We start from the raw sequence: 177,967 nt of genomic DNA on the forward strand, positions 1-177,967 counted from the left end.
ATGCATATTATTCCCTGATAGCTCAGTTGGTAGAGCACTCGACTGTTAATCGAGTTGTCACAGGTTCGAGCCCTGTTCGGGGAGCCATTTGCTCTCATAGCTCAGTAGGTAGAGTGCATCCATGGTAAGGATGAGGTCACCGGTTCGATCCCGGTTGAGAGCTTTGGAAATGGGGCCCGTTGGTCAAGGGGTTAAGACACCTCCCTTTCACGGAGGTAACAGGGGTTCGAATCCCCTACGGGTCATATAGTTGGAGGCTTAGCTCAGCTGGGAGAGCATCTGCCTTACAAGCAGAGGGTCGGGGGTTCGATCCCCTCAGCCTCCACCATATTTTTTAATGGGGATTAGCCAAGCGGTAAGGCAACGGACTTTGACTCCGTCATGCATAGGTTCAAATCCTATATCCCCAGCCATTTTAGTATGAGTCATTAGCTCAGTTGGTAGAGCACCTGACTTTTAATCAGGGTGTCGAAGGTTCGAGCCCTTCATGACTCACCATCATATGCGCGTGTGGCGGAATTGGCAGACGCACTAGACTTAGGATCTAGCGTCTTTGACGTGGGGGTTCAAGTCCCTCCACGCGCATCCTTTATTTGCGGAAGTGGCTCAGCGGTAGAGCATCGCCTTGCCAAGGCGAGGGTCGCGGGTTCGATTCCCGTCTTCCGCTCCAATATTTTGCGCCCTTAGCTCAGCTGGATAGAGCGTTTGACTACGAATCAAAAGGCCGGGAGTTCGAATCTCTCAGGGCGCGCCATTATTTTTTTAGTATCGGGATGTAGCTCAGCTTGGTAGAGCACCTGGTTTGGGACCAGGGGGTCGCATGTTCAAATCGTGTCATCCCGATTTTTGTTTATGCGGGTGTAGTTCAATGGTAGAACTTTAGCCTTCCAAGCTAATAGCGTGGGTTCGATTCCCATCACCCGCTTACAGGATATAATGAAAGAGCCTTTGCAGATGCAGAGGTTTTTTTATTTTTATTACCGCAAGAATTAGCAGTTATTTTATGTAATATTTTATGTAAAGTACAGTACAGGTTTATTTAAAAAAGAGCCAAGACCCCTTTACTATCCAAATAGGGAGGTCTTGGCTCTTCTGTTTATCTCTGTGGATGAGCTGCTTCTAAAGCGTAGCAGCTATTGTATCGTGACATGAGTACAATTTAACGTTCGTTGTGATCCGTCACTCTTTTACGCATACCAGCTAAGCCAAGCAGTCCGAGCAAACCGAGCCATCCCCAACTCATACCATTGTCACGGTTGGTTGTCGTGGCGTTTGCACGAACACTGTTGGTACGATAGTCACCATTGTTGCGGTAGTTTCCATCCATATTCAGGTTGGTGTTTGTGCGATCCATGTAGTTGGTGTCCTGATAAGACCGGACACGTGATCCGTTGGTGTTGGTATCCATTCCTTTGGACATATGACCATCAGCAGCAGCAGGGCCAGCCATCGCGGCCACCAGAAGCACGGAAGCAATAATTGATGTACCTTTCTTCATCATTTAGATTCCTCCTTTTTAGTAAGAGCTATAGATTAATCTGCCCAAGAAGACAAGTACATTATGTAGAAATGATGTGTTAAGATATCCCTACGATTACAGTAGGTTAGGAACATACATAAGAAACTCCCCTAATAAGCAGACTGTAGTGGGAAGAAAATTATAATTACATCTTTAATTTATTGCGTCACTGTGGTAAAGTATACAAAAGCTTGCTTTGCCGGTCATGTTTCTTTGTATATCATCTGTTCTCAAACAATGAAATTATGCGGTTTAACCTTAATATCAGGTACATGGGATCATATCTAAATGAACTGTATATTTATAAATTTTTAAGTATAGGTATGAGACATTTGATTTATCTAAAGTACGTGAAAAAGGTATCATGCGACAGCATATGACCATTAATTGAAGCAGAACAAGAAAATGAATAAAAAAGCGTGTTTTTGTGCTGTAAATCGGGGATAATCCCCATTTTTTCTAGTAGAAAAATAAAGATTTTCGTACCATTTTATTGTATGATGTTATGAAGGTGTCAAATTTACGTGTACGAATGGAACGATCAGATGGGAGGATAAGCATGACTGAAACTATGGTAACCGCCAGCAAAAGCCAATCCAACAACCTGCTTCGGCGAGACGTGCGGTTCCTGGGCAATATACTCGGAGAAGTTCTTGTCCATCAAGGCGGCACGGAGCTTCTAGATATCGTTGAGAAGATTCGGGAAACGAGCAAATCGTTGCGTGCAGAATTTCTGCCAGAACTGTATGCAGAGTTCAAAACGATGATCCAGGAATTAGACTCGGACAATCGTCACCAGGTTATTCGGGCTTTCGCTATTTATTTTCAATTAGTTAATATTGCTGAACAAAACCATCGGATCCGGCGTAAACGGGATTATGAACGTTCTGCAGGGAACGCTGTGCAGCCAGGATCGATTGAGAAAGCAGTACAGGATCTTAAGGAACGTGGATTGTCTCATACAGAGGTGGAAGAGATTCTCGACGATTTGTCGTTGGAACTCGTTATGACAGCTCACCCAACCGAAGCCATGCGCCGGGTTATTTTGGACATCCATAAACGGATATCTGAAGATGTCATGCTTCTTGATAATCCTACGCTGACGTTGCGTGAACGTGAACAGTTGCGTGAGAAACTGCTGAATGAGGTTATTACACTCTGGCAGACAGATGAACTTCGCGACCGCAAACCGACTGTACTCGATGAAGTGCGGAACGGGATGTACTACTTTCATGAAACGTTGTTCCACGTACTTCCGGATGTATATCAGGAGCTGGAACGCTGCCTGAACAAATTTTATCCTGACCATGACTGGCATGTGCCGACGTATTTGCGGTTCGGTTCCTGGATCGGTGGAGACCGGGATGGAAATCCTTCGGTAACTTCAGATGTAACATGGCAGACGTTGTTGATGCAGCGCAAGCTCGCTTTGCGTGAATACCAACGGATTATGATTGAACTTATGGGTCATCTCAGCTTCAGCACAAACATCATCCATGTATCGGATGAGCTGGTGCAGTCGATTGAGCAGGACCGTAATTCTGTTACATTGAAAAAAGTGGATATCTGGCGGAATGAAAAAGAGCCATACCGCATCAAATTGGCCTATATGATTGCCAAGCTGAACAATGTACTGGATGAGAACAAATTAGGTCAGCCTGACCGTTATCATAGCGCACAGGATTTGATTGATGAACTGATGATTATTGATCGAAGTCTGCGCCATCATTTTGCCGATTACGTAGCAGATACGACCATTCGCAAAATGATTCGTCAAGTCGAGTTGTTTGGTTTCCATACCGCAGCATTGGATGTGCGTCAGCACAGTAAGGAACATGAAAATGCGATGTCGGAGATTTTGGCGAAAATGAACATTGTAGAGGATTATGCACGTCTGACTGAAGACGGTAAAATCGATCTGCTTGCTCGTTTGCTGGATGATCCGCGTCCGCTTACTTCTCCTTATCACCAATACACGGAGGGTACCAAAGAGTGTCTGGATGTCTTCCGTACCATTAAGCGTGCCCAGAACGAATTTGGGAACGGCTGTATCACAAGTTACCTGATCAGTATGACTCAGGGTGCAAGTGATTTGCTGGAGGTTATGGTATTTGCCAAGGAAGTGGGCTTATTCACCAAAGGACACAACGGTGACGTTGTATCTACTCTTCAAGCGGTACCACTGTTTGAAACGATTGATGATCTACATGAGGCTTCAGATATTATGCAAAAGCTGTTCAACCTTCCTGTATACCGCGCAAGCGTAAAAGGACGGAATGAACTGCATGAAATCATGCTTGGTTATTCAGACAGTAACAAGGATGGCGGCGTGGTTACAGCCAACTGGGAACTACGCGTAGCAATGAATGCCATCACGGCTGTAGGGAATGAACACGGCGTTAAGCTGAAGTTCTTCCATGGACGTGGCGGGGCTCTTGGACGTGGCGGCATGCCACTCAACCGCAGTATTCTTGCTCAACCACCACATACGATTGGTGGGGGCATCAAGATTACGGAGCAGGGAGAGGTTATTTCTTCCCGTTATTCTCTTCAGGGGATTGCATACCGCAGTCTGGAGCAAGCAACTTCGGCTTTGATTACAGCAGCACTCAATGGACTTGAGCCGCAAGAGTCAGCATCCGAACGTCATTGGGACAGCATCATCAAAGAGATTTCGGAAGTATCTCTGACGAAATATCAGGATCTGATTTTCCGTGATCCAGACTTCTTCACCTTCTTCAAAGAATCAACGCCGCTTCCGGAGGTTGGTGAGCTGAATATTGGTTCCCGTCCATCCAAGCGTAAAAATAGCGATAAGTTTGAAGATCTGAGAGCGATCCCTTGGGTATTCGCCTGGACTCAAAGTCGATATCTGCTTCCGGCATGGTATGCGGCCGGAACAGGATTGCAAAGTTACTATCAGGATAAAGAGGAAAATCTGGTTGTCCTGAAAGAAATGTATGCAAGCTTCCCATTCTTCCGTACATTAATTGATACGGTACAGATGGCCGTAGCCAAGGCAGATCTGGTCATTGCCAAAGAATATTCAGCTATGACTTCGAACAAGGAAGCCCGTGATCGCATCTACGGTCAGATTGAAGCCGAATTCAAGCTCACAAAAGAGCTGATTCTGAAAATTACCGGAGAAGCTGAAATTCTGGATGATGTACCGGTTATTCAAGAATCCATTCGCCTTCGTAACCCTTATGTGGATCCGTTATCCTACATGCAGGTTCAACTTCTGAGCGAGCTCAGAGATATGCGTGAACGTGGTGAGGATGATACGGAACTGCTCAGAGAAGTGTTGCTGACAATCAATGGCATCGCTGCAGGACTGCGTAACACAGGTTGATGATTGAACTGGCGCATTTGAATAATTATATGTAACAAAGTACCCATTACCCTGTTAACTAAAAAGCTACATTCTCTGCTCTACGGAGTAAGAGATGAAACGGGACTCCTGCGGGAGTTCCCGTTTTTACTGTTTTTGGCGGATATTTGTCATACAGTCTTGATTTTTGACCAAAGTTGATTTACGATTTGATTGGTGAATTACAAGTGTGGACGGGTATCAGAAGACGGAAGACCCATCAGCATGTCTGGGGGAATAAGGGTGGACAATTTGGAGAACAGGCTTGTGAAACTGGTGCTCAAGGGCGACCAGAGAGCCTTTGCAGAAATCGTTGAACTATATAAGGACAAGCTATTTCATTTGGCATACCGGATGCTGAACAATCGTCATGAAGCTGAAGACGTTGTGCAGGAGACGTTTTTGCGTGTGTTTCGTAATATGGAGAAGTACGATCCGAACCAGAAGTTCTCAACCTGGATCTACCGGATCGCAACGAATCTGTGTATTGACCGACTGCGCAGGAAGAAACCTTCATACTCTTTGGATGCTGAACTGAATGACCAGGAAGGATCTGATGGTTATGCGATGCTCCCGAGTGATGATCGTACACCGGAGAGTGAAGCGCTCCTGTCAGAAACGCAGACACTCATTCGCGAGGCCATTGACAGTTTGCCAGCCAAGTATAAGTCCGTTATGATTCTGAGATATTTACAGGACTTGTCGCTACAGGAAATCAGTGATGTGACAGGTATGCCCGTAACAACGATCAAGACACGCGTTCATCGGGGCCGTGATTTTTTACGTAAAAAATTGGAGTATAAGCTATAAATGTTAAACGCCTTTAAATATGGGCGAAATTATTTGAAACATATCTGAAACGGATGCGTATGTAATGTATGCAAGTCTTATGCGTGCTTTTTAATGGCACATGGACTAAGTGATTTAAGAAAGGATTGGCTCTCATATGGATTGCAACTCGGCCGTCTCTTTAATGCATGAATGTTTGGATGAGTCGTTGTCCCCGGCCCAGAAGGTTGAACTGAAAAGTCACCTTGTGATCTGTCCGGATTGTCGCATGCGCTTTAAAGAGTTGGAACAGACGGAAATGCTACTCTTTGCCATGAAACACTATTCACCGTCTGCCTCTGATGAGCTGACCAATCGAATTATGAATGCTCTGCCCCAGCCCAAGAGACAGCAAGTATGGCTCAAATGGGTCAAAGGACATCCCGCGCTGACGGCGGCAGCCTTCTTTTTGGTCGTGATGCTCTTTAGCGCCTTGAATTTCTGGAATCAGAACAACGAAATGGTCGTTAAGGGAAATAACCTGGACCAGATCGTGATTCAGGGTAACACGGTTATTGTTCCTGAAGGTAAGTCAATTGCTGGCGATCTTACGATAGAAAATGGAACCGCACAAGTATATGGTGATGTGAACGGCAATCTGACGGTTATCGACGGACAACTGTTTCAGGCTTCAACGGCGCATATCTCAGGTCAGGTGAAAAGTATTGATCAGGCGCTGGACTGGTTCTGGTACAAAATAACCAATATGGTAAATGAAGTGGCTTATCGCTAGAACAGGGTAAAATCTTCAATGGTATATACCAAGCAGGGTACCTCCAGATTGCATGGGGTACTCTTTTTTTATACACAAACTTTGTAATTCATGGTAAATGTGATGTTTATGTGCAGTTTGAGACTGCCGTAACTTGCAACCTGAACGTTAACGTTATAACCTAGATACTAAAGAGAACATACTACTACATATAGATAAGCATTTTGCACATATCGAAAGATGCAAAAATGCGAGATAAAGGATTATTTAAAATCCTAATGGGTTAATATGAGATCAGGGTTTACTCATCAATGGGGATAGCGGGGGCTGGCTTATGAATTATTTTGCTGACTTAACGTGGACAGAGTCCATTAAGGACGTTATCGATATATTGATCGTTACCTATATTATGTACAAACTGATTTTGCTTGTTCGGGGGACACGTGCGGTTCAGCTCCTGAAAGGGATTCTGTTCCTTGTGTTGATCTGGGCATTAAGTACGTGGCTAAACCTGTATACGCTCAAATGGTTAATGAACCAGATGTTTACGTTTGGTGTCGTTGCGGTGTTCATTATCTTTCAGCCGGAACTGCGTCGTGGTCTGGAGCAATTGGGACGCGGTAAGTTGTTCGGACGTTCAGCGGCAGCGAGTGATGAAGAATTAACGGTGTTAATTGGTGAGATTATTAAGTCTGTTAATTATTTGTCACGGCGTAAAATTGGCGCATTGGTCGTATTTGAACGTGAAACGGGTCTGAACGATTACACGGAATCGGGCATTAAGATGCATTCTTTGGTCAGCTCGGAGCTGATGATTAACATTTTCATTCCAAATACACCGCTCCATGATGGAGCCGTCATTATACAGGGAAAACAGATTTCGGCGGCAGCTTGTTATTTGCCATTATCAGAGAATCCTTTTATCAGTAAGGAATTGGGAACACGTCACCGTGCAGCAATCGGGATTACCGAAGTTGCAGATGCGATCTGTTTGGTTGTCTCCGAGGAGACAGGACAAGTGTCACTGGCAATGAATGGACAGGTCGTTCGTGATATTAAGGAAGAATCGCTGATCGCCAAACTGTATGAGGAGTTGCGCCCTACATCCAATCTGAAAAAGAATGGCTGGACAACCTTCTGGAAACGGAAGGGAGGACGTAACAATGGATAAGTGGTTTAACAATAATAACTTTGCCAAAATACTTGCGCTTGCGGTGAGCCTGCTGCTCTGGTTCATGATTCATCTGGATGAAGTACCAACCACTCCTACGATTACGACAGGCACAACCAACAAGGTTGTGGAACGTACGGTGCCTGTTCAACCCTATGGATTAGACAGCAACAGCTATGTGCTCACTTCATTAAGTACGGATGAGGTCCGACTGGAGATCAAAGGGCAACGCTCGATGCTAACATCGATTTTTACCAATGATGATTACAAGGTATTGGTCGATCTGAGCCAGGTGAAAGATGGGTCCAATACACTGCCACTTGTACCTGATTTGCCTTCTGGGGTAGAAGTGGTCAGCATGGAACCTTCCATGGTTACGGTGAACGTAGAAAAATTGGGCACCAAATCCTTCAATGTGAATATTGTACCCGAAGGGGAACCATCCGCCGGATACAGCGCTGGAACGCCCGTAATTGAACCTTCGACGCCGGTTAAGGTAACTCTGCCCGAAGGGCAACTCGAGGCTGTAACGAAGGTCCAGGGCAGTGTGAGCGTGAAAGATGCCAAGGAAGATGTCATACAGAAAAAAGTGAAACTTCAAGCATACGATGCTGAAGGCAAGGTCCTTGAAAATGCGATTATAACGCCTCAAACGGTTGAAGTCCGAGTTCCGGTCAATCAGCCCTATACATCTGTACCCTTAAGAATCAAATATTCGGGACAGCTTCCGGAAGGCCTGGTACTCTCCACGGTAGAGCCAAGCGTGAAAGAAGTCTCGGTTTATGGATCAGAGGATGCGCTTGCGGGTATACAGTCCTACGACCAAGTAACCCTTGATCTTACACAGTTTGATCAGTCGGGTACATCGACAGTTAACGTGGACTTGACGCCGCCTTCCGGTTTTGAGAAAATCGAGCCTAGTTCGATTCAGATCAAGGTAACCATATCACCATTTGACGAGGCAGAGGAGACAACCAAAGTCTTTCCAAACGTCCCCATCACACTTACCGGTGCGGGGAATGGACTGGAAGGGACGCTGGTTACGCCTCGAAGCGGCGGTCTGAACCTCACACTTACAGGCTCAGCAAGTATGCTTGAGGGTCTGAGTAGTGATGATCTCACGTTAACCGGGGATCTTGCTGGACTTGCGGTCGGAACGCATGAGATCAAGCTTGAAGCCGACCTGCCCCGTTATGCCAAACTGGATGAACCATCCACTGCATTGAGTGCGACGGTCAAAATTAGCGAAAAGGCTGAAGATACCACGACCACTCCTGGCGAAGAACCGACGGACGAGGGAACGGTAGCACCTGACCCAACACCAGCCGAGGTTGAAAATGGGGAAACAGAGCCTGTTCCTGATGATGAAGAAACGGAATCGAATACGGATACTCAGGATCAGGGTCAACAGGGGAGCACAAGCAGTCGAGGTAATTTAAATAATAATAACAGCGGTACTGGCAGTAAAAGTGGCGCGAATCCGTAAACGTTCTAATTTTAAAATTCTCAAAAAATAATAATAGTGCTCGTATATGATGCGAATAGAAGGAGTTAAATCATGGGGAAATATTTTGGTACAGACGGTGTAAGAGGGGTTGCCAATAAAGAGTTAACGGCAGAGCTGGCTTACAGCATTGGACGTTGTGGGGGTTACGTGCTTGCAGGTGGTGTGGAAAGACCAAAAGTGGTTATCGGCATGGATACTCGTATCTCGGGATTGATGTTGGAATCCGCATTGGTTGCAGGTCTGTTGTCCATTGGCGCTGATGTAATCCGTCTGGGCGTTGTATCCACTCCGGGAGTGGCGTATATTGCACGTTTGTTGAAAGCTGACGCGGGCGTGATGATCTCCGCTTCCCACAATCCGGTTGAGGATAACGGAATCAAGTTCTTTGGCGGAGATGGCTTCAAGCTGTCTGATGAAACAGAGAACCGGATTGAAGAGCTGATGGATGCGGAGACAGATCAATTGCCACGGCCAGTTGGTGGCGGGCTGGGTACTGTAACGACAGATGAAGAATCCCGTTATCGTTACCTTGATTTCCTGAAAACGACTGTAAATGAATCGTTCTCTGGACTTAAAATTGTTTTGGACTGTGCAAACGGAGCAGCTTATGAACTGGCACCGAAATTGTTCAGTGAACTAGGTGCAGAAGTCATTGCCATTGGCGCTGAGCCTAACGGCCTGAATATTAATGAGCAATGTGGATCAACTCATCCAGAGAACCTGAAACAAGAAGTGCTTAAACATAAAGCAGATCTGGGTCTTGCTTTTGATGGGGATGCGGATCGTCTAATTGCTATTGATGAGACTGGCGCTGAAGTGGATGGAGACTTCATTCTGTGTATCTGCGGTGATGCGATGAATCGTGCAGGCAAGTTGAAGGACAGTACTGTTGTATCGACCGTTATGAGTAACATCGGATTCTACAAAGCAACGGAGAAACTTGCACTGAAAACAGCTAAAACGGCAGTAGGTGACCGTTATGTGATGGAGGAAATGCGTCGCGGTGGTTACAACTTGGGTGGAGAGCAATCTGGCCATGTTATTTTCCTGGATTACAATACAACTGGAGACGGTATGCTGACTGCGATTCAACTCGTGGATACGCTCAAGGCTTCCGGTAAAAAACTGAGTGAACTAAAAGCGCTAATGACCCAGTACCCACAAGTATTGGTGAATGTGCGTGTTGAAGATAAGAGCAAATACGAGGGCAATGCTGCAATCGAGCAAGCTATCGCTACAGTAGAACAGCAACTCGGCGATAATGGACGTGTACTCGTTCGTGCTTCAGGTACTGAATCTCTGATCCGTGTTATGGCGGAAGGACCAGATAAAGACGAACTTGAACAATTTGTGTCTCAAATCGCAGATGTAGTGCAAAAAGAACTGGTATAGGACTGGAAGATGTAAGAAATACCTTCTGCATACGGTTTTCTTAAGGGAATTGTTGTGTAGAACGAGGCTTAATATAACATGATTTAGGACTTATGCATGGATATTCCTGCGTCCCGGCTTAATGAGACCATAGGTCCGTTTATCCGGTCGGGATTGTAGGTGAATATGCTAAAATTTTCACAGGTACTTTGCTCCATTGCAAAATGGACCTGACGTGCATATAATGAGTGGAGTCGTCATTCAGACACAGAAAGTGAGGAACGTAAGGTTACAGTTACACAAGCGCCAGAGCTTGGAGTTGCGCGGGATGATGTTGATCAGGATTTCTTCTAAGTTGAAGAACGGCTGATTAAGATCAACGGCAATCAAGCTGACGAGGTGGAGGTGTTCGGATTGTTCGGCGGGGACCTCCCGGTGAAGCACCAGAGCCGTAAACCGGATTGCGGAAAATGGATAGGTGACTGTCCACACAACGCGCCGGTGCAGGTGCAAGAGTTAAACTAAAATTCAAATGAATGTGCGTGAAGAGCGTAAACAGTACGCGGATGGGAAAATGATGTACATTCATGATTGCTTTCATTACAGCTTATGATGACAGCGGGGCGACACGAGGTCGCTCTGATCATTGATAATTGAATAATTACCAAGTATTCATGAAACGCTAGGCAATCACTCATTTTTCCGATATGCCGCCTCTGCCTGTTTCTCTTCGTGACACAGTATTCATATACAAACGGAGGAAATAAATTATGTGCGGTATTGTTGGATATATTGGTAATAAGAACACTCAATCGGTATTGGTCGAAGGATTGAAGAAACTTGAGTATCGTGGGTATGATTCTGCAGGTATCGCGGTATTCACACCGGAAGGTCTGCAAATCACGAAAGCTCTTGGTCGTCTTGCGAACCTTGAAGCCAAGCTGGATGGTGCACCACTGGTAGGTAATGCCGGAATCGGACACACACGTTGGGCAACTCATGGTAAACCATCGGATGAGAACTCTCATCCACACACGGATGGAAGCCAGAAGTTCTCTGTTGTGCATAACGGTATTATTGAGAACTACCTGGATCTGAAGGACGAATTGATGGCTCAAGGGCACACGTTCACTTCCGAGACAGATACTGAGGTTATCTCTCACCTGATCGCACGTGAATACAATGGTGATATCGTCAAAACAGTACAAAAAGTGATCACGTTGTTGCGTGGCGCATTTGCACTGGGTGTATTGACAGAGCATGAGCCTGAGAAACTCGTAGCTGTGCGTCAAGCAAGCCCATTGATTATTGGTATTGGTGAAGGCGAGAACTTCATTGGTTCCGACATCCCGGCAATTCTGGAACATACACGTAATGTGTACATTCTGAATGATGGTGAAATGGCTGTATTGACACATGATGCTGTCGAATTGATGACGATTGAAGGCAACTTTATTTCTCGGGAAATGATTCGTGTCGATTGGGATGCTGTAACCGCAGAAAAAGGCGGATTCGAGCACTTCATGCTGAAAGAAATTCATGAGCAACCAAAAGCATATCGTGATACTATGCTGGGTCGCATCGATAATGAAGGCAAAAAAGTTCAACTTCCTGAGTTGAAAATGACTGAAGAACAAATTAAAAATATCCGTAACGTTCAAATCATTGCATGTGGTACAGCGTACCATGCAGGTCTGGTTGGACGTACAGTGATTGAGCAATTGGTACGTATTCCGGTTGAAACAGATGTGGCTTCCGAGTACCGTTACCGTTCCCCAATCGTTCACAAAGATACACTTGTAATCGTAGTGAGCCAATCCGGTGAAACTGCCGATACGCTTGCTGCATTGCGTGAAGCACAATCCAATGGTGCACATGTACTGGCAATCACAAACGTAGTGGGCAGCTCCATTGCACGTGATGCAGATGATGTTATCGCAACATTGGCAGGTCCTGAAATTGCAGTAGCTTCTACCAAAGCGTATACTTCACAGTTGATCGCGTTCAACTTGCTTGGTCTGTACCTTGCACAAGTTCGTGGTACTCAATCTGCAGAAGAGATTGAACACATGCTGGCAGCGATGCAAGCATTGCCTGAGCAAGTGGAATCCATGTTGGAGCAAGCGGAAGCAATCAAAGGATATGCAGAGCAAATCTCCAAACATGAACATCTCTTCTTCATTGGCCGTGGTCTTGACTATGCAGTAGCTCAAGAAGGATCTTTGAAGCTGAAAGAGATCTCTTATATTCACTCCGAGGCGTATGCTGCGGGTGAGTTGAAACATGGTACGCTTGCATTGATCGAAGACGGTATCCCTGTTATTGCCCTGGCAACGCAGGAGAACGTACTTGAGAAAACAGTGAGCAACATTAAGGAAGTAAAAGCACGTGGCGCAGATGTATTGGCAATTACGTATGAAGAGCACGTAGCACCATTGCTGAAATCCGTAGACCAAGCGTTTGCGATTCCTAAGACGCTACCACTGCTTAGCCCTGCTTTGTCTGTAGTTGCGCTGCAATTGCTGGCATACTATGCTTCCCTGGCACTGGGTCATGATGTGGATAAACCACGTAACCTTGCGAAAAGTGTAACAGTTGAGTAAGGTAAGGAATTCTGTATAATTTACTTTATTGTCTAGTGATAAATAAGTGTAGAACCATTAACAAAAGTATGGAACTACACGAACTATTGCCCAATGACATGGATAACGGGTTGATCAATAGATTCAGTAAACTAATAAAGTATGAACAAAATAATGGTCCTGATGACTTTAAGTCATCAGGACTTTTTTGATGTTTCAGGAGGGTGGTTCTAAATATTAGAACCACCTTATTTGTGTTTTTTCATTGTAAATTGCGGTCATTCATTGGACGAAAATCCATCAGATTATAAAGTATCTTAGGAAGAGTATCCTTTTGTAATTCTCACATTTGAAATATTCTTCGTGCACGAATGTAATCAACTTCTTAAAGAGAATCATTAACCTTCGCAACTCGTAAGTGCAAATATATCCCCAAGAAGGATGCGGATCGGGCATAAAAGATCATTTGAATGGTAAAGGAAGATGACTGAACGTGACGGGTACATCTTTCAGCAACTCACAAAATGGTATGCCAAGAAGCAACAATGCGCTCGATGAAGAAGCTTATTACGCGAAGTAAAATTATTGACCGTTCAATTCGGACTCAGAACGCGATTGTAATCTGCATGTAAATGAGTGAAGGACATCGGAAAGCGTATAAGGGAAAACCTCACCTACGGTTTGACGAGGAGGAGCAGAATATATTTACCCTTTACTCTAACAGAGGCGTAGAGAAGAAGGCGTGATACAAAACGATGTCGGCTACCATCCGTGCGGACGCTGTGACCAGTTTCCAGCCAGGCTTTCAGAAATTGGTCAGGTAATCATGTTGAAAATTACAAAGTGCAAGGAATCGGAACACCGGCAAAGAATATTTAAAGGGAATATATACCAAATTTACCTGTTAAATGACTGGATGTCAACACTCGTCGAATTCCTTGATTGATGTCAAATCATGCCCAACGTTTCTTCTCCATTCACTATTTTTAACGAAAAATGTTAACACATAATGTTTTATGAACCAAATTTAACAATATAATGACTATATTTAACAAAAATTTCACTATACATTCTTGTAAATTTTGATATAATTCAACCTAGGTCTTATTCCCTATTATTCTAATAAATGGAATTGTAGGGTTTTTTATACCCATCCAAGCTGTGTGCGAGAGACCAGTATACTGGCTTACCAACAAGCCGGCATGTGGGGACCAACAATTGTGGAAAATGACAGCCTAGAATATGTTGCTCCATGACGTCAGAAGGTTTAGAAAGGAAGGTTCAGAAAGATGGAGCCAACCTTATCCCAATTCCGATGGAGGATGAAGCGAGTGAGCATTTTTGAAAAGCTGGAATCCAACGTAAGATCTTACTGCAGAAGCTTTCCGGTGGTATTCGACCGGGCCAAGGGAGACCTTTTATATTCTGAGGACGGAAGAGCATATATTGATTTCTTTGCAGGTGCCGGGGCACTCAATTACGGCCATAACAACGATTATATTAAAGACCGGGTTCTCGATTACTTGACCTCCGACCGGATTATGCACGGTCTGGATATGTATACAATGGCCAAGCGTGAATTCATCCAGAGCTTCTCCGAGCGGATCCTGGAGCCGAAGAAGCTGAATTACAAGCTTCAATTCTGCGGTCCAACAGGGACGAATGCGGTGGAAGCGGCCCTGAAGCTCGCACGCAAGGCGAAGAAGAGAAGTGGAATATTCGCATTCATGGGTGGCTTCCACGGCATGTCGCTCGGCAGTCTGTCGGCGACAAGCTCCAAGTCCATGAGAGAAGGGGCGGGGCTTCCTCTGGACGGAGTTACGTTCATGCCGCACCCGAGCGGGGCTTTCGCAGAAATGGATACGCTCGGTTATATCGAGAATATCCTGACTGATTCGCACTCCGGAATCGACAAGCCGGCCGCGATTCTGCTTGAAACGGTACAAGCCGAAGGCGGAATTCACGTTGTCGACGCGCAGTGGCTACGTGAGCTGCAGCAGATTTGCCGCAGGCACGATATTCTGCTCATTACAGACGAGATTCAAGTAGGATGCGGCCGGACAGGCGAATTCTTCTCCTTCGAACGTGCGGGGATCGAGCCGGATCTCATTACCCTGTCGAAGTCGATCAGCGGGTACGGCCTGCCAATGTCCCTCCTGCTGCTGAAGCCCGAACTGGATATCTGGACGCCGGGCGAGCACAACGGCACCTTCCGCGGCAACCAGCTGGCTTTTGTGGCCGCGAAGGCTGCTCTAGAGTTCCGGGACAGAACCGAACTGGAAGCTCAGGTGAAGCAGAAGGAAGAATATGTGCGCTCGTTCCTTGATCAAGAAATTAAGCCTCTGCATCCGTCCATCGCCATCCGCGGACTCGGCCTGATCTGGGGCATTGACGTCTCGGGGTTCATGGATGAAGCCGGGGCGAAGCGGGTGACGGATATCAGCTTCGAGAACGGGCTCATCATTGAAAGAGCAGGCAGAGGAGATTGTGTGCTGAAGATCATGCCTCCGCTGACCGTCTCGATGGAGCATCTGGCCGCCGGCTGCGACATTATCAAGTCCAGTATGCAGCAGGTGATCTCTCAGGAGACCAAGGATTTACTAGTAACGACCTAAGCTTGGCCAAGCCGATGGTCGCCCCCGGCAAGAGGCACGAAAGTGCCTTCCGGAGGGCGTGCGGACTTGATGTTAAGGTAGCGCTTTCACCTCATGCTACCTGCGGTAACGTCAATCAGCATGGAATTCTCCGGCAATCCAAGCGCAGTCCCGTTCGTGCCATACGGAGCATTCTTTGAGCCTCATGCAGTACCCTCGTTAAATTTAATCGTCAGGAAAAGCTCACTACCCCGCAGCCGAATCTTTACTTATCCACACCAGGGCTGTGGGGGAAAAATCAAATCGTACATAGAGTGTATCAATACCCCATAAACATAGGTTTCGTCAAAGGTAGCTCGGGTACCAAATCAGGAGGTACGATCGACTTCCTGCTAGACGGCCGGAACCCTGTGGCAAGCCTTACATCGACAGGAGGAACATTCCTTGTCGTCTATCCCCAAATCCAATTCCGAACCCAAGTTAAACCAAATCCCGTCTTCGGGTGGCTCGTCCGCAGCAATCTTATTGAAGCAGAGGAGTCCAAAGTAGCCGCATCTCTTGCGTAGAACGATGTTTGTTGTCCTCTACGCATGGGAGCCGAGCGGTACAGCTGCTAGGCAGAGGATTGCCGTATGCGGTCAACCGGGCAATCCAAGCGGTGACATGGCGTAAGCCATTGATATTGTTGTCAGATGTTTGAAAAGGAGTGGAGCGTTGCTTCGGCATATGCTCTGCCGGATTGCTTTTACCGATGAAGAGAGGGGAACGATCCAGATGGCTTTTGAAAAAGAAACGTTGTTTTGGAACGAAAAATTCGGTAGTGACGATTATACCTTGACGCGGTTGCCTTACAGCAAAGCTCCAAACTCCCTGGTGCCCAATGTGAAAACCGTTGGCGGTTCGCTTTCGGAGGAAGCGGCGCAGCGGGTCCTTCAAATGAGCAAGGGTGCTCCGCTGGCTGCTTTTATGATTTTGCTCGCAGGTGTTCAGGCACTCTTGCATAAATATACAGGTGCTTCAGACATTCTGGTTGGCATGCCGGTTGTGCCGAAAAAGGGGGAGACGCGTCGATCCGTTAATCATACGGTCATTTTGAAAAACTCGCTTTCGGTGGGGGCAACTTTTAAGACGCTTCTGAGCGAACTGAGGACTTCCTTGCCGGAAGCCATTCAGCATCAACATATTCCGTTCTTGAGAATGACGGAGAAGCTGGATCTGCAATATGCAGAAGGGATACCCTTCGTCCATACGCTAGTATCCCTTAAGGAGTTGCATCTGGACGAAATTGGGCAAAACGTGGTCACGGACTGTTCCTTTGAATTCAGTTTAGCCGGCGGGACGATACAGCTAGCGCTGTCATATAACGAGCACTTATATGACTCCGAGTTCATGAATCGGGTCGTCGGCCATCTGAATCGCCTACTGTCCGTGGGGCTTCATGAGTTGGAGCTGGACATCGTACGAGCGGACATGCTGTCGGAGGACGAAAAATTTCAATTAATACAAAGCTTCAACGATACCGAGAAGGACTATCCTCGTGATCGGACGATTCATCAGCTTGTGGAGGAGCAAGCGAAGCGTGTGCCCGAGGCGACGGCGGTTGTCTTTGAGGGGCAGCGGCTTTCATACGCAGAGTTGAACGAACGGGCGAACCAGCTGGCGCGTACGCTACGATCGGTCGGTGTGCTGCCCAATCAGTTGGTAGGCTTGATGGTTAGGAGATCGCTGGAGACGGTCATTGGTATTTTGGCGGTTCTGAAAGCTGGCGGTGCCTACGTGCCGATCGACCCGGAGTACCCGGAAGAACGTATTCGCTACATTCTGGATAACTCGAACGCGCAGCTGCTGCTGACTCAAAGAGAGCTGTTACAGCAAGTCCCGTTCGAAGGGACCGTATTGGCGCTAGATGACAAGCAGGCCTATAGCGACGATGGCTCGAACCTGGAGGCGGCCAGTGGTCCACATGATCTTGCTTATGTCATTTATACGTCAGGTACAACGGGCAAACCCAAAGGGGTCATGCTGGAGCATCGTGGTTTGGTCAGCTTGAAGTTGATGTTCGCAGACAGGCTGGGCATTACGGAGCATGACCGGATCGTTCAATTTGCGAGCTTGTCCTTCGACGCATCCTGCTGGGAAGTTTTCAAAGCACTCTATTTTGGCGCGGCTTTGTACATCCCGACGGCCGATACAATTCTCGACACTCGTCTGTTCGAGAGTTATATGAACGAGCATGCGATTACGGCGGCGATTCTGCCCCCGACGTACAGCGCTCATTTGAACCCGGACCGTCTTCCCAGCTTAACAAAGCTTGTAACGGGAGGTTCGGCGGTATCGGCCGAATTCGTGCAGCAGTGGAAAGCGAAGGTTCACTATTTCAATGCTTACGGCCCTACCGAAGCTTCGATTGTTACGACGCTTTGGGATGCGGATGAGCAGCAGCCGGAGCGTAGAGTCATTCCAATTGGGCGCCCGCTGTCTAATCATCAGATTTTTATTTTGGATTCCCACCTGCAACTTGTGCCTCCGGGAGTGGACGGCGAGCTGTGCGTTGCAGGCGTGGGGCTTGCGAGAGGTTACCTGAACCAGCCGGAGCTGACGGCAGAGAAATTTGTGGAACATCCGTTTGCGCCGGGAGAACGCCTTTACCGGACAGGAGATCTCGCCCGCTGGCTGCCGGACGGTAATATGGAGTATTTGGGCCGGATCGACCATCAGGTGAAAATCCGTGGATTCCGAATCGAGGTCGGTGAGATTGAAGAGCAACTTCTGAAGATCGACTCGGTGCAGGAGACGATTGTGATTGCGCGGGAAGGCAAAAGTGGGCAAGAACTGTGCGCTTACCTGGTCGCTAGTCTCCCTCTTACGCTCGGCGAGCTGAGAAGCGCGCTGGCGCAAAAATTGCCGAATTACATGATTCCGGCACATTTTGTTCAGCTTCCGCAGATGCCGCTCACCCCGAACGACAAAATCGACCGCAAGGCTTTGCCTGCCCCGGAAGGAAACGCACTGACCGGCGGCGAGTACGTAGCTCCACGCAATGAAGCCGAGCGGACACTTGCCGATGTGTGGCAGGCGGTATTGAACACCGATCGAGTTGGGGTAACGGATCATTTCTTCGAGCTGGGCGGAGATTCGATCAAGTCCATTCAAGTATCTTCGCGGCTTCATCAAGCCGGGTACAAGCTGGAAATCCGGGATTTGTTCAAATATCCGACGATCTCACAGCTTAGCCTGCATGTGATACCGATCGGACGTACCATCGATCAAGGCGAAATTACGGGTGAAACGGCGCTGACGCCGATTCAGCATTGGTTTTTCGAGAGCTCCTTTGCGGACCCACATCATTTCAACCAGTCGGTGATGCTGTACCGGAAGGAACGCTTCGACGAAGAGATGATACGTCAGGTGCTGCAAAAGCTGGCCGAGCATCATGACGCCTTACGGATGGTGTTCCGCAAAACGGAACAAGGGTTTAGCGCACGGAACCGTGCGATTCAGGAAGACGAGCTGTTCACGTTGGACGTGTTCGACTTCAAGGATGCGGAGAATCCCACGCAGGCTGTGGAAGCGAAGGCAACGGACATTCAAGCGGGCATCGATCTGGAGAACGGGCCCCTCATGAAGGCGGGACTGTTCCAGTGCGCGGACGGTGATCATTTGCTGCTCGGGGTTCATCATGCCGTGGTAGATGGCGTGTCTTGGCGCATTTTAATGGAGGATTTCGCTCTAGGTTACGAGCAGACCGGCAAAAGCGAAGAAATCCGTTTCCCGGCGAAAACAGATGCGTACCGCACTTGGTCCGAACAGTTGGCTGCTTATGCGCAAAGCCGTGAGATGGCGAAGGAACGGGCCTATTGGCAGGCCGTGGATCAAATGGAGGTTCCGGCCGTGCCGAAGGATATGGAGGCGGACGTTACGACGCAGCAGGACAGCGAATCGCTGTTTGTCCGTTTGGCTCCCGAAGAAACGGAGCTGCTACTGAAGCGGGTTCACCGTGCCTTCAACACCGAAATGAATGATATTTTGGTAACGGCGCTGGGCATAGCCTTACGCAAATGGACGGGGCACGAACGGGTGCGGATCAATCTCGAAGGACACGGACGTGAATCGATCGGAACGGATATCGACATCACGCGTACAGTCGGCTGGTTTACGACCAAGTTTCCGGTCGTCCTGGAGCCGGAAACCGACCGGGATTTGACCTATCAGATTAAACAGGTCAAGGAAAACTTGCGCCGCATTCCGAACAAGGGGCTTGGGTACGGCATATGCCGCTATCTTTCGAAATCGGAGGATGGTTTGGTTTGGGGCGCAGAGCCGGAAATTAATTTTAACTACCTCGGCCAGTTCGACGATGATGTCAACCAGGGCGAGATCGGCATATCTTCTTATTCCAGTGGCAGCCCGGCTAGCGACCGGCAGGCCCGCAGCTTTGTGCTGGATATCAACGGTATGGTGCTGGACGGTGCTTTATCGCTCGATCTCAGCTACAGCCGGAAGCAGTATCGCAAGGAAACGATGGAAGCCTTCGCTCAGCGGCTTGAGCAAAGTCTCCGAGAGCTCATTACCCACTGCGCAGGCAAAGAGAACACCGAATTGACGCCAAGCGACGTGCAATTTAAAGGCTTGACCATCACAGAATTGGAGCAAATCGCCCAGCGCTCGAGTCATCTCGGGGAAATCGAAAATATTTACTCGCTGACGCCGATGCAGAAGGGTATGTGGTTCCACAGCGCGCTTGACCGGCAAACGGCAGCTTACTTTGAGCAGACGCGGTTTACGATGCGGGGAGCGCTCGACGTCCAGCTTTTTGAGAGGAGCTGGATGGAGCTTGCAAAACGTCATCTGGTGCTGCGGGCGAATTTTGTGAAAGGACCGGCGGGCGAGCCGCTGCAAATCATATACCGCGACAAGCCAGTCGGCTTTGAATATGAAGAGCTGCTTCATTTGCAGGTACACGAGAAACAAGCTTACTTGAATGAAAAGGCCGAGGAGGACAAGCTTCGAAGCTTCGACATGGAACATGATGCGCTCGTTCGGTTTACGATTCTGCGCACCGAAGAGCAAAGTTATCATGTGCTGTGGAGTTTTCAGCATATTTTGATGGACGGCTGGTGCCTGGCTCAGCTGACGCAGGAGTTGTTTGAGATATACTCGGCCCTGACCTCTGGGAAGCAGCCAGCGGGAGGTAAAGGATCGGATTATGGCGCTTATATCGAATGGTTGGAGAAACAGGACGATCAGGCAGCATCCAGCTATTGGACGGCGTTCCTGGCAGGCTACGAAGGGCAAACCGTACTTCCGGGGCAAAAGGAACCAGCGCCGAGCGGCAGATTTACGGCTGATCACGTCACCGCCGAACTGGGCAAGGACTTGAGCAAGCGGATGGACCGGGTGGCGAAACAGCACCTGGTTACAGTCAATACGCTGCTGCAAGCCGTTTGGGGCGTGATGCTGCAAAAATATAACGGAACAAACGATGCCGTATTCGGCAGTGTCGTTGCCGGAAGACCGGCGGAAATCCCGGGCATTGAGTCTATGATCGGGCTGTTCATCAATACGGTGCCGGTCCGCGTCAATAGCGAAGTGGACACCGTGTTCGCCGACCTGATGGCGAAGCTCCAAGAGCGGGGGCTGGATTCCGGGCGTTATGATTACTATCCGCTGTATGAAATTCAAGCTCGCAGCGTGCAAAAGCAGAATCTGATCAACCATATCATCGCTTTCGAGAACTATCCGGTGGACGAGCAGATGGAGCAGGCGGGTGACCGGCAGCACGGCGACCTGACGATCGCTGACGTTCATATGGAGGAGCAGACGAACTATAACTTTAACGTGACTGTGGTGCCGGGAGCCGAGATCGAAATTCGATTCGACTTTAACGCCGAAGTGTTCGATAAAGACAGCATCGAGCGGCTCAAGGGGCATCTCGTGCATCTGCTGGAGCAGGTAACGGATAACCCGGAAATTACCGTGGGCGAGCTGGAACTTGTGAGGGAGGCAGAAAAGTCCGACCTTCTCGGACGTTTTAACGACACCACGACGGAATTTCCGCGCGGGAAGACACTCATTCAATTGTTCGAAGAACAGGCAGAGCGCATACCGGATGCAGCCGCCATCTCCATGAATGAGCAAGAGCTGACCTACCGCGAGCTGAATGAACGCGTCAACCGCCTTGCCCGTACCTTGCGCAGTCACGGGATATCCAAAGGATGTCTGGTCGTCATTATGGCCGAGCGTTCCATTGAAATGGTGGTGGGCATACTCGCGGCACACAAAGCCGGAGCGGCTTACGTACCGATTGACCCGGAATATCCAGAGGAGCGTATCCGTTTCTTAATTGAGGATTCAGGAGGGCAGGTCATACTGACGCAAAGCCGCTTGCTCGAGCGCCTGGCGGGACTGGACTCGTTGATCTTATTGGATGACGAGTCCTTCTATCACGAGGACGGAACAAACCTAAATCCAGGGATTGAAGCGACAGATCTGGCCTGCGTCATCTATACGTCAGGCACGACGGGCAAGCCGAAAGGCAACCTTGTTTCGCACCGCAACATCGTGCGCGTTGTGCAAAATACAAATTATATCGACATCACCAATCGCGATCATGTCCTCCAGCTTTCGAGCTATTCGTTCGACGGAGCGATTTTCGATATTTTTGGTGCTTTGACCAACGGGGCGCGGCTGGTGCTGGTTCCCCGCGAGACGTTGCTGGAAATTGGTCTACTGGCGGATCTCATCCAGCGCCAGCACATATCGGTCATGTTTATTACGACGGCTTTCTTCAACGTGCTTGTAGATGTGAACGTCCATTGTTTTCGGGATGTCCGGGCGATTTTGTTTGGCGGAGAGCGTGTCTCGGTTGGTCATGTACGTAAAGCACTCGCCCATCTTGGAGCGGGTAGGCTCAACCATGTGTACGGACCGACGGAAAGCACGATATTTACCACGTACCTTCCGGTCGACTTCGTTGATGAGTCGGCGCTTACCGTTCCTATCGGACGACCAATCAGCAATACGACGGTGTATATCGTCGACAGCCGGAATAAGCTGCTGCCGATCGGCGTGGTCGGAGAGCTATGTGTCGGCGGAGAAGGTTTGGTACGGGGCTACAATAACCGGCCGGAACTGACGGCGGAGAAATTTGTGCACAATCCTTTTACGTCAGGAGAGCGCATGTACCGGACGGGGGATTTGGCGAAATGGCTACCGGACGGCACGATTGAATATGTGGGACGAACGGACGACCAAGTGAAAATCCGTGGCTTCCGCATAGAGCTTGGCGAGATCGAAGCTCAGCTTCAGAAAGTGGAAGGAATTCGGAAAACGACAGTATTCGCGCGGGAAAACGTGTCCGGCGAAAAGCAGCTTTGCGCCTATTATGAAGCGGACTGTGAGCTTCCGGCGGCCGAGCTGAAGAGCGTGCTGTCTCAGGAACTGCCGGCCTATATGATCCCGGCGTACCTGATCCAGTTGGAGCGTCTCCCGCTGACGACGAATGGCAAGGTAGACCGCCGTTCCCTCCCGGCGCCGGAGGAGAGCTTACAACCGGGCGAAGGACATACTCCGCCTCGGACTCCGCTCGAAGCCAGCTTGGCTGAAATTTGGAAAAGTGTGCTCGGATTGGAGTACATCGGGGTTCATGACAACTTCTTTGACTTGGGCGGTCATTCCCTACGGGCGACGACACTGGTAAGCAAGGTGCATCAGGAACTGAACGTCGAGATGCCTCTGCGCGACGTATTCCGCTACTCGACGATCGAACAGATGGCTCTAGCTATCTCCCGGATCGAAGAACATTCGTTCTCGTCGATTCCGCTGGCAGGCGCAAGAGCGTATTATCCACTTTCCTCAGCTCAGAAGCGACTGTTTATCCTGAATCAGCTGGAAGGGGCTGATCAGAGCTACAACATGCCGATCGTGCTGCTGCTGGAAGGATCGATTGACCGGAGCCTGCTGGAAAAGGCTTTCCGCGGACTGATCGCACGGCACGAAACGCTGCGAACCGGCTTTGAGATCGTACAAGGCGAAACAGTACAGCGCATTTACGAGAGTGTTGACTTTGCCGTCGCGTACCGTCATGCGATCGAGGAAGAAGCGCCTGAAGTCGTGCAGGCCTTCATCCGGCCTTTTGACTTGGCGAAGCCTCCGCTGTTGCGGGTGGAGCTTGTAGAGCTGGCAGCCGAACGTTATTTGCTGATGTTCGACATGCACCATATCGTCTCCGACGGGGTTTCGATGGACTTGTTAGTGGAGGAACTCGTTCGTCTGTACGGCGGCGAGTCATTAGAGCCTTTGCGTATTCAATACAAGGACTATGCGGTATGGCAGCAGTCGGACGAGCACAAAGTGCAGTTGCAACGCGAGGAAGCTTACTGGATGGACCGTTACCGGGGTGAGTTGCCGGTTCTGGAAATGTCGACGGACTATCCGCGTCCTGCCGTGCAGAGCTTTGAGGGCCAAACGCTGACGTCCTTCGTGGACGAGGCAACGAACGAAGGTTTGAAACAGCTGGCTGCTCAAAGAGGAACGACGCTGTATATGGTGCTGCTTGCGGCATATACCGTGCTTTTGCATAAATATACAGGTCAGGACGATTTGATCGTCGGAACGTCGATTGCGGGCAGAACGCACGGCGACATACAGCCTTTGATCGGAATGTTTGTCAACACGCTGGCGATCCGCAATTATCCGGCTTCGGAGAAGACCTTCCTGTCGTATTTGGAAGAAGTGAAAGAAACGACTTTAGGCGCTTACGAGCATCAGAATTATCCGTTCGAAGAACTCGTCGATAAAGTGCAGGTTAGCCGGGATTTGAGCCGCAACCCGCTGTTTGACACGATGTTCTCCCTGCAAAACCTGGAGGAGTCAGAGTTTGAGCTGGAAGGGCTGAAATTGTCCCCGTACCCTAGCGAATATGGTATGGCCAAGTTCGACCTGAGTGTGGATGTTACGGAAGAAAATGGCGGACTGGAGTGCAGTTTTGAATTCGCAACGGCTCTTTATAAAGAAAGCACGATCCGGCGGCTGTCGATTCATTTTGGACATTTGCTTGCGGCGATCGTAAGCCGTCCGAATGCAAAGATCGCTGAGCTGAACTTGTTGACGGCAGATGAAAAAGAGAAGATTCTCGGCGCGTTTCACCCGATGCAATCGGAAGTGGCTCCTTTGGCCGCGTTCCACCGACTGTTCGAGGAACAGGCGGAACGCACACCGGAAGAAGAAGCTGTCGTGTACGAGAACGATCGGCTGACGTATGCGGAGCTGAACGAGCGGGCGAACCGCTTGTCGGCTACGCTGCGCGCAAGCGGCATCGGCCGGGAGACGATCGTTGGCATTCTCGCCGAGCGTTCGGTGGACTTGCTGGTGGCTGTGCTGGCCGTCTGGAAAGCGGGAGGGGCGTATGTACCGCTTGACCCGGATTATCCGGTGGACCGCGTGCGGTTTATGCTTGAAGACAGCGGAGCGAAGGTGCTGCTGACACAAACGCTGCTGAGAGAGCGTGCGGAATCCTGGCTCGGCGAAGAGGAACTGGCACTGGAGACGGTGCTGTACCTCGACGACGAAGCGTCGTACAGCGAAGACCGGGAGAATGCACCGCTTGGCTCCAGCATGGTTTCGGGTAAAGTCTCCGGCGAGCTGACGGGTGCTGTGAACGGTGGTGGCGAGAGTCATCCAAATGATGTTGATGTTGTCGGTATGGACAGCTTCCATGAAGCCCGTCCGGAGGATCTGGCATACGTCATCTACACGTCGGGAACGACGGGCAAGCCAAAGGGCGTGATGATCGAGCATCGTAGCCTGGTGAACACGGCAGCGGGCTACCGACGGGAATATCGGTTGGATCAGTTCCCGGTGCGACTGCTGCAACTCGCCAGCTTCTCGTTTGACGTGTTCGTGGGTGATATCGCACGCACGTTGTATAACGGAGGCACCATGGTCATTGTACCGAAGGACGATCGGATTGATCCGTCTCGCCTGCACCACTGGATAGAGCGGGAACAAGTGACGATCTTTGAATCAACACCAGCACTGATCGTACCGTTCATGGAGCATATGCATGAGCAGGGGTTGGAATTAAGCGGTATGGAGCTGTTGATCACAAGCTCGGACAGCTGCAGTGTGGCGGATTACCGGACCTTGCAGGAGCGGTTTGGCTCATCGTTCCGCATTATTAACGCCTACGGCGTGACGGAAGCGGCAATTGACTCCAGTTTCTATGACGAAGAGTTGGAGAAACTGCCGCAGACAGGCCATGTGCCGATTGGCAAAGCGTGGTTGAATGCGAAGTTTTACATCGTGGATGCACATCTGAATCCTGTTCCAGTTGGCGTGCTGGGCGAATTGGTTATCGGCGGCGTTGGGGTAGCACGTGGGTACTTGAACCGTCCAGAGCTGACGGAAGAGAAGTTTGTAGACAGCCCTTTCACCGCGGGTGAGCGGTTGTATCGCACGGGAGACTTGGCGCGGTGGATGGAAGACGGCAACGTGGACTTCATCGGCCGGATCGACAACCAGGCAAAAATCCGGGGCTACCGGATCGAGACGGGTGAGATCGAGTCGCAGCTGCTGCGGGTGGAAGGTGTGCGCGAAGCGGTGGTGCTGGTTCGAAGTGACGCGAACGGGCAGAAGGCGCTATGTGCGTATTACACGCCGGATACCGGTGCGGAGCTGTTGGTGAACGATCTGCGCAGTGCACTGGCACAGGAACTGCCGGGTTACATGATCCCGTCGTACTTTGTGGAGCTGGAGCGCTTACCTCTGACACCGAACGGGAAAATAGACCGGAAGGCGCTGCCAGCGCCGGAAGGGGAAGCGGGAAGCGGAACGGAGTATGTCGCACCGCGCAATGAGCAGGAAACGAAGCTGGCGGCGATTTGGCAGGAGGTGCTGGGGCTTGCGAAGCAGATTGGTGTTCACGACAACTTCTTCGACATCGGTGGCCACTCCCTGCGCGCGACAACGTTGGTCAGCAAGATTCATAAAGAGTTGAACGTGGATCTGCCACTGCGCGACGTGTTCCGCCATTCCACGATCGAGAGCATGGCTACCGCCATTTCTCGGCTGGATCAGCAGATATTTGTTTCCATTCCGGTGACGGATGGCCGGGAGGTGTACCCGCAATCTTTTGCTCAAAAACGTCTCTTTATTCTGAATCAGCTGGAAGTCGCAGAGCTTAGCTACAACATGCCGGAAGCGATGCTGCTGGAGGGTGCTTTGGACCGGGCAAGGTTCGAAGAAACGTTCCGTAAGCTCGTGGCGCGGCATGAAATGTTGCGCACCGGGTTTGAAATGGTGGGTGGAGAAGCATCACAGCGGGTTTACCAGGACGTGAATTTTGCGGTGGAGTTCTATCAAGCGGATGAGCAAGAGGTCGAAGCGGTGGTTCATGGTTTCGTCCGTCCGTTTGATTTGGCTAAGCCACCGCTGTTGAGGGTAGGCCTTGTTGAGCTGGCTCCGGAACACCATATTCTGATGTACGACATGCATCATATTATTTCTGACGGCGTTTCGATGGAAATCTTTGTTGAAGAATTCGTGCGCTTGTATGGTGGAGAGAAATTGGAGCCGCTACGCATTCAGTACAAAGACTACACCGTTTGGCAGCATTCGCAGGAGCAGCAGGAACGGCTTCAGCATCAGGGGGCGTATTGGCTGGACATGTTCCAGGGCGAGCTTCCAGTGCTGGAAATGCCGACCGACTATCCACGTCCGGCTGTACAGAGCTACGAAGGTCAAACGCTGGAGATTTCCTTCGACGCTTCAAAAACCGACGGCCTGAAACAGCTGGCTTCGGAAACGGGCACGACGCTGTTTATGGTGCTGCTTGCGGCGTATAACGTGCTTTTGCATAAATATTCAGGTCAGGAAGACGTGATCGTTGGTACGCCGATTGCTGGAAGGAATCATGGAGATGTGCAGCCGTTAATCGGGATTTTCCTAAACACGTTGGCGATTCGCAGTTATCCGTCTTCAGAGAAGACATTTCTGTCATACCTGAAAGAAGTCAAAGAAACAACTCTGCACGCCTTTGAGCATCAAAACTATCCGTTCGAACAATTGGTGGACAAGGTGCAAGTCACCCGTGACTTAAGCCGTAATCCGCTGTTCGACACGATGTTTACGATGCAAAATACGGAGAACGAGCAATTTGAACTGGAAGGGCTTCGCCTGATTCCTTATCCGAGCGTACTGGATACTGCGAAGTTTGATATCAGCTTGGATGTGGGCGAGGAGAACGGCGGGTTGGATTACAGCTTTGAATATGCGACGGCTCTTTATAAAAGGGAGACGATTGAACGGCTGGCAAAACATTACGAGCAGTTGCTCGTGACAATTGTAAACCGTCCAGATGCGAAGATTGCTGAATTGCACATGTTGACATCGGCGGAAAAAGAACAAGTTCTCAGTGCGTTTAATCCAGCGCAGCTAGAAGCGGCTCCTGCGGCTACGTTCCACCGGCTGTTTGAGAAACAGGCGGAACGCACACCGGAAGCGGAAGCCGTCGTGTACGAGGACGATCGACTGAACTATGTGGAGCTGAACGAGCGGGCGAATCGCTTGGCGGCTACGCTGTGTGCAAGAGGCATCGGCCGGGAGTCAATCGTCGGCATTCTCGCCGAGCGTTCGGTCGATTTGCTGGTGGCCGTGATGGCCGTCTGGAAAGCGGGAGGGGCGTATGTACCGCTTGACCCGGATTATCCGGCGGACCGCGTGCGATTTATGCTCGAAGACAGCGGAGCGAAGGTACTGCTGACACAAACGCCGCTGCGAGAACGTGCCGAGGCCTGGCTCCGCGAAGAGGAGCTGGCGCTGATGTCGGTGCTGTACCTCGACGACGAAGCGTCGTACAGCGAAGATCGGGCAAATGCCCCGATGTACTTTGATCAAGGCTCCAGCATGGCTTCCAGCCGGGTCTCTGGCAAACTAACGGGGGCTGTGAACGGTGCGGATCGGAACCATCTGGATGTTGTGGATGATGTTGATGTTGCTGGCATGGACAGCTTCCATGAAGCCCGCCCAGAGGATCTGGCGTACGTGATCTACACGTCGGGAACGACGGGCAAGCCGAAAGGTGTGATGATCGAGCACCGCAGTCTGGTGAACACGGCGGCGGGTTACCGGCGGGAATACCGATTAGATCAGTTCCCGGTGCGGTTGCTGCAGCTCGCCAGCTTCTCGTTTGACGTGTTCGTGGGCGACATTGCCCGGACGTTGTACAACGGCGGTACCATGGTCATTGTACCGAAGGACGACCGGATCGATCCTTCTCGTCTGCACTACTGGATAGAGTGGGAGCGAGTGACGATCTTCGAATCAACACCGGCGCTGATCATGCCATTTATGGAATATGTGCACGAACAGGGGCTGGATATAAGTGGGATGGAGTTGCTCATTACGAGCTCGGATAGTTACAGCGTGGCGGATTACCGTACCTTGCAGGAACGCTTCGGCTCGTTGTTCCGCATCATTAACGCCTACGGCGTGACGGAAGCGGCAATCGACTCCAGTTTCTATGATGAGGAGTTGACGAAACTGCCGCATACAGGCCATGTGCCGATCGGCAAAGCGTGGCTGAATGCGAAATTTCACATCGTGGACGCACATCTGAATCCCGTACCAGTCGGCGTGCTGGGCGAACTGGTCATCGGCGGCGTCGGTGTGGCGCGTGGGTACTTGAACCGACCGGAGCTGACGGAAGAGAAGTTCGTAGACAGTCCGTTCGCTGTGGGCGAGCGGTTGTACCGCACGGGAGATTTGGCGCGGTGGATGGAGGACGGCAACGTGGACTTCATCGGCCGGATCGACAACCAGGCGAAAATCCGGGGCTACCGGATTGAGACGGGAGAGATCGAGTCGCAGCTGTTGCGGGTGGAAGGTGTGCGCGAAGTGGTGGTGCTGGTTCGAAATGACGCGAACGGGCAGAAGGCGCTATGTGCGTATTACACGCCGGATACCGGAGCGAAGCTGGCAGTGAACGATCTGCGCAGCGCGCTGGCTCAGAAGTTGCCGGGGTATATGATCCCGTCGTACTTTGTGGAGCTGGAGCGCCTGCCTTTGACACCAAACGGGAAGATGGACCGAAAGGCGCTGCCAGCACCGGAAGGGGAAGCGGGAAGTGGAACGGAGTATGTCGCACCGCGCAATGAGCTGGAAACGGAGCTAGCGGTGATTTGGCAGGAGGTGCTGGGGCTTGCGAAGCAGATTGGCGTCCACGACAACTTCTTCGACATCGGCGGTCACTCCCTGCGGGCGACAACGCTGGCAGGCAAGGTATTTAAGGAATTAAACGTCAACCTGCCGCTGCGCGACGTATTCCGTCACTCAACGATTGCGGCGATGGCCCAGGCGATCACCCGGATGGAACGGCGGGAGCATGAGGCCATTCCTCAAGCGGAAGAGAGAGAGTACTACCCTCTGTCCTCCGCGCAGAAACGGCTGTTCATTCAGCACACGCTGGATGGAGCAGATCAGCTTTACAACATGCCGGAACTGGTGCAGGTGGAAGGTGAGTTTGATTTAGACCGATTGGAAGCCGCCTTGCGGAAATTGATAACACGGCATGAATCGCTGCGCACCGGTTTTGAAATGATGAAGGGCGAAGTGGTTCAGCGGATATACCCACAGGTCGATTTTGCTATCGAGCACCATCAAGCGGATACAGAGGATTCAGATCAAATCGAGCAGATCGTCCGCAACTTCGTTCGTCCGTTTGATCTCGGCCAACCGCCGCTGCTGCGCGCCGGGGTCATCGAGCTGGAGCCGCACCTGCGTATTCTCCTTTTCGATATGCACCATATCGTGTCCGACGGTGTATCGATGGCGATTGTGATGGAGGAGTTCTCGAGTTTCTACGCCGGAGAACAGCTGCCACCCCTGCGCATTCATTACAAGGATTATGCCGTTTGGCAGCAGTCGAAGGTCCACCGAGAGCGAATCGGGCGGCAGGAAGCGTACTGGCTGCAAACCTTCGAAGGCGAGCTGCCCACGGCGGACCTGCCGATGGACTACGAACGGTCTGCCGTTCGTAGCTACGAAGGCGCGCATGTGGAGTTCGACATCGAAGCTTCTCTCTCTGCGCGGTTGCGCGAATTGGCTGCCGAGTGTGAAAGCACGCTGTTCATGGTGCTGCTTGCGGCTTATACTGTGTTGCTGTCCAAGTACAGCGGTCAGGAGGACTTGATCGTGGGCACCCCGGTGGCTGGAAGAACTAACGCCGATTTGGAGCCGGTCATCGGCATGTTTGTTAATACGCTGGCGCTCCGCAATCGTCCGTCTGGCGACAAAACGTTCTTGTCCTACCTGGAAGAAGTGAAGGAAACAGCTTTGGGTGCTTTTGAGAACCAGGATTATCCATTCGAGGATCTCGTGGAGCGTTTGAATGTGAAGCGGGAGCCGGGCCGCTTCCCGTTGTTCGATGCCGTTTTCGACTTGCAAAATATCGAAGAACGAGACGCCGAACTGGAAGGGGTCAGCCTGAAGAATTACGAGCTTGACCATTTGGAGGAAGCGAAGTTTGATCTGACGCTGTTTATGTATGAAAACGAAGGGGCGTTGAGCGGGGGCTTCTTCTACGCCACCAAGCTGTTCAAAGAAACGATGATCCGCACCTTGACTGAGGATTACCTGCGGGTACTGTCTCAAATTGCGGAAAATCCACAACTCGAGCTAAGCCGAATTGAATGTCATAAACCGGCGGCAGGCGCAAAGAGTGCCGTCGATACGATCGAATTCGCGTTCTAATGTTACAAGCGCTCCTCCGTCATCAAGCGACAGCGGCGTGTATCCCAAGGAAGACGCGAACAACATGCAAGCCCGTAAATGCGCAGGTCGAAAGCAAGCCTTTCCAGCCCTGCGCCGGGGTATGCGGTCACTTCATTTTTAGGGGAGGTACGAATGAAATCTTTATTTGAAAAGGAAGAACGGTACTGGAGCAGCAAGTTTGACGACGATGACAGCCTGAGCTTCCTTCCCTACAGTCAATCCTCCAAATTATTCGAGGGCGGGGAATCTGCGGCAGAGCCGGACTTGCTTCACCGTACTCTGCCGAGCGAACTCTCGGAGAGAATCATTGGCCTCGCCAGCGGTTCGGATTTGGCTCTGTACATGATTGTTTTGGCAGGAGTCAAAAGCCTGCTGTTCAAATATACCGGGCGGGACCAAGTGCTGGTCGGCATGCCTTCGTATAGCGCAGACCAGGGCGAGACGCCGCCGCATGACATCTTGGTGATCAAGACATCGGTAAGCAGCCAGACTACGCTGAAAACGCTGCTTGGGGGCATCAAAGGCTCCATCGGCGAGGCGCTGGAGCATCAGCACCTGCCTTTTCGAAAAATGGTGGAGCCGCTCCATCTGGACTATACGGGGCATGGCCTCCCGGTCGTCAACACCATCGCATCCTTCGCCCCGATTCATCCGGGACCGCTGGGTAACCGTGTGGCGGCTGATACCGTTTTTCGCTTCGACCGCCAAAACCACTCCATCGAGCTGGAAATAAGCTTTGACGGACAGCGGTACGAGCGGGCATTCATGGAGCAGGCGGCCGACCATCTTGTTCGGTTGCTGTCCATGCTTTTATTTCAGCCAGATCTGGAGCTTGGACAAGTCGATATGCTGTTCCCAGTCGAGAGGGAGATGCTGCTCAAGGGATTTAATGACACCGAAACCGAGTTCGAGCGGGGGAAAACGATTCATGGCTTGTACGAAGAACAGGCGGAGCATCACCCGGATAACGTGGCCGTCGTCATGAACGAGCGGCAATTGACCTACCGCGAGCTGAACGAGCGATCCAACCGCCTTGCGCGGAAGCTGCGGGAAAAAGGAGTAGAAGCAGACCAGCTGGTAGCGATTCTGGTCGAACGCTCGCTTGAAATGGTCGTCGGCATTCTGGCAATTCTTAAAGCGGGCGGAGCCTTCGTACCTGTCGATCCCGACTACCCGGAGGAGCGCATCCGCTTCATGATCGAGGATTCAGGCGCACCGTTATTGCTGATTCAAAAACATCTGCACGAGAAGACCGACTTTGAAGGAACACGCCTTGAATTAGACGATTTTGTTTGGGGCGATAGCGGGGCGGAATCCACTGGTGTGCTGGATGCTTCGAATCTGGAGCCGGCCAGCGGTCCGAATGATCTGGCTTATGTCATCTATACATCAGGTACGACGGGCAAACCCAAAGGGGTCATGCTGGAGCATCACGGTTTGGTCAACTTGAAGCTGATGTTCGCGGATAGGCTGGGCATCACGGAGCATGACCGGATCGTTCAATTCGCCAGCCTGTCATTCGACGCGTCCTGCTGGGAAGTGTTCAAAGCGCTCTATTTTGGCGCGGCTTTGTACATCCCGACGGCCGAGACGATTCTCGACAACCGCCTGTTCGAGAATTATATGAACGAGCATGCGATTACGGCGGCGATTTTGCCTCCGACGTACAGCGCATATTTGAACCCGGACCACCTTCCCAGCTTAACGAAGCTTGTAACGGGAGGTTCGGCGGTATCGGCCGAATTTGTGCAGCAGTGGAAGGAGAAGGTCCACTATTTCAATGCTTACGGCCCTACCGAAGCTTCGATTGTTACGACGCTTTGGGATGCGGATGAGCAGCAGCCGGAGCGCAGAGTTATTCCGATCGGGCGCCCGCTGTCCAATCACCGGATTTTTATTTTGGATGCCCACCTGCAACTTGTGCCTCCGGGAGTGGACGGCGAGTTATGCGTGGCAGGCGTAGGGCTTGCGAGAGGTTACCTGAACCATCTGGAGCTAACGGCAGAGAAGTTTGTGGAACATCCGTTTGCGCCGGGAGAACGCCTTTACCGGACGGGAGATCTCGCCCGCTGGCTGCCGGACGGCAACATCGAATACCGGGGGCGGATCGATCATCAGGTGAAAATCCGCGGCTACCGGATCGAAATCGGCGAGATTGAAGAGCAGCTGCTGAAGATCGCCGCCATGCAAGAAGCGGTGGTGCTCGCCCGCGACGACGCGAACGGCCATAAGCAGCTTGTCGCTTATTACGTTGCGGAAACGAGGCTGGCGGCGCATGAACTCAAGGAGCAGCTCGCCAAGCAGCTTCCGGGATATATGATTCCTTCGTACCTCGTGCAGCTTTCGCGGATGCCGCTGACCCCGAACGGGAAAATCGACCGCAAAGCGCTACCTGCGCCAGAGGAAGCCGCCACTGGAGGAACGGAATATGTCGCGCCGAGAACACTGCTCGAAATGAAGATCGCCCGTGTCTGGCAGGACACACTTGGCATTCCACAGGTCGGCGTAAAGGATAACTTTTTTGAGCTGGGAGGCAATTCCTTAAGTCTGATGAGGCTCGTTCAAGCCGTTTACCATGAAACGGGCATCGAGATACCGCTGAATCGCCAATTCCATCATGTAACCGTTGAAGCCATGGCTTTTGGAGAGGAGGATCTGGGTCTGGATAAAGGGGGAGACTCCTTCATTAAGCTAAATAAAACAGGGGATCTGAACGTGTTCTGCTTCCCTCCAGGCAGCGGCTTCGGCATCGGTTACCGAGAGCTTGCAAGCAGACTAGACGGCCGATTCGTGCTTTACGGCATTGATTTTATCGACGATGTCATCGATTACGAGGCCATGCTGAACCGTTATGTGGATGAGATTGTTCGTATCCAGCCTGAAGGACCTTACGTGCTGCTCGGTTACTGCTTCGGAGGCAACCTGACGTTCGAGGTAGCCAAATCGATGGAAAGAAGAGGGTATTCCGTAACGGACGTGCTCATGGTGGACTCGTGGATTAAGGACACACTCACACCTTATGAAACGTCTGAGAAAGAGCTTGAAGAGATGCTTGCGGATTTCGACGAAGAAGAGAAGGAATTAATGAGCAATCCGCTCGTGCGGGAGCGTGTTCATCGGAAGATCAAATCGACTTTGACGTACGAAGCGCAGCTTATTAATTCAGGCACGATAACTGCCCGGATTTACGAACTGATTGCGAAGGACAGCGAAGCGTTCCGCCTGGAGCACCAGTTGCCGTCCTGGCAGAGGGCAACGACGCAAGTTTACGCCGATTACCGGCTGGAGGGCGCACACGAGGAGTTACTGGAACTCGCGCGCGTGGACGAAACGGCTGTTGTCATCCGTGACATCTTAGTGCAAATCAAGCGGCAGATCGAAGCGGAGGCCGGGGTCCTGCATGGGAGCTGACCGGCAGGCTTCTGTTCAAGAACAAGGCACAGCGGCGCCTTCCAAGCGCCGAACCGCTTATGCCACCTGGAAAGCGTTCCGCTGGCTGATGTCCTATGTAAGACGTCACAAAGGCTGGATGATCGTCGGTATCCTGTCCGCAATTGCCGCCGCGGTTATTGAGATATGGACGGGACGTTTGGTCGAGCAGCTGACCACACAGGCCGAGAATGGGGCGGGGCCAATCGTTCTGCAGATCGTGTACACGGTCTTTGTGGTCATCTTGATCGGTGTGCCGGCGAAGTTTTTCATGAGCTTTGGTGTGGAGCGAAGTAGTGCCTCTGCGGTGCGGGATATCCGCAACCATGTCATGCGTCATATCGGCAAACTTCCGGTCCCCTATTTGGAAAAGCAGCACTCCGGTGACGTATTGTCGCGGATCAACAACGATCTGCAGCTCATCCAGCAATTTATGATTCGGGACCTCGCCCAGTGGTTTTATCATCCGCTATTGTTTATCGGCTGTTTCGCTTATTTGATGTATCTCCAATGGGAGCTGATGCTGTACAGCCTGCTGTTATTTCCCTTAGCACTGCTGGTTTCCCAATGGATCGGCAAGCAGTTGGAACAGTTGACGGAGGAAGCCCAGGCGAACATGGGCCGAATGAACGTCAACCTCCAGGATACGCTTGGGGGGATGCCTATTGTAAAAAGCTACCTGCTATCTGGTATGTTATCTCGCTCCTACCAAGTGCTGCTGCAATTGACGGCTCAAAAAAAGCTGGCCGTGAAAAAGCGGGAAGCCTGGGTCAACCCGCTGCTTTCTACGCTGATGATTAGCCCGATCATTTTCGCCGTCAGTTACGGAAGCTATTTGATCTACAACGGGCAGCTAGGCGCGGGAGAACTGATCGCCTTCCTGTACTTGCTTAATCTGTGTCTGGAGCCACTGGAGCATATTCCCGAGCTCATCACGCGCACGTTCGAAATGACCGGTGCCCTGAGAAGGGTTTCCGAAATCGTCGAGCAGCCGACCGAAACGGAAAATGGCCCTTTGCTTCGAAAAGCAAGCGCCGCCCCCATCCAGTTTCAGAACGTAACCTTCGGGTATGAAGAGAGTTCTCCGATTCTGCGGAATGTTAGCTTCTCGGTGCCGGAAGGCAAGACGATTGCACTTGTCGGAGCGAGCGGCGGAGGGAAGAGCACGGTGTTTAAGCTGGTATGCGGCTTTTATCCGCTTCCGGAGGATCAGGGCGAGATCCGCGTGTTCGGAAGCCTGATCCACGGTGCAGATCCGGAGCAGCTTCGGTCGCATTTTTCCGTGGTAACCCAAGATTCATATTTGTTTAGCGGTACGATCGCCGAAAATGTCGGCAATGGGCGGGAAGAAGCGTCGATGGACGAGATTATCGAAGCCGCCAAAGCCGCTCAGGCTCATTCTTTCATTATGCAGCTTGAGGACGGTTACCAGACGTATGTCGGAGAGCGCGGCGGCTTTTTGTCCGGTGGGCAACGCCAGCGCATTGCAATGGCTCGGGCGTTTCTGAAGGATGCTCCCGTTCTGCTGTTGGACGAGCCCACATCGGCACTTGATCCGGAGTCGGAAAGCGCGGTTCAGGAAGCGTTGGGCGTATTGATGAAGCAGAGAACGACCATGGTTATTGCCCACCGGCTTTCTACGGTACAAAACGCCGATGAAATTTGGGTTATGGAACAAGGAAGTATTGTCGAAAAGGGCACTCATGAACAATTGCTCGAGAGGAAGGGACTGTACGCCCAGTCGTACTACCAGGAATTTACCGAGTCTGCCGAACGCAGGGAGGTGTCGTACACATGAAAAAGGGCGGAAGGCTATCACAAGTGAAAGAACTCGGCTACTTGCTGACGTTTATGAACCGCAAGCGCAAAACCCAGTACGCGATTGGCCTTGCTGTAACGGCGCTCACCCAGACATTGTTTCTGATCGCCTTCAGCTTGGTCGTACATAACTTGGTTGATTTCGCCGTGTCCCGAGATACGTCTCTGATGGTGGAAGCTTTTATTATTTTGGGCGTGGCCCTGTTTCTGGAAAATATAATTTCTCCCTGGTTCATTTACTTATACCAGCGCAGTGTCGAGCTGACTGTGCTGAATATCCGAAAACGTCTTTATGACAAGCTGTGCCGGGTGCGGCCGAGATTCCTGGAGCAGAACCACCATGGGGACTTGCTGTCGCGAGTGAACAACGACGTAACGACCGTTGAGTTTACATTCTCGCAGGTTTACTTCGTTTTGCTGCTTCAAGTTGTCTTCTGCATCGGCTCCATTGTCTCTATGGCGGTGATCGATTGGCGGTTTGCTGGCGTATCCTTCGTCATTCTGCTGCTGTCCTCTCTGGTCAGCCTGAAATTTGCACGGGATATCCGCGCTTTGTCCGAACAAGGCTTGCGTACGCTCGGTAAAATGACCGAAAAATTCAAAGATTTTATGGGCGGCATTCAAATTGTGAAGCTGTTCCGCATCCGCACGATTTACGGCCAGTACGAGGCGTTGAACGAGCAAATGACGCAAACGCTTCGGCAAACGGCGAAGAAGAACGGTATGCAGGCTGCGGTGAACCATTTTATCAGCTACGTCACGTTCTGCGGCATCATCGTCATCGGCAGTCTTCTTTATGCTTACGGATTGATGGGAATGGGAAGTGTCGCCGCTCTGGCAGTTTTGCAAGTGAATCTGACGCACGCCTTGTTGAACCTGGGGATGGTTCTGTCGATGACCCAAAATTCGCTCGCGGGTGCTCACCGGATTCAAGAGGTACTAAGCGAGGAAGAGGAACCGGAGCGTCTGGGATCTTCTCGTAGCGAGCTTGTATCGGAGGCTGCGGTGGAGTTTCGCGATGTGGAATTTTCCTATCAGGCGGATAAAAAGGTACTTGTCGACATGTCCATGCAGGTGTTTCCTGGTCAGGTCGCTGCGATCGTAGGAGCCAGCGGCAGCGGCAAAAGTACGCTAATCAAGCTGCTGCTCGGTTTTTATCCTGTGGACAGCGGAGATATCCTGCTCCAGGGCAAACCGTTCGGACATTACACGCTGGACGAAATCCGCAGGCAGATTGCATACGTTCCGCAGGAACCGTTTTTGTTTACTGGCACGATTGAGGAAAATATCCGCTATGGCAATCCGGATGCAACGGATGAAGAAGTGGTTGAAGCGGCCAAAGCGGCGTACGCTCACCATTTTATTCAGGAACTTCCTGAACAGTATAAAACGCCGGTGGGAGAGAGGGGAGCGTCCTTGTCAGGCGGACAAAGGCAGCGAATTGCGATCGCCCGGGCGATTCTCAAAAATGCCCCGCTTCTGCTGCTGGATGAAGCGACTTCTGCATTGGATAACGAATCCCAGCATTGGGTACAGCAAGCCCTGAACGTATTAATGAAGGGGCGGACCACCATTCTGATTGCCCACCGTCTCAGCACTGTGGAACATGCGGATTTGATTACAGTCATGAATCAAGGAACGGTCGTGGAACGAGGCCGCCATCAGGACCTGCTGGCGCTCGGAGGTTATTACGCGCGGCTGTACGGATAGACCATGACGACGAGTGGCTTCCTGCTGATATCTAGGTACAAAGCCTATCTACAAACAATCTCTAATACGGGAGTGTGTCGATGTGAGAGAGAATACGAACAAGCAATATGGATTAACGCAAGCCCAGCGCCGGATATGGTTCATGGAAATTATGAATCCGGGCACATCCATCACGATGCTTTCCGCGACCTACCAGATTACGGGCGAGATTGACACCAAGCTGCTGGAGAAAGCGGCGGCAGAGATTGTCAAAACTTATGACGCTTTCCGAATCCGCATTAGCGGGGATTTGCAAAATCCAACGCAGTGGTTCGAAGAGCCAGAGAATGTCCAAGCCAGGATAAGCCACCTCGAAATAGGCACAACCGAACAATTCTATGCTTGGGTGAAAGAAGTAACCGAAAAACCGGCGAGTGTGTTCGACGAACACCTCTACCAATTTACGATGATCCATTTTGCGAACGGCCAAGTATGGCTTAATTTGACTGTAAATCATATCATCGCCGATGGCTTGTCCGTCACTGCTTTGCTGCATGCGGTGATGGAAAAATACCTGGAACTGCGCAGAGGCAAAGGCAACTCCGGCAGTGATCAGGCTCCTGCCTATCTGGATTATATTTCTGTGGAGCGTGAATATGAGGAATCACAGCGTTATCAAAAGGGTAAGGAATACTGGCTAAAGAAGTACAGCACTCTGCCTGAAACGACTGGCATTAAATCGGTTCCGCCATTCTCGATCGGTAGCGAATCGAATAAACGTTCCATCACTTTGGCCGGTTCCCGGTATGACCGCATTCTGGCTTTTAGCGAACAATATCAGGTCAGTTTATATACGTTATTTTTGTCCGCCATGTACGTCTTATTGTATAAGCTGACCGACAGCACCGATGTGCCGGTCGGCACGGTTTTTGCCAATCGCACCAGCAAGAAGGAAAAAGAAACGATCGGTATGTTCGTCAGCACCGTAGCTACGCGGATTGGTCTGAATCCAGATGGGTCCGTGCTTTCCTTGATCCAAACGGTTTCCAAGGAAAATACGGCGGATCTGCGGCATCAGAAATATCCTTATAACCAATTAATCCAGGATTTACGCGAACAACACGGCCGCAACGATCTTTCGGAGCTGTTTCGCACGTCTCTGGAATATCTGCCTTTGAAAATCGTGGAGTACGAAGAAATCAAGGTGCGTCTGGAGGCTCACTTCGCTAGGCACGAGATGGACGATTTGCTGCTGCGCTTCGACCATATGCTGAATGAAGGCCATGTCATTCTCCATGCTTCCTATCGTACCGGCCTGTTCGAGACGACCGAGATTGATCGTATTATGGAACAGTATGTAACCGTTTTGGACCAGTTTCTTGAGACTCCCGAACTGCGGGTGCGCGAGATTTCTCTGTTGAGCGATGAGGAGAGACACCGTATTCTGGACGTGTTTAACCCGCCGGTGGCAGCACTGAGCGAGGGAATGGCGTTTCATCGGTATGTCGAAAAGTTTGCCCGAGACATTCCGGATCACCCGGCAGTTGTTTACATGGACAAAAAGCTGACTTACGGCGAATTGAACGAACGCGCCGAGCGGCTGGCTGCGCTCCTTCGTGAACAGGGCGTGGGAAGGGAGACGATTACGGGGATCTGGGCGGAGCGTTCGGTGGAACTGCTGGTAGGTGTGCTCGCCGTATGGAAAGCTGGCGGAGCTTATGTACCGCTGGACCCCGATTATCCGGCGGAGCGGATTGAGTACATGCTCAGCGATAGCGAAGCATCGGTGCTGCTTACGCAGCGTCATCTGTTGGAGGGGGCCGGAGGTTGGTTGGCCGATGACCGGCTGAAGCTTCAAGCTGTCTATGCGATGGACGATGAACAGATGTATAACGGGGATACCTCAGCCGTGGAATTTGAATCTGCTGACAGTGCCCTGCAAGACTTGGCTTATGTGATTTACACCTCCGGTACGACGGGACGCCCAAAAGGCGTCATGATCGAGCATGGTAGTCTCGTGAATACGGCGGATGCGTACCGCCGTGAGTACCGGTTGGATCAGTTCCCGGTGCGGTTGCTGCAACTGGCGAGCTTCTCGTTTGACGTGTTCGTTGGAGACATCGCGCGGACGCTGTATAACGGAGGAACGATGGTAATTGTGCCAAAGGATGACCGGATTGATCCGAACCGCTTATACGGCTGGATTCGGGACCAAAACATTACGGTATTTGAATCGACACCTGCGCTCATCCTGCCGTTCATGCAGCATATTTATGAAGAAGGGCTAGACGTCAGCTCCATGCAGTTGCTGATTACCAGCTCGGATGCTTGCAGTGTCACCGATTACCGATTGCTGCAGGAAAGATTCGGCGGACAATTTCGCATCATTAACAGCTATGGCGTTACCGAAGCGGCCATTGACAGCAGCTTTTACGATGAGCCGCTGGACAAGCTGCCATCATTGGGTCATGTGCCGATCGGCAAAGCCTGGCTGAACGCCCGGTTTTACATTGTCGATGCCGGGTTAAAGCCGGTTCCTGTAGGGGTTCCGGGTGAGCTTGTCATCGGCGGCGCCGGGGTGGCGCGCGGGTATTGGAACCGTCCGGACCTAACCGCCGAGAAGTTTGCAGACAGCCCGTTTGTGTCTGGCGAACGTCTGTATCGGACAGGAGATTTGGCCCGCTGGCTGGAAGACGGCAACGTTGACTTCATCGGTCGGATCGACTATCAGGTGAAAATTCGCGGGTTCCGGATCGAACTCGGCGAAATTGAAACGGCCCTGTTGCGTTTTCCGGGGGTCAAGCAGGCTGTGGTGACTGACCGTACGGATGAGCAGGGGCAAAAGTATTTGTGCGGTTACGTGGCGGGGGATGTTTCCTTGCAGCTGAGCGATCTGCTGTCCCAATTGAAGCAAGAGCTGCCTGCGCATATGGTTCCGGCCCGGCTGGTGTCTCTTGATCAGCTTCCGCTCACACCGAACGGCAAGATTGACCGTAAAACGCTGCCTGAACCGACCGGAGAGATAGAAGCCGGCCGTGAGTATGTGGCTCCTCGCACAACGCTGGAAACAAGACTTGCTCTTATTTGGCAGCAGGTGCTGGGTATTGTGCGAGTTGGAGTCCAAGACGATTTCTTTGACCTGGGTGGTCATTCCTTGCGGGCCTCCGCGCTTGTTTCCAAGATTCGAAAAGAGCTGCAAGTCGAGGTTCCGCTGCGGGACGTTTTCCGCTACACCACGATCGAACAACTTGTCCAAAGAATTAGCGGTTTAAAGCAGCAAGAGACGTATGAGATTACAAAGGCGGCAGAGGTCGAGTACTATCCGGTTTCATCCGAGCAAAAGCGTCTGTACGTCCTGCGCCAGCTTGACGCGGCAGAGCGCAGCTACAATATGTCGGCGGCGCTTCTTCTCGAAGGCAAGCTGGACCGCAAGCGCGTAGAGTACGCGTTCATGGCACTGATTCAGCGCCATGAGACGCTGCGTACCGGGATTGAGCAGGTTCAAGGTGAGCTTGTGCAGCACATCTATGACGAGGTGGAGTTTGCTGTAGATTATTTCCAGGCGAGCGAGCGAGAAGTGGACCAAGTGGTGGAAGCATACTTTCACCCGTTTGATCTGACCAAGCCGCCACTTCTTCGCATCGGCCTGATCGAAGTCGCCGAGGATCGCCACATTCTTCTGTTCGATATGCACCATATCGTCTCGGACGGAATCTCGACAGCGTTGCTTTTCGACGAGTTCAGCCGCCTGTATCGGGGCGAGGAGCTGGCTCCGCTGCATATTCAATACAAAGATTATGCCGTTTGGCAGCATTCCGAAGCCTACGGGCAGTTGATCCAGCCGCAGAAGGAGTACTGGCTGGAACAGCTGTCAGGCGAGCTGCCTGTATTGGAACTTCCGACGGACTTCCCGCGGCCTGCGGTGCAAAGTTTTGACGGCCGGACCGTGAAGTTTGATATTGGGAAAGAACGGACGGAGAAGCTGAAAGAACTGGCCGCACGGACGGGCACGACCCTGTACATGGTGCTGTTGTCTGCTTACTCGATCCTTATGCATAAATATTCGGGTCAGGAAGATCTGATCGTGGGAACGCCGATTGCCGGAAGAACGCAAGAAGAAGTGCAGCCAATTGTAGGTATGTTTATCAACACGCTTGCCATTCGCAGCCATCCGGAGCGTTCCAAGCCGTACCTTAAGTACCTGGAAGAAATGAAGGAAATCACACTCGGGGCTTTTGAACACCAAAATTATTTGTTCGAAGATTTGGTGGAAAGTCTTCACATTCCGCGCGCGACCGGCCGGAATCCGCTCTTTGATACGTTCTTCTCCCTGCAAAATACGGAGAATGAGCAAATTGTCATCGAGGGGCTGGAGCAATCGTTTTATCCGTTGGAAAACCGAACGTCCAAGTTCGAGCTGCTTCTGGACATTTCGGAGCTGGATGGTCAGCTCGAATGCCGGTTGGAGTACGCTACGGCTTTGTATAAACAGGAGACCGCGGAGCGGTTCGCCAGACATTATGACAAGCTACTCGAAACTATCGCAACAGCGCCGGAAGGGGATATTGCTTCGCTGGAAATGCTAACGGAGCAGGAAATCCGTGAACTGGTGCGCGGTTTTAATGATTCGGAGGCAGACTACCCGCGTCAGCAGACGATTCACGGCTTATTCGAAGAGCAGGCGAAGCTTTACCCGGATAACGTGGCCGCCGTCATGAATGAGCGGCAGTTGACTTACCACGAACTGAACGAGCGATCCAACCGGCTTGCACGTAAGCTGCGGGAGACAGGAGTCGAAGCGGATCAGTTGGTAGCGATTCTGGCCGAACGTTCGCTTGATATGGTCGTCGGCATTCTGGCGATTCTCAAAGCGGGCGGAGCCTACGTGCCTGTCGATCCCGACTACCCGGAGGAACGCATCCGCTTCATGATTGAGGATTCGGGCGCACCGTTATTGCTGATTCAAAAGCATTTGCATGAGAAGACCGACTTCGCAGGAACGCGCCTTGAATTGGACGATTTCGTTTGGGGCGACAAAGGGGCGGACTCCGTTGGTGCGCTGGACGCTTCGAATCTGGAGCCAATTTCTGGCCCGGGTAACTTGGCTTATGTCATCTACACATCGGGAACGACCGGCAAACCCAAAGGCACATTGATTGAGCATAAAAACGTCGTGCGCCTTTTGTTCAACGACAAGAACCTGTTCGACTTTGGGCCGTCCGACACGTGGACGTTATTCCACTCGTTCTGCTTCGATTTCTCCGTCTGGGAGATGTACGGAGCACTTCTGAATGGAGGAAAGCTGGTTATCGTACCGCCGCTTACGGCGAAAAATCCGGCCGAGTTCCTGGCACTGCTGAGCCGCGAACGGGTCACGATTTTGAACCAGACGCCAACATATTTCTACCAACTGCTGCGTGAGGTTATAGTGGACCATCCGTACGATCTGCGGATTCGCAACGTCATCTTTGGCGGCGAAGCGCTCAGCCCGCTGTTGCTCAAGGGTTTCAAGACGAAGTACCCGGAGACAAAGCTGATCAATATGTACGGCATTACCGAGACGACGGTTCACGTGACGTATAAGGAAATTACGTGGGTTGAGATGGAGGCGGCGAAGAGTAATATCGGCAAACCGATCCCAACGCTGAGCGTGTACGTTCTGGATGAAAACCGCCGCCCTGTTCCGATCGGCGTAGCAGGCGAAATGTACGTATCCGGTGAAGGCCTGGCGAGAGGATACCTGAATCGACCGGATTTGACGGCGGAAAAGTTCGTTGATTCCCCGTTTGCGGAGGGGGAAAAACTGTATCGCTCAGGCGACTTGGCGGCCTGGCTGCCGGACGGCAACATTGAATACCTCGGCCGGATCGACCATCAGGTCAAAATCCGCGGGTACCGGATTGAGCTGGATGAAATTGAGACGCAGCTTCTGAACGCCCGGGGCGTGGAAGAAGCGGTGGTGCTCGCCCGTCAGGACAACGAGGGAGAGAAGGCACTTGTTGCCTACTTTGTTGCAGACAGGACGCTGACAGTCAGCGAAATGAGAACCTCGCTGGCACAGGGAATGCCGGGATACATGATCCCGTCGTATTTCGTGCAGCTGGAGCGCATGCCGCTGACGTCTAACGGCAAAGTGGACCGCAAAGCGCTGCCGGAGCCGCAAGGAGGCTTGCAAACGGGCGTCGAATACGTAGCGCCGCGTAACCTTACGGAGTCCCAACTTGTGAAAATCTGGGAGGAAGTGCTGGGCAACTCCGGCATTGGAGTCCTGGACAATTTCTTCGAGCTCGGAGGGCATTCCTTGCGGGCGACAAACCTTGTCAGCAAGATTCGTAAGGAAATGAACGTTGAACTTCCGCTGCGCGATGTGTTCCGCTATACGACGGTTGAGTCGATGGCCGGGGCTATTGCCAGCTTGGAAGAAACACGGCACAGCTCGATTCCGAAAGCGGAAGAGAAAGCGTACTACCCGGTTTCCTCGGCGCAAAAAAGGCTGTATGTCCTGCACCAGCTAGATAGCTCGGAGCTGAATTACAACATCCCGAGCGCCTTGCAATTGGGAGGGACTTTGAACGAGGCCAGAGTGGAAAAGGCGCTGACTACTTTGGTGGCCCGGCACGATATGCTGCGCACCGGTTTCGAAATCGTGAATGGAGAGCCGGTTCAGCGTATTCATCCGCTCGTAGATTTCAAGGTCGAGAAGCTTCAAGCAAGCAAAGATCAGGTCGCGGCCATTCTGGAAGGCTTCATTCAGCCTTTTGACTTGACCCAGCCGCCTCTGCTGCGCGCCCTGCTGATCATACTTGAGAAAGAGAAGTTCCTGCTCGCGCTGGATATGCATCATATTGGTTCCGACGGCCTTTCCATGGACGTGCTGCTGCGCGAATTTGTGCGGCTTTACAATGGGGAAGAATTGCCGGAGCTGCGGATTCAATACAAGGATTACGCCGTTTGGCAGCAATCCGACGAGCAATGCCAGCGTATCAAACGGCAGGAGGAATACTGGCGCGGGGTATTCAGCTCCGAGCTTCCGGTTCTTGAGCTGCCTCTTGACTTTTCCCGCCCAGCCGTCCGGCAGTTTGACGGTCAAACGCTCACGTTTGCGCTGGATGCGGAGAAAAGCGAAGCTCTCAAACGGCTTGCCGGCGATTCGGGGGCGACGCTGTACATGCTTCTGCTGGCTGCTTACTCCGTATTGCTTCATAAATACGCGGGACAGGAAGATATCGTAGTCGGCACTCCGATTGCCGCTCGTTCTCACGCCGACCTGCAACCGATTATCGGCATGTTTGTCAATACGCTGGCCCTTCGCTTAGGTCCGACGGCAGAGCAGACGTTCCTGGATTACTTGCAGGAAGTGAAGGAAACGACACTTGGAGCCTACGAGCACCAGGACTATCCGTTCGAGGAGCTGGTAGAAGCTCTTCAGGTGAGCCGGAATTTAAGCCGGAATCCGCTGTTTGACACCATGTTTTCTTTGCAAAAGCACGAAAGCTTGGATTTATCCCTGGAAGGCTTGCAATGGTCGCTGTTCGACATCGAGGAAAAGACGGCAAAGTTTGATCTTAGCTTAGATATCCTGGAAGCGGGTAACGAGCTGGTTTGCAAGATCGAGTACGCCACCTCGTTGTTTAGACAGGAAACGATGGTACGGCTGGCGGGACATTACGAGCAGCTTTTGGCATCGATCCTGGCTCAGCCGGGTGCGAGGATCTCGGATTTGAATATCTTGAAGGACAGCGAAAAGCATGATTTGCTGGTCGGGTTTGCCGTGTCGTCTTCGGCTCTGGCGAAGCAATCCGCCTCAGAGGGTCCAGGCTTGGAAGCGGATGAGTCGTGGAGAGAGAGAACGATCCACGAGCTGTTCGAGGAGCAAGCAGAACGAACGCCGGAGCAGGTGGCCGTTGTCTATGAGGACAGCAGCCTGACTTACCGGGAGTTGAACGAGCGGGCGAACCGGCTGGCGCGATCCTTGCGTGCCTCTGGCGCGCAGGCCGATCAGCCGATCGCGATCATGGCCGAGCGCTCGCTGGAGATGATCGTGGGCATCTATGCGATCTTGAAGGCCGGGGGCGCCTACGTGCCGATCGACCCGCAATTCCCGCAGGAGCGCATCCGCTACATGCTCGAAGATTCGGGCGCTAGGCTGCTGCTGATTCAGAGCCATTTGCGGGAAAGCGCGTCATTTGCCGGGACCGAGCCACTGGGCGGTCTATCGCTCGTCGATCTGAACGATCCATCCGCGTATGACGAAGACGGCTCGAATCTGGAGCTGGCCAGCGGACCGGAGCATCTGGCCTACGTCATTTACACATCGGGCTCGACAGGCAAGCCCAAAGGCGTCATGGTGGAGCACCGTCCGGTGATCAACCGGCTGCTGTGGATGCAGAATGCATACCCGATCGACTCCAGGGATACGATTCTGCAAAAGACGGCGATCACCTTCGACGTTTCCGTGTGGGAGCTGTTTTGGTGGGCTTGGACGGGGGCCAAAGTTTGCTTGCTGCCGTCGGGCGGAGAGAAGAATCCCGAGACGATTCTGGACACGATCGAACGGCAAGCCGTCACCACGATGCACTTTGTGCCGTCGATGCTGCACGCCTTCCTCGAATATGTCGAGCGTCAGCCGAGCGAAGATCTGGGTAACAAGCTGTCTTCGCTGAAACGGGTGTTTGCAAGCGGGGAAGCGCTGGCGACGTCGCATGTGAGCCGGTTCTGGCAGTGGATTGCGTCATCCGTGAATCAAGCGCAGCTGATCAACCTTTATGGGCCTACGGAAGCGACGGTCGATGTCTCGTACTACGATTGCGGACCGGAAGAGGCGCATGTATCGGTGCCGATCGGCAAGCCAATCTCGAACATCCGGCTGCATATTGTCAAGGAAGGGACGACAGCGCTGCAGCCGGTCGGCGTGCCAGGCGAGCTGTGCATCGCGGGCGAAGGCTTGGCTAGAGGCTACTTGAACCGTCCCGAGCTGACCGCGGAGAAATTCGTAGAGTGTCCGTTTGCGCCGGGCGGGCGGATGTACCGGACGGGCGATCTGGCCAGATGGCTGCCGGACGGCAACATCGAGTATATGGGCCGGATCGACCATCAGGTGAAAATCCGCGGGTACCGGATCGAACTCGGCGAGGTGGAGGCCCAGGTCCTGAAAGCGGCGTCCGTCCAAGAGGGGGTTGTCATCGCCAGAGAGGACGAAGCCGGTCAGAAGCAGCTCTGCGCGTACTTCGTGGCGGACAAGCCGCTTGCGGCGAGCGAGCTGCGAAGCGCGCTGGCGGAGGATCTGCCTGCGTACATGATTCCGTCCTACTTCGTGCAGCTGGAGCGGATGCCCCTCACACACAGCGGAAAGCTCGACCGCAAGGCGCTGCCAGCACCGGAAAGCAGTATGCTCGTTGGAACGGAATACGTGGCGCCCCGGACGGCGGCGGAGCAGACGTTGGTTGCGGTGTGGCAAAAGGTGCTGGGAACGGGTCGTCCGATCGGCGTGATGGACAATTTCTTCGAGCTCGGCGGGGATTCAATTAAATCGATTCAGGTGTCGTCCAGGCTATATCAGGCCGGGTACAAGCTGGAAATTAAGCATTTGTTCAAATATCCGACCGTAGCGGAATTAAGCCCGTATCTCCAGTCGGTCTTAAGACGCGCCGATCAGGTGGCAGCTACGGGAGAGACGGGGCTGACGCCGATTCAGCGCTGGTTCTTCGAGCAGTCGTTCGCCGATCTGTACCACTTTAACCAGGCGGTGATGCTGTACCGGGAGGAAGGATATGACGAAGCGGCGCTTCGTCAGGCCGTGCGGAAGCTGTCCGAGCATCACGATGCGCTGCGCCTCGTATTCAGCCGGACCGAGAGCGGGTATGCGGCATGGAACCGGGGCATCGCGGAAAGCGATGGCGAGCTCTACAGCCTGGAAGTGATCGATTTCCGCGGAATGACGGACTGCGCGCAGGTGATCGAAGCCAAGGCGAACGAGCTTCAGCGCAGCATTGACCTGCAGGCAGGGCCTTTGCTGAAGCTCGGCTTGTTCCGCTGTGCGGATGGAGATCATCTGCTGATTGCGATCCACCACTTGGTCGTAGACGGCGTATCCTGGCGGATTCTGCTTGAGGATTTTGCTGCCGGCTATGAGCAGGCGCTGCAAGGGCAGCTGATCCGTCTGCCGCTCAAAACGGATTCATTCCAAACGTGGGCGAAACAGCTCGCTGATTATGCGAACGGTCCGGCGATGGAAAGCGAGAGAGCGTATTGGCAGCATATCGAGCAATTGACCTATGAGCCGCTTCCGAAAGATTTTGAACAAGGCAGATCCAAGCTGAAGGACAGCGGGATCGTGACCGTCCGCTGGACGGCGGAGGAAACCGAACAGCTGCTGAAGCAGGCACACCGTGCTTACCATACAGAAATGAACGATTTGCTGCTTGCTGCGCTGGGCCTCTCAGTACAAGCTTGGAGCGGTCAAGAACGCGTGCTGGTGAATCTCGAAGGCCACGGCCGGGAAGAACTTTTGCCAGATGTGGACATTACACGCACGGTAGGCTGGTTCACAAGCCAATTCCCTGTCGTTCTGGAGCCGGGTCACGCTCAGGCACTCGGTCATCAGGTGAAACAGGTGAAAGAAAACTTGCGCCGCATTCCGAACAAAGGAATCGGCTACGGCATTCAGCGTTATTTGTCGGCGCCGCGTGACGGAGAGCGCTTCGTTTTGGAGCCGGAGATCAGTTTTAACTATCTGGGTCAGTTTGACCAGGATTACGAAAGCAGCGGCTCGCAGCCGTCTCCGTTCAGTCCGGGCTCCGATTCAAGCCCGAATGCTGTGATGAATTATGTCCTCGATATCAACGGTATGGTGTCGGAAGGCATGTTGGAACTCACGATCCGTTATGGGGAAACCCAGTATCAACGGGAGACGGTTGAGCGCTTGGGCACCCTGCTTCAATCGAGCTTGCGTGAAGTCATCAGCCATTGCGTATCGAAAGAGCGGCCGGAGCTTACGCCTAGCGACGTTCTGCTTCCAGATGTGACGGTTGAGGAACTGGAGCGGCTGTCCGAACATACGGTGACCCTCGGTGAACTGGAGAATGTATACACTCTGACTCCGCTGCAAAAAGGGATGTTGTTCCACAGCCTGCTGGATGCCGATTCAGAAGCTTATTTCGAACAGGTGACCTTCGATCTGTTCGGAAACCTGAATGTCGAAGCCTTCATTCATGGGTTGGATACGCTGGTGCAGCGGAATGAGGCGCTGCGGACGAACTTTATTACCGGCTGGAGAGACGAGCCGATTCAAGTGGTATTCCGCGAGCGGAAGTGTGAAGTATACTTCGAAGATATTCGCTTGGTAAGCGATGAAGACCGGGAGAAGACGATAGCCGATTTTGTCAGCGCGGATAAAGCGAACAAGTTCGATTTGGCCCAAGGCTCTCTGATGCGCGTTACAGTTTTGCGTACGGGCGACGATTCCTACCAAGTGATCTGGAGTCACCATCACATTTTGTTGGACGGCTGGTGCATGTCCTTAATGATCAAGGAAGTGTTCGACACCTACTTCGCGTTCCAGGAGCAGCGGACGCTGGAGCTTCCTCCGGTTACCTCGTACTCTCGGTATATCGAATGGCTGGAAGCTCAAGATGCAGCGAAAGCTTCGCGTTATTGGTCCGAGTATTTGGCGGGTTATGATCAGCAGACCAAGCTGCCTCGGGAGAAAACAGGGCTGAAGCAGGGCGCTTTTGAAGCAGCTGAGATCGATGTGGAACTCAGCAAGGAACTGACTGGGCAAATCGAGCGGGTGGCGCGCCAGCATCAGGTGACGCTTAATACATTCATGCAGACCGTATGGGGACTGGTTCTGCAGGTATACAACAACAGCGAAGATGTTGTATTTGGCTCCGTTGTATCCGGGCGTCCGGCGGAGATTCCGGGTATCGAAAGCATGATCGGTCTGTTTATTAATACGATCCCCGTCCGTATTCAAGGCAAAGCCGAGGAGACGGTAGCCGATATTTTGAGAAAAACCCAGGATCAAGCGCTGACATCGGGAGCTTACGAAACGTTCCCGCTGTTCGAAATTCAGTCGCTGAGCGAGCAAAAGCGTGATTTAATTAACCATATTATGGTCTTTGAAAATTATCCGATGGAAGAACAGATTGAGCAGGTTGTAGGCGGAGGACAAGAAGCGCTGAAAATCGCTAATATCCAATCGCCGGAACAAACGAACTACGATCTGGACATTACCGTCATTCCGGAAGAGCATATTTTGCTGCGGTTTACGTACAATGCACTGACATTCAGAGAGCAAGACATCAGGCAGATCCACGGTCATTTTGCCCGTGCATTGGAGCAGGTTGCGGCTAATCCGAATGTTCGTGTACATGAGTTAGAGCTTTTGACGGCGGCGGAAAAAGAAGAAATTGTCGGCGCGTTTAATCCGGTGCAGCCGGAAATGGCTCCTGTGGCAGCGTTCCATCGACTGTTCGAGCAACAGGCGGAGCGCACACCGGAAGAGGAAGCCGTCGTGTACGAGAACGATCGGCTGACGTATGCGGAGTTGAACGAGCGGGCGAATCGCTTGGCGGCCACGCTGCGTGCAAGCGGAATAGGCCGGGAGACGATCGTTGGCATTCTCGCCGAGCGTTCGGTGGACTTGCTGGTGGCCGTGATGGCCGTCTGGAAAGCGGGAGGGGCGTATGTACCGCTTGACCCGGATTATCCGGCGGACCGTGTGCGGTTCATGCTGGAAGACAGCGGAGCAAAGGTGCTGCTGACACAAACGCTGCTGCGAGAGCGTGCCGAATCCTGGCTCGGCGAAGAGGAACTAGCACTGGTGATGGTGCTGTATCTCGATGACGAAACGTCATACAGCGAAGATCGAGCGAATGCACCAATGGACTTCGGCCAAGGCTCCAGCAGTGCTCCCAATCCAATCAACGGCAAGCTAACGGGGGCTGTGAACGACCGTAATGAGAGTCACCCAAATGATGTTGATGTTGTCGGTATGGGCAGCTTCCATGAAGCCCGTCCGGAGGATCTGGCGTACGTCATCTACACGTCGGGAACAACGGGTAAGCCAAAGGGTGTAATGATCGAGCATCGCAGCTTGGTGAACACGGCGGCGGGTTACCGGCGGGAGTACGGATTGGATCAGTTCCCGGTAAGGCTGCTGCAGCTCGCCAGCTTTTCGTTTGACGTGTTCTTGGGTGATATTGCACGCACGTTGTATAACGGAGGCACCATGGTCATTGTACCGAAGGACGACCGGATCGATCCGTCTCGTCTGCACTACTGGATAGAGCGGGAGCAAGTGACGATCTTTGAATCAACACCAGCGCTGATCGTGCCGTTTATGGAGTACGTGCATGAGCAGGGGATGGAGTTGAGCGGGATGGAGCTGTTGATCACAAGCTCGGACAGCTGCAGTGTGGCAGATTACCGTACCTTACAGGAACGGTTTGGCTCGTTGTTCCGCATCATCAACGCCTACGGCGTGACGGAAGCGGCAATTGACTCCAGTTTCTATGACGAGGAGTTGGCGAAGCTGCCGCAGACAGGCCATGTGCCGATTGGCAAAGCGTGGTTGAATGCGAAGTTCTACATCGTGGATGCGTACCTGAACCCGGTACCGGTCGGTGTGTTGGGCGAATTGGTTATCGGCGGAGTCAGTGTGGCGCGCGGGTACTTGAACCGTCCAGAGCTGACGGAAGAGAAGTTTGTAGACAGTCCTTTCACCGCTGGTGAGCGGTTGTATCGCACGGGAGACTTGGCGCGGTGGATGGAGGACAGCAACGTGGACTTCATCGGCCGGATCGATAACCAGGCGAAAATCCGGGGTTACCGGATCGAGACGGGCGAAGTCGAAGCGAAGCTGCTGAGTGTAGGTGGCGTGAAGGAAGCGGTCGTTGTTGTCAGGGAAGATCAAGAAGGGCAGAAAGCGTTGTGCGCTTATTATACAGTGGAAGAAGGCTTGACGGCGGCAGATTTGAAACGGGCGATCTCCAGCGAGCTACCGGGATACATGATTCCGTCGTATTTCGTCGAACTGGAGCAATTGCCTCTAACGCCGAATGGGAAAATTGACCGGAAGGCGCTGCCAGCGCCGGAAGGGGGAGCAGGCGGAAGCCGCGAATACGTGGCGCCGCGCACCGAACTGGAGGCGAAGCTGGCCGCCATTTGGCAGGAAGTGCTTGTTCGGGAGCAGGGGGTAGGCGTAACGGACAACTTCTTCGACCTCGGAGGACACTCCCTGCGGGCGACAACACTTGTCAGCAAAATGCATAAGGAGCTGGGCGCCCAATTCCCGCTTCGCGACGTATTCCGCTACTCGACAGTTGAGGAAATGGCTGTGGCTATGGAGCGTTTGGAGATCGGCTCGTTTACGGCTATTCCGGCTGCGGAACCTAGCGAGTACTACCCGCTCTCTTCTGCGCAGAAACGTCTCTATATCTTGAACCAGCTGGAAGGAGGCGAGCTGAGCTACAACATACCGGGAGCTATGCTGCTCGAAGGGCAGCTCAACCGGCAGCGGTTTGAAGAAGCATTCCGCGGGCTTGTAGCTCGTCATGAAACGCTGCGTACGGGCTTTGAGGTGGTTGAAGGCGAAGCGGTTCAGCGGATTTACGAAGAAGTCGCCTTCCAGGTGGAATATGTGCAGATCAGCGGGGAGCAGGCGGAAGAAATGGTGCGCCAATTCGTTCGTGCGTTTGATCTAGCGAAGCCGCCACTTCTGCGGGTGGGCATTGCCGAACTTGCGCCGGACCGGCACATTCTGATGTTCGATACACATCATATCGTATCTGACGGCGTTTCAATGGACGTACTGATCGAAGAGTTCGTGCACTTGTACAGCGGGGAGCCGCTCAAGCCACTCCGCATTCAGTACAAAGATTATGCAGTATGGCAGCAATCGGACGAGCAGAAAACGCAGCTTGCCAAGCAGGAAGCCTACTGGATTGACATGTTCCGCGGAGAACTGCCAGTTCTGGAAATGCCAACGGACTATCCGCGCCCGGCTATGCAGAGCTATGAGGGCCGCACGCTGCAATTGTTTATGAATATTGAGAAAAGCGAAGGTCTGAAACGGCTTGCAGCTGAAAACGGCGCAACGCTTTACATGGTTCTGCTTGCGGCATATAACGTGCTTCTGCATAAATATTCAGGTCAGGAAGACGTGGTGGTTGGTACGCCGATTGCGGGCAGAAATCATAGCGACGTTCAACCGCTAATCGGGATGTTCGTTAATACATTGGCCATCCGCAGTTACCCGGCTGCCGGTAAAACGTTCCTTGACTACTTGAAGGAAATCAAGGAGACAACGCTGGGTGCTTTTGAACATCAGAATTATCCGTTTGAGGAACTGGTGGATAAGGTAAATGTAGCTCGTGATTTAAGCCGAAATCCGCTGTTTGATACGATGTTTGCTTTGCAGAATACAGAAAATGTGGAAATCCAGCTTCCGGGACTGCATTTGTCGACGTATGCCAGCGAAGACATTGTTTCTAAATTCGATCTCAGCTTGGACGTTACGGAGATTGAGGGCGGCTTGGAATATCTGTTTGAATACGCCACGGCTCTATATAAAACCGAAACGGTGGAGAAGTTGGCTGCCCACTACCTGCAGTTGCTTGAATCCATTCTCTGCAACCCGTCAGCGATGATCTCCGAGTTGGATATTTTGACGGCGGCGGAAAAAGAAGAAATTGTCGGCGTGTTTAACCCGATCCAGCCGGAAGTGGCTCCTGTGGCAGCGTTCCATCGACTGTTCGAGGAACAGGCGGAACACACGCCAGAAGAGGAAGCCATCGTATACGAGAACGATCGGCTGACGTATGCGGAGCTGAACGAGCGGGCGAACCGCTTGGCGGCTAAGCTGCGCGGAAGCGGCATTGGCCGAGAGGAGATTGTTGGCATTCTCGCCGAGCGTTCGGTCGATTTGCTGGTGGCCGTGCTGGCCGTATGGAAAGCGGGCGGGGCGTATGTACCACTCGACCCGGATTATCCGGCGGACCGCGTGCGTTTTATGCTCGAAGACAGCGGAGCGAAGGTGCTGCTAACGCAAACGCTCCTGCGAGAGCGTGCTGAAGCCTGGCTCAGCGAAGAGGAACTGGCACTGACGACGGTGCTATATCTCGACGACGAAACGTCATACAGCGAGGAACGAAGCAATGCGCCAATGGACTTCGGCCAAGGCTCCAGCAGTGCTCCAGATACAGTCAACGGCAAGCTAACGGGGACTGTGAACGGTGGTGACGAGAGTCATCCAAATGATGTTGATGTTGTCGGTATGGACAGCTTCCATGAAGCCCGTCCGGAGGATCTGGCGTACGTCATCTACACGTCGGGAACGACGGGCAAGCCAAAAGGCGTGATGATCGAGCATCGTAGCCTGGTGAACACGGCAGCGGGTTACCGACGGGAATACCGGTTGGATCAGTTCCCGGTGCGACTGCTGCAACTCGCCAGCTTCTCGTTTGACGTGTTCGTGGGTGATATTGCGCGGACGTTGTACAACGGCGGCAGCATGGTCATTGTACCAAAGGACGACCGGATTGATCCGTCTCGTCTGCACTACTGGATAGAGCGGGAGCAAGTGACGATCTTTGAATCAACACCAGCACTGATCGTGCCGTTTATGGAATACGTACACGAGCAGGGGCTGGAGTTAAGCGGTATGGAGCTGCTCATCACAAGCTCGGACAGTTGCAGCGTGGCAGATTACCGGACCTTGCAAGAGCGTTTTGGCTCGTCGTTCCGCATTATTAACGCCTACGGTGTGACGGAAGCGGCAATTGACTCCAGTTTCTATGACGAGGAGTTGGCGAAACTGCCGCAGACAGGCCATGTGCCGATTGGCAAAGCGTGGTTGAATGCGAAGTTCTACATCGTGGATGCACATCTGAATCCCGTACCCGTCGGCGTGCTGGGCGAATTGGTTATTGGCGGAGTCAGTGTGGCGCGCGGGTACTTGAACCGTCCAGAGCTGACGGAAGAGAAGTTTGTAGATAGTCCGTTCGCCGCGGGTGAACGGCTGTACCGGACGGGAGACTTGGCGCGGTGGATGGAGGATGGCAACGTGGACTTCATCGGCCGGCTCGACAACCAAGCGAAAATCCGGGGCTACCGGATCGAGACGGGTGAGATTGAGTCGCAACTGCTGCGGGTGGTAGGTATACGCGAAGCGGTGGTGCTGGTTCGAAGTGATGCTAACGGGCAAAAGGCGCTGTGCGCGTACTACACAACGGATATAGAAATGAAGGCGGCCGACCTGAAACGAGCGATCTCCAACGAGCTGCCAGGTTACATGATCCCGTCGTACTTCGTGGAATTGGAGCATTTACCTCTGACGCCAAACGGGAAAATCGACCGGAAAGCGCTGCCGGCGCCGGAAGAGGGAGCAAGTGCAGGGCGCGAATACGTGGCGCCGCGCACCGATCTGGAGACGAAACTGGTCTCCATCTGGCAGGACGTGCTTGGGTCAGTTACGATTGGTGTGACGGACAACTTCTTCGACCTCGGCGGTCACTCGCTGCGGGCGACGACGCTGGTCAGCAAGGTGCACAAGGAGCTGCACGTGGACCTGCCACTGCGCGATGTATTCCGGTACTCGACTATTGAAGCGATGGCTGAAGTGATTAGCCGATTGGAGCAGCAGGAATTCCTCTCCATTCCGGTTCTGGATAAAAGGGAGTATTATCCGCTTTCCTCTGTGCAAAAACGGCTGTACATCCAGCAACAGATGGAAGGCGCCGAGCTTAGCTACAACATGTCCGGCATGACGGTTCTCGTCGGGCGCTTGGAGCGGAATCAATTCGAGGCGGCGCTCCAAGGATTAATCGCTCGTCACGAAGTTTTGCGAACTGGCTTTCAAATGGTCGACGGCGAACCGGTACAACGGATTTATTCGGACTTGGAGTTTGCCGTCGAGTATACAAAAGCGACGGAAAGTGAAACGAAAAGCATTGCAGATGCCTTTGTACGTGTCTTTGATTTGGAGCGGCCGCCGCTGCTGCGTGTGGGCTTAGTTGAATGGGAAGCGGAACGTCATCTGCTTATGCTGGACATTCATCATATCGTCACGGATGGAATGTCTATGGGCATCTTCATCGAAGAGCTGCTGCGCCTGTATAACGGTGAGACGTTGGAACCGCTTCGGATTCAATACAAGGAATTCGCCGCTTGGCAGCAGTCCGAACCTGTAAAAGAACGGCTGAAACGCCAGGAAGCCTACTGGCTGGACATGCTGGAAGGTGAACTGCCAACGCTTGAGCTGCCTACGGACTTTGTCAGACCTGCTGCTCGCAGCTTTGAGGGAGATGTGCTGCCTTTCAGTATCGACAAGCAGATGACTGACAACTTGCAGCGCATTGCCGATGAGAACGGTGCTACCCTATATATGGTGTTATCGGCAGCCTATTCAATCCTGCTCAGCAAGTACTCGGGACAAGAAGACTTCATTGTAGGTACGCCGGTTTCGGGCCGCACACATGCCGACCTGGAGCCGCTCATCGGAATGTTTGTCAACACGTTGGCGATTCGCCATTATCCATCCGGGGAGAAGACGTTCCTCGCTTACTTGAACGAAGTCAAAGAAACGATGCTGGGGGCCTACGACCACCAGGATTATCCGTTTGAAGAGCTTGTTAAAAAGCTGCAGGTGCCGCGAGATCAAAGCCGCAATCCTGTATTTGATGTCATGTTTGCACTGGAAACGAAGGAAGATAACGTTCAAAGCTTCGGGGATATCCAGATCGAATCTTATCCGGAAACACATGCGGTTTCCCAATTTGACCTTACCTTGGTCATTTCGTTGCTGGATGAGGGAATGAACGGGCAGTTTGAATATGCGACCAAGTTGTTTACGTGCAATCTGATCGACAATTTCGCTCAGGACCTGCTCGTGATCATCAACCAAATTGGCGAACAGCCTTCGGTGCTGTTAAAGGATATTTCCCTGAACGGGCAATCCGAACAGGAGCAAGATGAGCTAGAGGCTATTGATATTATTTTCTAATCTTTAACCCGGCCCGAAAAACGAAAAGAAGTAATTGCTGATCGTTGCAGATGCACACATATTTTTGCTGCATATCAGTGTAATATTAGTAAGAGATGAGTTGAATAAATTCAAGTCATGGAAGCCGAGTGAGGTCAGGATCATATTCCTGAGTTCATTCGGCTTTTGTAGTTGTTCTTCTTTAATTAGATACAATGGAGTACAGGCCGTACTGTAAATGTAGACTACCGGTCTGCTCCGTTTCAACCTTAACCTCCGTAGCAAATACACCGGGCATACGCCCGTCTGGGAACCAGGGCTTCTGTTTATCAATGACAATAAACATGCCTTCTGCATCACCCGTGGGGGAGAATTGTTTTCCGTCTCCGGCAAATGGTTCAAGTTGATAATGCTCATTCAATGTGTTCATCGTCTCAGGAACATCATCGACAGGCAGACCGATTTCACTAATGCATAACAGATGCTTCACTTCAAAAGCTTCATCAACTGCATTATCGAGTGAATGGTGAGCGATGAATTCCATCAAGTTGCCGCTTGGATCATAAAAATAGAAGGCTGTTGCATCCCAGTAGGGGAAATAAAATTCATCCTGTCCATCTTTCGAGAGCAATGGAATGTTACGGTCTTGAGCCCACCTTTTCGCATCAGCAAGTTTATTCGTTGGAATCGTAAACGCTACATGATAGTATGGCTTCTCTTGTTCTGGCGCCTTCTTGAAAGATAGGACCGAGTTCCCCACACGAAATGAAACGCATGTTGTACCATCCTCCACAAGATCCAGTTCCAGTAGTGTACCGTAAAACTCTTTTATGGCCTCGACCTGATGTGTCAACAAACCAACTTCTCTTATTATCATTTCATTATCCTCCTTTTAATCTCACCTTTGATTGAAATACTCGATTGTCTTCTCAATAAATGCCTTGGCCGATTGCGTCAGGTAACGGTCGGACCGATGGATGATCTCAAAGTGTCGGTATGGCGGATCGTCTGTAATTCGGATGCAACGTAGCGTGGGCTCATTCATGGCTTGGATCAGAGGATAAGGCAGCAGTGTTCCACCGACGTTGGCTTTGACCAGGCTAATGATGGAGGTTGCCGAACTGGTCTCCATGATGGTATTTAGGGTAAAGCCATATTTACGGCAATAGCCGTCGACCAATTCCCTTCCTGTAAATCCTTCGGGAAACATCACCGTTTGGATATCACGCAGCTCCTGAATTTCAATTGTGCTTCGTTCAGCCCAATCATGATTCTCGGAAACGACGAGTACATATTCTTCACTGCACAAAGGAATGCGTACAAGCCGCCTATCAGGGGCAGACGTGATCTCGATGCCGATGTCGACTTCATTGTCCAACACTTGATTCACGACATAGATCGAAGAGATAACCTTCAATTGCACCTTGGGGAATCGGGCATGAAAATCAACAAGCAGTGGAGTGAGACGGTAATCCAAATCGGATGGAAGGACACCAATAACCAATCGTCCCCGCTGATCATTCCGGAATTCAGCTAGCGCATCCTGGGTATTCTGTAAATGCCGGATCATCTGTACACAGTGCTCCAGAAACAGAGTCCCTGCCTGGGTCATCACAATCTTTTTGCCGACGCGGTCAAACAAAGGAACACCAAGTTCATCTTCCAACCCACGTATTTGTTGACTCAACGTAGGTTGAGATATGCCAAGTTTCTCAGCTGCCCGTGTAAAATGAAGCTCCTCACACACTGTAATAAAGTTTTCCATCTGACGAATCTCCATGAGTTCACCTCCAATCATTGGTTTTAGTAATCATTTTAATAGAAACAATAGTATTGTTCAATCATTATATTAAATCTATACTTAATCGTGCAACACTCAAAGATCCTGACATTAACAAATAGGATCTTTGGTGAAGGCAAGAATACTACTCCCATGAGGTGATTCATAATGAAACTTTTTTATATTGTATTGGCGCTTATTCTGGCTTCACTGAACTTAAGACCACCGATTACTTCCATTTCTCCTCTGATGAGTACCATACAGAATGATCTGGGTTTGAGCGGCATGACCGCCAGTCTGTTAACTACACTACCGGTATTATGTATGGGCATATTCGCTCCATTCTCTGTAAGACTAAGTAGAAGGTGGGGGAACGAAGGTGCCATTGTACTGGCTTTAATCCTTATTGGGATAGGTACGGGATTACGATTGTTCGTAGGTGCAACTCCGTTGATGATGTTCACTTCTTTTCTGTCAGGTGTAGGGATTGCATTGGCAGGGCCGCTGTTGTCCAGCTTCATTAAGCAGTATTTCCCTAACCGAGTGGCAGCCATGGTGGGCATCTACTCTACAGCAATGGTGATGGGGGCCAGCATTAGTGTGGGATTATCGGTTCCGCTTCAGCAGACGTTGGGTGGATCTTGGAGAGGTTCTTTGGCTACATGGGCATTACTCGCAGCCATTGCATTGCCAATCTGGTTAAAATTAGCTTGGTCTGCGCGTACAGAGCGGCAAGCCGGACAAACTTCGGCTGTAGTCCATGCACCACTTCCGGTGAAGAACAGGCGTGCATGGGTGCTGACACTGTTCTTCGGACTGATGGCCGCGATCTTCTATTCATTAACCGCTTGGCTTGCGCCAGCCATTCAGAGCCATGGATATAGCCAAGAGACTGCTGGCAACATCCAAACGTTATTTACATTGATATCACTGCCCTCAACGTTATTCATTCCGATGCTTGTACACCGATACCAAAGACGTGTCTTCTGGCTTGTTGGATGTGCGATGTTGGAGTTAATAGGTGTCCTGATGCTGAATCTCTCTGTCAGTCCGTGGCTCGCGGCGATCCCGCTCGGTATTGGTGCAGGTGGACTGTTCCCGATTGCACTCATGTTACCGATTGATGAGACAAACAATGCTCAGGAAGCTAGTAGCTGGTCCGCTATGACTCAATCTGGTGGCTACATTCTTGGAGCACTTGGACCGCTGGCGATTGGTTGGCTCCGCGATCTAACAGGCAGCTTCGTGCAAGCATTTTATGGTTTGGCTATCATCATCGTGTTGCAGATTATCGTTCAATTGGCTATTGGCAATAAAAAAAGTTTAAAAGTTAGCCAGGAGCAGAGCTAAAAGGCATGTAAAGTAAAATGGATATAAAATATGATCTTTATACATGATCTAACAAGTCCAGATAGTACTGCCTTAATGCTTTCTGTAAGATGACGGGCTCTATAATCTTAATCGATTTACCATAGCCCGCAAGATATCTCACTATGAAATCAAGTTCGTGAGGTTCGTACGAACCGACAAGATACATGTGTCCCATCTTCTCGATGATCTCCATAGATGGGAAATGTTCTTGCTGGAATAGCTCAATCCCGGCTTCATCAATCAGACATTTGAATGGAATTGCTTGTTCCGATGGTTTCCATAGAGATTGGGCATCCTGTGCATGAAGGTTAATAACATGAGCGAAAGGTTCAATGTCGGGTACTTCGGCTGAAATGATCCGGTCGCAGCGGAATACACGATACGCCTGTTTATTCAGATCATACGCCTGGCAATACCAGTAGCCTTTCCTCGCATAGAGCGCGATGGGTTGAATGGTGCGGATATTGGTGTTAGATGTACGAGATGATGGATCTGATTGCTCAGAATAAGGAAGGTTCGCAGGAGATGGCCTTTGATCAGTAGTTCTCCGCTGATCAGGATACGTAATCTGGATCACTATATTCTGCACAGCAGCCATCAACAGAAACTCCAAATGCGCACTATCGCGAATCTGCTCCGTATGTTGAAAGGATACCCGGTGTTGGATGTTCTCAATATCCTGTCGTTGCTTGTCGGATAACGCGCTCATAAATTTCTCATGTATGGTCCGGAAAGAGACCTGAAAGGGTAAGCTGGAGAAGCTGCGGAGGGCCTGCATCGCAAAATAAAGGGCATGAAGCTCACCCGTATTAAACGAAATGGGAGGCAGCTGCATCTGCTGCAGCAGTCGATATCCGCCGTAGCGTCCATATTCGACATAGATGGGCGCACCTAACTCTTCCAATGAAGCGATATCTCTTAACGCGGTTCGTTTGGAGATCTGGAACTCCTGCATGAGATCTTGCAGGGTGAACTGTTGTTTTTGATTAATAAAGCGCAGCATCTGGTTCATGCGTTCTGATTTTTTCATATCGAACCTTCTTAATGGTGCCACAGATTGGCACCTTTCGTTGTTATAGTGATAAGTGTAATCCAATAGGAAAAAGGAGGCAATATAATGAATTTTGAAGTGATACCATTTTTGTCGATGAACGGGGATGCGGCGGAAGCCATTGCTTTTTATGAGCAGTTTCTGGGTGCCAAGGTGATATTCAAGAAAAGTTATAAAGAGATGAAGGAAATGAACCCGGGCTTCGAGTACCCTGCCGGTCAAGATGAGTATATTACACATTCGGTGCTGGAGATTGGGGTTAACAAAGTCATGATTGCGGAAGAAGCAATGGACACGGAGAGAGCATGGCAGCTTGGAAACAGCACGTCACTATGTATTCAATCCAAGGATAAAAATACAATCGATCAACTGTATCATTCTTTGGTGCAACATGAGGGCGTGAAGGTACTGGTACCTTACGAACAAAATGAATTCAGCCCAGGTTATGGCATTGTGCGGGACCCGTTTGGCATTGCGATTCAGCTATGTGTGACGGTGTACGATTTTTGAAATGGATTTAGAACCCCGGGTACGCTGATCTCCTATCCTGCGGGCATTCAGTATCCGAATCACAGTGGAGCGAAGCGCTGGACACCACGAAAAAAATAATAAAGATGAGACTGTATAAGAAACAGGACGATGCACGACAAATCGTCCTGTTTTTCTTGTATATAGGGGCTAAACGGTTACTAAAAAACAGAAAAAATGTTACAAATACAGAAGTGTATACTTCTTTGCTTTATGTTACGATACGTAAAAGTAGATACAGAGATATTTTACGGATGGGATAAGCCATTGCCAGCGGATGAGGTGCAGCAGATTTTCTTTTAAAAATAAATGACAACAGGTGATCCAAAAAGCTGCAAATCGGGTATCAATAGTAGAGTCATTAGAACCTGATGGATACATATGTTGTTATGATCGTTTTTACTAGTTAAAGGCTGTCTATTATGGAATGAACTGTGGGGGTTATCAAGTGTCTATATTAGATATGGAAAAGAAAGATGTTGTCACCGATGCAATGGTCATCAAGGCGATGGAGAAAAGTCTTGCTATTATTCGATTCGATCTGGATCGGCGGGGAACCTACGTGAATGAAGTCTTTGCCCAGACGATGGGATATACGGTAGATGAGATGTATGGCATGAAGCATCAGCAACTATGCTTCGGTCAATTTGCGAATACCCCGGACTATGATGCTTTTTGGAATAGCCTATTTAATGGTGTCAGCTTTCAGGACAAGGTTGAACGCAAGGATGCAAGAGGGAATTCCGTATGGCTTGAGGCGACATATATGCCGGTGTACGATGAGACGAATCAGAAGATACTGGGTGTCTCCAAAATCGCCACCAACATTACCAACCGTCAGAACAACATTTCGGTCGTAGTGAATGAGCTGAAAACGATGTCTCATGAGCTGAATGGGCAGGCAGATGTAGGGATTGAACGCAGCCAGGAATTAATGTCCAGTATCTCCTATATCTCAGAGGTGTCGACTTCTAACCGTGCAACGTTGACTCATTTGCAGGAACAGGCTGGATCGATTCAGGGCGTGGTACGAACGATACGTGAGATTTCGTCGCAGACGCAACTGCTCGCGTTGAATGCTGCCATTGAGGCTGCACATGCAGGAGAATACGGACGAGGATTCGATATCGTGGCCAAGGAAGTTAAGAAACTATCCGCAATGGTGGAGAGTTCGATTAATGAGATTCGTGATAGCGTTACCGGAATAACAAAGGAGATTGGTAATATCACAGGCGGTACCAAAAAGGTAGAAGAATATGTCGAGCAGAGCCAGAAGCAGATTGAGATCGCATTGAATGATTTTACAGCAATTGCTGCCTCAGCTCACTTGTTAGATACCAAAGCGGAGCATGTGACCAGAATCGTATAACAATATATAGTAATAGCGGTTCCTTACACAGGAACCGTTTTTTTGTCGTTCAGTACTCAAAAAAACGGGAATTATTGTGATCAAACGGGGACACAATACTTGGGAATACCTGCAGCTTTGTCATGCAGAGAAATGTTGGGGTGAGGGTGATGTGGTCAAAAATCGTGTCATACATACCTGAGGGGTCTGTGTGGTTTCAAGCTTTTATGGTTGTTGTTGTGCCTATCTTCATCTTTATGGCAACCCGTTGGTTTCATAATTCCGTAAAAAGAGGAAGCTTCAGCAAGAATAATCATCATAGCATGGAGAAAACAAACAAATCATTGTCTGATATGAGTGAACAGGGTCAGCAAGCGGAAACGGGGAAATATGCCAATATTAAGCTTACTGGAAACTATGCTACGGATCTGATCAGTTCAAGAGAAACGTTTGGTAAGAATGCTGACGTACATATCCGGGAATTTACTATTCGCGGCACGAATACATCGGTTGCTGTCATGTATGTTGATGGTCTTGTGGATCAGGATATGATTGATGAACATCTGATCACACCACTTATGTTACGAGGTGTACCGGAACTGCAGCAGGCTGGTTTCTTGCTTCCGGAAAACGCACATCTTCTCAAGGATTATTTAATCAATCACATGTTGCCCGTTAGTCAGGTGCAGGAAACCCAGTCTCTGCAGGAGTTAGCCATAGGTGTACTTCTTGGCAAAAATGCGCTGCTGGTAGATGGTCTGCCAAGCGCTCTGTTAATCGGGACTGCCAAAGGGGAAACCCGAAGCCCGGAGGAGCCTTTGTCGGAGGGATTGCTGAGAGGCCCTCGTATTGGATTTACTGAAGAGTTAAGTGACAATACAGGTATATTACGTCGGTATGGAAGCGAACAAAGTCTGTTTATTGAGAAGTTTGAAGTAGGTGAACGGATCAAAAAGAATCTGGCGATTGCTTATATAGAGGATATTGCGAACCCTGAACTTGTAGAGGAAGTCCGGAAGCGAATTCAAGCGATGAATATGGATGCGATGCTGGAATCGGGGTATGTTGAACAATTGATCGAAGATAACACTCTGAGTCCTTTTCAGCAAGTGCTCAATACAGAAAGACCAGACCGTGTCATGGGTGCATTATTAGAAGGAAGAGTTGCTATTTTGCTGGACGGAACTCCATTTGTATTGGTTGTGCCCGTAACCTTCAGTATGCTGCTACAATCACCGGAAGATTATTATGAACGATGGATTCCAGGTACGTTTTTGAGAATTCTGCGTTTTGTTTCGGCCATGCTGGCATTACTCGCACCCGCACTATATATTTCCTTCATTTCGTTTAACCCAGGGCTCATTCCCACTAAGCTAGTGTTAACGATTATTGAAACGAGAACCGGAGTGCCATTCCCTTCCATTATTGAAGTGTTAATTATGGAGTTGTCCATTGAAATTTTGCGGGAGGCAGGGATACGTTTGCCCAAACCGATTGGTCCTGCGATGGGGATCGTTGGGGGTCTGATTATTGGACAGGCGGCAGTTCAAGCGGGAATTATAAGCCAATTTTTAGTGATTGTAGTTGCCGTTACAGCCATATCTTCTTTCACTATTCCGGTCTATAGTGCGGGACTCACGCTGCGCATTTTGCGCTTTGCTGCTATGTTCAGCGCCGCAGTGCTCGGATTGTTTGGAGTGGTCATGTTCTTCCTGCTTGTCTGCACCCATGTTGCAAGACTCACCAGTTTTGGGGTGCCTTATGTTGCGCCGGCTGTACCTTACAGTTTCAGGGAATGGAAAGATTTTGTTATTCGTGCCCCTCTCAGCATGATGAGATTACGTCCGGATATGACGAAACCGATAGATGAAGACCGAAAACCAAAAGAATCCTAAAGGCATGGAGGTGAAAAGGAATGAACGGCTCCCAAGGAAAGATTAGCACCACACAGGCGGTCGTGATTATCGTTAATTACATGTTAGGCGCCGGAATACTGACCCTCCCCCGAACGACCGGTGATGCAGTCGGAACCCCTGATGTATGGATCTCGATTATTCTGTCCGGGCTGATCATCACAGGAGTCGGACTCATTATGGTCACCCTATGCCGAAGATTTCCGAAGAAAACGGTATTTGAGTTCACTCGCGAGATCACAGGAACATGGGTAGCCTACATTCTGGGACTCGCAATCATCCTGTACTTTATGGTGATTGCTGCATTCGAAATCAGGGTCATGGCCGAAGTTACCGGGATGTATCTGCTTGAACGGACGCCCAACTGGGCAATTGTGATGGTCTTCATGTGGATTGGCATCTATCTGATCACGGGTGGATTGGCTGTCATTGTGCGAGTATTTGAGATCATTTTGCCCATTACGTTGATTATATTTGTCATTGAAATCCTGCTGGGTAACCAACTGTTTGAGATCAATAATCTGAGACCGGTGCTAGGTGAGGGGATTATGCCGGTTCTCAAAGGACTCAAGCCTTCACTCCTGTCGTATACGGGCTATGAGGTGATGTTCGTCATGACTGCCTATATGAAAAATCCGAAAAAAAGCAACAAGGCAATGATTTGGGGCATCTTCGTATCCACGATAGTCTATCTAATTACGGTTGTTATGGTTGTGGGCAGTTTGTCTCTGGATGGCATAAAAACCAGGACCTGGCCAACGCTTGATCTGGTAAGAAGCTTTGAAATTCAGGGGTTGATATTCGAGCGTTTTGAATCCCTGTTACTGGTGATCTGGATTATGCAAATTTTCTCAACATTCACCATTACTCATTATTGCGCTTCGGTTGGGATTCGTGATCTTTTTCGTACGAAGAAGATGCAGATTATTATATACAGTCTGGTACCGTTCATTTATATCGCGGCGGTGATGCCCAAAAACGTGTATGAAACCTTTGCATTGGGTGACATGTTGGGGAATGTATCCGTGTTGTTATTCGGCATCATGCCTCTGCTGTTATTGCTGCTAAGTCTTATTCGAAAAAAAGGAGGGAGGTATGTATGAAAGGGGTACGTGTCTTTTTACGCATCATCATTGTCTTGTCACTTCTCCTGATCATATCCGGATGTTGGAGCAGCCGGGAAATTGAGGATCTGAGTGTTTATGTTGGTCTTGGGATTGACGTTGCGCGGGAGACACGCTTTGAGAAAGATATCGCCTCGAAGGGAGGTTCATATTCCAAGGAAAACAACGTGACAACAACGGTACAAATTGCTCCAGGCAATTCCAGTTCCCAAAAGAGTCAACAATCCGGTTCCCCTGCTTCGGGTAAGACCTCATATTCCAATGAACAGCTCACAGGAGACTCGATGCTGCAAATCTTTCGGCAGTTCGCTCTACGACGGGATCGTCCACTCATAGGACACCATCTGAAAGTTATTGTGATCTCCAAAGAAATATCCAAAAAATATGGCCTGGATCAGTTACTTGATTTTGTGCTGCGAGATAATGACATTCGTCCCAATTGTCTTGTTCTGGTTAGTCACGATCGTGCTGAAGACGTACTCACTTCACAGGACCCCTCACAAATTCCGGCGTTTTATCTTACGGGTATCACCAAAAATTCGTACTTGACCAGCAAAATGCTGGAACCGATGACCCTGGCCAAACTGGATGCAAAAATACAATCGGGTGCCAGTTTCCTTTTACAAAATGTGTTGAGTTATGATGGAGAGGACAAATTTTCGGGTGCCAGCATTTACGATGGGAAAAAAACGAAATTTATCGGTGAGCTTAGTCAGACCGATCTGGAAGGTCTTGCATGGGTCTTGCTCAAAAAAAGTGGAGGCGTGTTAAAGACACATAACAAAGAAGGATTTACCGTTGTATATGAAATGAAGGACAAAAAAACAAAAATAATTCCAAAGGTCAAAGATGATGAAATTTCATTCCATGTTCAAGTCGAATCCAAAGGTTGGATGATGGAGGATTGGAGTGAGCCTGAAAGAGAGGAAAAGGGAGCTTACCTCAAGGAACTGGAAAATGATTTTTCTGATATGGCGGAACAGCAAATTCGTCAGGTCCTATACAAGTTGCAGCATACCTACAAAGTAGATGTTGGTGATTTTGCAGAGATCTTTCGAATAAAGTACCCTAGAAAGTGGAAAGAGCTCGAGAAGGATTGGGATAAAATTTTTAGCACCGTGCCGATCACGTATGAGGTAAAGACCACCATCACCAATCCGGGTTCTTCCACCGAATAGCGAGGTGTGCCATTTATTATTTAAATGTTGACACATTCATGATAGATCGCTATATTAGTAAAAAATCATTTTCTTATCCAGAGAGGTGGAGGGACTGGCCCTTAGAAACCTCAGCAACAGATCTGAAGGATACTGTGCTAATTCCAGCGGGTGAAAGCCTGATAGATAGGAGCGTTTGTTTTTATTTGTCAGTAACGGCGCACTCTTTAGGAAGAGTGGGTCTTTTTTGTTTTTTCTGGATGAAGAAGTAGGGGAGCAGCAGGTATGGAGAACAACAACGACAAAGGGCATTTCCAGCGGAAAATGCAGGCACGGCATGTGGTCATGCTCTCTCTCGGAGGAGTCATTGGAACGGGATTATTCCTCAGCTCAGGTTACACCATTCAGCAAGCGGGACCACTGGGAACCATTCTGTCCTATCTGATCGGAGCCATCGTTGTATATCTGGTGATGCTCTGTCTTGGTGAACTGTCTGTTCATATGCCAGAGACGGGAGCATTTCATAGTTATGCAGCCAAATATATCGGACCGGCAACAGGTTACACGGTGGCTTGGTTATACTGGTTAACCTGGACTGTTGCGCTTGGCTCCGAATTCACAGCCGCCGGATTGCTGATGCAGCGCTGGTTCCCATCGGTAAACGTATGGATATGGAGCGCGGTTTTTGCACTGATGATCTTTCTGTTCAATGCATTAACGGTAAAATTATTTGCGGAATCCGAGTTCTGGTTCTCATCTGTGAAAGTAGTTACTATCGTAATCTTCATTATTATCGGTGGCGCAGCCATGTTTGGGTTCATTCCCATGGCGGATTCTGAACCGGCTCCATTTCTATCGAATATTACCGCATCCGGGTGGTTCCCTCATGGGGCTACAGCGATATTGATGACCATGCTTGCTGTAAACTTTGCCTTCTCAGGCACCGAGTTAATCGGCATTGCCGCCGGTGAGACGGAGAACCCGGAAAAGACGATACCAAAGGCTATTCATACAACGCTGTGGCGTTTGATTATTTTCTTCATCGGAACGATTATTATCTTGTCGGCCTTGCTGCCCATGTCGGATGCCAGTGTACTGGAAAGTCCGTTTGTAGCGGTAATGGAGCGGGTGGGTATACCCTATGCAGCAGACATTATGAACTTTGTTATTCTGACGGCGATTCTCTCTGCTGCCAATTCAGGCCTGTATGCATCTTCACGGATGCTCTGGTCTCTGGCTGACAAAAGAACGATCTCTCCGTGGTTTGCCAAATTGACCAAAAGCGGGGTACCGCTGAATGCACTTCTGATTAGTATGGTGGGTGGTGCGTTGGCATTGCTGTCCAGTATTATTGCGCCAGGTACGGTGTATATTACGCTGGTTTCCATTTCAGGTCTGGCTGTCGTTGCGGTATGGATGAGCATCAGTGCCTCCCAATACATGTTCCGCAGACAATATATCCGGGAAGGACATGCGGTCAAAGATCTGGTCTACCGCACACCGCTGTATCCGGTGGTACCGATTGTTTCATTTATATTATGTTTGGCTTCATGCATAGGTATTGCCTTTGACCCGACACAGCGGATTGCGCTGTATTGTGGGGTTCCATTTATCGCAGTATGTTACGCCGCTTATTATCTGACAGAACGTGTGAATAAGAAAAGAGGACAAGTACATGACGCAAGCACAACAGACTAACCCCATAGAACAGATCCTGCGTGAACATCCGGTCATGATTCTGGATGGAGCGTTGGCAACGGAACTCGAACAGCATGGATGTGATCTGGATGATCCACTATGGTCGGCTCGTGTGTTGCTTGAGAATCCGGATGTTATTGTTCAGGTCCATGCCGATTATTTTCGTGCAGGAGCCGACTGTGCAATTACATCCAGTTATCAGGCGACGGTGGATGGTTTCCGCAAGAGAGGGGTTGGTGAACAGGCAGCACTGGAGCTGATTCGCAAGACGGTGGAACTGGCAGCACAGGCGAGAGATGACGTATGGACGGAAGTGCAGAGTGGTTTAGTAGGGAGAGAAAGCTCGACAGGTCAGCTTGTAGAAGCTCCTTCGGTACGTGCCGAGACGGTGGAGAATGAGGAGCATATAACAGATCGTAAAGTGGATCGCGAAGCAGACAGTCTTCGTCCACGTCCAATTATTGCCGGGTCCGTTGGACCGTACGGCGCCTATCTGGCGGATGGTTCAGAGTATGTGGGACATTACGGCGTGTCGGATGAGACACTTGCTGCATTTCACCGTCCGCGTATGGCGGCGCTGATTGAAGCGGGGGCTGACATTTTGGCGTTTGAGACGATTCCTTCCTTGCAGGAAGCACAGGTGCTGGTTGATGTACTGAAGGAGTTTCCTCATGCGTATGCCTGGTTATCTTTTTCTTTAAAAGACGGGACAAGCATCAGCGAAGGCACACTGCTTGAAGTATGTGCACAGACGTTTGGCTCCGAGCCGCAGATTGCTGCAATTGGCCTGAACTGTGCTCCGATGGAAGTGGTGACGGAAGCCGTAGGTATTCTGAGTCGTGCCAGCGACAAACCTGTCATTGTCTACCCGAACTCGGGTGAGACGTATGATGCAGTGACGAAGACGTGGAGTGGACAGGGTACTTGTGGCAGCATGTTTGATGCTTCGGAACAGTGGGTTGCTGCGGGCGCGAAAATTATTGGCGGCTGTTGCCGTACTACGCCCCATCAGATTGGTGCACTTGCGAAGAAATGGCGGAATTAAAAGACTTGATGTAGAGTTGTACCCCGAAAAGCTAGAGATACAACCAAATATGAAGAAGCCCTCACGACCCATTACTGGATTGGTGAGGGCTTCTTCAGTGTGATTTAGCGTTAACATCAACATGAGGACATTCCTCTTCTGATGCTTCTGATTATGCTATTTAATTAACTGAGTGCTAACTAAGGTCCGACCTTCGTCACTCAGGATGTACAGACCGGTTGTGTTATTTAAAAATAGAAATTCCTTTTCAAGATCAAATTCTCCTTTCTTGTAGGTGAACAGAACCTTCAGATTACTTGCGTCCATAATAACAAGTTCGTCATTGCCATTCTTTTTAGCTGTAAACATAAAACTTGTACCATCAACTGCCATATGAAGAGGCATCCAATAGCTGTTATAGGTGGTTGGTATCGGCAGATATGTCTTCTCAGCGATTAACTTACCCGCAGATGAATATAATTTAAATCGTTTATTTTTAGCATCCACAAACAAAAAACGATCCTTCAATGCAACAATTTCTGTTGAATAATCAATATAAGGAAGTTCTTTTGTCCATCTGATTTTCCCCGTACTGTTGTATGCTTTTAGCGTCATCATTTTTTTGTGAATACTATAATGCAACAATGTATCATCGGATAGACCCATAATCTGGTTATATCCTTTTCCGCCAGCAATCGTTTTTATTTTTTTTCCTGTAGTCAGGCTGCTCATGTAGAAATCGGGATGATCACTAAATTTTTTGCCGAAGATCACATTTCCTGTAATCTGTTCAATTAAATATGGAACCTTGAACTTTTGGATTGAATTTCCTTTTGTATCGTAATAGTAGAGTGTACTACTTTTTGAATCGTCAGCGTGCATAACCACATACAAACTTCCATTCTCTCTTGGATAGGCTGACTCAGGTCCGTAGTATCTCAAAAAATCTTCTGGCGGCCCGGGCAGAGGTGCTGTCCAACGGATTTCACCTGTGGCTATATGCTTGGCACTGACTTGATTATCGGCAAAAATAAACATATATCCATCATCGGAAAGTGTGTACTCGTTGTCCGTTGGAATGGACCAGAGGAGTTTCCCCGTTTTGGCATCTACACTGTCGATATAATAATCATTATTCTTGTTTACTTTAGTTACGAGCAGACTTTCATTCCCCATGGCATCTGTAACACTCTTCATTGAATATGAGCTTGTTGCATTCTGTCCACCGTTGGTAATGTCATACCCCCATTGCAATTGCAGCAGATCTTTAGCCAGAGCTGGCTCGGATGGGATTGCAAGGAAGAAGCATAGGCTAGCTATAAGCCAATAGTTGATTCGTTTTAAACTCATGATGGGTAGACTCCTTATGTAATGTTCTCTGGATTATGGAAGTAACTGATACTTTCTTATCATCTGCCCGTCGGGAGGCAGGAAAAATAATTCATTTTGCTTATTGAGGAACAATTCATCTCGATTAAACTTTACATCGTTCCAATCGTTCTGTGACACCCGATAGAGCTCTCTCAGATTATTTGAATCTCTAATCACGAGTTCTATTCCCTGTTCAGTGTATTGTATGTACATAAAACTCTGTAAATCGATTGCCATTTTCAGAGGGCTATTTGGCTCACCTTGCATGTAGAAGGGATTTTCATTAACTCCTGTAATGAATTTTCCATCTGAACTCATAAGCATGATATTGCCTGCGGTTTGTTCCAGATACAGCACACGATCATGGATGATAAATATCTCGGGAGGCCCCTTTTTAAAAGAAAAATCATACTTCCATTTCAAAGCTCCCGTAGGCGAGTATGCCCTCAGCTCAAGTTCACGGTTATTGATAAACTTCCGGGTTATTAGGGTTCCATCGTCCGTAACCCTATTCCCGTAGGGCAAGGTTGTTTCATTGGTCAGCACCGTTAGCTTCTTACCTGTAGAAAGATCAAAAACGTGAGTATACGGACTTTTGTTGCCTGGTTGACCTAAAATAAAATTGCCTTCTATTGTGTAGTATTGCATGTAGGGGAGAATGAACTTTTTGCTTCGGTTTCCCTGTTCATCATAATAATAAAGAGTTACATATTTGTTTTTGTGATAAGTGAAAGAATAAGCTGTTCCGTTTTTGGTGAATTCTGAAGACCGACCTTCACGAAAGTAAGGGTTTATTGAGGACCATATCGGTTTACCGGTTGTCAGATCCGAGACCGTAATAATATCATCAAATCTTCTTTCATAGTCATCAGTCTCAGCGGGTTTGAAAGTATACATGTAACCATCCCTAGTTAACCCATAATCAGATTCTGGCTTGGACCATCGGATGTCCCCGGTTTCACCACTAATGTTCTCCACATATATGAGGTCCTCATTCACAACCTTTCTCACCAGAATGTTTAGGTTGCCGGACGAATCCAGTCTGAAGTAATGCGGAGTGAATCCATCCCCCCATTGGCCAGAATCGACCTGCTTGACCCATTCAAGCTGTGGCACGGTCTTGGCTTTAGCCGACGCTGAGGGTGTGTCTACTGACAACAATCCTAGACTCAGGATGCTGATCCACAAACAAAATCGAATACAAAACCATTTCAAAATAAACAGCTCCTTAAGAAAGATCGAGGTCAAACTTAATCTGGACCTACCGTTTCATTTTTAATATCCTGCACCAACCGTATGATCTCCGCAACACCTAGTAACAATAGTCCTGCTATAATACCGTTCATCATAACTGGAAGAGCCAAAGACCATTGAAAGCCATTGAACTCATTTTGCCCAACGAGGATACCGGCAATAATGGATAGAATGATGCTAATCCAAGCTATCCACTTCAACAATTTACTCGTTTTATTTTTGTTGTACAAAGAAATTAACTCCTTTACCATAGTATGCCATTAAGTCTATCATATCTATCATTGCTAGGTATATAGGACTATTTTTTTGTCGGATTTAGAGTTTTGTTGAAATATATTGTCATGTGTTTTAATGTCTGTCTGCTGTATGTTATTCAATGACAAAAATGCGTGGGGATGCCTGACGAATCACCTTGGATGATCTCCAGGAGCCAAAAGCTGCTGATGGGGATATTGTTGCGCCTTCTGATCTCTCCACAGACCTCGATTCCGTCCATGTCCGGAAGCATAATATCCAGAATGATGTAGTCTGGTTGAATAAGCTCCATAATCTGAAGTCCATCTTGTCCAGTGGCTGCCACGGCGGCTTCATATTGATTTTTGGTTAAATAATCTCGCAGAATGCGCGAAATATCTGATTCATCCTCGATGATGAGGACTTTGCGTTTAGAGTTCATTCTGATCGCGCTCCAGTAAAAGGATAATAAGCTAAGGCCATGACTGTAATTATGTATATCCTTAGTTTATGTCATTTTTAGTTATAGAGGAATCAAGTTATTGGTTTAGCTATTTATTTTGTTTAGGAAAGTATGATAACTTCTCATTAAATTAATAATACCAATGTATTGTTCCGATATTTGATAAAACATCACATTTGGAATGACAAAATGACAAAGATCAGCAAGGAAAATATGAATGATCAGAAGGGTGATCTCTTGTTCCTTGATCGGCATTGGCAGTTTCAGTAATACAGTAACGGTTTACCTTGACACAGTATATATAGCGTGACATAATACATTTCATACTAAATTACTATGTTAAGTTGGACATCGTATTTTTTCCGTTGATAAACGAGGGGGCAGTTAAAATGAAAAAGAAATTTTTGCCGGTTGTTTTTGTATTATTGTTAGGGGTTGTCATTGCAGGTTGTGGAAACAAAAATGAGACAGGCTCAGGAGCAGAATCCGGTGCAACACCAGGCCAAAAGACGATTGTAGCTGGCACGAGCGGAGTTAGCAATCCGTTCAGTTATGATAAGGACGGCCAATTGACGGGATACGATGTTGAAGTCATGAAAGCTGTTTTTGAAGGTCTTCCTGAATATAAGTTGGAAGTACAAGCTATTGAATTTGAAGGCATTTTGACTGGCCTTGATAATGGACGTTTCCAATTGGGCGCAAATAATTTCAGCTCCAACGCAGAAAGACGCAATAAATATGATTTTTCTTTGCCTATCATTGAAAATGCAAATGTGTTTGTTGTTCGCAAGGACGATAATACACTTAAATCGATAGAAGATCTCAAGGGCTACAAAGCCGTGACTGAAGTAGGGAATTCCGGAGCAACGCTACTTGAAAATTATAATGCGGAACATGCGGATGCCAAAGCGGACATTATGTACACCGAAGAAAACTTCGTTAAGCAGTTTGAAGGTATTGAAGCAGGACGATACGATGTAAGAATCATTTCTCGCGTTTCTGCTGAAAAGGCGATTAAAGAGCATGGCTTTACCAATTTGAAGGTGGTTCCGTTCTCTACTGAAAATAGTGATCCAGGCTCTTACCTTCTGTTCGCCAAATCCGCTGACAGTACACTGCTCGATGCAGTGAACAAGAGAATCAAAGAAATGTACAACGATGGAACGTTGCTGAAAATTAGCGAAGAACAACTTGGTGGCGATTATCTGCCTAAGAAAGAACTAATGGAGCAATAAGAAAAGGGTGATTGTATGAAATTTATCGTTACAGGGGATGCGTTATTTTCCAGTCGTAATGTAGATAAAACCATGGACCCCAATCTGTTGTCCCTGTTGAAGGGAGCAGATGAGGTCTTTACCAATGCGGAATTTGTCACCCCGCGAAAACATACAGCTCCGGCGGCAGGCCGGGGTTATCAGACGAGTGTACGTCCCAATACACTGGATGAATTCGGACGTTTGAACATTCGTTATGTCGGCTTTGCCAACAACCATACCGGTGACTATGGAATAGAAGGACTTACGGACACCCTTGAGGAAGCGGAGCAACGCGGGCTGATTCCTCTTGGGGTGGGCATGAGTCTGCATGATGCACGTAAGCCGGTTTTTATTGATACAGCAGATGGACGAATTGCTATCATTACGATAGGTGTGACACGAAGCGAAGTTTTCGCCGCATCCAATCCGGGGAATGGCGTTCCCGCACGTCCAGGTCTGAATCCGCTTCGGTGGTCACGCACGTACGTGGTTAACGATCAGGACTTCGAGGCTCTGAAGGGTATCAGTGAACGAATCGGTATCGCCGCAAGCATGGAAGTAGGCAAACGGATTGAGACGTTTAAGAGCAAGTCCGAGAATCATTATGAGTTCGGATCGTTGTTTGAAGGGTATCTGACCTTTGAAAAAGGCGAGAACCCGCGTGTCAAAACGACAGCGCATGAACAGGATCAACAGGACATCTTTGAGACCATTCGTGACGCTAAAGAGCGCAGTGATTTTGTTTTTGTCAACCTGCATACACATGAGGGAGAGAATGAAGACTGGTATTCCGATTATCCTGCTGCATTTATCGAAAGTTTTGCTCGTGGAGCTGTGGATGCAGGAGCTCATTGTGTATTCGGGCATGGTGCCCACTTTACAAGAGGTGTAGAACTTTACCAGGGACAGCCGATTTTCTACAACATTGGCAGCTTGCTCATGGAATTTGAGGCAGGAGAATCGATTGTTTCTCCGGAAATGTTCACTGCCTATGGTTATGAAGAGAACGAGTCTCCGTCTACACTGCACAAGAACAGAACAAAAGACAGTGAAGGGAACTGGCAGGGCTTCTACAGTGATCGGAAGTTCTCGGAGAACTTTGTAATCTCATTTGATCTGGATGTGGAGCAGCAGAGGTTTGATTATGAATTGATCCCGATTGATCTCCAGCTGACTCATTCAACCGTGACCAAGCGGGGGTTGCCTGTGCTCGCATCTGAAGAGGCTACATCGTCTTTGCTTGATAGGCTGAATACAGTGAGCAAGGACAGATATAATACCGAAATTGTACGCCAAGGCGAACGTATAACCGTTAAAGAGTGGAAGTAATTCCACTTTGACGGTCTGTGGAAAATGAACGTGGAAGGAATGTAAACTTCATGGGAGAGATTTTTGATATCAACGCGGTGTTCACATCAATTCCTCGTCTGTTAGAGGTTCTTCCTGTGAGTCTGCAAATCACTGCTATTTCAATGATCGTTGGTCTTGTTTTTGCTTTGTTATTTGCGATTATTCGCATGAAAAAAGTCCCTGTTCTGAGTCAGCTTGTCACTGTCTTTATCTCGTTTATACGAGGAACACCAATTATTGTACAGTTGTATCTAACCTATAACGGGATTCCGTTGTTATTAAAATTCATTAATCAACAGTACGGGACAGACTACAACATTAATGCTGTGCCTGCTATGCTTTTTGTTTTGGTTACTTTCGCATTTAATGAAGCTGCCTACAATTCGGAAACGATTCGTGCTGCTCTACAATCGGTGAATAAAGGACAGATCGAGGCTGCCGAATCGCTGGGCATGACCTATCTTCAGGTTTTGAGAAGAGTCATCGTTCCTGAAGCGCTTGTCGTTGCGATTCCACCGCTTGGAAATGCATTGATTGGTTTGTTAAAGGGAACGTCCTTGGCGTTTGTTGCCGGAGTTATCGAAATGACCGCACAAGGGAAAATTATTGCCGGAAGCACGTTTAGATTTTTTGAAGTCTATCTCGCTCTTGCAATTATCTATTGGGTCATGACGATTATCATTGAACAAATTCTTCGATATCTGGAGAAGAGATTCTCCATTCCAGACCCGGTTCAACAAACGATCAACGGAGGCGGTTGGTTTAATTGGGGAAGGAGGGGCATCTGATGATTAAGGTAAACCATTTGTCCAAGTCCTTTCACAGCAATTTAATCCTTGACGATATTTCAGTTGAGATTGAAAAGGGAGATGTTGTGGCTCTAATCGGTTCGTCAGGCGCAGGCAAGTCCACCTTTTTGCGTGCGTTGAACTGTCTGGAAACAGCGGATCGAGGTACGCTGGATCTCGAAGGGTTCAAGATTGATTTTAGTACGATTACCAATAAACAGCGGCTGGAGCTCCGGAAGCAAACGGCGATGGTTTTTCAGCACTTCAATCTATTTCAACATCGAACTGCGCTAGATAATGTCAAAGAAGGCTTAAAGATCGTCAAAAAAATGAATGATCGTGAAGCTACGCAACTTGCCAAAGAACAGTTGGAACAAGTAGGGCTTTCCGAACGGAGTCATTATTATCCGAAGCACTTATCTGGAGGCCAACAGCAACGTGTTGGGATCGCTCGTGCTCTTGCGATGAAACCTAAACTGTTGTTGCTGGACGAGCCAACCTCTGCTCTGGATCCGGAACTCGTGGGTGAGGTACTGCAAACCATCAAAAGAACAGCGGCTACGGGTCAAACGATGCTCCTTGTTTCACATGAGATGAGTTTTGTATATGAAGTAGCGAATAAAGTTCTCTTTTTGGATAAAGGGAAAATTGTTGAAGAAGGGACTCCGGATGAGGTATTCAATCACCCTAAATCGGAGCGGGCAAAAGAATTCCTTCAAAACTATTTCCGTAACAAAGGTGATAATCGCTGATGCGAGCCTTAATCTGTAAGCCATGATTGGACGCTCAAACGTTATTTATGGATAGCGAACCAATGGGCATTCTTTAAATATAAATAACACCTTGGGCAGACACGATATGCGTGTATTGACCAAGGTGTTATTTGTATCTATCGTTTCCTGAAGTGTGAGAGTATCTTATATAGCATCCTCATACATGCTCCAGATCATCGCTAGGCTCATGCTGCTTGGATTTGAGATACTCCGCCGGAGATACACCGAAGTGAGCCCGGAATACCCGGTGGAAATAGGAGTAACTTGCAAAACCGCAAGATTCCGCAATATGCTCCAGTGTCATTTCACTGTATTTCATTCGTTCCAGCGCCGCATTCAGACGGATCTCAATCGCATATTGAATCATGGTCTGATTGTAGTGCTCCTTAAATAAACGGACTGCACGTGACAGGCTGAGGCCCGCATAACGTGCCGCTTCCTCAAGCTTGAACGTAACCGAGGCATGTTCCTCAATAAAACGTTTTAACTTCAGCGCAGAGGACACTGCCCGATCGGTCTGAATATTCTCTTTAATTGCCCGGTCGATATACAGACATAATCCGCGCAGTAACGCATCCTTTAGCTCCGCATTTTCCTCAAGAGGTCCGCGACGTTTCTCAAGTAACATATTTCTCCACAGGCTGATGAGCTTGTCATCCAGTCCAATTCGGCTCACGGTAGATCGATGCTGCCGTTTCCACCAGTTCTCGATCCAACTGCCCTCGCAGAACAGATAATAATCTCCGCTGGACAAGCGTCCTTCCTTATGTGGTTCATCGACCACGAGATGATAATCGTCGCCAGGCTTGAGCAGCAACAAATCCCCGCTAGTCATCCTGAATTCTTTATCCTGTACATACACTTTGCACGAGCCTTCGGTCTGCAGACGGAACAGATAGGTTTGCAGCTCGCCCTTCATATTATGAGTGAACGCTTTATAGTGGTATGAGTAGTCACAGATCAGTACAGATGTCTCTAACGTATCCAAAGATAAAATCCCCCAATATGTACATCCTGCATGCATTCAAATGGGTACATTCAATAGATGCAAAATGATGGAAATAAAAATTGACCAGATAGTTCATGTTCTGACTATATTGTATATGTTCATTCTAGCCTGTTTTACGTTAGGATGATACCAGATAGAGCAATGAAAGCAAATTTGAGAACAGAGGTGTATCCTACATGAAAAAACTTAATATTGGTTTGCAATTGTTTACACTCCGTGATGAAACTGCAGCAGATTTTCGTGGTACGTTGCGTAAGGTAGCGGCCCTTGGATATGAAGGTGTGGAGTTTGCCGGATATGGCGATATTCCAGCTGAGGAAATGAAAGCGCTACTAGATGAACTTGGACTGAAAGGATTCAGCAGCCACGTTTCATTACATGCGATGCGCGAAGACTTGCAAAAACAAATCGATTACCTGAAAACAATTGGTGCACAATATATCATTTGTCCTTACCTGATGCCAGAAGATCGTCCTGAGAATGCAGAAGGATGGACCAAGCTATTCGCTGAGTTACAACAATATGGAGCTGAAGCTGCGAAACAAGGATTGATCTTCGGATACCATAATCATGACTTTGAATTCCATGGTCAGGTTGGGGATGCGAATGCCTTTGATGCTATGTTCGCTCAAACGACGACGGAAGCGGTAAAAGTGGAAATGGACGTATGTTGGGTACAATTTGCGGGACAAAATCCGATCGAGTATATTAATAAATATGCGGGCCGCTTGCCGCTGCTTCATCTGAAGGACTTCAGCAAAGACGAACAGGGCCAGATGAAAACACTAGAACTTGGACAAGGTTCGGTTGACTTGCCAGCTGTTATTAAAGAGGCTACAAATGCAGGCGTGGAATGGCTGATCGTGGAACAGGACGTATGTCAGAATCCACCGCTTGAGAGCGTATCCAACAGCTATAACTGGCTGAAAGAAAACTATCTGAACCAGTTCTAAGTGCATCATCAAGCTTAAACTAAAAACGTTAATCTATTTGTCAAAGGAGACTTATGTACATGAGTAAAATTAAAGTTGCTGTATTCGGCTGTGGAGCCATTGCCGAGCGCAGACATATTCCAGAGTACGCTGCCAATGAGAACGTAGAACTTGTCGCTTTTGCCGATCCGATTGTGGAGCGTGCGGAGAAGATGGCCGAGACTTACGGTGGTAAAGCGTACTCCAGTTACGAAGAGTTGCTTGCAAATGAAACCGTTGATGCCGTTAGTGTGTGTACACCAAACTATCTGCATGCCCCAATGGCGATTGCTGCTGCAAATGCAGGCAAGCATGTATTGGTTGAGAAACCAATGGCAGTATCTACTGAAGAAGGCGAGCAAATGATCGAAGCTGCCAAGAAAAATGGCGTGTATTTGATGGTTGGACACAACCAGCGTCTGATGCCTCCTCACGTAAAAGCAAAAGAAATTCTCGACTCCGGCAAACTCGGTAAAGTTCTGAATTTCCGTACATCGTTTGGTCACCCAGGTCCGGAAGGATGGAGTGTGGACGGAGCTGAGAGCTGGTTCTTCCGTAAAGAAGAAGCTATTATGGGCGCTATGGGCGACCTGGGCGTGCACAAATCAGACTTTATCCGTTACTTGCTGAATGATGAAGTATCTGAAGTGGCTGGTTTTATCAGCACACTGCATAAGGAAAATACCAAAGTGGATGATAACGCGACTTGCCTGCTGCGTATGAAGAGCGGTGCAATCGGTACGCTGGTAGCCAGTTGGACTCAATACAGAGCTGGAGACAACAGTACGGTTCTGTGGTGCGAGAACGGTGTTATGAAGATCGGAACAGTGGAAGGCGATGAAGTTATCGTTGAACTGACCAACGGTACGGTGGAGACGTACAAAGTGGGTGCTATGGCTACCAATGAAAAACAAGTGCCGAGCGGTGTAATTGACGCCTTTGTGGAATCCATTGTGACTCAAACACCTCCAGCGATTTCTGGCGAAGAGGGCTTGCGTTCCCTGCAAGTCATTCTGGCAGCATTCGAATCCGAGAAGACAGGTCAGATCATTAAGCTGTAATCGTGATTATGAGATAGCGTTCTATATCTATGATATCGATAATGCTCAACAAAGGGCTGATTCCTGTACGTATCTCAGGAATCAGCCCCTTGTTTTAATGTGGATAAAATGACCATTTTGGGTATTATCTCATCAAACCAAAAGAACCGCATCCTAATGCGGCTCTAAAGATCGCAATCTTATTGTCCAGTTGTATTTGAAGCCCAGACAGGATACCAACCTCTATCCAGATTCACGGTGTTATAAAGGACCAGGTTTCCATCCTCTTGAACGATTAGAAGGTCACCCTTCAGGTTTGCGGGTTCATTACCTTGTCCATACCATGCCGTTGCCCATGCTTTATTATCTGACGTCCAATAGGGAGTCTTATTAACATCCGTTAGAGTGAGTTTGCCACTGTATTGATCAATTCTGAACTGGAATATGTTCAGATTTTTGGTATTGGTGTTCCATAAAATTTTGTGTGAGCGAACGTTCCGCAGTTGAATGTCTCCACTTGGAGTAAAATACAAGGCATACGCAAGATTGCTGGATACCAGCGGACTTACAGCAATGTTAAAGGTTTCGCGCGTCGTTAAACGATCTCCAGCAGCAAACGTTGAAGGGGCAACGGAGAGCAGGAGCATGAAAAACGCAACGGCTAGTATAATGGTTTTTTTCATAATGGCCTCTTTTCTGTGTTCAATTTTATACCAATTATACCATATTTTTTTCTTTTTGATGTAAAATAATTCCATTAAATGTGTATGTATAAGGTCTTTGATTATAGGTTCTATGATGTCATAGCTGGATAGAGTGGTTAAATGGTTAAGTGTCATCTAGAAAAGGACTGACCACTCCGCTAAGATGCGGAAGAGCCAGTCCCTTACCTGTTATCGGTGTGAATTTATTTCAGTAATAGTTGGGCCAGCCTTCATGAAGTCTAAACGAAAGGCTTCACTTCACTACCCAGATCCAGCCATGCTCTTTCAGCAGGAGTCAACGTGATGCGTGACCCTTCGTCACAGGAGAGCAGTTCCGCCTGATTTTGGGCACCGATCAACGCACAGGTTGGAAATGGCTGATTCAATACATAAGCAAGTGCAATTTGGATCGGTGTTGTCTTCTTGGTAGCGGCCAATTGTTCAGCCCGGCGCAACCGTTCCCAGTTGCCATCACTGTAGAATACACGCACCAGATCTTCGTTATCCCGAACTTCAGGTGTGAATCGTCCAGTGAAGAAACCACGCGCTTGGGAGGACCAGGATAGCAATGGTAGTTTGGTTTGCTCATGCCATGCCAGCGTCTCTGCATCTGCTGACACACAGCCTTCCCAGAAAGGTTCATTTGCTTTGGCGAGACTGAGATTTGGACTGCTGAATGTGAAACCCTTCAATCCATTCGCCGCAGCGTACGCATTGGCTTCCTCGAGCCGCTGCCAAGTCCAGTTGGAGGCACCAATTGCGCCGATTTTGCCGGATTTAATATGTTCGTTCAATGCTTCAAGAATAACACTGACAGGGGTATTGGGGTCATCACGGTGCAAGGCATACATCTCTACGTGATCTGTCTGAAGACGCTCCAGACTTTCCATCAAGTCACTGCGGATGGCATCAGCGTTCACGCGTGGCCCATTCTGGTCATGATGTGCGCCTTTGGTGAGAATGACGATCTGGTCGCGGTTACCGCGTTCCTTCATGTAACGACCAAGGACTTCTTCACTCTGTCCACCACAATAGATATGTGCTGTATCTACAGTGTTACCGCCAATCGACAGAAAAGCATCCATGTTCGTAGCTGCTTTATCGTAGGCATCATGCACGAAATAATCGGTTCCTTTAATCAATCTGGAGACGCGTTTACCTGCACCAGCAATTTCGATATATTCCATAAGTCAGTTCATCCTCTCAATTATAGTGTAATTCGTGTACGTTCTTCAGCTGAACGAAGGCAAGCTTCCAGTACTTTCATATTAGCTACCGCATCGGAAGGGGAGAAGCGCAGATCCTTACCCTGAAGTACAGCACGTGCCATATCATCTCCCTGTAGAGAGTAGTGGTTCACTTGCGGGACTTCAATCTCTCTGCGTTCACCACCAGCCGTTACATAGAAGTTGGAACTGCGGTCCTGCCCGCTGATAAATGCCGAAGGGACTTCAATAATCCCGTCGGATCCCAATACCTCTAGCGTGTTGCGGAAGGCTGCCCACATGCTGCTGTCAAACGTCACGCCAACGTGATTATCGAATTCCAGCAGTCCGGAAGCCATCATATCGACTTGATCGTGCTCTGGGGAGAACATGCCAATAACGGTAACTGCGCTTGGTTCTTGACCAAGCAACAGACGTGCTACGCTGATGGAATAACATCCGATATCATACAGTGCACCTCCGCCCCAATCCCGCCGAAAGCGGACATTGCCGGATGCATTGGAGTTATTAAATGAAAATGTGCTGTGCATACCACGAATCTCACCAATCTCACCGCTGGCAATGATATCCCGGATCTGCTCATATCGTGGATGATGGCGGTACATGAATGCTTCAGCCAGATGCACACCTGCATCTGCACAAGCTTGAACCATCTCCTGAGCTTCCTGCTCTGTCAGAGCCAGTGGTTTTTCGCACAAAATATGTTTGCCTGCTTCAGCAGCCCGGATCGTCCATTCCCGATGCAGATGATTCGGCAGTGGGATATATACGGCATCAATGGAATCATCAGCGAGCAAAGCTTCATAACTGCCATAAGCCTTGTCGATCCCAAGTTGCTCGGCCGTCTGTTTGGCTTTATCTTCGTCACGACTGGCAATCGCGGTTACTTCATTCAACTCGGATTGCTGCAGGCCAGGAATGACGGATTCCACAGCAATGCTAGCGCTACCAAGAATGCCCCAACGCAATTTTTGAACTGAATTCATGTGTTGTATCCTCCTGTGTATGAATGTATATTGTGATTATAATGAATAGACCAACGAATTAAAATGATAATATATTGAAGTTAGTTAACACAATATTGTTGATCAAGGAGAACCGGCTATGATGAGACAAACCGTATTGCTTACCCTGCAGGATATTCCATATTTTTGTTATCCCGAGTCCGTTGGACATTATATGGACCACGTCCAGCATTCCGTGTTGCGTGAGGCCGGCGCACTGAACAACTTTAATATTCACTACGTCGCTTCGGGCAAGGGATATGTGGAAGTGGACGGGGTGGTGCATGAGCTTCGCACAGGTCAGGCGTTTCTCTATTTCCCGCAGCAGCGACAGCATTATTATAGTAGTGAAGATGATCCATGGGATGTACGATGGGTTCATTTTTACGGTGAACGTCTGCATGATTATATGATCGAGCGGGGGTTACATCGCAATCTATTGTGGACACTGCGGCAACGCAGCTCTTGGGAAGAGGCTCATCTGGCCTTACTCACTGAAGCGGAACAGAACACGATGCTGCGTCCGGCTCAGCTATCCACATTGACCTATGCCGTACTCGCCGAGTTCGTGCAGCATGCAGTACCTTTAAAGAGCACACGTACCACAAGTAAGGCGGAGAGTCGGGTTCTTGCACTTCTTCCACAGATGCAGCAAGAGGCCTGTCAACCTTTCCTGTTACAGGACTGGGCGGATCTCGCAGGTGTGAGTTCGTATTACTTTTGCAAAATGTTCAAGAGTGCTGTGGAGATGACGCCCATGGAGTTTATCACTCGTTCACGACTACAGATGGCGAAGCAATGGTTACTCGAACGGCCTACGGCCAACATTGGACAAATCGCGGAGGAAGCGGGGTATCCCAATGCCAGTTATTTTAACCGCCAGTTCATGGCCCATGAGGGGATGACACCTACGGATTACCGTGGATTGTATCACAATTAACCCGTATCCTGTCGATGTTGCCAGCGCTTGAGGCATAGTGGTTTGACAGAGAGCTCAATCAAGTCTATTATGGATAAATTAAATCCGTGTATAATGAGGTGCCCTCATGAAATATTCAAAAGCGACAAATTATGCTTTGCATACGATGCTTCATCTTGTAAGCACTGCCCCCGAACAGCTGGTTAGTGTACACCAACTTGCAGAATTGCAGAAGGTATCACCAACCTATCTGTCCAAAATATTGACCAAGTTGGTCAAGGCGGGCATGATCGAATCGACTTCTGGCGCCAATGGTGGCTACCGGCTTAGTCGTAAAAATCCTGATCCTTCTTTCCTGGAGATCATTCATGCGATTGAAGGTCAGGCGTCCCTGTTCGAATGTTCCCAGAATCATAACGCAGGCTGCTTGATCCAGCAGGTGATGGTGCAGGCGGAAGAAGAGATGGAAAGTTTTTTGAACAATAAAAAAATGTCAGAACTGGCTTCCCAGATGAAGGGTGCACATTCCCTGTAACTTGCACTAGAAGTGAAGTTTCGATGGAGGCTGTTAACTCGTCTGGCACATAGGTATATCCAGATCTTTCCCCAACCTCGTGAGAGGTAAGGAAAGATTTTTTTGTATCGTTGTACCTAATAGAAGGCGAATGGTACAATAAGGAAGGTATAGTATGCATACATACATACATGATCCTAATCTTACATCACATTTTACATCTCTGGAGGGACAACACATGAGCCAATCAACGATCACAGGACTGGAACAATTGCTCGCGCTGGAAAACATTCGGAATACCAAGGCGCGTTATTGCCGCTATATTGATACGAAGCAGTGGGATACCTTGGGTGATGTGTTTGCTCCGGATGCAGTGGCCGATTTCAGCACAGAAGGCAATCCAATTCCGGTATTAACAGGCCGTGATACCATCGTACAAGTATTCCGTGATCTGGTGGATGTTGCCGTAACCGTGCATCATGTTCATAGCGCCGAAGTTGAATTTGTATCTGAGAACGAAGCAAAGGTCATCTCCCCAATGGAAGATTGGGTCACGTTCCCGGAGGGCAATGAGAACAAATCCTTCCACGGATTTGGGCACTACCACGAAACTTTTGTCAAAATCGACGGCCAGTGGTACATCAAACATACAAGTCTGCGACGTCTTCGTTTGGACCTGTTTGAATAGTATAATCAGTGTAGAAGAATAGAGAAGTTGGTCAACCATAAAATAATGGCCTCGAGGAGCGTGATGAACGCGTCCTTGGGGCTTTTTTGTGTTTGTGGGAGAGGGCAGCTGACACATGCATGATGCATAGAAAATGGGTAGAAAAAAAGCCAGGTTCAGAACCCGAGGGTCCCTTCCTGACTTCTTTTGGTTAAATGAGATGTTAGATCCGGCTACTTGTTTCCGTGACTTTCCGTGACTGCATTCTCAGATACACCTGAGAGAAAATAACGGATGCCAGTGCGACCACAGTCATGCCCCAGAAAATATTGGTGTATGCTGAGGACAGTGGCATGTTTTGCATCGCCGTCAATGCTACACCAGTAACAGCAACACTGAAAGCACCGCTGAAGAACTGACTGAGTTGGAACAGCCCCATACCTGCGCCCACCTGATCCATGGTCAGATTGCCAGACAATTCATTGGACACGCTGGTGGTTAGGGAAGAGAAACCTACGCTGAGCAGGACATACACGGCCATGATGGCGTAGATGCTATTGTCTGCAAATAAGGCGAATAACCCGGCAGCGGCCAGTAGCAACCATGGTGCAAATTTCAACAGCAACGTATTGCCATGTCGGTCAATCATGCGGCCGATCCGGTTGGACAGCAGCATGGACACGACTGCACCCGGGAAGATGACAAGCCCGGATTGAGCAGGTGTCAGCCCATATAGATGCGCCAAAATTTGCGGTAACAGGAACAACGTTGAGAAGTTATTAATGTACGATACAATCCCCAGCGAGCTGAGCATCATATATTTTTTGTCTTTGAACAAAGCTGGTTGAACAAACGGATCTGCCGCGCGCCGAATTCGGAGCCAGAACAGAAGCAGTGCCGCTGCACCGATAACAAGTGTGTACCACTGACGGGAAGTCAGGAATAACAGCACACCCGTAGTACCAATGGCAAGAAGCACGGCACCCAGCAGGTCAAATGAACCTTTTTGCGGTGTTTCCCGAGGAAGCAGTTTGAAGAATACAGGAATCAAGAATAACGTTAATCCCGTAACGATAAACAGATCATGCCATCCCAAAAACTGAGTAATACTCCCGCCGATGACGGGACCAAGTCCAAGCCCGAGTGAACTCGCGGACATGATGACAGCCATTGATTTACCCCGGCGATCATGTGGAATGTACCGGGTAATCAGCACAATGGCGAGCCCCGGAACCGAAGCAGCACCCGCAGCCTGGATCAGACGTGCAATGAGCAAAATGATGAAATGATTACTGAAGAACCCGAGAACGGATGCCGCACCAAGTAACGTAAGCCCGGTCGTGAATAATGTACGAATAGGTATGAAATCCGATAGACGTGAGAACGTAATCGAGGAAATGGCAAATACAATGGAATACCCTGTAACAATCCATGAGGAAGCGACGGATGTAAGCATAAATTCGGCTGCAATTTTGGGCAGGGCCAGATTAAACATCATTGTATTCATAACAACGAGTACAACGGTGAAGCCAAGCAAGCTTACAATTAATCCTTCCTGTATTCCGGTCCGTTCCCCTGATGATGCGGTTGCGGTGTTGTTCATAAAAACCTCCTGGAGTGATGTGTATTTCGCAACATTTCAGAAACGGTGTGTAACATTTGCAAAATGTAGTATGATGTCAATCCCGTGCCTAACAGCAGGGGTTACATAACGAAATCATTAAAGTTCGATTGGTGTCGAACATTAGAAATATATCATGGATCTGTGTTAAAATACAATGGATAGTCTGAAAAAAGGAGACTACAATATGAAGATTTTACATCATCCACAAGTATCAGATATTGAACTTTCCTCCGTATTGTACGCATTAAGCGACCCGACCCGTCTTGGGATTGTTGCCGAAGCAGCGAGAAGCGGGGAGCAGCCGTGCAGTCATTTTCATGCACCTGTTGTGAAGTCAACGATGTCGCATCACATTCGGACCCTGCGGGAAGCTGGAGTCATTCGGGTCAGAGTGCAGGGCACACAGCATTTTCTCACCCTGCGGTCCGAAGATCTGGAAACACGATTTCCAGGACTCTTGCAACCTTTATTGCAGGCCGCAGCTCAGACGAGCAGAGAGCTTTCCTAAATGTTGTCCTTTCTTCAGGTCGAAGAGGGGACATTTTTATTTTCTATTACTGAACAACCTCTGATACTGCTGCGACATTCTGTGTCGTACCATACCCTATATAATAACGGTGAACACACAAACCATATCGAAAAGAGGTTCATAACCGTTGGCAAAAACCAAAAGAGGACGCATCCTGTGGAGTCTTCCTTCCAGAGGCCGGGGAACATGCCCGGTGTGCAGCAGTACCCGAATTAAATTGTTGTATACGCAAACAAAAACAGACGGTACAAGTCTGAAAGTATGCAAGAAATGCTTCAAAGCTGTGCAATCCAGAGTGGATATGGCACACGTATAACATAACTGGCCTGTTCTTCGGAACGGGCCATGTCTTTTGATATAATGGAATATATTAGGTTTGGATGAGGTGGGGGCGGGAAGATGAGCAACATGCATCGGATTCATTGGTTTGATGAACAGATTCGGGGTGGACGATTTCCGAACAGCAGCTGGCTTGCCCGTGAATTTGAAATCTCCCGTCGTCAGGCTCAGCGTGATATTGAATATATGGCAAGCTCCTTGCGAGCCCCCTTGGTATATATGGCGAAATATCGGGGCTATTGTTATGAGGATCAGACTTTTCGATTGCCCCATTTGTATATGACCGAAGAAGAGCAGCGTGTGCTGAAATATCTGGCACATCGATATCGACATTACGATTATGATCAAGCAGATGCGGTGAAACGTGTAGCACATTTGCTGGAGCGTTTTACGTTGGAGGAACAACAGATGGGAAGTAGTGAGCTCCCAGTGTTTTCGGCGCAACCGAAGCAACTGCAATTCTTTGAATTGTTGTCCCACGCCATAACTGACTTACGCAGAGTACATATTCATTACAGGGATCACGATGGAGAACGACAGTTTTCCTTGTGTCCATTAAAGATGATATCCCAGTTTAACGCCGATTACGTGGTGGGTTATGAAGCAGACCCTGTACAGCAAGTGGCCATTCGCTTGGAGGGCATTGTTCATGTATCGATCTTGAATGAGAGATTTGAGTACAGGTCAGATGTTCTCTTAGGTGGATGGGAAGAAACACTGCCTGTGCGTAAACCGTTTGTAGCTGAGATCCGCTTGAAGGAATTGCAGCAAATGGACCTATGGCAAGGGTATCGTATTCGGGCTAGGCAAGATCAGATTTATTCAATTGAATTTTATGACACGGACGCTTTCTTGCAGCATTTGTTTATTAGCGAATGGGAGGAACTCTTGTCTCCTGGGTGGCTTAGACGCAAGCTTCAGCAAAGCGCAGAAGGATTAATTGACAGGCTCGCGATACAACGTAAGCAAAACGTGGAATAAAGCAGCATAGAGAGGAGAAGATCCGTCCTTGGCTGAAAATATTTTAGATAACCTCATCATGAAGCGGGAGTCCAAATCGTACGTGGATAGTCTGCATGCAATACTCACCCATACGGGCCAGTTTCAAGGTTCCAAGGTTGTACTTGCCGGATATACGGGCATGGCTTTCAAGCTGTCGGTACATCGCAGACTACTTCCCATGTCGGTTACAGCGTATGGACAATGGGGGGAAGCACATCGTCCGGGAATTGATAACTTGGGGATATTCACGATCTGGGATGGGGGACGTACACGTCATTCCACGTTTGGTTATTACCAGCAGGATGCAGTGAATTGGGTGAGACGGAGTATTGATGAAGGCACTGGTGTGATTTACTGGATTCCTGAGTTCGGTGTTATTCATGGATATGATAACAGTGACCGCATCTTTTATGTGCAAGACGGATGGAGCAAGGAACCGCAGATTTTGTTATATGATAATTTCGGCCTGAACTTTACTGGATTTTGGTATTGTCAGATGTTTGGTGATCAGGTCCGCATCCCTGAACAGCAGATGCTGCTGGAATCCCTGAGACTGGCGATTGAGGATTGGGATATCCCCCATCGACTGTTACCTGATCATAATATTGCTTCAGGTAAAAAGGCATATGATGTGTGGGTGGAGCCCTGCGTAGTGGGGATTTCGATGAGTCGGGTGCGGGTTATATTTTGGAATCCTTCTGCCATTCTCGAACCGAAATACGAATGTATTTGCAGGATGTTCGAGGGATATGGAACGAACTGGACCGGGCTTATACATGTTATGAACAGATTGGGACGTTAATTGACCAAATGAAAGGATATATAGTTCAGCAGGAGAATAGACGTATCTTGCGACCAGACACCACAGAAGATCTAGCACAGGTACTCGTGAAGGCGAAAGCACTGGAAGAGCAGGCTATTGATTATTTTCGAGTGATATCCAGGAAGTATCCTGACCGTAAAAGGTCCACTATACCACGGTGGGGAGCGCATTCCGCACGATAGGATGAGAGAGGAAGGGAGTGAAGGATGATGGCGACAAAAGTAGTATTGCAGGACTGGATTCAATCCCCGCAATCTGTGAATTCTGCTGATGCATATAGATCATGGAGCGGTGTGAGCGCGTATACAGATGCGTTGTATCGCATTTTATTACATAAACAGTGGACGGTTTTCCCACACCACATGATTGCAGGTATGACAGCAAGTGCATTCCGATTAGTGGTGGATCGGTGTCTGACGTCAGAATCAATTTCGACATACAACTGGATGGCAGAGAACTTTGTCGCAGCTGACTTCATTGGCGTAACAACGGGACAACATGGTGGATTTTCATTTGAATCGACTTTTCCGCTCTATCAGAAGCAGGCTCTGCTGGACATCAAGGCGTCCATTGACCGGGGCGTAGGTGTGATTCTCTGGCACGATCAATTTGTCATTGTTACTGGATATGATGATGTGGAAAGGGTGCTATTCATCTGTGAAAGTAAAGGACATGAAGTCATTCGTCTGCCCTATGATTCGTTTGGGAGGAACAGTACACCCTACTGGTACTATCAGGTTCTGGAAGCCTGTGCACCTATAGATCTATGGGAAGTCTGCAAGGAATCGTTAATCCAGGCCGTGTACAAATGGGAAACCCATGACTATATGCTGCCGCCCCAAGATTATGCCTGTGGAGCGGCTGGGTATGCCGCTATTGCTGCTGCTTTGCAGTCAGGAACATATGACGCAGAACAAGCGGCAACTGTACTTCGCTATTATGCTAAATCAAGATGGGATATTGCCTCTTATGTTGCAGGACTTAAGCATCTGTCCATTCAAATGGATCAGGTTATAGACGAGTATGAGCTACTCGCAAACCTGTATACAATGATCGTTGAGGTGATAGATGACTCCATCTCTTGGGATTCGAGAGAACCAGAATGCGTGCAAAGCGTGATTGAGCTTATCAGGAAGGCAGGGGCTACGGAACAACGTGCCATTGATGGCATTAAACGTGCGTTTCCAGAGACGATAGGCAATCGCTTTGAGGATGTTGGATTAAGATGAATGGAGGATGATAGAGAAAATTGAAAAAGTCAGCATGAATAAAACCGGACAGGCCGCAGCCGATCCGGTTTATTGGCATTGAACATAAATGCACATCAGGTTATGTGATCCACGCTAATAATAACTTTTACAAGAAAAAATAACCAAAATTTTAATTTTGGGGTAATTCAAACCCCCTCTTGTTCCGAATATTATATTAGATGGTCTTTTTTGGATGATGATATTCAAGGACAACAGGGGGCGGGAGTATGGTACATAATCCGGAAACCATTCAGGAATGTATCGAACATGCACGGCAAAGGCTCTACCAGGTTGCAGCTCAATACCCGGAACTATGGCATCCGGAGGTTATTCGCCAATCCATGGTGCTGGATGAGTTAATTAATGAATATAACAACGCAACTCGCGGGAGAACGATCTCGAATCAACTGAAATCATGATCTTTCTGAACAAAGAATTCCAAGAAGGGATTCCGTGTGTTTGCCTTACTCTTTTACCGCCCCGAGCACAATTCCCTTTACGAAGAAACGCTGCAAGAACGGATATACGAGCAGAATCGGCAGAGCACCAATAAAGATCTGAGCCGCGTTCACCGTACGTTGAGACATGTTCTGGAGCTGCGTTGCATCCACGTTCATGTTGGAGAAATCTTGCTGTACAATTATGGTCTGCATTAACGTGGCGAGTGGATATTTGGAAGCATCATTCATATAGATCAGCCCGTCAAACCAGGAATTCCATTGACCTACCATCGTGAATAAGGAGATCGTGGCAATGGCGGGCATGGATACAGGCAGATAGATTTTGAACAGGGTCGTGATATGGTTGGCTCCATCAATGAATGCGGCTTCTTCCAGCTCTTTTGGCACGTTGCGGAAAAAGTTCATCATGAGAATCAGGTTCCAGACAGCCACCGCTCCCGGCAAAATGAGAGCCCACATCGTATTGATCAGTCCAAGCTTCTGGATCAAAATATAGGATGGAATCAATCCCCCGCTGAACAGCATCGTGAAGATGAAAAACCACGCATATAACGAGCGCCCCTTGAAGTGCAGACTCTCCTTGGATAACGGATAAGCCGTCAAGAAGACAAGTGTCATACTGAGCAGTGTTCCCAGAACGGTACGCTGGACTGAAATCCAGAGTGCACTGAGAAAGTTACTGTTACCAAATGTTTTGGTATAGGCGTCCACCGTAAAATCAATGGGCCATAGTGTCACCAGATTGGCGGATGCTGCCGCTTTACCACTGAAGGAAACCGCCAGAATATGGACCAGCGGCAGGATGCACAGGATCGAGACGGCCGCGATGAATATCAGGTTGAAACCATTGAATATACGGTACCCGGTTGTTTTGTGATACACCTTGATTCCTCCTTTGCAAATCTTGCTTATTGAAAGTCGCTGTCTGGATGTATGCAAAATGCCCCTCAAAAAATACGATAATTGGCGATTTTGTACGCCATCCGGTACGCAGAGATGACCAGGAACATCGCGACAAATGATTTGAATAATCCAACGGCGGTCGCAAAGCTCATTTTGCCATTCAGAATCCCCATCCGGTAAACAAAGGTATCGATAATATCGCCTTTCTCATATACCAGCGGATTGTACAGGTTAAAGATCTGGTCAAAGCCTGCATTCAGGATATTGCCCAGCGATAACGTACCTACCACGATAATCATCGGCACGAGTGCAGGCAGGGTAATGTGCAATGTCTGTCTGAGTCGTGTTGCCCCATCTACCTCTGAAGCCTCGTACAATGCAGGGTTAATGCCCGCAAGTGCTGCCAGAAATACAATCGTACCGAATCCAAACTCCTTCCATACATCACTGACAACCACCGTTACACGAAACCAGTCGCCATCCCCCAGAAAAAAGATCGGTTCAACGCCAGCCGCGGCTAACACCTGGTTTACCAGCCCACCTTCCGGTGATAACATATCGAGCAGAATGCCGCCCAGGACAACCCAGGACAGGAAATGGGGCAGATACACCAAGGTCTGTGAGAAACGTTTGAACGTAGAGTTCCGAACCTCATTCAGCAAAATGGCAAACACCACGGGGGCCAGAAGTCCGGCCACAATTTTCATCGAAGCAATCAGTACCGTGTTCCAGATGACCTGGACGCTGTCGGGATATTCGAACATGAACCGGAAGTTATCCCAGCCCACCCATTTGGAGCCAGTGAACCCCAGCCACGGTTTGAAGTCTTGAAAAGCAATAATAATGCCGCCCATGGGCACATAGGCGAACAGTAAAGTGAGCAGTACAGCAGGCAGCAACATCAGATGCAGCGGCCATGTACGTTTGAAATTCCAGCGGGTACGTTTGCGTGGATGGGATGTCTTTTTTCGCACCGGCGTATTGGTTGTTAACGGTTGTTCGATAGCCATCAGGGTCCCTCCTTTATCTCGTCCAGCCCCGGGCAACATGAGGCGAGCAAGCCTCTGCACGGAGTGGAGCAACTGAATTATAGCAATGGAAAAGGGCGGACTATAGAACAACATTTCAATGCGGATGTTGAAATATTAACTTGTTGATGAAAACAGCAAAAAGAGCATCCGACTGTAAAGTCCAATGCTCCTGTGATCAGGTTGTGCTCCTGCCATATGTTATCTGCTTCCAATATGCTCTTCATGCTGAACGTGCCTATATCATCTCACAATCGAGCCATCATACTGCGTATCAACGGTACGCACCGCTGACTGTACCTCGGCCACTAAACGTTCCCGTTCTTCATAGAGCGGTGCTTCCTCTTCTTCAAAATCAAACTGAATCGCCCGAACGCTGCCTGGGGATAAGGTTAATTCCTGAAGCTGTAACTCAAACAGGAATGAAGCATCAAAAGCCATGCCATCTAGGTCCCTGTAACAGTACAAGCTAGAAACATCACCTTCCTCAATATGCAAAATGCCTTGTTCTGTCAGTTGCATCACAGAGCCCCCTCACGAAATGTTGATTCACTCCCAGTATAAGGGAATTACAAGTTGCAGGAAAGCGGGCGAATATAAAATCATATAGAAATGTAAGGGTTTTCAATATAAAATAGGACTTCGGTACAGAAGGACTTCAAATTCAGGGACAGGGTGAAATGATGAAATTCACAGTATTTGCGAAGACGGTCATTCTCTTAATCTGCTTGCTCGTACCCATTCTGCTGCTCTATACGTACGCGAACCAGGCTAATGTGGATATGGTCGTTGAAGAGAAACAACAGTCGAGTCTGAACCAGTTCAATTATTTCAGTTCCCAGGTGGATAAAAATATTGAGCAGCTCTCGCTGTATGGCCTGACATTGCTGCGAGATCCCAGTATCCTGCATTACCGCTACATGACGGAATCAACCAGTCAATATGAGAAAAACAGCATCTATCTGGATATCCTCGACAAATTATCATTGTACCAGTCCACCAGCCGCTGGAAGAACGATATTACCATTGTGCTGCCACAAGCCGAACTTGTGTTATCCACCATGTCCAGCCGGACGGTCTACGATGAGAAGATGTTGACGTTCCCGCAACCGGGCCAATGGCAGCTGGAGCAGGGTAGTTTCACCTACTTTTTCACGGATAACTATGAGTGGAATGAAAAACCGGTGAACACAGGCGTGCGAACGGTGATGGAGATTAATTTTGACCCGATGAACGTGGTTGCCATGTTGGATGATTTCAAAGAAACGCAGGGAGGAGATCCTTTCTTGCTCGTACCAGGTAAAGATCCGTTGCTGAACCGTACGGCGGACCCCGAACTGGTCGAAGCGATTATGCGAGATATCCCCTTTGACGGACCGGAGCAGGAAGGTAATCATCAGCTGGAGGTGGGTGACAAACAGTATCTGGTCAGTTACGTACACTCGAAACAACTGCAAGCGGTATACGTGAACCCGGTGGTATTGGATGATCTGTTGAACCCGATGGATAAGAGCCGAAATATGTTTATTACCTCCATTCTGTTACTGCTCGTACTGAGTATCGGGGCTGCACTGCTCTTGTATCGAAAAGTCCAGGTGCCAATCCATCGCTTGATGAGAGGGCTGCAACAGATTCGCAAAGGCCAGTTGTCCACTCGGATTCCAGTCGATCACTCCCGTGATGAATTCGCGTACCTGACCCAGAGCTTCAACCATATGGCGGAACAGATTCAGGAATTGATCGAGAAGGTATACGAGGAACGTATCCGCTCACGGGAAGCCACACTGAAACATCTGCAATCACAGATCAATCCGCATTTCCTGTACAACTGCCTGTTTTATATCAAAAATATGACCCAGCTTGGCAACCGCGAAGCGGTTATTGCCATGTCGCTAAGTCTGGGAGACTACTATCGCTACATTACGCGGGGCGAGAATGACATGACAACGGTGGAAGAAGAGATCCGGCTGCTGGACCATTACTTGTCCATTCAACAGATGCGGACCAACCGGCTGACCTACGAGATCGCTGTACCACAGCAACTGATGCAGCTCCACATTCCACGGCTTCTCATTCAACCGATCGTAGAGAATGCAGTGATCCACGGCATCGAGCCGATGGAAGGCAGTGGGCATGTCGTCGTAACGGGGATGGCGGTACCCGAACATATTGAGGGTCGGAAATATACAAGATATAGCCTGTTTGTTGATAATGATGGTGTCACGCTGACAGCGGAAGAGATTGCCGAATTGGAACGGGAGATCAATGAACCAATGGGTGAGGAGATTGGAACAGGAACGTGGAATGTGCACCAGCGTCTCGTTACGCGATATGGGTTGTCGTCGGGGCTTCATTTTGGAGCGATTCCCTATGGTGGACTTAGTGTAGAAATTCGATGGTTTGAGGAGGAACAAACGCATGATGAATCTGATGGTCGTGGATGATGAACATTCCGCAGTAGAGTCGATCGCTGTCTCCATACCGTGGAGGGAACACGGGATTGGTCAGGTGTTCAAAGCCTATTCAGTCAAAGAAGCCTTGGAACATATGGCAACACAACAGGTCCATATTATTATCACGGATATTCGCATGCCGGGTCTGTCCGGTCTGGATCTGGTCAGTCATATCCGGCAAAAGTGGGAACAGACCAAATGTATTATTTTATCGGGGCATGCTTCCTTCGATTATGCGAAGCAGGCGCTCAAACATGGGACGGTTAGTTATCTGCTCAAACCGGTCCGTGATGAGGAACTGATCGAATCCGTGCAGCAGGCTGCCGTGCAGATTCGCTTGGAGGGTGAGAAACAAATGCTGCATCAGCGGGCCATGTATTCGGTAAGGGAACATCTGCCTGAGAAGCGGGCGGAGCTGATGAAGGATGTACTGTTAGGGCATAAATTTGCGGATGCTGAACTCGAAGGCAAGCTGGAGCAACTGGAGATCGGGTTCCGTCCACAAGATAAAATGCAACTGCTGCTCATCCGGTATGATGACCATCAACCCACACATAAAGCGTTTCGACTGATGAAGTACGCCATCTCAAATGTGGTGGAAGAGATCTACGGCAGTACCTATCATCTCTGCCATACAGATGACGCCTATGATGATCTGGTCTTCATGGCCAGTCCCAAACAAACCCAAGCCGAACCGGAAATGTTAATGGGCCGACTTGGAGAGCGGTTAATCCACAGTGTGAGGCAGTATCTGAACGCGACCATTTCCCTGTCCGTTAGTCGTATGGGGCGTTTCCCAGATCAGGTGCCGCAGCTATATCATCAAGCCGTCAGTGCACTTCGCAAGCAGGCCGAGGCGGGCAAAGGATTACATCTGAATGCGGCTGCGGGAACCAATGGGGCCACGTTGAAGTCACTTGCAGCACTGTATGAACCGCCGGGTCTAACGGCGTTGCTGGAAGCCGGGCGCATGGAGGATGCACACCGCAAGATTGATCAGATCTTTGCCGAACTGTCGAACAGTGTGTTCCCGGAGCATGTGTATGTGGCCTTTCATTATCTGGCGGCGGCATTCTCATATATGGCTCATCGGGAAGGAAGACAGTTAGCCGAAGTGCTTGGCGAGCAGTACCAGCAGTTGCTCAAGGATGGTTATGGCATCTCGCTGCGCAGTCTGGAAACGTGGACCAGAAGTGTGATGCAGCAGTGGGCAGAGAGTACAAGCGATGCGGGACAGGATGCCGGATCAACGCTGATCCGGCAGGTGCAGCAATGGATCGACCATCATCTGGGTGAGGATCTATCGTTGCAGGTCATTGCCGGAGAGGTGCATTTGCACCCCGTATATCTGTCGAAAATGTACAAACAATCCACAGGTGAAGGCATTAGTGATTATATTATCCGTTCCAGAATGGAACGTGCGGTTCATTTGCTCAAGCATACGGCAATGAAGATCTATGAAGTCGGTCAGGAAGTGGGGTACAATAACACGCCTTATTTCATTCAGGTGTTCCGCAAACATTATGGACTGACCCCGCAGGATTTTCGGAACGGTTAACAAATCAATATGAACATTGAAATTGTGATATATGTTTGCCTCCCCGGCTGCACTATCCTTTTCATGTAAGGTGCATAATGCCACATGCAGAGGTGCATTTGGCACATAAGGGTATCCAAGTTACCTGAGGAGGGGTTAGTTCATGTATAGAAAAATGATGACGGCATTACTCGCAATCACGATGGTTGCTGTAACGGCATGCAGTTCGGGGGCCAAGGAAGAACCAACGAAGGAAGCCGCTGCACCACTTGCTCTGCAAGACGGGAAGTATGAACCCGCGGTACAGATGAGTTATTTGCGGGCCTGGAATGATGATACGAAATTCAAGAATGGGGAAACGGCACAGAACAATGTGCATACCAAATGGGCCAAGGAACGACTTGGCATCGATCTGACCACGCCATGGGCTGTATCGGTAACCAATGATGCATTTTACACGAAATTGCGCTTGTCCCTGTCCGCTAACGAAGAACTGCCGGATATTGTCTCCATTCGAGGGGACTACAATCTGGTAAGGGAATTAATTGAGTCCGGCAAGTTTGCCAATGCAGGCGAGCTGTTTGACAAGTATGCTTCGGACACATGGAAACAGGCATCCGAATCGGCACCGGAAGAATGGTATCCTTACATGTATGAGGGCGAGCGTTACGGCATTCCAATCTTCGATTATGCGTATAACGGCGATTCGGTCATGTTTATCCGGGAAGACTGGCTGAAGAAGCTGGGGCTGGAAGAACCGAAAACTATCGATGAGCTGGTTACGGTCATGGATGCTTTTACAAATCAAGACCCGGATGGGAACGGCAAAAAAGATACGTATGGTCTGACCGTCGGCATGAAGAATGCACTTAATACCTGGATGACGGAATCTGGCTGGATCTTCGGCATGTACAACACGATGCCTGGACAGTGGAATGATGCCGGAGACGGAACACTGCAATATGGTTCCATTCAGCCAGGTGTGAAGGAAGGCCTAGCAACGATGAAAGATTGGTTGTCCAAAGGTTATCTGCCCAAAGAAGCAGGCGTATATGACGAGATCAAAGCAGCAGAATTATTCACCGCAGGTAAAGCAGGAATTATCGTGGGACCACACTGGATGCCAAACTGGCCGATTGATGATGTGAAGAAAAATGTGGATGGTGCCACGTATAAGGCCATTGCCTTACCTACAGGGCCAACAGGCGAGAGCCACCAACATGGTTCTGGTGCAAGCAACGGGGTGGTGCTGATTAACAAGGATATGGCGAACCCGGAGATTTTCTTCACGTATCAGAATTATCTGTTCGACAACTTTGCCAACCCGGAAGTGGGCAGCGAGTTCGAACATGGCTTCGCGCAAGGATATGACTATGATATTGTGGACGGCGAAGTGGTTGGTGAAGCTGAAGTGAAGGATGGCGTATCACCACTCAAATATACAATTACGTATGATGGTGCACGGATTCCGAATCTGATGATGGAGACGCTGGCGGAACTTGCGAAGGGCAAAGAGTCGGAGACTCCTTTTGAGAAAAATACGAAGATTGCCAACAAACCGGAAGTGTTTGTAGCCGCTGAGGTGGTCGTTGCGAATAAAGATAATGCCATCAAGAACAAGTTCACGGGAGCACCAACCGAGACGATTAAAATGAAAAAGGACGCGATCGACAAGCTGGAGAAGGATACGTTCAGCAAGATCATCTATGGTCAGGTAGGCATTGAGGAATTTGATGCGTTTGTGACAAAGTGGAAATCCATGGGCGGGGATGATATTACCGCCGAAGTAAACGAGTGGTATAAGACAGTTAATTAATAAACAAAAGCAGGGTAGAACGATGAATTCATCGGATCTACCCTGCTTTTTTGTCTCGAATAACATTTATGGAAAAATAGAGTCTTAGGAGTTATAGCTACCAATCTATATCGGACAGATCGGCTATGACTCACAGCGGACAAAAGTAACGTTTTTCCCTAAAACCACATTATCCACCTTCCATCCGGCATTTAACCAGGATAATGCTTGTGTATGATTCATGGAATTATTCACCCACCATTGTTCGCGATTATACGCTGTAGGGGGTAACGTAAATCCGAGAATTTCCTCAAGCTCTGCATATGTAAGGGTGATTGAAACCTGATTCAAATAGTTTTCCAAGGGGAAGTATTTGCTGTAGCTCATTTATTCGAACCTCCTGAAAAGGAATACAATAATTATACAACGTAGGGATGATGATAGCGAGGGCAAGCCGAGAGTGTACATAGATATGAAAAAAAGGAATCCGTATCCGTAGATCTCTTTGACTAGGGCATGTCTTAAATACCACTTATGGGCATCTTTCACCACCTTTTCTCCCCCTGCTGCCTTATTGTTCCGGGTGTGCTGGAGAGAGTAAAATAATAGGTAGTATACGAACATCAATACGTATTTATAACATAGATGCCCCGGATTGATCCGGGATTCATAGAGGTTCAAGTGTGGTTGATGAACATCATAAGATGCATGGGAAGGCAGGAGATTAGATGAGTACACTTTATGATCAGGCGATGGAAGAGATGATAACGACGATTCATGAATGGTTTGATGAACAGGAAAAGCGGGATGACTTGGAAAGTGTTGTGAAGCGAACCACGCTGCAAATGGGTATTGTTAATGATATTGTGCTGGATTACAAACCTGGACGGACCACGGTAGACAGCCTGGATCTGGGTTTGGATGATGATGTGAAATCAAAGCAGGCAGTAGCCTTTACCGAGGAGCAGGTACGGAATGAGATCGGGCCTAAGCTTGTAGAGGTTGTCCAAGCTAGATTGGACAAGCTGGCAGATACTCCGTTGATTGACTACCGCTTCACCTTGCGTGGGAAATTCCCAACAACCGAAGGCAAGCTGCAACTGACTTTATTGGAATGGATAAACGAAGAGAAAAGAAAGCAGCTCCTTGAGCGTATTCATACCTATGTAGACAAGAATCTGGAGAACAGTACATATCCAACAAAGCCGTTGGAATCCTTCTTTTTGACGCGTCATCTGCTTGACCCTAAACTGTTTCCTGAACTGGATGTAGCATGGATCCTCAGGCAGTATGACCGGATTCAAGAGTTGAATCAGGGTCGCCCGGAGGCACTTGCCGAACATCGGGGTGATATTACTCGTGCGTTGACGGCATGGGCGGAGAATCAGTTTTTGCCACAGTATTTTGATGTGCAGTCCTCGGCTTATCGTACCAATGAATATTCCCTTAAGCCAGGAGTTACGCTTCAATCGAACATCGATACACAGACAGGCCAATATTCGGACGAGCAGGGGAAGGCGCAAACATTCGGGACTCAACCAATAGATCTGCTGTTATACGCGGCGGTCATGATTCTACGATTTGAGCCGAGTTATAGCAAAGCCCAAGGTCAGACTTTCCTGGAACTCGCGAAGCAACTCGGCAGCAGACGTGCGGCACGTATGATGACAGAAGGCAGCGGAACGTATGCGAAGGACGATATTCATGTGAAAACGGAAGAAGTAGAATGCAAAGCAAATGATGTATTTGCTCTGATGAACATTCACATTCGTAAGGAGGAGGCGGGTGCCTATCAACAGGCACTTACCTTTATCATTCATTTATTGAAACAGGGATTTCCAAAAGGTTATAAGATCAAGCTGAAATCTGCCGTAAAGCAGTATTTGCCGATCAAGGGACTCGCGAAGTCGGATACCCACCGATTCTTTGCGAATGCACTGGAATACCCGGAGCTGCATCCACTCCTGGAAGAGTATGCGCGTGAGGCTATCCAGGAGTTTGAGTTCTACGAGGATACCGAGGGAGAGAAAAGCTGTATGCCAGGCAGTTATGCAACCTTTGGACTGGGGCTTGTGGATGAGCGGTATTTCCCGCTGGTTGAATATTACATGGGCGAAGTGGATGATGAGCATCAGTTAATTCAGGATAAGTTTATTGCGGCATTTGTAGAAAAACAGGGTGTCACGGCTCAATCCATACCTGCTTTAGTCGCCAGCTTGCGTCGTTCTACGGACAGTCTGAAGCTGAAGATTCAGACTGAGCTGGAGAATGAGGAAATACTCGAACTGTTGGTTAGACAGATTCAAGAACTTGAGTATTATGAAGCGGAACATGTACTCTATCCGATCTTTGGCAAGGTGGAGAAGCTCTCAATGCTCGCTCGCAAAGCGGAGGGAAGACGGAAGGAATTATTGCTGGAACTGTTGCAGGCTGCAGGGAAGTGAAAATGTAAACAACACAAGTAAGATTGTGCTGTGCCAGCCAGTGAAGCATTTTAGAGAAGTGAAAGTGTATAAGGAAAGGTGGGGAGAGTTATGGAAACATTGAGACGAAACATGTGGCAGGGGTTGAATGCTCAGGACAAAGAGGCTTGGATGCGTAAGCTTGTTCGTCAGTTACCAGATGGTATGGTATATGAGGGTCTCGAGACATTTGAACGATTCGGGTTGCGGATGGAGACAGGTGTATTTACGGAGGATGGGCTGAGATTTGTATTTGTGCCTGGGGATCAAGTAACACTCGGCTGGGATCGTTGGCAGCATGGTATGAACGAAGAGACATCAGCCGACCTGCATGAAACGGTCAGTGAGTATGGTGTGGAGGACGTGGATTCGTTTCTGGCGAGTCAAATGTCACCTGTAAGAACGGTCAACATTGCGCCGATGCTTGTGGAATGCGAACTGATCTCACTTGGCTGGATTGAAGTGTCCAAGGAGGAAGCATTTGCACAGGAAAATCCTGATTTCCCGTCAGCACTGGAGCAGTTTAAGCAGTCGGAGATCCGTGAATATGAATTGCATCAACAATTTCGTCTGATTCGCCAGAGTGAGAATGAAGTCCGAATCCTGTGGTTCAACGAAGGAATAGAATTGGAAGACGTTGTGAGGGAGGAAGCTGCGGCGGGTTTTGGTTTGCTGACCGAAGACGAATGGGAGTATATCTATGGCGGCGGTTGTCGCACGTTATTTCCCTGGGGTGACAGCTTCGACTATACGATGAGATTGAAGCACTTTGGCAGTCTGGAAGGCGTGGATGAGATTGTGGATGGATCTGCAGAGACGGCCTCTTCACGGGTTGAAGAAAAGGATTATCGTCCTTATGATCTAGAACTGCCGAATTTCTTCGGAGTGCAATTTGCCGGAGACCCCTACAAGTATGAGCTTACGCTCAATTCGTCTGGGGATGTGATACCCAAAGGCGGAGACGGTGGTAGCCTGATATGTGGTGGTACAGGGCCTCTGGTTGGTTTCTTGCCTGCTGCTGCGGTCTATTATCGAGACGTTAATGCCAGTGAACTCGACTGGGAGGATCTGATGGATGCGATGGTCTATCGCAGGGTTGTTCGTTTAACGGAAATGGCACTGTAATTATGACGAAACGTATCTATCAAGCTGTAGTTGCATATAGGGATGAGGAAGAGGTCTTTGTGCAGAGTTTGAGCATACGTAACACACATCAAATCAGCCCCAGCTCATAGAGCGGGACCGAAATGATGTGTGTTTATTTTTGTTTATTTCACTTTTTGTACGGATACCGCCATTTGCTCCAGTTGAGTATGAGTCAATTGGTTATTCGGTGAGCTGATAGTAACATAACGATCATCCAGCTTGAACGTGAGCATATCCGTTTGATCTGGTGTGTACCATTTGGCTGATACGCCATTAGGCAGTTTTACCGTTTTGCCATCATAGCTGAACGAGTAATCTTTAGGGGATACCGTTACATTCATACGATTGAAAACAAAGTTTACACCATCGCCGCCTGCACCTACGCTTTTGAACGTATCTCCAGCAACCATGTGTTGTGGGGCATAGGCTGTTGTGAACCCGTCAAACTTCGCAAATGCTTTACGAATGTTATCCAATTGTTGTTTGCTATAGTTCACATCTGCAAATGCAGTGATCCCTTGATCGTTGTTGCCAGTTGCCTTCTGAACAGAGACAGCGACTTGTTGCAGCTGAGCTTGACTCAGCTTATGATCCGGGGAGCTAAGCGTAACGTAGCGATCATCCAGTTGGAATGTGAGCATACCCGTTTGATCTGGTGTATACCATTTGGCGATAACGCCATTGGACAGTTTCACGTCTTTGCTTGTATAACCGTCCGAATAATCTCTTGGAGACACATCCACTTTCATATGGTTGAAAACAAAACTGACGCCGTCGCCACCCGCACCTACACTTTTGAACGTGTCACCTGCGATCATCTGCTGAGGGGCATAAGCGGTCTCGAACCCATCGAATTGTGCAAAAGCTTTTTGAATCGCCTCTTTTTGTGCTGCGCTATACGTTACATTTGTCAAAGCTGATGGGTTGCTTGTCGCTTGGCCGATAATGACCTGTCCTTTTTTGCCGTCATAGGATACAGGCACATGCAGTGCATCGGCAAGCGCTCGTACGGGCAGATAAGTAGAGTTATTATAAGTAATTGGCGCAAGTTTGTTGCCATTGCCATCCGTTGGTGAGTAAGCCGCGCCATCGACATTAAAGCTGATTCCATGGTTAAGGTATGCAGAGATTTTCTCCAGTTGCGTTCCGGCAAATACACCCGTTGCTCCTGTTAATGTCATGCCCAGTACCATCATCGTTGCTACGGATTTCTTCATGTTTTTTTTCATCATATATCTCTCCTTCAAGTTGGGGGTTAGTTTTGTTTAATGGGCTCGCTGTCCCTTATGGCTTTATATTAAACCCCGAACATATCCAGAATAATTCTGAATTATCTCCAACTTGTAAACATGTGTATATATACGGAGAATGTAGAACGAAAACTGAAGCTACTTGGTGTGTTTGAACGTATTCTTTGCCAAATCGAAACATTTTAGTTAAAAAGATAGAGGATTAGTCCGCCAAAACCAAGGACAATAGCACCAACGTATACATAGGAAAGTTTGCTTAGGTTTTGCTTTGTGCGGCGGTCATATTCGGGGTTGCTGGTCTGATTGGCTTTGGAATTTCCGATGATCATGGTAGCAATACCTCCAAACAAGGCGATACCCACAATTAAAACATAAGGCAACCAGGTCATGAATGGACCTCCTTCGCGAATAATATGATATGTCCTTATTGTACTTCAGGATAACCTTTGATGTAAGCTTTAGTTGAGAAATAAAGGAAAATGAAGTATCTATATTACAGTATGTATGTGGTATTGGATCGGAAAGATCACTATAATTTTATATTTTTTTAATTCAAAAAAACCTTGATACAACAGGCATTCGCAGCTTTCTTCACTGAAGGTTGCGAATTTTTTTTGCCCACAGAGTGATCCAGAATAGAGAACCCTGCGTTACACCCTATGAAGACAACGACGAGGAAAGAAATTATACACAAAACATAATCGAGGAGTGAACACGTAATGAAAATGAAAATGAAGAAGTTTATCGCACCTGTACTTAGCTTGACACTGTTGATGCCGGGGATCGCTGGAGCAGCTTCCGCACCACAGACACCAATGACAATGATGAAAGCATCCGTGAACACACCGGCGGCTGACCTGAGAGCGAACCTGGACCACCTGCTGTCCGAGCATTTTGCACTCGCAGTAACAGCAATGGCGAAAGCCTATGACGGAGCAAAAGATGCAGATGCAGCTTACAAAGCACTCGACCAGAATGCACTGGATATGCAACCAGCAATCGCTTCCCTATACGGTGACGCAGGTGCCAAAGAATTCGAACGCATCTTCCGCGCTCATAACAAATACACAGATGATCTGGTGAAAGCAACCAAAATGGGCAACCAAGCTGGAATCAAACAAGCACAAGCAAACATCAACGGTTTCGTGGATGAGTTCTCCACATTCCTGAGCACAGCTACCGAAGGCAAGTTGCCAAAAGCAGCAGCCAAACAGGCGCTGCAAGTACATGAAGATCTCGTGCAAAAAGTATTCGATGAGTATGTAGCTGGAGATTACGCTGATGCATACAAGGCTTACCGTGAAGGTTTCAAAGAAATGTTCGACGTAAGTAAGGCACTCTCCACGGCCATTACTACACAAATGCCTGAGAAATTCGAAAATACCAAAGCGGATACAAAAGCAGCTGATCTGAGATCTGCACTCAACCACTTGGCTTCCGAACACTTTGCGCTTTCGGCTCTGCAAATGCAAGAGCAATTTGATGGACGTACAGCCGCTTCCAACGCACTGATTACAGCTGAAGCTGGAAACACAGCTGACTTCAAAGCAGCGATTGCTTCCGTTTACGGTAACGATGGTGCCAATGCTTTCGAGAAAATTTGGGTAACGAACCACGTTAATGCACAAAGCGACTATGTAAAAGCTGTTAAAAACAACGATGCTGCGGCTCGTGCGGCAGTAGAGAAACGTATTGAAGGATTTACAACAGAATTTGCTACATTCCTGGATTCAGCAACAGCTGGAAATCTGCCAAAAGCAGCAGGACAACAAGCGCTGACAACACATGAAAATCAAGTACAAAACGTATTGAATCAATATGCAGCAGGTAACTATGATGCTTCTTACACAACAAATCGTGAAGGCTTCAAAGTTATGTTTGGTGTAGGTCAAGCCCTTGGTAACGCCATCGTGACTCAATTCAATGACAAATTCCAAGAGTCAGCAACACCCGCACCAGCGCCAGAAATGACAACGGTGTGGATGCAACTGAACAGCAAAATGCTGAAAATTAACGACAAAACAACCAACATGGACACTACACCAGTGCTTTGGAAAAACACAACATACATTCCACTGCGTTTCCTGAGTGAAGGTATTGGTGCAACGGTGAAATGGGACAAAAAAGCACAGCAAGTAACGGTAATGGCTGGCGACGATACCCTTGAATTCTGGGTGAACAACAACGTTATGGAAGTGAACGGTGTGAAGAAAAACGTGGGTTCAACTGTATTTGTAAACAAAGATGGACGTACGCAAGTACCTCTGCGCTTCATTGCTGAACTTCTGAACTGGGACGTGAAATGGGCACAAAAAGATGGTTCCATTACGCTGACTAAATCGATGTAATACAGCCTTTTATATATGAATCAAACAAAAGAGCTGCCCCATACGGCAGCTTTTTTGTATTCACCCAAAAGTTCCAAATATTTGGTATAATCATCGAGTAATGACCTACATAACAGCTTGAATAGCCGATGGAGTCTAGAATGATGTATGATAATTTGGTATAAGCAAAATGAAGAGGGGGACAGAGGAATGAGTACATCATCACAATCGGAGCGCCCAGCGAGAAATGTGGATACCCGGTTATTTGTTGCTTGGGCCGTTTCCGTTATTGCAACAGGGGGGAGTCTCTATTTCAGTGAGATCAAGGGATATCTTCCATGTGATCTATGCTGGTACCAGCGTATATTCATGTATCCACTAACCATCTTGCTGGGCATTGCCTACTTTAAGGATGACGTGGGCATCACCAAATACGTACTCCCACTTAGTTTCGTCGGTGGCGGCATTTCGTTATATCATGTAACAATCCAGCGTATTTTTTCGGCTACAGGTAATGCCGTTGCGTGCGGTAAGGTTCCATGTTATACCGACTATTTGAACTGGTTTGGTTTCATCACGATTCCATTACTGGCACTGATCGCCTTTATTATCATCATCGTGATGCTGTGGGGTATCGGCAAAACACCAAAATCTTCTTAATAAGAAAGGATAGATGGTGATGAGCGGACAAGCTCGTTGGTTCATGCCCTTCATAATTCTGCTCCTCCTGACGGTGGGATGCTCTTATGAGGAACAGTCACAATCAGGCGAGATGCCAGAGATGATTAAAGTGAAACTTGACGTTCCAGAGAAGGCTTCTCTTCATGAACCAACACGGTTGCAGGTGAAGCTTACACAGGGAGATGCACCGTTAAGTCATGCTGACCATGTGCAATTCCAGATCTGGAATGAGCTTGATGATCCGCCTTCTGTATCTCCGGAACAAGGTATGATGACAGCGGACGAACTGGAGAATCAGGGGGCTATTACTGCCAATGAGTCAGAGGAAGGGCTGTATGAAATCCAACATACCTTTGAAGAACCAGGTACGTATGTGGTACAGGTCCATGTTACGCACGGAGCTATGCATAGCATGCCGAGAGCGAGAATTGTAGCGGAATGAAGCAGCAGGCGGGTTCCAAGGGTTTGGTTCAGGGTTAGCAATAGGTTTATAATGTTAAATGTATGAAGAATGTTGTAGGAAAAGAGGGTGTTATGGCAACTATTCATGATGTTGCACTCAGGGCAGGAGTTTCTGTAACTACCGTCTCGCGTGTATTAAACAACCGGGGATATATCAGTCAGAAGACTCGGGACAAAGTGTATCAAACCATGGACGAACTGAACTATCGACCCAACGAAATTGCCCGTTCTCTTCTGCGTAAGCAATCCAATGTTATAGGCTTGATTATTCCCGATGTATCCCATCCGTTTTTTGGAGAACTGGCTAGCTATGTTGAGTATCATGCTTACCAGAATGGATTTAAAATTATGTTATGCAATTCCCACATGGACCCTTCCAAAGAGCGTGAATATGTGGAAATGCTCAAGGGTAATCGCGTGGATGGCATTATTATGGGAAGTCATACACTGGAAGTTGATGAGTATATGAATCTGCATTCCCCAATCGTGACCTTTGATCGTAAGATCGGTGAAGACATCCCGTTTATTTCATCTGATAACTATCAGGGAGGGGTTATGGCTGCCGAACTGCTGCTCTCAAAGAATAGACGGCATTTGGCACATATCTGCGGTAATTTGGAATTGCAAATGCTGTCCAATCGCCGGACGACAGGTTTCGTTGATACATTGCAGGCTCATGGAGTCAAACCGGTCATGATTCATGAAACCGATCTGAATGTGTTTGATCAGCATCAGTATACGGAACTGGTGGATAAGCTGCTTGCACAACACCCCGAGGTGGACGGACTCTTTGTAACGAGTGATCTGATGGCGGTGCATGCGCTGAAGCAGATCGTGTTAGGTGGGCGCAAGGTACCCGATGATATTGCTATTATAGGTTATGATGACAGTCGTGCGGCAGCGTATACGGTGCCTGGCATTACAACGATCAGGCAGCCGGTGGAGGCCATGGCTAAGCTGGCGATTGATCTGATTCGGCACCAGCTCGCGGAAGAGAAGATCGGAATGGAGCATATTTTGCCAGTTACCATCGTGGAGAGAGAGACGACCTGATACAGGTCGTTTTTTCCTATTCGTCCTTTTGCCACGAAGAAGAAAAAAATTTTTTTGAATGGTATGTCAAACGATTGACATGTCAAACCTTTGACATTATAATTCGATTTGTAAGCGTTTCCTTTTAAACTATTGATCGGGGGCCATAACAAGATGAAAAGAGAACAGAGATGGATGAAATTATCGGTATTGTCATTAATTATGATGCTTGTATTGTCGGCATGTGGAAGTAAAGCAGCGACGGAGTCCAACTCCTCCTCAGAGGGTAGCAGCAGTGAGAGTGTCAAAATCACCTTGCTTAATTCCAAGTCGGAAATTAACAGTCAGTTGGAACAAGCAGCTAAAGACTTCCATGCTGAAAATCCAAATATCACACTCGAAATTGTACCTGTAGGCAGTGGACAGTCTCCGTTTGAAAAAGCGTCCGCCTTGTATGCCTCCGGCAGCCCTACAACGATGATGATGCTGGATACAGGGGATGTCGAGAAGTTCAAGGATCGTGTTCTGGATCTTACATCCGAGTCTTGGATGAAGGATGCTGTGGAGAACAGCACAGCGGCTACAACGTTTGATGGCAAAAATTATGCCTTTCCGTTCTCTATTGAAGGATATGGATTCATCTATAACCAGAATGTATTGGATCAGGCGGTAGGTGGGACATTCGATCCAAAGTCTGTACAGACCACTGCACAGCTTGATGAGCTGTTCCAAAAGATCGCTGCTACTGGAAAATCACCTTTGATTGTATCTCCGATGGATTGGTCGCTTGGTGCGCACTATCTGGGGCTTGCATATGGTGGGCAGTCGCCAGACCGTGCGAAGGTGGATCAATTCATTACTGATCTGAAGGCAGGTCAAGTGGACCTTGCTTCCAATGCCGTGTTTAATGGCTTGTTAGATACATTTGATCTGATGAAAACCTACAATATTGACAAGGCTTCTCCACTGTCCGGAACCTATGAGCGTGGACCTGAGGTGCTTGGCAAGGGTGAGGTAGGTATCTGGTTCCAGGGCAACTGGGCATGGCCGCAAATTTCAAGCTTTGATACAGCAGATGGAAAATATGGCTTCCTCCCGGTACCTGTGAGCAATAATCCAGATGATTTCGGTAATACGCAAATCTCTGCTGCTGTATCCAAACGAATATTGCTGGATAAGGAAAAGAGCACACCAGCGCAGCAGGAAGCAGCGAAGAAATTTTTGGATTGGATCGTTTATAACGAAAAAGGTCAGGATTTCCTGGTGAATCAAGCCAGTATTATTCCGGCATTCAGCAACATTACATTGGAGCCAACCAATCCACTTGGCAAATCCATTAGTGAATACATCAAGGCAGGCAAAATCGAAGAATCAATGAGTACACTTCCTGCGGATCACTGGTCCAAACTGGGTGCATCCATGCAGAAATATTTGGCTGATGTCATTGACCGTGCCGGACTTGCCAGCGAAATTCAGGCATACTGGAGCAACGTGAAATAAAAGATTTAATCTTAGCCCTGTGCAGCACATAGAGAGAGACTTGCGGTACGCCGGAGATGATGAACGTACTGCTTCCACATGAGGTCTGTTCGACTTGTTTCCGGTATAACCGCCAGGCTAATCATTTGGATAGAGTGGAGGATGACAATGCTGACCGAAAAAGGATTATGGACACGTCTGCGCACCCGTCTGATCTTTACTGGCCCGACATTATTTGCGTTTGCTACGGTGATGATTATTCCATTTTTGTATGGTATTTATTTGACGTTTACGAACTGGGATGGCATTGCAGTCGATCAAAACTTTGTTGGCTGGGATAATTACATCGGTGTGTTCAAGGACACGGTGTTCTGGAAATCATTCGGGATGACGCTGGAGTACGTATTTATTACCGTTGTGCTGACCAATGCTGTTGCTTTCCTGCTCGCTTACACAGTAACCCGGGGGATGAAGGCACAGGGCTGGTTCCGGGCTGGATTTTTCCTGCCGAATCTGGTGGGCGGAATCGTGCTTGGTTTCATCTGGCAGTTTATTTTTAATCAGGTACTCGTTTTTGCAGGACAAAAAATGAATCTCACGCTGTTTTCCACCTCTTGGTTGGCTGATCCGGATAAAGCGTTCTGGGCTCTGGTTGTGGTGACCGTTTGGCAGTATGCCGGTTATATGATGGTTATCTACATTGCAGGACTGATGAATGTGCCGAAGGATGTTATGGAGGCAGCCAGCATTGATGGGGCAAGTAATCGCAAAATGCTGGCTCGCATTGTATTGCCACTGATGGTTCCTTCGTTTATTGTATGCATCTTTTTGTCACTGCAACGGGGATTCATGGTATATGATCTGAACGTCTCCTTGACCAGTGGTGGGCCCTTCAAGAGCACAGAGATGGTATCCATGCATGTTTATGAGCAGGCCTTTCTTGCTCGTGACTACGGATTGGGTCAGGCAGAAGCCTTTGTTCTGTTTATCCTTGTAGCCGCCATTACATTGCTCCAGGTCTATTTCAGCAAAAAACTGGAGGTCGAGGCATGATGGCTGGACAATCGCGCATTCTCAACTGGATGAAGTTTATTGCATTAATCATTGTGATGATTTTGTTTGTATTTCCTTTTGTGCTTCTAATCGTCAATTCGTTCAAGGCTAACCAGGCAATTACCTCCGATCCGCTGGGCTTGCCAAGCTCCTTCCAATTCGATAATTACGTCAATGCGTTTGACAAAATGGGATATGTATCCGCCTTCAGCAATTCGTTGCTCATTACCATTGCAGGTGTATTACTGATTGCTCTTTTTGCGGCGATGACAGCACATTACTTTGTTCGTCACAAAAGCAAGCTGAATCAGTATCTCTTTTTCCTGATGGTAGCTGCGATGATTATTCCGTTCCAGGCCATTATGATTCCACTGGTTAAAATATATGGCTCGCTCAGCCTGCTGGATAACAAGTGGTCGCTGATCTACATGTATATTGGCTTCGGCAGTCCGCTCGCCGTATTTATCTACCATGGCTTTATCAAAAGTATTCCCCTGGAGCTTGAAGAAGCGGCTCTAATGGATGGCTGCGGCAGAGTGCAGACCTTTTTCCGTATCGTACTGCCGGTGTTACTGCCAACAACCGTAACGATTAGTGTACTGAATGTATTGTGGATATGGAATGATTTTTTGCTGCCTTCCCTGGTGCTGACTTCGTCCGAGCAGCGAACGCTGCCACTGTCCACATTTTATTTTTATGGAACCTACACAGTGGATTACGGTCCATTGATGGCTGGTCTGGTGTTGACCCTGCTGCCTGTCCTGATCGTTTATCTGTTTGCGCAGAAGTACATTATTCAGGGGGTCATGCAAGGGGCAATCAAATAAGTTAAGTCGGGTGATATAGAGAGAGACAGGAGTGAAGGACATATGAACCAGGAACGACACGAGAAGCAGGAAATAGACACAAGGCAAGAGACTGACCTTGGACTGACGAGTTCTTCGGCTCAAACAAAAGAGAGTTATACACTCGCCCGGGCCAACGCATATATCAAGGCGCATCGACATCAGGTTGATCCAACCTATCGAATGGCCTATCATTTGATGCCAGAGGTGGGCTGGATGAATGATCCCAACGGTTTCATATACTTCAAAGGGATGTATCATATGTTCTATCAGCATTATCCCTACGAACCGGTATGGGGGCCGATGCACTGGGGCCATGCGGTGAGCCGTGATTTGGTTACGTGGTCTTATCTGCCTGTTGCACTGGCACCCGATCAGAGCTACGACAGTGGAGGCTGTTTCTCTGGAAGTGCAATCGTGCAGGATGGCAAGTTGGTGCTGATGTACACGGGACATGTCGTGACTGGACCCGACAAGGATAACGATTACTTGCAGACACAGAATATCGCTGTCTCGGACAATGGGATTGATTTTGTCAAAAGCGCGATGAATCCGGTCATTCGGCTGGATCAGATCCCAGAGCATACCAGTCCGAAGGACTTCCGTGATCCGAAAGTGTTTGAACGAAACTGTGTGTACTATTGTGTACTTGGATCAAATGATGCTGCTGGCAAAGGTGTCATTCTGTTATACCGTTCAACGGACTTGCTGGATTGGAGTTATGTCAACATTATGGCCCAGAGTGACGGGACGCTTGGTGACAATTGGGAATGTCCAGATCTATTCACACTGGATGGACAAGATGTGCTGATCATGTCTCCGCAGCGCATGCCTGCACAGGGAGACAACTATCGCAACTTGCATTCGACCGTTTATATGATGGGAACGCTGGATGAAGACCAGGGTGTGCTGAAGTACGAGCAGTACGTTCCGCTGGACTGTGGCTTCGACTTTTACGCACCTCAGACGATGGAGGATGCACAGGGACGACGAATCATGGTGGCCTGGATGGATACGTGGGAAACGGAAATCCCGACACAACAGTCCCATGCGTGGGCTGGAGCGATGACTTTGCCGAGACAACTAATTCGTAGGGGAGAACGCTTGATATTCCAGCCGCTTCCCGAACTTATACAGTACAGGTCGGAAGGCACCGAGCAGTATGGTATACATTTAAACGGTGATGAACATGATCTTGATCTTGGAATCAGTGGAGACCGTTACGAACTGTATGCTGTATTTGAAGCGGAACAGGCACAACACTTCGGGTTGAAGCTGCGCACGGGTGAGGATGAAGAAACCGTGATTTCCTATGATGTAGAGCAGCGTCGTTTATGCTTGAATCGCGAGCAGGCCGGACAAGGGCCGGGGGGCGAACGAGCTGCGACAGTGGAACTGCTTGACGGGAAACTGGAACTTCATATTTTTATGGATGTCAGCTCCGTTGAGGTGTTCATTCAGCAGGGAGAACAGGTCATGACAGGGCGGATCTATCCTGGGCCGAACTCAACAGGTATCAAGGCTTTCTCATCCGGAACGTGTACGTTGACCGAACTTCGCAAATGGGATTTACGAATTCCCCGATAAAATTCTATCTAAAATTCAGCCTTGACCTTGAAGTATACTTCAAGGTTTATTCTTTTTTTATCAAGGAATATTGGAGGCTGAATAATGAGAATTTTAGAATGGATTTTGGTATTGGTAACCGTAGCTGCTACGTTACTTATGCTGGTGTTTCCGAAGCGCCGGGCAATGACAGTGGGGATACTCTCAGCTCTGGTTCTGGCAGTGCTTCTGCATGGCTTAATCAATTCATTTCGCGTGCAGATGATACCCACCTATATCGTTACACTTGTATTATTCATTACGTTAATGATTCAACTCATGAAATCATACCGCAGTGGCCGTTATGTTCAGAGTGCGCAGAAACCCAACCGTCGTTCATGGATTAAGATGACGCTGGCATCGATTCTGGTTCTGGCCTTCAGTGCAGGTTCAATCATACTGACCTGGCTGTTACCTGCCTTTACGATGCCTGAACCAACCGGTACCTATGCCATTGGCACGTTCTCTCAACACCTGGTGGATGAATCTCGTGAAGAGACCAAAACACCCGAGGCCGGGGACAAGCGTGAACTTATGATTAATGTGTGGTACCCGGTGGATCAGAAGGCCGCCCAAGGGCTGCCGCTGGAGCATTACCCTAGTGAACTGGGAGAAGCGATCAGTCTGGTGTTCGGCATTCCGTCTCAGGTGTTCAGTTATCTGGATACCATTCCAACACATGTGGTGAAAGGAGCTGAGATGTCCGCCGACCAGAGCAAGTATCCGGTATTACTATTCTCGCCGGGTATCCGCTCAGCCCGTTTTCAGAGCATGACGATGATTGAGGAACTGGTTAGCCACGGTTACATTGTCGTGGGGATAGATCACCCTTATACGTCAGCACAAGTGACATTCCCCGATGGACATGCAGCTTCCTATCAGGCTGACCCTGAATTTGCAACGTCAGCGGAATTATATCAATATAATGTAGAAGGCATAGGCATACGTGCAGATGATGCAAGCTTTGTTCTCGATACGCTTACCCAGTGGAATTCACATGACCCGAATCAACTGCTGCAAGGCAAGCTTGATCTGGATCACGTCGGCATCATGGGACATTCGTATGGTGGGGCAACAACAGCGGAAGTACTGGCGCAGGATGAACGTTTCCAGGCAGGAATGAGTTTGGAAGGCGGATTCTGGGGATCGGTATCCACGACAGCCCTGAAACAGCCGTTTATGTATATCATGTCGGGTGGAACCGCCAAAAGTCTGGAACCGGAAGCCACCGAAACGGAAAAAGTAGCCTATCCCGAGTTTGAGCCGGATCTGGATCGAGTGATGACGAGTAGTCTTAATGATACCTATTATCTGACGGTGGATAATTTCTTCCATCAAAGCTTTACGGATATTTCATTAATTTCACCGAAACTATTTGCCAGAGGCATGACCCCAGAACATAATGTGGATATAACCAGATCCTATGCGCTGGCATTCTTTGACCGTTATCTGAAAGGGGAAGAGCAGCCATTGCTGCAAGGATCTTCAGCACAATTTCCCGAGGTCACCTATGATGCCACATATACCAAGATACGCAACGAACAAACACAATAAGTCCGCAGAAGGGTGGAGGAGTAGACATGGAAACCATGACAAGAGGAACGTTGGCCAAGCGTACCGGTGTAAGTATGGCAACCCTCCGTTATTACGAGGATAGTGGAATTCTGCCTGCTCCCCGTCGTTCCTCCAACGGATATCGGGTGTATACCGAGGATTATTTGGTCAAAATTAAGTTCATTAAGGATGCCCAGCTGCTGGGTTACTCCTTAAAGGAGATACAAGAGACCCTGCAACTGCTCAGCCAGGAAGACATGGAAAAGGATACGTTAAAAACCCTTGTACGCGAACGCATCGCTGACATTCAGAAACATATTGACCATCTGGAACAGATGCAGATTCATCTGGCACGACTGTTGCATACACCGGAGGACGATATCGACAATTATATTCAATCGTTCAGGGTGCAGAAGAAAGAGCCGTAATCGCGGCTCTTTTCCTGTTTAGCAGAAAACAGGAGTTGACTAACGAGCAGGGAATCGGAGATTTAGAACGAATACATAGTGTAGTTTGCCAATACATAATGGTGGTTAACGTGATTTCAATAATTTCAATAATGAAACTCACACTACAAAAGGAGTAACATTTTCTATGAGGGATTTACAAGGTTTTGTATCCGATTACATCAAAGGAAAGAAACATCTACATCTTGAGATTGGCGTTATTACAAAGGGAGATATCGAATATCATTCATTGGGCAATCCCAAAAAGAAGAGCGTGGCTGCTCCTGAACATAGGTTGTTCGAAATCGGCTCTGTAACCAAACTTTTTACATCTATCCTTCTATTAGAATTGGAGCGTCAACAGCAGCTTTCCACGGATGACACGGTTGGCAAGTACATACACAATGGCAAAAACGATTATTTGAATAAGGTAACCTTAAAAAGTCTTGCGACGCATACCTCTGGATTACCCGGAGTTGCCACAAACCTGTCCTCGAAGAAAAATCGATACAATCCGTATTCAAATTATACGGAGGATGATTTACTTGCTTTTTTATCGGATGCTGACTTTACGGATCAGATGGGTTCATTTGAGTATTCCAATACCGGCGTGGGCTTACTGGGCTATATCCTATGTAAAGTATCAGGCAGTACATATGACGATCTGCTGAAAAAATATATCACAGGTCCATTAAATATGACGGAGACAGCAGCTATGCTGAATGCAGAACAGAATGGCAGATTTGTAGATGGACATACGTCAACGGGGAAAAAGATGCCTCACTGGGATACGGGTGTACATGAAGGCGCAGGGGCGATCAAGTCATCTCTTCACGATATGTGTTTATTTGTACAGGCCAATCTGAATGAAGATCATCCGCCAGCCTCTGCAATACAACAAAGTCACATGCCTGTGATGATTGGAGATTCAACCCATCATTACGCATGGTTTAGTGATAATATCTCAGATCAGAATATACTCTGGCATAACGGGGGCACATTTGGTTTCTCCAGTTATTTGGCTATAAATAAGGAACAGAGTATAGGCGTTGTATTATTGTCCAATTATTGTTTTGGATCAGCCTCTATTGTGGATGAGTATCTGGATGCGATATTCAAGTTTATAACTAAAAAAGACCTTTATCCACTCATGCCGCTGGACCCTGTGGGTAATAAAATACTGGAAGCCATGATGCAGAGATAAAAAAACACCTCTAATAGAGAGCACCTAAAGATGTACTTCGGGTGCTCTCGGTTGGAGGTTTCTTTTAGTTCTAACTTAATGGTCTTGATCATAACATGCCTGCTTCACGCAGAAAATGGTGCACAATCTTCGTCTGATGCTTGATACGGGTTGAGCGTTTCAGACTCCAACAGGTCTCCACCGTTACGGAACGGGCTTGTAATAGTCTTGAAGCCGCTGTACGGGCAGATCCCGGCAATTCATGCTGCTTGAGGTTAAAATGACGATCACGAATGGCAATCGATCGATTCATCCGTTCGATAACTCTTCTGCAAGCTGGAATCGTCCGACTGCCGGGATTGGTGATCAACGTCTGTCCAAGCACTCGTGAACTCAGTTGAGACAGGCCGTTGGCTTCATGCAGATCGTGCCACCAGTCGGCCCGTTGTTCACGCGCCAGCTGAAAAATTGCCGCAGCGAACGGATGCTTGGCCTTGCCTGACATCCGGCGTGGAAACGTACGATTCAGATCGGGCTTGCCTCTGATTTTCTTTGCGTAGGCTTGCTGGTTCACGCGTGGCACGATAATTAACAGCCCTCGCTGAATGACGTGACGACCTGTCGCAATATCATCTGCGAGTTTTTGCGCAGCGGCCATACTCGCCGTTTCATTCCCGTGAACCCCGGATGTAATGAACATCACGGGTCCCGGCATCATGCCACGTACGATGTAATAGGGAGTGGCGTGTGCGCTGGATGCTGCAAGGACATGTTTGGTCACAAGCATGACGCTTCACCTCCGTTATTACAGTACGCCATGTCCATCTTTCATGTAACGGCGTAAGAAAAGGTCTTCATCCTATTTCCTCACAAAATAGGCCAACTAGTACACCCGGTGGATGATATCTTCGAAATCGGGTTCTTTCATCTCTACATCTTCGATCTGACCCCAGTGCTCCAACTGTTTCAGAATGTCCATTGTGCTCCATTCCTTCCGGTTCACTTCAACGGTGACAATCTGTCCTTCCATTCCAGTAATATATATCGCGGACGACACAACATCCGGGATATGAAACGCTCCTCGGAACGTTACCCGAATCAGCGTAGGTAGTCCGATGGTTTCGCGAAGTGACGAGATCGTGCCGTCATATGTCAGTTGACCATGGTTAATCACCATGACCCGGCTGCATAACTGCTCAATGTCGTCCATATCATGTGTGGTCAGCAGAATCGTTTTGCCAAACGTTTCATTTAATGTACGTAGAAACTGGCGAATGTTCCGCTTTGCGTTCACATCCAGTCCAATCGTCGGTTCATCGAGAAAAAGCAGTTCCGGATCATGCAGCATGGAAGCTGCGAGATCCGCACGCATGCGTTGTCCAAGCGAGAGCTTGCGGACAGGCGTGGCCCAGAACGATTCAAGGTCCAGCAACTCGGCGAACTGGGACAGCCGTCTCTTTTTGTCCTCGGCACGGACGCCGTACATCTCGGCCAGAATATCATATGAATCTTTCACGGGCAGATCCCACCAGAGCTGACTGCGCTGTCCAAACACAACGCCCAGTCGACCAACGGTCCTGCGCCTGTCCTGATGGGGGTTCATACCGCCAAGCTGTACCTCACCCGAGGTTGGGTGGAGGATACCTGTCAGCATTTTGATCGTGGTAGACTTGCCAGCCCCGTTCGGACCGATGTAGCCCACAAATTCCCCTGGGCCGATATCAAAACTGATATCACGTACCGCTTCCTTGGACACATACTTACGTGAAAATAACGTACGTAAACCGGAGAAACGCCCTTCGTGAATAACAGGAGTTTTGAATTCCTTTTGCAGATGCCTTGCTGTGATCATGTTCATGATTCGTTACGCCTCCTTAGCTACCTGTACTTTGATATTTGGTCATGCCGAATTGCCAGAAACGCAGACTTGCAGCCAAGCTCAGTACGGCAATCGCCGCAACAGCAACAAGAATCCACGCTCCTCCTTCACCCCGTAGCAGGTAAAGTGACGGAATGTAGTTGACGAATCCCACGGGAATCACCGTTAGCAGAATGCCAGACATCCATTTGGGATATAACGTTAGCGGATATTGGGCAGCCGTTCGTGCGGCATCTTCAGTGATCGTCTGTAATTCCTCAATACGTGTGGTCCAGAATCCGAGTGTGGCGGTAGCAAGTCCGATGGAAAAGAGAATGACTGCGCCCGTCAGAATAATGAGCAGGGAGAAGGGAATGGCAGTCCAGCCAATCTGTCCGCTGTGCATCATGCCTGCCAATGACCAGCAGAGAATGAACCCGCCTTGCAGGACTTCTCCAGCCATGATGCGAAAGTTTTGCGGCAGCAGTGCCAGCAATACGGGCATAGGACGTGTTAACAGTTGATCAAGCTCACCATTAACCAGATATTTTTCCAGATGGTGAACCTCATTGCCGAACGTTCGATACAGTGTTTTGGATAACGTCATGATGGCGAAGAGATAACCGATCTCATGGAGGGACCAGCCTTTAATTGCACCGAATTTGTGCAGCACGAGAGCAACCATCAGAAACTCGGAGATCTGGATTAAAGCGGCCAGTACGGACGCCATGATGAAATTGAACTTGTATTGCATCCGGCTGCGGATGCTTGTTCGAATGAGCATTTTATATAAATTGAACCAGGAAGTCCGTTTCATCCGCCCTGCACCTCCACTTTACGACGTAACACTTGGGTGATCACAAGACAGATCAACGTCATAAAGACGCACCAAAGCAAGGTTCCCCATAACAAGGAGCCATCTTCGAAACCAAGATAGATTCGGGTAGGTACATAGAGTAGGAAAGGGTAGGGTGATATCCAGGCAAGTTGTTCAAGCCAGTTCGGTAGCCATTCCAGCGGAATGAAAAAACCTGCCAGCAGATTCATCATCGCGTGATTACCCCAGTGAAGCCAGGAGGACTCCGTGGTCCACATCGACGTGGCACCAATGATGTAGTTCATGCAGATGGACAAGTATGCGGCGCCGGCAAGACCAAGTGCGGCATGGAACAGTGTTGAAACGTCTGAGGGCCAATGCAGGGAAAAGACAATGGAGAAGAGCAGGTAGATCGGAATACTTTTGTACACGAACTGGTAGGCAATCTGCCCCCATTCGCGTGCCATCAGGTGGGTAAACAGGTGAACAGGCCTCATCAGATCCAGTGCGATCTGCCCTGTCCTGACGGATAAGGGAATACCCAATCCGTTCGTGAGAAAACCCGAGATCCAGAGAGAGGATTGCGTGAATGCAATGTAACTGATCATCCCCTGTGTCCCGTATTCCCCGAGAGTATGGTCGGCCCCGATGCCGATCCAGAGGCAGGCATACATGTAACCAAACATGGCGCTTGCCAAGTTATGTACCATGTGTGCCCCGCGGTATTGCAGATTCCGGGAGTAGGCTTTGGAAGCCAGAGTGAAATAAAGCATGTGACACCTCCGATAAGTGGATTGAACGGCGTTTCCGTTCACTTCAGTCAAGGCGAAAAGAGAGAAGGACAACAGCATACCAATTTATTCCTTCACAGGCAAGACATTTTTTTAGCTAATAATGGTATTAACAGGGGTGTTCATGATTGCGCCACAAGACAACGGTCTGTCCGTTCATTTATAATTGAGAGGTAGTATCGCAAACGTTTACAATGTGAAATATTCAAATTTTAAATAAACCGCCGGGCTTGTGCTTGACGATTGAAGATACAGAACGAACAATCCGGCAAGAGAGAAGGATGTCATGAAGAAAATTGCATGGGTCACCGATAGTACCAGTACACTGGATCCCGTTTTTGCGGAGCAAAATCATATCTACATCGTACCGCTGCGCATCGTATTTGGAGAGGAATGTTACCGGGAAACCGATGACATTACATCTGAAATGTTCTATGAGAAACTTGCGGAGGCTTCACGTGCGAGCAGTTCGCAGCCACCCATTGGCGAGTTCATTGAACTGTATGAATCGCTCAAAGACAAGTACGATGAGATTATTACGATTCATTGCTCTACAGCGCTTAGTGGAACGCTGCATACGTCTATGCAGGCTGCAGAGATTGCAGGGGTGAAGGTGACCGCAATTGATTCAAAGGCAGGTGCCTATCCTCACCGTGAGATGATTATGCAAGGACTGGAATGGCAGAAGCAGGGATGTTCAGCTGCAGAGATCAAAGTAAACATTGAACAGATGATTGATAACATGTCCTTTTACCTCATACCGGCCAGTCTTCAACATCTTCACCGCAGTGGCCGGGTGTCGGGCACACAGCTGATCATCAGTCAACTGCTAAAGATCCATCTGCTGCTTCGATTTGAAGAGGGCAAAGTGGTTGTGAATGAGAAGATTCGCACGTTCAAGCGGACAAAAGAGCGCATGCTGGATATGCTCAAGCTGGATATGGAGAAAGTAAAGCATGTGTGCATTATGCATGCGAACAATCAGGAAGAAGCCGTTACGATCAAGAAGCAGATTGCCAATCTGCTCCCTAAATTAAAGACCGAAATCATGCCGTTTATCCCTGTGGTGAGTATTCATGCAGGTGCAGGAACCATTGGACTGTGCTGGATACACAGCGAGAACGGATATAGAGATTAGACGCACAGCATTCATCTATAGACTCTCATAGACCTGGCAGGAAACACACTTGATGTCAAAGTGGTGCTCCTGTCAGGTTTTTTCGTATGTCATTGCTAATTCATACACCAAAGATGTGAACTGAATCATCCTGAAAACCATGCTCTGTATGGCTTCAGATGCCATTGACATCCGCTCGTACAAGGGATAGGATAATGTCAACTGAGACACGAAGGAGAATGCAACTACCATGACGATTCCAAAAACATTAACAATAGCTGGTTCGGACACGAGCGGCGGTGCAGGTATTCAAGCTGATTTGAAAACTTTTCAGGAGCTGGGTGTGTATGGCATGACCGTACTGACTACGGTTGTGGCAATGGAGCCCGAAACATGGGATCACCAGGTCTTTCCTGTGGAATTAAATGTAGTTGAAGCGCAGCTTCGCACTGTTCTGGACGGTATAGGTTTCGATGCCATGAAGACAGGTATGCTCGGTTCTGTAGATATTATTGAACTGGTAGCAAAACATATTCGCCGTAGCGGTCTGCCACAGATCGTTATCGATCCGGTAATGGTATGCAAAGGTACAGACGAAGTGTTACAACCGGAAAATACGGAAGCGATGATCGAATTCCTGTTGCCAGGTGCTGATCTGGTTACACCTAATCTGTTCGAAGCATCCCAACTGGCGAAGAGTGGACCGATTCGTTCCAAGGAACAGATGGAAGCAGCGGCAGCAGCAATTCATGCCCATGGCTCGAAACATGTTCTGATCAAGGACAGAGGTGTCATTAGCCCGGGTAAAGCAATGGATCTACTCTATGATGGAACCAACTACGAATGGTTTGAAGCCGATGTTGTCGGCTCCGGATATACGCATGGTGCGGGCTGCACGACGTCTGCGGCGATTACCGCAGGATTGGCTCGTGGTCTTTCAGTGAAAGAGGCTGTTCGTGAAGGTAAAGCCTTCGTGACCAAAGCGATTGCCGGCGGATTCCCGCTGAACCGTTTTGTTGGCCCTACACTGCATGTGGCACACCGTCTGGAGCAACAACGTTAAGTGTTGCCAGGGAGCGCGCAGTAGCGCATCAATTCTGGATAACACACTTCGATTTCATTCAAGTAGCTGTCAATGAGCAGGAGCTTGCTCGTTGATGGCTTCTTTTTTATGCGAATTTTTATAAAAATTAGTAACTTTTGTCTTATATTAATCGTATATATCATGGGAGCATTCCAAAACATGTGTGGACACATGAACGACACATGGAATAGGTATGTTATCATCAGAAATCTAAAAAGGAGAGTCGGCCATGATCAGAACAGTGCTTCTGGTGGAAGATGAAAGCCGCATTCGTGAGATTGTGGCCGATTATTTCATAAAAGAACAATGGAACGTCATAGAAGCAGAACATGGAGTACAGGCACTGGAACTGTTGGCTCTGCATGAGGTGGATTTGGTTATTTTGGATGTTTTGATGCCTGAAATGGATGGATGGACGTTATGTGGGCATATTCGATCCCAATCCACCGTACCTATTATCATGCTGACTGCACGGTCCGAGGATGACGATAAAATTCATGGATTTCAGCTGGGCGTAGACGATTACGTCACCAAGCCGTTTAGTCCACGTGTGCTGGTTGCACGTGCAGAGACATTAATGAAGCGTGTTGAAGGTGCATTTGGACGAGAGCAAGGTGTGATTCGCTTTGGACAGGTAACCCTTGATCCATGGGCCAGACGTCTGGAGAAGGACGGAATTGAAGTGGAACTTGCACCAAAGGAATATGATCTGTTGCTTTATCTGGTACGTAATGCAGGCATTGTGTTGTCTCGGGATGCCATTTTGAATCGGATCTGGGGATTTGATTTTGAAGGGGACTCACGTGTTGTGGATACCCACATCAAGAAGTTGCGCAGCAAACTGGGTGATGAAGCCAAGTGTATCCGGACGGTGATTGGCACTGGATATCGTTTCGAGGCAGAAACATGAGAAGAAATGGCGTAACGATGAAGCTTTTCCTGGTCATGGCAGGATGTCTGGTTCTTCTATATGGGACGACGGTTTTTGCCCAGTTGTTCTGGTTCCCCGACTTCTATCAGCATCAAAAGGTCAGCAGTATGAAGAAAAAGCTGTCCAAGTTCGAACAGCAATACTCCAATGGGCATTGGAGTGATTTACAGCTAGCCAAGGAGACCGGGAAGTTCATGCGTCAGAATCAATCACATCTGGTCATTTTGACGAATACCGGAAGATTGGTTAATGACCCGTTCCACATTACGTTGCTTCAAGAGGATGGAAGTCACGTGAAAGTGTCCTTGTCCTTGTTTATTAATAGTGAGAATGCTGGCTGGATTACATCCCATCTGAAATATGGGCAAGAACTGACGGTGAGAGGTCCGGCCAGCGGGTCCATGATCTATCCATTCAAAATCCAGGATGCCACTTCTGCCGCATGGGGAACAGAAAGCTTTCAGGAATCGATTGAACCGGTAAAGGAATGGTCAGGCGTATTGACCGAAGTAGTTCTTCCCAATCTGGCAACGTGGAGTCAGAGGCAGGGACTGCTGGTGCAAGCACTGGATAGCCGGTTCCCTTTGTCCAACGAAGACCAACTGGCCCTGGCGAATGGCAAAATGCTCAATGAAGAATGGATGGATAGCTGGAGCGGTGTTCGCAATGTCATCACCATTGCTCCAGTGCATCGTTCCGGACCCGAGCAACAACTGATCTTCTCGCTCACCTCTCTACAGGAGATGAGGGAAGCGAATGAGGCAACACGTTTGTTCTATGCGTATTTTGGCATTGGGGCATTTATATTGATTCTGTTGCTGGCGTTACTCCTGTCCCGAATTGTAACGAAGCCGCTCTTGGCCTTGAACCATGTCGCCAAGAAAATGTCTACGCTGGATTTCACGGTGAAATCACCCATCCGGCGTAATGATGAGATCGGCAGTCTGTCTAACAGCCTTAATGCCTTATCGGGAACCTTGGGTCAGACACTGGAAGAGCTGAGACAGGCCAACACGCAGATGCGTACAGATATGGAAATGAAGCAGGAGATTGAACAGCGTCAGCGCAAGTTTTTTGCCGATGCATCACATGAACTTAAGACGCCAATCAGCATTATTAAGGGATATTCTGAAGGGCTGAAGGATGGCGTGAGTGAGAGCAAACGGGAGCGTTACATTGAGATCATTGCCGATGAGGCGATCAAAATGGAAACGATGGTTGAAGAGATGCTGGATCTGGTGCGACTGGAATCCTCAGCGGTTCAATTGAATACGGATGCTGTTGCACTGGCTGACATGATTGAAGATATCGCCGGCCGTCTGGGTCCGCAACTGAAGGACAAAGGATTGGATGTGGTGCTTGTATCCACAACAGAACAGACGGTTGAGGGTGACCGAAGCAAGCTGGAGCAAGTTATTTTCAATATCATGATGAATGCTATACGTCATGCGATACCACATACCGATATAACTATTGAGATTAGCAGGCGTGAAGGTTTTGTCCATATTTTCATTGAGAACAAGGGCGAGCAGATAGCTGAAGCTGAGCGGCAATATATATGGGAGAGGTTCTATCGGGTAGAGCGCTCGCGTAATCGTAAAATGGGGGGGACCGGGCTCGGTCTGGCCATTGCGAAGCAGATTCTTGATCTGCATGGGTGCAGTTATGGAGTGGAGAATACACCGGATGGAGTCCGTTTTTATATTATTTTTCCTAAAGCCTAGTACGAAAGGGAGTCAAATCTTATGAAGTCTTTACCATCGATTTTAACCTTGGGGAATCTGAGTTCAGGCATGCTGGCAATCATTATGGCTATTCATGGTGAATTTGCCCTGGCTGTGATGATGATATGGGTAGCGATGTTCTTTGATCTGTTTGACGGGTATGCGGCTCGCAAATTGCATTGTGAGGGTGAGTTCGGCAAGTCCCTGGACTCGCTTGCGGATGTAGTTTCATTCGGAACAGCACCCGTGCTGATTCTGTACCTGAATTCCATGATTGAAGTGAGTGTGCTGGGGATGGCACTGACTGCATTGTTTCCGATTTGCGGTGCTTTACGTCTGGCCCGTTATAACTGTCAGAAGACAGCAAGCAGTGGTTTTGTCGGAATGCCGATTACATTTGCGGGAGGTCTGATGTCCTTTTTCGCACTCTGGAGTCCTTATTTCACACATGGTGTAGCCTATCTTGTCATTATTGTATTATCCAGTCTCATGGTGAGCCAAATCCGATTCCCGTCTCTAAAACAAGTGCTAGCCTCACATGAGAAGGATATTGTGGAACCGAAATAAGGAGCGAGTCAGTATGGAATTTGCAAAAGAATTTATTGGTCAATATGGTTATTTCGCAATATACGGACTACTGGCTCTTGGCGTTATTGGCATGCCAATTCCGGATGAGGTGATGATGACGTTTGTCGGTTATCTCGCCTCCATCTCGGTATTGAATTACTCCGTATCCATCGCCGTCAGTTTCGGTGGCGCGTTTACCGGAGGGCTGCTCAGCTACATGATCGGCAAGAAGGCGGGCAGGCCGCTGGTTGAAAAATACGGCAAATGGGTCGGCGTCAACGCCAAACGATTCGGCAGGGTGGAGTCGTGGTTCCTCAAATATGGGTATTGGTCCATCATCCTGGGTTACTTCATTCCAGGCATTCGTCATCTGATGTGCTGTTTCTCCGGGATTAGTCGCATGGCAATTGGCAGGTACGTAGTTGTATCCAGCATCGGTGCATTCGTCTGGTGTGTTGTCTTTATCTCCATTGGTTTTTATATTGGAGTGTTAACTTAAAATGGGACAGCCTGTTGCAACAACAGGCAAAGATGGAAGACCTCTTGAGTGTAAGGTGGTCTTTTTTTGTTTTTCTATATATGGTCGGAGACCTCATTCTAAGTAATTTAATCGACTACACGTAACTTACCCTTGGAGCTGTAGGCTAGCCCGCAAGCTATTTTAAGTAAATTCAAAGCTCAGAGCTATTCCTACGAGTAATTCTTCATGTAACTTGTTATTGACGCAAGTATCTGACACTCCAGTATATAAAGTGGTTCGCAATTAGGTTTAATAGTAGTAACTCCAAAAGTTTCTGAGTCATTTCTAAAATTCTAACGAACTCAGATGAGCTTATTATCGAGATAAGAGGCATGTTGAAATTCTAAAGAATCTCAGCAACCTTATTTCACGAAAAAGCCCGAATAAGTGCCCAGATTTACTCCATATCATCACAATAAGCTGTCCTGAGTTCGTTAAAATATGGATATGTACGATATCGGCGAAATAGAGTGTCTCATGTTCGTAAGATATACGTTCGATATCGTTGAACGCCACTAGCGACATGTAATACTTGTTGATCAATCAGGCTGTGAAGAACTCTTCGAGCATGCTGATCTGTGATTCGCAGGTGTGTTGCTAGTTCCGAGGGAGCAAATGGACGGATGATGCGTCTGGCATAACGTACAGTCTCGGCTTCAATCCAATTTAAGGATGTCGTTACGTCCGTAGCAATGAATTTTCCCATAAAAGAGAGCACAAGCTGTTGGCACCGTTTCGGTTCGTCTTTAATGGAGAGATACGCGATCGGCAGAAAAATCCAATCATCAAGCGTTAGCAGACAATGCCGCCAGCATAAATCTTTAAAGCGCCGTACGTCCAGATCACGGGCATGCGGCCCGTATCCCTGAATCTCAATACCTCCTTTAACGCCGTTACCTGGCATGTATGCTAGATCCAGATACCGATAGCCGTTATGAAAGTCCCGTACCTCCCATTCGGGTTGCAAATGGTTAAAGTTTTTCATCACCGGAAACCAGACTGAACGCAAAAATTCCAATGTGCCATGTTCAAGTCCATTTTCTAGTCTGGAAAGCACTCTGGGGTTCGTTTCCTTCTCCAGAAGGGAGTGTATCCAAACTTCGTAAGCCTCATCAAAATCAATCCTCATCGTCTCCATCTCCTCTAAAAAAATAAACGAACGTTAACGGGGCTTCAGGTCGTCATGTAAAAATACAAAAAGCCGCTCTGACCATTTCCAACCTTCGCGTTGAAGGGGAGGAATAGATCAAAGCGGCGTGTGCTTCACGACCGATATATTACATTTCTAGATCAAGTATAGCTTTTAATACGGAATGATTTCAATACCTTTCAACTAGAACAATCTCAAGCCTCGGCAAAAGCCCAAACGAGACTGAGCGTATTTCGAGATGGTAATGGTAAGTGCTACATTTTGAACGTGTGAGAACGCGTCCTTAATGTGCGAGTAAGCAATATAGACGCTGTAAAAGTAGATTATTCTCCCTTTCAAGGCGGTTTACATTTAAATCAAGTTCTTCGTACCGCGGGTATGTGTCGTCCCTCGTTCATGCTTGGAAAGAAGCGTAGAGCAGCAATGAGAGCTAAGGAATCTGAGACGTCTTATTCAGGGATTTGAAGCACTCGCAGAAATATAAGGAACCTGAGAAACGCTATATCGGAATATACAGCCATTTTCAGCATTTTGTTATGGAGATTTTGGAAATAAGGTGTCTGATGTTTCTTACAATTGAAAAAGAGAGCCAGAGGACCCAATAAGACGTCCTGGGTTCCTTAGGAAAATTGTATGGTCAATCTTAAGGCCCAGCCAGCCTGCATTTCAGGAATTTTAGCCCGCTGATGCTTCAAGACCGTGTTAGTATGTGCGACAACTGGGTACTTTGGGTTGGGTGTGCGAAATGCGAAAAATGCAGTATATCATCAAGACATAGTTTACCTGAGTTGCAAGACACTCCTAATAATTCCAGGGAACACAACTGAAGTCTAGAGTTCAGAGTGCCACACTGGAATCTTTATTGTTAAGTTTTAAACGGAGACATACCCTTACCCACTTAAATGAGACTCTTCAATTCCTCTTTCGACTTGCTTTTCCCCTTTTTTGCGGGCAAAGGTAATTTTGAGAAGCGGTGGCGTGACCAGTGTAGTGATTATGACCATGATCACGACGCTCGTGAAGTATTCCGGATCAAGTAATCCGGAAGCAAGTCCGGTCGAAGCGATAATGAGCGCAACTTCACCTCTTGATATCATTCCTGAGCCAATGGCCAATGAAGATGACATATTAAATCCGGTTAGTCGTGCACCAGCTCCACCACCGATAAGTTTGGTAACAATAGCGATGAGGCTTATGACGACAATAAACCAAATTTGTGAACCCACACCATCAAAGGTGACATTTAAGCCGATACTGACAAAGAACACTGGAACAAAAATTCCGTAGGCGATCGGTTCCAATTTGGTTTCGACTTCATGTTTGAAGTTAGTTTGGGAGATGGCGATACCAGCGGCAAATGCACCAATGATTCCAGCAACACCCATCCACTCTGCAAAGTAGGAGAAGCCAAAACAAATAATTAATCCCGCAGTAATAACGGTCTCGGTTACTTTCAGTGGTGCCATCCACTTCATGATGCGTGGAACAAGAAACCAGCTGGCAGCGATGATGATCACAAAGAACAACAGCTTTTTACCAATAAGCAAAGAGATCGAAGTGTCTCCTCCACCAGTACCCAGCAAGCTCATCATAACGGCAAGAATGACAACGACCAGGACATCATCTACGACAGCTGCACCAAGGATTGTTGTACCCTCACGCGAGCTGAGTTGATCCATATCTTTCAGTGTCTGAACCGATATGCTGACGGAAGTGGCACAGAATAAAAGTCCAAAGAACAGCGCGTGTGTCTGTGACATACCAAAGGCTATGGCCGAACCGTATCCTCCGATAAAAGGCAAAATAATACCGCCGACCGCTACGGCAAAGGCCGCCTTCCAGTTTTTCTTTAACTGCTCCAGATCGGTTTCCAGTCCGGCAATAAACATTAACAGCAATACCCCGATCTCAGCCATATAATGCACGAAATCACTTTGCTGAACCCAACCGAGAATTGCAGGCCCGAGGATGACACCCACAATCAATTTTCCCAGAACCGATGGCTGACCCAATCTTACGGATAGATCACCAGCAAGTTTGGTAAAGATCAAAATAAGTGCAAGAACCAAAATGAATTCCATAGGTGTACTCCCCTCCAGTAGTAGCGTTTATAGGTTAACCAACCCAAGGGCGATCCATCCTCAGCTTCAAAGAGACAAAAAGGCACAGAAAGGCATTAAGAAAGTGCCGTTCTGTGCCTGAAAAAAGACAAAGAGGGGCCCTTGGTGACAGGCTCCTCCAGTTTTCAACGCGTATGTGATTAATTGCATTAATTATACCACAAATACGGACTCGGGTAAATGGGAACCGGCTTCAATTTGATTGAAAACGGCCATAAAGGGGCATTTTATAGGGGAGTGCAGTGGTTTTTGTTCAGAGTGTTGTCACTTAACAGCCCGGAATTGGCGAGATATAATGATATAGAACATAGAAGTTAGGATATGAGGAGGATTTTGCATTGGGCAAAAATAACAAAGGGGAGCCGAACATTCCATCCCCGACGAGCAATAAAAATTTCGCAGGCATCATTATCACGATTTCCATTCTTGCTAATGTCATTATTTTATTATTGTTCTTCGCACCGTCGATTGGTTACAAAGGTGATGTAACCTTTGATATTACGGTGTTGCCGCGGTTTAATGCCGTGTTTAACAGCTTTACCTTCATCTTCCTGCTCGCAGCGCTTATTGCTATTATCAAGCGGAATGTGAAGCTGCACAAACGATTTATTCTTGCTGCATTCTCAACGACACTGTTATTCCTCGTGACCTATCTGACGTTTCATTACCTCTCACCAGAGACGTCCAAATACGGCGGCGAGGGCATCATTCGTTCGATCTATTTCTTCATTCTGATTACCCATAGTATACTGGCAGCCCTGATTGTTCCATTGGCGTTGTTCACACTTGTGTGGGGTTGGACGAATCAATTGAAGAAACACCGCAAAATTGCACGTTGGACGATGCCAATCTGGCTGTACGTCAGTTCTACAGGTGTTGTGGTATACCTAATGATGGCACCATATTATTAATGTGATGAACGTTTCACTGTGCTAATTAGTTTGACTTGCGGGTAATGTTTCCATGGAAGGAGGGTTCACGTTTATGTACAAAGTTGTTTTGATTCGCCATGGACAGAGCATGTGGAATGTAGAGAATCGTTTTACCGGATGGACAGATGTGGATCTGACGACGGATGGTTACGCAGAAGCTCGTAAAGCAGGGAAGATCATGAAGGAACAGGGATTTGATTTTGATTACGCCTATGCGTCCGTGCTGAAACGTTCTATCCGAACACTCGATATTGCGCTGGATGAAATGGACCTCATGTGGATTCCCATTACGAAGACTTGGAAGCTGAATGAACGCCATTATGGTGCGCTGCAAGGACTGAACAAACAGCAGACTGCTCTGAAGTATGGGGAAGACCAAGTAAAGGAATGGAGACGCTCCGTTAACGTATCTCCCCCGGCACTGGACGAAACCGATGACCGATATGTGCAGGATCTGGACAAGTATAAGCGGCTCGGATGCACCATCCCGTATACGGAGAACCTGATGGATACCTCGAAGCGTGTACTGGAGTACTGGAATGCGGAGATTAAACCGATGGTGTCTGCTGGCAAAAGAGTGCTGATCTCTGCGCATGGGAACACGCTCCGTTCACTCGTCATGCATCTGGACCAATTGTCCGAAGCAGACGTGATGGCGCTCAACATCCCGACAGGCATTCCGCTTGTCTACGAATTGGATGAAGATCTGCATCCCATCGGACACTTCTATCTGACCGCCGATGGATCGACCTACAAACATGAAGAAATGACCCATGTGGCAACGCCATCTGATTAAACGGGTGTGAACGTTTATGCCTCAACAGAGCAAGTGAAAGATGACCGCTGAATTTTAATTCGGAGGTCATCTTTTTTTCTGCGATCAAGCCTGTACTTCGTTTCGTTTTGCTCCCACAGGGTAATTGTCAAACAAGACACGATGTACATTTATCCTGAAGGAGGAGAAGCACATGTCTAAAAGAAGAGGAATTATCATGACGGCTATCGGCGCAGGTGTGACTTATCTGATGAGGAACAAACAAGCAAGAGATAAGCTGTTTAGCACTGTCTCGGGTATGATGAAAAACTCCAATTCGTCCAATGGAACAAGTAAAACCAGACCACGTGTGGAAGTGAAATAGATTGCGATAGTTCGTTTATCGTTGAATTAAAATGATGATCATGAGAAACCTGGAGATGAAGTCGTTCCAGGTTTTTTTGTGCAATCAAAAGCAATCCCTTGCTTTTTTGTGTAATGCGATTTTTGGCAGCAAGAATGATACAATGGATACTTGCAGAACGTATGGAGGGAGATGCACATATGAAGAAAAATCGTCTGGGTACATCCGAACTGATGGTGTCTGAGATTGGGCTGGGATGTATGTCACTTGGAACTGAAATGGAACATGCAATGGGCCTGATTCATGAGGCTCTGGATCATGGGGTTAATCTGCTAGATACAGCCGATCTGTACGACGCAGGGCGTAATGAAGAGATTGTAGGACAAGCTATTAAAGGGCGTCGGGACCAGGTCATTGTGGCGACCAAAGTAGGTAATCGTCGTATGCCCGGCAAAGAGGGCTGGTCATGGGACCCGTCCAAAGCCTACATTAAGCAGGCTGTACATGAAAGTCTGAAGCGGTTGCAGACCGATTACATCGATCTGTATCAGCTGCATGGCGGGACCTTGGACGACCCCATCGAAGAGACGATCGAAGCGTTTGAGGAACTGAAGAAGGAAGGACTTATCCGATATTACGGAATTTCCTCCATTCGTCCCAATGTGATTCGGGAGTACGTAAAGAGGGCATCCATCGTCAGTGTGATGAACCAGTACAGCATTGCTGACCGCAGAGCGGAAGAAGAAATATTACCTTTATTGGAACAAAAGGGGATCAGCGTAATTGCCCGTGGGCCCGTAGCTAGCGGTGTGCTTGCCGATTCCGGATCTGCCAAGGCAGACAAAGGTTATCTGGACTATACGCCAGAGCAACTATATACCATTCGGCAAGGGCTAAGTCGTCTTGTTACAGACCAACGCAGTATGGCTCAGACAGCTATCCGCTACGCGTTATCCCATCCTGCCGTAGCAGCTGTTGTCCCTGGTGCCAGTTCAAGAGACCAGTTGCTGCACAATATTGCTGCTTCGAACTCGCCTGCGCTCACCGCTGCGGAAATCCAGGAAATACGAAAGCTCAGTCCCGCTAATCTGTACAAGCAACATCGTTAACTCCATTAAGCCTATTTTCAATTGTAACTATACGAGGTACAATGAAGATCAGCCAAAAAAGGAACATATAAGGGAGAGAAGACATATGGAAAGAATTCAAAGTGAACAACAGTATTTGGATACAATTAACTCTGATGGTTTTACCGTCATTAAATTTGATACAACCTGGTGTCCAGATTGCAAAAACCTGGATCGTTTTATCGGGGATGTTATCGACCAACATACGGACAAAACCTTTTATGCTCTGGATGCAGAAAAGTTCCAGCCGTTTGCCGAAGAGAATGGTGTACGCGGCATTCCAAGCCTGCTCGTCTTCCAGAACGGCAAGAAAATCGCACATCTGCATAGCAAATGGGCTAAAACACCTGCTCAAATCTCCGAGTATCTGGAGACGCTTGAATCCAAAGTTTAAACGTACGAAGGCATCAGCAGTTTGTCTAATTAATTTAGCTAAGGAGACCTCTTCTTGTCCTGCGACAGGAAGGGGTTTTTCTGTTTCATTCCAGCACGCATGATGTGCATTCAAATGTGCATTTGAATAACTGAAGTTGAGAAACAACGCTTGTTTAGAATTTGTTCAGTGCTCCCATGTATACTGTGAGAACAAACTGAATATTTGGAGTGAACAAGATCCGTATGAAGAATGAAATTTTTGAAGAAATGCATCAATTAAGTCACAATGATGACCGGAGATACCGATTGTTGATGATCGGGGTGAAGCAATTGCTGCAGGAACAAAAGGAGAATAGATATAATCTGCGTGAGAGATTAAAGAATCGGAAGAAACACCGGAACATTCAAGTAAAAGAGTGGTATTAGACAGACTGCTTTTCAGAAGTGAACATGAATATGGTTGTCCATGATACATAGTAAACCTAGTCTGCATCACCAATGATCTGACCCAGCAAAGAAGGAAGTAATGAAAAGTCAGACTTCTTCTAATTACAGATATTCCTGTCTCTGAAGCAGTAACAGAATCGTGAAGCAACAGAAACATAGCACAGAATATAAAATATGACGGCCTCGCTTCCCAAGGGAACGTGAGGCCGCCATTGATTTTGCCTGTCTAATTACTTGAATTGTAATGATTACATCAAAATAATAAAGAACACGGCTGCCAAGACAAAGCGATATACAGCAAAGACGGTCAGGCTCAATTTTTTCAAAATGGACAGGAACGTCTTGATCGCAAGCATGGCGACGATGAAAGCAGCGATGAATCCAATCGCAAAGATTGGGAAATCACTGCCGTTCAGGTGATCGATACTTTTGTACAGGTCATATCCCGTAGCACCAATCATAATTGGCACAGACACGAGGAATGTGAACTCTGCAGCGGCTACACGGCTTACCCCTGCAAAGAGACCGCCTGAGATCGTTGACCCGGAACGAGAGAAGCCTGGCCACAATGCCAAGATCTGAAATATACCCACCGCGAATGCCTGTTTGTAGGAAATATCATCGACATCATGGGTAGTAATCCGCCCACTCTTCCGACTCCAGCGTTCGGCTACGATCATCAATATACCACCTATAACGAGGCTGTACAGCACTGTTTCCGGACCAAACAAATGTGCCTTGATCCAGTCGCGGAATACAAGTCCGATGACTACGGCAGGAACCATCGCCAGGAAGATATGTCCCAGATTGAGGCGGCGGGAGTAAGGTCTGCTCCCTCCGGTGAAGCGGAACATATCAATAAATTTGTTCCAGTACAGTACAACAACAGCAAGTACAGCTCCGAGTTGAACAACCACCTCAAACGTTTTGACTGACTCGTTGTCCTCCGATAAACCCAGCAAGTGGGCAGTCAGAATCATGTGTCCAGTGGAGGACACGGGCAAAAACTCAGTCAAACCTTCGATGATGCCCATAATAATGGATGATATAATGTCCAATTCTCTTCCTCCTTGAAATGCAGGTGACAGCAAGAGGGCTGTCCTGCTTTTGACAATGCCTGCTCTTCCGAACAAGACTAACCTCTATTATGCTCACAATTGTACTCCACTTCAACTCTATGCTTGTAACACGTTATTTAAAACGATATTGACAAAAGCCTAGTTATCCAATAGGATATACATTAACTGACTGACTGATCAATCGGGAGGGTTACATGAATGACCAAAATCAACGGTTTGGAACCCGGTGAAGAACGCCGGGACCAAATAATACGCATAGCGATGGAGCGTTTTGCAACCCAAGGCTACCATCAGACGAAAATTTCCGATATCGTGCGCGAGGCTGGTGTGGCGCAAGGGACGTTCTACTGGCACTTCAAGAGTAAAGAAGCCATTGCTTCGGAGATTGTCTTAACGGGCAAGGAGGAGTTACTTGAGGCGATCGGACAAGGGTACCGCAAGGATGCAGGATCGGTAGAGGATATGGTGAAAGCATCGGAAAGGCTGTTCACCGACATGTTTTCCTTTGCTGCAAAGAACCGTTATTTTATGGAATTGTTGCTCAGAGGCATCGTGACAGAAGAGTCCGTACAACGCTTGGTTGAGGAGACACGTAATGCCGTCGAAACTGCGTTCCGCCACAATATGGAACGTGCCATCGAACTCGGCATGTTGCCTCAGGGCATGGATGTGCCACTTCGAGCAGCGCTGTTGGTAAGCATGATTGAAGGCATGATATCACGCTGGTTGTTTGGTTCCGATGAGTTGCACAGCAAATTCTCAGCCATGACAGCTTCATCGCTGGCAGCTGAGGCCGCAAGCTTTGAGTTTTACGGACTCCTAGGCACATAAGATTCACATGATTAAACAAGTAGCAGGGAATAATGGGTACAACTGCAGTTTAGTCACAATAAAGTAACCAAATGTACACCCAGATTAATACACGACTGAGAGGAAGTTAACGTAATGAACAACACATATGGATCGAAAACTCGTAAAGGCTGGTCTTTGACAGCAATTCTGCTGATGACCGTGCTGGTACTTAGTGCTTGTGGAAGTAAAGCAACAGACAATGGAAGCACAAATGGTGCACAGGCAAGCAATGAACTGGAGCAAATCAAGTCGGCTGGCGTTATCAAAGTGGGCATGATGGGCACATACGCACCGTACAACTTCCTGAACGATAAGAAAGAAATGGACGGCTACGATGCTGATATCGCACGTGAAGTTGCGAAGCGTCTTGGGGTTGAGGTTGAATTTGTATCCCAAGAGTTCTCCGGTCTGACACCAAGTCTGCAAGCGAAGAAGCTGGATGCGATCATTAGCCAGATGACCATTACCGATGATCGTAAGAAAGTACTGGATTTCAGTGATCCGTATATTACAAACCAAGTTAAAATTATTGTTAAAGAAGACAATAACGATATTACCAAGCTGGAAGACTTCAAAGGAAAAACGATTGGCGTGGGTCTGGGTACAAATGATGAATCATATCTGCGTAATGAAGTGTTGCCAAAAGTGGGAGACTTCACGATTAAAACCTATGACGATGTCATCTCTTCACTCAAAGACCTGAATGCTGGGCGGATTGACGCCACAATCAACAATATGTACGCTCTGAAACCGATTGTGGATGCCAACGGATTGAATATCAAAGCTGTAGGTGAAGCGATTAAGAGTGACCAGGCAGGTATTGCTGTTCGCAAAGACAATCCGGAACTCGTAGCAGCACTGAATGATGCTCTCAAAGGCATGAAAGATGATGGCACGTACAATACCATTTTCAAAAAATGGTTTGGTGAAGAGCCTGCGCAATAATGAACCTGCAAGGCGAAGGGAAGATTTGACCCATGGAACTGGTATTTGAGAATATCCCCTTCTTTCTGAAGGGGGCTTATTATACGCTGTATGTAACTGTGATCTCCATGTTTTTTGCGTTCATCATCGGGGTGCTTGTTGCGATTGCTCGTCTGAAGGGACCGATGTGGCTTAGGTTGATCGCAAGGTTTTATGTATCCATCATGCGGGGAACTCCGCTGCTGGTGCAATTATTCGTTATTTATTACGGATTGGTCGATTATGGAGTGACCTTGGGATCACTCACCGCTGCATGTCTGGGACTGAGTCTCAATGCAGGTGCGTTTCTGTCGGAGACGTTCCGTGGAGCCATTCAGGCTGTGCCTAAAGGACAGACGGAAGCTGCATATGCAACGGGAATGACCCCGGCTCAAGCGATGAGACGGATTATCTTCCCGCAGGCTGTGCGCATTGCGATTCCGCCGATGGGGAACACCTTTATTGGCATGTTGAAGGAAACATCACTTGTGGCGGCCATCGGTGTTACCGAGTTGTTGCGTTCAGCACAACTGCTGGTATCACAATATGCATTGAACATGCCATTTTATCTGGCGATTGGTGTGATCTACTGGATTATGAGTATCGGCTTCTCGGCCATTCTGGAACAAGTGGAGCGCCGGTTGGCCCGGGCTTACTGATGGGAGGGGAGAACCGATGATTACAACAACTGGACTTACCAAACGTTTTCAGAAAAATGAAGTACTTACGAACATCGATCTTCATGTCGATGCCAAAGATATTGTTGTATTGCTCGGACCGAGTGGTTCTGGCAAAAGTACCTTGCTGCGCTGTCTGAATGGACTTGAAGAGTTGTCCGGAGGACAGATCGAAGTGAACGGCATTGTGGTTAACAGCGCAGATCCGCTGCGAGTCCAGCGTACCCGGGTACTGGAGATTCGTCGCCAGACCGGCATGGTATTCCAGCAATTCAATCTGTATCCGCACAAGACGGTGCTTGGTAATGTGATGGAAGGTCTCGTTACGGTGAAAAAAATCAAGCGGGACGAAGCGGCTGAACGCGGCCGGATTCTGCTGGATCGGGTCGGCTTGTCGGACAAGCAGGATGCGTATCCATCCCGATTGTCCGGTGGACAACAGCAGCGGGTGGCCATTGCACGTGCACTTGCGATGGAGCCAGAAGTGATGCTGTTTGATGAGCCGACTTCAGCTCTTGACCCTGAACTGGTCGGAGAGGTACTTTCCGTCATGAAGGAGCTGGCAGAGGAAGGTATGACGATGCTGGTTGTGACGCATGAATTGAAGTTTGCCCGTAATGTGGCGAACAAAATCGTCTTTATGGCGGATGGATCGATTGTAGAAGAGGCAAGTCCACAAGCCTTTTTTGAACATCCAACGCAAGAACGCACCCGTCGTTTCTTGCAACAGATTACTGAATTCTAATTACATTACTACAATTTATACTGATTGATACGATGATTACAGAGATAAGCTGCTGAGTGAAGGGGACGGAATCGATTCTGAAGAAGCGTAGCGCTCGCCTTTGTCTCCGAATATTGTCCTTTGTGAATAAAAATCAAAAATATTTGGAGACAACAGCGATCGGAAGAACGAGCCGTACCCGGAACGGAGTTCTGCAAATCGTAAACTATTGTGAGAAAGAAGGATAACATCATGAATGTAACAACTGTATGGAAAGGCAAACGTGCGTTTACTTCCGAAGGACCCTCTGGCTACGCCGTTGGCATGGATGCCACTGCTGCTTATGGTGGTGACAGCAAGGGTGCGACCCCGATGGAATTGCTACTGGCGGGTCTCGGCGGCTGTATGGGAATAGATATTACGATGATTCTGGACGCTTTCCTGGACAAAATTGAATCGATTGAGATTGAAGCGCAAGGCACACGCAGCGAGGAGATGCCTAAAGGCTTCACATCCATTGATCTGATCTTCAAAGTCGATGGGGATATCCCGGATTATCGCATCTGGAAAGCCATCCAGATGGCTGAGGAAAAATATTGTGCAGTTTCCGCTTCGCTGAACGCCGATATTCATCCTAAACTGATCCTTAATGGGGTAAGTACACCTCGTCCTTAATAGCACACGAGCAGATTCTATACTGAGCAGGCACTTCCAATCGTGGGAGTGCCTTTTTGGTTTTTCTAACACTTCAACAGGGATTTCGCCCATCTAGGAGTCACTAAACTTCTGTCAGTAGAAAATAATTCGGTAAGCCCGGTCGCCATGTTAAAGGCGGCCTCTTCTACTAGAGGTAGGCAGGCTGGCTTAATATAGTACCCACTGCAATGACAATCCGAATTCTGGCGGTTATGTGGTATGATTAATTCTGAGGACAGAACATCCTGATCCTGCTCTTTATATGTAAGCGCTTATACAGATGACGGAAGGTGCAGACATGTTGAAAAGGCTGATACGAACCACTAATAATCTCAAATTAAAGCATAAATTGCTCATTTCCTATGTACTGGTTGTCATGATTCCGGTCCTGATTGTTGGTCTTGCTGTGACCAGTTATTTTCGCCAGCAAGCCCTGGACAATGCGATAGGACAGACGATCATCAATGTGGACAAGATCAAGAGCCAGACGGCAACCATGCTGCGTGTACCAACCGATATATCCAATCTTTTAATGTTTAATGCGGATCTCAAGGAGATCGTGAATAAACGGTACAAGAGCGTTGTAGAGTTAACCTCAGCGTATCTTGCATACAAAGACTTTCAGGAGTACAGGCGTTTGTACCGTGAGATAGCCGGCATTCGTTTTTACTCAACTAACCCAACATTGATCAATAACCTCGAATTCATCCCAGTAGACAAGCAGACGGAAGAGAGTTATTGGTACCAACAGGCACTGAAAACAACCAGCATCGGGTGGTTCTACATCCCAGACAAGGAAGATAATCCTGTACACAAGCTCAGCCTGGTGCGCAAAGTACCTTTTGCCGAGTATCGGACAGAGGGCGTGTTGATGATTGTGATCAATCAGGATGAGCTGAATGGATTGTTGCGTCAGGAACAGTTCGAGACGATGATTACGGACGAGCAGGGGTATGTGGTTGCAGCCAAGAATACCGAGCTGGTAGGGAAAACGCTGAACGAACTTGATTTTGGCGTTGATCTGCAGAATCAGGCAAAAGGCACGATTGAAGCTGATTTTCGGGGGGAGCCATCTAATATTGTTATTGATGAGCTGGGCCCTGGATCGAGTATGAACAGCCTGAAGGTGATTTCGGTTTTTGCCACTAAAAATATAGTTAAAGATGCCAACACCGTCAGCTTGATCGGCATGATTTTTATTATACTGGTGCTGGTGATCGCCCTACTATTCGTATATATCATCTCGTTCCTCACTTCGAACCGATTGCTCCGGCTGAGTAAACACCTCAACAAGCTTGCATTAGGAGACCTGAACGTGACTTCTCGAATTGATGGAAATGATGAGATTGGACAATTGTCACGACAGTTCAACTATATGGTGAAAAGTATCAATGAACTCATGACGCAGGTGGTAGAAGCGACCGAACAGAACAATCAATTGGAAATCGCCCAAAAAGAGATTAAATTGAAAATGATGGCGAGCCAGATCAATCCCCATTTCTTGTTTAATGCACTGGAGTCCATTCGGATGAAAGCGCATATTAAGGGAGAAGCAGAGATTGCTAACATCGTCAGGCTGTTGGGTAAGCTGATGCGCAAGAGTCTGGAGATTGGCAGTGGAAAAACAACCTTCCGGGCTGAACTTGAAATGGTACGTTCCTATTTGGAAATTCAGAAATTTCGTTACGGCGACCGCCTTGCATTCCAGATCCATATCGATCCCGAGGTGGAGAAGATGTACATTCCGCCTTTGATTATTCAACCTTTGGTTGAGAATGCGATTGTCCATGGTCTGGAGAACAAAGAGGGCACAGTCCGTGTTCATATAAGTATTCGTTTAGTAGAAAACATCGTGCAGATCCGTGTGGATGACAATGGTGCAGGCATAACGCCAGAACGACTGGCTGAGGTGATGCAGTTTATCTGTGGACCGGAGGAACAGGAGAAGAGCCGGATCGGCATGCGTAATGTACATCAACGCTTAACATTGACGTACGGCGAGCCATATGGAATACAGATTAAGAGTGTATATGGGGAAGGAACAGAGGTTTCTTTCACTTTGCCAGCAGGAGGGGACCAACATGTATAAAGTGTTTTTGGTGGATGACGAACCGAGCATACGTGAGGGACTAACAACCATTATCGAATGGGAAAAATACGGATTCCAGGTCATCGCTACAGCTGCCAGCGGGCGTGAGGCCATCTCCCGGTTTGAGGAGTTGGAGCCTGATCTGACGATTATTGATATTCGCATGCCCGGTATGACCGGGCTGGATGTGATTGAAGAAGTGCGCCGGAATCGTCCGGATTCGCACTTTTTGATATTGAGCGGTTATGCGGATTTTGATTATGCCAAGAAAGCCATCAGTTTTGGTGTGGATGGTTATCTGCTCAAACCGGTGGATGAAGAAGAGATCATTGGTGAACTGGAGAGGATTGCTACAATCCTGACCCGTGAACGAGAGACAATGGCACGTCAAGCTGGTGAAGATACCGTCTTTAGGGAGCATCAGATCGAAGCTTTGCTCTTTGACAGTCTGGAGGGTGCGGGTAGCATGGAAGAAGATAGCCTGGGGCTGCACTGGCCTCACTATCAGATTGTACTGCTTGAGATGCATGCGGCCCCCGACCTGCAACGGGGAAGTGTTATGAAACGCAAACTGATTGAAGCATTTGACCATAAAGACCGAGGTATTGTATTCTCGTTCCATTCAGGTCTGGGGCTGTTAAGTAAGGAAACAATCACATCCGAGTCATCTGCAAGAAATCTGTATGATGAGCTGGAAGGACTTCTGGGAGAATGGGAGGTTCACATGTACGGTGCTGCAGGAGAACCCGTACATTCCACTTCTGAAATTGCGCGGTCATACACGCAGGCGAATCGTTTACTCGGGGAACGCTTCTTGTTCACGGAGCAACGCATCATTCTGTGGACTGAAGGTAGCGAAGGCGAAAGCGAAAGCGTTGTTAAGCCAGAAGTTGAAGCTGTGGACGGAGCACATGAGCCAGTTGAGGACGAACTCGCGGACAAGCTGTATTATGCGTTAGACATCCGCAGTAGTGAGTCCGTTATGCGGGTACTGGTTGAGATGGAAGAGCGTCTGGTTCCATATCACCGAACAGAGCAAGCGATCAAGACGGCGTTCTCACAGGTATTTTCCCTGGCGTTCAACAAGCTTGCAGCGACGAATCAACATATGCACTCCATTATGCAGGAGCATTCGGTTCTAATTAATGAAGTCTATCATCAATTCACGATGTCTGATCTCAAAGTCATGGCAGCGGAACATTTTAATCGACTTATTCAACGTATGGGTGGGGGAAGCAAGGATACTGTATTGAAACAGATGATTGAATTTATCCAGCGTAACCCTGGCGAAAATCTCAAGCTAGAGGTACTTGCTGAAGTGTTTAACTATAACAGCAGTTACTTGGGTAAGTTGTTCAAGAATCATACTGGAGAGTATTTCAATGCATTTCTGGACAAGGTTCGTATGGAAAAGGCCAAGGAATTACTGGACGAAGGACTGAAGGTCCATCAGGTCGCGGCGAGAGTGGGGTATGCGAATGTGGACTACTTCCACGGTAAATTCAAGAAATATGTAGGGGAATCCCCTTCCGCTTACAAACAGGCCAGAACCCAATCATCGTTGAAAGGAACGGCTACGGATATAAACGAGGAATAAGTACGGAGTGCTGGGCCTTGCCCATGCCTACTATGTAAAACGTTTTTGGTATTCCTGAGAAATTTCCAGATTCATCATATTGTCCATGCACTTCCCATGATAAACAATGGTCACGGAAAGCTTCACATTTTAGACTGGATTTACAAGAATCCAGATGAAGGGATGGCCATACGATATGAATTTGTCCGATATAGGTGCTGTACGTCATACATTGAACTTAAATGGAACATGGCAGTTTTGTTTGGATCTGGAGTCCGATAAACTCGTTGAACAAGAGATATTACCACCTTCACAGTGTGAAAATACATCATGGGAGACCATTCAGATTCCCGGTTCATGGGAAGAGCAAGGATACGGAGATGAGCCTGAATACGAAAGGCTCGACACCTGGACCAAGGTACGCGAATATGAAGGCTCAGCTTGGTATGCTCAGGATGTTCATGTTCCATCAGACGATCCGGGATGCCACTATGTATTCAGATTGGAAGGTGTCCGATGGACAACGAATCTCTGGATCAATGGACAGTATGCCGGACAGCAGGATAGTCTGGTGAATCAACAGAAGTGGGATGTTACATCTCTGGTGGAGCAGGGAGAAGTGAATCGGGTGGAGATCCGCGTGGATAATACGATGAAACTTCCGCTGGCGGGTAGCCATATTCATTCATTGCATACGGCCACAGCCTGGGGTGGAATCACGGGTGGTGTTTATCTGGACATTCTGCCCCCATGCCGATTACAGACGTTACGGATTCAACCAGATGCTGAAACTGGAACCCTTCTGATTGATTGTACTGTAAGCGCTCCCGCAAATGAATCGGCTAGATCGATGCAATTGCATGTGGATATTCAGCATCCAGACGGCACATGGCTTGATCGATATAGTTGTAATGTTAATCTGAGTGTTCAAGCGCATGTGGATATAAGCTCAGCAGGTGTAACTGAAAGCAACGCTTTAATAGATCAGTGGCGATTGGAACTGGGGACAGGGAAATCTATCGCAAGATGGTCGGATGAATCCCCTGAATTATACAAAGCAGTGATCCGTCTGCATAACGGTGAACAGGAACTGGATCGGCTGGAGCAATCATTTGGTGTACGCTCCTTTGCAACAAACGGGAAGCAGCTCGAATTGAATGGGACACCAGTATATCTGCGCGGGTACGTCGATTGCTGTATCTTTCCACTGACGGGGTATCCCGTCTGGGACAAGGAGCATTATCTTCAGCAGTTTCGAGTCGCCAGATCGTATGGATTCAATCATGTCCGTCTGCATGGGTGGAGCGCGCCGGAGCCTTTCTGGGACGCGGCAGATGAAGAGGGCATGTTGGTGCAGGCAGAACTTCCACATTGGTCTCGTTTCTTTGAGCAATCGGATCAGTCTGCGCCAGCTGAAGTGTTGTCTTATCTGACACAAGAACTGGACGGGTTGCTCCAGTCGCTGCACAGACATCCTTCATTCGTCATGTTCTCCATGGGGAATGAACTTGTTGGTCCGAATGGCCATCCTGAACTCAATGCATTGGTATCGAGGGCAAGGGATATGGACCCGACCCGGTTATATACGGACAATACAGGTTTTGGACAGCTTCCGGCGCAAGGGCGGGAAGGTGATTATTATATTCAGTCGTTGAACTGGCATCCCCCATTGGAGTCCACTTTATCTGCTGTACCGGATACCACGCTGGATTATCATGCAGTCACCCGGCTTGCGGAGCATCCCATCATAGGGCACGAACATGCACAGTACACGATGTATGTGCGGCCCCAAGAGCGAGCCAAGTATACTGGCGTATTGCGTCCTAGCTGGTTACGACCGATCGTAGAATCGTTGACAAACAAAGGGATGATGGCGGATCTGGAACATTTTCAACAGGTCAGTGGTACACATCTGGTACGATCCTTAAAAGAAGCCATGGAGCGGATTCGGCGAACACCGGACGCTGCGGGCGTACAGCTGCTGGACATTCGTGATTTTCCAGGGCAGGGACATGCAACGACGGGCATTCTGGATGTATTTTGGGATGACAAAGGCATTACAACACCTGAAGAATTCATGCGTTTCAACGCAGATGTGGTGCTGTTGTTAAGTTGCAAGGAGCGTACATTTTACGCCGGAGAACCCATTCATGTCCATGTACACATCTCTCACTATGGTAAAGACCCGCTCAAAGATGCATCCATTCAGTGGAGGTTAATAAGCAATGATGTGATACTTACTGAAGGGGCATGGAAGACCAGAGATATCCAATGTGGGTCCGTCATGTCACTGGGAAGTATCGTCGCTACAGCACCTCGTGAAGCAGCAGCAGCTTATCGCATTGAAGCGGAGCTGATATCAGGCGATTCGGAAAGAACTGTAGCGAATGTATGGCAGGGCTGGTCGTTTCCTTTTTATCAGTCACATCCGAGTTCGAATCGGTTCTGGAATACCGTGGCAGAGTTGAAGCCATTCCTGGGTGAAGCGCATGATGATTGCGTAGATCGTATCGATGGATTTCAGTTGTTGAAAAATCGGGAGATTGACTTGGTTATCGCTCAGTCGTTAACACCCAATGTCGTTGATTATGTGGTCAACGGGGGGAGTGTTTGGCTACAGCCAACCGCAGAAGGGTTATATGATTCAGTGGAGACCAAGTATCTACCTGTATTCTGGAATTACCTGATGTTTGCTACACAGCCTGGTGCAACGATGGGCATGTATTTGAGAGAACAGTTAGCACTACTAGGCTCTTTCCCGCATGATGGGGCTTCGGACTGGCATTGGTATCACTTGGTGAACGGTACACCAGCGATATGTTTGGATACGTTGCCCGGGGTGGAGCCGTTGATCGAAGTGGTGGACCATTTCCATCGGGCCAAACGACTCGCTTATGCCTTTGAGGCAAAAGTAGGGAAGGGCAAGATTTTGATATCCTCACTTCCGTTTGCTGATCTGGCTGTAATGAAGCGTCCGGAAGCCGCCTACTTGTTTCAGGAGATACTTGCGTATCTGAATGGAGAGCAATTCCGTCCAGCAACCTCCATATCCGTAGCGCAATTACTCGGCATCGCTAAACTGCAAACGATTCAATTCACATTGTAATCAGATGGACCCGAAAGGGTCCTTTTTGTATGCCATGTAATTGAAGTAAACGATTACTATAAAACGTTTTCGATATTTACCACTTTAGATAATATTTTACCTTAATATTACTTTTATATCATTTGAAAGTAGAATTTATCACTAATTTTAACGAATTAATGTCTGATTATATATGTCTATATCTAATTTTTATATGATTTTCTCTAAAATCCAGATGGTATTTTGAAAACGCTCTATCGAGTATGATTATTTTATAAAACAGAGGAGGGGGAACGGAGATGGAAACGCTAACAAAAAAATCCGCTTCCGCGAACAGAAGCAGTGACCCCAAACCGCCTTTAAAGAATCGGCGGAACGGAATTTGGGACAGAATGAAACAGCAGAAATATCTCTATCTCATGTCATTGCCATTCGTAGCTTGGGTTTTCGTATTTAACTATCTGCCACTATGGGGATGGACGATGGCTTTCCAAAATTATAAACCTGCCAGATCGTTTGGTGATCAAGAGTGGGTTGGTTTTAAACACTTTGTAGACCTGTTCAGTGATGATCGTTTCTATCTGGTACTTCGGAATACGCTTGCAATGAGCTTGATGGGACTAGTTGTTGGTTTTATCGTGCCGATTTTCTTCGCTATTCTCTTGAATGAAATGAAAGGCATGTTCTTCAAGCGTGCAGTGCAAACGGTATCATATCTGCCTCACTTTGTATCATGGGTCGTTGTGGCAGGGATTATCACTAAGATGCTCTCCACCGATGGCGGGATTATCAATGATATTTTGGTAGGCCTGAACATTATCGATCAGCCGATCCAATTCATGGCCAAGGGGAACTTGTTCTGGTACATTGTAACCGCTTCAGATATGTGGAAGGAAACCGGTTGGAATGCGATTATCTATCTTGCAGCAATTACCGGTATCGACCAAGAGCTGTATGAAGCTTCCCGTGTAGATGGAGCCAACCGCTGGAGACAAATGTGGCACATCACGCTGCCTGGCATACGGACCACGATTTCCGTACTTTTCATCATGTCGATTGGACATCTGATCAGTATCGGTTTCGAGAAGCAGTTTTTGCTGCAGAACAGTCTAGTCTTAGACTACTCGGAAGTGCTTGATCTGTACGCGCTCAATTATGGTTTGAATATGGGACGATTCTCATATGGTACAGCCATAGGTATATTCAACTCCGTTGTCAGTATCATCCTTCTGTTTACTGCGAACGGCTTGTTCAAAAAATTCACAAAAGAAAGCATCATGTAGGGAGGGGACGACATTATGGCGAACAAAGCATTCAATGCTAGTCGAGGCGATAAACTGTTCGATATATTCAACATCCTCGCGATGACCATGGTGCTGATCGTAACACTATATCCATTCCTTAACGTACTAGCCATCTCACTTAATAACTCAACGGATACAGTACGTGGCGGGATTTACTTGTGGCCTCGCGAATTCACATTACAGAACTACAAAACGATCTTCCAATATGATGGATTGATACAAGGTTTACAGATCTCCATTCTGCGTACACTTGTAGGTACTGTGCTCGGATTGATCAGTTCATCCATGATCGCCTTTACACTGAGCAGACCTGACTTTGGACTTAGAAAATTTGTTTCCACTACGCTTGCACTCACGATGTATTTCTCCGGTGGTCTGATTCCAGTATACATCCTGATGCGTGACCTGCACCTGATCGGTACATTCTGGGTATATGTATTGCCAGGCATGATCAGTGCGTTTAACGTGTTCATCATCCGTTCATTCATTGATGGTCTGCCGTATGCATTGCAGGAATCAGCGAAGCTGGACGGTGCGAATGACTTTACAATCTATTACAGAATCATCCTGCCACTGTGTAAACCAGTACTCGCAACCATCGCGTTGTTCCTGGCTGTAGGTCAATGGAATGCTTGGTTCGATACGTACCTGTATAATGGTTCAAAGGCACATCTGACCACACTCCAGTACGAGTTGATGAAAGTACTGCAAAGTACACAGCAAGGCTCAGGTGCTGGAAGGAATACCAATGATATGGCACAGCAAATGACACAGATTTCACCGGAATCGATCAAGATGGCGATTACGATCGTTGTAACGGTTCCAATCCTCATTGTATATCCGTTCCTTCAGAAGTACTTTGTTGGCGGTATGACACTGGGCGCAGTAAAAGCATAAGCAAGCTTGTACAGGCTGCCACATAGAGCGGCCGTACATCTTACAAATGAAGCATCAGGATACCCGAAGCGCAGCCATTTGGTCTGCGCTTCACCGTATAGGGCTGCGGTGTGGTATTCATGAAGCTATAGACAGGGACAAAAAAGTCCCGGATAAGACAGACATATGAAACAGGGAGGATTACCATAATGGCAAGTTCCAAAATGAAGATTGCACTGGCACCAGTGCTTGCAATGTCTTTACTCGCAGGTTGCGGTGGAGGAAGCGGCAGTGATACGTCGTTCAAGGATACAAGCGCAGAGACAACTCCACTTACTTTTGATTTCTTCAGCGTTGACCCCAGTCCGAACTGGAATGGCATGAAGGATGAAGTAGGTAAAGTCCTTACGGAAAAAACAGGGATAACCCTTAACGGTGAGTTTGCCGTTAGTGGTGGTCAAGATAAAATATCCTTAATGGCGGCGAGCGGAGACTATCCGGATATCGTGTCACCCAAAGGAGAACTTAGCAAACTGGTGGATGCCGGGGCAATGCTCGATCTGACAGATCTGATCGACCAATATGCTCCCAATCTGAAGAAGCTGTATGGTAATTACATGGACCGGTTGAAATACAGTAATGAAGATCAGGCTATTTATGTGCTGCCAACGTATTATGCGGTAGACCAAAAGTACTTTGATGCAGGTGGCGGATTTGGTATTCAGCACCGTGTACTGAAAGAACTCGGATACCCGGAAGTAAGTACGCTTCAGGATTACAAGAATGTATTGAAGGCTTACAAAGAGAAACACCCAACGATTGATGGTCAGCCCACCATCCCGTTAACACTGGACGCGGATGATTGGAGAATCATGATTACCGTAACGAACCCGGCCTTCCAGGCAACGGGTGCACCGGATGATGGTGAATATTACATCGATCCAGAGACGTATGAAGCAAGTCTGCATTACAAACGTCCAGAGGAAAAAGAGTACTTCCGCTGGTTGAACCATATGTACAATGAGGGACTGCTTGATCAGGACAGCTTCATCCAGAAAACAGACCAATACAAATCCAAAATTGCAAGTGGACGTGTTCTTGGTGTCATTGATCAGGATTGGGGTTATTCCGATGCAGAAAATGCGTTGAAATCCGCGGGCAAGACTGAAGCAACGTATTCACACTTCCCGGTAACCCTGTCCGAGGATATCAAGGATCATGCCTACCAAGACCCTGGTTTTGTATCCGGTTGGGGTGTAGGGATTACAACATCGAATCCTGACCCGGTTCGTACGATCAAATTCTTCGATTACCTGGCTTCTGAAGAAGGGCAAGTGCTGATGAACTGGGGAATTGAGGGCAAACAGTACGAAGTGAAGGACGGCAAACGTGTCATTCCTGCCGACATTCTGGATCAGAAAACCAATAATGCAGCCGTATTCCAGAAAGAAACGGGTATTGGACTGTACACCAATATGTCCGGTCACTATGGAGACGGTGTGAAGGATTCAACGGATAACTACTACACTACGAATTTCCCTGAACAGATCGTGGCAGCATATTCCGATGCAGAGAAAGAAACACTCAAAGCTTACGGCGCTACGACGTGGAAAGATCTGTTCCCGAATGAAGACGAGTTCCCAATCAAGCCATGGGGAGCAGCATACAATCTGCCAACACCAGGTGACTCCAACTACAACGTCATCTTCAAGAAAACACAGGATATCATTCGGAAACGTATCCCGGAAGCTATTCTGAGTACTCCTGAACAGTTCGATGCGATCTATGACGGCATGATTGCAGAAGTGAACCAAGCAGGAGCAGAGGATATGGAGAAACAATATACAGAACTCGTTCAAAACCGTGTTCAATTGTGGAGCGGTGAAGAGGCTAAATAAACGTTTAGCCAGTCAGATTTAAAACGAAAAAGAATCCAGAATATCTGGGTTCTTTTTTTATCTAAAACGTTTTCTAAAAAACGTTTTCAATTTTAGAAATTCACTATTGACAAGGGATATAGGAGCGATTATTATTCAATTATGAAAGCACTTACATTTGCTTGTACATCATGTGATATACACCTGAACTTCAAAGTAAACACGTACAGGAATGAAGAAGAAATAAGGCAAGAGAAGAGCCACTTTTTGTTTTTCTGAAAACGCTTCTAATGTTATAAAACAAGAAAATTTCATTCGTTTCATCTGGTCACGGTATGTTCAGGTCAGCCTGTTATACAAATATACAGCTTCATTAATATCCATAAGGGGGATTACACATGAAGGGCAAAACACCAAAAACATTCGCAATGCTTCTGTTAGCCAGTGCTCTTGCAATTACAGCAGGATGCAGCGGCAGTGGAGGAGGAACTAACGCTTCAGAGAAACCGGTTGATTCCGGAGATACAACCAGTCCAGTGACCTTTACATTCTTTGGTGCAGACGCGAGTCCGAACTGGAATAACATGAAGGATGCTGTCGGTCAAGAGATTACTAAGGCAACGGGAGTTACAATTGAAGCTGAGTATGATGTGAATAATGGTGGTGACCAAAAGATTCCTTTGATGGCTGCCAGTGGTGATTACCCTGATATTATCTATCCTAAAGGCAACCTGTCTAAGCTTGTGGATGCAGGCGCGATGCTGGACCTGACCGATCTAATTGAGGAGCATGCTCCCAACTTGAAAAAAATCTATGGTGATCAGACGAACCGTCTGAAATACAGTCTTGAAGATCGAGCCATTTACACGATCCCGACTAATATGGGTGTAGATAACGTTGAGTTTGACGCTAGGGGCGGATTCGAAATTCAACAAAGAGTATTGAAAGAGCTCGGCTACCCTGAAGTAAAAACGCTTGAGGACTACGAGAACGTACTGAGAACGTATTATGAAAAACATCCAACGATTGATGGTCAACCGACTATTCCGTTAACATTGAATGCAGATGACTGGAAAATTATGATTACGGTAACGAACCCTGCATTCCAAGCTACGGGTGGACCGGATGATGGTGAGTATTATATTAATCCTGAGACCTATGAAGCCGTTCTACACTACAAACGCCCTGAAGAAAAGGAATATTTCCGTTGGTTGAACAAAATGTACAATGAGGGTCTGCTTGACAAAGATACATTTGTTCAAAAGGATGACCAATACAAATCCAAAATTGCCAGTGGCCGTGTACTCGGTCTAATCGACCAGGAGTGGAACTATGGTGAGGCGGAGAATGCTTTGAAATCGTCTAACGGTGGCGATAAAACATATGCCCACTTCTCCGTATCCTTGAATAAGGATATTGTGGATCATACGTTCCAACCGACGGGATTTGACGGTTATGGTATCGGAATCACAACTTCGGCCAAAGATCCGGTACGTATTATCAAATTCATGGATTGGCTTGCTTCCGATGAAGGTCAGGTCCTGAGAAACTGGGGCGTTGAAGGCCAACATTACCAAGTCGAGAATGGGAAACGCATCATTCCGGATGACGTACAAGATCGCAAAACCAATGATAACTCAGCTTTTACCAAAGAATCAGGCGTAGGCATGTATAACATATTTAGCGCCAGATACGGTGATGGTGTGAAAGATGCCACGGATAACTACTATACAACGAACTTCCCTGAACAGATTCAAGCTGGTTACACTGCCGCTGAGAAGGAAACGTTGAAAGCCTATGGTATTACAACATGGAAAGATTTCTATCCTTCCGAAGATGATCTGAAGCTAAAAGATTGGGGCGCAGCATACAACATGCCTGTACCATCTGACACGGATTACAACGTAACGTTCCAGAAAACACAGGATATCGTACGTAAACGTATTCCAGAGGCGATCCTTGCCAAACCTGAAAACTTCGACAGCGTATACGATGGTCTTCTGGCTGAACTCGATAAAGCGGGTGCAGTGGAGATGGAGAAACAATACACGGTTTGGATCAAAGAACGTGTAGCTCTCTGGACTGGAAAAGATGTGAAATAAGCTTGAAAACCAAGCATTAAAGTTAAGGATTTTCATAGCGGAAAAAGCCCTTGAGAAAGGGCTTTTTTTATTGTTGACGTGAGGTGATGGATAGCCTATAATCTATCATGTAAGCACTTTCAGTAAGCGGTTTATTTCATTTTCGAAAACGTTTTATGTCTGTTAGGAGAATCTTTCTTTTTGCAGAATTGAAACGTCAGCTTCAGTAAACACGTCGGAATGAACAATACCGAAAGCGCATTCAAAAAAAAGTGGTATCCTCAGGCCTAAAGCCTGTTATACAGATAAAACCTTCATAAATAATAGGGGGAACTAGACAATGAGAGGCAAAATGAAAGGCAATACACCCAAGACGTTTGCAATGTTGATGCTCGCAAGTGCAATGTTGGTTACAGCTGGCTGCGGGAATTCGGGAACCAAAGAGACTTCGGAGTCCAGCGGAACCGAACCGATCACAGTTACATTCTTCGGGGCGGATGCTAGTCCAACCTGGAACAAGATGCAAGATGCTGTTGGTAAAAAGATTACGGAGCAAACAGGTGTTACCATTGAAGCAGAGTATGATGTAAACGATGGTGGTAACCAGAAGATTGCGCTAATGGCTGCCAGTGGTGACTTTCCTGATATGATCTACCCTAAAGGTAACTTATCTAAGCTTGTGGATGCAGGCGCGATGCTGGATCTCACGGATCTGATTGAGGAGCATGCTCCCAATCTGAAAAAAATCTATGGGGAACAGATGAACCGTTTGAAATACAGTTTGGAAGATCAAGCGATATATACGATTCCAACCAATATGGGTGTTGATAATGTTACGTTTGACGCTACAGGTGGATTTGAAATTCAGCAAAGAGTATTGAAAGAGCTCGGATACCCTGAAGTGAAGACACTTGAGGATTACGAGAATGTACTCAGAGCTTATTATGAAAAACATCCAACCATTGATGGTCAGCCAACCATTCCATTAACATTGAATGCAGATGACTGGAAGATCATGATCACGGTAACGAATCCAGCTTTCCAGGCAACAGGTGCACCGGATGATGGTGAATATTACATTGACCCTGAAACGTATGAAGCAAAATTGCACTACAAACGTCCAGAGGAAAGAGAATATTTCCGCTGGTTGAATAAAATGTACAATGAAGGCCTACTGGACAAAGATGCCTTTGTTCAAAAGGATGACCAATACAAGTCCAAAATTGCCAGTGGCCGTGTCCTCGGTCTGATTGACCAAGAGTGGAACTATCAAGAAGCGGAGAACGCGCTTAAATCATCGGGCAAGGATGATGCCACATATGCTCACTTCTCTGTATCACTTAACGATGAAATTGTGGATCACACGTTCCAACCAGCCGGATTTGACGGTTATGGCATCGGGATTACAACTTCGGCCAAAGATCCAGTGCGTATCATCAAATTCATGGATTGGCTTGCTTCCGATGAAGGACAGGTTCTGAGAAACTGGGGTATCGAAGGTGAACATTACAACGTAGAAGATGGTAAACGCGTGATTCCAGATGACGTTCAGGACCGTAAAACGAATGACAACTCCAATTTCAGCAAGGAAACAGGAATTGGGATGTATAACGTATTTAGCGCAAGATACGGTGATGGTGTAAAAGATTCAACGGATAACTACTACACAACAAACTTCCCTGAGCAGATTGTAGCTGGTTACACGGCTGCAGAGAAAGAAACGCTGAAAGCTTATGGTATCACGACTTGGAAAGAGTTCTATCCGGCTGAAGAAGATCTGCCAGTTAAGGATTGGGGCGCAGCATATAACATGTCCGTACCTTCCGGTACAGACTATGAGGTAACGTTCCAGAAAACGCAGGATATCATCCGTAAACGGATTCCGGAAGCTGTTCTGACTACACCAGCAAACTTTGATGCAACCTATGATGCTTTACTGGCTGATTTGGACAAAGCAGGTGCAGTTGAAATGGAGAAACAATTTACGGTTTGGGTTAAGGAACGTGTCTCTCTGTGGACAGGAAAAGACGTAAAATAATATGGATTGTCTGTGATCCATGGTTACACAAGGAAAGGGCCCTATATGGGGCCTTTTTTTTGTAGAATGATGTGATGATTTGCATTGACGCAAATTTTGAAATCACATATAATTTTATTATTGTAAGCACTTACCGAAAACGTTTTATATCATAAGAAATATACAGCTGATTTAGGAACAGGAGCTAATCATGTCCCAACACAATAACCAAACTAAAATCAATCGTCTATGGTATCGACAACCGGCAAAACGCTGGGAAGAAGCATTGCCTATCGGAAACGGCCGTCTTGGAGGCATGGTGTACGGTGGCGCAGCAGATGAACGAATTCAGCTCAATGAAGATACATTATGGTCAGGGTTTCCACGGGATACGATTCAATACAGCAGTCAGCGGTATTTGAAGCAGACGCGAGAGTTGATCATGTCTGGACAGTATGGTGAAGCTGAGGATTTGTTGAACCGTGAAATGCTTGGTCGTGATGTAGAGGCCTACCAGCCGATGGGTCATTTTCTATTGCACCATGAGGGTTTGAAGGATCTTTCATATGATGCATTTGAACGGGAGCTTGATCTGGAATCGGGTATTGCAACCACAACCTACTCATTGGAAGGAACTCAATACGTACGTGAAATGTATTCCAGTGCTTCGGATGATCTAATGGTCTGCACATTGACTGCTGATCAGAAGGGCGCTGTGAGTGTAAGTGTTACGCTAGACAGTCCCCATCCTTATCGCGTTGAGACTTCGGGAGATGCTCTAACCATGTTCAGTCGGTGCCCAAGTCATGTGGAGTCCAATTACTTCAGGGATCACCCGGAATCCGTCCTCTATGAAGAGGATCGGGGAACGGCTTATGCTGTCCGTGTAGCTTTTGCGGCATCTGGCGATCAGGTGAAGGTCTCCAAACTGGAAGGCAAGTTACATATTCAGGGTGCTGATCAGGTTGTGTTTTATCTGGCAGCAGCTACGTCTTTTGAAAGTTACGATGTGTTACCTGTGAAGGATCATTTTGTATTGGAAGAGGAATGCAAGGAGATGATCTCCAAAGCGACCAGACATGGCGCGGAAGCGCTTCGTGACCGACATATTCAGGATCATAGCGCGTTGTTTAACAGAGTCTCTATTGATTTAGGGGTATCGGCTAACGCCGAATTACCTACAGATGAGCGGCTGCAGGCTTATCAGGCAGGGCAACAAGACCCTGGATTGGAGGCACTTTATTTTCAATATGGAAGATATCTGTTAATGGCTAGTTCGCGTCCGGGCAGCCAGCCTGCCAATCTGCAGGGAATCTGGAATCATCAGGTAGAGCCGCCATGGCACAGTGATTACACGATCAACATCAACACGGAGATGAATTACTGGCCGGCAGAAGTCTGCAATCTCAGTGAATGTCATGAGCCGCTGTTCGATATGCTGACCGATCTCAGTGATACAGGACGAAGAACGGCGCGGATTCTGTATGGAGCCCGTGGATGGACTGCCCATCATAACGTGGATATCTGGAGAACCTCTACACCGACAGGTGGAGATGCAAGCTGGGCTTTCTGGCCGATGGGTGGCGTGTGGCTGACCTCGCATCTGTGGGAGCATTACCAATTTACCGGTGATCAGCGTTTTCTTGAGGAACGCGCGTATCCCATCATGAAAGAGGCGGCGCTGTTCTGTCTCGATTGGCTGGTGGAAGGGCCCGATGGTTATCTGGTTACGATTCCATCCACTTCACCAGAGAACAAGTTTCTCACAGATGCTGGGGAGGCACGCAGTATATCCATGGCTTCAACGATGGATATGACGTTAATTCGTGAACTGTTCAGCCGTTGTATTGAGGCTGCGAAGCAACTGGGCATTGATCAGTCATTGGTGAGCGAGTGGGGTGAGGCTCTGGAGAAACTCTATCCATTCCGAATTGGAAGCGAAGGACAATTGCTGGAGTGGTTTAAAGATTTTGCCGAATCTGAACCAGGGCATCGTCACGTTTCCCATCTATATGGGTTATATCCGGGGGAGCAGATCAATCGAGTGCACACACCGGAATTGGTGGAAGCAGCACGGGTATCGCTTGAACGTCGTATCTCACAAGGTGGCGGGCATACAGGATGGAGCTGTGCATGGTTGATCAATCTGTATGCACGACTGCTGGATAGCAGCCAGGCACATCAGTTTGTGCGCACGTTGCTGGCCCGATCCACACATCCGAATCTGTTTGATGACCATCCACCATTCCAGATCGATGGTAATTTTGGAGGCACGGCTGGAATCGCGGAGATGTTATTGCAGAGCCACTTGAACGAGTTACATTTACTGCCTGCACTGCCTGAACTCTGGACTCAAGGTCGTGTTGAAGGCCTTCGTGCAAGAGGTGGTTATACGGTAGCGATAACGTGGACGGACAACAAGCTTGCGTCAGCGGTTATTAAGGCAGATCGAAATGAGTCGCTGACCCTTCGCAGTGTTTATCCACTGCGTGTGGAAGGAAACGAAGAAGCCAAGGCAGAGCTTACGCCTCAGGGCGATTATGTAATTATTTTAACCATGACCGCAGGACAGACGATCCGCGTGTCATCATGAGACGGAGGAGCCAACCATGACCATTTTTAGATTTCCGCAAGATTTTCGCTGGGGTACAGCAACAGCTTCCTATCAGATAGAAGGAGCGGCACAGGAAGGTGGACGCGGGGTATCCATCTGGGATACGTTTGCGCGCACACCTGGCAAAGTATATAACGGAGATAATGGAGATGTCGCGTGTGACAGTTACCACCGTTACGAGGAAGACATCGAACTGATGAAGAAACTCGGGATTAATACATACCGGTTCTCCATTGCCTGGCCGCGTATTATTCCTGACGGAGATGGTGAGATCAATCAGGAAGGTCTGGACTTCTACCACCGCTTCGTGGATGCATTGATCGAGGCTGGAATTGAACCGTTCCTCACACTGTATCACTGGGATCTTCCGCAAACGCTGGAGGATGACGGCGGCTGGGGCAACCGCAGAACAGTAGACGCTTTTGTGAAATATGCCGAAGTGATTTTCAAAGAATTCTCGGGCAAGATCAATTTTTGGCTGACATTCAACGAACCATGGTGTATTGCGTTCCTGTCGAACCTTCTCGGGATTCATGCGCCAGGAAACAAAGACCTGCAAACGTCAATTAATGTGGCACATGGATTGCTGGTTGCTCATGGTAAAGCCGTTCAATCCTTCCGTCGCTTGGGAACAACCGGTCAGATTGGTATTGCTCCGAACGTATGCTGGGCTGAGCCGTACAGCAAATCTCCTGAGGACCAAGCTGCGTGTGACCGATCGATTGCGCTTAATACCGATTGGTTCCTTGATCCAATCTACAAAGGTTCATATCCTCAGTTTATGGTGGATTGGTTTGCAGAAGCGGGTGCTACCGTACCAATTCAGGAAGGCGATATGGAGATCATCTCACAACCGATCGATCTGCTCGGCATTAACTATTACACGATGGGGATCAATCGCTTCAATCCGGAAGCAGGTGCTCTGCAATCGGAAGAAGTTGATATGGGCCTCACCAAAACCGATATTGGCTGGCCTGTGGAATCACGTGGTTTGTATGAATTTATGCATTACTTGCAAAAGTACGGCAATGTGGATGTATATATCACAGAGAATGGTGCCTGCATCAATGATGACCTGGAGAACGGAAAAATTAACGATGATCGCCGAATTTCATACTATGAGCAGCATTTGGCTCAAATTCACCGCATCATTAATGACGGTATTAACCTGAAAGGGTACATGGCATGGTCACTGATGGATAATTTCGAGTGGGCAGAAGGCTACCGCATGCGTTTTGGTCTTGTTCATGTGGACTATCGTTCTCTCGTGAGAACGCCGAAGGAGAGTTATTACTGGTATCAGAACATCATCAAGAATAATTGGTTGGAGACACGGAACGAACATAATCCCCAATAGTTTGGGTGGTAGGTTTTAAGGGTGAAGCAGTTCCTCATTATATATGGTTCCCTTATTAAAGATGAGGATGACGGTAGCATTGGAATATTCCAATGTGCCGTCTTTTTTTGTATTTTTTACAATTGAAAATGAGTAGTTCATAAAGGTTTTATAAGGTCAAGTGCAGTTTCTGTTATGAAGAGACGTTTTTTGGGTTATAAGAAGTATGAATGAATTGAAATTTTTTTGTCAATGGTATAAATCGAAATAAAGTGTCCAAATTGAGAATAAAATTTGAACATTTGTTGACTAAAAATCATACTGATGTGGTATATTGGTATAAGGAAAGCACTTACAAAAAGGGAAAAGGAAGTGTTTACTATGGCATCGAAGACAGCAATGGTTAGCCAATTGGAGCGCAAAGACAAAAATATGCGGCGCGCCGTCTTGACGATGACAGTTCTGGCATGGGTCGCACTCATTACGGGAGTGGTCATGTGTCTGTTCAATCTGAATGACTTTAATGATCGTAATCTTGGCTTGATGGTTGGTATTGGATTCCTTGTAGGTAGTGTGTTTATTTACGTTATTGCCAAAGCGATTGGCCTTGTTCATACACGCCGGGAAGACGAAGGCGCCGATTGATTATAATCCTGCGTTAATTCGTTCATAATAAGACTGGATAAGTTCCCGGAATCCAGTCAATAAAGCCCTTTGCGGATTCGTTGACATTGTTCAACGGGACTGCAAAGGGTTTTATTTTGTGACTTGATGTGTAAAGATTACGAAGTACAAATATCAAGCACGCAAGCGATTTGTGAGAAAAAATTCACACATTTAAGGTGTAAAATCGACAAATTTGTTAACAAGAACAAAAAAGTTGTTCATTTCTGATATCTTTAGTAGGAAGAGAGTAGTATACTGATTTTTCAGTATGAGCGAATTTAAGGAGAGGGGATCAAAATGAACAAGAAACCTAGGTCGCTAATCCGGATTATCATTCCGGTTGTCCTGACGTTGGTTACAATTGCATTGATTGTCTGGCCAATGCTGGCAGGCGGACAGTACGTTGTTCTGGATCCGAAGGGGCCAATTGGCGCTTCGCAGAGAGATTTGATTGTCATCTCGACAATTTTGTGTGCTGTTATCATTGTGCCAGTACTCATTTTGGCTGCCGTAATCGTATGGCGTTACCGCGATAAACCGGACAACAAAGCAGCATATGAACCTAACTGGGCTCATAGCACCAAAGCGGAGGTTGTATGGTGGACCATTCCAATTATTATTATTGGAATACTTGCAATTGTAACGATTCGTTACACTTATGTTCTGGAACCTTCGAAGCCGTTGGCTCACGAGAAAGCACCAATTACCATCCAAGTGTCTTCACTGGACTGGAAATGGCTGTTTATGTATCCAGAACAAGGAATTGCAACGGTTAATACGTTGAATATTCCGGCAGATCGGCCTGTGAAATTTGAGCTCACCGCGGATTCACCGATGAACTCATTCTGGATTCCGCAACTTGGAGGACAGATTTATACGATGTCGGGTATGGCGATGACCTTGTATCTGCAGGCAGATCATGAAGGCAAGTACTGGGGTTCAGGCGCTAACTTCACAGGTGAGCATTTTGGAGAAATGCGTTTTGATGTGAATGCTACATCGGACGAAGATTTTGACAAATGGGTAACTGAAGTGAAACAAAGTTCCCAGGAATTGACCACAGAAGGTTACAAGGCACTGGCTGAACCAGGAACAAGCAATGTTGCTTATTATTCTGCCTTCCCAGAAGGATTGTTCCAAGATATTGTAACCAAGTATGTTGTAGATGGTCAAAGTGCTCACAGCAAGCATGGAACTTCCAACGAAGCTGCTGGAGCCATTCAAAATGCAACTGATACTTCCAATCAAGACGAGGACAAGAGTGCTAACTAAAGATTCGAAAGGAGGCCCCCAATGTTAGAGGGACTTAAAGAGTTTGCATCGGAGTTTTTCGTAACCGGTGATCCGCTCATTTATGGTGCGATGGTAGCTATTGGAATTACCATGATTACTATTGTAGCGGTGCTAACTTATTTCAAAAAATGGGGCTGGCTCTGGCGTAACTGGTTAACGACTGTCGATCACAAAAAGATCGGTATCATGTATATCATCGCTTCCATTATCATGTTATTCCGTGGTGGTGTGGATGCGCTAATGATGCGCCTTCAGCTAGCTATGCCTAACAATGAATTTCTGAATCCTGAGCATTATAATCAGGTGTTCACAACTCACGGCACGATCATGATTCTGTTCATGGCGATGCCATTTATGTTTGGTCTATTTAACGTTATCGTGCCATTACAGATCGGAGCAAGGGACGTTGCGTTCCCGTTCCTGAATGCACTGAGCTTCTGGTTATTCTTCCTGGGAGCAATGCTGTTTAACCTGTCATTCGTTATCGGTGGTTCACCGGATGCAGGATGGCTGAGTTATCCGCCTCTATCGGAGCTGTCGCACAGCCCTGGGGTAGGACAGAACTTCTATATATGGGGTATTCAGATATCGGGTATCGGTTCCCTGGCTACCGGTATCAACTTCCTGGTTACCATCATTAAAATGCGTGCGCCAGGTATGAGATGGATGAAAATGCCGATGTTCACATGGTCGGTATTCTCCACTTGTATCATTATCTTGTTTGCTTTCCCGATCTTGACCGTGACACTTGCATTGTTATTCCTCGACAGGTTTGCCGGGGCGCATTTCTTCACACTTGATCTGGGTGGTAACCCAATGATGTATATCAACTTGATCTGGATGTGGGGTCACCCTGAGGTATACATTGTCGTCTTGCCGGCATTCGGTGTGTTCTCCGAGATTGTAAGTACCTTCTCTCGGAAAAAACTGTTTGGTTACAAGTCAATGGTATTTGCAATGTTAATCATCAGCTTCCTGTCCTTCTTCACATGGGCGCATCACTTCTTCACGATGGGTTCAGGAGCGGACGTGAATGCATTCTTCGCCGTAACTACGATGTTGATTGCTATTCCAACAGGGGTTAAGATATTTAACTGGCTGTTTACCATGTATCGAGGAAGGATTCGCATGGCGACTCCGATGATGTGGACACTTGCCTTTATCCCGTGCTTTATTGTCGGGGGTATGACAGGCGTTCTGTTATCCGTTGCTCCTGCTGACTTCCAGTTCCATAACAGTTACTTCCTGATTGCCCACTTCCACCAAGTATTGATCGGTGGCGTAGTATTCGGATACTTCGCAGGTCTGTACTACTGGTGGCCTAAAATGTTCGGTTTCCAACTTCCAGAGAAACTGGGCAAATGGGCATTCTGGACTTGGAATATTGGTTTCTATGTCTGCTTCATGCCGCAGTACGCTGTCGGTCTGATGGGTATGACACGTCGTCTGAGCACATACGGCTGGGATACTGGCTGGTGGGAACTGAACTTCGTATCCACAATCGGGGCATTCCTGATGGGTGTCGGATTCTTGTTCCAAGTTGCACAAATTGCAGACGGTATTCGCAAATACAAAACACTTAAAGCTTCCGGCGATCCATGGGATGGTCGTACGCTCGAGTGGTCGATTCCTTCACCAGCTCCCGAATATAACTTCGCTGTTACACCGCGCGGAGATGATATTGATGAGTGGTGGGAAGAGAAAGAACGTCGTGCCAAAGGCATCTATCCGCCTGAGCAACCGCTTGAGCCGATTCATATGCCGAAGAACTCCGGAATTCCGTTCATCATGTCTGTCTTCTGGTTCATCGCCGGTTTCGGCTTTGTCTTCGGATGGCTGTGGATGGCAATTCTCGGACTCGCTGGCGTAGGGATCTGCATGATCGCCCGTTCATTCTCATACGATACGGATTATTACATTCCGGTCGACGAAATTAAACGTACCGAAGCGTCGTTAAGGGGGTCGGTATAGATGGCTCAAGCAGCCGCTAAGCACGGTGAGAATCATGCACATGGTCACGACCATGGACATCATGATCCACAGGAAATGAAAATTCTCGGTTTCTGGTTCTTCCTGATTTCCGACGTTATCCTGTTCTCCGTATTGTTCGCAACCTTCATTGTGTTGCGTGACAATACGGCGGGCGGACCAATTTTGTCTGAATTGATCAAAATGCCTGGCGTTATTGCCGAAACGTTTATCTTGCTCACAAGTTCATTTACGAGCGGACTCGCGGTTCTGGCGATGAATCAGGGCAAAGTAAAACAATTAATCAGTTGGCTGGCCGTTACAGCCGTTCTGGGTGCAAGCTTTATTGCACTGGAAGTATATGAGTTTATTGAGTTGATTCACGAAGGGTTTAGCTTTACAACGAGTGCTGCTTCTGGCGCATTCTTCACCCTCGTGGGTACTCACGGACTTCACGTATCGCTTGGTCTGATCTGGATGATTGGACTTATGTTACAACTGAAAAAACGTGGAATTACTGATGTCACTCGCGGTAAAATCAACGTTATCAGCTTGTACTGGCACTTCTTGGACGTCGTATGGATCTTCCTCCTGTCGATCGTCTATCTCTTGGGGGTGATGTAGATGGCAGAGCACAACTCACATGATTCCCACGGCCATGAACAACATGGCTCACTGAAGTCTTATGTCATCGGCTTCATTCTGTCCGTCGTACTGACAATCATTCCACTTGTGGTGGTTTTGAACGACATGATGGGCAAAACAGGAACACTCGTTGTGATTCTTGGTACAGCAGCACTTCAGTTTGTGGTTCAACTCTTCTTCTTCATGCATATCCGTGAAACAGGGAAACCACGCTGGAATGTGATGGCACTTATTTTCGGATTACTGATTATGATGACTATCGTGATTGGTTCGATCTGGATCATGCTTAACAACGCTGTTGCACATTAATTCATATGATGAAAGATCCTCACGACCTTGGAATTCAAGGTTGTGGGGCTCTTTTTTTTTCTAAGCAAATATTTTCGAATGTTTTTATGAAAAAAAAGTTGTTTTATATCATAATAAGTCGTTGATGAAATAATTTACCAGTGATACTATTGTTATACACTCTGGAAATATATTCAATATTTTATTTGGAGTTATTTTAGCAAAATTATTTTAGGAGATGTACCAATGAAAGCTAGGATAATCCGTTACTATCGTTTTGGCGAACCAAGTGAAGTGTTATGTATGGAAGAAAAAGATGTGATACCCCCTGGCCCCGGTGAATTAGCAGTGAGGATGTATGCTCGGCCTATTAATCCCTCCGATCTCATTCCTGTTCGAGGAGCTTACCCGCATCGTACCCGATTACCAGCTGTTCCCGGTTTTGAGGGTGTGGGGGTGGTAGAAGCAGTAGGACCGGGAGTATCCAATCAAATGTTGGGGCGCCGTGTCTTGCCGCTAAAAGGCGAGAATACTTGGCAGGACGTCGTGAAGACCTTGGATCGTCATACAATCATCGTGCCTAATGATATCGATGATCAATCAGCCAGTCAGCTCTATATTAACCCGATTACGGCTTGGTTGATCTGTACAGAGATGCTTAATCTTACGTATGGTAATACCCTGATTGTGAATGCGGGGGGATCTGCGATCGGGCGAATCTTTGCACAGATCTCAAAAATCTATGGATTTAAATTGATTGCGCTTACGAGAGGTGATCGTCATACTGCTGAACTGTATCGTCTTGGAGCAGTTTCTGTTATCAATACGACGAAAGAGTTGCTACAGGATAGAATCGCGGAATTAACAGAGGGGTGCTGTGCTGATGCAGCCGTGGATTGTATTGGAGGGACAGACGGGGAACAGTTGGTCAGTTGTCTTAAGCCAAATGGTACGGTCATCAGTGTAGGGCTGCTTTCGGGGATCACACCGTTATGGCATGAAGTAACCCGTGGAACACAAGTTCATGTGAAACTTTTCTGGTTAAAGCATTGGGTGGAACGCTGTTCGCAACAACGCTGGGAACAGGTATTTCATGAGGTGATGGAGCTGGTCAGAGCAGGAAGGCTTGTCATGGCAAACGTTGGGGCGACGTATGAACTAACGAATGTACAACAGGCTATTGCAACGGCTGAATGGGGTATCGATGGGAAGGTTCTCTTAATACAGTAGTACATAAGACTTGGAAAAAAGTCTTAATCTCATTATCACATAAATTACTTTTTCGAAAATAAAGGTACACAAAAGATACATAATGAACTAAAATGAACTTATATGAACATTATCAAACTCAATCCCAACTAATTTAAATGACGAAAGGAATGGATTAAGAATGGAAAATCGTTATGCTGCACATCCCAATGAAGTGAAAACATATGATACATCTCGCCTGCGTGAGGAATTTTTGATGGAGCAACTGTTTGCAACCGATGAACTGGTAACCGTATATTCTCATGTGGATCGTTATATTGTGGGAACGGCTGTACCTGAGAGCAAGGATATTACCCTTGAAGTAAACCTGAAAGATATCGGAACGAACTTTTTCCTGGAACGTCGTGAAATCGGTATCATTAACGTTGGTGGTCACGGAACAGTGACAGCGGATGGTCAAGGGTATGAGATTGGAGCGAAGGAATGTCTCTACATCGGTAGAGGTGTGAAGGAAGTTGTGTTCACGAGCAGTGACAAGGCTCAACCTGCCCAATTCTATTTTGTATCCACACCGGCTCACCACACCTATCCAACGGTAAAAGCAACACAAGAACAAGCCCAGCCGAATCATCTCGGCAGCATTGAAAGCTCGAACGAGCGTACAATCTATCGGTACATTCACCAGGGTGAGGGTGGAATTAAGAGCTGTCAACTCGTGATGGGGATCACGGAGTTGAACAAGGGTAACATGTGGAACACGATGCCTGCACATACCCATAACCGCCGTTCCGAAGTATACTTGTACTGGAACTTGCCTGAAGACGGTGTTGTATTCCATATGATGGGTGAGCCAAACGAAACACGCCATCTGGTTGTACGTGATCGCCAGGCGATCATTTCCCCAAGCTGGTCCATTCACAGTGGTGTGGGTACAAGCAATTACACCTTCTGTTGGGCGATGGCTGGTGAGAACCAGACGTTCGAAGATATGGACGGCGTAGCGATGAAAGACCTGAAATAATAAATTACAGATGTCTGAGTTAAATTGACAGGGTAGACACTATAACTCATTTATTTTGACTCAGGTGGTATAGGAAGTTGATTATGATGAATCCATTGAAAAGACATGAAAAAATTATGGAGGCTCTGCTGGAGCGCCAGGAAGTAACCGTCAGTGATCTTAGTGAGTTGCTGCAGGTGACTGGGAAGACTGTGCGAGAGGATCTCGACAAGTTGGAGAGTATGGGGTTGCTCGTACGTGTCCATGGTGGTGCTATGCTGGCTCAGAATGACCAGTATGGCATCTTGAATAGCCGCGGAGTTACCGAGAAGCATCATTCGGAGAAGACGGAAATTGCTGAACGTGCCCTTGCTTACATTCGACCTGGAGATATTGTTGCTCTCGATGGTGGCAGCACCACGCTAGAGATGGCCAAACGTCTCGATAATCAGCCACTGACGGTGGTGACCAATGACCTGTTCATTATTGCGGAGTTGACCAAAAAGGAGCAAGTGCGACTGGTTGTGCCTGGCGGGGCTCGTGTACGGAATATGCTGGTGGGGGATGATACGGCTGCGTTTATATCCAGCCTTAACATTCATAAAGCCTTTATATCTACGACAGCCCTTCATCCGGAATTCGGATTATCCATATATACGGGAGATCTGGTTCCTTTGAAAAAAGCAATGATATCTGCCTCGCAGCAAGTATACGGCGTTGTGGATCATTATAAATTCGGACAATTTGCACTGCGAACTTTCGCCCAGTGTTCGGAACTGGACTACATTATCAGTGATAGTCGTTTGGATGAAGAGACGGCTGCCTTATACGAGCAGAGCGGTGTCACAGTGGATTATCAAAGTTAACCTCATTCATTATTCATGGGATTAAAGAACGGACGGATCTAAGGATTGCATATCAAAACCATGCGGAGGAATCATTCATGAACCCATTTGATTTAAGCGGACAAGTTGCACTGGTGACAGGTACCTCGGGAGGACTTGGACAAGGGATGGCCATTGGTTTGGCAGAAGCAGGTGCTGATGTGGTGCTGGTCTCTTATTCCAAGCCTGCGGCAACGGCAAGTGCCATTGAAGCACTCGGACGCAAAGCTTATGTGATTGAAGCGGATTTAAGTCGTGAAGATGAGTTGTCGGCTGTGTTCGAACAGGCGCTTGCGTTCCAGGGCAGAATTGACATTCTCGTCAACAATGCCGGAATCATTCGTCGCACACCTGCGGCTGATCATGCAGGGCAGGACTGGCATGATGTAATTGGACTGAACCTGAATACTGTATTTTTCCTAAGCCAATTGGCAGGCAGACATATGATTGAACGCGGAAGTGGCAAAATCATTAATATTGCATCCATGTTGTCCTATCAAGGTGGGATCAACGTGCCAGGGTATACAGCCAGTAAACATGGCGTTGCTGGTTTAACCAAAGCACTCGCCAATGAATGGGCAGGGAAGGGAATCCAGATTAACGGTATCGCACCGGGTTATATGGAAACCGATAATACTACCCAGATCCGTGCGGACGAGAATCGTTACCGGGATATTACAGCCCGTATTCCTGCGGGGCGTTGGGGAACACCTCAAGATCTGAAAGGCCCGGTTGTCTTTCTGGCATCTGCCGCTTCGGATTATCTGAATGGTCATGTGCTGAATGTCGATGGCGGCTGGATGGCACGTTAATCACTTGATCATCGGATTAGCATAAGGAGGCAGTGAGATGAAACTTGGTATTCTGGCACATACATTTGGCAAACAGCCTACAGCACAGCTTGCACAGACAATTGCGGATAACGGATTTAATTCCGTACAGCTGGCGCTGGCCAAAGCATTATCAGATGTGGACTCATCGAATGGCAAGCTCAGCCCTGGGCTGGCGAATGAGATCGGAGATCAATTTGCACAGCGCGGGGTGAAGATTGCGGTACTGGGCTGTTATATTAATCCGATTGACCCTGATCCGGTAAGCCGACGTGCAGACATTGATCGATTCAAGGAGCATTTGCGTTATGCCCGGGATTTTGGTTGCAGCATGGTGGCAACGGAGACCGGAAGCTTGGACACCTATCAGCATACGCATCCGGATGGATATGAAGAGAAGGCATGGAGTGTGCTGAAAGAAACGGTTGAGGAGTTGGCTGAGGAAGCGGAGAAATGGGGCGTGCATGCGGCGATTGAGCCTGTGTCTACCCATACCCTTCATACCCATGAACATATGACACGTTTGTTTGAAGAGATTCCTTCATCCAATCTGGGGATGCTGTTCGACCCGTGTAATCTGATCAAACAGCCACATGTTGCAGATCAAGGGGCTTTCTTGCGTGAGGTGATGGAAGCACTGTATCAGCGCATGATTGTGATCCATGCCAAGGACGTAGCCTTCGATGCACAGGGAGAGAAGTTCAATCCGGTACCTGGGGCAGGCATACTGGATTACCCGTTATTTTTTGAATTGCTAAAAACGTATAAGCCACATATCGATATTTCACTTGAAGGCGTAACTGCGGAGCAAGCTGTGCCTGCGGCCAAACATTTGCGTGAAGTATGGAGCGCAGTTCGGGACTAACCAAAGCCCGGATGAGCTATTGCATACCGAAGTCAAAGTAGCTGAAAAACCTTTGCGAGGGCAAAGGTTTTTTTGGCACAGAAATTGATAATCTACATATTTATTATTTCTTATCGGAACAATCGGAAATAATTCTTTTCAAATGCGACATCTTGTGAGAGAATATGAAAAACATACGCCACCATGCGAAGACATCAGGGAATCAAAGAACGTATATACCAAGGGAGGATTTAGATTTATGTCAAACGAACGTGAGCTTTCATTTGAAACATTGGCAATTCATGCAGGCCAGGAGATTGATCCAACCACCAACGCACGAGCTGTACCCTTGTATCAGACAACATCCTATGGATTCAAGGATACCGAGCATGCAGCTAATCTGTTTGGTTTGAAAGAGTTTGGCAACATCTATACCCGTCTGATGAATCCAACAACCGACGTGTTTGAGCAACGGATTGCGGCGTTGGAAGGCGGAGCTGGGGCGCTGGCTACAGCTTCTGGTCAGGCAGCCATTACGTTTTCACTTCTGAATATTGCTGGTGCAGGCGATGAGATCGTGTCTTCGGCGAGTTTGTATGGAGGTACATACAATCTGTTCTCGACGACTTTGCCGAAACTGGGTCTGGACGTGAAATTTGTGGATTCCAGTGATCCTGAGAATTTCCGGGCAGCGATTACGGAGAAAACGAAAGCATTGTATGCCGAAACGATCGGTAATCCAAAGGGGAATGTACTTGATATTGAAGCGGTGGCAGCGATTGCCCATGAACATGGAATTCCTTTGATAGTGGATAATACGTTCCCAAGTCCGTACCTGCTTCGTCCCATCGAACATGGCGCAGATATTGTCGTTCACTCTGCAACGAAATTTATTGGCGGTCATGGTACATCCATTGGTGGCGTTATCGTGGATAGCGGAAAATTTGATTGGAAAGCAAGTGGCAAGTTCCCTGGATTGACGGAGCCGGATGCCAGTTATAACGGTGTAGTATATACGGAAGCGGTTGGACCGATTGCTTATATTATCAAAGCTCGTGTACAACTTCTGCGTGACTTTGGTGCAACAATCTCTCCATTTAATTCCTGGTTGCTGATTCAAGGACTGGAGACGTTGCATCTACGTGTGGAACGTCATAGCACCAATGCACTGGCTGTCGCGCAATATCTGGAGAAGCATGAGGATGTGCAGTGGGTGAGCTATGCAGGCTTGCCAAGCCACCCGTCCTATGAACTGGCGCAGAAGTATTTGCCGAGAGGCCAGGGAGCGATTCTGACGTTTGGTATTAAAGGTGGAGTAGAAGCGGGACGCAAATTGATTGAAAGTGTCAAACTGTTCTCTCACCTTGCAAACGTGGGCGATTCCAAGTCACTGATCATTCACCCGGCAAGTACAACTCACGCGCAGTTGACCGAAGATGAACAAACTGCCGCAGGCGTTAATCCGGAGTTGATTCGTCTGTCTGTGGGTACAGAGAACATTCAAGACATTATCTATGATTTGGAGCAAGCGATCAAAGCAAGTCAGGGAGCAAGTGTAGGCGCGTAAATGGCATGGGGTGGATGTGTAAACAATCACTTAAGCGATATGCCATAAACAGGTCAAATGAATATCAATAGATGGTTAAAGCCGTTGTCCTCTGGGACAGCGGCTTTTTGTCTTTTTGAACACGTATTTATGAGTAACCATCGAAAAAAGGCCATTTACAAATGAGGATCACAGGCATATACTGATTAAAAGTTGTATTAGGTAAAAATAATTGCATAATCACAAAAATGATTATCATTCTCATTCGAGATTATTGCAAAATCATTCATAAAACCATGCTGCTGCGGGAATCCCGCAGCAGCATGTGTCATTTTTAGGGCATTAACAATGGCTCTCATTCTCAATACAACTTCATTTCTGGAAGCGGAACTTGAGCACACTCACTATCCGCAAACCTACCATTTGAAAGGAACGTGATTTATATGCAAGCGATACATCAACCTCTACACAGACAGCAACAAGCAGAACAACGCTCATCCCAAACACCCGGCCCCAATCGGGGCAAGAAGCCTGATTTTCGAGCCATGGTCCAGAATAAAGAGATGCAATCTGCATTGGGCAGCGGGCTGTTGATGCTGATTGCCTGGGGAACTGCACCGTATTTTGGTACCTTATCCATCATGCTCTACATTGTGGCGTATGCCGTGGGCGGTTGGACCAAAGCGAAGGAAGGTATCGAGACACTGGTCAAGAACCGTGATCTGGATGTAAACCTGCTGATGATTGCCGCATCCCTTGGGGCAGCAACCATCGGTTACTGGAATGAAGGTGCGATGCTGATCTTTATTTTTGCACTCAGTGGTGCGTTGGAAAGTTATGCGACAGAGCGCAGTCATAAAGATATTTCATCTTTACTGGCGCTCAAGCCAGAGACTGCACTGCGTATTGAGGATGGACAGATGAACCTCGTGGCTATTGATGATCTGCAACCGGGTGATCTGCTGTTGGTAAAACCTGGAGAGCTAATTCCTGCGGATGGCGTGGTGTACCGTGGGAGTTCTTTTATCAATCAGTCGTCCATCACCGGAGAATCCCTGCCTGTGGACAAAGTTGCAGGGGATGAAGTCTATGCAGGTACTGTAAATGGGGAGGGCGCATTATACGTAGAGGTCACAAAATCGGCTGAAGGGTCACTGTTCGGCAAGATCATTAAAATGGTGGAAGAAGCGCAGGCGGAAGTACCGGATTCTCAGCGTTTCATGGAGCGGTTTGAAGGAATTTATGCACGTATTGTTGTAGGGGTGACCTTACTTGTCATTGCAGGAACTCCGCTGCTGCTTGGCTGGACATGGAATGAGGCATTTTATAAAGCGATGGTATTTCTGGTGGTTGCTTCGCCTTGTGCACTGGTGTCTTCCATCATGCCTGTTATGCTGTCCGCGATGTCCAGCAGTGCCCGCCGTGGCATTCTCTTTAAGGGAGGTGCCCATATGGAGAATATGGCTCGCACGCGAGTCGTGGCTTTTGACAAGACAGGTACATTGACCATGGGCACCCCGCAAGTCACCGATATTATTACGGCTGAAAATGTAGATCGCGCCCAGCTATTAGCTGCGGTAGCGGCAATTGAGAACCTCTCGATGCATCCTTTGGCTCGTGCCATCGTAGATCAGGCGAACAAGGAGAACATTACACTTCACGAAGCCGATCACGTACAGGCTCTAACAGGCTGGGGCATCGAAGGAACTGTAAACGATGTGGTCTGGAGCATTGGCAAAACAGATGTACTGGGATCAATGCAGTCAGAGGAGATGACAGGCAGAAACGTTGATACAGATGAACATGGTGCTAACCATATGAAGGGTTCTTCTGAGTGGGGCGATGTATGCTCCCGTCTTGAGGGGGAGGGGAAAACCGTATCCGCTGTTATGGCTGATGGTGAATTAGTCGGCCTGATCGCGATGCGGGATACGGTACGGCCAGAGGCAGCAGCTGCAGTGAAAAAGCTTGAAGCGATGGGTGTAAAAGTTGCCATGTTAACAGGAGACCGAGCCAGATCAGCTTCTGTAATTGCGCGTGAAACTGGAGTAAGCATGGTCTATGCAGACTTGTTGCCTGGAGATAAGGTGAAGCAGGTACAAGCACTCCGCAAACAGTATGGTCCTGTGCTGATGGTAGGGGACGGTGTAAATGATGCACCGGCACTTGCAGCAGCTACTGTGGGTATGGGGATGGGATTGTCCGGCAGCGGAACTGCACTGGAGGTCGCTGATGCGGTACTAATGAACGATAACATTGAAGAGATCGCTTGGGTGATTGGGCAGGCCCGGCGAGCTCAGCGTACAGTGAAGCAAAATATGTTTTTTGCCATCACCGTTATTCTGGCTTTAATTGCGGGTAACTTCCTCCAGGATGTCGCATTGCCTTTGGGTGTGGTAGGTCATGAAGGAAGTACAATTCTGGTTATTCTAAATGGGCTTAGACTGCTACGGTAATCAGATATGGAGAGGAAAATAGTTAATTGGTTTCGCTGGTAGTATGCGGCTGGTGGAACGGCTCACGTTTGAACCTGGGGTCAGCGGGTAATGATTCGAAGAGACGATTCGATACTAAGGGAGCTGTGAAATATGGGACGTTATGTACAAGTGGAACCAAATGTAAAGGTATATGTTGAAGATATTGGCGAAGGAACCCCGGTTGTCTTTTTGCACGGCTGGCCTGTTAATTATAAAATGTTTGAATATCAATTGAACGTATTGCCGAACCATGGCATTCGTGCTATTGCGATAGATTTTAGAGGATATGGCTTATCGGATAAGCCTTCCACAGGATATGATTATGATCGCATGGCAGACGATGTTCGTGCCGTTATTGATGATCTGGAGCTGAAAGACGCGGTACTCGCAGGGTTCTCCATGGGTGGAGCGATTGCAGTACATTACATGGCTCGCCATAAGGGACATGGTGTCTCCAAGCTGGCCTTGTTATCTGCGGCAGCACCTGTGTTCACACAGCGCGAAGGTTATCCGTATGGATTGACTCCAGAGCAGCTGAACGAGCAGATCATTGAGCCGATCTTCGCAGATCGTCCGAAGTTACTGGAGACGTTTGGCGGCATGTTCTTCGCGAAGAAACACAGCCAGCCATTCATGGATTGGTTCCACGCCCTCGGCATGGAAGCTTCATCTTATGGTACCATTCGCAGTGCAATTGCGTTGCGGGATGAGGACTTGCGAGGTGACCTGAGTTCGATTCAGGTGCCGACAGCCATTTTGCACGGGAAAAAGGATGAGATCTGTCCGTTCGAATTCGCGGAGCAGATGCACAAGGGCATCGCTTCCTCTCAACTGATTGCTTTTGAAGAGAGTGGTCATGGTGCATTCTATGATGAATTGGAAAAATTCAATTCGGAATTGATTCGTTTCATCCAATCCTGATCAGGAGAGGGCGCAATACCTCTGACAGACGATCCGGTAATTTCATGGAATCTTCATTTGTGGCTAAACAAAGAACCTGGTCGACAGTCTTGGACTGTTCGCTCGGGTTCTTTAGTCTGCAATCAGAACAATTCCGTCAGACCGATCATTGTGATGAGTCCAAGTAAAAACGAGATAGTCGCTACACGTGCATTGCCATCACCGTGACTCTCAGGAATGAGTTCCTTATAGACAATGAACATCATCGCACCGGCTGCAAAGGCCAAACCATAAGGCACAAGACCAGCTACGAGACTGCTTAATGTGTAACCAATCATAGCTGTAATAATCTCTACCGCTCCGGTCAGGGTGGCAATACCCAGCGCTTTGAAGCGGCCAATGTTCTGGTTTACTAGGAAAAGGGCCACCAAAAATCCTTCCGGAGCATTCTGCAATCCAATGGAAAAGGCAATGAGATTGCCCAGGTTCTCATCCGAGCTTGCATAGCTGACTCCAACGGATAACCCTTCTGGCAGGTTATGCATGGTAATGGCTGCAATAATCATGAAGGCTTTGGCTTCAATTTTGAAAGGCATTTTCTCGGGATTCTCCAGATCGACGTGTGGAATCTTCATCTCCAGCACCAGTAGCACCAGGCTACCAAGCATAATACCAAATGCGAGTACAAAGAGGTTCGATTGGCCAAGCGCTTCCGGAATGAGATTATACACCGAGGCCGAGGTCATAATACCTGCGGCGTATGCCAGCAAGATATCACGCAGACGGTGCGATATTTTGCGCATAAATAGAATCGGTACGGCCCCTAGGCCGGTAGACATGGCTGATATAAAACTGCCAATGAGTGCATCGTTCATGCTTCCATTTTCCCTCCTGATGAAGACTTCTTCATAATCGCTGCCGAGCATTGACACCGTACATAAAAGAGATCATAATGAACAACAGATTAGAATGATTATAAATTAGAATTCCGTTTCTGCATAGGGCAATTGTCATTACACGGGCAGGTCTTGTGGACATGATGTAGGCTTTTCGTTCTAGTGTATGCAAAAGCCTAAGCTTTTGATGCCGGAGGGCCCGACCTTTTTGCAGAACCCGGGGGAGGAACTATACATGTATAAATCAATCATTATCGGAACAGGCCCTGCAGGGCTGACAGCAGCAATCTATCTGGCACGTGCCAACATGAACCCACTCGTTATTGAAGGACCACAACCTGGTGGCCAACTGACAACAACGACTGAAGTGGAGAACTTCCCAGGTTTCCCTGATGGTATTATGGGTCCTGAACTGATGGACAACATGCGTAAACAAGCTGAGCGCTTCGGTGCTGAATTCCGCACAGGCTGGGTGAACAACATCGACATGAGCGAGCGTCCATTCAAGATTCAAGTTGAAGGTATGGGTGAACTCGTATCGGAAACATTGATCCTGTCCACAGGCGCAACTGCTAAATACCTGGGTATCCCTGGCGAAGAAACGAATATAGGCCGCGGTGTCAGCACATGTGCAACATGTGATGGATTCTTCTTCCGTAACAAAGAAATCATCGTCATAGGCGGTGGTGACTCTGCTCTTGAGGAAGCAAGTTTCCTGTCCCGTTTCGGTTCCAAAGTAACGCTGGTACACCGTCGTGAAGAACTGCGTGGCTCCAAAATCATGCAGGATCGTGCACGCAGCAACGAAAAAGTAGAAATGTCTTTGAACCGTACACCACTCGAAGTACTTGCTGGCGACAACGGCGTAACCGGATTGAAAGTGTTGAACAACGAAACAGGTGAAGAAGAAGTGATTCCAGCAAGCGGCGTATTCGTAGCTATCGGTCACACACCAAACACGGGATTCCTTGGCGGACAAATCACTACGGACGAACATGGTTATATCCTGACTACACCAGGCACATCCGAGACAAACATCCCAGGCGTATTCGCATGTGGTGACGTTCAAGATACTCGTTACAAACAAGCGATCACAGCTGCAGGTAGCGGATGTATGGCTGCTATGGACACAGAGAAATACATTGAAAGCTTGGAGCACAGCGCAGTTGTTCTGTAATAGAATGAGCTGATTCCAACCAAACGATAGATTAATAAAAAACATATGAGGTGAATTAAACATGGAAAACGTAATTTTATATACATCTACCAACTGCCCGAACTGCAAATCCGTAAAAACGTTCCTGGCTGACAAAGGTATCTCTTATGAAGAGCGCAACATCGAAACCAGCGATGAATATGCGCAACAAGTATGGGACATGGGCGTACGTGCTGTGCCATTGACTGTCATTGGTGAACATCGCATTCTGGGTATGAACAAAACCCAATTTGCCAAAGCATTGGACGCTTAAATCTGGCTGATCATCTGGATCATCATGTGTTGAAAGAAATTTTCAATTCATATGCAATTCCGGTTTTCGCGAGCCGTTAGGATATAGAAAGAACCGTACCCGGAAGGGTACGGTTTTTTGTGCAAACGCTGAATATGATCTAGAAAAAAATACTCATGAAAGTCTGAAATACAACATACACCAGCAATCCTGACAGCATGTACATGAAACCAGCCTTCTTTTTGCTCTGGAACAATCGGAGTATGCCAAGGCTGAACAGGGGCGCAAGCACAATCAGGAACAGGAGGACGGTGACAAACATTTGCGCCGAGATATCTGAAGTATCCACGTAGGTCACGCTTTTTTTTCACTCCGTTTCATTATCGGAATTAACACAGCTATATTCACACAGCCATGACAAAAATCACATAACCCCATTATACATCTGGATTTCTTTAACAAAAAGGGAGGAAATGGGGCGAAATGATGTCCATTTTCATCTGTTATTAGACAGACACCCTGATTTTTCCTAAAAACTGGGATATTGCAGAGTAAGCGGCACCAACGCGGGTGGAACGGCTGCCCAGAGCTGCCCATTCAATCTGCAAACTGCGGCGGTGATAAGGCAATGTACGTTCCTCGACAACTTGTTTTAACGCTGTTTCAATCCATGGACCTGCTTCAGAGAGCGGACCGCCAATGATAATACGTTCCGGGTTGAAACTGTTAACGATATTGGTAATGCCAATCCCCAGTTTGCGTCCAATCGTGTTGTATAATTCCTGAACAGCATCGTGGCCTTGCTCCGCATAATGAATAAGCTCTCGTGTGGTATGAGCAGGTAATTTTAGCTGATGATCCGGGTGCTCGTAGGCTTTTTCCGATGCGTATAACTCCCAGCAACCACGATTACCACAGGAGCAGGGCAGACCTTCCGCTTCAATGGACATATGACCTGTTTCCCCTGCGTAGCCCCACGCGCCTTTGTATAATTCACCATCTACCATGATGCCTGAACCAATCCCCATGCCTGCACTGATGTAGATCATGTGACGGACACCGATACCTGCCCCAAAATTCAACTCTCCATGAGCACCAGCATTGGCTTCATTATCGATCGTTACAGGCAGTTCAAATTCTTCTTCAAGCATCGAGCGCAGAGCTACCTTCTCCCACCCCAAGTTGGGTGCAAACAGGACCGTTCCTGCCTCATCCACCATGCCGGGCACCCCGATGCCAATACCAATGACTCCATGAGGGGAAGGAGGAGCTGCTTCAATGAGCTGTTTTGCTGCCAATTTCAATTGCTCCAGTACAGAGGACACGTCATGATGTTCCAAGGTCACTGCGTATTCTGTAATGATGTGTCCTTCGAGATCTGTAAGCACGCCTTTCAAATGGGTCACACTGAGTTCCAGCCCGACTGCATAGCCTGATGTCCCTCGAAACAGCAGCATGAGTGGTTTACGACCGCCGCTGGATTCCCCAGGGCCAATCTCCTGCACCAGGTCATCACTGATCAGATCAGCAACCAGGTTGGATACCGTTGCTTTGTTCAGCCCCGTAACCTCGGACACTCGTGCGCGAGAAAGAGGGGCATGGCGACGGATCGTATCCAGAACGATCGACTTGTTTATTTTTTTGACCAGCATCTGGTCTCCGGTAATTTTCATATGGTTTAGGCACTCCTATTCTTCTGATAAAAGGGTTCTGACCCACATCCGAAACAAGTTATTCGACTATTATAGCGCAAACAACCGTGTAAAAAACATTTTTATTTTTACTTTGTTTAACCAATAGACAAAGTAAAATCGATGTGATAGGATAACGTTGTAAACGATTTCTTAAAACTATTGAGGAGGCATTTTACACATGGCCTATTTTGAATCCGTTAATAAAATTGCATTCGAAGGTAAAGATTCCAAGAATCCTTTTGCTTTTAAACATTATAATCCGGAAGAAGTGGTAGCCGGCAAATCGATGGAAGAACATTTCCGTTTTGGCATGGCTTACTGGCATACATTAACTGCAGGCGGCAGTGACCCGTTTGGCGCGGAGACAGCTGTTCGTTCGTGGGATAAATACTCGGGTCTGGACCTCGCGAAAGTACGCGTGGAAGCGGCATTTGAATTTTTGGAAAAAATGAATCTCCCGTTCTTCTGTTTCCACGATGTGGACATTGCACCAGAAGGCAATAACCTGCGCGAGTTCTACAGCAACATTGATACCATCGTTGACCTGATTGAAGATCATATGAAATCCAGCGGCAAAAAACTGCTCTGGAACACGGCGAACATGTTCTCGAACCCACGCTTCATGTTTGGTGCAGCATCCACTTGCAACGCAGACGTGTATGCTCACGCAGCAGCACAGATCAAAAAAGGTCTGGAAGTTGGTAAACGTCTGGGCGCTGAAAACTATGTATTCTGGGGCGGTCGTGAAGGTTACGACACATTGCTGAACACAGATATGCAACTGGAGCAAGACAACATTGCTCGCATGTTCCACATGGCTGTAGACTACGCGAAGGAAATTGGCTTTGATGCACAATTCCTGATCGAGCCTAAACCAAAAGAGCCAACGAAACACCAATATGATTATGATGCAGCAACTTCCATTGCTTTCTTGCAAAAATACGGTTTGGACAAACATTTCAAACTCAACCTGGAAGCGAACCACGCGACACTGGCTGGTCATACATTTGATCACGAAATCCGCGTTGCGCGTACAAACGGCATGCTCGGTTCCCTCGATGCGAACCAAGGCGATATGCTGATCGGTTGGGATACGGATGAGTTCCCGGTTGATATGTACGATGCTACGTTGACAATGTATGAAGTATTGAAAAACGGCGGTATCGGCCGTGGTGGTGTGAACTTTGACGCGAAAGTGCGTCGTGGTTCCTTCGAAGCTGACGATCTGTTCCTGGCACACATCGCAGGTATGGACACGTATGCCAAAGGTCTGAAAGTAGCAGCAAAACTGATCGAAGATCGCGTATTCGATGACTTCATCGAAAAACGTTACAGCAGCTTCAGCGAAGGCATTGGCGCAGATGTAGTTGCAGGTAAAGCAACACTGACCTCCCTTGCTGAGTACGCACTCAACAACGAAAGCCCACGCAAAAACCAATCTGGACGTCAGGAATTGCTGAGAGCACAACTTAACCAGTACATTCTGGCTGACTAATATCGGATTAAGTTTAGCTTGTACCACGGAACGCCTGAACAAGCATGACATTCGGACCGTCCCCGACTTTCCCTTGGGAAGACGGGGGCGGTTTTTTGGTTAAACAAATAACGCGGTTTTTAAATTTTGGATATAAATGAATAATTTGCATGCTAAACGAAGTGAGCAGAAAGGACCCGAGGAAGCGGAGCGTGCGCATTTATCCCCGGATTTC

The 177,967-nt window shown here is 48.0% G+C and carries 124 protein-coding genes, 11 tRNA genes and 1 riboswitch; of the genes, 106 read left to right on the forward strand and 29 right to left on the reverse strand.

Annotated features, from left to right (window positions below):
- Positions 1–11: 11 nt before the first annotated feature.
- The 11 genes from D829_RS0127385 to D829_RS0127435 all read left to right on the forward strand — a co-directional run bounded on the left by D829_RS0127385 (position 12) and on the right by D829_RS0127435 (position 925).
- Positions 12–87 (forward strand) — tRNA-Asn (locus tag D829_RS0127385).
- Positions 88–90: 3 nt separating this feature from the next.
- Positions 91–163, forward strand: a tRNA-Thr gene (locus tag D829_RS0127390).
- Positions 164–173: 10 nt separating this feature from the next.
- Positions 174–245, forward strand: a tRNA-Glu gene (locus D829_RS0127395).
- A gap of 7 nt (positions 246–252) precedes the next feature.
- Positions 253–328: transfer RNA gene (locus D829_RS0127400), tRNA-Val, on the forward strand.
- A gap of 10 nt (positions 329–338) precedes the next feature.
- Positions 339–413: transfer RNA gene (locus D829_RS0127405), tRNA-Gln, on the forward strand.
- Positions 414–422: 9 nt separating this feature from the next.
- A tRNA-Lys gene (locus tag D829_RS0127410) sits at positions 423–498 on the forward strand.
- Positions 499–504: 6 nt separating this feature from the next.
- Positions 505–585 (forward strand) — tRNA-Leu (locus D829_RS0127415).
- A 10-nt stretch (positions 586–595) separates the two neighbouring features.
- Positions 596–670 (forward strand) — tRNA-Gly (locus D829_RS0127420).
- Positions 671–677: 7 nt separating this feature from the next.
- Positions 678–754 (forward strand) — tRNA-Arg (locus D829_RS0127425).
- Between the two features lie 15 nt (positions 755–769).
- Positions 770–843: transfer RNA gene (locus tag D829_RS0127430), tRNA-Pro, on the forward strand.
- An 11-nt stretch (positions 844–854) separates the two neighbouring features.
- Positions 855–925, forward strand: a tRNA-Gly gene (locus D829_RS0127435).
- 234 nt (positions 926–1,159) lie between these two features.
- Here D829_RS0127435 and D829_RS0127440 read toward each other — a convergent pair.
- A complete protein-coding gene (locus tag D829_RS0127440; protein WP_017692115.1) occupies positions 1,160–1,501 on the reverse strand; it encodes a WGxxGxxG family protein in 342 nt (113 codons plus the stop codon).
- Positions 1,502–2,078: 577 nt separating this feature from the next.
- Here D829_RS0127440 and ppc point away from each other — a divergent pair.
- The 13 genes from ppc to D829_RS0127505 all read left to right on the forward strand — a co-directional run bounded on the left by ppc (position 2,079) and on the right by D829_RS0127505 (position 57,361).
- Complete coding sequence (gene ppc / locus D829_RS0127445) at positions 2,079–4,871, forward strand: phosphoenolpyruvate carboxylase (RefSeq protein WP_017692116.1); 2,793 nt, start codon at positions 2,079–2,081, stop codon at positions 4,869–4,871.
- A 261-nt stretch (positions 4,872–5,132) separates the two neighbouring features.
- Complete coding sequence (sigW, locus tag D829_RS0127450; protein WP_017692117.1) at positions 5,133–5,699, forward strand: RNA polymerase sigma factor SigW; 567 nt, start codon at positions 5,133–5,135, stop codon at positions 5,697–5,699.
- Between the two features lie 136 nt (positions 5,700–5,835).
- Positions 5,836–6,450 carry a zf-HC2 domain-containing protein gene (locus tag D829_RS0127455; protein WP_017692118.1) on the forward strand — a complete coding sequence of 205 codons (615 nt, stop codon included), beginning with the start codon at positions 5,836–5,838 and terminating at the stop codon, positions 6,448–6,450.
- Between the two features lie 313 nt (positions 6,451–6,763).
- Positions 6,764–7,600, forward strand: a complete 837-nt coding sequence (gene cdaA / locus D829_RS0127460) for a diadenylate cyclase CdaA (RefSeq protein WP_017692119.1) — start codon at positions 6,764–6,766, stop codon at positions 7,598–7,600.
- Positions 7,593–9,086: a CdaR family protein gene (locus D829_RS32020; protein ID WP_017692120.1), complete on the forward strand. Its 1,494-nt coding sequence runs from the start codon at positions 7,593–7,595 to the stop codon at positions 9,084–9,086. Before cdaA ends, D829_RS32020 begins: the two co-directional genes overlap by 8 nt.
- Before the next feature lie 72 nt (positions 9,087–9,158).
- Entirely contained in the window at positions 9,159–10,499 is a 1,341-nt protein-coding gene (gene glmM / locus D829_RS0127470; protein ID WP_017692121.1) for a phosphoglucosamine mutase, read from the forward strand.
- 749 nt (positions 10,500–11,248) lie between these two features.
- Positions 11,249–13,081: a glutamine--fructose-6-phosphate transaminase (isomerizing) gene (gene glmS, locus D829_RS0127475; protein WP_017692122.1), complete on the forward strand. Its 1,833-nt coding sequence runs from the start codon at positions 11,249–11,251 to the stop codon at positions 13,079–13,081.
- Positions 13,082–14,391: 1,310 nt separating this feature from the next.
- Positions 14,392–15,675, forward strand: a complete 1,284-nt coding sequence (gene ectB, locus D829_RS0127480) for a diaminobutyrate--2-oxoglutarate transaminase (RefSeq protein WP_017692123.1) — start codon at positions 14,392–14,394, stop codon at positions 15,673–15,675.
- A 753-nt stretch (positions 15,676–16,428) separates the two neighbouring features.
- Positions 16,429–31,401, forward strand: coding sequence for a non-ribosomal peptide synthetase (locus D829_RS32025; protein ID WP_241230826.1), 14,973 nt, complete (start codon positions 16,429–16,431; stop codon positions 31,399–31,401).
- Between the two features lie 153 nt (positions 31,402–31,554).
- Positions 31,555–34,833 (forward strand): non-ribosomal peptide synthetase, encoded by a 3,279-nt coding sequence (locus tag D829_RS0127490; protein ID WP_017692125.1) that lies wholly within the window; start codon positions 31,555–31,557, stop codon positions 34,831–34,833.
- The gene (locus D829_RS0127495; protein ID WP_017692126.1) at positions 34,823–36,649 is read left to right on the forward strand and encodes an ABC transporter ATP-binding protein; all 1,827 of its coding nucleotides are present in this window, start codon (positions 34,823–34,825) and stop codon (positions 36,647–36,649) included. The genes D829_RS0127490 and D829_RS0127495 overlap by 11 nt, the downstream gene beginning before the upstream one ends.
- Positions 36,646–38,379 (forward strand): ABC transporter ATP-binding protein, encoded by a 1,734-nt coding sequence (locus D829_RS0127500; protein ID WP_017692127.1) that lies wholly within the window; start codon positions 36,646–36,648, stop codon positions 38,377–38,379. Before D829_RS0127495 ends, D829_RS0127500 begins: the two co-directional genes overlap by 4 nt.
- A gap of 82 nt (positions 38,380–38,461) precedes the next feature.
- Positions 38,462–57,361 (forward strand): non-ribosomal peptide synthetase, encoded by an 18,900-nt coding sequence (locus tag D829_RS0127505; protein ID WP_017692128.1) that lies wholly within the window; start codon positions 38,462–38,464, stop codon positions 57,359–57,361.
- A gap of 181 nt (positions 57,362–57,542) precedes the next feature.
- On the opposite strand, the gene D829_RS0127510 is transcribed toward D829_RS0127505, so the two are convergent.
- On the reverse strand, positions 57,543–58,217 hold the full coding sequence (locus D829_RS0127510; protein WP_017692129.1) for a VOC family protein: 675 nt from the start codon (positions 58,215–58,217) through the stop codon (positions 57,543–57,545).
- Between the two features lie 21 nt (positions 58,218–58,238).
- A complete protein-coding gene (locus D829_RS0127515) occupies positions 58,239–59,120 on the reverse strand; it encodes a LysR family transcriptional regulator (RefSeq protein WP_017692130.1) in 882 nt (293 codons plus the stop codon).
- Positions 59,121–59,288: 168 nt separating this feature from the next.
- Between D829_RS0127515 and D829_RS0127520 the strand changes: the two genes are divergently transcribed.
- Positions 59,289–60,470 carry an MFS transporter gene (locus D829_RS0127520; protein WP_017692131.1) on the forward strand — a complete coding sequence of 394 codons (1,182 nt, stop codon included), beginning with the start codon at positions 59,289–59,291 and terminating at the stop codon, positions 60,468–60,470.
- A gap of 37 nt (positions 60,471–60,507) precedes the next feature.
- Here the strand turns inward: D829_RS0127520 and D829_RS0127525 are convergent, their stop codons facing one another.
- Complete coding sequence (locus tag D829_RS0127525; protein ID WP_017692132.1) at positions 60,508–61,521, reverse strand: YafY family protein; 1,014 nt, start codon at positions 61,519–61,521, stop codon at positions 60,508–60,510.
- 87 nt (positions 61,522–61,608) lie between these two features.
- Here D829_RS0127525 and D829_RS0127530 point away from each other — a divergent pair, with 87 nt between their 5' ends.
- The 7 genes from D829_RS0127530 to mmuM all read left to right on the forward strand — a co-directional run bounded on the left by D829_RS0127530 (position 61,609) and on the right by mmuM (position 70,355).
- Positions 61,609–62,052, forward strand: a complete 444-nt coding sequence (locus tag D829_RS0127530) for a VOC family protein (protein WP_017692133.1) — start codon at positions 61,609–61,611, stop codon at positions 62,050–62,052.
- Between the two features lie 466 nt (positions 62,053–62,518).
- Positions 62,519–63,439: a methyl-accepting chemotaxis protein gene (locus D829_RS0127535; protein ID WP_017692134.1), complete on the forward strand. Its 921-nt coding sequence runs from the start codon at positions 62,519–62,521 to the stop codon at positions 63,437–63,439.
- A 149-nt stretch (positions 63,440–63,588) separates the two neighbouring features.
- The gene (locus D829_RS0127540) at positions 63,589–65,313 is read left to right on the forward strand and encodes a spore germination protein (RefSeq protein WP_017692135.1); all 1,725 of its coding nucleotides are present in this window, start codon (positions 63,589–63,591) and stop codon (positions 65,311–65,313) included.
- A 20-nt stretch (positions 65,314–65,333) separates the two neighbouring features.
- Positions 65,334–66,434, forward strand: a complete 1,101-nt coding sequence (locus D829_RS0127545) for a GerAB/ArcD/ProY family transporter (RefSeq protein ID WP_017692136.1) — start codon at positions 65,334–65,336, stop codon at positions 66,432–66,434.
- A complete protein-coding gene (locus D829_RS0127550) occupies positions 66,431–67,633 on the forward strand; it encodes a Ger(x)C family spore germination protein (RefSeq protein WP_017692137.1) in 1,203 nt (400 codons plus the stop codon). Before D829_RS0127545 ends, D829_RS0127550 begins: the two co-directional genes overlap by 4 nt.
- A 70-nt stretch (positions 67,634–67,703) precedes the next feature.
- Positions 67,704–67,805, forward strand: a riboswitch (SAM riboswitch).
- Between the two features lie 92 nt (positions 67,806–67,897).
- Entirely contained in the window at positions 67,898–69,310 is a 1,413-nt protein-coding gene (gene mmuP, locus D829_RS0127555; RefSeq protein WP_017692138.1) for an S-methylmethionine permease, read from the forward strand.
- Positions 69,288–70,355 carry a homocysteine S-methyltransferase gene (mmuM, locus tag D829_RS0127560; protein WP_017692139.1) on the forward strand — a complete coding sequence of 356 codons (1,068 nt, stop codon included), beginning with the start codon at positions 69,288–69,290 and terminating at the stop codon, positions 70,353–70,355. Before mmuP ends, mmuM begins: the two co-directional genes overlap by 23 nt.
- A gap of 156 nt (positions 70,356–70,511) precedes the next feature.
- Here mmuM and D829_RS0127565 read toward each other — a convergent pair whose 3' ends face one another.
- From D829_RS0127565 to D829_RS0127580, 4 genes are all read right to left on the reverse strand, one after another.
- Positions 70,512–71,684, reverse strand: coding sequence for a PQQ-binding-like beta-propeller repeat protein (locus D829_RS0127565; protein ID WP_017692140.1), 1,173 nt, complete (start codon positions 71,682–71,684; stop codon positions 70,512–70,514).
- Between the two features lie 33 nt (positions 71,685–71,717).
- The gene (locus D829_RS0127570) at positions 71,718–72,863 is read right to left on the reverse strand and encodes a hypothetical protein (protein WP_152417161.1); all 1,146 of its coding nucleotides are present in this window, start codon (positions 72,861–72,863) and stop codon (positions 71,718–71,720) included.
- A 92-nt stretch (positions 72,864–72,955) separates the two neighbouring features.
- Positions 72,956–73,189: a hypothetical protein gene (locus D829_RS0127575; protein ID WP_017692142.1), complete on the reverse strand. Its 234-nt coding sequence runs from the start codon at positions 73,187–73,189 to the stop codon at positions 72,956–72,958.
- A 143-nt stretch (positions 73,190–73,332) separates the two neighbouring features.
- Positions 73,333–73,635: a response regulator gene (locus D829_RS0127580; protein ID WP_017692143.1), complete on the reverse strand. Its 303-nt coding sequence runs from the start codon at positions 73,633–73,635 to the stop codon at positions 73,333–73,335.
- Positions 73,636–74,045: 410 nt separating this feature from the next.
- Between D829_RS0127580 and D829_RS0127585 the strand changes: the two genes are divergently transcribed.
- Genes D829_RS0127585 through D829_RS0127600 form a run of 4 tightly spaced genes read left to right on the forward strand, consistent with a single transcriptional unit; the run spans position 74,046 to position 77,802 of the window.
- On the forward strand, positions 74,046–74,891 hold the full coding sequence (locus D829_RS0127585) for a transporter substrate-binding domain-containing protein (protein ID WP_017692144.1): 846 nt from the start codon (positions 74,046–74,048) through the stop codon (positions 74,889–74,891).
- 15 nt (positions 74,892–74,906) lie between these two features.
- Positions 74,907–76,241 carry a CapA family protein gene (locus D829_RS0127590; protein ID WP_017692145.1) on the forward strand — a complete coding sequence of 445 codons (1,335 nt, stop codon included), beginning with the start codon at positions 74,907–74,909 and terminating at the stop codon, positions 76,239–76,241.
- 50 nt (positions 76,242–76,291) lie between these two features.
- A complete protein-coding gene (locus D829_RS0127595; protein WP_017692146.1) occupies positions 76,292–77,050 on the forward strand; it encodes an amino acid ABC transporter permease in 759 nt (252 codons plus the stop codon).
- The gene (locus tag D829_RS0127600) at positions 77,050–77,802 is read left to right on the forward strand and encodes an amino acid ABC transporter ATP-binding protein (protein ID WP_017692147.1); all 753 of its coding nucleotides are present in this window, start codon (positions 77,050–77,052) and stop codon (positions 77,800–77,802) included. Before D829_RS0127595 ends, D829_RS0127600 begins: the two co-directional genes overlap by 1 nt.
- 178 nt (positions 77,803–77,980) lie before the next feature.
- Here the strand turns inward: D829_RS0127600 and D829_RS0127605 are convergent, their stop codons facing one another.
- Positions 77,981–78,811 (reverse strand): AraC family transcriptional regulator, encoded by an 831-nt coding sequence (locus D829_RS0127605; protein ID WP_017692148.1) that lies wholly within the window; start codon positions 78,809–78,811, stop codon positions 77,981–77,983.
- Between the two features lie 197 nt (positions 78,812–79,008).
- On the opposite strand from D829_RS0127605, the gene D829_RS0127610 reads away from it, so the two are divergent.
- Together D829_RS0127610 and D829_RS0127615 are read left to right on the forward strand one after the other, a co-directional pair.
- Complete coding sequence (locus tag D829_RS0127610; RefSeq protein WP_017692149.1) at positions 79,009–79,785, forward strand: sugar phosphate isomerase/epimerase; 777 nt, start codon at positions 79,009–79,011, stop codon at positions 79,783–79,785.
- 59 nt (positions 79,786–79,844) lie between these two features.
- A complete protein-coding gene (locus tag D829_RS0127615; protein ID WP_017692150.1) occupies positions 79,845–80,864 on the forward strand; it encodes a Gfo/Idh/MocA family oxidoreductase in 1,020 nt (339 codons plus the stop codon).
- 179 nt (positions 80,865–81,043) lie between these two features.
- On the opposite strand, the gene D829_RS0127620 is transcribed toward D829_RS0127615, so the two are convergent.
- From D829_RS0127620 to D829_RS0127630, 3 genes are all read right to left on the reverse strand, one after another.
- A complete protein-coding gene (locus D829_RS0127620; protein ID WP_026081455.1) occupies positions 81,044–81,526 on the reverse strand; it encodes a hypothetical protein in 483 nt (160 codons plus the stop codon).
- A gap of 260 nt (positions 81,527–81,786) precedes the next feature.
- Positions 81,787–82,734, reverse strand: a complete 948-nt coding sequence (locus D829_RS0127625) for an aldo/keto reductase (RefSeq protein ID WP_017692152.1) — start codon at positions 82,732–82,734, stop codon at positions 81,787–81,789.
- Between the two features lie 20 nt (positions 82,735–82,754).
- Entirely contained in the window at positions 82,755–83,759 is a 1,005-nt protein-coding gene (locus D829_RS0127630; RefSeq protein ID WP_017692153.1) for a Gfo/Idh/MocA family oxidoreductase, read from the reverse strand.
- 118 nt (positions 83,760–83,877) lie between these two features.
- Between D829_RS0127630 and D829_RS0127635 the strand changes: the two genes are divergently transcribed.
- From D829_RS0127635 to D829_RS0127645, 3 genes are all read left to right on the forward strand, one after another.
- Complete coding sequence (locus D829_RS0127635) at positions 83,878–84,717, forward strand: helix-turn-helix domain-containing protein (protein ID WP_017692154.1); 840 nt, start codon at positions 83,878–83,880, stop codon at positions 84,715–84,717.
- 106 nt (positions 84,718–84,823) lie between these two features.
- Positions 84,824–85,231 (forward strand): Rrf2 family transcriptional regulator, encoded by a 408-nt coding sequence (locus tag D829_RS0127640; protein ID WP_017692155.1) that lies wholly within the window; start codon positions 84,824–84,826, stop codon positions 85,229–85,231.
- A gap of 217 nt (positions 85,232–85,448) precedes the next feature.
- A complete protein-coding gene (locus D829_RS0127645) occupies positions 85,449–85,898 on the forward strand; it encodes a nuclear transport factor 2 family protein (RefSeq protein WP_017692156.1) in 450 nt (149 codons plus the stop codon).
- 202 nt (positions 85,899–86,100) lie between these two features.
- On the opposite strand, the gene D829_RS0127650 is transcribed toward D829_RS0127645, so the two are convergent.
- On the reverse strand, positions 86,101–87,480 hold the full coding sequence (locus tag D829_RS0127650) for an MFS transporter (protein WP_017692157.1): 1,380 nt from the start codon (positions 87,478–87,480) through the stop codon (positions 86,101–86,103).
- A 205-nt stretch (positions 87,481–87,685) separates the two neighbouring features.
- Between D829_RS0127650 and D829_RS0127655 the strand changes: the two genes are divergently transcribed.
- The 6 genes from D829_RS0127655 (at position 87,686) to D829_RS32035 (ending at position 91,863) form a co-directional block, all read left to right on the forward strand.
- The gene (locus D829_RS0127655; protein WP_017692158.1) at positions 87,686–88,009 is read left to right on the forward strand and encodes a helix-turn-helix transcriptional regulator; all 324 of its coding nucleotides are present in this window, start codon (positions 87,686–87,688) and stop codon (positions 88,007–88,009) included.
- Between the two features lie 148 nt (positions 88,010–88,157).
- The gene (locus tag D829_RS33140) at positions 88,158–88,346 is read left to right on the forward strand and encodes a hypothetical protein (RefSeq protein WP_081595106.1); all 189 of its coding nucleotides are present in this window, start codon (positions 88,158–88,160) and stop codon (positions 88,344–88,346) included.
- Between the two features lie 83 nt (positions 88,347–88,429).
- Positions 88,430–89,350, forward strand: coding sequence for a WYL domain-containing protein (locus D829_RS0127665; protein WP_017692160.1), 921 nt, complete (start codon positions 88,430–88,432; stop codon positions 89,348–89,350).
- A gap of 28 nt (positions 89,351–89,378) precedes the next feature.
- Positions 89,379–90,173: a hypothetical protein gene (locus D829_RS32030; RefSeq protein ID WP_241230827.1), complete on the forward strand. Its 795-nt coding sequence runs from the start codon at positions 89,379–89,381 to the stop codon at positions 90,171–90,173.
- 227 nt (positions 90,174–90,400) lie between these two features.
- A complete protein-coding gene (locus D829_RS0127675) occupies positions 90,401–91,423 on the forward strand; it encodes a hypothetical protein (protein WP_017692162.1) in 1,023 nt (340 codons plus the stop codon).
- A 248-nt stretch (positions 91,424–91,671) separates the two neighbouring features.
- The gene (locus D829_RS32035; protein ID WP_017692163.1) at positions 91,672–91,863 is read left to right on the forward strand and encodes an aspartyl-phosphate phosphatase Spo0E family protein; all 192 of its coding nucleotides are present in this window, start codon (positions 91,672–91,674) and stop codon (positions 91,861–91,863) included.
- A gap of 45 nt (positions 91,864–91,908) precedes the next feature.
- Here the strand turns inward: D829_RS32035 and D829_RS0127685 are convergent, their stop codons facing one another.
- From D829_RS0127685 to D829_RS0127695, 3 genes are all read right to left on the reverse strand, one after another.
- Positions 91,909–92,787 (reverse strand): carbohydrate ABC transporter permease, encoded by an 879-nt coding sequence (locus D829_RS0127685; RefSeq protein WP_017692164.1) that lies wholly within the window; start codon positions 92,785–92,787, stop codon positions 91,909–91,911.
- 65 nt (positions 92,788–92,852) lie between these two features.
- On the reverse strand, positions 92,853–93,710 hold the full coding sequence (locus tag D829_RS0127690; protein WP_051154105.1) for an ABC transporter permease subunit: 858 nt from the start codon (positions 93,708–93,710) through the stop codon (positions 92,853–92,855).
- Positions 93,711–94,079: 369 nt separating this feature from the next.
- A complete protein-coding gene (locus D829_RS0127695; protein ID WP_017692166.1) occupies positions 94,080–94,358 on the reverse strand; it encodes a hypothetical protein in 279 nt (92 codons plus the stop codon).
- Between the two features lie 158 nt (positions 94,359–94,516).
- On the opposite strand from D829_RS0127695, the gene D829_RS32040 reads away from it, so the two are divergent.
- The 3 genes from D829_RS32040 (at position 94,517) to D829_RS0127710 (ending at position 99,642) form a co-directional block, all read left to right on the forward strand.
- Positions 94,517–96,280, forward strand: a complete 1,764-nt coding sequence (locus tag D829_RS32040) for a histidine kinase (RefSeq protein WP_017692167.1) — start codon at positions 94,517–94,519, stop codon at positions 96,278–96,280.
- Positions 96,255–97,847, forward strand: a complete 1,593-nt coding sequence (locus D829_RS0127705; RefSeq protein ID WP_017692168.1) for a response regulator — start codon at positions 96,255–96,257, stop codon at positions 97,845–97,847. The genes D829_RS32040 and D829_RS0127705 overlap by 26 nt, the downstream gene beginning before the upstream one ends.
- A 142-nt stretch (positions 97,848–97,989) precedes the next feature.
- Positions 97,990–99,642, forward strand: a complete 1,653-nt coding sequence (locus D829_RS0127710; RefSeq protein ID WP_017692169.1) for an extracellular solute-binding protein — start codon at positions 97,990–97,992, stop codon at positions 99,640–99,642.
- Positions 99,643–99,765: 123 nt separating this feature from the next.
- Here D829_RS0127710 and D829_RS32045 read toward each other — a convergent pair whose 3' ends face one another.
- Positions 99,766–100,008, reverse strand: coding sequence for a hypothetical protein (locus D829_RS32045; RefSeq protein ID WP_017692170.1), 243 nt, complete (start codon positions 100,006–100,008; stop codon positions 99,766–99,768).
- Positions 100,009–100,349: 341 nt separating this feature from the next.
- On the opposite strand from D829_RS32045, the gene D829_RS0127720 reads away from it, so the two are divergent.
- Positions 100,350–102,065, forward strand: a complete 1,716-nt coding sequence (locus D829_RS0127720) for a DUF6138 family protein (RefSeq protein WP_017692171.1) — start codon at positions 100,350–100,352, stop codon at positions 102,063–102,065.
- A gap of 90 nt (positions 102,066–102,155) precedes the next feature.
- Positions 102,156–103,208, forward strand: a complete 1,053-nt coding sequence (locus D829_RS0127725) for a hypothetical protein (protein ID WP_017692172.1) — start codon at positions 102,156–102,158, stop codon at positions 103,206–103,208.
- Between the two features lie 143 nt (positions 103,209–103,351).
- On the opposite strand, the gene D829_RS0127730 is transcribed toward D829_RS0127725, so the two are convergent.
- Entirely contained in the window at positions 103,352–104,461 is a 1,110-nt protein-coding gene (locus tag D829_RS0127730; protein WP_026081458.1) for a stalk domain-containing protein, read from the reverse strand.
- A gap of 200 nt (positions 104,462–104,661) precedes the next feature.
- Complete coding sequence (locus tag D829_RS0127735) at positions 104,662–104,868, reverse strand: hypothetical protein (protein ID WP_017692174.1); 207 nt, start codon at positions 104,866–104,868, stop codon at positions 104,662–104,664.
- A gap of 330 nt (positions 104,869–105,198) precedes the next feature.
- Here D829_RS0127735 and D829_RS0127740 point away from each other — a divergent pair, with 330 nt between their 5' ends.
- From D829_RS0127740 to D829_RS0127790, 11 genes are all read left to right on the forward strand, one after another.
- Positions 105,199–106,827 (forward strand): copper amine oxidase N-terminal domain-containing protein, encoded by a 1,629-nt coding sequence (locus D829_RS0127740; RefSeq protein WP_017692175.1) that lies wholly within the window; start codon positions 105,199–105,201, stop codon positions 106,825–106,827.
- 189 nt (positions 106,828–107,016) lie between these two features.
- Positions 107,017–107,466, forward strand: a complete 450-nt coding sequence (locus D829_RS0127745; protein ID WP_017692176.1) for a disulfide oxidoreductase — start codon at positions 107,017–107,019, stop codon at positions 107,464–107,466.
- 19 nt (positions 107,467–107,485) lie between these two features.
- Positions 107,486–107,929 carry a FixH family protein gene (locus tag D829_RS0127750; protein WP_017692177.1) on the forward strand — a complete coding sequence of 148 codons (444 nt, stop codon included), beginning with the start codon at positions 107,486–107,488 and terminating at the stop codon, positions 107,927–107,929.
- 92 nt (positions 107,930–108,021) lie between these two features.
- A complete protein-coding gene (locus D829_RS0127755; protein WP_017692178.1) occupies positions 108,022–109,002 on the forward strand; it encodes a LacI family DNA-binding transcriptional regulator in 981 nt (326 codons plus the stop codon).
- 153 nt (positions 109,003–109,155) lie between these two features.
- Positions 109,156–110,481, forward strand: a complete 1,326-nt coding sequence (locus tag D829_RS0127760) for an ABC transporter substrate-binding protein (RefSeq protein ID WP_017692179.1) — start codon at positions 109,156–109,158, stop codon at positions 110,479–110,481.
- A gap of 147 nt (positions 110,482–110,628) precedes the next feature.
- A complete protein-coding gene (locus D829_RS0127765) occupies positions 110,629–111,513 on the forward strand; it encodes a sugar ABC transporter permease (protein ID WP_017692180.1) in 885 nt (294 codons plus the stop codon).
- Positions 111,513–112,340, forward strand: coding sequence for a carbohydrate ABC transporter permease (locus D829_RS0127770; protein ID WP_026081462.1), 828 nt, complete (start codon positions 111,513–111,515; stop codon positions 112,338–112,340). Before D829_RS0127765 ends, D829_RS0127770 begins: the two co-directional genes overlap by 1 nt.
- 42 nt (positions 112,341–112,382) lie before the next feature.
- A complete protein-coding gene (locus D829_RS0127775; protein ID WP_017692182.1) occupies positions 112,383–113,945 on the forward strand; it encodes a glycoside hydrolase family 32 protein in 1,563 nt (520 codons plus the stop codon).
- Positions 113,946–114,029: 84 nt separating this feature from the next.
- Entirely contained in the window at positions 114,030–115,517 is a 1,488-nt protein-coding gene (locus tag D829_RS0127780) for a prolyl oligopeptidase family serine peptidase (RefSeq protein WP_017692183.1), read from the forward strand.
- 26 nt (positions 115,518–115,543) lie between these two features.
- The gene (locus D829_RS0127785) at positions 115,544–115,945 is read left to right on the forward strand and encodes a MerR family transcriptional regulator (RefSeq protein WP_017692184.1); all 402 of its coding nucleotides are present in this window, start codon (positions 115,544–115,546) and stop codon (positions 115,943–115,945) included.
- A 166-nt stretch (positions 115,946–116,111) separates the two neighbouring features.
- Positions 116,112–117,167 carry a serine hydrolase domain-containing protein gene (locus D829_RS0127790; protein ID WP_017692185.1) on the forward strand — a complete coding sequence of 352 codons (1,056 nt, stop codon included), beginning with the start codon at positions 116,112–116,114 and terminating at the stop codon, positions 117,165–117,167.
- A gap of 88 nt (positions 117,168–117,255) precedes the next feature.
- On the opposite strand, the gene D829_RS0127795 is transcribed toward D829_RS0127790, so the two are convergent.
- From D829_RS0127795 to D829_RS0127810, 4 genes are all read right to left on the reverse strand, one after another.
- Positions 117,256–117,933, reverse strand: a complete 678-nt coding sequence (locus D829_RS0127795; RefSeq protein WP_017692186.1) for a succinylglutamate desuccinylase/aspartoacylase family protein — start codon at positions 117,931–117,933, stop codon at positions 117,256–117,258.
- A gap of 96 nt (positions 117,934–118,029) precedes the next feature.
- Positions 118,030–118,998 carry an ATP-binding cassette domain-containing protein gene (locus D829_RS0127800; protein WP_026081464.1) on the reverse strand — a complete coding sequence of 323 codons (969 nt, stop codon included), beginning with the start codon at positions 118,996–118,998 and terminating at the stop codon, positions 118,030–118,032.
- A 22-nt stretch (positions 118,999–119,020) separates the two neighbouring features.
- Positions 119,021–119,821, reverse strand: a complete 801-nt coding sequence (locus D829_RS0127805) for an ABC-2 family transporter protein (RefSeq protein ID WP_017692188.1) — start codon at positions 119,819–119,821, stop codon at positions 119,021–119,023.
- Complete coding sequence (locus D829_RS0127810) at positions 119,818–120,594, reverse strand: ABC-2 family transporter protein (RefSeq protein WP_017692189.1); 777 nt, start codon at positions 120,592–120,594, stop codon at positions 119,818–119,820. The genes D829_RS0127805 and D829_RS0127810 overlap by 4 nt, the downstream gene beginning before the upstream one ends.
- A gap of 304 nt (positions 120,595–120,898) precedes the next feature.
- Between D829_RS0127810 and D829_RS0127815 the strand changes: the two genes are divergently transcribed.
- The 6 genes from D829_RS0127815 (at position 120,899) to D829_RS0127840 (ending at position 126,534) form a co-directional block, all read left to right on the forward strand.
- Positions 120,899–121,750 carry a DegV family protein gene (locus D829_RS0127815; protein WP_017692190.1) on the forward strand — a complete coding sequence of 284 codons (852 nt, stop codon included), beginning with the start codon at positions 120,899–120,901 and terminating at the stop codon, positions 121,748–121,750.
- Between the two features lie 229 nt (positions 121,751–121,979).
- Positions 121,980–122,792: a bifunctional hydroxymethylpyrimidine kinase/phosphomethylpyrimidine kinase gene (thiD, locus tag D829_RS0127820; protein WP_017692191.1), complete on the forward strand. Its 813-nt coding sequence runs from the start codon at positions 121,980–121,982 to the stop codon at positions 122,790–122,792.
- 250 nt (positions 122,793–123,042) lie between these two features.
- On the forward strand, positions 123,043–123,723 hold the full coding sequence (locus tag D829_RS0127825; RefSeq protein ID WP_017692192.1) for a response regulator transcription factor: 681 nt from the start codon (positions 123,043–123,045) through the stop codon (positions 123,721–123,723).
- Positions 123,720–125,468, forward strand: a complete 1,749-nt coding sequence (locus D829_RS0127830; RefSeq protein ID WP_017692193.1) for a HAMP domain-containing sensor histidine kinase — start codon at positions 123,720–123,722, stop codon at positions 125,466–125,468. Before D829_RS0127825 ends, D829_RS0127830 begins: the two co-directional genes overlap by 4 nt.
- Positions 125,469–125,489: 21 nt before the next feature.
- Positions 125,490–126,035 (forward strand): CDP-diacylglycerol--serine O-phosphatidyltransferase, encoded by a 546-nt coding sequence (gene pssA, locus D829_RS32050; RefSeq protein WP_017692194.1) that lies wholly within the window; start codon positions 125,490–125,492, stop codon positions 126,033–126,035.
- A 13-nt stretch (positions 126,036–126,048) separates the two neighbouring features.
- Positions 126,049–126,534: a DedA family protein gene (locus tag D829_RS0127840; protein ID WP_017692195.1), complete on the forward strand. Its 486-nt coding sequence runs from the start codon at positions 126,049–126,051 to the stop codon at positions 126,532–126,534.
- A 496-nt stretch (positions 126,535–127,030) separates the two neighbouring features.
- Here D829_RS0127840 and D829_RS0127845 read toward each other — a convergent pair whose 3' ends face one another.
- Both D829_RS0127845 and D829_RS0127850 read right to left on the reverse strand, forming a co-directional pair.
- The gene (locus tag D829_RS0127845) at positions 127,031–127,684 is read right to left on the reverse strand and encodes a hypothetical protein (protein ID WP_017692196.1); all 654 of its coding nucleotides are present in this window, start codon (positions 127,682–127,684) and stop codon (positions 127,031–127,033) included.
- Positions 127,685–128,595: 911 nt separating this feature from the next.
- Positions 128,596–129,786, reverse strand: a complete 1,191-nt coding sequence (locus D829_RS0127850) for a cation:proton antiporter (RefSeq protein WP_017692197.1) — start codon at positions 129,784–129,786, stop codon at positions 128,596–128,598.
- A gap of 377 nt (positions 129,787–130,163) precedes the next feature.
- On the opposite strand from D829_RS0127850, the gene D829_RS0127855 reads away from it, so the two are divergent.
- The 6 genes from D829_RS0127855 (at position 130,164) to D829_RS0127880 (ending at position 133,803) form a co-directional block, all read left to right on the forward strand.
- On the forward strand, positions 130,164–130,736 hold the full coding sequence (locus tag D829_RS0127855; RefSeq protein ID WP_017692198.1) for a DUF420 domain-containing protein: 573 nt from the start codon (positions 130,164–130,166) through the stop codon (positions 130,734–130,736).
- A gap of 73 nt (positions 130,737–130,809) precedes the next feature.
- A complete protein-coding gene (gene gpmA, locus D829_RS0127860) occupies positions 130,810–131,553 on the forward strand; it encodes a 2,3-diphosphoglycerate-dependent phosphoglycerate mutase (protein ID WP_017692199.1) in 744 nt (247 codons plus the stop codon).
- Positions 131,554–131,725: 172 nt separating this feature from the next.
- Positions 131,726–131,896, forward strand: coding sequence for a hypothetical protein (locus D829_RS33875; protein WP_017692200.1), 171 nt, complete (start codon positions 131,726–131,728; stop codon positions 131,894–131,896).
- Positions 131,897–132,075: 179 nt separating this feature from the next.
- Complete coding sequence (locus D829_RS0127870) at positions 132,076–132,984, forward strand: aldo/keto reductase (RefSeq protein WP_017692201.1); 909 nt, start codon at positions 132,076–132,078, stop codon at positions 132,982–132,984.
- Between the two features lie 85 nt (positions 132,985–133,069).
- A complete protein-coding gene (locus D829_RS0127875; protein WP_017692202.1) occupies positions 133,070–133,396 on the forward strand; it encodes a thioredoxin family protein in 327 nt (108 codons plus the stop codon).
- Positions 133,397–133,620: 224 nt separating this feature from the next.
- The gene (locus D829_RS0127880) at positions 133,621–133,803 is read left to right on the forward strand and encodes a hypothetical protein (protein WP_017692203.1); all 183 of its coding nucleotides are present in this window, start codon (positions 133,621–133,623) and stop codon (positions 133,801–133,803) included.
- A gap of 269 nt (positions 133,804–134,072) precedes the next feature.
- On the opposite strand, the gene D829_RS0127885 is transcribed toward D829_RS0127880, so the two are convergent.
- On the reverse strand, positions 134,073–134,858 hold the full coding sequence (locus D829_RS0127885) for an undecaprenyl-diphosphate phosphatase (protein WP_047841678.1): 786 nt from the start codon (positions 134,856–134,858) through the stop codon (positions 134,073–134,075).
- Positions 134,859–135,101: 243 nt separating this feature from the next.
- On the opposite strand from D829_RS0127885, the gene D829_RS0127890 reads away from it, so the two are divergent.
- The 28 genes from D829_RS0127890 to D829_RS0128025 all read left to right on the forward strand — a co-directional run bounded on the left by D829_RS0127890 (position 135,102) and on the right by D829_RS0128025 (position 172,241).
- Complete coding sequence (locus D829_RS0127890; protein WP_017692205.1) at positions 135,102–135,734, forward strand: TetR/AcrR family transcriptional regulator; 633 nt, start codon at positions 135,102–135,104, stop codon at positions 135,732–135,734.
- Between the two features lie 114 nt (positions 135,735–135,848).
- Entirely contained in the window at positions 135,849–136,700 is an 852-nt protein-coding gene (locus tag D829_RS0127895) for a transporter substrate-binding domain-containing protein (protein WP_017692206.1), read from the forward strand.
- A gap of 32 nt (positions 136,701–136,732) precedes the next feature.
- Positions 136,733–137,377: an amino acid ABC transporter permease gene (locus tag D829_RS0127900; protein WP_017692207.1), complete on the forward strand. Its 645-nt coding sequence runs from the start codon at positions 136,733–136,735 to the stop codon at positions 137,375–137,377.
- Between the two features lie 16 nt (positions 137,378–137,393).
- On the forward strand, positions 137,394–138,140 hold the full coding sequence (locus tag D829_RS0127905) for an amino acid ABC transporter ATP-binding protein (RefSeq protein ID WP_017692208.1): 747 nt from the start codon (positions 137,394–137,396) through the stop codon (positions 138,138–138,140).
- A 231-nt stretch (positions 138,141–138,371) separates the two neighbouring features.
- Positions 138,372–138,794, forward strand: coding sequence for an OsmC family protein (locus D829_RS0127910; protein ID WP_017692209.1), 423 nt, complete (start codon positions 138,372–138,374; stop codon positions 138,792–138,794).
- Positions 138,795–139,113: 319 nt separating this feature from the next.
- Positions 139,114–140,904: a histidine kinase gene (locus D829_RS0127915; RefSeq protein ID WP_017692210.1), complete on the forward strand. Its 1,791-nt coding sequence runs from the start codon at positions 139,114–139,116 to the stop codon at positions 140,902–140,904.
- Positions 140,897–142,501, forward strand: a complete 1,605-nt coding sequence (locus D829_RS0127920) for a response regulator transcription factor (RefSeq protein ID WP_017692211.1) — start codon at positions 140,897–140,899, stop codon at positions 142,499–142,501. Before D829_RS0127915 ends, D829_RS0127920 begins: the two co-directional genes overlap by 8 nt.
- A gap of 175 nt (positions 142,502–142,676) precedes the next feature.
- The gene (locus tag D829_RS0127925) at positions 142,677–145,586 is read left to right on the forward strand and encodes a glycoside hydrolase family 2 (protein WP_017692212.1); all 2,910 of its coding nucleotides are present in this window, start codon (positions 142,677–142,679) and stop codon (positions 145,584–145,586) included.
- A gap of 278 nt (positions 145,587–145,864) precedes the next feature.
- Entirely contained in the window at positions 145,865–146,848 is a 984-nt protein-coding gene (locus D829_RS0127930; RefSeq protein WP_017692213.1) for a sugar ABC transporter permease, read from the forward strand.
- Between the two features lie 15 nt (positions 146,849–146,863).
- Positions 146,864–147,766: a carbohydrate ABC transporter permease gene (locus tag D829_RS0127935; RefSeq protein WP_017692214.1), complete on the forward strand. Its 903-nt coding sequence runs from the start codon at positions 146,864–146,866 to the stop codon at positions 147,764–147,766.
- Between the two features lie 188 nt (positions 147,767–147,954).
- Positions 147,955–149,643 (forward strand): ABC transporter substrate-binding protein, encoded by a 1,689-nt coding sequence (locus D829_RS0127940; RefSeq protein ID WP_017692215.1) that lies wholly within the window; start codon positions 147,955–147,957, stop codon positions 149,641–149,643.
- Between the two features lie 377 nt (positions 149,644–150,020).
- Complete coding sequence (locus D829_RS0127945; RefSeq protein ID WP_017692216.1) at positions 150,021–151,724, forward strand: ABC transporter substrate-binding protein; 1,704 nt, start codon at positions 150,021–150,023, stop codon at positions 151,722–151,724.
- Positions 151,725–152,055: 331 nt separating this feature from the next.
- On the forward strand, positions 152,056–153,741 hold the full coding sequence (locus D829_RS0127950) for an ABC transporter substrate-binding protein (protein ID WP_026081466.1): 1,686 nt from the start codon (positions 152,056–152,058) through the stop codon (positions 153,739–153,741).
- A gap of 190 nt (positions 153,742–153,931) precedes the next feature.
- Entirely contained in the window at positions 153,932–156,313 is a 2,382-nt protein-coding gene (locus D829_RS0127955; RefSeq protein WP_017692218.1) for a glycoside hydrolase family 95 protein, read from the forward strand.
- A gap of 16 nt (positions 156,314–156,329) precedes the next feature.
- A complete protein-coding gene (locus D829_RS0127960; RefSeq protein WP_017692219.1) occupies positions 156,330–157,691 on the forward strand; it encodes a GH1 family beta-glucosidase in 1,362 nt (453 codons plus the stop codon).
- 360 nt (positions 157,692–158,051) lie between these two features.
- Positions 158,052–158,315 (forward strand): hypothetical protein, encoded by a 264-nt coding sequence (locus D829_RS0127965; RefSeq protein WP_017692220.1) that lies wholly within the window; start codon positions 158,052–158,054, stop codon positions 158,313–158,315.
- Positions 158,316–158,633: 318 nt separating this feature from the next.
- The gene (gene cyoA, locus D829_RS0127970) at positions 158,634–159,608 is read left to right on the forward strand and encodes a ubiquinol oxidase subunit II (protein ID WP_017692221.1); all 975 of its coding nucleotides are present in this window, start codon (positions 158,634–158,636) and stop codon (positions 159,606–159,608) included.
- Positions 159,609–159,629: 21 nt separating this feature from the next.
- Positions 159,630–161,600 (forward strand): cbb3-type cytochrome c oxidase subunit I, encoded by a 1,971-nt coding sequence (locus tag D829_RS0127975; protein WP_017692222.1) that lies wholly within the window; start codon positions 159,630–159,632, stop codon positions 161,598–161,600.
- Entirely contained in the window at positions 161,601–162,221 is a 621-nt protein-coding gene (gene cyoC, locus D829_RS0127980) for a cytochrome o ubiquinol oxidase subunit III (protein ID WP_017692223.1), read from the forward strand. It abuts the gene before it with no gap.
- Positions 162,222–162,551 (forward strand): cytochrome o ubiquinol oxidase subunit IV, encoded by a 330-nt coding sequence (gene cyoD, locus D829_RS0127985; protein WP_017692224.1) that lies wholly within the window; start codon positions 162,222–162,224, stop codon positions 162,549–162,551.
- 225 nt (positions 162,552–162,776) lie between these two features.
- The gene (locus tag D829_RS0127990) at positions 162,777–163,760 is read left to right on the forward strand and encodes a zinc-dependent alcohol dehydrogenase family protein (RefSeq protein WP_017692225.1); all 984 of its coding nucleotides are present in this window, start codon (positions 162,777–162,779) and stop codon (positions 163,758–163,760) included.
- 160 nt (positions 163,761–163,920) lie between these two features.
- The gene (kduI, locus tag D829_RS0127995; protein ID WP_017692226.1) at positions 163,921–164,760 is read left to right on the forward strand and encodes a 5-dehydro-4-deoxy-D-glucuronate isomerase; all 840 of its coding nucleotides are present in this window, start codon (positions 163,921–163,923) and stop codon (positions 164,758–164,760) included.
- A gap of 86 nt (positions 164,761–164,846) precedes the next feature.
- Positions 164,847–165,605: a DeoR/GlpR family DNA-binding transcription regulator gene (locus D829_RS0128000; protein WP_026081467.1), complete on the forward strand. Its 759-nt coding sequence runs from the start codon at positions 164,847–164,849 to the stop codon at positions 165,603–165,605.
- Between the two features lie 77 nt (positions 165,606–165,682).
- Positions 165,683–166,435 carry a 2-dehydro-3-deoxy-D-gluconate 5-dehydrogenase KduD gene (gene kduD / locus D829_RS0128005; protein WP_017692228.1) on the forward strand — a complete coding sequence of 251 codons (753 nt, stop codon included), beginning with the start codon at positions 165,683–165,685 and terminating at the stop codon, positions 166,433–166,435.
- 37 nt (positions 166,436–166,472) lie between these two features.
- Positions 166,473–167,318, forward strand: a complete 846-nt coding sequence (locus tag D829_RS0128010; protein ID WP_017692229.1) for a sugar phosphate isomerase/epimerase — start codon at positions 166,473–166,475, stop codon at positions 167,316–167,318.
- Between the two features lie 238 nt (positions 167,319–167,556).
- Positions 167,557–168,864 (forward strand): homocysteine synthase, encoded by a 1,308-nt coding sequence (locus tag D829_RS0128015; protein WP_017692230.1) that lies wholly within the window; start codon positions 167,557–167,559, stop codon positions 168,862–168,864.
- A gap of 422 nt (positions 168,865–169,286) precedes the next feature.
- On the forward strand, positions 169,287–171,299 hold the full coding sequence (locus D829_RS0128020; RefSeq protein WP_017692231.1) for a heavy metal translocating P-type ATPase: 2,013 nt from the start codon (positions 169,287–169,289) through the stop codon (positions 171,297–171,299).
- A 132-nt stretch (positions 171,300–171,431) separates the two neighbouring features.
- Complete coding sequence (locus D829_RS0128025) at positions 171,432–172,241, forward strand: alpha/beta hydrolase (protein ID WP_017692232.1); 810 nt, start codon at positions 171,432–171,434, stop codon at positions 172,239–172,241.
- Between the two features lie 122 nt (positions 172,242–172,363).
- Here D829_RS0128025 and D829_RS0128030 read toward each other — a convergent pair whose 3' ends face one another.
- Positions 172,364–173,095 (reverse strand): ZIP family metal transporter, encoded by a 732-nt coding sequence (locus tag D829_RS0128030; RefSeq protein WP_017692233.1) that lies wholly within the window; start codon positions 173,093–173,095, stop codon positions 172,364–172,366.
- A 256-nt stretch (positions 173,096–173,351) separates the two neighbouring features.
- On the opposite strand from D829_RS0128030, the gene trxB reads away from it, so the two are divergent.
- Together trxB and D829_RS0128040 are read left to right on the forward strand one after the other, a co-directional pair.
- On the forward strand, positions 173,352–174,293 hold the full coding sequence (trxB, locus tag D829_RS0128035) for a thioredoxin-disulfide reductase (RefSeq protein ID WP_017692234.1): 942 nt from the start codon (positions 173,352–173,354) through the stop codon (positions 174,291–174,293).
- Between the two features lie 61 nt (positions 174,294–174,354).
- On the forward strand, positions 174,355–174,585 hold the full coding sequence (locus D829_RS0128040) for a glutaredoxin family protein (RefSeq protein WP_017692235.1): 231 nt from the start codon (positions 174,355–174,357) through the stop codon (positions 174,583–174,585).
- A gap of 139 nt (positions 174,586–174,724) precedes the next feature.
- On the opposite strand, the gene D829_RS0128045 is transcribed toward D829_RS0128040, so the two are convergent.
- Positions 174,725–174,922, reverse strand: coding sequence for a hypothetical protein (locus D829_RS0128045; RefSeq protein ID WP_017692236.1), 198 nt, complete (start codon positions 174,920–174,922; stop codon positions 174,725–174,727).
- Positions 174,923–175,070: 148 nt separating this feature from the next.
- Positions 175,071–176,237 carry an ROK family protein gene (locus D829_RS0128050; RefSeq protein ID WP_017692237.1) on the reverse strand — a complete coding sequence of 389 codons (1,167 nt, stop codon included), beginning with the start codon at positions 176,235–176,237 and terminating at the stop codon, positions 175,071–175,073.
- Positions 176,238–176,436: 199 nt separating this feature from the next.
- Here D829_RS0128050 and xylA point away from each other — a divergent pair, with 199 nt between their 5' ends.
- On the forward strand, positions 176,437–177,753 hold the full coding sequence (gene xylA / locus D829_RS0128055; protein ID WP_017692238.1) for a xylose isomerase: 1,317 nt from the start codon (positions 176,437–176,439) through the stop codon (positions 177,751–177,753).
- Positions 177,754–177,967: the final 214 nt, after the last annotated feature.

The sequence above is a fragment of the Paenibacillus sp. PAMC 26794 genome (genome assembly GCF_000316035.1).
In the GTDB taxonomy this organism is placed as follows: Bacteria; Bacillota; Bacilli; order Paenibacillales; family Paenibacillaceae; genus Paenibacillus.

Coding starts and splice junctions, on each gene's coding strand:
- D829_RS0127440 (WP_017692115.1), bottom strand. CDS start 1,501: ATGATGAAGAAAGGTACATCAATTATTGCTTCCGTGCTTCTGGTGGCC.
- ppc (WP_017692116.1), top strand. CDS start 2,079: ATGACTGAAACTATGGTAACCGCCAGCAAAAGCCAATCCAACAACCTG.
- D829_RS0127455 (WP_017692118.1), top strand. CDS start 5,836: ATGGATTGCAACTCGGCCGTCTCTTTAATGCATGAATGTTTGGATGAG.
- cdaA (WP_017692119.1), top strand. CDS start 6,764: ATGAATTATTTTGCTGACTTAACGTGGACAGAGTCCATTAAGGACGTT.
- D829_RS32020 (WP_017692120.1), top strand. CDS start 7,593: ATGGATAAGTGGTTTAACAATAATAACTTTGCCAAAATACTTGCGCTT.
- glmM (WP_017692121.1), top strand. CDS start 9,159: ATGGGGAAATATTTTGGTACAGACGGTGTAAGAGGGGTTGCCAATAAA.
- glmS (WP_017692122.1), top strand. CDS start 11,249: ATGTGCGGTATTGTTGGATATATTGGTAATAAGAACACTCAATCGGTA.
- D829_RS32025 (WP_241230826.1), top strand. CDS start 16,429: ATGGCTTTTGAAAAAGAAACGTTGTTTTGGAACGAAAAATTCGGTAGT.
- D829_RS0127490 (WP_017692125.1), top strand. CDS start 31,555: ATGAAATCTTTATTTGAAAAGGAAGAACGGTACTGGAGCAGCAAGTTT.
- D829_RS0127495 (WP_017692126.1), top strand. CDS start 34,823: ATGGGAGCTGACCGGCAGGCTTCTGTTCAAGAACAAGGCACAGCGGCG.
- D829_RS0127500 (WP_017692127.1), top strand. CDS start 36,646: ATGAAAAAGGGCGGAAGGCTATCACAAGTGAAAGAACTCGGCTACTTG.
- D829_RS0127510 (WP_017692129.1), bottom strand. CDS start 58,217: ATGATAATAAGAGAAGTTGGTTTGTTGACACATCAGGTCGAGGCCATA.
- D829_RS0127515 (WP_017692130.1), bottom strand. CDS start 59,120: ATGGAGATTCGTCAGATGGAAAACTTTATTACAGTGTGTGAGGAGCTT.
- D829_RS0127520 (WP_017692131.1), top strand. CDS start 59,289: ATGAAACTTTTTTATATTGTATTGGCGCTTATTCTGGCTTCACTGAAC.
- D829_RS0127525 (WP_017692132.1), bottom strand. CDS start 61,521: ATGAAAAAATCAGAACGCATGAACCAGATGCTGCGCTTTATTAATCAA.
- D829_RS0127530 (WP_017692133.1), top strand. CDS start 61,609: ATGAATTTTGAAGTGATACCATTTTTGTCGATGAACGGGGATGCGGCG.
- D829_RS0127540 (WP_017692135.1), top strand. CDS start 63,589: ATGTGGTCAAAAATCGTGTCATACATACCTGAGGGGTCTGTGTGGTTT.
- D829_RS0127545 (WP_017692136.1), top strand. CDS start 65,334: ATGAACGGCTCCCAAGGAAAGATTAGCACCACACAGGCGGTCGTGATT.
- D829_RS0127550 (WP_017692137.1), top strand. CDS start 66,431: ATGAAAGGGGTACGTGTCTTTTTACGCATCATCATTGTCTTGTCACTT.
- mmuP (WP_017692138.1), top strand. CDS start 67,898: ATGGAGAACAACAACGACAAAGGGCATTTCCAGCGGAAAATGCAGGCA.
- mmuM (WP_017692139.1), top strand. CDS start 69,288: ATGACGCAAGCACAACAGACTAACCCCATAGAACAGATCCTGCGTGAA.
- D829_RS0127565 (WP_017692140.1), bottom strand. CDS start 71,684: ATGAGTTTAAAACGAATCAACTATTGGCTTATAGCTAGCCTATGCTTC.
- D829_RS0127580 (WP_017692143.1), bottom strand. CDS start 73,635: ATGAACTCTAAACGCAAAGTCCTCATCATCGAGGATGAATCAGATATT.
- D829_RS0127585 (WP_017692144.1), top strand. CDS start 74,046: ATGAAAAAGAAATTTTTGCCGGTTGTTTTTGTATTATTGTTAGGGGTT.
- D829_RS0127590 (WP_017692145.1), top strand. CDS start 74,907: ATGAAATTTATCGTTACAGGGGATGCGTTATTTTCCAGTCGTAATGTA.
- D829_RS0127595 (WP_017692146.1), top strand. CDS start 76,292: ATGGGAGAGATTTTTGATATCAACGCGGTGTTCACATCAATTCCTCGT.
- D829_RS0127600 (WP_017692147.1), top strand. CDS start 77,050: ATGATTAAGGTAAACCATTTGTCCAAGTCCTTTCACAGCAATTTAATC.
- D829_RS0127610 (WP_017692149.1), top strand. CDS start 79,009: ATGAAAAAACTTAATATTGGTTTGCAATTGTTTACACTCCGTGATGAA.
- D829_RS0127615 (WP_017692150.1), top strand. CDS start 79,845: ATGAGTAAAATTAAAGTTGCTGTATTCGGCTGTGGAGCCATTGCCGAG.
- D829_RS0127620 (WP_026081455.1), bottom strand. CDS start 81,526: ATGAAAAAAACCATTATACTAGCCGTTGCGTTTTTCATGCTCCTGCTC.
- D829_RS0127625 (WP_017692152.1), bottom strand. CDS start 82,734: ATGGAATATATCGAAATTGCTGGTGCAGGTAAACGCGTCTCCAGATTG.
- D829_RS0127630 (WP_017692153.1), bottom strand. CDS start 83,759: ATGAATTCAGTTCAAAAATTGCGTTGGGGCATTCTTGGTAGCGCTAGC.
- D829_RS0127635 (WP_017692154.1), top strand. CDS start 83,878: ATGATGAGACAAACCGTATTGCTTACCCTGCAGGATATTCCATATTTT.
- D829_RS0127640 (WP_017692155.1), top strand. CDS start 84,824: ATGAAATATTCAAAAGCGACAAATTATGCTTTGCATACGATGCTTCAT.
- D829_RS0127645 (WP_017692156.1), top strand. CDS start 85,449: ATGAGCCAATCAACGATCACAGGACTGGAACAATTGCTCGCGCTGGAA.
- D829_RS0127650 (WP_017692157.1), bottom strand. CDS start 87,480: ATGAACAACACCGCAACCGCATCATCAGGGGAACGGACCGGAATACAG.
- D829_RS0127655 (WP_017692158.1), top strand. CDS start 87,686: ATGAAGATTTTACATCATCCACAAGTATCAGATATTGAACTTTCCTCC.
- D829_RS0127665 (WP_017692160.1), top strand. CDS start 88,430: ATGAGCAACATGCATCGGATTCATTGGTTTGATGAACAGATTCGGGGT.
- D829_RS0127675 (WP_017692162.1), top strand. CDS start 90,401: ATGATGGCGACAAAAGTAGTATTGCAGGACTGGATTCAATCCCCGCAA.
- D829_RS32035 (WP_017692163.1), top strand. CDS start 91,672: ATGGTACATAATCCGGAAACCATTCAGGAATGTATCGAACATGCACGG.
- D829_RS0127690 (WP_051154105.1), bottom strand. CDS start 93,710: ATGTTGCTGCCTGCTGTACTGCTCACTTTACTGTTCGCCTATGTGCCC.
- D829_RS0127695 (WP_017692166.1), bottom strand. CDS start 94,358: ATGCAACTGACAGAACAAGGCATTTTGCATATTGAGGAAGGTGATGTT.
- D829_RS32040 (WP_017692167.1), top strand. CDS start 94,517: ATGATGAAATTCACAGTATTTGCGAAGACGGTCATTCTCTTAATCTGC.
- D829_RS0127705 (WP_017692168.1), top strand. CDS start 96,255: ATGATGAATCTGATGGTCGTGGATGATGAACATTCCGCAGTAGAGTCG.
- D829_RS0127710 (WP_017692169.1), top strand. CDS start 97,990: ATGTATAGAAAAATGATGACGGCATTACTCGCAATCACGATGGTTGCT.
- D829_RS32045 (WP_017692170.1), bottom strand. CDS start 100,008: ATGAGCTACAGCAAATACTTCCCCTTGGAAAACTATTTGAATCAGGTT.
- D829_RS0127720 (WP_017692171.1), top strand. CDS start 100,350: ATGAGTACACTTTATGATCAGGCGATGGAAGAGATGATAACGACGATT.
- D829_RS0127725 (WP_017692172.1), top strand. CDS start 102,156: ATGGAAACATTGAGACGAAACATGTGGCAGGGGTTGAATGCTCAGGAC.
- D829_RS0127730 (WP_026081458.1), bottom strand. CDS start 104,461: ATGATGAAAAAAAACATGAAGAAATCCGTAGCAACGATGATGGTACTG.
- D829_RS0127735 (WP_017692174.1), bottom strand. CDS start 104,868: ATGACCTGGTTGCCTTATGTTTTAATTGTGGGTATCGCCTTGTTTGGA.
- D829_RS0127740 (WP_017692175.1), top strand. CDS start 105,199: ATGAAAATGAAAATGAAGAAGTTTATCGCACCTGTACTTAGCTTGACA.
- D829_RS0127745 (WP_017692176.1), top strand. CDS start 107,017: ATGAGTACATCATCACAATCGGAGCGCCCAGCGAGAAATGTGGATACC.
- D829_RS0127750 (WP_017692177.1), top strand. CDS start 107,486: ATGAGCGGACAAGCTCGTTGGTTCATGCCCTTCATAATTCTGCTCCTC.
- D829_RS0127755 (WP_017692178.1), top strand. CDS start 108,022: ATGGCAACTATTCATGATGTTGCACTCAGGGCAGGAGTTTCTGTAACT.
- D829_RS0127760 (WP_017692179.1), top strand. CDS start 109,156: ATGAAAAGAGAACAGAGATGGATGAAATTATCGGTATTGTCATTAATT.
- D829_RS0127765 (WP_017692180.1), top strand. CDS start 110,629: ATGCTGACCGAAAAAGGATTATGGACACGTCTGCGCACCCGTCTGATC.
- D829_RS0127770 (WP_026081462.1), top strand. CDS start 111,513: ATGGCTGGACAATCGCGCATTCTCAACTGGATGAAGTTTATTGCATTA.
- D829_RS0127775 (WP_017692182.1), top strand. CDS start 112,383: ATGAACCAGGAACGACACGAGAAGCAGGAAATAGACACAAGGCAAGAG.
- D829_RS0127780 (WP_017692183.1), top strand. CDS start 114,030: ATGAGAATTTTAGAATGGATTTTGGTATTGGTAACCGTAGCTGCTACG.
- D829_RS0127785 (WP_017692184.1), top strand. CDS start 115,544: ATGGAAACCATGACAAGAGGAACGTTGGCCAAGCGTACCGGTGTAAGT.
- D829_RS0127790 (WP_017692185.1), top strand. CDS start 116,112: ATGAGGGATTTACAAGGTTTTGTATCCGATTACATCAAAGGAAAGAAA.
- D829_RS0127795 (WP_017692186.1), bottom strand. CDS start 117,933: ATGCTTGTGACCAAACATGTCCTTGCAGCATCCAGCGCACACGCCACT.
- D829_RS0127800 (WP_026081464.1), bottom strand. CDS start 118,998: ATGATCACAGCAAGGCATCTGCAAAAGGAATTCAAAACTCCTGTTATT.
- D829_RS0127805 (WP_017692188.1), bottom strand. CDS start 119,821: ATGAAACGGACTTCCTGGTTCAATTTATATAAAATGCTCATTCGAACA.
- D829_RS0127810 (WP_017692189.1), bottom strand. CDS start 120,594: ATGCTTTATTTCACTCTGGCTTCCAAAGCCTACTCCCGGAATCTGCAA.
- D829_RS0127815 (WP_017692190.1), top strand. CDS start 120,899: ATGAAGAAAATTGCATGGGTCACCGATAGTACCAGTACACTGGATCCC.
- thiD (WP_017692191.1), top strand. CDS start 121,980: ATGACGATTCCAAAAACATTAACAATAGCTGGTTCGGACACGAGCGGC.
- D829_RS0127825 (WP_017692192.1), top strand. CDS start 123,043: ATGATCAGAACAGTGCTTCTGGTGGAAGATGAAAGCCGCATTCGTGAG.
- D829_RS0127830 (WP_017692193.1), top strand. CDS start 123,720: ATGAGAAGAAATGGCGTAACGATGAAGCTTTTCCTGGTCATGGCAGGA.
- pssA (WP_017692194.1), top strand. CDS start 125,490: ATGAAGTCTTTACCATCGATTTTAACCTTGGGGAATCTGAGTTCAGGC.
- D829_RS0127840 (WP_017692195.1), top strand. CDS start 126,049: ATGGAATTTGCAAAAGAATTTATTGGTCAATATGGTTATTTCGCAATA.
- D829_RS0127845 (WP_017692196.1), bottom strand. CDS start 127,684: ATGAGGATTGATTTTGATGAGGCTTACGAAGTTTGGATACACTCCCTT.
- D829_RS0127850 (WP_017692197.1), bottom strand. CDS start 129,786: ATGGAATTCATTTTGGTTCTTGCACTTATTTTGATCTTTACCAAACTT.
- gpmA (WP_017692199.1), top strand. CDS start 130,810: ATGTACAAAGTTGTTTTGATTCGCCATGGACAGAGCATGTGGAATGTA.
- D829_RS33875 (WP_017692200.1), top strand. CDS start 131,726: ATGTCTAAAAGAAGAGGAATTATCATGACGGCTATCGGCGCAGGTGTG.
- D829_RS0127870 (WP_017692201.1), top strand. CDS start 132,076: ATGAAGAAAAATCGTCTGGGTACATCCGAACTGATGGTGTCTGAGATT.
- D829_RS0127875 (WP_017692202.1), top strand. CDS start 133,070: ATGGAAAGAATTCAAAGTGAACAACAGTATTTGGATACAATTAACTCT.
- D829_RS0127880 (WP_017692203.1), top strand. CDS start 133,621: ATGAAGAATGAAATTTTTGAAGAAATGCATCAATTAAGTCACAATGAT.
- D829_RS0127885 (WP_047841678.1), bottom strand. CDS start 134,858: ATGGGCATCATCGAAGGTTTGACTGAGTTTTTGCCCGTGTCCTCCACT.
- D829_RS0127890 (WP_017692205.1), top strand. CDS start 135,102: ATGACCAAAATCAACGGTTTGGAACCCGGTGAAGAACGCCGGGACCAA.
- D829_RS0127895 (WP_017692206.1), top strand. CDS start 135,849: ATGAACAACACATATGGATCGAAAACTCGTAAAGGCTGGTCTTTGACA.
- D829_RS0127900 (WP_017692207.1), top strand. CDS start 136,733: ATGGAACTGGTATTTGAGAATATCCCCTTCTTTCTGAAGGGGGCTTAT.
- D829_RS0127905 (WP_017692208.1), top strand. CDS start 137,394: ATGATTACAACAACTGGACTTACCAAACGTTTTCAGAAAAATGAAGTA.
- D829_RS0127910 (WP_017692209.1), top strand. CDS start 138,372: ATGAATGTAACAACTGTATGGAAAGGCAAACGTGCGTTTACTTCCGAA.
- D829_RS0127915 (WP_017692210.1), top strand. CDS start 139,114: ATGTTGAAAAGGCTGATACGAACCACTAATAATCTCAAATTAAAGCAT.
- D829_RS0127920 (WP_017692211.1), top strand. CDS start 140,897: ATGTATAAAGTGTTTTTGGTGGATGACGAACCGAGCATACGTGAGGGA.
- D829_RS0127925 (WP_017692212.1), top strand. CDS start 142,677: ATGAATTTGTCCGATATAGGTGCTGTACGTCATACATTGAACTTAAAT.
- D829_RS0127930 (WP_017692213.1), top strand. CDS start 145,865: ATGGAAACGCTAACAAAAAAATCCGCTTCCGCGAACAGAAGCAGTGAC.
- D829_RS0127935 (WP_017692214.1), top strand. CDS start 146,864: ATGGCGAACAAAGCATTCAATGCTAGTCGAGGCGATAAACTGTTCGAT.
- D829_RS0127940 (WP_017692215.1), top strand. CDS start 147,955: ATGGCAAGTTCCAAAATGAAGATTGCACTGGCACCAGTGCTTGCAATG.
- D829_RS0127945 (WP_017692216.1), top strand. CDS start 150,021: ATGAAGGGCAAAACACCAAAAACATTCGCAATGCTTCTGTTAGCCAGT.
- D829_RS0127950 (WP_026081466.1), top strand. CDS start 152,056: ATGAAAGGCAATACACCCAAGACGTTTGCAATGTTGATGCTCGCAAGT.
- D829_RS0127955 (WP_017692218.1), top strand. CDS start 153,932: ATGTCCCAACACAATAACCAAACTAAAATCAATCGTCTATGGTATCGA.
- D829_RS0127960 (WP_017692219.1), top strand. CDS start 156,330: ATGACCATTTTTAGATTTCCGCAAGATTTTCGCTGGGGTACAGCAACA.
- D829_RS0127965 (WP_017692220.1), top strand. CDS start 158,052: ATGGCATCGAAGACAGCAATGGTTAGCCAATTGGAGCGCAAAGACAAA.
- cyoA (WP_017692221.1), top strand. CDS start 158,634: ATGAACAAGAAACCTAGGTCGCTAATCCGGATTATCATTCCGGTTGTC.
- D829_RS0127975 (WP_017692222.1), top strand. CDS start 159,630: ATGTTAGAGGGACTTAAAGAGTTTGCATCGGAGTTTTTCGTAACCGGT.
- cyoC (WP_017692223.1), top strand. CDS start 161,601: ATGGCTCAAGCAGCCGCTAAGCACGGTGAGAATCATGCACATGGTCAC.
- cyoD (WP_017692224.1), top strand. CDS start 162,222: ATGGCAGAGCACAACTCACATGATTCCCACGGCCATGAACAACATGGC.
- D829_RS0127990 (WP_017692225.1), top strand. CDS start 162,777: ATGAAAGCTAGGATAATCCGTTACTATCGTTTTGGCGAACCAAGTGAA.
- kduI (WP_017692226.1), top strand. CDS start 163,921: ATGGAAAATCGTTATGCTGCACATCCCAATGAAGTGAAAACATATGAT.
- D829_RS0128000 (WP_026081467.1), top strand. CDS start 164,847: ATGAATCCATTGAAAAGACATGAAAAAATTATGGAGGCTCTGCTGGAG.
- kduD (WP_017692228.1), top strand. CDS start 165,683: ATGAACCCATTTGATTTAAGCGGACAAGTTGCACTGGTGACAGGTACC.
- D829_RS0128010 (WP_017692229.1), top strand. CDS start 166,473: ATGAAACTTGGTATTCTGGCACATACATTTGGCAAACAGCCTACAGCA.
- D829_RS0128015 (WP_017692230.1), top strand. CDS start 167,557: ATGTCAAACGAACGTGAGCTTTCATTTGAAACATTGGCAATTCATGCA.
- D829_RS0128020 (WP_017692231.1), top strand. CDS start 169,287: ATGCAAGCGATACATCAACCTCTACACAGACAGCAACAAGCAGAACAA.
- D829_RS0128025 (WP_017692232.1), top strand. CDS start 171,432: ATGGGACGTTATGTACAAGTGGAACCAAATGTAAAGGTATATGTTGAA.
- D829_RS0128030 (WP_017692233.1), bottom strand. CDS start 173,095: ATGAACGATGCACTCATTGGCAGTTTTATATCAGCCATGTCTACCGGC.
- trxB (WP_017692234.1), top strand. CDS start 173,352: ATGTATAAATCAATCATTATCGGAACAGGCCCTGCAGGGCTGACAGCA.
- D829_RS0128040 (WP_017692235.1), top strand. CDS start 174,355: ATGGAAAACGTAATTTTATATACATCTACCAACTGCCCGAACTGCAAA.
- D829_RS0128050 (WP_017692237.1), bottom strand. CDS start 176,237: ATGAAAATTACCGGAGACCAGATGCTGGTCAAAAAAATAAACAAGTCG.
- xylA (WP_017692238.1), top strand. CDS start 176,437: ATGGCCTATTTTGAATCCGTTAATAAAATTGCATTCGAAGGTAAAGAT.